The following is a 211,509-nucleotide window of genomic DNA, read 5'->3' as shown; positions in this document are numbered from 1 at the left end:
CGAACACCAGATCCGCATCCGCTACAACAGCAGCCGCCAGCCGCTGCAGATCACCGAGACGGGCTTCAGCCCATTGGATGCCCAGGGCCAGCCCGCAGGCAATGCGGACGGCGCCACGCCCATCGAACGCAGCACGCGCTACCGCTACACCGAGATCAACGGCCGCAGCGTGCTGGTGGACATCGACGGGCCGCTGCCCACCTCGCTGGCAGGCTATGACGATGGAAGCCCGGCGCAGAACGACCTCACGCGGCTGCGCTGGGACCGCAGCGGCAGCCACGTCACGCGCGTGCTGCAGCCCGATGGCACGACCGTGGCGCTGGAGCATGACCAGGCCGGGCGCATCACGACCCGCACCGAAGACGACGGCGTGCGGCGCCTTCAGCGCCAGATGCGCTACAGCGCCTTGTCCGCCAACGCCCTGCAGGCCGAAGAAATCACCACCAGCGGCTGGCTGCTGGACGCCGACGGCCAGCCCCGCGCCAGCAGCCGGCTGAGCCTGAATCCATACCGCATCCGCCACGACGCCCTGGGCCGCCCCAGCCAGGCCATCGACACGGCAGGCCGCAGCATCACCTGGGCCTACCAGGGCAGCACCCAGGCTAGGCTCGATGGCCTGGGCAACCGGGGCCAGATCGAGCGCGACAGCGAAGGCCGCATCAAGCGGCTGGGCCTGTACCGCGAAGGCCAGGACCTCCCCGAACGTGCGGCCTACTACGGCTGGAATGCGCAAGGGCGCCTGAGCCACCGCCTGCTGCCCGATGGGCGCCTGGACAGCTACACCTACGGCGATGCGGGGGAATTGCTCCAGCACACCGATGGCGACGACACCCGCACGCGCTGGCTGGACAACGGCAGTCTCCATGCCAGCCTGTCGCAAACGCCCGATGGGGCGGTACGGCTGGCATTGCAAGGCTCCTCCGATGTGCCGACAGCACCCCAGGACATCGGACACCAAACCACTGCTTCCCAAGGAGCCCAACCCGCCGAACGCCGCCAGGCCCTGCACGACGACTTCGGCCGCACCGTCTGGCTTCAGCTTGCCGATCATGGCCGCCAAAGCGCACGCTACAACGAAGCCGATCAATTGCTGGTGCACACCCGCGCCGACGGCAGCAGCACCCACTACCAGTACGCCCCCAGCGGGCGTCTGCTGGCCAAGCGCTACGAAGCGGCGCCCGGCGCAGATCGTCGCTCTTCCTCGCAAACCCGGCTGCACTACCAGGGCCGGCTGCTGCAGACCATCGACAGCAACTGGCAGCGCGAGTCCATCGAATACGACGCCCTGGGCCGCCCCGTGGCACGCACCATTGCGCTGGCCACGCCCGACGGCCAGGGCGAGCATACCTACCGCACCGCCACGCGCTATGGCCCGGACGGCCGGGTCCACAGCCGCACCCTGGCCGATGGCCGCGTGCTCGTCACCCGGCGCGGCCCCGCCAGCGACGGCGCCAGCGTGCAAGGGCTGCAACTGCAAAGCGCCTGGGTGGCCGGCCTGCTGCAGGCCAGCGACCACTGGCTGGGCGCCGGCGCCACAGGCTTGCTTGAACGCTTGCTGCCCGCGCAGACGGTGGTCGGCGACATCCAAACGGACGCCTTCAACGGCCTGCAGCACTACACGGCAGGCAATGGCCTGGCCACCATTCGCCAATACGACATTGCCGGGCGCCTCACGCAGCAGACCACCGGGCAAGGCACATCACAAGGCACATCGCAAGGCAGCGCACCCATCCTCAGCCAGCGCTACCGCTACGGCGTGGGCCCGCGCATCCGCGCCATCGAGCAGGAGTGGCCACCAGCGGGCCTGCACAAGACCGACTACCGCTACCAGGGCTTCGGCAGGCTGGTGCAGGACAACGCACCGTCAGCACCAGCGCCCGTGCAGCGCGACAGCCAGGGTCGCACCGTCCAGGACGCATTGCACCGCTACACCTACACCGAGGCAGGACAGCTCCAGGGCATCAGCGACCACCAGGACCGGCCCATCGCCAGCTACCGCTACAACAGCCTGGGCCAGCGCGTGGGCAAGACCGTGCACCAGGGCGATGGGCAAACGCACAGCCACTACCTGTGGCAGGACAACCGGCTCGTCGCGGAAATGGATGGCGAAGGCCGCATCACCAGCCAGTACCTGTACCTGAACGAGGGGACTCGCACCCTGCCCATCGCCAAGCTGGAATCCGCGCACAACCGGGACAACGCCAGCGGCAAGGCGCGCATGCTGCACATCCACAACGACCACCGGGGCAGTCCGCAGGCCATGACGGACGCAGGCCAGCGCGTGGTCTGGCGTGCCCGCCAAACCCCCTGGGGAGCGCCGGCCATGCATCAGGCCGGCCACACAAGCCTGCCCCGGCAGCAGGCCGTGCTCAACCTGCGCCTGCCGGGCCAGTACTTCGACGAGGAAAGCGGACTGCACGACAACTGGCACCGCAGCTACGACCCGGCCAGCGGCCGCTACCTGCAGCCGGACCCGCTGGGCTACCCGGACGGACCCGATGCCTACCTGTATGCCGGCGGCGACCCGCTCAACCGCATCGATCCCACCGGGCTGTACCAGGAGGACATGCACTACTACATGGTCTTCTTCCTGGCCCTGGCAGCCGGCCTGGACTACGAACCTGCGCGCATCACGGCGCTGGCTTCGCAGTACGTGGATGACAACCCCATCACCAAGCCGCTGGACGATGCCAACACCCTCACCACGGTGGGCTCGATCTTCAAGAACCACCGGCAACTGCTGTGGTACCACTTCACGCTGTCCGACGACAAGGGCACCACGCTGCCCCAGTACGCCAACGACAACGTCAACAGCGTGGTGGGCAACCTGAGCCCGCAACTGAACAACCTGCTCAACGCCAGCCGGCTGGGCAACCCGGCCCAGCCCTGCGCCGAATACCAGTTCCTGGGCGAATTCCTGCACTCCTACCTGGACACCTTCAGCCACCGGGACAAGGACAACCGGCCGTTCGATGCCATCAGCGTGAAGCTGGGCATAGGGCATGGGTTTGCGGGGTCGGAGCCGGATTACACCTATGACGAGGACATGCCAATACTGGGGAATATGCCTGACCCAGAGGTGCCTTATTGGGACAAGCGGGAGTATCGATCGCTGCAAGGGGAGAAAGCGGTTTATGAGTTTCTGACGCGGTATGGGGCTAAGCCGGCGGTGAGCTTTAAAGAGATAGAGAAAGTGCTGGAGAGATTCAATGCCACGCGGGAGAGTGGGAGCAATTCTCCAGATAAATTTGATTTGCTACAAAACCATCTAAATAAATGGATTAATGAGGGAAAATTGAATTTAACGAAAGACAATAAAGGTCAGATCAAAATAACAAAAATAGATTTGAAAGATAAAAATTCAGAGGAATATGACTTTGAGAAAGCAGAAAACAATAGAGAGATCTTTCTTGGTGGTCTAGTGGGTAGGGAGAAAGACTATCCAGGTGTGTGTTTGCCAAGGAGTTTGTTATGCAAACCCGTATAGTGTGCATTTTAATAATATTTGTGCTGCTAGCTTTTTGGCGGACTGGGCATGCAGAAAAACAGCAATGGGAAAAATGGACCGAGAGCCAACACCCTCCTGTTGACGCAAAACTTCCACCCATATGGTGCAAGGCTGTTAAATATAGAGGTCAGAGAGTTCCAATATCAGAGTCAATCAAAGGTTCTGGTAAGCACTGCGTTGTTCATGATTTCGTTCAGCGAAAATCTCGTGACCTCATATCTGGTAGACAAAGAGGGTCTCCAATAAATGATGCTGGAACCGGAAATATATTAACGTTCTTCGAAAGCAGCAATGTGGACCTGAACTTGCAAAATCATCTCATATCGGGATCGCCTTTTGAAGATACTCGTGGCATTGGAACTAAGGGGATTGAATTATGCTTTCTAAAGGTTCATAATGGAAAGATTGAAACACCTGGAAGATTGGGAATAAGCATAGAAATGGCTTCTGGAGATTCAAATATTAGAAAAAGAATAGAAATGATGAAGGAAGATATTTCAATAATTATTAAAACAAATTGGAATGGCGAGAACCAGAACTTCAACGAAATCCCCTGGGACTACTCACCACCCACCTTCTACACTGCAGAAAACCTCCAAATCAAATCCGGCGGCCGCGCCATCATCATGGCGGGCTCCGACAACGTGGTGCGCAACAACACCATCGAGGTCGATGGCCGCACCGCCGTCTACCTGTACGGCCCGCGCTCGCTGGTGGAGGGCAACACCTTCATCGTGCATATGGACCCGCGCGACAAGGCGCCGCTGCCCGCCATCCTCAAGCTGCGCGATGCCGATGGTTCCATCATCCGCAACAACCGCTTCATCGTGAAGCGCAGCGGGCTGTTCAGGAAGAAGGAAGAGGAACCCCAGGCCGGCATCAACCTGCTGGAGTCCAGGGACGTGGTGATCGAGGGCAATGTGTTCGAGCAGGTCGCATTGCCGGTGCGCAAGGATGCGGTCAGTATCACAACGGAGAGTGGAAACATTTCAAAAGGCAGTCCCTGATGGAATGGAAGTATTCGACGGACATATGCGTTATGAGTTTTTGACGCGGTATGGGGCTAAGCCGGCGGTGAGCTTTAAAGAGATAGAGAAAGTGCTGGAGAGATTCAGTGCAATTCGCGAGGTGGTGGCAAATCACCAACTAAAATTGGCATGCTTCAAGAGGCGATTAATAAATATATCCAAGATGGAAAAATAAAACCTGAAAAAGACAAAAGCGTTTCTACTGATGCCAAGATAAATTTCTCTGAAAAGTACCTAGATCAATATAACGAAGAAACCGCCAAGAAGAACAGGGAGAAATATCTTGGCGGACTCGCTGGTCAAGAGAAAAATTATCCTGGAGTATGTTTGCCAAGAAGTCCTATATGCAAGTCCGTTTAACCATGGTCTCTTTTTTATTGGTACTGCAACCTCATGCATATGCAGTAGACACTTTGGACACTCACGAATCAGGTAATGGAACAAAAATCCAAAATGCAAAAAATATCAGAGAAACACCCTTGCCTTCAGGCTGCAAAGCAGTGAGATACACAGGTGGATATATATCAATCAAGGAGGCATTTGAAGGCTCGGGTCGCCATTGCGTAGTGCATAATTTTACTCAAAGAAAAGTTAGAGATTTAATAGATTGGAGTATTCGAGGATCTCCCACCGATGAAATTGGCAGAGGAAGTGTTTTAACTTTTTACAAAAACACAAATGCCGACTTGGATTTGCAAGGCCATGAAATTTCAGGAGCACCTTTTGAGAATACTCGTGGAGTTGGTCTCCTTGGGAAAAATCTAGCATTCCTACGTGTGCATCATGGAAAAATAGAAACCCCTGGACCAAGGGGTTTGGGTGTGGATATGGCACCCAATATTTCTGCGTGGAAAAGAATAAAAGAATTGACTGAGGATTTTCCAGTCACGCAAACAACCGACTGGAATATCAAAATCAAGGAGTTCAACGAAATCCACTGGAACTACACCCCACCCACCTTCTACACAGCAGAAAACCTCCAAATCAAAGCCGGCGGCCGCGCCATCATCATGGCGGGCTCCGACAACGTGGTGCGCAACAACACCATCGAGGTCGATGGCCGCACCGCTGTCTACCTGTACGGCCCGCGCTCGCTGGTGGAGGGCAACACCTTCATCGTGCACATGGACCCGCGCGACAAGGCCCCGCTGCCCGCCATCCTCAAGCTGCGCGATGCCGATGGCTCCATCATCCGCAGCAACCGCTTCATCGTGAAGCGCAGCGGGCTGTTCAGGAAGAAGGAAGAGGAACCCCAGGCAGGCATCAACCTGCTGGAGTCCAAAGGCGTTGTGATCGAAGGCAATGTGTTTGAAGAGATCACATTGCCGGTGCGCAAGGATGCAGCCAGTACCACAACGGAGAGTGGAAACATTTCAAAAGGCAGCCCCTGATGGAATGGAGGTATTCGACGGCCATATGCGGCAACCCACTCAACCGGATCGATACCACGGGCTGTACCAGGAGGACATGCACTACTACAGGTCTTCTTCCTGGCCCTGGCCGCCGACCTGGACTACGAGCCGGGGCGCGCATCACGGCGCTGGCTTCACAGTATGTGGAGACAACCTGTCCGACGACAGAGGAACCACGCTGCCCCAGTACGCCAACGACAACGTCAACAGCGTGGTGGGCAACCTGAGCCCGCAACTGAACAACCTGCTCAACGCCAGCCGGCTGGGCAACCCGGCCCAGCCCTGTGCCGAATACCAGTTCCTGGGCGAATTCCTGCACTCCTACCTGGACACCTTCAGCCACCGGGACAAGGACAACCGGCCGTTCGATGCCATCAGCGCGAAGCTGGGCATAGGGCATGGGTTTGCGGGGTCCGAGCCGGATTACACCTATGACGAGGACATGCCAATACTGGGGAATATGCCTGATCCAGAAGTGCCTTATTGGGACAAGCGGGAGTATCGATCGCTGCAAGGGGAGAAGGCGGTTTATGAGTTTTTAACGGCGTATGGAACTAGCCCTGCGCTGGGGTTTGAGGAGATCAGGAATGTGCTCGAGAGATTCAATGCAATCAGGGAAGAGGGTGCGGATTTTCCTGGAAAGGCTAGATTTTTGAAAGAGACCATTAATAAACTGATTAAGGATGGAAAACTTAAACTAACCAAAAACACAGAAAATAGCGAAAAAACCAGAATTGTGGAAATAAATATAGAAAAGGGAGGTAGCGATGAATATAAAATAAAAGAGGCAGAGAAAAATAGAGGTAAATACTTAGAAAACCTTGCAGGTCAAGAACATAAATATCCAGGCGTTTGCTTGCCAGGCAGTAAAATATGCAAAGAAGTATAGTTTTTCTCTATTTTTCTGCTTTTGCTTGCATTGTCTTTGCAAGCTGCCAAGCTTTCCCCAAGAAACCACTCACGACGGAAGAATGGGCAGCGCGCCGCCATCCACCTAGCGACAAGGGCCCGCTGCCTGAGGGGTGCAAGCCCGTCAAGTATAGAGGTGGCTACTACCCTATCACGGAAGCTTTTGAAGGTTCTGGCCGTCACTGCGTCATTCATGACTTTGTGCAGCGTAAAGCGCGTGACTGGATCGAAGGGGGAATAGAACGTGGTAACCCACGAGGTGCAATTTTAGATTTCTACCACAGTAATAATGCTGACCTTGATTTGCGAGGACATCTTGTTACAGGAAGACCATTTAATAATAATAGCGGCATTGGAATATTATCTGGTGGAGAGGTAGTTTTCAATCTAAGAGTTCATAATGGAATAATAGAAACTCCAGGTCTATCGGGTATTGGCGTAGAACTTTCTCCTAAATTGGGTGCACGCAATAGAATTGAGAAACTGGAGGAAGACTTTCCTGTAATAGAAAATTCCAGATGGAACATCGAAACCCAAAAATTCAATAAAATCCCTTGGGATTATTTCCCTCCCACCTTCTACACCGCAGAAAACCTCCAAATCAAATCCGGCGGCCGCGCCGTCATCATGGCCGGCTCCGACAACGTGGTGCGCAACAACACCATCGAGGTCGATGGCCGCACCGCCGTCTACCTGTACGGCCCGCGCTCGCTGGTGGAGGGCAACACCTTCATCGTGCACATGGACCCGCGCGACAAGGCCCCGCTGCCCGCCATCCTCAAGCTGCGCGATGCCGATGGTTCCATCATCCGCAACAACCGCTTCATCGTGAAGCGCAGCGGGCTGTTCAGGAAGAAGGAAGAGGAACCCCAGGCCGGCATCAACCTGCTGGAGTCCAAAGGCGTTGTGATCGAAGGCAATGTGTTCGAGCAGACCGCCGTGCCGGTGCGCAAGGATGCGGCCAGCACCACGACGGAGTACGGCAACGCCGTGGATTCTCGCTAGGAGACGATGCGCGGGCCCTGCCTGCAGGCTCAGCGCAGGGGCAGCTGCACCACATGCGCGGTGGGCAGCACATCGCCGAACACATCCTCGATCTCGGCCAGCGCGGCACGGTGCAGGCTGTCGGCGTCCACGGATTCGCCGTTGCTGCGCGTGATGGCACGTGTGGCCACGGCGTCGCTGGCCACGACGACCTCGAAGCCCAGCGGCGCGGCATCGCGTGCGGCGCCGGCCACGCAGGCGTGGGTCATGAGGCCGCAGATGACCACGGTGGTGATGCCACGCGCGCGCAGCTGGTCGGCCAGGTCGGTGCCGACGAAGGCGCTGACGCTGCGCTTTTGCACCACGGTGTCGCCCGCGCGCGGCTGCAGGCCGGGGTGGAACTGGACGGTGCTGCCATTGACGGCGAACACGGGCGCACCTTCAGGGGCAATGTGCTGGATGTGGAACACGGCAACCTGGCCGGCATCGGCCCATTGCAGCAGGCGCCGGGCCTGCTCCAGGACCTGCGGGCCGCGCGGGATGGGCAGGCGGCCGCTGAAGTACTCGTTCTGGAAGTCGATGACCAGCAGCGCCGTGGCACCCCGTGGCAACTGGCTGCGCCCCGGCGCGCCTGACAGGGCGCGGAGGGTGGGATGGCTGGTGGATTGGGTGGCCTGGCTGGCCTGTTCTGCGAGGGACATGCAGTGCTCCTGAAAACGGGAAGTGGTTGATGCCTGCAGTCTAGAAACGCACAGGGCCCACCACAACGCCATGGAGCGGCCAGCATCTGTGCAGGTTCTGCACAGATCGCCCGTGCTTTGAAAAATGCCCCATCTCTGTGATGGCGCATACGGCCTTGGGCCTTGCATCGCTCCAACCCGCTGCGTGCCGGTGAAGGTGGCGATGCCGCGTTGAACCATGGCCTGCGGCCCTTCCGATCGCGGAAGGGCCGCAGGCCGGCACGGCGCTAGTTCTGCAGCTGCTGCCAGACCTTGTCCAGCCGCTTGATGCTGACCGGGTAAGGCGTGCGCAGCTCCTGGGCGAAGAAGCTCACGCGCAGCTCCTCCAGCATCCAGCGGTACTCCTGCATGCGCGCATCGATGTGGCCCTTGCGCTCGGCCACCAGGCGCCAGTAGCGCTGCTCCAGCGGGCGCAGCTCGGCCAGGCGGCTGGCGTCGCGCGCAGGGTCGGCGCGGTACTTGTCCAGCCGGCTGGTGATGGCCTTGAGGTAGCGCGCGTAGTGCTGCAGCTGGGTCCAGGGCGCGGCCGCGATGAAGTTCTTGGGCACCAGGCGCTGCAGTTGCTGGGCGGCGTCGGCCGTGGCGTCGGGCGCGTTCTTGGTGTCCTTGATCTTGCGCTGGGCCGCCGCGTACTCGACCAGGATGGTGGAGGCCATGCGCGCCACCTCGTTGGCGATCAGCGTCAGCCGGCCGCGTCCGTCCTGCACGCGCTGCTTGAACTGCGCGTCGTTGGTGGGCAGCGGCTCCTGCAGGAAGGCGCGGTCTATGGCCACGTCGATGATCTGCTCGCGCAGTTCCTCCTGCGTGCCCAGCGGCATGTAGGCGACGGCCATCTTCTGCAGGTCCGGAATGTTCTTTTCCAGGTACTTGAGCGCGTCGCGGATCTGCAGCGCGAACAGGCGGCGCAGGCCCACGCGGTGGCGCGCGGCCGCGACCTCGGGTTCGTCGAAGACCTCGATGCCGACGGCATCGCCATGGTCGATCAGCGCAGGGAAGCCGATCAGCGTCTGCCCGCCCCGGCCGATCTCCATCAGCTCGGGCAGCTCGCCAAAGCTCCATTCCTTGTAGCGGCTGTCGGCGGGCTGGCTGGGCCTGGCGTTGCTGGCGGGCTTGGCCTGGTCCGCCTTTTCAGGCTTTGCTGTCTTGTCCGGCCTGGCGCCAGATTCCGCCTTCTTGCCGGCTTCGGACGCGGCGGCAGGTGGGGCCGCAGCCTCGGTGACCGAAGCCACCTTCAGCGCGGCCAGCGCCTGGAAGGCGCCGCGCGCCTTGGCGCCCAGTTCGGCCTTGAGCGCGCCCAGGTTGCGGCCCTGGCCCAGCTGGCGTCCATGCTCGTCCGTGATGCGGAAGTTCATGAACAGGTGCGGACTGAGCATGTCCAGCTTGAAGTCGGCGCGCTTGACGTCCAGCGAGGTCTCGTCGCGCACCTGCTTGAGCAGGGCATCGATCAGCGATCCCTGGCCCCAGCGCTCGGGCGTGGTGAAGAGTTCGGCCAGGCGCTGGGCGCTTTCGGGCAGGGGCACGAAGCGGCTGCGCGGGCGCTGCGGAAGGCTCTTGAGCAGGGCCTGGAGCTTGTCCTTGAGCATGCCGGGCACCAGCCATTCCACGCGCTCGTCGCTGACCTGGTTGAGCACGAACAGCGGCACGGTGACGGTGATGCCGTCACGCGCGTCGCCCGGGCTGTGCAGGTAGCTGGCCGTGCAGTCCACGCCGCCGAGCTTGACCACCTTGGGAAAGGCCTGGGTGGTGATGCCGGCAGCCTCGTGGCGCATCAGTTCGTCGCGCGACAGGCGCAGCAGGTCGGCGTTTTCCTTGGCCGCCTCGCGGAACCAATGGTCGAAGGTGGCGCCGCTGAACACGTCCTTGGGGATCTGCTGGTCGTAGAAGGCGTAGATCAGCTCGTCATCGACCAGCACGTCCTGGCGGCGGCTCTTGTGCTCCAGCTCCTCGACCTTGCGCACCAGCTTGAGGTTGGCGGGCAGGAAGTGCCAGCGCGTGTCCCACTGCCCCTCCACCAGGGCCTGGCGGATGAAGATCTCGCGCGCAGACTGCGGATCGATGCGGCCATAGCTCATGCGCCGGCCGTTGTAGACCACCAGGCCGTAGAGCGTGGCGCGCTCCAGCGCCACCACGTCGGCCTGGTTCTTGGACCAGTGCGGATCGAGCAGCTGCTTCTTGAGCAGGTGGGCGCCGACTTCCTCCAGCCACTGCGGATCGATGGCGGCGATGCCCCGGCCGTACAGGCGCGAGGTTTCCACCAGCTCGGCCGCAACGATCCAGCGCCCCGGCTTCTTGGACAGGTGGGCGCCCGGGTGCGGATGGAAGCGGATGCCGCGCGCGCCCAGGTAGGCGTCGCTTTCATCGCCCTTGTAGCCCAGGTTGCCCAGCAGGCCGGACAGCATGGACAGGTGCACGGCGTCGTAGCCCGCGGGCTCGGTGTTGACCTTCCACTTGTGCTCGTTGACCACGGTCAGCAGCTGCGAGTGGATGTCGCGCCATTCGCGCACGCGGCGGATGTTGATGAAGTTCTGGCGCAGCAGCTGCTCCCACTGGCGGTTGCTGAGCTTGTGCGAGGGCTCGTCATCCGTGCCGGGACCGGTGTCCTGCGGATGGAAGGCCGCCAACGCCTCGGCCGCCGGGGCGGCCACGCTCTGCCCGCCGCTGCGCTGGGCCACGGGCAGGAAGGCGGCATTGCGCGCCGACGGCTTGGCGGCCGGCGCCTGGGCCGTGGCCATTTCCTTGCGGCTCTTGGCCACCACCTTGCCGCCGCGCGCATCCTGCAGCCATTTCCACAGGCGCAGGTAGCCGCTGAATTCGCTTTTCTCGTCGTCGAACTTGGCGTGCTGCTGGTCGGCCTGCTGCTGGGCCTCCAGCGGCCGGTCGCGCACGTCCTGCACGGACAGGGCGGAGGCGATGACCAGCACCTCGGCCACGGCGCCGCGCGTGCGCGCCTCCAAAATCATGCGGCCCACGCGCGGGTCCAGCGGCAGGCGCGACAGCTCGCGGCCCATGGGCAGCAGCTCGCCGCGCTCGTCCACGGCGCCCAGCTCGCCCAGCAGCTGGTAGCCGTCGGCAATGGCACGGCCCGAGGGCGCTTCGAGGAAGGGAAAGTTCACCACGTCGCCCAGGCCCAGCGACTTCATGCGCAGGATGACGCCGGCCAGCGAGGAGCGCAGGATTTCAGGGTCGGTGAAGCGCGCGCGCGTGCCGAAGTCGGCCTCGTCGTACAGGCGGATGCAGATGCCGTTGGCCACGCGGCCGCAACGGCCGGCGCGCTGGTTGGCCGCCGCCTGGCTGATGGGCTCGACCAGCAGCTGCTCGACCTTGCTGCGGAAGGAATAGCGCTTGACGCGCGCCGTGCCCGCATCGATCACATAGCGGATGCCGGGCACGGTCAGCGAGGTCTCGGCCACGTTGGTGGCCAGCACGATGCGCCGGCCCGTGTGGCTGTCGAAGATGCGGTCCTGCTCGGCCTGCGACAGGCGCGAGAACAGCGGCAGCACCTCGGCATGGCGCAGCACGGGCTGCTGTGCCAGGTGCTTGCGCAGGTGGTCGGCCGCCTCGCGGATCTCACGCTCGCCGGGCAGGAAGACCAGGATGTCGCCACCCGCGCCGCCGGCCCACAGCTCGTCCACGCCTTCGGCGATGGCGTCGTTGAGGTCATGGTCGCGCTTTTCCTCGAACGGGCGCCAGCGCATCTCCACGGGGTAGGTGCGGCCCGAGACCATGATCACGGGCGCAGGCCCCTTGGGGCCTTCGAAGTGCCTGGCAAATCGCTCGGCATCGATGGTGGCCGATGTCACCACCACCTTGAGGTCGGGGCGCCGGGGCAGGATCTGCTTGATGTAGCCCAGCAGGAAGTCGATGTTGAGGCTGCGCTCGTGGGCCTCGTCGATGATCAGCGTGTCGTAGGCCTTGAGCAGCGGATCGGTCTGCGTCTCGGCCAGCAGGATGCCGTCCGTCATCAGCTTGACCGAGGCGTCCTTGGACAGCCGGTCCTGGAAGCGCACCTTGTAGCCCACCACATCGCCCAGCGGCGTGTTCAGCTCCTCGGCAATGCGCTTGGCCACCGAGCTGGCGGCAATGCGGCGCGGCTGCGTGTGGCCGATCAGGTGGCCGCGCACCTGGCCCTTGTCGTCGGGCGTGGCGTTGACCTTGCCCCGGCCCAGCGCCAGCGCGATCTTGGGCAGCTGCGTGGTCTTGCCCGAGCCCGTCTCGCCGCACACGATGATGACCTGGTGCCGGTCCATGGCCTCCATGATTTCCTCACGGCGGGCGGATACGGGCAGGGATTCAGGGAAGCTGATCTTCAAAGGCATAAGGGGCTGGATTATCCCCGCGCCATGCCGGCGGCGCCACGCGGCTGCAGATTTCCATACGCCGGCCCTGTGCCGCCCGCATGAAAACCCCCGCATGCCAGGGCCTTCGCCAAGTCAGGCCAGCGGCATGCATGGCATTGCGCACAATCGGCGCTCGCCTTGCCGCCCGCTCCCGGCGCTGGCCGCCTCACCCGCCTTCCTCGATCTGCTCCCCATGGTTACTCTTGCCGCCCTCGTCATTCCGCTATTGGCCCTGTGGCTGTGGTGGCCCGTCCGCCTGATGCCGCGCCGCGCCCGCCTGATGGCGGCCGTCGCCACGGCGGCCCTGGGCTGCACGCCCGCCCTGCTGCTGGTACTGCTGCGCGAGGGCACGGTCGAGTACCGCACGCTGGCCTATCTGCAGGTGCCGGGCGGCTGGGTGCTGGCCCTGCTGCTGATGCTGGCCGTCTTCATCGTGCTGCGCGACGGCCTCTGGGCGCTGGCCGCCGTGGCCCGGCGCGAGGACTGGAAGCGGCGCCTGCACGCCCCGCTGCTCACGGCCGGCGCCCTGGCCCTGGCGGGCCTGCTGTCGGCCTGGGGCGTGGCCAATGCGCTGCGCCCGCCCGAGGTGCACGAACGCACGCTGCGCCTGCCCGGCCTGCCCACCGGCCTGGAAGGCCTGCGCGTGGCCGTGCTGGCCGACATCCACGCCAGCCCCATCAACGACGCGCGCTATGTGCAGACCATCGTGGAGCGCACGCTGGAGGCGCGGCCCGACCTCATCGTGCTGCCGGGCGACATGGTGGACGGCGACGTGGACAGCGGCCGCGCCAACGTCGCGCCGCTGGCGCAGCTCAAGGCACGCCACGGCGTCTGGGCGGCGCCCGGCAACCATGAGTACTACAGCGGCTACGACGCCTGGATGGCCGAATTCCGCCGCCTGGGCCTGAACCTGCTGGAAAACCGCATGCAGCTGATCGATGTGCAGGGCGCGCGCCTGGCGCTGTCGGGCATCGGCGATCCGGCCTATGGCCGCCTGTCGCGCCAGAACACCGACCCGTCCGTGGCCGAAGGCGTGCCGCCCGACATCGACACCGTGGCCCGCCAAGCCAAAGAGGCTGGTGCGCAATACCACCTGCTGCTGGCCCACCAGCCCAAGACCGCCCGCGACAACGCGGCCCACGGCGTGGGCCTGCAGCTGTCGGGCCATACGCACGGCGGCCTGATCCTGGGAATGGACCAATGGCTGGTGGCGCCCGCCAATGACGGCTTTGTGCGCGGCGAGTACGAGGTCGGCGCCATGAAGCTCTTCGTCAGCGCCGGCGCAGGCCTGTGGGCCGGCTTTGCCGTGCGCCTGGGCGTGCCGGCCAGCATCGACCTGCTGGTGCTGCGCGGCGCCTGACCTTCAGGTCGCAGGCGCAACCGCTGCGCCCTGGATGCCGTGGCGCTGCAGTGCCTCGGCCACAAAGCCCGAGGCCTTGGCCTCTTCCACAAAGGCCGCCAGCACGCGCAGGGCCTCATCGCCCCGCCCCTTGGGCAGGCCCATGGCCTGCTGGATCACCATGAAGCGGCCTGGCAGCAGGCGCAGGCCGGGCAGGCGGGCGGCATCGGCCTCCAATTGCTGCTTGACGCCGGCGGCCACGTCGGCCGTCGATTCCACAAAGGTCTGCACCACGGCGGGCGAGGACACGGCGCGCTCTATCTGCGCATGCTTGAGCTCGCGGCTCAGGTACAGGTCATAGGCGCTGCCCTTGCCGACCACGACCGTGTGCCCGGCCCGGTCCACCTGGGCGTTGTCGGTCAGCGGCGAATCCTGGCGCACCAGGTAGCTGCCCTCGATCAGCACATAGGGCGCGGTGAAGCCGATGCCCGCGCCACGCACGGGGTCCACGGCAAAGAAGCCGAAGTCGGCCTCCTCGCGCGTGACGGCATCCACCGACTTGGCGGCCGTATCGAAGACCACCAGTTCCAGCTCCAACCCCAGCTGCTGCGCAAAGCGCCGGGCCAGGTCGATGGACACGCCCGCAGGCCGGCCGTCGGCATCCAGCCGCGCAAGAATGGGATTGCCGGTGTTGATGGAGGCGCGGATGCGGCCAAGCGGCGCGAGGGTGGACAGCAGCTGGGAGGAATGGTTCATGGATGGCTTTCGAAGTGGCAGACAGAAGGGGCGGCGGTCTTCAAACCTTCATTGTCTGCGCACACGGCCGGTGCAAGGTCCGGGTGTCATCTCACCAGCGAGCATGGCTTGCCGGTATTGGGTCTTGGATTGCCATTGCGTCCAGCACTGGAATTGGGGTTGGACTTCATCGCAATCCCTGCTGGTCAAGCGGCATGAAATCCGCACACAACCCATTGTTATAAAAGGAAAAAACAACACCTTAAAATCAGACCATGTAGAGATCGTCTGAGGCAGAGAATGAACCTGGACAGCAAACTTCAGATATCGCTGAGCAAGCGCTCCGGCAACATCGTGCTCCGGCGTGATCTGAGCAGATTGGCAAGCGCTTCCCACCTCAGCGAGGCCTTGCATGACTTGGTCTCGGACGGCCGCCTGATCCGCCTGGGCGCCGGCATCTATGCCAAGGCAAGGCCCGACGCCAGCGGCGATCCGCAGTTGCTCGCCCCCAGCGATGAGCTGGTCAGGGAGGTGCTGGACAGACTGGGAATCAGGTTTCGCAGCGTGGATCTGGTCAACGAGGCGGGCCAGGCCACGCTGCTGATCGATGCAGGCAGCCAGCGCATCTCACGCAGGCTGAATCTGGGCGATGTCGCCGTGCGCTATGTCCGCAATCCCTCGGCACCTGATGAACCCGGCGAAACCTTGCCCGCAGACGTGAACGCCCTGCCCTCCAAAGGTGTACGCCAGTTTGTCGAGCGGCTGGCCCGCACGCACCACATCCAACACCAGCGTACCGGACTGGACGACTATGCACAGGCAGTCACACGCGCTGCAGGAGATGAAGTGGAGCTCGACAGCACGGGCAAGCTGCTCGTGGCCTTGAAGAAAAAACATGTCATCAATGGCCGGCAGCTTGCCAGGCTGATGACCAATCACATGAGGGAGGTGCAGGATGTTCGATCCGTTCGGGGACTTCGAAAGCGCGGGCTACCTGCGCAACATTGAAGGACTGAAAGACGCCCGTGAGGTCAAGATCCAGGAACACCTCTTTTTCGAGGCCAACCTGGAAGAAGCACTTGCCTTTCTGGCAAGCATCCGGGGCCGGATTGGCTACCGCGATTTTTTGCGCGTTCACGCCATCCTGTTTTCCGACTTCTACCCCTGGGCCGGCCAGGACAGGCGTGCGCTGGGCGTGGGCCGGCTCGTCGGCAGGGGAGCAGGCCTGCAATTCGAAGTGTCAGAGCTGTGCCAGCGCGCCGTCGAATGGGGCCTGGACATGGGCAACGATGCAGGCACCCTGCGCGACAAACCTGGTGCTGTCATGGGCGCGTTTGCCTGGGGTCATCCCTTTCTCGACGGAAATGGACGCAGCATGCTGCTGATCCATGCCGAGCTGTGCCACCGCGCGGGCTTTGCCATCGACTGGCTGGCCTCCAACAAGGAGGCTTATCTGAAGGCACTGACCCAGGAGATCCAGAACCCGCAAGGCAGACACCTCGATGCTTATCTGCGCCCCTTGATCACCTCTGCCAACACGCAGACCACCTTGCTTGATCATCTTCGGGCATTGCCAGGGCTGAAGGGTCCGGGCGATGACGTGCATCGCCCGGACATGAACGTGGCATACCGGGCCGAAGACCAGGAAGCAGCCCAGTCCTATCTGGAGATGAAGCGCGCACGCGGCGAGCATGCCGCTTGACAGCGGTACAGCAACCCTCCCCCTCCCCTACCCCTCATTGACCAGCAACGACAGCGCATGCGCCTCGGTAGGCAAAGGCACATCCCAGCGCTGCAGCAGGCCGAGCAGGGCCGCGTTGGTCAGCGTGGTGTCGCGCGCGCGGTTGCGGGCCAGCAGGGTTGGGCGGCTGGCTTCCAGGTGCACGAGTTCCACGCGGGCGCCGTAGGCCAGGCACAGGTCCACGGTCTTGCCGCGCATCTGGCGCGACAGGTGGGTGGCGTTCCAGACGAAGGGCTGGCCCGCGCGCAGCAGGGCCTTGGCCTTGTCCACGGCGTGGTGGGCGGCCGCGCCCTCGTTCTGGCCGTGGCGCAGGCCCAGCTCCGTACGCGCATCGTCGAAGGAGACCACGGGCAGGTCGCCATGGTGGGCGGCCACCCAGGTGTTCTTGCCGCTGGCCGGCAGGCCGCACATGACGATGGCGCGCGAGCCTTCCTGTGCGTGCAGCGCATAGTCGGGATGCAGCTGCGCGCCGCGGAAGTAGCGCACCGCCGTCTCGTCCGAGGCAAAGCGGCGCGGCGTGCGCAGGCAGCCCTCTTCCAGCGCGAACTCGCGCACCAGCTCGATGTTGACCAGCACGGACGCAATGTCCGGGCAGATGCGCCCGCGCATGTCGGCCCGCGCCAGCAGGGTGAGCAGGTGCAGGTCCACCTGCCAGGACAGCTCGCGCACGATGAACTCGGGCGAGAGGCCGCGCCGCGAATCGGCAAAGGCGAAGAACGGCACCTGGTGCACGGCGATCAGCCGGCAGATGGCTTCGCGCTGGTCCACGGGCGCGCCGGCTTCCCAGAGCATGAGCCGCGCATCCAGCGCACCGCGGCGCGAATGGCCGGGCTGGCCGATGCGGCCGTCCTCGCCCACCACGGTGGTCGAGCACTTGGCCACGTCGTGCAGCAGCGCGGCCAGGAAGACCGTCTCGCGCTCGGTGGCGGTGAGCGCCGCATGGCCGGGATCGGCCAGCAGCTCGCGCACCACCATCTGCGTGTGCGTCCAGACATCGCCTTCGGCGTGATAGACGGGGTCCTGCGGCGTGGTTTTGGCCTGCTCCAGCTGGGGGAAGGCGGCCAGGCAGGCCGCGAAGTCGGGGTCGGCGCCGGGCTGCGGCACCAGGGACTGGATCTGTTTCCAGTTCGTCATGGCAATCTCCTTGCGATGGGTCTGCGCTGCAGGCCTCACCAGCTTTTTGAAATATCGGCCGCAAAGATGTCTGCGCCCTCGCGCAGCCCGTTGGGGACGATGGGCCGCTCGCTGTGGTGCGAGCCCGAGTCGAGGATGACCTGCACGAAGTCCGGCCGCACGAACTTGTAGCGCGCCACGGTCTGGCCGTCCTCCTCCACCTTGAGGTAGAGGCCTTCGGCCAGCTCGGAGCCGTCGGTCTGCCGCCAGCACAGCGGCAGGTCCAGCTTCTGGCGGGCCACCACCTGCTCGAAGGCCTGGCGCCAGCGCGCGCTGCGGCCCAGCGAGGGGGCCAGCAGCGCCAGCAGGTCCTGCATGCGCCGGGGCGCCACCCCGCTGTAGAGCACAGGCACCGAGACCACGGGCACGCCGGCCAGCAGGGCATGGCGGCGCGGCGTGTCCAGGAAGCACTGCGCCGAGCGGTCCCAGATGTCGAACTCGCAGAACCAGTGCGGCAGCGCGTCGTAGAACAGCGAGTGCTTGGCATACATCCACTCGCCGAACACCTGGTAGCGGTCGTCCAGCAGGGACAGCAGCGCGCCCTCGTGGGCCTGGGCCCATTGCTTGAAGAGGTTGAACTGGCGCTCGCGCCCGCCGGGCCGCTCGCTGTCCAGGTAGTGGCCGCGCGACTGCAGCAGCAACTGGCCGTCGCCGGCAAAGCTCAGCGCGGCGTTGGCGCCGTCGAGCTTTTCCTCGACGACGATGTGCCGGCCGGCCAGCCGCTCATAGGGCACGGCGTCGTCCTGGTCGCCGGCCTGCAGGCGCGAGCCGCGCAGGTGCGGCGTACGGGGGTACTTGAGGATCTCGATGTTCGAAAGAAAACGAGGGCCTGGAGAAATGGATGGGGTCATGTCGTGCTTTCCAAAAGCGATGCAGCACCCCACGGCGACATGCCGTGGAGCGGGAAAAGCCGACGACGACGCCAGGCGCCGCAATGCAGGGGATACAGCGACAGCGCGGCCTGGCCCGTGGTGGCCGGGCCGGCAGGCTGTCGAAGGGGAAGATGGCAGGACTGTCGGGGCCGTCCGCAAAAAGGACGGTCAGCCGCAAGCCCTCAAAAGGCCACGCACCGCAGCGCACACGCAAAAGACATCCGGGGCAAGGCCAGGATCAGCGTGTGACGAAGTCGTTCAGCAGGAAGCTGTGCGGCGGGGCATGGTGCACCTCGAAAGGGTGAGGGTGGATGGGAGGGGTGCGAGTCTATCGCCCGTTGCCCCGCAGGCACAAGCGGCTGCGCGCCATGCCGGGCCGATTGTTGGCTGCTAGCCACGCACGGCGGACTTGAAGGCGGCGCCCAGCGCATCCAGCGCCGCGCGCGGCCGGCCTTCGCGCACGCGGGTGTGCAGCAGCACGGGCAGGCGCGGCAGCGTGGGCAGGCCCAGGCGCGGGCCCACGTCCACGGCGCCCAGGGCCAGCATGCGCGGCGCCAGCGCAGCCACGCCCAGCCCCGCCATGACGGCGGCCGAGACAGCGGCTACGCCGCCGCCCACGAATACCTCGGTCCACGGCATGCGCGCTGTATCCAGCAGTTGCCCGGCCATGGCGCGCACGCCGCAGGGCTCGGCCAGTGTGGCCAGCGGCAGGGGCTCGCCCGCGCGGTGCTGCCAGCCGGGCGCGGCAAACCAGCCGAAGGGCTCCTCGGCCAGCAGCTCGCCGTCGTCGCGCCCGGCATGCGTGCGAACGATCACCGTGTCGTACTCGCGCCGGTCGAACCCCTGCAGCAGCGGGCCGGACGATGCGATGCGGATGTCGATCAGCAGCTGCGGGTCCTGCGCATTCATGCGGGCGATCAGGGCCGGCAGCTCAGGCCCGGCCACGTGGTCGCTGATGCCGATGGTCAGCCGCTGGCGCGTGCTGACGGCCAGCGCCAGTGCGCGCTCATGGGCCTGCAGCAGTTCGCGCGCATGGGGCAGGAAGTCGGCGCCCAGCGCCGACAGCTGCACATGGCGCGGCGTGCGCTCGACCAGCCGGCAGCCCAGCCGCTGCTCCAGCCGCTTGAGCTTGAGGCTGACGGCGGCCTGCGTGGTCTGCATGGCTTCGGCCGCGCGCGTGAAGCTGCCCAGGTCCGCGATGTGCACGAAGCCTTGCACGGCATCCAGGTCCAGAGGTCGTTGAATCATTTCAATCCATTATTACTGATATCAGCAATCATGGCTTTTCAAAATATCTGGCGCAGCCTACCTTCGAGGCTCCCACAACGCAAAGCAACGCAACTCAACTCAACGCAAAGGAGCCACACCATGCCCATGACCCGGATCAACATGCGCGCCGGCAAGTCGCCCGCCTACCGCCAGGCCATCTGCGACAGCCTCTACCGCGCCATGCGCGAGACCTTCAACGTGCCGGAGGACGACCAGTTCATGACCATCACCGAGCATGACGGCGACAACTTCCGCTACGGCGCCTCCTACCTGGGCGTGGCGCGCAGCGACGATCTGGTGCTGGTGCAGCTCACGGTCAGCAACACCCGCAGCCTGGAGCAGAAGAAGGCGCTGTTCAGCCGCATCGCCGAGCTGCTGGTCGAAAGCCCGGGCCTGCGGCCCGAGGACGTGTTCGTCAACCTGGTCGAGGTGGACAAGGAGAACTGGTCCATGGGCCATGGGCTCGCGCAATACGCAACTTAAGACACGCGGATCGGCGCAACACCCACAGCGGCGCGCTCAGTCCGGCACACTCAGTCCGGCACCGCCAGCGCCGCCACGAATTGCTGGCCCACGGCGGTGATGATCTCGGCGCGCGCCGCCGTGCGCAGCTGCACCAGGGCGATCTGCCGGCTCTCGGCGGTCTGGGCAAGGGGCAGCACGCGCAGGCGCGGGTCGCCCTCCCAGCCATGCCGCACCAGATTGGGCAGCATGGCCACGCCCATGCCGTCGCGCACCAGCTCCACGATGGTCTCGATGGAGTTGAGCTCCAGGAACTCCTGGGGCTTGGCGCGCAGACGGCGCAGCGTGCGCTCCACCAGCTCGCCCGTGTGCTCGGTGCGGTCGAAGCGGATGAAGGGATAGCGCTCCACCATGTCGGCGGGCGCCGCGGGCCGGGCGGCGCGCGGCGCCAGCAGCACCATGGGCTCGGCGTACAGCGGCGTCCAGACCAGCGAGGGGCGCTTGATGGCCGGGTTGTAGACCACCACGGCCGCGTCCAGCTCATGGTTCTCCACCTGGGCGATCAGCCGGTTGGACTTGCCCGAGACCACATGCAGGTCCACCGCCGGATGGTGGCGCTTGAGCTCCAGCGTGGCGCGCACCAGCTGGCTCAGCGCCGAGACGATGGAGCCGAACTGCACGGTGCCGGCCAGCGGTGCGTCGGCCCGCGTGCCGTGCTTGGCCTGCTCGTACAGCGCCACCAGCTGGGTGGCAATGGGCACCAGCGCCCGGCCCTGCTCGTTGAGCGTGACCAGCTTGCCCTGGCGCGCGAACAGCTTGCGCTTGAGGTCGTTTTCCAGCGTGCGCATCTGCAGCCCCACGGCCACCTGGGTCAGCGCCACGCGCTGTCCGGCGGCGGTGAAGGAGCCCTCGGCCGCCACGGCGAGGAAAGTGCGAAGAATGCGCAGGCTTGGCATAAAAGTTTTGCTTTCAAGATTCGTAAGAAATTCCAGCTTTCACCAAACAGTTTCTATCATCAAAATCGCTGGCAACCGATAGCCGATCGTCCTGATCGCACCCTCCCACTTCCCGGATTTCTGGAGATCTCCATGCCTGCACCCGTGTCCCGCCGCCTGCTTGTCTGCTGCGCCGCCCTGTTGACCTGCGCCACGCCCGGCTGGGCCGCGCCCGCCGCCGATGCCTGGCCCTCGCAGCCGCTGAAGATCATGGTGGGCTTTGCCGCCGGCGGCGCCAACGACATCGTGGCCCGCATCCTGGCCAAGGAGCTGCAGCAGCGCCTGGGCCAGAGCGTGGTGGTGGAGAACCGCGGCGGCGCGGGCGGCCTGATCGCCAGCGAAGTGGTGGCCAAGGCGCCCAAGAACGGCTACACGCTGCTGCTGGGCTCCATCGGCAGCAACACCGTGGCGCCCGTGCTGGCCAAGAAGCTGTCGTTCGACCCGCGCAAGGACCTGGAGCCCATCACCCTGGTGGCCGAATCCGGCAACGCGCTGCTGGTGAACGCCGCCCTGCCCTACAAGACGGTGCAGGAAATGATCGAGGCCGCGCGCAAGGCGCCGGGCAGCATCAACTACGCATCGTCGGGCAACGGCTCCACGCTGCACCTGGCCGGCGCGCTGTTCGCGCAGCAGGCCGGCGTGAACCTGGTGCACGTGCCCTACCGCGGCAACGGCCCGGCCATCACCGATGTGTCGGGCGGCCAGGTGCAGGCCATTTTCTCGGGCATTCCGCCCGCCATCACCTCGGCCAAGACCGGCCAGACCCGCATCCTGGCCGTGACCACGAAGCAGCGCGTCAAGAACCTGCCCAACGTGCCCACCGTCGCCGAGGCCGGCCTGCCCGGCTATGCCTTCACGTCCTGGTACGGCCTGTTCACCACGGGCGGCACGGACCCGGCCATCGTCGAGCGGCTGGCCCAGGAAGTGCGCAAGATCATGGAGCGCCCCGAAGTGCAGGCCCAGTTCGAGGCCCAGGGCCTGGACCCCGAGACCAGCGACCCCAAGTCCTTCAAGCAGCAGATCGACCGCGAGCTGACGCGCTGGAGCCGTGACGTGAAGACCATGGGCATCACCGCCGACTGAGGCAGGTTCTTTCATGCACGCCTCTTCCTCTCCCTTCACTCCCGGCAATCCCTACGACTCCAAGCGGGTGCCCGTGTTCGCGCGCAATGCCGTGTCCACTTCCCACCCGCTGGCGGCGCAGGCCGGCCTGCGCATGCTGTGGGCAGGCGGCAACGCGGTGGACGCGGCCATTGCGGCGGCGGCGGCCATGACCGTCGTCGAGCCGGTGAGCAACGGCCTGGGCTCGGACGCCTTCTGCATCCTCTGGGATGGCAAGGAGCTGCACGGGCTCAACGCCAGCGGCCGCGCACCGCAGGGCTGGGCGCCCGAGTACTTCCACCAGCGCTATGGTCGCCAGGACAAGCCGCCGCGCCGGGGCGTGGACTCCATCACCGTGCCGGGCGCCGTCAGCGCCTGGGTGGCCCTGCACGAGCGCTTCGGCAAGCTGCCCTTTGACGCGCTGATGGAGCCGGCCGCCGAGATCGCCGAGCGCGGCTACCTGGTGCCGCCCGTGGTCCAGCAGAAATGGGCCGCAGGCGCGCCCGAGCTGCAATCGCAGCCGGGGTTCAGGGAAAGCTTCCTGCCCCGGGGCCGCGCGCCGGAAGTGGGCGAGCTGTTCCGCTTTCCCGCCGCAGCGCGCGCCCTGCGCGCCATTGGCGCCACGCGCGGCAAGGCCTTCTATGAAGGCGAGATTGCCCGGGCCGTGACCTCGTTCGTGCAGCAGCATGGCGGCTGCCTGGGCATGGCCGACATGGCCGCGCACGAGGTGCAATGGGTGCAGCCGCTGGCCAAGGACTACCGCGGCCACACGCTGCACGAGATCCCGCCGGGCGGGCAAGGCATTGCCGCGCAGATCGCGCTGGGCATTCTGTCCAACTTCGACCTGGCCAGCCTGCCCGTGGATGGCGTGGCCTCCCAGCATCTGCAGATCGAGGCCATGAAGCTGGCCTTTGCCGACATCTACCGCTACGTGGCCGATGCGGACATGGAGGTGACGCCCGCACAGATGCTCGACGACGCCTACCTGGCCTCGCGCGCCAGGCTGATCGATCCGCGCCGTGCGCAGGACTTCAAGGCCGGCAACCCCGTGCGCGGCGGCACCATCTACCTGACGGCGGCCGACGAGAACGGCATGATGGTCAGCTTCATCCAGAGCAACTTCTCGGGCTTTGGCTCGGGCGTGGTGGAGCCGAGCTTCGGCATCAGCCTGCAAAACCGCGGCCACGGCTTCGGCACCGACCCCCAGCACCCCAACCGCGCCAACCTGGTGGGCCCGGGCAAGCGCCCCTTCCACACCATCATTCCGGCCTTCCTGACCCGCGACGGCCAGCCCGTGATGAGCTTCGGCGTCATGGGCGGCAACATGCAGCCCCAGGGCCACATGCAGACTGTGGTGCGCATGCTGGACTACCGCCAGTCGCCCCAGGCGGCCTGCGATGCGCCGCGCTGGCGCGTCAACGAAGGCCTGTCCATCAACGTGGAAGGCGGCATGGACCCGTCCACCATCGCCGGCCTGCAGGCGCTGGGCCACCAGGTGGAGGTCATCCACGACCCCTACCAGGACTTCGGCGCCGGCCAGTTCATCTGGCGCATGGGCGATCCCGCCGTGGAGGGCTACCAGATCGCCAGCGACCCGCGCCGCGACGGGCTGGCGGCCGGGTTCTGAAGCGTGCTCCAACCCGCCTGTGGCTACTCCGCGCGCAGGCGCCCCTGGCGGGTCAGCCGCGCCGCCAGCGCGGCCTCTTCGCTGACCAGGCGCTGCAGCACGGCCGCGCTGGCCGGGAAGGGCTCGCTGCCCAGTTCGCGGATCAGGCGGCTGAACTCCGGGTCGGCCACGGACTGGGAGATCCAGCCATACAGGCTGTCCACGCTGGCCGTGGGCGCACCCTTGGGCGCGAACACGCCCACGAAGGTGGTGGCATCGAACACCGGCAGGCCCAGCTGGGCCAGGTCGGGCACATCGGCCAGCCCGCCCCCGGCGCGCGGCCCCAGCACGAACAGCGCGCGCAGGGCGCCGCTCTTGATATGCGGCGTGGAGCTGGTGATCTGGTCCACCACGGCGTCGATCTGCCCGCCGATCAGATCGACCAGGGCCGGCCCCGATCCCTTGTAGGGCACGGGATTGACGCGCACCTTCACGGCATCTTCCAGCTGCAGCACGGCCAGGTGATTGGGCGAGCCCGGGCCGGCATGGCCCACGGTCACGCTGCCATCCCTGGCCTTCATCGCCTTGATGAAATCGGCCGCGGTCTTGAAGCGCGCGTCGTTGGCGCGCACCACCACGACCACGGGCGTGCGGCTGACCACGGCAATGGGCGCAAAGCTGTCGGCGCGGTAGGGCAGCTTGATCATCTCGGGCAAGGTGCCCAACTGGCCCGGCGTGGCCACCAGCAGCGTATGCCCGTCCGGCTCGGCGCGCGCCACCCAGCCCGAGCCCACGGCACCACCGCCGCCCGCACGGTTGTCCACGATCACGGACTGCCCCGCATGCCGGGCCAGCGGAATGCCCAGCGTGCGGGCCACGATGTCCACGTTGCCGCCCGGCGCAAAGGGCACGACCAGCGTGAGCGGCTTGGCCGGAAATGCGCGCGCCTGCACTGCCGATGCAGCCGATGCCGCAGCCAGCGCCGCGAAAGATACCGCCGTGCGGATAAAGCCTCTGCGGCCCGATGTGATTCGATTCATTTTCTCTGTCTCCTGCTATTTGAAAATCAATGACCCCAATACAGGCGCGCGGGGTTATCGACCAATACCGTGCGTCTGTATTCCTCTGGAACCCAATCCACCAGTGCCCGCGCCAATTCGCCAGCGGAATTCGAACGGGCCTTTATTCCGGGATGCGGCCAGTCCGACCCCCATACGATCCGGTGCGGATTGGCCTGCACCAGGGCATGTGCAATGGGAACCACGGCCGGGTCCACGGCCGATGCCGTTGCCGATATCCGGTAGGCGCCCGAGAACTTCACCCAGGCCCGGCCTTCCTTCATCAGCGCCTGCAGATTGCGGCTGCCCGGCCCGCCGGCGCCCAGCTGGCGCGACGGGTGGCCGAAGTGATCCACCACCACGGCCACGCCCATGTCGGCCACGCGCTGCGCCAGGCCAGGGTCTTCATCCACGTTCACCAGCAATTGCACATGCCAGCCCAGGCCCCGGATGCGGTCGACCACGGCCTGCAGGCTGGAGACGGAGACCCCGCCCGAAAACAGCGCATTGCACCGTGCGCCCCGCACGCCCAGGGCGTGCAGCGCTTCGATCTCTGTATCCGGCGTGTCCTCGTAGATCACGGCCACGCCACGCATGCGGCCCGCCTCGGCATGGCGCAGCGTCTGCTTGAGAAGGCCGTGATCGCGGCCATACACGCTGGGCTGGACCAGAACGCAACGGTCCACGCCCAATGGGCGAAAGGCTTTCCAATAACCGTCCATGGACGCGACAGCCGGTGTATAGGCGCGCTCCGCAATCAACGGAAAATCTTCTGAACGACCAAATACATGGAAATGGGTATCGCAGGAATTTTCTGGAAACAGATATTGTTCCGCTGGATTTTCGACTGCGTCGCAATCACCGGCACAGCGGTTGAAACTGGGTGAATTCATGGGCATTCATTTCAAAGCTGGTGCATTGTCGTGACGCACGTAAAATTCAGTCAAGCTCATCTTTGTCATCATCAAAATGAACAGCATTCAACATGCAGACGGTGCGCCCCGGGCCCCGGTCAACCTGCGCAGCATCGACCTCAACCTGCTGGTGATCTTCGAGGCCCTGGTGGAGGAACGCAGCGTGGGCAAGGCCGCCGCGCGGCTGGGCATCACCTCCTCGGCCGTCAGCCATGCGCTGCGCCGGCTGCGCACCCAGTTCAACGACCCGCTGCTGCTGCGCACGGCCGAAGGCATGTCGCCCACGCCCGAGGCCGTGCGCCTGGCGCGCAGCTTCCGCAAGGCCTTCAGCGAGATCGAAAGCGCCATCGAGGTCAGCAAGGGCTTCGATCCGGCCACGGCGCGGCGCAACTTCCATCTGCGCCTGTCCGACTACGTGGGCGTGCTGCTGCTGCCGCAGCTGTGCATCCATCTGCGCGCCGTGGCGCCGGGCATCAGCCTGTCGGTGCAGTCCTTCGACGGCCGCCAGCCCTCGGACCGCGTCGAGTACGAAGGCGTGGAGATACGGCTGTCCGTCTCGCGCGGGCGCTCGGTGCTGTCGGCGTCACGGCGCCTGCTGGACGACCAGTGGATGGTGCTGATGCGCAAGGACCATCCGGCCGCCGCCTCCCCGCTCACGCTGGAAAAATACCTGGAGCAGGGCCACCTGAAGGTCACGGGCGTGGGCAGCAGCATCGTGGACGAACTCCTGGCCGAGCGCGGGCTGGCGCGGCGCGTGATGTTCCAGGTGCCCACCTGGCTGGGCATGGTGCCCGTCATCGAATCCACCGACCTGGTGGCCGCCATGCCCGCGCACTGGATGCACAGCGTGCTGTCCGGCTCCAACTGCGTGGCGCGCCCCATGCCCCTGCCCGAGCTGGCCCTGTCCATCGACGCCGTCTGGCATCCGCGCAACGACCATGACGCGGGGCACAAATGGTTCAGGGAGCTGATCCACCAGATCTTCCAGGAGGCGTACAGCAAGTCACAGTGCGGATATATACTTTGATACATACCAGCAGGAGGAATCACCGTGACGCAGACTGCCAAGCTTTTCACCACCGGTCGCAGCCAGGCCGTGCGCCTTCCCTATGAATTCCGGTTCGAGGAAAAAGAGGTCTACATACGTCGCGACCCCATCACGGGCGACGTGATCCTGTCGCGCCGTCCCGACTCATGGCAAGAGTTCTTTGCGCTCGACGCCACCACCGACGTGCCGGCCGATTTCATGGACACCGCTGACCGAGCGCAGCCAGAGTCAGGCCGCGATCCGTTTGCCGACGAAGGCAGTGCGCGATGACACGCTACCTGCTGGACACCAACATCGCCAGCCACATCATCAAAGGCGATATCCCTGCCGTGCGCGAACAGCTGGTTCGCGTACCCATGCACCAGATCGCCGTGTCGGCGGTCACGCAGGCCGAACTGATGTACGGGGTCGCCAAGCGCGGCCACCCTGCCGGGCTGTCGCTGCGGGTGACAGGGTTCCTGGCCCGCGTCGAGGTGCTGCCCTGGACGGCCCAGGTGGCCGATGCCTACGGCCACCTGCGCGCCGCCTGCGAGGCGGCCGGCATCACGCTGGCCTCCATGGACATGATGATTGCCGCGCACGCCCTGCTCCTGCAGCAGCAGGCCGCGCAGGCCGGCGAGCGCTCGGTACTGGTCACAAGAGACCGGGTGTTCAGCCGCATTCCCGAACCCGGACTGGCCATCGCGGACTGGACGACCGGCCCGGCTGGCTGAATCGGCGCTTAACCCAGCCCTCATGCTTTTCGGTGAAGATGCGGTCTTTCCGCCGCACAAGCCATGACACCAGAACAACACACTCCAGCGCTGCAGCGCCGCAACCTCGGCCTGCTCGTGGCCGCGCAATCGCTGGGGGGCGCGTCGCCGCCCATCATCATTTCGCTGGGCGGCCTGGTCGGCCAGCAGCTGTCCACCAATCCCACGGCCACCACGCTGCCTGTCAGCATCTACCAGCTGGGCCTGGCGCTGTCCACGCTGCCCGCGGCCTGGCTGATGCAGCGCATGGGGCGGCGCACGGCCTATGTGCTGGGAGCCATCCTGGGCGTGGTCTCGGGCGTGATCGCGGCCCAGGGCATTGCGCACTCCGATTTCGTGACCTTCTGCATCGGCACGGCGCTGGCGGGCTTTTACGCGGCCTGCGTGCAGAGCTACCGCTTTGCGGCCACCGACGCCATGACCGACCCCGCCGAGCAGGCGCGCGCCATCTCGCGCGTGATGATCGGCGGGCTGATCGCGGCCATCATCGGCCCGCAGGTGGTGATCTGGACGCGCGACGCCCTGCCCATGACGCCGTTCGCCGGCAGCTTCTACAGCCAGGCCGTTCTCGCCCTGCTGGCCCTGCCGCTGCTGCTGGGCCTGAAGCTGCCGCCGCCCCAGGCCCGCGCCGTGGCGGGCGAGGCCCGGCCGCTGGCCGAGATTGCGCGCACGCCGCAGTTCATCGTGGCGGCTTCGGCCGGCGTGGTCAGCTACGGTCTCATGGCCTTTCTGATGACGGCCGCGCCCATGGCCATGGTGGGCTGCGGCCACACGGTGGGCGAGGCGGCGCTGGGCATCCAGTGGCATGTGCTGGCCATGTTCGCACCCAGCTTCTTCACGGGCCGGCTGATCGCGCGCTTCGGCAAGCGCCGCATCACGGCGCTGGGGCTGGTGATGATCGCCGCCTCGGCCCTGATGGCGCTGATGGGGCTGGAGCTGCTGCACTTCTGGGGCTCCCTGGTGCTGCTGGGCGTGGGCTGGAACTTCGGCTTCATCGGCGCCACCGCCATGGTCACCGAGTGCTACCGGCCCGCAGAGCGCGCCAAGGTGCAGGCGCTCAACGATTTCCTGGTCTTCGGCACCGTGGCCGTGGCCTCGTTCGGCTCGGGCCAGCTGCTGCACACGGCCGGCTGGGACGGCATCAACACCTGGCTGCTGCCCATCGTGGGCGTGGTGCTGCTGATGCTGGCCATGCAGGGACGGGGTCGCGGCGCGGGCGCGCCGGCCTGAAGCCCCGACCGGTCAATCGCCAGGGTCCGCACGGCGGCTGCCCAGCCAGAGCACGGCCACCCAGCCCAGCAGCGCCAGGGCCAGCAGCACGGACAGATGCCATAGCGCCGCCTCCAGCGGCGCGCCGGCCTGGTTCAGTCGCAGCGAGGCCTGGATGGCCGCCGTGCTGGGCGACAGCCAGCGCAGCGCCTGCAGCAGTTGCGGCAGGGCTTCGGCCGGCCAGCTGAAGCCGCCGATGAAGGCCAGCGGGATGGAGGTGAACAGCACCACCTGCATGGCACGCTCGCGGTTGGCCAGCCACCAGCCCAGCAGCGCCGCCGCCCCCGCCACGGCCGGGACGAAGACGGCCAGCAGCGCCAGCGCGCCCCAGGGATTGCCGCCGCGCGGATAGTCGTGCCAGACGAAGATCCAGCCGAAGTAGTACAGGCCCGAGAGCCAGCCCAGCGTGCACAGCGCCAGCAGCCGCGCCAGCCAGGTGCGTGCCGGCGCCCTGTCCAATCCCTGCTCGCGCCAGGTTCCCACCAGCAGCGCGCCGCCCATGAGCAGCGTCTGCTGCAGGATGATGATGGCCACGGCGGCGACGACGAAGCTGCCGTAGCCTTCCGTCGGATTGAACAGGGCCTGCATCTGCAGGTTGACGGGCGAGCGGCTGGCCTGGGCCTGCAGTGCGCTCTGTCCGCCGGCCGTCAGCCGCCGCAGCTCCACGCCTGCCGAGACCGTGCCGAAGGCTTCGGCAAAGCCGTACTGCACCTGCTTGGCGGCCAGCGGGTAGGCACCGTTGGCATAGACGGGGACCACGGCCTCTTCGCTGCGCACCACGCGGCGCTTGAGGTCGCGCGGCAGCAGCGCGTAGCCCATGACGCGGCCATCCAGCAGGGCCTGCTGCGCCTGGGCCTCGTCGCCCGTGACCAGAGCGACTTCGATGCGCGGGCTGGCCTGGGCAAAGCGCATCATCTGGCGTGCCAGCCCGCTGCCGTCGTGCTGCACCACGGCCACGGGCACGCGCTGCACCACCTCCTGCCCATAGAACCAGGGATAGAAGAAGCCGTAGAGCACGGGCGCGCCCACCAGCAGCATGAGCACGCCCACGTCGCCGAACACGGCACGCAGGGCGTTGAGGAAGTCATGCGCAAAGCCCCTGGCCATCTCAGCGCCCTCCCCATTTGTCGGGGCGGGAAAGGCCGCGCGCCAGGCCTGCCGTGGCCAGCAGCAGCAACACCAGCGCGGCCAGCAATAGCCCGGCCACCACGGGCAGGCTCTGCACGATGGGCGCGCCCATCTGCAGCTGCTCTATCTGCAGCCGCGCATAGTGGGTATAGGGCATGGACAGGGCCCAGGCACGTGCCGAATCCGGCATGGCCAGCAGCGGAAAACCCACGCCGCTGAACGCAAAGGCCGGCGCCGACAGCAGGCCCGCGCCCGAAAGCGCCGTGCGCAGCGACAGCGTGAGCGCCGCCAGCAGCGCCCCCGCCGCCAGGCTCACGGCGATCAGCAGCAGCAGGGCCAGCGCCACCCAGGCCAGGCTGGCAGCGCCCTGCCCCGGATGCCAGCCCCGTCCGGCCGTGAGCCACAGCATGGCCAGCGTACCGCCCAGGCCCAGGCTGGCCCAGGACAGCGCCAGCTTGCCCGCCAAGGCGCCCGCAATGGCGCTCCAGCCGGGCTTTCCCGGGCCCGCAGCCTCGGCCATCCACTGGCCCAGCGTGCGGTCGCGCAGCTCGCGCCCCACGGACCAGGCGCCGGCCGTCATGCCCAGGATGTGCAGCAGCGCGGGAATCAGCGCCGCCGCCAGGAACTGCTCGTAGTTGGTGGAGATGTTGAACAGCGACACCAGGTTGGTGCGTATGGGCTCCATGCGCACGCGCAGCGCCTGGGCCGGGTCGCCGCGCTTGGCACGGGCCTGCATTTCCACGCCGGCCGACAGCGTTCCCACCACCTGGCGCAGGTCGCGCTGGATCAGGCTGGAATGCGTGGCCAGCTGGGCGTTGTGCATGAGCACCACGTCGGCCCCCTGGCCCCGCTTGATGTCGCGCGCAAAGCCGGGCGGGATCTGCACCACGGCGTAGGCATTCATGGACTGCAGCGCCCATTGCGCCTCCGAGGCATTGAGCGCCTGCGACTGCACGGCCAGGCCCGGCGTGGCGTCCAGCATGCGCACCAGTTGGCGCGACAGGGCGCTGTGGTCCTGGTCCCAGACGGCGACGGGCAGGCGCTGGACCAGGCCTGCCGAGAAGATCCAGACCATGAGCAGCAGCGCCAGCAGCGGCACCCAGCTGACCATGGCCAGGTCCCAGGGCCGCCCGCGCAGCAGCCGCCATTCGCGCCGCAGGCTGGCGGCAAAGGCCGTGGGCGGGTTCGCGCTCACTGCCGCCGGCCGCTCAACGGCCGCCTTCCACGACCACGCTCATGCCGGGCCGCGCGCCTGCAATGGGCTGCTGCGGCCGCGCGCGGACCTCGAAGGTGCGCGCATCGAAGCCCTGGCCCGCACGCGTGGCGCGCCAGGTGGCGAAGTCGGGCAGCACACCCAGGTAGTAGACCTCGAAGCCGGCCTCGCGGTTGTCCAGGCCCGGCAGGCGGCCGGTGAAGCGGCTGCCCTGGGCAAAGCGTGCAAGCTGGTCCTCGCGCACATTGAGCACCACCCACTGGTCGGCCAGATCCACCACGGTGACCACGGCCACGCCCTGCGGAGACAGCTCGCCCTGGCGGGCCAGCACCTGGACCACCTCGCCGCCCACGGGGCTGCGCAGCTCGGTCTCGGCACGCGCGGCCTCCACCTCGGCGACCACGCCCTGCACCTGGCGTGCCTGGGCCTGGGCGGCACTGCGATCCTCCTGGCGCGCGCCCGAAGCCGCCATTTCATATTGCGCGCGCGCAGCCAGCGCCTGGTCGCGCGAGGCGCGCCAGTTGGCATCGGCTTCATCGCGTTTCTGGGCCGCAACCAGTCCCTGGTCGAACAGGCTTTGCACGCGGCGCAGCGAGGTCTGGGCCAGGTCGGCGGCCGTCTGGGCGCGCTGCCAGTTCAGGCGCGCCATCTGCACTTCCTGCGGGCGTGCGCCGGCCTGCGCCTTGTCGGCCTGGGCCTGGGCGGCATCGCGCGCGGCCTCGGCCTGGGCCAGCTTGGCGCGCACCTCGGGGCTGTCCATCTCCACCAGCAGATCGCCGGGCTGGATCTTCTGGCCTTCGGTGACCCGCACCTTGGCGATGCGCGCCGTGACCTTGGGCGCGATGTCGGTCTCGCGTGCCTCCATCTGGCCCTGGAAATACAGGGGGGCGGGCTGCGCCGCACGCCAAAAGCCCCAGGCCACAAGCAGCAGCACGGCCAGCACGATGGCCAGGGCCAGCCAGGGGCGCCTGCGCCCCGGCGGCACGGGCGCGGGGCCGGGTGTTTCGGGGGCGCTGCGGGGATGGTCGGGCGTGGCTGTGCTCATGGTGCGTCGGGTGGGATCTGTATGTCGGCCTGGGCCATGAATCGGTCGAATTCCTCGCTCTGGCCCGTGCTCTCCAGCAGTGCGGCCAGGGCCTGCACATACTGGTTGGCCAGTTCGGCACGCTGGGTCTGGACCTTGGCGAGATTGAGGCTGGCATCGATCAGGTCCAGCGTGGTGCTGGTGCCTTCCCGCAGGCCGGCCTCGCGCAGCCGCAGCAGCTCGCGCGCAAGATCCTCCTGGGCCTGCTGGGCCTGGTACTGGCGGCGTGCCTGCTCCACGCCCAGCCAGTTCTTTTCGACCAGCAGCGCGATGTCGCTGAGCGCCTGGGCTTGGGTCAGCTCGGCCTGCTCGATCTTGCGCTGCGAGGAGGCGGCCAGCGCATCGCGGTCGATGCTGTCCCACAGCGTCCAGCGCACAGCCACGCCTGCCACCCAGTTGGGCTTGCCGCTGGTGTTGACCTCGCGCGAACCGAAGGCCAGCAGCTGCGGCCGGCGCAGCGCCTCCTGGGCGTCGTGCAGGGACTCGGCCTGGCGCTTCTTGGCCTGCACCTTGTCCAGACCCGGATGGTGCGACTGGGCCGCGGTGACGAAGCCGTCCAGCGGCGGCAAAGGCCGGCTGCTGACGAACAGCGGCGTGCTGGGCAGCACCTGCCGCTGCGCCTTGACCGTGCGCGCCAGCGCCGCTGCGGCCAGGTCTGCGTCGTCGCGCGATTTGCGCGCCTGCTGCTCGGCGTCGGCCAGCGCGGCACGGGCCTGCAGGCGCTCCAGCCGGGAGATCACGCCCGCCTTGAGCATGCTTTGCGCGGCCGCGTCATGCACGCGCACGCCCTCAAGCGCACGCTCGCGCAGCCGTGCGGCCCGCTCGGCCAGCTGGGCGCCGAAGTAGCGCTGCACCAGCAGCGAATGCAGGGCGTGGCTGCTGCTGGCGGCATCGGCCAGGGCTTCGTCGGTGGCAGCGTCCAGGCCACTGCGCACCGCATCGGACAGGCCGCCCAGGTACAGCGGCCAGACCAGGGACAGGCTGGCCGAGGCATTCGTGCTCTTGCGCTGCAAGGCATAGGAGGTGGGCAGTTGCGGCAGCGAGGGAATGGCCGGCCCCACAGAGGGCGGCAGCTGGCCGAGGACGCCGTCCAGGGTGCGCCGCGCAGGATCGAGATCGATGTCGGCATTGGCCGAGTAGCGGTAGCCCAGGCCCGTGATGGCCACGGAAGGCCCGCCCAGCCCCTGCGTACCCTGGCGTCTGAGCCGCGCGCTTTCCACGGCCTTGGCCGAGGCGGCCAGTTGGTCGGAGCCCTGCAGCAGCGCCTGGCGGGCCTGCACGAAGCTCATCGCGGCGGCAGCCTGGGAGGCCGGAGCCTCCCCTGCAGCCTGGGCCGCCCCTGCGACCATGCCCAGCGCCGCCAGCCACGGCACAAGGCGCGCGGGCCGCGCAAGCAACGGAAAAAACATGGAAGCGCTCAATGGCATGAATGGGGGCGCCTTGCGTGGTTCACCGATGGTGGCGAAGCTTACACGGGCTTGCAGGCGGGCCCCCGTCGGACAAGGTCCTGTGCCTTGTGCCCCCGGCACTGTGCAGCAGGGCCGATTTGCGTGGCGTTCCATTCCATTTCTGTGCGCAGGTGCCGCGTCATGCCGCTACACTGGCGCCTGCCTGCGCGAGCATGTCCTGGCGGACCTGTCCGCAGGCCTTTTTTTTCTGCCCGGCATCGGCCCGATGCCCCGACTGACCACCATGTCCACCGTCTTCAACTTCACCTTCGTCCCCTGGTTCCGGTCCGTGGCTCCCTATATCCACAAGTTCCGACACCAGACCTTTGTGGTGGGACTGACGGGCGAGGCCATCGCATCGGGCAAGCTCAGCTCCATCGTCCAGGACCTGGCCATGATCCAGGCCATGGGCGTGAAGATCGTGCTGGTCCATGGCTTCCGTCCCCAGGTCAACGAACAGCTTGCCGCCAAGGGCCATGAGGCCCAGTACTCGCGCGGCGTGCGCATCACCGACTCCGTGGCGCTGGACTGCGCCCAGGAAGCCGCCGGCCAGCTGCGCTACGAGATCGAGGCTGCCTTCAGCCAAGGCCTGCCCAATACGCCCATGGCCGGCGCGCGGGTGCGGGTGATCTCGGGCAACTTCCTCACGGCGCGGCCCGTGGGCATCGTGGACGGCGTGGATTTCAAGCATTCGGGCCTGGTGCGCAAGGTCGATGTCAGCGGCATCCGCAGCGCCCTGGACATGGATGCCATGGTGCTGATGTCGCCCTTCGGCTTCTCGCCCACCGGCGAGGCCTTCAATCTGAGCATGGAAGAGGTGGCCACGCGCGTGGCCATCGAGCTGAAGGCCGACAAGCTGATCTTCATGACCGAGGTGCCGGGCATCCGCATGGACCCTACGGGCCCGGCCGACGAGACCAACCCCATCGACACCGAGCTGCCGCTGGCCACGGCCCGCCGCATGCTGGCCGAGCTGCCCACGCCCGAGCAGCCCACGGACACGGGCTTTTACCTGCAGCACTGCGTGCATGCCTGCGAGCACGGCGTGGAGCGCAGCCACATCCTGCCCTTCGCCATCGACGGCGCGCTGCTGCTGGAGATCTATGTGCACGACGGCATCGGCACCATGATCATCGACGAGAAGCTGGAGGAGCTGCGCGAGGCCACGCCCGACGACGTGGCCGGGATCATCCAGCTGATCGAGCCCTTCGAGAAGGACGGCACCCTGGTCAAGCGCAGCCGCACCGAGATCGAGCGCGACATCGCCCACTACACCATCATCGAACACGATGGCGTGATCTTCGGCTGCGCCGCGCTCTACCCCTATCCCAGCGCCAGGACGGCCGAGATGGCGGCCGTCACCGTCTCGCCCAAGAGCCAGGGCACGGGCGATGGCGAGAAGCTGCTCAAGCGCATAGAGCAGCGCGCCAAGGCCCAGGGCCTGGACAGCCTGTTCGTGCTGACCACGCGCACCATGCACTGGTTCATCAAGCGCGGCTTCCAGCCCGTGGACCCCGACTGGCTGCCCGAGGCTCGCAAGGCCAAGTACAACTGGGACCGCAAAAGTCAAGTCCTGGTCAAGAAGTTGTAACCCCCTGAGGCGCTGTGCGCCTTCCCCCTCACGAAGGGGACATACGGGCGGCCGGCGACACCCTCGGTGCGGGGGCGGCGCGGCCGGCCCAGGCCCTTCCTCGGTGTCTCTCGTCTTCAGGCCGCGCCAATTTTCTGAAATCGCCCAAATCAAGCGGCATGGTGGCGCAACTCAGCCTTGCACTGCTGCCTGCCAGCGTGCGGCCGCCTTGCCGGCCGCTGCCAGCGCCGCATCGCGCTGCGGCGCGTCGGCCGGGCATTCGGTGAGGTAGCCGGTCACCAGCAGCGGTGCGCTTTGCGGCGTGGGCCAGGCGATGACGGCATCGTTGGTCGTGCCGCGATCGCCGGTGCCCGTCTTTCCACCCACACGCCAGCCGGCCGGCATGCCCGCGCGCAGGCGCTTGTCGCCCGTGCGGCTGGCCACCAGCCACTGCTGCAGCAGGGCGCGGCCATGGCCGTCCAGCACCGATCCCAGCAGCAGGCGCTGCATGCTTTGCACCATGGCCAGCGGTGTGGTGGTGTCGCGCTCGTCACCGGGCAGGCCTTCGTTGAGCTCGGGCTCCATGCGGTCCAGGCGCGTGGTCTCGTCGCCGCTGGCGCGCAGCCACTGCGTCAGCGCCTGCGGGCCGCCGCTGGCGTCCAGCAGCAGGTTGGCGGCCGTGTTGTCGCTGAGCACCACGGCGGCCTCGCACAGCTCGGAGATGGTCATGCCGCCGCCGTCACCGGCACGCGGGCCGCTGGCCGGCGAGTAGGGAACCAGCCGGGAGCTGGCGTAGTGCACGCGGCGCGACAGGCGCTCATCGCCCTGCTGCACGCGGTCCAGTACCTGGGCGGCCAGCAGCAGCTTGAAGGTGCTGCACATGACAAAGCGCTCGTCGCCGCGGTGGTCCACGCTGGCGCCCGACTCCGCCTCCAGCACGGCCACACCGAGCCGGCCGCCCACACTTTTCTCGATGCGCGCCAGCTCGGTCCTGAAGGCCTGGTCGGCAGCCCCCTGTTTTTTTGATGGCAGGGCGCAGCCGGCCAGCCCGGCCGCCATCCAGGCGGCCGCGCCGCCTGTCATCAGAAAATCGCGTCTTTGCATTGTTTTTCCTTTTCAGTTGCAGATCGACAATCGCAACGATAGCGCCGCGCCCAATCTGCGACCAGCGTGAATAATTGGCAGCATCCCTTAGAAAAACTATTGGCTCACCATGCAACTGCCCCTCAATGCCCTGCGCATGTTCGACGCGGCCGCGCGCCATCTCAACCTGACGCGGGCGGCCGACGAGCTGTGCGTGACCCAGGCCGCCGTCAGCCAGCACATCCGCAACCTGGAGGAGCGCCTGGGCAAGCCGCTGTTCCGGCGCCTGCCGCGCGGCCTGGCGCTGACCGACGAAGGCCATGCGCTGTGGCCTGCCGTGGCCGAGAGCTTTGCGCGCATAGAGCATTCGCTGCAGCAGGTGGCCGAACCGCGCCCGCGCGAGGTCCTCACCGTGGGCGTGGTCGGCACCTTCGCCATCGGCTGGCTGATTCCCAGGCTGGGCCAGTTCCAGCAGCAGCACCCCTACATCGACCTGCGACTGCTCACGCACAACAACCGCGTGGACCTGGCCGGCGAAGGGCTGGATGCGGCCGTGCGCTTTGGCGACGGCGCCTGGCAGGGCACGCGCGCCGAGCTGCTGCTGCGCGCGCCGCTGACGCCCATGTGCACCCCGGCCCTGGCCCAGCGCCTGCGCCAGCCGGCCGACCTGGCCGGGCAGACGCTGCTGCGCTCGTACCGCCTGCAGGAGTGGGAGAGCTGGTTTGCCACGCTGGACCAGAGCGCGCCGCTGGCGCGCGGCGCCATGTTCGACTCCTCGCTGACGCTGGCCGAGGCGGCCGCCCAGGGCGCGGGCGTGGCCCTGCTGCCGGCGCGCATGTTCCAGCACCTGCTGCAGCAGGGCCGGCTGGTGCGCCCCTTCGAGCAGGAGGTGGACACGGGCGCCTACTGGCTGACCCACCTGCGCTCGCGCGCACCCAGCGCGGCGCTCAAGACCTTCAGGCAATGGCTGCTGGCGCAGCTGCAATAGCCACGGACGCCCGCGGCAAGACCCGCAGGCCGCCCGACTTTGGCCCCGGCGCTATCATCTGCCGCTTTTGGCCCCTAGCCCCGTTCCCGCTCCATGACCCAGACCCTGCCGGTTCTCTACTCGTTTCGCCGCTGCCCCTACGCCATTCGCGCCCGTCTGGCGCTGGCCCATGCCGGCCTGGCCTGCGAGCTGCGCGAAATCAACCTGCGCAACAAGCCGCAGGCGCTGCTCGATGCATCGCCCAAGGGCACGGTGCCCGTGCTGGTGCTGGAGGACGGCCGCGTGATCGAGCAGAGCCTGGATGTCATGCTGCACGCGCTGCGCGCCAATGTCCCGGATGGCTGGCTGGCACCGACCAGCGGCTCGCTGCAGGACATGCTGGCGCTGATCGAGCGCAACGACGGCTTTTTCAAGCACGCCCTGGACCGCTGCAAGTACCCCGAGCGCTATACGGCCGAAGAGGTCAACCACGCCCAGGCCGATGCCCTGACCTGGCTGGCCGAGCTGGACGACCAGCTGGAGGCCACCGGCTACCTGTTCGGGCAGAACCCCAGCCTGGCCGACATGGCGCTGCGCCCCTTCGTGCGCCAGTACGCGCGCATCGACGAGTCGCAATGGAACGAGCAGCCCTGGCCGCATCTGCAGGCCTGGCTGCAGCGCTGGATCGATTCGGCCCTGTTCGCCGAAGTGATGGAAACCTACCCGGGCTGGGTGCCCGGCACGCGCGGCCCGGTCTTTGCCGCCGGTGGCGTGGGCAGCGACTGACGCCTGCCCGCCCCGTGTGCCCCGCCCCGGGTCGGCAAGGGCTGCGCAAGGCAGGCAAAACTGGCACAGTGGCAGGCTGTTGCCAACCGCCTGAGCCTTCGCCGACATGACCCTCGCCACCCTGCTCGTCTTCTCCCTGGTCGCGCTGATCGCGATCATCACCCCCGGTCCCACCGTGCTGCTGGCCCTGGCCAATGGCTCGCGCCACGGCGTGCGCCGCGCCCTGCCGGGCATGCTGGGCGCCGTGCTGTCGGACTTCGTGCTGGTCGGCGCGGTCGCGCTGGGCCTGGGCGCGCTGCTGGCGGCCTCGGAGTTCTGGTTCTCGGTGGTCAAGTGGGCGGGAGCGGCCTACCTGGCCTGGCTGGGCCTGCGCATGCTGCGCAGCCAGGGCGGATCGCTGTCGGCACCCCAGGGTGGCGGCAAGGCAGAGACTGGCGCCGACGGCTACAGCGCCCGCACCGTGCTGCTCAAGTCGTTCCTGGTCGCCGTGACCAATCCCAAGGGCTACCTGTTCTGCTCGGCCCTGCTGCCCCAGTTCATCGACCCGGCGGCCGCCCAGGCGCCGCAGTACATCGCCATTGCGCTGGTGTTCGCGCTCATCGATTTCCTGGTGATGCTGGCCTATGCCTTCGCCGGATCACGCGCCGCGCGGCTGCTGCGCGGGCGGGCCGTGATGTGGCTGGACCGTCTGTGCGGCGGCATGCTGCTGGCGCTGGCAGGCTCGCTGGCCTTCTACCGCCGCGCGTCGAACTAGGCGCGCCGCCCAAGAGCCGCGCCTCCCCCGCTGCGTCAGTGCGTCGTCCCCATGACATCGTCCAGCTGCAGCACGGCAGCGGCGTTGGCCGTGGTGGTGGCCAGGGTATCGATGGCGCCGGTGCGCAGGGCGCCCAGGATGGCCGTGACCTTGCTGGATTCCGCCGCCACGGCGATGACGTTGGGTATGCGCAGCAGGTCCTCGCGGCTCAGGCCGATGACGCGGTCCTGCATGGGGGTTGCGGCCGGCTGGCCGTGGATGTCGATGAAGTCGTAGCCCATCATGTCGCCCACCGTGCCCGCGCGGCGGGCGTCCGAGATCTCCTGCGCGGAAAACCAGCCCATGCGGGCCATGTTGCTGTCCACGCTGACATCGCCCACGCCGATGAGGGCGATGTCGGCACGGCGCGCCTTGTCCAGGGTGTGCCTGACGGTGTCGTTGTCCAGCAGTGCCTTGCGCAGTTGCGGATCGCCCACCAGGGCCGGCGCATAGAGCGACTCGGACTTGCCGCCAAAGCGCGCGGCCAGGCGGCGCGCGATGTGGTCGGCGTTCATCGCCTCCCCGCCACGGTAGGAGCCGCCGATGGCGCTGACGAAGTGGCACTCCCGCCGTGTGGCGGACAGGGCGTGCTCGGAGACCGAGGACACGTTGCGCCCCATGCCCACGGCCACGATGGAGCCATCGACCAGGATGCGCTCCAGCTCGCTGGCCACCAGGCCTGCCAGCAGTTCGCGCTGCCGGTCGGCATCCTTGTGGTCCACCGCGATCAGTGCGCGCTTGATGTGAAAGCGCTCGGTCAGCTGCCGCTCCAGGTCGGCGGACACCAGCGAATGCGGCCGCACGCGGATCTCGACAATGCCCTCTTCCTGCGCGCGGCGCAGCAGCCGCCCGACGGTGGCGCGCGAGATGCCGAACTCCTTGGACAGTTGGTCCTGCGTGCATCCATCGACGTAGTAAAGGGTCGCCAGTCGCGTCAGGTCGCTTTCAGTCAAGGGTGCCTCCAAGGGTGCCGGGAAAGGCGCGCAGTGTAGCGCCGCTCACCGGGCCTCGCCAGCGTGGGGCAGCAGCAGGACCTTGACCGAGTCCATGGAATCGGCCACCCGGATGGCGCTCTCCCACTCCGACAGCGCATAGCGGTGGGTGACGATGCCCTCGGAGGTGACCAGGCCGCGCGCCAGCAGGTCGATGGCGATGGGGTAGCAATGGGCGCTGAGGTGGGCGCCGCGCAAGTCCAGCTCCTTTTCCTCGCCGATGATGGACCAGTCCACCGTGGTCTCGCGCCCGAAGACGCTGAACTCCACGAAGCGGCCGAGCTTGCGCACCAGGTCCAGCCCCTGCGTCACGCCCGAGGGCGCGCCCGTGGTCTCTACGTACACATCGCAGCCGTAGCCGTCGGTCAGTGCGTGCACGATGGCGCGGGCATCCTCGCGCGCGGGGTTGATGGTCACGTCGGCGCCGCAGCGGCGTGCCAGCGCCAGGCGCTGGTCCGACAGGTCCATGACCACCAGCCTGCGCGGCGTCTTCAGGCGCGCCACCTGGGCCATGAGCAGGCCCAGCGTGCCCGCGCCGGCGATGACCACCACATCATCGAGCTGGATGTCGCCGCGGTTGACGGCATGGATGGCGCAGGACAGCGGCTCGGTGATGGCCGCATCCTCGAAGGCCACGCTCTCGGGAATCCGGTGCACCACGGCGCGGGCGGACAGGCGCATGTACTCGGCCATGCCGCCATCGGCTACCTGGCCCTGGAAGCCGTAGACATCGTGCACCTCGCACATCCAGCGAAAGCCGGTCCTGCAATAGCGGCAGGCATGGCAGGGCACGATCTGCTCGGCGATCACCCGGTCACCCAGCTGCACGCCGTGGTGCTCCTGGGCACCCTCGCCCACTTGCACCACATGGCCCCAGAACTCGTGGCCCGCGATCACCGGCGGGCGCACATAGGCGGGGCGGCCTTTTTCCGGATCTCCCCAGAAGCGCAGCGCGCCAGCCCAGCATTTGCAGTCGCCCGCGCAAATGCCGCAGGAAGCCACGCGGATGACCAGCTCGCGCGGCCCGGCCTGCGGACGCGCGACGCGTTCGAGCCGGTAATCCCTGGGCCCGTGGCAGACCACGGCCAGCATGTTCGTATCGGCGGCGTCAGGCAGGGTGTTTTGCATGGAACTCTCCCGGATTGCAGATGGTGGACAGGACGTGGGCGCAGCGCTTCATGCCCTGCGGCGTGAACTGTCGAGCAGCACGGCGCCGACGATGATCACGCCCTTGATCAGTTGCTGGTAGTACGAGGACACGCCCAGCAGGTTCAGCCCGTTGTTGATCACGCCGATGAGCAGGGCGCCGACGACCGTGCCGCCCAGGCTGCCCGTGCCGCCCGACAGGCTGGTGCCGCCGATCACCACGGCCGCAATGGCGTCCAGCTCGTAGGACACGCCGGCCTGCGGCAGCGCCGCCGTGGTGCGCGATGCCAGCAAAATGCCGGCCAGCCCCGCGAGCAGGCCGCTGACCACATAGACCAGCAGCACGATGGCGCGGGTGTTGATGCCGCTGGTCTTGGCGCTGCGCAGGTTGCCGCCCACGGCGTAGATGTAGCGGCCATACACGGTGTAGCGCAGCACGAAGGCGAACACCGCGACGGCAACGGCAAAGATCACGATGGGCATGGGCACGGGGCCCAGCTGGCCGGCGCCGATGGCAAGAAAGCCGTCGGGCAGCTCGGACACCGGCATGCCGTCGTTGTAGATGTAGGTCAGGCCGCGCGCTGCACTGAGCATGCCCAGCGTGGCCACGAAGGGCGGCACCGCGAACCAGGCCACCAGCAGGCCGTTGACGCCGCCCAGCAGCATGCCCACGCCCAGCCCGGCGCCCACGCTCACCGCCAGCCCCTGGCCATCGGCCGCCAGCCAGGCGCCGACCATGCCGGCCAGCGCCAGGATGGCGCCCACCGACAGGTCGATGCCCGCCGTCAGCACTACGCACGTCATGCCGATGGCCAGGATGCCGTTGATGGAGGTCTGGCGCAGGATGTCGGCCCAGTTGCCCCAGGTCATGAAATGGGGGTTGGCCAGCGCCAGCGCCGCGCACAGCGCAACCAGCGCGATGACCACGCCGTAGCGCTCGCGCAGGCTGCGCAGGTCCGGCGCGCGCCGCCCCAAGAGCGGCGGCGAAGATGCGGCTTGAAGATTCGTCATGGAGAACTCCCGCGTTGATGGAAGAAAGGCGTGGGGCCGGCAGGCCGCTCACTGGATGGAGTAGCCCCCGTCGATGACGATGTTCTCGCCCGTCAGCATGCCGGCGTGCGTACCGGCCAGGAACACGGCCAGCCGCGCCACCTCCTCGGGCTGCGCAAAGCGGCCCGTGGGGATGAGTGCCCGCATGGCCTCCCCCACCTGCCCGGCCCAGGCCTGGCGGCCCAGCGGCGTGTCCACCACCGTCGGCGAGATGGCGTTGACGGTAATGCCGTCCGTCGCCCACTCCAGCGCCAGCACGCGCGTCAGCCCCACCAGGCCCGCCTTGCTGGCGCAATAGGCGGCATGGCGCCTGAGCGCGACCACGCTGGCCTGCGAGGCCAGGTTGATGATGCGTCCGTGGCGCTGGCGGCGCATGGCCGGTGCCACCGCCTGGGCCAGCAGCAGCGGCGCCGTGAGGTTGACGGCCAGCGTGCGCTCCCACGCCGCCTCGCTGATTTCGCCGGCCGGCTCCAGCAGCGCCACGCCGGCGCTGTTGACCAGGATGTCGATGCGGCCCGTGGCCTCCAGCACGGTGGCCACCGCCTGCTCCACGCCCGCAGGCCTGGTCACATCCACCGCCAGCGCCAGGTGGTGCCGGGGCTCCGCCAGGCTGGCAGCGGCCACGTCCAGTGCCTGCCGCTCCAGGTCCACCAGGACGACACGCGCACCGCCTTGGGCGAGCTGCCGGGCAATCGCCAGGCCGATGCCGCCCGCGCCGCCGGTGACCAGGGCCGTGCGGCCGTCGAAGTCCCGCTCCAGGCCGGCGGCGCTCATTTGCGCACCTTCTGCAAGAAGGCGTCGGCATTGGCGGGCACGATGGCGGTCCAGGGCACCTCGTAGGATTTGGCCGTGCCATCGCCCCAGGGCATGGCCTGGGCATACTCGCTCCATACCACCGAGCGCGGCCGGTAGGACGGGCCGACTAGCTGGCGCAGCAGCACATCCAGCGCGCCCTGCGCCTGGGCCTGGGCATCCTGGAAATTGGTGGTCATCTCGCCGCGCTTGACGGCCGTGATGGCGGCGGCCACGCCGTCCACGCCCACCACCGGGATGGTCTTGATATCGATGCCCTTGGTCTTGATGGCCTGCACCGCGCCCAGGGCCTCGTCGTCGTTCTGGGCGATCACGCCCTGGATCTGGCCCGGGAATGCGGTCAGCCAGTTCTCCATCAGTCCCATGGACTCGGCGCGCGACCAGTTGGCGGTCTTGCGCGCCAGCACCTTCACGTCCTTGTGGCGGGCCAGCACCTCGTCATTGCCGCGCGCCCGCTCGATCTGTGCCGACTGGCCTATGGGCCCTTCGATGACGACGATATTGCCCTTGCCGCCGATGGCCTTCATCAGCGCCTCGGCCTGCATGCGGCCGGCCACCACATCGTCATTGCCCACGTAGGAAGTCAGCACATCGCCCTGCACGCGCGTGTTGGAGCCCACCACGGGAATGCCGGCCTTCACCGCCTTGTGCACGGGCGCCGCACCCGCCTTCAGGTCAATGGGCACGAAGAGGATGCCGTCGTACTTCTGCGTGATCATGGCGTCGAACTGGTTGCTCTGCGTCAGCGCGTCGTAGTTGCCGTCGAACACGGTGATCTGCACCGTGCCGTCCTTCACGGCCGGATGCGCCTTCAGCTCCTTGGTCCACATCTGCATGAACTCGCCCTTGAGCCCATAGACGGCCGCGCCTATGCGGTAGGGCTTGGCCGGCGATGGCACTGGTGCTGGTGCCGACAGCGGGGCCGGAGCCTGGGCCCGGACCTGCGCTGCGGCCAGGAACAGCCCACCGACAAGCGCGGCTGCAAGCACGGTGGTGAAGCGGAAAAACGGCATGGTCATGTCTCCTGTGTGTTGTGAAAGGCAAGGGGAAAAACGCTGCACGGGCATCGCCCGGGCTCAGGACGCGAGGTGCATCAGCGCCTCCTGCGTGATGCCGTGGCCGGCCACCACGCGGTCAAGCCGGCCTTTGCGGAAGATGGCAATGCGGTCGCTCAGCTCCAGCAGTTCCGGCGCCTCGGAGGACACCACCACCACGGCATGGCCCTGCGCGGCCAGCGAGGCCAGGAAGGCGTACACCTCGCGCTTGGCGCCTTCGTCGATGCCGCGCGTGGGCTCGTCGCACAGCAGGCAGACGGGATTGGTGGCCATGCAACGGGCCAGCACCACCTTCTGCTGGTTGCCGCCGCTCAGGCCGGAGACCGGCATGGCAGGGCTGGCCAGCTTCACGCGCAGGCGCTGCAGCAGGCCGCCCACCAGCACGCGCTCTGCTGCGCCATCCACCACCCCGGCGCGCTGCAGGCCTGGCAGTGCGGGCAAGCTGGTGTTGAAGCGCACCGAGGAACTGATCACCAGCCCCGTGGCCTTGCGGTCCTCGGTCACCAGGGCCAGGCCCGCCTTGATCGACGCCGCCGGATTGCCGCGCGGCAGGGGCCGTCCGCCCAGGCTCGCCCGCCCCTGGTCGGCGCGCGTGAGGCCGTACAGGCAGTTGAGGAATTCGCTGCGGCCCGATCCCATCAGTCCGTAGATGCCCAGCACCTCGCCGGGGGCGACGTCCAGGCTGATGTCCTCGAACTCGCCCCGGCGCGTGAGCCCCTGCACCGACAGCAGCGGCTCGCCCGGCGCCGCAGCCCTGCGCTCGCTGGCGGCAGCGCGGACCTCCCGGCCCACGATGAGCTTCACCAGCTGCCGCCGGTCGATATCGGCCAGCGCGCCGGTCTGCACGAAGCCGCCATCGCGGAACACCGTGTAGCTGTCGGCAATGGTGAAGATCTCCGTCAGGCGGTGCGACACGTAGAGGATGCCGGCGCCCTGCGCGGTCACGCGGCGTATCGCGTCGAAGAGGATGGCGGTCTCGCTTTCGCCAATGGCCGAGGTGGGCTCGTCCATGATGATCAGCTCGCTTTGCCGGCTCAGGGCCTTGGCAATCTCCACCAGCTGGGTCTGCGCCAGGCTCAGGCGGCCCATCTGCGCGCGCGGATCGATATCGAAGCCCAGCTGCCTGAGCAGCGCATCCGCCTGCTCCAGCAGCGCGGCATGGCGGACCACCATGCCGGCGCGCCGGGGCTCGCGGCCCAGGAAGATGTTCTCGGCCACGCTCATGCCCGGGATGGGCGACAGCTCCTGCGTGATGATGGACAGGCGGTGCGCCAGCGCCTCATGCGGCGTGGCGAAATCCACCGGCCGGCCCTTGAGCAGTATCTCGCCGGCATCGCGTCGCAACAGGCCCATCACGATGTTCAGGAAGGTGGATTTGCCTGCGCCATTGCCGCCGCACAGCGCGTGCACGCTGCCGGCCTGCAGCTCAAGGCAGCCGTTGCGCAGCGCAGGCACGCCGCCAAAGCTCTTGGCCACGCCGCGCGCCTGCAGCAGTGCGGTGCCGGTGCTGGTGCCGGTGTCCATGGTCACGCGCCCTGCCCGCGCCCGGCCGCGGCGGCCTGCGAGCGTTCGAAGCCGGTGATGGCATCCACCTTCAGGGCCGAGCTGCCGCCATCGAAGCGCGATGCGAGGAAGCGGTCCACGATGGCCTTGGCCAGCTCCACCCCGATCACGCGCGAGCCCAGCGTGATGATCTGCGCGTCGTTGCTGCGGCTGGCGCGCTCGGCCGAATAGGTGTCATGGGCCTGCGCGGCGCGGATGCCTGCCACCTTGTTGGCGGCAATGGCCATACCGATGCCCGTGCCGCACAGGAGAACGCCGCGCTCATGGCGGCCCTGGACGATGGCCTGCGCCACCGCGATGCCGATGTCGGGGTAGAGCACCGGCTCGCCGTCATGCGTGCCGAAGTCGGCCACTTCGTGGCCCTGGGCCAGCAGATGCTGCTTCACGGCGTTCTTGAGGTCGCAGGCGGCTTCGTCGCAGCCGATGGCCAGCTTCATGGCATCCCCTTCATTACAAAAGACCATCACATGATCATTTGATCAATGTTTTACGAGAGTCTTCTCAATCGAAGAGCAGTTGTCAAACAACGATAGCTATGTGAGTCGGCAAGATGAATACGTAACCCGTTGAATTTTCTACAAAATTCATCAAATCCTATCGTTTTCCCTTGGCTATTGAATAGCCAAAAGGCATTGACATGCCAATTTCAACAAATCAAAAATGACCACTCAATGATCATATGAACAGTCTTCGGCACACCCGCCGGGACTGCACCTGGAGGAGACAACGGCATGACGACCAACCGCGTGATCAACGACCCCGACCGGGTGGTGGAGGACATGCTCCAGGGATGGATCGCCGCCCATGGCGACACCCTGCGCATCGACGCCGGCAATGCCCGCGTCGTGCGCCTGCATGGCGCGCCACGCAGGGGCAAGGTGGGCATCGTGACGGGCGGCGGGTCGGGCCACGAACCGGCCTTTCTGGGCTATGTGGGCGCAGGCCTGTGCGACGCCGCCGCCGTGGGCGAGGTCTTCTCGTCCCCCACGGCCAGAAGCTTCTACGACGCCATGCGCGCGGCCGATGGCGGCGCCGGCGTGGCCTGCCTGTATGGCAACTACGCAGGCGACAACATGAACGTGGCCATGGCCGTGCAGATGGCGGCAGCCGAAGGCATGGCGGTCAGGACCGTGGTGGCCAACGACGACGTGCCTTCTGCCGCGCGGGGCGACGAGGCCAGCCGCCGCGGCGTGGCCGGCGAGATCCTGATGTGGAAGGTGGCGGGCGCCCGGGCGGCCATGGGCGCCAGCCTCGACGAAGTCATCGCCATCGCCCGGCACGCCATGGCCCGCACGCGCAGCATCGGCATCGGCCTGTCGGCATGCACCATTCCCGCCGTGGGCAAGGCCAATTTCCATATCGAGCGCGGCAGCATGGAGGTGGGCATAGGCCACCATGGCGAGCCCGGCATGTCCGTGCACCGCACGGCCACGGCGGCCGATATGGCCGAGCGCATGCTGGACACCCTGCTGCCCGACCTGCCCTTCGCCCCGGGCGACCGCGTGGCCGTGCTGCTGTCCGGCCTGGGCGCCACGCCGCTGATGGAGCAGTACATCCTCTATGGCGAGGTCGCTCGGCGCCTGCAAGAACGCGGCATGCAGGTGGCCTTCCGGCTCGTGGGCAATCTCTTCACCTCGCTGGAGATGATGGGCATCACGCTCACGCTGATGCAGCTGGACGATGCGCTGGAAGCCTGCCTCAAAGCGCCCTGCCAGTCAGTCGCCCTGACCCTGGCCGGCGGGCTGCCGCCCCAGGCGCAGGAGGCCATTCCAACGCTGCCCTCTGCTCCGGCACGGACGCCGGCACAGGCGCAGGAACAGGCGCAGGAACAGGCACAAACCGCCCGCCCCCCAGCCGCAAGGCGCACCAGCAAAGGGCCGGCCATCGCGCTCGATGGCGCGGGCAGCATCGTGCGTGAACTGATCACGGCCATCGTCGACCACCGGGAGTTCCTGAGCGAGATCGACGGCCTGATCGGCGATGGCGACCACGGCATCAACATGGCCAAGGGCTTTTCCGGCTGCGGCGCACGGCTCGATGCCATGGACGCCAGCCAGGCGGCGCAGCTGCCTGCGGCGCTGCAGCAGCTGTCCCAGGCCTTGATGGACGATATCGGCGGCTCCATGGGCCCGCTGTACGGCAGCTTCTTCCAGGGCTTTGCCGATGTTCTTGGGCCGGAGCAGGAGATGGATGCCGCCCTGTTCGGCCAGGCGCTGGCGCGGGCCGTCGCCGATGTGCAGGAGATGGGCAAGGCCCGGGTGGGCGACAAGACCCTCATCGATACGCTGGCCCCGGCCCTGCAGGCCTACCGGCAATCGCTGCAGGCCGGCGCCGGTTTCCGCGAGGCGCTGCAGGCCATGGAGGCCGCGGCCGAGGCAGGCAAGGAATCCACGCGCCACCTGCAGGCCCGCATCGGGCGCTCGGCCCGGCTGGGGCCGCGCTCCATCGGCGTGCTGGACGCGGGCGCCACGTCCTGCTGGCTCATCCTGAGCACCCTGGCGCAGTCGCTGCAGCGGCGACTGGCGCAAGCCTCAGCCTAGGGCTCAGCGCCTGCGGGCAGCGCCGCGCACCAGCAGCACCAAGACGGCCACGCTCATGATGGCGAAGCAGATGAAGGACCAGTTGGCGATGGAGCCGCCCAGGAAGCTCCAGTCCACGGCAACGCAGTCACCCGAGCCACGGAAGATCATGGGCACGGCACGGCTGATGGAGTAGTTCTCGATCATTCCGTAGAAGTCGCGCCCGCAGGTGGCGAACTCGGGCGGATACCACTGCAGCCAGCTCTGGCGCGCGGCGACGAAGGCGCCAAAGCCTGCGGCGACCAGCGCCGCGATGCCCCAACCCATCAGCCAGCCGCGCCCGCCGCGTGCGCTGCCCAGGCCCGCGAAGATGGCCACGCCGATCAGCGCGTAGCGCTGCACGATGCACATCGGGCAGGGCTCCAGCCCGACCACATGCTGCAGATACATGCCGAAGGCCAGCATGGCCACGCAGGCCAGGCTGATGAGCGCCAGGATGCGGCGCGGAGCGTTGTCAAACCATTGAAGCATTCTTGTCTTTCGTCACCCGGTTGAATGAAATCAGGGCTGCGGCGCCGGCCCGGCGCTGCAGCCCTGTTCAGCGGGTGCAGGAAACCGTTGCCGCGCCGTCAGATGCCAGCCGCCTCGTCCAGGAACACCTTGGCGCGGCGCGGTGTCACCACCAGGGTTTCCCCCTCGCGCAGCGCCATGTCCCTGAACTGCTGCGCAGGAATCTGCGCCTCGATCAGGCCACCCTCTTCGGCATTGTCCGTGCTTTCGGTGCTCTCCGATGGAATAAGTTCCAGGCGCGCAATGGGCCCCACGACGATGGCGCGGGCCAGCTGCACGACGATGCCCGTGGGCCGTCCCTGGACGTCCAGGTTCTGTCCTGGCGAGTAGCGCTCCACCTCCAGATCGTGCGGGCGCACATAGGCGAAGGCCTTGCTGTCGCTGGCGCCCTTGGCGTCGTGGCTGTCCAGCTGGGTGCCGTCGTCCAGGTAGACGCGGCCATCGCTGGCGCGGCCCTTGAAGAGGTTGACGTCGCCCAGGAAGCCGTAGACGAAGGGCGTGGCCGGGTTGTCCCAGACCTGCTGGGGCGTGCCTTCCTGCTCGATGCGGCCCTGGTTGATGACGACCACGCGGTCGGCCACCTCCAGTGCCTCCTCCTGGTCGTGGGTCACGAAGATGGAGGTCACATGCAGCTCGTCATGCAGGTGGCGCAACCAGCGGCGCAACTCCTTGCGCACCTTGGCATCCAAGGCGCCGAAGGGCTCGTCGAGCAGCAGCACCTTGGGCTCCACCGCCAGGGCGCGGGCTAGCGCGATGCGCTGGCGCTGGCCGCCCGACAGCTGGGACGGAAAGCGGTCCGCGATCCAGTCCAGCTGCACCAGCTTGAGCAGGCTCATCACCTTGTCGCGGATCTGGGCTTCGCTGGGGCGCTGGCTGCGGGGTTTCACGCGCAGGCCGAAGGCCACGTTCTCGAACACCGTCATGTGGCGGAACAGCGCGTAGTGCTGGAACACGAATCCCACGTTGCGCTCGCGCACATGGACGTCGGTCGTGTCCTCGCCGCTGAAGTGGATGCTGCCCACGTCGGGCGTCTCCAGCCCCGCGATGATGCGCAGCAGCGTGGTCTTGCCGCAGCCCGAGGGGCCGAGCAGCGCGATGAGTTCGCCGGACTGGATGTCCAGGCTCACATCGCGCAGGGCCTGGAAATCGCCGAACTGCTTGCTGACGTTGCGTATTTCAATGCTCATGGTCTTGCTCTTGCTCTTTTCTGGTCGGGGCGGGCCTCAGGACACCTGCGGCACACGGGATGCCTGGGAAGCCGGCGTGGGGCGCTCGGGAGGCAGCTCGGCTGCGGCCTTGGCCTGGTGCTCGGCACGCCACTCGGCCACCGACTTGATGACCAGGGTCACCAGGGCCAGCAAAGCCAGCAGCGATGCGGCAGCGAATGCGGCAACGGACTGGTACTCGTTGTAGAGGATCTCCACATGCAGCGGAATGGTGTTGGTCTGGCCACGGATGTGGCCCGAGACCACCGACACCGCTCCGAACTCGCCCATGGCACGCGCATTGCACAGGATCACGCCGTACAGCAGGCCCCACTTGATGTTGGGCACGGTGACCTTCCAGAAGGTCTGCCAGCCCGTGGCGCCCAGCACGATGGCGGCCTGCTCCTCGTCGCTGCCCTGCGCCTGCATCAGCGGGATCAGCTCGCGCGCGATGAAGGGGAAGGTCACGAAGATGGTGGCCAGCACGATGCCGGGCACGGCGAAGATGATCTTGATGTCATGCTCGGCCAGCCAGGGGCCGAACCAGCCGTGGGCGCCGAACACCAGCACGTACATCAGGCCCGCCACCACGGGCGAGATCGAGAACGGCAGGTCGATCAGCGTGATCAGAAAGGCCTTGCCACGGAACTGGAACTTGGCAATGCACCAGGCCGCCGCCACGCCGAACACCAGGTTCACCGGCACGGCGATCAGCGCCGTGATCAGCGTCAGCTTGATGGCCGACCAGGCATCGGGCTCCTGCAGGCCGGCGACATAGGCATCCCAGCCCTTGCGCAGCGCCTCGGTGAACACGGCCGCCAGTGGCAGCACCAGGAACAGGCCGATGAAGGTCAGCGCAATGCCCGTGAGAATCCAGCGCACAGCGCGCGGCTCGGTGGTGGAGAGCTTTTCACGCCGGCCCTTCGGGGGCGCCGTGAGCCTGTACAGCACCAGCACGGCGACCAGCACCGCGCCAATGATCTTGAGAAGCAATGCTTCCTGTGGAGACAACGCCATCTCAAGCCCCTCCCGAATGCTTGCGCTGCCATGCCTGCAGCGCGTTGATGACCAGCAGCATCACGAAGGAGAACAGCAGCATCACCACAGCCACGGCCGTGGCGCCTGCGTAGTCGTATTGCTCCAGCTTGCCGATGATGATCAGCGGTGTGATCTCGGAAATCATGGGCATGTTGCCCGCGATGAAGATGACCGAGCCGTACTCGCCGATGGCGCGCGCGAAGGCCATGGCAAAGCCCGTGAGCAGCGCGGGCGTGATGGCCGGCAGGATCACCTTGTAGAAGATCTGCCAGCGCGAGGCGCCCAGGCTGGTGGCGGCCTCCTCCAGCTCCTTCTCCGAATCCTCCAGCACAGGCTGCACCGTGCGCACCACGAACGGCAGGCCGATGAAGATCAGCGCAATGACCACGCCGTTCGGATTGAAGGCCAGCTGGATGCCGTAGGGCTCCAGGTACTGGCCCACCCAGCCATTGCCGGCCAGCAAGGCAGTCAGCGAAATGCCGGCCACGGCCGTGGGCAGGGCAAAGGGCAGATCGACGAGCGCATCGACGATCTTCTTGCCCGGAAACTTGTAGCGCACCAGCACCCAGGCGATCAGCAGGCCGAACACCAGGTTCACGCAGGCCGCCGCGAACGAGGCGCCAAACGTCAGCCGGTACGAGGCCAGCACGCGCGGCGAGGCCACGGCCTCCCAGAACTGGGGCCAGGTGAGCGAGAAGGTCTTGAACAGCAGTGCCGACAGCGGGATCAGCACGATCAGGCTCAGATAAAACAGCGTATAGCCCAAGGTCAGCCCGAAGCCGGGCAAAACGCGCTTGGCGCCGCGCCCCTTGCGCGCCGCACCGGACGGTGCGGGCACAGGAGCGTCGGCGCCAGGCCTTGGGCTGGTCGGAACGGCAGACACCATGTTGGATTCCAAATCAGCCAGTGTGGGGAGGGGGCCTCAGGCGGACTGCGCCGCCTTCATGCCTGCTTGCGTGCTTACTTGCCGGGGACGTAGATCTTGTCGAACTGTCCGCCGTCGTTGAAGTGCACCTTCTGGGCTTCGGACAGCGAGCCGAAGTACTTCGCCACGGTGAACTGCTTGATGGGCTTGAACACGTCGGCGTGCTTCTTGAGCACGGCCTCGGAGCGGGGGCGCAGCGCGTGCTGTGCGGCGATTTCCTGGGCTTCGTCGGAGTACAGCCAGGCCAGGTAGTCGTGCGCCAGCTGGCCCGTGCCCTTCTTGGCCACGGTGCGCTCGACCACGGCCACGGGGTTCTCGGCCACGATGGACACCGAGGGATGGACGGCATCGACCTTGCCCTTGCCGAATTCGCGCTCCACGGAAACCACTTCGGACTCGAACGTGATCAGCACGTCGCCGATGTTGCGTTGCAGGAAGATGCTGGTCGCATCGCGACCGCCCTTGCCCAGCACGGGCACGTTCTTGTAGAGCTGCTGCACGAACTCGGCCGCCTGCGCATCGGTGCCGCCCTTCTCGCGCACCGAACCCCAGGCCGCCAGGTAGGCGTAGCGGCCATTGCCGCCCGTCTTGGGATTGACCACCACGACCTTCACGTCGGGACGGGTCAGATCGCTCCAGTCCTTGATGTTCTTGGGGTTGCCGTTGCGCACCAGGAACAGCATGGTCGAGGTGGTGGGCGATGCGTCATTGGGGAATTTCTTGGCCCAGTCCTTGGCGACCACGCCGCTGTCGGCCAGGAACTGCACGTCGGTCGTGGTGTTGAAGGTCACCACATCGGCAGCCAGGCCGTCGTTGACGGCGCGCGCCTGGGCGCTGGAGCCGCCGTGCGACTGGTCCACCTTGATGTCCACGCCCTTGGTCTTCTTGTAGTGGGCGACGAAGGCGGCGTTGTAGTCCTTGTAGAACTCGCGCGCCACGTCGTAGGAGACGTTGAGCAGCTGGTTCTGCGCCGATACGGTTCCTGCGGCGGCCAGCGCCAGGGTGGCCAACAAAGTCTTGAGCTTCAAAGAATGCATGGTTCGCTGCCTTTTATTAGTGGACATCTCTGCGGTGGATTCACAGACAGTCACATTGTGCGAACGCTGGCTTAAAACTCAAAAGAATATATTTTTGTTTGTTAATGGCCTGCTTCCATATAAGAAGCCTGGCCCACCGTCTTCGCCAGCCGCCACCTCACAGCCCGGCGGCCCAGGGGGCGCCCGCGCCTGCCGGCACCGCTGCCCGTGCACCGGCAACGCGCGGCGCACGCACGGCAGGCCGGGGTTGCGCGGGCTGCCAGCTGTCACCCTGCATCAACGACTGCAGCAGCGCCAGGCCCAGGGGCCAGTCGCCGAAACCCGATTCGACATTGATGTGTCCCGCGTTCTGCAGCCGCACGAACTCGCTTCCCCAGGCCCGCGCATAGGCGCCGGCCCGGCGGATCGGACAGTAGGGATCGTTGCTGCTGGCCACCAGCACGCTGCGGTAGGGCAGCGGCGCATAGGGCACGGGCGCAAAGTCGGCCAGTTGGGCACGGCGCTCGGGATCGGCCGGCGCCACCAGCAGCGCACCGCGCACGCGCGCACTGGCCTCGGGACCCAGGTGCGCGGCCGTGATGCAGCCCAGGCTGTGGGCGGCCAGCACCACGGGCTCGGGCCGGGACAGCACCAGTTGCTCCAGCGCGGCCACCCAGGGTTCGCGGTGCGGCACGAGCCAGTCGTCCTGCTCCACGCGCTCGGCATGCGGCAGCTGCTGCGCCCACAGGCTTTGCCAGTGGTCAGGACCGGAGTTGCGCCAGCCGGGCACGATGATGATGCGGTGGGGATTCATGGGTTCTCCTGGACTGTCCATTGCTGGACATGGGCCCCGATTGTGGAGAACGCCGCCGACGATCCCAACGAACGATTTGTTGTTTTCTTATGGCGTGGCGGGGTGCAGCCTCAGCGCACCGCCGGCTCGCGCGTGGCGTGGCTGTTTCGCCCCGGCACGGTCTCGCCGAGGAAGTCCAGGAAATGCCGCACGGCCGGCGCCAGGCCGCGCCGCGAGGGGAAGACCGCATGCACGATGCCCTGCGGCGGCTCCCAGCCCGGCAGCAGATGGACCAGCCGGCCTTCGGCCAGTTCCTCATGGCACATGTAGTCGGGCAGCCAGCACATGCCGCTGCCGGCCAGCGCCGCGAATTTCAGCGTCAGCAGGTCATCCACCACATAGCGCGGCTGCAGCTGCAGGCGTTGCTCGCGGCCTTCGGGGCCGACCAGCAGCAGGCTGGACTGGCCATCCACCGCCGACATGGACATGCTGTCCAGGTGCTGCAGGTCGGCCAGTGCACGCGGCGTGCCCTGGCGCTCCAGCAGCTCCGGGCTGGCCACGAGGATCTGGCGCGCCACATCCAGCCGCTTGACGACCATGGAGCCGCTGTCCTCCAGACTGGGGCGCACGCGCAGCGCCACGTCGATGCCCTCCTCCACCAGGTTCACGGGCCGGTTGGTCACCTGCATTTCCACATGCACCAGCGGGCAGCGCTGCAGGAACTGGGGCATGAGCTCGCCCAGCACGGTCTGCGCCAGGGTCACGGGGCAGCTCACGCGGATGGTGCCGCGCGGCTCGGTCTGCACCTCGGCCACGGTGTCGGCGGCGGCCAGGGCCGCATCGCGCATGGCCTGGCAATGGCGCAGATAGGCCTCGCCCACCTGGGTCAGCGAGAGCTTGCGCGTGGTGCGCTGCAGCAGGCGCACGCCCAGCCGGGCCTCCAGCTCCGCCACGCGCCGCGACAGCCGCGACTTGGGTATGCCCAGCGCCCGCCCGGCAGAGGCGAAGCCGCCGCGCTCCACGACCTCGGCGAAGTACAGCATGTCGTTGAGATCCATCATGTCGCTCGTCCCTCCCTGTGCTCATTGGCTGCAAATTCAGGACAATCTATCGCAATTTCTGCGGCTTATCAAAGACTCTGTCCAAATTCACAATTGATCCCATCGTCGGCCCTACAAGCTTTCCCGAATGGCCGATCCCAACCGCGATCCCAACCGACATCCCAGGAGCTTTTTCATGCAAGTTCTGCACATCGACTCTTCCATCACCGGCGCCGCTTCGGTGTCCCGCCAGCTGACCGCCCAGACCGTGGCTGCCCTGGTCGCCGCCAACCCCGGCGCCAAGGTCGAGTACCTGGATCTGGCCGTGAACGCCCCCGACCACCTGAACGCAGTGTCCATGGGCTTTCGCACCGGCCAGGCCGCCACGACGGAAGCCGAGCGCGCACAGAACGCCATCTCCGAAGCCCTGGTGAGCCAGTTCCTGGCGGCCGATGTGGTCGTGGTCGGCGCTCCGTTCTACAACTTCACCATCTCCAGCCAGCTCAAGGCCTGGATCGACCGCATCGCCCAGGGCGGCCGCACCTTCCGCTACACCGCAGCCGGCCCCGAAGGCCTGGCCAAGGGCAAGAAGGTCATCGTGGCCTCCACGCGCGGCGGTGTGTACTCCACCAGCGAAATGGGCCAGGCCCTGGAGCACCAGGAAAGCTACCTGAAGACGGTGTTCGGCTTCCTGGGCATCACCGATGTGAGCATCGTGCGCGCAGAAGGCGTGGCCATGGGCGATGAGTCCAAGGCCAAGGCCCTGGAATCGGCCCGCAACGACATCGTGCGTGCAGCGGCTGCCGCCAATCAGGAAGCGGCCATCGCCGCCTGAGCTCGGTCTTGCGCATAAAAAAGCGCAGGCACCCTGACCGGGGCGCCTGCGCTTTTTGCTGGCCGCCGAGCCTGGCAGCCGTCGCAATCAGCGCACCAGCGGACTGGTGCGAACGACGGCGTACGCGCCGGCGATCAACAAGCGGTCCTGGCGGTCGAAAGCAATGGCTTTGACGTGCAGCAGCTTGCCAGGCAGCGGCCCCAGCTCGTATGCCAGGGGTGCGCTGTCCACACGTCCTGCCACGATGCTGAGCTGCCCGCTATCCGAAAGTTTTTGGACCAGGGTGCTGCGGTTGCTGGTCACAACGTAGATGCCATTCCTGCTGTCCAGGGCCATGGAAGTCACGTTGTCATCCAGCCTAGCCAGCGTTTGGCCTGTCGTGTAGTTGAGGATTTCTCCACCACGGGCCACCAGCAGTTGCCCATTGCTGGCGACGGCGAGCGCGTTGAAACCTTCGCCTGGCAACGTGGTGACCTCGCCATCGGCCGTGACCTGACGCAGCCTGTTCCCATCCAGCACGAACAGCCGGCCATCGGGCGTACGTCGCATGGCATGGGGGCCGGAAAAAATCGCTGCAGCGCCAACGCCATCCTTAGGGCCACTTGAATTGGGCCCACCACCGGCCAGCGCCCGCACTGCGCCCGATGCCTGCTGCACCCAGACTCCCATGCCATTGCGGGGCATGCCTCCACTGAAGACAGCGCACTCTGCACAGGTCAGGCCATCCGCAACAAAGACCTCGCCACTGCCACCTGCTGCAATAGCGCGCGGATACAGATAGTTGCGGGGCTCGCCCCAGTCGCGGTCACCCCCTGTGGAGAAGGTGGACACCACACCTTCCCCCGCAATCCGGCGAATGCGAGAGCGCTCGGGCGTGGGGCAAGGCGGCTGCGGTGACACAGGCGGATAAACATCTTCCGACACATAAATGTCGCCAAGCGGCGAAAGGGCGAGATCGGTGATTCTCGAAAACCGCGCCTGCGCGCCCACGCCGTTGACCTGACCACAGTGGTCCTGAGCCAGTGCGTCGGGCTTGCTTGCAAGCGAACCCGCCAGCAGCGACATCTGCACAGGCGCCGGCTGCGGCTCGACAACTGAGCCATTGCCATCGCCTCCCCCACCGCCGCACGCCGCCAATACGGTCACCAATGCCACGCTCAGCGCGGCGCCCCTGCACAGATTTTTCCAGCCCTTTTTTTGCATCTTGTCTCGCCCTTATGGATGAATGCCGTCATGAACGTCACGCCAGCAGTCTAGTGGGCGTTACCAAACAAAACAGGTATCCGCTTTTTCCGCTTCTTTGAAAAATCCAATGCCTGCCTGGCCTTGCACGACACACGAAGCTGTTAGGCTGAACCATCACCGCCATATTCGCGGCTTTGTCCGACACGAACCGTCTGTATTTCAGAAAGTCGGCGGACCTGCCGATATCCAGGCAGCCTCATTGCATTCACTGCCTTCCATCCATGCCAGCCACAAGTCCCCGCCCCCATGTCCGGCCCCGCGGCCCTGTCCATGCCCGCCCTCCGTCCGATGAAAACCTGGTGATCACGGTGATCGCCGTGTCCCTGCTGGCCATCACCGTGGTGGGCATTGGCGTCTACCAGTTCCTGCAGTACCAGCGCGAGCAGGATCAGGAGCAGCTCAATTCCCGCGTGTACCGCAGCTATGTGCGCAACACCGACGAGGCACCTGCGCCCGAGGAGCCCGATCAGCCCGCCGCAGCGCCCACCCCCGCCAAGCCCAGCCAGCAACAACTGAACCAGGAAATGACGCGCAAGCTGCTGGCCCATCCCGGTGTGACGCCCGGTGCCGGCTTTTCGGCGCCCGGTGTCAAGTCGACCGGCGTGGTGATCATCGACGCCATCGACCAGGCCCAGGCGCGCGAGAAGGCATCGTCCGCCGCGCGCCCTGCTGCGGCGATTGCCAACCCGTCTCCCGCTTCCTGACGCTGCCTGAGTTCTGCGCTCGCAGGCCCCACAACGCACAAGCCCGGCATTGCCGGGCTTTTTTGTGTCTTGAGCGGCCTTGCCGCGCCGTTCACTGGTGCTTGCGCGCCCAGGCCGCGAACTTCTGCACGAAGCCGTTCACGAAATCGCGGCTGCCGGCGCCGATGGAGCCGTCTTCGGCAAACAGGCCGTCCTTGGCCTGGATGAAGATTTCGGGCTGGGCCAGCGTGGGCATGTCCAGGTAGGCCAGCACATTGCGCAGGTGCTGCTGCGCCAGCGCCGTGCCGATGGCACCCACGGAGACGCCGGCCACGGCAGCGGGCTTGCCGGCCCAGACGCTCTTGCCGTAGGGGCGCGAGCCCTGATCCAGCGCGTTCTTGAGCACGCCGGGAATCGAGCGGTTGTACTCGGGCGTCAGGAACAGCACGGCCTGGGCCGACTGGATCTGGGCGCGGAACTGCTTGACCACGTCCACCTCATTGCCGTCATGGTCCTGGTTGTACAGCGGCAGGGCATCGATGGCGACCTGCTCGAAGACCAGGCCTTCGGGTGCCAGGCGCGCAATGGCGTCGGCGAATTTGCGGTTGAAGGAATCCTTGCGCAGGCTGCCCACGATGACAGCGACCTTGATCTGGCTCATGCATTGCTCCTGGAGGAAGTGGCGAAAAACGGGTGGGAGGCGTACCTCCCGCAGGCAGCCATTATGTGGCTGCCTGCACGGCGCTTACTGTAGGAAAGTGGGCTTGGCATAGCCCTGGAACTTGCTGTCCACCACGGCCTTGAACTCCGCCGAACGGTAGACCTCGGCCAGGTCCTTGGCCCATGCCGCGCCCTGGTCCTTCTTCTTGATGGCCACGACGTTCAGGTAGTGGTCGGGGGTCTTTTCCAGCGAGACGGCCTCGGTCAGCTTCAGGCCCGAGGAAATGGCGAAGTTGCCGTTGATGATGGCGTACTCGGTGTCGCCCAGCGAGCGCGGCAGCTGCGCGGCTTCCAGCGGGATGAACTTGAGCTTGCGCGGGTTCTCGGCCAGATCCTTTTCGGACACGCGCAGCGGGTCGATGCCGGGCTTGGCCTTGATCAGGCCGGCCTGCTCCAGCAGCACCAGCGCGCGGGCCAGGTTGCTCGGGTCGTTGGGCAGGGTCACGCGGTCGCCTTCCTTGGCCTCGGCCAGGGTCTTGCGGGTCTTGGAGTACACGCCCAGGGGGGCGATGGGGCCTTGCACCAGCTCCACCAGGTCCAGCTTCTGGTCGGCCGCGAACTTCTGCAGGTAGACACGGTGCTGGAAGAAGTTGGCATCCAGCGAGCCCTGGGCCAGCGCCAGGTTGGGCTGCACGTAGTCGTTGAACTCCACCAGCTTGACCTGGTAGCCCTTCTTTTGCAGCAGCGGCACGATGCCCTGCTTGAGCTGGTCGATGTTGGAGCCTGCCGTGCCGCCGATCACCAGCTGCTTCTTGTCGGCCTGGGCATGGGCGGGCAGCGCCAGCACGCTGGCAGCGGCAAGGGCGGCGGCCGAGGCCAGCAGGTGGCGGCGCACGAAGGAAAGGGATGCGGTCATGTCGGAATCCTTTTTTTGGGAGGGAGCGGGAAGAAAGAAGAAAGCGGGTCTGGACAGCGCGCTCAGCCGCGCTTGTCCAGGCGGCGGGCCGCCGTGTTGCCCACGAACTGGATGACCTGGACCATGGCCACGAGGATGGTCACGGTGAGCACCATCACATCGGTCTGGAAGCGGTAGTAGCCGTAGCGGATGGCCAGATCGCCGATGCCGCCGCCGCCCACCACGCCGGCAATGGCCGAGTACGACAGAAAGCTCACGGCCAGCACGGTCAGCGCCAGCACCAGGCCCGAGCGCGCCTCGACGATGAGCACGCGCCAGACGATCTGCAGCTCCGAGGCGCCCATGGCGTGCGCGGCCTCGATCACGCCGCGCGGCACGTCGCGCAGGCACTGGTCCACCAGGCGTGCCAGGTAGGGAATGGCCGCCACGGACAGCGGCACGGCCGCAGCCAGCGGGCCGATGGAGGTGCCGGCCAGCCAGCGCGTGAAGGGCACCAGCGCGACCAGCAAGATGATGAAGGGGAAGGACCGCACGGTATTGACCGTCCAGTTCAGCACGGCAAAGGCCGGGCGGTTGTCCAGCGACTGGCCGGGGCCCAGCAGGAACAGCAGCACGCCCAGCGGGCCGCCGATCAGCACGGCGGCCGACAGGCCGATGCCCAGCATCAAAAGGGTCTGGCCCATGGCCAGCCACAGCTCGGGCAGGATTTCGACGATGTTTTCAGACATGGGAATGCGGAAGCTAAAAGAAGAGGAAAACGGGACCGGGCGAAAGCCCGTCAGTGCTCGGAGCCGCCCACGGCGCGCAGCACCACGGGGCGGGTGGCGCCGCGCTCGCGCAGGGCCTTGTCGGCACGCTCCACGCGCAGGGCCTCAAGTTCGCTGCCCAGCAGCGTGGCGCGCTGCGGCGCCTCGTAGGCACGGCCCTGCGGCAGGGCGGGCAGCGTGAAGCGTTCTGCCACCTGGCCCTGCTCGATGATGGCCACTTCGCTGCACAGCGCATCGACCACGGCCAGCTCGTGCGTGACGATGACGATGGTCACGCCCAGGCGGCTGTTGATGTCCGCCAGCGTGGCCAGGATGGAGCGCGTGGTCTCGCTGTCCAGCGCCGAGGTGGGCTCGTCGCACAGCAGCACCTGGGGGCGCGGCGCCAGGGCACGCGCAATCGCCACGCGCTGCTTCTGACCTCCGGACAACTGGGCCGGATAGCTGCCGGCCTTGTCTGCCAGGCCCACGATGTCCAGGCATTCGCGCACGCGCTGCTCGATCTGGGCGCGCGAGTGGCCGCCATGGATGCGCAGCGGAAAGGCCACGTTCTCGAACACGCTGGCGTTCTGCAGCAGGTTGAACTGCTGAAAAATCATGCCGATGTTCTGGCGCGCCTCGCGCAGCGCGCGGCGGCCCAGATCGGTCAGGCGCTGGCCTGCCACCACCACCTCGCCGCTGTCGGGACGCTCGAGCAGGTTGATCAGGCGCAGCAGCGTGGACTTGCCCGCGCCGCTCTTGCCGATCAGGCCGAAGACCGTGCCCTGGCCAATGTCCAACGACACCGAACGCACGGCATCGAAGTGCTTGCCATCGGCTGTTACAAATTTCTTTTGCAGGTCGCGCAGGCGGATCAGCGCGTTTTCCGGGGCCAAATGGGCGGTCTGGACGGTCATGGAGTCTCGGTTCGGCAGTGAAAACGGTCCTGGGATCGACAACGGCAGCCTTTGCACCGCCATCTCCAGGCAATGGCGCGCAATTTCCGGGTCCTGTGCTGAGGAGTTGGACGCAGTTGCAAGCCGATGGGCATGCGTTGTCTTGCGTCGTCGCCAAGCACAGGCGAATCCCCAGGATCTGCCGTCATTAGTGTTCTAACGAGTGTGTTGCAAAACGTTGTTCAAACAAAAGAATAAAAAATACGGTGCTTATATCGATTGCCGTCTTTCAAGCCTTGATGTACGGCCTGGACGGCATTGCTAGAATCCGCCCCCGACAGGCCTGTACAACGGCAAGATTCCTTGTGGTTGCGTGCATTACAGGTAAGTACCCGCTTTCATTCGCCATGCCTGAATCCTCCCGAACTGCCGACTGCCCCGCCTGCGCCGCCAGCCTGCGCGTGGAAGCGGTGCGCCTGCGGCGTGGCATCACAACCGTCTTTGATGGCCTGGACCTGCAGCTGGACGAGCCGCGCGTGGGACTCATCGGCGACAACGGCGCGGGCAAGACCAGTCTGTTCCGGCTGCTGTGCGGCCTGGATGCGCCGCAGGCCGGGCGCGTGCTGCTGGACGGCACCGAACTGCACGAGGCCCGCGCCAGGCGGCCGGGCCAGGTCGGGCTGATGTTCCAGAACCCCGACGACCAGATCATCTTCCCCACCGTGGAGGAAGAGCTGGCCCTGGGATTGCGCCCTTCGGGCATCTCGCGGCGCGAGGCCACGGAGCGCGCCCGCGCCCTGCTGAGCAGCCGCGGCCTGGCCGACTGGGCACCGCGCGCCGTGGCCGGGCTCAGCCAGGGCCAGCGCCAGCAGGTGTGCTGGCTGGCCCTGCTCATTGCCGCGCCGCGCGTGCTGCTGCTGGACGAGCCCTTCGCCAGCCTGGACCTGCCGGGCCAGGCGCGGCTGGCCAGGGACATCGCGGCCGCCGAGCAGCAGGTGCTGGTCTCCACCCATGTGCTGGACCACGTGCGCAGCTTTGGCCGCGTGCTCTGGCTGGAGCGCGGCCAGGTGCGCGCAGACGGCCCCGGCCATGAGATCTGCGCAGCCTATGAAGCCGACGTGGCCCGGCGGCTGCAGACGCAGTCCTGACGCAGGAGCCAGCCGCCATGGGAAGCCTCTACAGCGAATACACCAGTTGGCTCCATGCCTGGAGTGCGGGCCGCAAGCTGCTGCTCATGGCGCTGCTGGGAACGGGCCTGTTCCTCATCGATTCACCGTGGCTGCTGGCCCTGGCCGGCGCCGCCTGCGGCCTGCTGTGGCTGTCGCTGGGCCGCGCCACCGAGGGCGCACGGCGGCTCATGCTGTCGGTGACCGTGGCCGCCCTGCTGGTGGCCGCCTTCCATGTGTGGATGCAGCATTACGCCCTGGCCGCCTCCAGCGCGCTGCGCCTGGTCTGCGCCTCCACGCTGGGCATGGCGCTGACCGTGAGCACACGCCCCAGCGATCTGGTCGATGTGCTGGAGCGGCTGCTGGCGCCGCTGGAGCGCATCGGCATCTCCCCCGAACAGGTGGCCCTGCAGCTGGCATTGATGCTGCGTTTCACCGAGCATTTCTTCGTGCAGTGGAAGCGCATGGACGATGCCCACCGGCTGCGCACGGGCCGCGCCGGCGGCCTGCGCCTGATTGCGCCGCTGACCATCCACATGCTGCAGGCCACGCGCCGCGTGTCCGATGCGCTGTGGGCGCGCCTGGGCCGCTGAGGCCTGCCCTGCCGATTTGCCCTTCCGATTTGCCCTGCTGAACTGCCCTTCCTGACCGACAGCGAGAACTCTCCATGACCGCTCCCTCCACCGTCTCACGCGCCTCGGCGCGCTCCATGGCCCAGGTCTCGCTGTTCGCGGCACTGATGGCCGTCATGGGCCTGATTCCCAAGATCGACCTGCCGCTGGGCGTGCCCATCACCATCCAGTCGCTGGGCGTGATGCTGGCCGGCGTGATGCTCGGCCCCTGGCGCGGCATGCAGTCCATGCTGCTGTTCCTTGCGGCCGTGGCCGTGGGCCTGCCCCTGCTGTCGGGCGGGCGCGGCGGCATTGCCGTCTTCATGGCGCCCTCGGCCGGCTACCTGCTGGGCTACCCGCTGGCGGCCTGCATTGCCGGCCTGGTCATGCGTGCGCTGCCCCAGGGATCGCCCCGGCGCGCGGCGCTCAGCGCCTTTGCGGCCTCGGCGCTGGGCGGGCTGGTGGCCCTGCATGCCTTTGGCGTGCTGGGCCTCATGCTGATGGCCAAGCTCAGCCTGTCGCAGGCCTTCATGGCCACCTTGCTGTTCGTGCCCGGCGATCTGGTCAAGTGCGTGCTGTGCGCCCTGGTGGTGCACACGGTGGCGCGCGGCATGCCGGACTGGCCGTTCGGAGGCCGCCAGCATGGCTGAGCCATCCGCGCGTCATCCGCTGGCCGCGCCGCTGCAGCACCCGTGGACCCTGGTCCATGGCCCGCTGGAGCATTGGGCGCGGCAGCGCCCCGATGCGATGGCGCTGCAAAGCGAGGCCGGCCAATGGAGCTTTGCCGCGCTGCATGCCGCCGTGCTGCAGCGCTCGGCCGCGCTGGTGGCCGGCCAGGCGCCAGAGATGCTGCTGGTGGACACGGGCGGCAGCGCCAGGACCGTGGATGCCATCGTCGAATTCCTCGCCATCCTGCACAGCGGCCGCTGCGCCGCCGTGGCCGACCCTGACTGGCCCGATGCCGTGCGCAGCCGCATCGAGGGCTGGCTGCCCACGGCGCCCAGCGCTCTGGCCGAGGCCACGGCCACCGGCGCCTTCTACACCGGCTTCACCTCGGGCAGCACCGGGCTGCCCAAGGGCTTCATGCGCCACCACCGTTCGTGGACAGAGAGCTTTCGCGTCTGCCTGCAGGACTTCGGCGCCGTGGCCGCGCAGCGCACCATGGCGCCCGGGCGCATCTCGCATTCGCTGTTCCTGTTCGGCGTGATGCAGGGCCTGTGGTGCGGCGAAGGCGCCGTGGTGCAGGAGCGGTTCTCGGCAGCGCGCTGCCTGACCAGCCTGGCGCGCGGCGAAGCCCCCTGCCTGGTCGCCGTGCCCAGCCAGCTGCTGCTGATGCTGCAATGGGCCGCACACCGCACGCTGGCGCCCATCCCCGAGGTGGAGCTGATCATGATCAGCGGCGCGCGCTGGATGCGCGCCCAGACCCCGGCCCTGCGCGCGCTGTTTCCGCACGCACGCATCATCGAGTTCTACGGCGCCTCGGAAGCCAGCTTCATCGCCTGGATGGAGGCCGACGAACAGGCCCCGCCCCAGGCCGTGGGCCGGCCCTTCAGCAATGTGCAGTTGCAGATCCGCCCCGCCACGCAGCAGCCCGGCGGCCACACCCTGCAGCCGGGCGAGGACGGCCTGATCTACATGCGCAGCCCCATGCTGTTCATGGACTATGTGGGCGAGGCGCGCGACGGCACGGCCGCGCTGCGCGACGGCGAATGGCTGTCCGTGCGCGACATGGGCCATATCGATGCCGGCGGCCAGCTGTGCCTGGCCGGGCGCCAGAGCCGCATGCTCGTCACCCAGGGCAAGAACCTGTTCCCCGAAGAAGTCGAAACCCTGCTGGCCGCGCACCCGGGCGTGGCCCAGGTCTCCATCCAAGGCCTGCCCGACGCGCTGCGCGGCATGCAGGTGCACGCCGTCGTGCAATGGCACGGCGCCGCGCCCGCAGGCTCCGCACAGGCGCTGGCGGCCTGGCTGCGCGACCGGCTGGAAAGCTACAAGCTGCCGCGCCAATGGTGGAGCTGCACCGACTGGCCGCAGACCGCCAGCGGCAAGACCGACCACGGCCGTCTGGCGCGCGCGCTGGCGGCCACTGCCACCGCCACGGCCACTGGCCAGGCACTGCCCAGCGAACCCGCACTGCTGCCCCTGCCATGAACCCGCACGACGCCCCCGTCATCCTGGCCTGGGCGCGCAGCCCTGTCGCCCCCGTGGGCGGTGCATTGCGCGAATTTGCCGCGCACGAGCTGGGCGCGCCCGTGCTCCAGGCCCTGCTGGCACGCGCTGGCCTGCCTGCCCGGGCCGTGGATGCCGTGGTCTTAGGCAACGCCCTGGGCGCAGGCGGCAACCCGGCCCGCATGCTGGCCCTGGCTGCGGGCCTGCCGGAGCGCTGCGCGGCCCACAGCGTGGATACCCAGTGCTGCTCGGGCCTGGACAGCGTGGCCCTGGCTGCAGGCCTGCTGCTGTCGGGCCAGGCCGATATCGTGGTGGCCGGTGGTGCCGAGGCCTGGAGCCGTGCCCCCATCCGCCAGACGCGCCCGCGCCATGCAGGCGAGCTGCCCGTGCCCTTTGAACGCCCCGCCTTCGCCCCCGATCCCGCACGTGACCCGGACCTGCTGCAATCGGCCGCCGACCACGCGCTGGCCCACGGCATCACCCGCGCCGTTCAGGAGGCCCATGCCATCCACAGCCACGCGCTGGCGCTCGCGCACCGCGACCGGTTGGCCCAAGAGATCGTGCCCCTGGCCGGGCTGGACCACGACGCCTATCCGCGCGTCTTGAACCCGGCCCGCGTTGCCCGCATGCCCGTGGTGGCCGAAGCGGGTGGCGCCGTTGACGCCCATGCACGCCAGCGCCATGCGCTGAGCACACCCACCATCTCGCCCAAGGCCGATGGCGCCGCCCTGGTGCTGCTGGCCACGCCGCAGGCCTGTGCACGCCTGGGCCTGCAGCCACGCGCCCGCTGGGTGGCCAGTGCCTCGCTGGGCCATGCGCCCGAAACACCGCTGGTCGCCGCCGCACTGGCGGCCCAGCAGGTGCTGGAGCGTGCAGCCGCAGCGCTGCAGCTGCCTGGCCTGACCGGGGCAGAGCTCCAGGCTGTGGAGCTGCACGATGCCTTCGCCGTGCAGGCCCTGGCCTTTGCCGAAACCCTGGGCCTGCCGCTGCAGCAGCTCAACACCGGCGGCGGTGGCCTGGCGCGCGGCCATCCCATAGGCGCATCGGGCGCGGTTGCGCTGGTGCGCATGCTCTCAGACCTGCACCGCACGCCAGCAGCCCACAGACCGGCCCTGGGCCTGGCCGCCATTGCAGGGGCTGGGGGCATAGGCGCGGCCTGCCTGGTGCAGGCGCTTTGAATCCATGGACTCCGCATTTCCCATGTCCGCCAACCCACCGTCCGACACCCTTCCCTTTGGCGATGCGCATGAGGCCCTGGTGCACGCGCGCCGCTCCGTGCGCGCCTACCGGCCCGATCCCGTGCCGGACGCGCTGCTGCACCATTTGCTGCAATCGGCCCGCCGGGCGCCCAGCGGCGGCAACCTGCAGCCCGGCCAGTTCATCCAGGTGCGCGGCAGCCTGCGCAGCGCACTCACACAGGCGCTGCTGGCCGACTGGCAAGGCGGAGCACCTGAGCGCGAGGACTACGGCTACTTCCCCCGCCCCATGCCCATGGCGCTGCGCAAGCGCCAGGTGGCGTCGGCCCAGGCCCTGTACAGCGCCCTGGGCGTGGCCCGCGAGGACCGCGCCGGGCGCGACGTGCAGTTCGGCCGCAACTACCGCTTCTTCGATGCGCCCGTGGCCCTGGTCGTGAGCATCGACGCACGCTTCGGCGCAGGCGGCTACATGGACCTGGGCATGACCCTGTACGGCCTGCAAATGGCCGCAGCCGCCCAGGGCCTTGGCAGCTGCGCCATCGGCGCCCTGGCCTCCTACCCCGACACCGTGCGCCGCGTGCTCGACCTGCCGCCCGGCGAGCACATCGTCTGCGGCCTGGCCCTGGGCTGGCCCGACGAGGCCGCCCCCGTCAACCGCACCCAGACCACCCGCGCACCGCTGACCGAATACTTCAGGGTACTGGGAGAATGAAAAAAAGCTGCCAATGGCAGCTTTTGCAATTCAGCCCTCGCTCGCACTGAACACGGCGACCGAAACCGGCGCAACCCAAAGCGAGGGACACCGAGCAAGGGCCGCCCCGCAGCGAGGGTGTCGTCCCCCTCCCGCGAAGCGAGAGAGGGGGAAGCGGCGTCAGCCGCTCAGGGGGTGCTTCCTATCAAAACGCAGGGATCACCGACCCCTTGAACTGCACATCAATGAACTGGCGCACTTCATCGGAGTGGTAGGCCTTGATCAGCTGCGCCACCCAGGGCTTGCCCTTGTCGGCATCGCGCGCGACCAGGATGTTCACATAGGGGTTCTTGGCGGCTTCCTGCGCAATGGCATCGGTCTTGGGGTTCAGGCCTGCCGAGATCGCGAAGTTGGTGTTGATGGCCGAGGCGTCCAGGTCATCCAGCGAGCGTGGCAGCTGGGCTGCGTCCAGCTCCACGAAGCGCAGCTTCTTGGGGTTGGAGACCACGTCCAGCGGCGTGGCCTTCAGGCCCGCGCTTTCCTTGAGCTTGATCAGGCCCTGGGCCTGCAGCAGCAGCAGCACGCGGCCACCGTTGGTGGGGTCGTTGGGGATGCCGAACTTGGCGCCCTGGGGCAGGTCGGCCAGCTGCTTGATCTTCTTGGAATAGATGCCGATGGGGAAATTCACCGTGTCGGCCACCCAGCCGATCTTGTAGCCGCGGTCGCGCACCTGGGCGTCGAGGTAGGGGCGGTGCTGGTAGCTGTTGGCATCCAGGTCACCGGCAGACAGCGCGGCATTGGGCTGCACGTAGTCGCCGAATTCAACGATCTGGATCTTCAGGCCGTTCTTCTCGGCGACCTTCTTGACCTGCTCCATGATCTGGGCGTGCGGGCCGGCCGTGACGCCGACCTTGATGGGCTTGTCCTGCGCCTGCGCGGGCATGGCCAGCAGGGTCATGGCGGCGGTGCTGGCAATCGCGGCGGCCGTGAGCGTGCGGCGGAGGAAATGGCGCTTGGTGGGCATGGATGCGGTTCCTTGTAACCTGTCAAAAACACAGGCGCACACTGTAGCGCCAACACAGCGCGCGGCGACCGTACCGGCACACTGCGGCTAGACAGTTTTTTCAGTAGCTCACAACCGGCGCCGCAGCGCGGGCGTCAGCGGTCCTGGAACTCGGGCGTTGCCATGACCTGGTGGGCCACGACATCCAGTACGGGATGGGGTTGCTCCTGGCGGTCTATCCAGACCTTGGGCGTGAAGCTGCCACGCAGCGCCACGGCATCGCCTTCGATCAAATTGCGCAGCACCTCGCAGGCCTGGGCGTCGAATGCAACCACATTGACCGGGATGGAAGTGCCATCGGATGCCTCGGAACGCACGCGGGCCACCATGAAGGGGCGCCGATTGCGGTCGCTGCGGTGTTCGGGCGTACCGGTGAGTCTGCCGGTAATCAGTCCATCCATCATGTGCGAGACCAGGAAGAAATCGTCAGTTACAAAAGACGCCATTGTAGGTGCAGGTCTTACGCATCCAGACCTGGCGGCGCATCTTCACGGTGCATGGAGTTTTCTGCGCTGGCTACCCTCGCCATCCGCGAGGGAGCCGCCTGGCGGAGCTGCACCCGCCCTTCGCCGCAAGGCACAATCGCGCGCAAAATCGAACGTACAAAGCAAAAAGCTCCTGACGTTTCCGTCAGGAGCTTTGCGTTGTGGTCGGCGTGGCGGGATTCGAACTCGCGACCCCTTGCACCCCATGCAAGTGCGCTACCAGGCTGCGCTACACGCCGAAGCATTGAATTATAGGGACTAAAAACGGGCCTTCAGGGAAAACGCAGAGATTTTTCAAAAATGTCTGCAAATTCCTGAAATGGCGACGATCAGCCCCCCGCATCTTCTCACCCCTGATGCGTGGCGCGCACGTGGTCCAGCAAGGCCTCCAGCGGATGGCGCACCTGGCGTTCGGACAGGCGCTTGACCTGGCTGCGGCAGGAGTAACCGGTGGCCAGCGGCTCGCCCAGCTCCTGCTTGCCTTCGATCTGCCGGGCCCATGACTGGGCATAGATCGTCTTGGAGGTTTCGAGGTTGCGCGCCTCATGCCCGTAGGTGCCCGACATGCCGCAGCAGCCCGTGGCCTCCACGCTCAGGCGCAGGCCCCGTCGCTCGAAGAGCTGTGCCCACTGCTTGCCGCTGTCGGGCGCGTTGGTCTTTTCGGTGCAATGGGGCAGCAGGCGGTACGCAGTGCCTGTACTGCCCTCGTTCGTGCGCGCCTCGGGCAGCACCTGCTGCAGCCATTCCTGGGGCAGCGCCACCTTGGGCACCTCGCCCATACCCGGCACCTTGAGGTATTCCTGCCGATAGGCCAGCGTCATGGCCGGGTCCAGCCCCACCAGCGCCACACCGGGCTGAGCCAGTTGCGCCAACTGCGCGGCATTGCGGATGGCCGCCTTGGCAAAGGCGCCCATGAATCCCTGCACATGCAGCGGCTTGCCATTGGGCAGCAGCGGCGCCAGCCAGACCTGGAACCCCAGACGCGCCGCCAGCTCGATCAGCACCTGCAGCTGGCCGGTCTCGAAGTAGCGGGTGAAGCTGTCCTGCACGATGACCACGCTGCGCGCGCGCTGCTCGGGCGAAAGCGCGGCCAGCGCCTGCGCATCGGCCGCGCGCACCTTCCATTGCCGCAAGGTGGCTGCCAGGTCCAGCCGGCTCAGCAGCGGGCCATCGACCATGCCGATGCGACGGCTGAGCACATCGCGCATCCATGGCGAGCCCATCACCCCGTTGTAGAGCGCGGGCATGCGCGCCAGCCACGGCATGGTGAACTCCAGCGAGCCGATCAGGTAGTCGCGCACGGGCCGCAGGTAGCGGCGGTGGTAGAGCTCCAGAAAGCGCGAGCGGAACTCGGGCACGTTGACCTTGACGGGACACTGCCCGGCGCAGGACTTGCAGGCCAGGCAGCCGGCCATGGCGTCATAGACCTCGTGCGAGAAATCGGCCTCGCCGCGGCGCGCCGCGCGGCTGTTGCGCCAGCGCGCGGCCAGGCTGGACAGAAAGGGCTGGGGCCGCTGCGCGACCTCCAGCACGTTCACGCCGGCCTGCCCCTGCAGGCGCAGCCATTCGCGCATCAGCGAGGCCCGGCCCTTGGGCGAATGCACGCGCTGGCGCGTGGCCTTCCAGGACGGGCACATGGCGTCGTCCGGGTCGAAGTTGTAGCAGGCGCCATTGCCGTTGCAGTGCATGGCCGCGCCATAGCTTTGCCATACGCGCTCGTCGATCTGCCGGTCCAGCTCGCCGCGCGTGGTGACGCCATCCACCTTGAGCAGCAAGGTCTTGCTGGCCGGCGGCGTGGCGATCTTGCCGGGGTTGAGCTGGTTGTGCGGGTCGAAGGCGGCCTTGAGCTGCTGCAGCGAGGGATACAGCTCGCCGAAGAAGGCCGGCACATATTCGGAGCGCAGGCCCTTGCCGTGCTCGCCCCACAGCAGGCCGCCGTGGCGCTGCGTGAGTTCGGCCACCGCGTCGGAGATGGGGCGCACCAGGGCGGCGTCCACGGGGTTCTTCATGTCCAGGATGGGGCGCACATGCAGCACGCCGGCATCGACGTGGCCGAACATGCCGTACTGCAGGCCGTGGCTGTCCAGCAGCGCGCGGAACTCGGCAATGAACTCGGGCAGGTTCTCGGGCGGCACGGCCGTGTCTTCGACAAAGGGCTGGGGCCGCGCCTCGCCCGCCACGTTGCCCAGCAGGCCCACGGCGCGCTTGCGCATGGCATAGACGCGGTGGACCGCTGCATTGCCCGCCGCCAGCGTATGGCCCAGCCGCTCCACGGAAGTATCCGCGCCCAGGTGGGCGAGGAAGGCCTGCACGCGGCCATCGACCTCCTGCGGATCGTCGCCGCTGAATTCCACCAGGTTGATGCCCAGCGTGGGGCGCTGGCCGTCCTGCGGGAAGTATTCGGCCACGCTGCTCCAGACGAAGTCCTTCATGGCCAGCAACAGCACCTTGGAATCCACCGTCTCGATGGACAGCGGCCGGTGCGCCATCAGCGCGCGCGCATCGCGCAGCGCATCCATGAAGCCCGCGTAGCGCACGTTGACCAGCACCGAGTACCGGGGAATGGGCAGCACGTTGAGCCGCGCCTCCACCACGAATCCCAGCGAGCCTTCGGCGCCGCACAGCACGCTGTTGAGGTTGAAGCGCCCGTCGCCTTCGCGCAGATGGGCCAGGTCATAGCCGGTGAGGCAGCGGTTGAGCTTGGGGAATCTGGCCTCGATCAACTCCGCCTGGTCCTCGCTGATGCGCCGCGCCGTGCGGTGCACCTTGCCGATGCGCCCCGAATCGGCGCACATGCGCTCCAGCGCCTGAGCATCCAGCGGCGCGCTGTGCAGGCGCTCGCCGCCCAGCAGCACGAAGTCCAGCGCCAGCACATGGTCGCGCGTCTTGCCATAGGTGCAGCTGCCCTGCCCGCTGGCATCGGTGTTGATCATGCCGCCGATGGTGGCGCGGTTGGAGGTGGACAGCTCGGGGGCAAAGAACAGTCCGTATGGCTTGAGCGCGGCGTTGAGCTGGTCCTTGACCACGCCGGCCTGCACGCGCACCCAGCGCTGCTCGGCATTGATTTCGAGGATGCCGTTCATGTGCCGCGACAAGTCCATGGTCACGCCATGCGTGAGCGACTGCCCGTTCGTGCCCGTGCCGCCGCCGCGCGGTGTCAGCACCACATCGCGGAACTCAGGCCGCGCCAGCACCTGCGCCGCCCTGGCCACATCCTCGGCGTGACGCGGGTAGATGGCCGCCTGCGGCATGCGCTGGTAGATGGAGTTGTCCGTGGCCAGCACGGTGCGGCTGGCATGGTCCGTGTCCACGTCGCCCTCGAAGCCGGCGGCCTTCAACGCTTCAAGAAACTCAAGGTATTGGGCAGGCACGGGGGCGCTGGCGTGGGGCAGTGGGGCAATCGACATGGAAGGCAAGGTGGGGAGATTTGTTGCTGGCGATCAGCCCAGGAAACCCATGCATGCAATACACGATTTCAGGCCGACCATGGCCGCAAGTATCTCTACACTCTTCCTCTGGAACAAACGAAAATTGCGGCCGCGAACACTGCATAAAACTCATGAATTACCGACGCCTGACGCCCTCCATGTCCCTGCTGCTGGTCTTCGAGGCGGCCGCGCGCCACGAAAGCTATGCGCGAGCGGCCGAGGAGCTGTCGCTCAGCCAGAGCGCCATCAGCCGGCAGGTGCAGACACTGGAGGCGCAGCTGGGCATCAGCCTGTTCCGCCGCGAGGGCCGCACGGTGCGCCTGACTGATGTGGGGCGCCGCTACTTCATCGACCTGGGTGCCGCGCTGGGCCGCATACGCAGCGCCACCCTGCAGGCCATGTCACGCCAGTCCGGCGGTGGCACGCTCAACCTGGCCACCCTGCCCACCTTCGGCTCCAAATGGCTGCTGCCGCACCTGCATGGCTTCTACCAGGCGCAGCCCGGGGTGACGATGCACATCCACTCGCGCATCGGCGATATCGACTTCGACAGCGCAGAGATAGACGCCGCCATCACCGTGGGCACGGGAGACTGGCCCGGGCTGACCGCGCATCGCCTGTACCACGAGTTTCTGGTGGCGGTGGCCAGCCCGCAGGCGCTGCAGCAGGCCGGGCAGGCAGCAGCCTCGCCGGACTGGGCGGGCCAGCAGGTGCTGCTCACGGTGGCCAGCAACCGGCAGGCCTGGAGCGAGTGGTTCACGCACTATCGACTCGATCACCGGCAGATGCGGATAGGGCCGAGCTTCGAGCTGACCTCGCACCTGATACAGGCCGTGCTGGCAGGCATGGGCGTGGGCCTGGTGCCACGGGTACTGGTGGAAGAGGAGATGGCGCGCGGTGAGCTGCACGTGGTGGGAGACGCCATCCCCAGCCAGCGCAGCTACTACCTGGTCTATCCCGAGAGGAACGCGACACTGCCGGCGCTGGCAGCCTTCCGGCAATGGCTGCTTGAGACCTGCGCCCAGGGTTGATTCCCGCGCAACGGCCGCTCCCCTTCAGCGGTTGGTAGCGGTTGGCGATGGCACAAAGAAAAACGGACCACAGCCAGAAGCTGTGGTCCGTATTCATTTATGGTCGGCGTGGCGGGATTCGAACTCGCGACCCCTTGCACCCCATGCAAGTGCGCTACCAGGCTGCGCTACACGCCGAAGAATTCAATTATATACAGCTTTTTGCTCTCAAATAGAAAGCAGCGCACGAATCTGCAAAAGCTCTTCACGCACGGCCTCCGGCTCCAGCGGAACACTGGCCGCGGCATCGCCGCCGAGCAGCGGCGCGGCAGCCGGCGCCGACACCGCGACACCGGCCTGCAGCGCGGGAACCACGGCAGACCCCGAGGCCTCACGCAGGCGGTTGCGCGCACCGTTGATGGTGAAGCCCTGTTCGTACAGCAGCTCACGGATGCGCCGGATCATCAGCACTTCATGGTGCTGGTAGTAGCGGCGGTTGCCGCGCCGCTTCATGGGGCGCAGCTGCGTGAACTCCTGCTCCCAGTAGCGCAGCACATGCGGCTTGACGTCGCACAGATCCGCGACCTCACCGATGGTGAAGTAGCGCTTGGCGGGAATCTGGGGCAGAAGTGAAGCCATGGCAAATGTGGATGAAGTCAGGATGTGCAATGCCGCTGGTGCGCGGACGCCGATCCGGGAAGAAGGCCGAGCCTACTGCACAGCTCGCCTGCAGGCCAGCACCCTGTCGTAAAAACAGCCCATCCACCGCGAGGCAGACAGGCTGGCGACAGCTGGCCATGCAGGCCCGGGCAGGCTTTCCTCAGGCCTGGGAGCCCGATGTGCCTTCCTGGATCTGCTCCTTGAGCTTGCTGCTCGCATGGAAGGTCACGACGCGGCGCGCCTCGATCGGAATGGCCTCGCCCGTGCGCGGATTGCGCCCCGGACGCGGCGCCTTGGTGCGGATCTGGAAGTTGCCGAAGCCCGACAGCTTCACATCCTCGCCCGACACCAGGCTTTGCGAGACCAGCTCGAAGAACGCATCCACCATTTCCTTGGATTCGCGCTTGTTCAGGCCGATCTCGTCGAACAGCAGATCCGCCAGCTGCGCCTTGGTCAGCGCAGGCGAATCAAGACTTTCCACCGCCAGTTCCATCACAGGATCTCCTTTCACGGCATGCACCCTCCATCATGCGCGCAGGCGCGCACCCAGACGCTGCTGCAGCTGCTCGAGCACGGCCTGCACGGCCTGCTCGATCTGCACATCCGTCAGCGAGCTGTCGTCATGGCCCAGCGTCAGGCGCACGGCCAGGCTCTTTTCGTCCTGCGCCAGCGCGCCCGGTGCCGCTGTCTCGCCGGCCTTGAGCGCCTTGGGACGGAACACATCGAACAGCACGGCAGAGCGCAGCAGGCCGCCGGTCTGGGCAGCTTCCACCGCCTGCATGAGCTGGGCATGCGTGGTCTTTTCGTTCACGACCACGGCAATGTCGCGCTCCACGGCCTGGTGCTTGGCCACGGGCTTGAACACCGGCACCTCGCGCGCCAGCACGGCATCGAGCTCCAGCTCGAACAGCACGGGCGCCTGGGCCAGATCCCATTGCTGGCGCCACTGGGGATGCAGCTCGCCGATGAAGCCGATGGACTGGCCATCGAGCAGCACGCGTGCGCAGCGGCCCGGGTGCATGGCCGGATGCTCGGCCGGCTCGAACACGGGCTTGCGCGGCGCCAGCAGCGCCTCGACATCGCCCTTGACGTCGTAGAAGTCGACCTTGGTCTCGCCACGAGCCCATTGCAGCTGCTCGGCAGCTCCCCAGGCCAGGCCCGCCACGCGCATGGGCTGGTAGAAGCCCTTGACCGTGGTGTCGCTGTCAACAACGCTGTCATCCTTGAGGAAGACACGGCCCAGCTCGAACACGCGCACGCGCTCGGCCTTGCGGTCGGCATTGAACTTGAGCACCTGCATGAGCGAGCCGATGAGGCTGGAGCGCATCACGCTGAGCTGGCTTGCGATGGGGTTGAGCAGCTGGATTGGATTGGCGTTGCCGGCCAGATCCTTCTCCCACGCGGCTTCCACAAAGCTGAAGTTGATGGTTTCCTGGTAGCCCAGATCGGCCAGCGCGCGGCGCACGGCGAACTGGCTGCGGCGGTTTTCGGCGCGCAGCTTGGGCGCAATGGGCGCCAGCGGCTTGGTCGTGGGCAGGTTCTCGTAACCCACCATGCGCGCCACTTCCTCGATCAGATCTTCCTCGATGTTGATATCGAAGCGGAAGCTGGGCGGCGTGACGGTGAGCACGCCATCGCCCTGCTCCACCGGCAGGCCCAGGCCGGCCAGCGCATCGTGGCATTGCTGCTGCGTGAGCGGCATGCCGATGACCTTGGCCGCACGCGCCACGCGCAGCGTGACGGGCTTGGGCTGGGGCATGTTGGCCTGCTGGTCGTCGACGGGGCCGCAGACGATCTCGGGCGTGCCGCAGATCTGCAGCACCAGTTCCGTGATGCGCTCGATGTGCTCGACGGTCAGCTCGGGATCGACGCCGCGCTCGAAGCGGTGGCCCGCATCGGTGGAGAAGTTGTAGCGGCGCGAACGGCCGGCAATCGACTTGGGCCACCAGAAGGCCGCCTCGATGTAGATGTGGCGCGTGTCGTCGGACACGGCCGTGGCGTCGCCGCCCATGATGCCGGCCAGCGATTCGACTTCGCGCTCATCGGCGATCACGCCCACCTGTCCATCGACGGTGACGGTGTTGCCGTTGAGCAGCTTGAGCTGCTCGCCTTCCTTGCCCCAGCGCACCTGCAGGCCGCCGTGGATCTTGTCCAGGTCAAAGATGTGGGAGGGGCGGCCCAGCTCGAACATCACATAGTTGGAGATGTCCACCAGCGGCGCCACGCTGCGCTGGCCGCAGCGCGCCAGGCGATCGACCATCCACTGCGGCGTCTTCGCCTGGGTGTTGACGTTGCGCACCACGCGGCCCGAGAAGCGGCCGCACAGGTCGGGCGCCTCGATCTTCACGGCCAGCCTGTCCTGCACACCCACCGCAGCAGGCGTGAACGACTGGGGCTTGAGCGGCGCACCGGTCAGCGCAGCCACTTCGCGCGCCACGCCATAGACGCTCAGGCAATGCGCCAGGTTGGGCGTGAGCTTGAGCGTGAACAGGGTGTCATCCAGGTTCAGGTATTCGCGGATGTTCTGGCCCAGGGGCGCATCCAGCGGCAGCTCCATCAGGCCGCCATGGTCCTCGGACAGCTTGAGTTCGCGTGCCGAGCACAGCATGCCGAAGCTCTCCACGCCGCGCAGCTTGCCGATCTTGATGAGGAAGGGCTTGCCGTCTTCACCGGGTGGCAGCTCGGCCCCAACCATGGCGCAAGGCACGCGGATGCCCACGCGCGCATTGGGCGCGCCGCAGACGATGGTCAGCAGCTCGGGCCCGCCCACATCGACCTGGCACACGCGCAGGCGATCGGCATTGGGATGCTGCTCGGCAGCCTTGATCTCGCCGACGACGATCTTGGTGAACGGCGGTGCCACGGGCTCCAGCTCCTCCACCTCCAGGCCGGCCATGGTCAGGATGTCGGCCAGCTCTTGGGTGGTCAGCGGCGGATTGCAGAACTCGCGCAGCCAGGATTCGGGAAATTGCATATCAGACTCTTTGGCGTTGGTTCGGTCCGCGCGCCGCGGCGCTGGCGGACCCCATGAACGTATTGACGACTCTCATTCCAAGCCCCCGAACAGCCTGACCATGCGACTGGCGTGGTTCAGGCCGGAGACGCCGAGCAAGAGCCGCCTCGCGGCGAGGGCGTCGTCCCCCTCCCAGGGGGATGGCGCGCAGCGCCTCAGGGGGCGATCCATTTCTAACGGAATTGCGACAGGAAGCGGATATCGCCGTCAAAAAACAGACGCAGATCGTTGACGCCATAGCGCAGCATGGTCAGGCGGTCAGGACCCATGCCAAAGGCAAAGCCGATGTACTTCTCGGGGTCCAGCCCCATGTTGCGCACCACGTTGGGGTGCACCTGGCCGGAGCCGGCCACCTCCAGCCAGCGGCCGGCCAGCGGGCCGCTCTGGAACTGGATATCGATCTCGGCGCTGGGCTCGGTGAAGGGGAAAAAGCTGGGACGGAAGCGCAGCACCAGGTCATCGCTCTCGAAGAAGGTCTTGCAGAAGTCGGTGAAGACCACCTTCAGATCCTTGAAGCTGACGTTCTCGCCGATCCACAGGCCTTCGCACTGGTGGAACATGGGCGAGTGCGTGGCATCGCTGTCCACGCGGTAGGTGCGGCCCGGCGCGATCACTCGGATCTCGGGCATGCCCTGGCCGGCGTCGAGCCGCTCACGGTATTTCTTGACGTGCTGCACGGCATGGCGCACCTGCATGGGGCTGGTGTGCGTGCGCAGCAGATTGGGGGCCTGTTCCGTGCCGCCTTCCACGTAGAAGGTGTCGTGCATGGAACGGGCGGGATGGTCTTCGGGCGTGTTCAGCGCCGTGAAGTTGAACCAGTCGGACTCGATCTCGGGGCCCTCGGCCACATCGAAGCCCATGGAGCCGAAGATGCCCTCGATGCGCTCCAGCGTCAGCGACACGGGGTGCAGGCCGCCCTGGCCACGGCGACGGCCCGGCAAGGTCACATCCAGCACCTCGGCCTTCAGGTGGGCCTGCAGTTCGGCATCGGCCAGGGCCTTGCGGCGCGCGGTCAGCGCGGCCTCGATGCCTTGCTTGGCCACGTTGATGGCGGCTCCGCGCGACTTCTTCTCTTCGACGGAAAGCTGCGCCATGCCCTTCATGAGCTCGGTCACCTTGCCCGACTTGCCCAGAAACTGCGCCTTGGCGTTTTCCAGATCAGCGGGGGTTTGTGCCTGCGCGAACAGCTGCTGCGCGCTCTCGACCAGAGAATCCAACTCGTTCATATCGACTCTTTATCGACTGTGAAAAGAAACAAGGGCTAGCAGCCTTTTCAAGCCCTAGCCCTTGCTGTTTGCGCTGCAGACCATCACGAGGATGGCCGCAGACCGTTATCTCAAGCAGCCAGCTTGGCCTTGACTTGATCAACGATGCTGCTGAAAGCAGCCTTGTCGTGCACCGCGATATCGGCCAGCATCTTGCGGTCGATCTCGATGGCTGCCTTCTTCAGGCCGTTGGCGAACTGGCTGTAGGTCAGGCCCAGTTCACGTGCAGCGGCGTTGATACGGGCGATCCACAGACGGCGGAACACGCGCTTCTTGGCACGGCGGTCACGGTAGGCATATTGCCCAGCCTTCATCACCGCCTGCTTGGCGATGCGGAAGACATTGCCGCGGCGGCCGCGGAAACCCTTGGAAAGGGCCAGAACTTTTTTGTGACGGGCGCGGGCCGTTACACCACGTTTGACGCGAGGCATGTGTTTTCTCCTTGTTCGTCAGTGAATTACAGGCCAGCCATCGGCAGCATTTGTGCGATGGAGCCCATGTTGGTCTCATGCACAGACACTGCACCACGCAGGTGACGCTTGTTCTTGGTGGTCTTCTTGGTCAAGATGTGACGCTTGAAGGCTTGACCGCGCTTGACGGTGCCACCGGGACGAACGCGAAAACGCTTCTTCGCGCTGCTCTTGGTCTTCATTTTGGGCATTTGAATGCTCCTGTTGTTTGTGCTCGTGAGGCGGCTCGCAACACTGCGCGCACTTGCTGGCCCCGAGACACTTCTGTGCCAGCCCGGAGGCCGGCAAGAACAAGGGACATGGAAACCATGTCCCTTGCATCGCACGCCCCGCGCAATCGACTCGCGCACGGCCTGCAAATTCTGTCGCCCCTCAACGAAGGGCGAAACCGCGATTATGCCTTATCAGCCACCGCAGGTGCAGCAGAAACTTCTGCCGGCTTGCCGCCAGCTGTGGGCTTCTTGCGCGCAGGGGCGATCATCATCACCATCTGGCGGCCTTCCAGCTTGGGGAACTGCTCCACCTGGATGGAATCCGCCAGATCGTCACGCAGACGGTTCAGCAGGTCCAGACCGATCTGCTGGTGCGTGATTTCACGGCCGCGGAAACGCAGCGTGATCTTGCACTTGTCACCATCGGCCAGGAATCGGCGAATGTTGCGCAGCTTGATGTTGTAGTCGCCGTCGTCGGTACCTGGGCGGAATTTCACTTCCTTGATTTCGATGACGGTCTGCTTGGCCTTGGCTTCGGCAGCCTTCTTCTGTTCAAGGTACTTGAACTTGCCATAGTCCATCAACCGGCAGACAGGCGGAGTGGCCGTGGCGGCGATTTCCACCAGGTCCACGTCCAACTCGCCCGCCATGCGCAGCGCTTCCTGTAGAGGCACGATGCCCAGCGGCTCGTTCTCCGGGCCGGACAGACGCACTTCAGGCGCCATGATTTCACGGTTGAGACGATGCTTGCGCTCTTCACGGTGGCGCCGATCACGAAATTCAGTAGCTATGGTTCTCACCCTTGGATTTAAGTTGCTACAACAGCGTAGCCGCTTGTGTGCAGTACACGCCAAACGGCTAACGCCTTTGGAGATGCTCCGTCAGGCCTTCGCCGCGATGTCCTTGGCCACGAGTTCAATGAACGCGTCGACCGACATCACTCCGAGGTCCTTGTTGCCCCGTGCGCGCACTGCCACTGCACCAGCGGCCTTCTCCTTGTCGCCTGCAACAAGGATGTAAGGCAGCTTTTGCAACGAATGCTCCCGTATTTTATACGTAATCTTTTCGTTGCGCAGATCTGTCGCCACCCTAAGGCCTTGATTCGGAAATGCTTTTTGCAGCTTTTGCGCGACTTCCCGCACATAGTCCGCCTGCGCGTCAGTGATATTGAGCACGGCCGCCTGAACAGGAGCCAGCCATGTCGGCATGGCACCGGCATGCTGCTCGATGAGGATGCCGATGAAACGCTCCAGGCTGCCGACGATGGCACGGTGCAGCATCACGGGGCGATGGCGATCGCCGTCTTCACCCACGTATTCCGCATCCAGGCGCTCGGGCATGGAGAAGTCGACCTGGATGGTGCCGCACTGCCACTGGCGACCGATGGCGTCCTTGAGCGTGTACTCGATCTTGGGACCGTAGAACGCGCCATCGCCGGGCGAGATCACGTACTCGCAGCCCGAAGCCTCCAGGCTGTTGATCAGCGCGGCCTCCGCCTTGTCCCAGCTTTCATCGGAGCCGATGCGCGCCTCGGGGCGCGTGGCGACCTTGTAGATGATGTCGCTGAAACCGAAGTCCGCGTAGACCTTTTGCAGCAGCGTGGTGAAAGCCAGCACCTCGGGCTGGATCTGGTCTTCGGTGCAGAAGACGTGGCCGTCATCCTGCGTGAAGCCGCGCACGCGCATGATGCCGTGCAGGCCCCCCGTGGGCTCGTTGCGGTGGCACTGGCCGAATTCGCCGTAGCGCAGCGGCAGGTCGCGGTAGCTCTTGATGCCCTGCTTGAAGATCAGGATGTGGCCGGGGCAGTTCATCGGCTTGAGCGCGTAGTCGCGCTTTTCCGACTCGGTCGTGAACATGTTCTCGCGGTACTTGTCCCAGTGGCCGGTCTTCTCCCACAGGGTCTTGTCCAGGATCTGCGGACCCTTGACCTCCTGGTAGCCGTTGTCGCGGTACACGCGGCGCATGTACTGCTCGACCTCTTGCCACAAAGCCCAACCCTTCGGATGCCAGAACACGGTGCCTGGCGAATGCTCGTCGATGTGGAACAGATCCAGTTCACGGCCCAGCTTGCGGTGGTCGCGCTTTTCGGCCTCCTCCAGCATGTGCAGGTACTGCTGCAGGTCGTCCTTGGTAGCCCAGGCCGTGCCGTACACGCGCTGCAGCATCTCGTTGCGATGGTCACCGCGCCAGTAGGCGCCAGCCACCTTCATCAGCTTGAAGAACTTGAGCTTGCCGGTGCTCGGCACGTGGGGGCCGCGGCACAGATCCTCGAAACCGCCTTCGCGGTACAGGCTCACATCCTCGTTCGAGGGGATGCTGGCGATGATCTCGGCCTTGTAGTTCTCGCCAATGCCCTTGAAGTAGGCCACGGCCTCGTCGCGCGGCAGCACGCGGCGCACCACGGGCTCGTCCTTGGCAGCCAGCTCGGCCATGCGTTTTTCGATGGCAACCAGGTCCTCGGGCGTGAAAGGACGCTTGTACGAGAAGTCGTAGTAGAAGCCATTCTCGATGACGGGGCCGATGGTGACCTGGGCGTCAGGAAACAGATTCTTGACGGCGTAGGCCAGCAAGTGGGCCGTCGAATGACGGATCACGTCCAGGCCATCTGCATCCTTGGCCGTCACGATGGACAGGGGCATGTCCTTGTCGATCACAAAGCTGGTGTCCACCACCTTGGCGTCGTCGCCCGTGCCAACCTTGCCAGCCAGTGCAGCCTTGGCAAGGCCCGCGCCTATCGATGCAGCCACTTCGGCCACGGTGACCGGACCGGGATACTCGCGTTGCGAACCATCGGGAAGCGTAATGTGGATCATGGGATTCCTAAAAATATTTCTCAGGGGGGTGCGCCATCCCCCAAAAGCAAAAAAGCGCGGAGCCTGGTCCGCGCTTTGTTGGGGTCGAGGGAATCTCGTGCAGGCGCGAACCGCCAGCCGCTAGCGGCCGGTGTACATCTCCGATGTAGTTCGCGGTGTCATAACCATGATGCCTTTCTCGCCCTTGTCAGTTGAAAACTCTTGGCATTTTAACCCCAGCAAAGAAAAAGCGCCCGAAGCACAAGGCCCCGGACGCTTTCTCACCCCTATCTACCTGAAGTTGCACTCACCGAAGCCGCGCTTCAGTGGAATTGCTCCTCTTCCGTGGAGCCGGTCAGTGCCTTGACGCTGGACGAGCCGCCCTGGATCACCGTGGTCACGTCGTCGAAGTAGCCTGCACCCACTTCCTGCTGGTGCGACACGAAGGTGTAGCCTTGTTCGCGGGCTGCGAATTCGGGCTCCTGCACCATGTTCACGTAGTGCTTCATGCCTTCGCCGTTGGCGTAGGCGTGGGCAAACTTGAAGGTGTTGAACCAGTTGATGTGGATGCCGGCCAGCGTGATGAACTGGAACTTGTAGCCCAACGCAGACAGCTCTTCCTGGAAGGAGGCAATCTGGCTGTCGTTGAGGTTCTTCTTCCAGTTGAACGAGGGCGAGCAGTTGTAGCTCAGCAGCTTGCCTGGGCAGGCACCATGCACGGCCTGGGCGAACTCGCGGGCAAAGCCGATGTCAGGCACGCCGGTTTCGCACCACACCAAGTCTGCATAGGGTGCGTAGGCCACGCCGCGGCTGATGGATTGCTCCATGCCGTTCCTGACCCGGTAGAAGCCTTCCTGCGTGCGCTCGCCGGTCAGGAACGGCTTGTCGTTGGCGTCATGGTCGGAGGTGATCAGGTTGGCGGCTTCAGCATCGGTACGGGCCAACACGATTGTGGGCACGCCCATCACGTCGGCGGCAAAGCGTGCGGAGATGAGCTTCTCGACGGCTTCCTGGGTAGGCACCAGCACCTTGCCACCCATGTGGCCGCACTTCTTCACGGCGGCCAGCTGGTCCTCGAAGTGCACGCCTGCCGCGCCAGCGGCAATCATGTTCTTCATCAGCTCGAACGCGTTGAGCACGCCGCCGAAGCCGGCTTCGGCATCCGCCACGATAGGCAGGAAGTAGTCGATGAATTCCTTGTCGCCGGGGTTGATGCCACGGCTCCACTGGATTTCGTCGGCGCGCTTGAAGGTGTTGTTGATGCGGCGCACCATGGTGGGCACCGAGTCATAGGCGTACAGCGACTGGTCGGGGTACATGGTTTCGCTGGTGTTGCCGTCGGCAGCCACCTGCCAGCCCGACAGGTACACCGCTTCCAGGCCGGCCTTGGCCTGCTGCATGGCCTGGCCCGCAGAGATGGCGCCAAAGGCATTCACGTAGCCTTTCTTGGCACCGCCGTTGATCCTGTCCCAGAGCAGTTCCGCGCCGCGCTGGGCCAGAGTGTATTCAGGCTGCAGGCTGCCGCGAAGACGCACCACGTCAGCGGCGCTGTAGCCACGCTTGACACCCTTCCAACGGGGGTTCTGCGCCCAGTCTTTCTCAAGGGCGGAAATCTGTTGTTCGCGGCTCAGTTGCTGGGTCAGGGATTGGGGCATGTTGCTCTCCTGGGAGGTTGTTGAAACAAGCGGCTTTCTTGCGTCGGCCTTGGGATCAAATTTAAGTCTTATAGAAGACCCGATCAACATCTTGTGTCTTATACAAGACTAAATTTTTCTTCATAAAAATCAACAGCTTATTTTCATATTTTTCAATATGAAATTGCATTTCTCGTATTGAGAAAAAATGGCGCAACGCAGCAATCCAATTTTTCACAATGCAAAAAGAAGATTCCATGCAGTGAAAAATTGCCACAGCATGGCAAGCATTCGCGACACAGGTATGTCACGGGTGCCTGCCGTGCTCGCAGGTACCATCGCGCGTTCAGGCAGCGCCACCGCCGCCCCAAACTCCACAAGCCGTGAACACCTCCCATCGCAGATCTGCCTATGCCTGCCTGGCGCTGAGCATGTCCCTGGTCGGCAGCTATGTCGCCCTATCCAAGCCCTTGGCCGCCATTTTTCCGGTGCTGTTGCTGGCCTGGCTGCGCTTTGGCATAGGAGCCATCGCCATGCTGCGATGGCTGCGCAAGCCGGCTGACGAGGCTCCCTTGCCGCGCCGCACACAAGGACTGCTGTTCCTGGAGTCGCTGTTCGGCAACTTCCTCTTCACCATCTGCATGGTTACCGGCGTCAGCCTGACCAGCGCCGTCACGGCAGGCGTGACCATGGCCGCCATTCCGGCCGCCGTGGCCTTGATGAGCTGGCTGTTCCTGCGCGAGCGCGTGGCCGCGCGCACCTGGCTGGCCATTGCACTAGCTGTGACCGGCATAGGCTTGTATGCACTGTCGCGCCCCGACGCGGGCACCGCGGCAGCCTCTTCGACCTCGTCGCAGGCATGGCTGGGGCAGATGCTGCTCGTCGGCGCCGTGCTTTGCGAGGCGTTTTACGCCGTGATCGGCAAGCGCCTGACCACATCCCTGGGGCCCAAACGCATCACATCCATCGTCAACCTCTGGGGATTTGCGCTGTCAACTCCCTTCGGGCTGTATCTGGCCTGGCACTTCGACTTCGGCAGCGTGCAATGGAGCATCTGGGGACTGCTGCTGTTCTACGCCCTGGCTGCCTGCGTGTGGACCGTATGGCTGTGGATGACGGGCCTGCGCAGCGTGCCAGCCTCGCAGGCGGGCACTTTCACGGTTTTGCTGCCGATCAGCGCCGCCTTGGTCGGCATGTGCGTGCTGGGCGAACGGGTCACATCCATGCAGGCGCTGGCCTTCGCGATCGCCCTGCTGGGCATTTTTGTGGCTACCTGGCCCGCCCGAAAACTCTCTTCGGAACCTTCTTCCACAAGCGAGGCCCGCCTCCTCTGAGAGCGCTGACTCCGACGGCCCTCCAGCCATGGCGGCCCCCGAAAGGGAGCAGGAATGCAAAAACTCTTCAAAAAACAGCGCCACAGCAACAAATCGAGGCAAAAATTTGACGGGTGAGCTTGGAAGACCGTTTTTTTCCCATTAGCATCAGCCTGCCAGTGGATAGCGACAGTTTTTCGCTGGTAAAGAATCCACTCCATACTAGGAACAAGCAACATGGCAACTGCAAAGAAGGCAACGGCTGCTCCGGCAGCTCCCGCAAAGAAGCGCACTCCCAACGCCGCCTTCATGAAACCCCTCACCCCCAGCCCCGCTCTGGCTGCCGTGGTGGGTTCCACCCCCCTGCCCCGCACCGAGATCATCAGCAAGCTGTGGGTCTACATCAAGGCCAACAAGCTGCAAGACGCTGCCAACAAGCGCATGATCAACGCTGATGCCAAGCTCAAGGAAGTGTTCGGCAAGCCCCAAGTCTCGATGTTCGAGATGGCTGGCCTGATCGGCAAGCACGTCAAGTAATCCCCGGGCCTGCCCCACGGATGAAAGCCGGCCCATGGGCCGGCTTTTCTTTTTTCCGGATGTCTGCCACCGGCGATGCGCCATCGCCCCCCTCCAATGCCATGAGCCAAGTGCCCGCACTGCAAGCCGTTCCCGACGGCATCATCAATCTGGCCGACCACGAGACCCAGGCGCGGCAGCGGTTGGACGACAACGCCTGGGCCTACTTCTCGGGCGGCGCGGCCGATGAGCACAGCCTTGCCGCCAACCGCAGCGCCTGGGATGCGCTCACGTTGTGGCCACGCGTACTCAGGCCTCTTGCAGGGGGAAACACACGGCTGCAACTGCTGGGGCGAGAGCTGGCCTGCCCCCTGCTGGTCGCCCCCATGGCCTTCCAGCAAATGGCGCATGCCGACGCAGAGCTTGCAACAGCCTATGCGGCTGCGGCGCTGGGCGCGGGCATGGTGCTCAGCACCCAGGCCAGCCTGCCGCTGGAGACTGTGGCGAAGGCCGCACAGCTCACGCCGACCCGCGGGCCGCTATGGTTCCAGCTGTACCTGCAGCACGACCGGGGCTTTACCAGGCAATTGATCGAACGGGCCGAGGCGGCAGGCTACGAAGCACTGGTGCTGACGGTGGACGCCCCCGCCAGCGGCGTAAGGGACCGTGAACGCCGCGCGCGCTTTAGCCTTCCCGCCGGCATTTCTGCCGTCAATCTGCAGGGCCTGGCTCCATCTCCGGCCGTCCGGCTCGCATCGGACCAGAGCGCACTGTTCGACGGCCTGCTGCAGCATGCGCCCACCTGGGATGACGTTGCCTGGCTGCAGCAGCAGACACGCCTGCCAGTGCTGCTCAAGGGGGTGCTGCATCCGGCTGACGCGCTGCAGGCGGCGAGATCGGGCGTGGCAGGCATCATTGTTTCCAACCACGGGGGACGCACGCTGGATACCGTTCCCGCAACGGCCACCGCACTGGCGCGCGTCACCAAGGCCTTGCGCAACTCGGGGCATGCGCTCCCTGTGCTCGCCGACGGCGGCATACGGCGAGGCACCGATGTGCTCAAGGCCATCGCTCTCGGTGCAACGGCTGTGCTGATAGGCCGCCCGATAGTCTGGGGTCTGGCCAATGCAGGTGCCGCTGGCGTGGCCCACGTACTGAGGCTGCTGCGCGACGAACTGGAGGTCGCCATGGCCCTGACAGGCTGTGCAACCCTCGCGCAGGCCACTGTGGAACTGCTGGATACCGAGTGAAGCGCAAGGCCATACAGCCCTACAGACAACCAAGAATTGCAAATGCGATGAATTCTCATTTATAATTTTTCATCCTATCAATAGCCAGCCATTACTGCCTGTAGCCATGATCGTCTGTGTATGTCGCCGGGTTTCCGACCGTGAGATCGCACGCCACGCTCACGCTGGCATGAGCTTTGACGAAATCCAATTCGAATTGGGTATCGCCATGCAGTGCGGCCGGTGCGAGAGTTGTGCCCGGGATGTGGTGGCGCAATGCTGCGCAACCCAGCCCGTGGCGGCCATACACAACGAGATCGCGGCCCAGACCGTCCAGCTTGCCAACAATATCCTGGAGAGCAAAGCATGGTCCTCCTCTCAGCACTTGTCGGCAGCCTGATCCTCGTCGTTACATGCACCTGGTGGATCCTGCGCAGCTGATACTCCGTCTTCCGAGCGACAGCACCCGGCACCTATCCGCTGTCAGCTCCTTCTGTCTCTATGTCCCAGTCTGATCGTTTTGGCCCCCCCGGGGGCCTTGGCCGTAACGTGGCCATCGCGGGTTCGGTCGTGGTCTTGCATGCAGCAACCCTCTGGGCGATGCAGCATGGCCTGCTCCAGCGCGCCCCCGAAGAGGTCATCGTGCCAGCCCAGGTGATCGCGGAATTCATTTCGCCACCAGCGCCCGAGCCCGAGGCCCCCAAGCCACCTCCGCCGCCACCGCCACCGCCCCCCCCCAAGCCACAGCCGGTCGTGAAGAAGGCGCCGCCTCTGCCCAAGGCCATTGCCGATCCCAAGCCGGCACCTGCGGCGCCGCGAGGCACGCTGGAAGACGAGCCCAAGCCCGTGGTGGAGGCACCGCCGGCCCCCCCGGCACCGCCCGCCCCACCTGCCCCGCCCGCGCCTCCTGCCCCTCCGGCACCGCCCAAGATCGAGCTGCCATCCAACAATGCCGCCTACCTGAACAACCCGGCGCCCAACTACCCTGCCATCAGCCGGCGCATGGGCGAGCAGGGAACCGTGATGCTGCGCATCTTCGTGGATGCGCAAGGCCTGCCTCAGAAGATCGAGGTCAGCAAATCCAGCGGCTACGACCGTCTGGACCAGCAGGCCGTGGACGGCGTCAAGAACTGGAAGTTCGTCCCCGGCAAGAGCAACGGCACGCCAACCCCCATGTGGGTTACGGTCCCGGTCAAATTCACCCTCAATTGATTCTCAGGAGTATCCATGGATTCCCAATTCGGCATTGCCCACGTCTGGACGCAGGGAGACTTCGTCACCCGTGCCGTCGCCGTCATCCTGCTGGCCATGTCGGTGGCCTCTTGGCTGGTGATGATCATCAAGGCCCTGGACATCGTGAAGTTCAAGAAGTACGCCCGCAACGCCCAGGACTTCTGGCACAGCCCCGACCTGGCCAGCGGCCTGGAAAAGCTCGGCAATGACCGGTCCAACCCCTTCCGCTACCTGGTGCTCGAAGGCCGCGAAGCCACTGCCCACCACCGCAAGACCAGCGCCCACCTGCACGACACGCTTGACATCAGCGACTGGGTGACCCGCTGCATGCGCAACGGCATCAGCGAGTTCACGGCCCGCCTGCAATCGGGCCTGGCCATTCTGGCCTCCGTGGGCTCTACAGCTCCCTTCATCGGCCTGTTCGGCACCGTCTGGGGCATCTACCACGCACTGGTCGCCATCGGCCTGTCGGGCCAGTCCTCCATCGACAAGGTGGCAGGCCCCATCGGCGAGGCGCTGATCATGACGGCCCTGGGTCTGGCCGTGGCCATTCCGGCCGTGCTCGGCTACAACGCCGTGGTGCGCGGCAACAAGTCCATCCTCAACGCACTCAACAGCTTTGCCCACGACATGCACGCCTACTTCGTGACCGGCGCCCGTGTGTCCATCGACGGCAAGGAAGCCGGCAATGTGCTGCCGCTGAAGAAAGGCGCGTAAGCCATGGCATTCGGAACAATGGATGATGACGGCGAAGAGGTGATGAACGAGATCAACATGACGCCGCTGGTCGACGTCATGCTGGTGCTTCTGATCATCTTCATCATCACCGTGCCGGTGATGAAGCATTCGGTGAACGTGGACCTGCCCCGCGCCACCAACCAGCCCGAAGACGTCAAGCCCGCCACCGTGCGCCTGGCCGTGTCCGCTGATGGCCAGTACCACTGGAATGGCGTGGCCGTGAGCGATACGCAGTTCGAGGAAAACCTCAAGGCCGAGGCAGCCAAGGAGCCGCAACCCGACCTGCACATCCAGGGCGACAAGGAAGTGCGCTACGAGCGTGTTGCCCAGGCCATGGCCGCCGCCCAGCGTGCCGGCGTGCGCAAGATCGGCTTTGTGACGGACCCCGTCAAGTAGGCCGCGAGAGCGGCATTCGTTGCCTGGCGCTCAGCGACAACGGCCCTTCGGGGCCGTTTTCCATTGCGGCCCGCTCTTGGAACAAGCTCGCGAGGTGATCAGGCGTTCGGTCGTTCGGGGGGCAGAAACCACAATGAGAGTAAGTCTCACTTGATTTTCAATTGAGAATTGTTATCATTCACAAACTTTCCAATTTTTGAGGAATTCCCTGCATGTCTGCCACTTCCGCCGCCACCTCGCATCTGTCCGGCAACTCCACAGCCCAGGCCTTTGCAGCGCTGCAGGCCGCAGCATCCGCAGCCCTCAGCGGGGCCGCCAGCGGACTCGACAGCACCTTGCTGCTCAATGGGCAAAAGGCTGTGACCATCGTGCACAACGGCACACCCTATCGTCTGCAGGCCACCAAGCTGGGCAAGCTCATCCTGACCAAATAACCAAGATTGCAGCCGTCGGCGGGTCATGTTCGGGTCCGCTGACCGCTTCTTTGTTTCATCGTGGGGCGACCTTGGGGCTTCCAGTCCCAAAGGTCGATTAGCCAGCCAACAGAATCTTCGGATTTTGCGTAGCCAAGCATTTTTTCCCTGCGCTGCAATGTGGATCGCTTCAAAGAAAAAGCCCCTGTACCTCAGTACAGGGGCTTTTTCTTTGCCTCATGAATCGGCCCAAAAGGCAGATTCATGCAGGGTGCATCAGGGGCTTTTACAGACCCAGAGCCGCAATGCCGGCGCTGGCCACCTGGGCATCCTCATTGGCCTTGACGCCGCTGACGCCCACGGCACCCAGGCACTGGCCGTCCTTCATGATGGCCACGCCGCCTTCGAGCAGGCCGTCCACCGTGGGGGCGCTCAGGAAGGCCGTACGGCCGTTGTTGATCATGTCTTCATAGCCCTTGGTGTCGCGGCGGCCCAGGGCAGCCGAACGGGCCTTGGACGGAGCGATATGGGCCGAGACTGCGGCGGCGCCATCGAGGCGCTGCAGCCACAGCAGGTGACCGCCGTCATCGACGATGGCAATGGTCACGGCCCACTTGTTCTTCAGCGCCTCGGCCTCTGCGGCGGCGGCAATGGCCTTCACGTCGGCCAGTTCGAGTTCATGCTTGGTCTTCATAAGATTGCAGTTATCTATTCCATCACAAATGTCCTATAAGCATAGCAATCGTATGAGGACTGACAATGCATGCGCAGAACAAAACATTCGAAACCAAACCATGGCAGCGGCTCGGGGTATTGCAAGCGGCGCGCGAGCCGCCACCTAGAATGGGCAAGTCGCAACAACACTCCTTCGGAGGACTGGCCACATGAATGATCAAGTCACCACACTGGGCTCTGCGGGCTACGGTGTCTCGCAGCAAGAGCGCAATCGCGTATTGCGCAACACCTACTGGCTGCTGGCCCTGAGTCTTCTCCCCACCGTGCTGGGCGCTTGGCTGGGCGTGGCCACGGGCATCACGCGCTCGCTGAGCGGCGGTCTGGGGCTCATCGTCTTCCTGGGCGGCGCCTTCGGCTTCATGTTCGCCATCGAGAAGACAAAGCACTCGGCAGCCGGCATTCCCGTGCTGCTGGGCTTTACCTTCTTCATGGGCCTGATGCTGTCGCGCATGATCGGCATGATCCTGGGCTTCAAGAACGGCTCCGAGCTGATCATGACCGCCTTTGCAGGCACGGCCGGCGTGTTCCTGGTCATGGCCTCGCTGGCCACGGTGATCAAGCGCGACCTGTCGGGCATGGGCAAGTTCCTGTTCGTGGGCGTGCTGGTGCTGTTCGTGGGCTCCATCATCAACGTCTTCATCGGCTCCACGGCCGGCATGATGGCGATCTCGGTGGCGGCCATCGGCATCTTCAGCGCATACATGCTCTATGACCTCAAGCAGATCATGGACGGCGGCGAGACCAACTACATCAGCGCCACGCTGGCCCTGTACCTGGACCTGTTCAACGTGTTCCAGAGCCTGCTGGCCCTGCTGGGCATCATGGGCGGCGAACGCGACTGATGCCGCACGCGCCAAGGCTGCGCCTTGCGTGCTGCAACACCAAAGGCCTCCTTCGGGAGGCCTTTTGCATGTCCGGGATCATCATTCGTGCAAGGCGGGCTCAACTTTTTCCGGGTCGTGCCGATAATCTCGTCAAGATGACCATGCCTAATCTTCCCCGCACCTTCGCCATCCTGCTGCTGCCCACGCTGCTTGCCGGCTGCAAGCTGGATGATATTCCGGGCCTGGGGCCGGACCCCCGCGCCGTCGCCAAGGAGGCCGAGGCCAAGGCCATTGGCGGGGCCTGCCGCCATGCCCTGCGCGGGCTGGAGGACTGCTACACGCTCAACCCCAAATCGCCCAAGGCCCTGGTGTTCGCAGGCTGGAAGGATATGGACGAATACATGCGCGCCAACAAGATCGAGGGCACGCCTTCGGTCCTGGGCCAGAGTGACCGCCGCCGCAGCGACAAGGAAGATGTGCCTGCCGAGCCTTCGGCAGGACGCAATCGCAGCTGATCCGGCAGGCATCCGGATCCGGCCGCAAAAAAGCCGTGGCGCCCTCAGGCGGCCACGGCTTTTTCATGCAGGGCCTGCGGGGCCGCCGTCAGTCCACGCGACGCTCGAACACCGCCATGCTCTCCACATGGGCCGTGTGCGGGAACATGTTGACCACGCCGGCCGAAACACAGCGATAGCCGGCCAGGTGCACCAGCAGACCGGCATCGCGCGCCAGCGTGGCGGGATTGCAGCTGACATAGACGATGCGCTCTGGAAAGCTCCAGGCCTCGTGCCCTGCCGGCAGGGGCTCGGCACCTTCGGCGCCGATGCGCGCCTGGTGGATGTCGGCCAGGGCCTTGGACAGCGCAAACGCTCCTTCGCGCGGCGGATCGACCAGCCACTTGCCGGCGACGCCGTCGGCGAACAGCATCTCGGGCGTCATCTCGAACAGGTTGCGCGCCACAAAGCGCGTGGGCGCGAGCTTGTCGCCCTCTGCGCGCTGTGCGTTGTTGGCCGCGTAGTTTTCATGGGAACGCTTGACCAGGGTGTCGCTGCCCTCGATGCCCAGCACCTCGCGCGCCTGCGTGGCCAGGGGCAGGGTGAAGTTGCCCAGACCGCAGAACCAGTCGATCACCCGCTCATCCTTCTTGACATCCAGCAGTCGCAGCGCGCGCGTGACCAGCACGCGGTTGATGTGCGGATTGACCTGGGTGAAGTCCGTGGGCTTGAACGGCATGGTGATGCCGAAATCAGGCAGGCCGTAATCGAGCTGGGCGCCTCCCTGCTCCATGAGGTGCACGGTGTCCGGGCCCTTGGGTTGAAGCCACCACTGCACGTTGTGCTCGGCCGCGAAAGCGCGGAGCCGGGCCTGGTCGTCCTCGGACAGCGGCTCCAGGTGGCGCAGCACCAGGGCCGTGACCGAATCGCCGCAGGCGACCTCGATCTGCGGGCAGGTTTCGCGCGCATCCATGGAGGCGATCAGCGCGCGCATGGGCAGCAGCATGGCATCCACATGGGGCGGCAGTACCTTGCAGGTTTCCATGTCGGCGATGTAGCGGCTCTTGCGCTCGTGAAAGCCCACCAGCACCTTGCCCTTCTTGGCCACGTAGCGCACCGACAGGCGCGAGCGGAAGCGGTAGCCCCACGACGGACCTTCGATGGGGCGCAGCAGCGTCTCGGGCCTGACCTTGGCCAGATGCCAGAGGTTGTCCTCCAGCACGCGCTGCTTGATGGCCACCTGGGCAGCGACGTGCAGATGCTGCATCTTGCAGCCGCCGCAGGCGCCGGCATGCAAGCCGAAGTTGGGGCAGCCGGGGCGCACGCGCTGGGAGGATTCGCGGTGGATGGCCGTCAGGCTGGCGGCTTCCCAGTTGTTTTTCTTGCGATGGGTGTTGGCGCTGACCAGCTCGGTCGGCAGGGCGCCGTCGATGAATACCACCTTGCCATCGCTCTTGCGGGCCACGCCCTGGGCGTCCATATCCATGGACAGCACCTGCAGCCAGCCTTCGGGCAGTGCAGGGGCGTCGGCGTCGGCTTCGGGCAGGTTGTCGGGGATCTTGTTGTCGCGGGGTTCACTCATGGGGCCAGATTGTCTCAGGCTCTCCGATTGCCCTGGTGGCGCCCCCCCAAAAAAGCCCCGAACTCGCTTTTGCCCCTCAGGAGCGCGGCGTGCTGCTGCGGCCCAGGTCCCGCTGGCGCTCCTGGCGTGCACGCGCCAGCTGTTCGCGCTCGGCCAGCAGATTGACTTCAGTGAGGCAGTTGAACTCGTCCAGCGTGAACACCATGGTGGCGCCGCGCTCGATCTTGTCCACGGTCTGGTGCAGCGGCAAGGTCAGGTCCACCGGCGGGCGGTTGGAGCGGTAGATCAGCTCCTGCTCGGGCGTGTAGACGGAATAGCAGGCGGCAGACGCAGCCTGCGCCAGCGCGCAGGCGGCCAGCACGGTGATGGCACGCAGGTTTTGCACAGCAGTCATGGTGTTCCCCTCAAAACGGCGGCCCGCCTGTGTATGTACTGGGTGGCAGGCCAGGCTGCCCAGCATTATGGAGCAGCACATGCCGCGCCCCGCCAGGTGCCGCCTCCGCGCTGCAGCCGGTCTGGATTTTTCAGCTTTCACAAATTTCTCTCTTGACAGAAATTTCAGGCCTGCAGACACTGTAGCCATGCAACTGAGTCCCATCGCACACCGTTTCATCCACCATTGGGGCGACATGGGCAGCTCCTGGGGAGTGAACCGCACGGTCGCCCAGATCCACGCCCTGCTGTTTTTCCATGGCCGCCCGCTCAACGCGGAAGAGATTGCCGGCACGCTGGGCGCCGCTCGCTCCAACGTGAGCAACAGCCTCAAGGAACTGCAAGGCTGGGAGCTGATCCGCATCAGCCGCAGGCCCGGCGACCGCCGCGACTACTTCGAGACCTCGTCCGATGTCTGGGAGCTGCTGCGCACCATCGTGCGAGAGCGCAAGCAGCGCGAGTTCGACCCGACCTCCGAGATGCTGCGCGAACTGATCGCCGAGCCCGGTTTCGATGCCGAATCCCCCGACACCCAGGACCGCGTGCACGAGACGCTGCGCCTCATGGAGTCGCTGGGCATCTGGACCGACGAGATGCTGCGGCTGTCGCCCTCCACGCTGGACAAGCTCCTGCGCCTGGGCGCCAGCGTGCAGCGCTTCGTGCGCTCCGAGGCCGCTGACACCCGTGTCAAGCGCGGACGCTGAGCCTGAAATTTCCGTCACAAGAGAAACTGGAGGTCACCATGCGCATTCTGGTCTGCGGCGGCAACGGCTTCATCGGCCGCCATATCGTCAACCTGCTGGCACTGGCCGGCCACGACCCCGTGGCGCGCAGCCGCCATTCACTGCCTGCGCTCGACTACGCCAAGGCCACCACGCCCGACGCCTGGCTGCCGCACCTGGCGGGCGTGGACGCCGTGGTCAATGCCGTGGGCGTGCTGCGCGACAGCGCCTCCCGGCCCATCGATGCCATGCATGCCAAGGCCCCCATCGCCCTGTTCGATGCCTGCGCGGCAGCCGGCGTGCGGCGCGTGGTGCAGATCTCTGCCCTGGGCATAGAAGGCAGTGCCACGCGCTACGCCACCACCAAGCGCGCCGCTGACGAGCATCTGCTGGCACTCACGGCAGCCGGACATCTGCAAGGCTGCGTGGTCCGCCCCAGCGTGGTGTTCGGCGCTGGCGGCGCCAGCAGCGAGATGTTCCTGTCCATGGCGCGCCTGCCGGCGCTGCTGCTGCCGCGCCCCGTGCTGCAGGCCCGCGTGCAGCCCGTGGCCGTGCGCGACTTGGCCGAGGCCGTGGCCGGCCTGGTGACGCGCCCCGAGCCCGTGGGCATGATCGAGATCGGCGGCCCCCTGCCCTTGCCGCTGGCCGCGCTGATTGCCAGCCTGCGCGCGCAAATGGGCCGCGCCCCCGCTCGCGTGGGCACGCTGCCCGGCTGGCTCACCCGCGCCAGCGCACGCGCTGGCGACTGGGTCAGCGCCTCCCCCTGGTGCAGCGAGACACTGGCCATGCTGGCCAGCGACAACGTCACTGATCCGGCTGGCCTGCAAGGCCTGCTGGGCCGGCCTGGCGTTGCGCCCTCCCAACTGCTGTCCACCTTGCGCCATGGATGAGCGCCGCTCTCGCACCGTTCCAGCGCCGCTGCGCACCATGCACTTGAGCCTGATCGCCGTCTGGCTGGGCACGGCCCTGGTCAGTGCCATCGAGCACCGGGGCCTGAGCGTGCAGGTGCTGGCCGACGCCGGCATCCACGATGCGCGCTGGCAGACGTTCCTGATCTGGAGCGGCCTGCTCGCCGACCTGGCCGTGGGCCTGGCGCTGTGGCTGCGGCCGGGCCGGGAGAGCTATCTGGCGGCCTTGCTGCTGATGGCTGCCATGACCGTGCTGGCCACGGCGCTGCAGCCCACGCTGTGGCTGCACCCGCTGGGGCCGCTGCTCAAGAACCTGCCGATCGCAGCCATGCTGCTGCACCTGATGCAGGCACCTGTCACGTCCAAGGAGTCCGCATGAATCTCTACCTGTTGCTCAAGACGCTGCATATCGCGTCCAGCGTGCTGCTGGTCGGCACCGGCCTGGGCTCGGCCTTCTACATGTTCTTCGCCAACCGCAGCGGCAGCGTCGCTGCCCAGGCCGTGGTCAGCCGCCTGGTGGTGCGTGCGGACTGGTGGTTTACCACGCCCTGCGTGGTCATACAGCCTGTGAGCGGCATTGCCCTGGCCCATATGGCGGGCTGGCCGTTGACCACGCCGTGGCTGGCACTGTCGCTGGGCCTGTACCTGCTGGCCGGCGTCTGCTGGCTGCCCGTGGTCTGGCTGCAGGTGCGCATGGCCGCCATGGCGCGCGGCGCGCACGCAGCGCAGGCCGCCCTGCCCGCGCTGTATGCCGTCTACGCCCGGCGCTGGGAGGCGCTGGGCTACCCGGCCTTCATCGCCATGGCCGTGACCTATTACCTGATGGTCAACAAGCCGATGCTCTGGGGCGGTTGAGCATCGGCAGTGCCTTCAGTGCCTGGCCTCAGAGCTTGGCAATGGACACTTCGGTGGATTTGACCAGGGCCACCACGTCGGAGCCCACGACCAGGCCCAGCTCGTCCACCGAGCGCGTGGTGATCACCGAAGTGACCACGCCCCAGGGCGTCTGCACATCGACTTCGGAGACGACATCGCCACGGATGATTTCGCGCACCTGGCCCTTGAACTGGTTGCGCACGTTGATGGCTTGAATGGACATGTTTTTCTCCTGGGGATCAAAAGGAATCAAAGGAAGGTTGGGGAAAACGAAAAGTCAGACCGCCCAGCGCAGGCCATGGGCCGGCACGCCGGGCCAGGCCGTGGTGTCGGTCAGGGGGTTGGAGTCGGGCTCGGCGGCGGGCTTTTGCAGCACGCGGTCGAGAATGCGTTGCTCGATGGCCGCCAGCGCCACGCTGCCGTGCACGCGCGGCCGTGGCAGGGCAATGCGTTCGTCCAGCGCGATGCGGCCGTCCTCGATCAGCACCACGCGGTCGGCCAGGGCCACGGCCTCCTGCACGTCATGCGTGACCAGCAGGGCCGTGAAGCCGTGGCTCTGCCACAGGCCTTCGATCAGGCGGTGCATCTCTATGCGGGTGAGCGCATCGAGCGCGCCCAGCGGCTCGTCCAGCAGCAGCAGTTGCGGGCGGTGCACCAGGGCGCGCGCCAGGGCCACGCGCTGGCGCTGGCCGCCAGACAGGCGCGCCGGCCATTCGCCCTCGCGGTCGGCCAGGCCGACCTGGGCCAGCACTTCGCGGCCACGTTCCTGGGCCGAGGCGGGCAGGCCCAGCGTCACATTGGCCAGCACGCGCCGCCAGGGCAGCAGGCGCGCATCCTGGAACATGATGCGCGTGCCGCCCTGCGCGCCCTGCACGGCGCGGGCGGGCTCGCCGTCCAGCAGCAGGGTGCCGGCCGTGGCCTGTTCCAGGCCTGCGACCAGGCGCAGCAAGGTGCTCTTGCCGCAGCCGCTGCGGCCCACGATGGCGACGAATTCGCCAGGCTCCACCTGCAGTTGCACTTCGTGCAGCACCTCGCGCTGGCCGTAGCGCTTGGTCAACCCGCCGGCCTGCAGGCGCACGCCAGGGCGCGGTGCGGATTGGGGGGATGCGGACTGCGGCGCATCGTCGTTCTGGGCCAGGCGGTCGCTGACGTCCAGGCCATCGGCGTCGAACGAGGCCTCCCAGGCCATCGCCGGCGCGGTGGTGTTCAGCTCCACGGCCTGTGCCAGCGTGGTCTTCATGCGGTTCCATCGGCTCATGTCGTGCTCCTTGTGTCACTTGGGCTGGTAGCCCGGATGCCAGCGCAGCCACCAGTGCTCCAGCGCACGCGCAAACCAGTCGGCCAGCTTGCCCAGCAGGGCGTATAGCAGGATGCCGACCAGCACCACGTCGGTCTGCAGGAACTCGCGGGCGTTCATGGTCAGGTAGCCGATGCCCGACTGCGCCGAGATGGTCTCGGCCACGATGAGGATCACCCACATCAGGCCCAGCGAAAAACGCAGGCCCACCAGGATGGAGGACAGCGCGCCCGGCAGGATGACCTCGCGGTACAGCTGCCAGCGCGTGAGGCCGTAGCTGCGCCCCATCTCGATCAGCGCGGGGTCCACATTGCGTATGCCGTGGAAGGTGTTCAGGTAGATGGGAAAGAACACCGACACGCTGATCAGGAACAGCTTGGCGCTCTCGTCGATGCCGAACCACAGGATGACCAGCGGAATCAGCGCCAGCGCGGGAATGTTGCGCACCATCTGGATGGTGGAGTCCAGCAGCGTCTCCGCCCAGCGCAGCGAGCCCGTGAGCAGGCCCAGCACCAGCCCCAGGCCGCCGCCGATGGCCAGGCCACCCAGCGCGCGGCCCGCGCTCACCTGCACATGCTTGAGCAGCTCTCCCGACTCGGCCAGCGCCTGCGCGGCGCGCAGCACATCCAGCGGAGCGGGCAGCACCCGCGTGGACAGCCAGCCCCACGCCGAGGCGGCCTGCCAGACGGCGATCAGCGCCAGCGGCACCAGCCAGGGCACCAGGCGGCGGCCCACGCCGGCCGCAAAGCGCAGCAGCGGCGACCAGGCATCGCCGGCCGGGGGGGCCGAGGAGGCCGGCAGCGCAGTAACGGTACGTGCATCGGACATGCGTGACTCCCTCAGCTTTGCGACGCGCGCGGCGAGTACAGGTTGGCAACGGTCTCGCCCAGCGGCCCGCCCACGCCGCCAGCCAGCCTGTCGCGCACGGACAGCGGCAGCAGCGGGAAGACCAGCTCGGCAAAGCGGTAGGCCTCTTCCAGGTGCGGATAGCCGGACAGCACGAAGGTGTCTATACCCAGGTCCGCGTACTCCTTGATGCGGTCGGCCACAGTCTGCGCATCGCCCACCAGGGCCGTGCCCGCGCCGCCGCGCACCAGGCCCACGCCGGCCCAGAGGTTGGGGCTGATCTCCAGCTCGGCCCGCGTGCGGCGGCTGCCACCCGCATGCAGGGCGGCCATGCGGCGCTGGCCTTCCGAGTCCATGCGCGCGAAGGCGGCCTGGGCCTGGACCACGGTCTCGTCCTTGAGGCGGCTGATCAGGCGATCGGCATCGGCCCAGGCCTCGTCCTCGGTCTCGCGCACGATGACGTGCAGGCGGATGCCGAACTTCACGCTGCGGCCATGGCGCGCCGCCTTCTCGCGCACATCGGCAATCTTCTTGGCCACCTCGGCCGGGGGCTCGCCCCAGGTCAGGTAGGCATCGACCTGCTCGGCGGCCAGGTCGTGCGCGGCTTCGGACGAACCGCCGAAGTACACGGGCGGATACGGCTTTTGCAGCGGCGGGAACAACAGCTTGGCGCCCTTGACCGAGAGGTGTTCACCTTCGTAGTCGAGCGTGCCGCCTTCATGGCTGCGCTCAAGGATCTCGCGCCAGATGCGGATGAACTCGGCCGATTGCTCGTAGCGCTCGGCATGGTCGAGGAAGACGCCGTCGCCCTCCAGCTCGGCACGGTCGCCGCCCGTGACCAGGTTGATCAGCAGCCGCCCGCCCGACAGGCGGTCGAACGAGGCCGCCATGCGCGCCGCCAGGCTGGGCTGGTGCAGGCCGGGCCGCACGGCGACCAGGAACTTCAGGCGCCTGGTGACCGGAATCAGGCTGGAGGCGACGACCCAGGGGTCCTCGCAGGAGCGGCCCGTGGGAATCAGCACGCCCTCGTAGCCCAGGCTGTCGGCCGCGATGGCGACCTGCTTGACATAGTCGTGGCTGAGCGGGCGGGCGCCCTCGGCCGTGCCGAGGTAGCGGCTGTCGCCGTGGGTGGGAATGAACCAGAAAACCTGCATGCGCTGCTCCAGTCAGGGGACGGAATCGAGGAAGGAAATCAAAGGGCGGAAGAAGGCCGTGCCGCCGCAGGCTCGGCCAGCCGCGCGTACTCGGCCGCCGAGGGCCGCCAGACGATGTCGGCCACCTGCACCTGGCGCGGAATCAGGCCCAGCCGAAAAAATGCATCGGCCACGCGCTGCTGGTCCACCACGGTCTGCGCAGCCAGCAGGCCCACGGGGGAGCTGGGCCGGCGCGCAATGAAGCGGCTGACCACCGCCGTATCCAGGCCGCTGAAGCCGGCCACCAGGGCCACGGCCTCCTGGCGCGCGCTCTGGGCCAGGCGATCGGCGCGCGTGAGCTCGTCGAACAGCGCGCGCAGCACCTGCGGATGGCGCTCCACCAGTCCGCGCGCGGCCAGGTAGAACGAGGCGTTGCCCGACAGGCCTTCGCCATTGGCCAGCACGCGCGGGCGAATCGCCAGCTCGGTGGCCGCGTAGAACGGGTCCCAGATGGCCCAGGCATCCACGCTCTTGCGTTCGAAGGCGGCGCGCGCATCGGCCGGGGCCAGGTACACGGGCTGGATCTCGTTCCAGGCCAGGCCCGCCTTGTCCAGCGCGCGCACCAGCAGGTAATGGGCGCTGGAGCCTTTTTGCAGCGCCACGCGCCGGCCCTTGAGGTCGGCCAGGGCGCGCAGCGGCGAGTCCGACGGCACGAGAATCGCCGAGCTTTCGGGCTTGGGCGGCTCGGCGCCAACGTACAGCAGGTCGCGGCCCGCGGCCTGGGCAAAGACCGGGGGTGAATCGCCGGTCAGGCCGAAATCCAGGCTGCCGGCGGCCAGGGCCTCCAGCAGCTGGGGGCCGGCCGGAAACTCCAGCCAGCTGACCTTGGTGCCCGCAAAGCGCTTTTCCAGCACGCCTTGCTGCTTGAGGATGACCAGGTTGACGGCCGACTTCTGGTAGCCGATGCGCAACTGCTCGGGCCCGGCCACGGCGGCCGGCGTCTCGGCGCGTGCGTACTGGCCGGCCAGGCTCCAGCTGAAGGCGGTGGTGCCCAGCAGTTGCAGGGCCTGGCGGCGCACGCGGTCCAGGCGGGGCTTCTTGGAATTGGCATTCATGGTGCGGACTCCTTGCAGTGGGCTCAGGGACGCGACGCGATCAGGTCCACCGGCGCGGCATGCAGCAGGTTGAGCTTGCGGGGGATGAGCTTGAGCTCGAAGAAGGTGTCGGCGATCTGCTGCTGCTCGGCCAGGATCTCGCGCGTCACGGACGAGGTGCCGAAGCGGGCACGGCTCAGGTACAGCTCGGTGATGGACTTGTCCAGGCCCAGGATGCTGGACAGCTCGGCGGCCGCCGCCGTCTGGTTCTTCGAGGCCCAGCGGTCAATCCCATCGACCTCTTCGATGGCAATGCGCAGCACATCGGCATTGCGCGTGGCGAAATCGCGCGAGGTGAAGTAGTAGGCGCGGTTGTTGACCACGCCCGTGGCATCGGCCAGCAGGCGGGCGTCCAGCGTCTTTTGCGCGGCAGCCAGGAAGGGGTCCCAGATCAGCCAGGCATCGACGGAGCCGCGCTCGAAGGCGGCACGCGCATCGGCCGGCGCCAGGAAGACGGACTGCACATCGCCGTACTTCAGGCCGTGCTTTTCCAGCAGCTTGACCAGGAAGTACTGCACGTTCGAGCCCTTGTTGTAGGCCACGCGCTTGCCCTTGAGGTCCTGCACGCTGCGGATGGGCGAGTCCTTGGGCACGATCACCGCCTCCAGCCCGGGGCGCGGCACGGTGGCGCCCGCATAGACCAGGGGTGCGCCTGCGGCCTGCGCAAAGATGGGCGGGGCCTCGCCCACATCGCCGAAGTCGATGGAGCCCACGTTCAGCGCCTCCAGCTGCACGGGGCCGGCGTTGAACTCGATCCAGCGCACGGATACGCCCAGCGGCGCCAGCCGCTTTTCCAGCGTGCCCCGGCTCTTCAGGATGGACAGCCAGCCCTTTTGGTGGCCCACGCGCAGCACGCGGTCACCCGCCTTGTCCTGGGCCAGGGCCGGGCCGCCCACCGTGGCGACCGCTGCGGCAAGGCCCGCGCCCAGCAGTTGGCGTCGGCGCCAGTTGGCTGTGTGTCGGGGGAAAGAATCAAACGAGACCATGACGGACATCCTTGGAAGAGTGGTGCGTGGTGCGTGGTGCGTGGTGCGTGGCGCACAGGCAAAGCGCTGCCCATGCATGCGCGCGGCATGCAGCCAGAAAACAAAAAAAGGGAAGGCGGAGCAAGGGGCAGCCGCCTGCAGGGCCGGGCCTGCAGGCGCACCGCACAGAGTCGTCAGGTGCTACATCGCCGGCTGGCGAAGGCCATGGTCTCGAAGCGAGGAAAAGAGCTGGATGCCACCACGCCTGCCTGCGCCGTGCGGCGCGGGGCCTGCAAAGAGTGGCGGGAAGTCAGCAAGATGGACATGGCGGATCGTGGTAGTTGGCAGAGATCTGGGAAAGCGGGTGAATTCAGTGGGTGGGCGCCGGCCGGGCCGGCGCGCCGCACTCACTTCTTGGTGTAGATCTGGTCGAAGCTGCCGCCGTCGGCAAAGTGGTCCTTGTCGGCCTTGGCCCAGCCGCCAAAGGCCTGGTCGATGGTGACCAGCTCCAGCTTGGGGAACTTGTCCGCGAATTCGGCCTTGACCTTGGCATCGGTGGGACGGTAGTAGTTGCGGCCGGCGATGCGCTGGCCTTCCTCGGAGTACAGGTACTTCAGGTACTCCTCGGCCACGGCGCGTGTGCCCTTCTTGTCCACGACCTTGTCGACCACGGCCACCGAAGGCTCGGCCAGGATGGACAGCGAAGGCACGACGATCTGGAACTTGTCGGGACCGAACTCCTTGAGTGCCAGGAAGGCCTCGTTCTCCCAGGCCAGCAGCACATCGCCCACGCCGCGCTGCACGAAGGTGATGGTGGCGCCGCGCGCGCCGGTGTCCAGCACGGGCACGTTCTTGAACAGCTTGCCGATGAAGTCCTTGGCCTGTGCGTCGCCGCCGTACTTGCGCTTGGCGAATTCCCAGGCGGCCAGGTAGTTCCAGCGCGCACCGCCGCTGGTCTTGGGGTTGGGCGTGATCACCTGCACGCCAGGCTTGACCAGATCGTCCCAGTCCTTGAGGTTCTTGGGATTGCCCTTCTTCACCAGGAAGACGATGGTGGAGCTGTAGGGCGCCGAGTTGTGCGGCAGGCGCTTTTGCCAGTCGGCCTTGAGCAGGTTGCCGTTCTTGACCAGGGCGTCGATGTCGCCGGCCAGCGCCAGCGTGGCCACGTCGGCGTCGATGCCGTCGATGATCGAACGCGCCTGCTTGCCCGAGCCGCCGTGCGACTGCTTGACGCTCACGTCCTGGCCGCTCTTGGCCTTCCAGTGCTTGGCGAAGGCCTGGTTGTATTCCACGTACAGCTCGCGCGTCGGATCGTAGGAGACATTGAGCAGTTGCACCGACTGGGCCAACGCCGGCAGAGCCGACAGGGTCAAGCCCGCGATCAGGCCGGCGGCGACAGGAAACTTGATAAAGTGGCGGCGAATTTTCATTGGAGTGTCGGTAGAGAGTGGAGACGACGGTCTGGTGCCGTGGAAAGCATTCTCAAAGCCAACTCTTAAAACTCAAACCAATAAGATTTCAGTTTGTTATTCCCAAAACATCTGAATCTCTGCAAGACAAGGACTCAATTCCCCATGGCACGTACCGTTCACTGCATCAAGCTTGGCGTTGACGCTGAAGGCCTGGATTTCCCGCCCTACCCCGGCGAGCTGGGCAAGCGCATTTTTGAAGGCGTGAGCAAGCAGGCCTGGGCCGACTGGCTCAAGCACCAGACGATGCTGGTCAACGAAAACCGCCTGAACCTGGCCGACGCACGCGCCCGCCAGTACCTGGCCCGCCAGATGGAAAACCACTTCTTCGGCGGCGGCGCCGATGCGGCGGCCGGCTACGTGCCTCCTACGGCCTGAGCCGCTTCGCGCCCTTTCACCGCCCCCGTCGCACCGCGCCGGGGGCGGTTTCATTTGCGGTGCCGCAAACGGCCGCCGCCCAGAGACCGCCTACAATGCCCGCCTTCTTGCGCTGGACGGCGCAGTGGCCGGACACCCTGCGGCGCGGGCCGGTCTTCATCCGAGGTTTTCCGTGCTTCCATCCGTCTCCCTGCTGGAATCGTTCCAGGCATCGCAGTTCACCGTCATGCTGGTGATCTACCTCGTGGCCATCACGGCCGAAGCCATGTCGGGCGCGCTGGCGGCGGGCCGGCGCAACATGGACATCTTCGGCGTGGCCGTGATCGCCTTCGTCACCGCGCTGGGCGGCGGCACCATCCGCGACATGGTGCTGGGCCACTACCCCATCGGCTGGACGCAGCACCCTGAATATGTCTACCTGGTCATCTCGGCCGGGCTGCTGACCATCGTCGTGGCGCGCCACATGCACCATCTCAAGCAGGTCTTTCTGCTGCTGGACGCCATGGGGCTGATCGCCTTCTCGCTGATCGGCTGCAACGTGGCGCTGGAGCTGGGCTACCCGCCCGTGGTGGTGGTGATGTCGGGCATGTTGACCGGCATCAGCGGCGGCATTCTGCGCGACGTGCTTTGCAACCAGGTGCCGGTCGTCTTCCGGCGCGAGCTGTATGCCAGCGTGTCGCTGGCCGTGTGCCTGCTGTTCCTGGGACTGCGCACGCTGGACGTGGGCTCCAACCTCAGCACCGTCGTCTGCTTTGCCGGCGGACTCACGCTGCGCCTGGCCGCCATCCGCTTCAAGTGGCGGCTGCCCGTGTTCTCCTACCAGCAGCGCTGGGAGGAGTAGTTCTGCCCCTTGCCCATGTCCGAACCCATTGACTGGCTGCCCGATGGCACGCCCTACAGCCCGCGCTTCGGCGACCGCTACCACAGCGAACTCGGCGGCCTGGACCAGGCCCGTCATGTCTTTCTGGGCGGCTGCGGCCTGCCGGCGGCCTGGGCCGATGCGCCGCAATGGCGCATCCTGGAGACCGGTTTCGGGTTCGGGCTGAATTTCCTCGTGGCCTGGGAAGCCTGGAAGGCCGATCCCCGGCGCCCGAGGCTGCTGCATTTCGTCTCGGCCGAAGCCTTTCCCGTCAGCGCCGACGCCATGCGCCAGGCCATGCCGCGCAAGCCAGGATTGCGCCTGCTGGCCGAGGAGCTGGCCACCCGGTTCCAGGGCCTGCTGCCCGGCGTGCACCGCCTCGCCTTCGAGCAGGGCCGCGTGCTGCTGACGCTGTACATCGGCGATGCCCAGGCCATGCTGCGGCGCCAGCAGATCACGGCCGACAGCATCTACCTGGACGGCTTCACGCCGGAACTCAACCCCGAGCTCTGGAGCGCCGATACCCTGCGCGCGCTGGCGCGCCATTGCCGGCGCGGCACGCAGCTGTCCACCTGGTGCGTGGCGCGCACGGTGCGCGATGGCCTGGCACAGCACGGCTTTCAGGTGCGCAAGGTCGATGGCGTCCCACCCAAGCGCCACAACCTGCATGCCGTCTTCGACCCGGCCTGGCAACCGCGCGGGCCGCGCGGGCCGGGAGCACAGCCGCAGGAACCCATCACCCCACGGCGCTGCATGGTGCTGGGTGCAGGCATCGCCGGTGCGGCCGCCGCCGCCAGCCTGTCGCGCCGTGGCTGGCAGGTCACCGTGCTGGATGCTGCCGAGGCGCCTGCAGCGGGCGCCTCCGCCCTGCCCGCGGGCCTGTTCTGCCCCCATGTCTCTCCCGATGACAGCCTGCTGTCCCGCCTGAGCCGCGACGGCGCACGCCTGACCCTGGCGCAGCTGCAAATGCTCTCCGGCCAGGGCCTGCTGCAACCGGGCACGGACTGGTGCGATACCGGCGTGCTGGAGCACGGCGTGGAAGCCGCCCCGCGGCTGCCGCGCGACTGGCAATCCCCCGACCCGGGCGACCACTGGAGCCGGCCCGCCAGCGCCGATCAACTCTCGGCGGCCGGCCTGCCCGCCGACGCCCCTGCCTGCTGGCATGCGCAAGCTGGCTGGGTACGCCCGGCACGGCTGGTGCAGGCGCAACTGGCGCTGCCGGGCGTGCGCTGGCAGGGCCGCGCCTGCGTGGCGCGTCTTGCACGCACCGACACAGCCGGTGGCGCGCCCGTCTGGCAGGCCCTGGATGCACAGGGCAATCTGCTGGCCGAGGCTGAACTGGTCGTTCTCGCACTGGGCCCCGCAACCAATGCGCTGCTGGAGCACAGCCTGGGTGCGCAGGCCGCCTGGCCGCTGCAGCCCATTCGCGGCCAGGTCAGCTGGGATGTGCACACCCCGGCCAGCGCACAGGCCATGCCGCCCTTTCCCGTCAACGGCCATGGCAACCTGGTGCCTGCCATGCCGCTGCCCGGCGATGCAGCCGGGCCAGGCTGGGTCATGGGATCGACCTTCGAGCGCGACCAGACCGCGCTGCCGCCAAGTCCCGAAGACCAGGCCGCCGCCCATGCAGCCAATGGCGCCAAGCTGGCGCAGCTGCTGCCAGGTGCCTACCAGGGCCTGCAAGGCTTCTTCGACGCGCCACCGCGCGCCACCTGGGGCGCCGTGCGCGTGGCCTCGCCAGACCGGCTGCCCGTGGTCGGACCGGTGTCCGATCAGGCTCCCGGCCTGTGGGCGCTGACGGCCATGGGCTCGCGCGGGCTCACGCTGTCGCTGCTGTGCGGCGAGCTGCTGGCAGCACGCCTGCACGACGAACCGCTGCCCCTGGATGCCAGGCTGGCGGCTGCCCTGGCCAGCGAACGCCTGGGCCGCAGGCGCTGAGCCGCTGAACCGCCCGGCCGCTGAACGGCCCAGCATTCACACAACGGCCTGAAAGAAAACCCGAGTCTTCCCGCAGACGGTTTTTTGTCACTCGTTATGTTTGTAAGTGCATATCGCTAGAATCCGGAACCTGTTTTCAAAAGGAAACAACCAGCCGCTCCGCGTCCACCCACACAACCACCGAAAATCGTGCCCCTCCAACCCCGCTACAGCGCCCCAGCCTCCTCCCCTGTCTTCCGCCTGCAATCCACGCTGGCCCACGCCCTGCTGCTTGCGGGCCTGGCCGCCAGCACCCAGGTACAAGCCCAATCGGGCACGTCCGCAACACAGGCTTCGCAGACCTTCCAGCTGGGCACGGTCGATGTGCGCGATGATCGTGAAGAGCGCGACGCCATATCTAACGATGAACAACGAACGGACGCCACCGAGATGCGCCAGCGCAATGCCGACACCGTGGCCGACGCCGTGCGCCTGCTGCCGGGCGCCACGCTGTCGCGCAACAATCGCAACGAGGAAATGATCTACCTGCGCGGCTTCGATCCGCGCCAGGTGCCGGTCTTCGTGGACGGCGTGCCGCTGTACGTGCCCTATGACGGCTATGTGGACTTCGGCCGCTTCACCACGTTCGACCTGTCCGAGATCCGCGTGGCCAAGGCTGGCGCCTCGCTGATGTATGGCCCCAATACGCTGGGCGGCGCCATCAACCTGGTCACGCGCAAGCCGGTCAAATCCGTCGAGGGCGATGCGCGCATCGGCGCAGGCGCAGGCGGCGAACGCAAGGCCGCCGTGAACCTGGGCGGCAATCTGGGCTCCTGGTACTACCAGCTTGGCGCCTCCTACCTGGACGCGGACAGTTTTCCGCTGCCCAAGGGCTTCAAGGACTTCAAGAAGCAGCCCACCGACACGGGCAACTACCGCGACAACGCCTACCGCACGGACAGGCGGCTGTCGTTCAAGCTGGGCCTGACGCCCAATGCCACGGACGAATACGCGCTGGGCTATGTGCGCCAGGAAGGCGAGAAGGGCAACCCCGTGTACACCGGCAGCGCCACGGGCAAGAACGTCATCCGCTACTGGCGCTGGCCCTATTGGGACAAGGACAGCGTGTACTTTCTGAGCACCACGCGCATCAATGCCGACAACCTGCTCAAGACACGCATCTACCACGACACCTACCAAAACGGCCTGGACATGTACACGGACGCGAGCTACTCGCGCCATGACCCCACCAGCAGCTACAAGGACATGAGCCAGGGCGCCAGCGTCGAGTGGGCCAACTACAGTTTCAAGGGCCATGCGCTGCGCCTGGGCGCGCACTACAAGATCGACGAGCACACCGACGCTGCCTCGGCCAAGGATCCCAGCAAGCACTACCGCGACGTGACGCGCTCCCTGGTGGTCGAGGACACGATCTCCCTGGCCGAGCGCTGGAGCCTGAACCTGGCGCTCAGCCACGACCAGCGCGATGCGCGCGAGGTCTACCAGTGGCCCACGGGCTCGGCCAGCGCCACCAATGGCGTGGCCAAGCTCGGCTATGCGCTGGGCGGTGGCAGCGAGGCGTATTTCATCGCCTCGCACAAGACGCGCTTTCCCACCATCAAGGACCGCTACTCGGCACGCATGGGCACGGCCCTGGCCAACCCCGACCTGCAGCCCGAGACCGCCAACCACCTGGAGCTGGGCGTCAGCGGCTCACCCTGGCAGGGCGGCCAGGGCCAGGCCGCGCTGTTCTACAGCCGCGTGCGCAACCAGATCCAGACCGTGGTCGTGGCCTCGGCCGAATGCGGCGGCACCACCTGCAACCAGGCGCAGAACGTGGGGCGCACGCGCAACATCGGCATGGAGCTGTCCCTGGCCCAGCAACTGTCGGCGCAATGGGGCGTGAACGCCGGCTACACCTACCTGAACCGCCGCAACACCAGCGACTCCAGCATCACGCTGACCCACACGCCGCGCCACCGCCTGCTGGCCGGTGTCCAGTGGCGTCCGCTGGCGCAGTGGGAATTCAATGCTGAGGTCGAGACCGAGAAGGGCCGCTACGTGCCGCTGTCGGGCAGCGGCCAGCTGCAGACGCTCAAGCTGCCCGGCTACGGCATTGCCAACCTGCGTGCACGCTACAAGCCGCGCAGCGACATCACCGTGGACTTTGGCGTGGCCAATATCGGCGACAAGTGGTACCAGTTCGATGACGGCCTGCCCATGCCGGGCCGCAGCTGGTATGTCAACCTGGGCTATCGCTTCTGAAGAGCGGACCTGGCGCGAAGCGCCCGCCCACGTCTGCCTGCGCTCCGGGTCCAGCCAAGCTGCCCATGGTCAACGACACCGGGGTCGGGCAGGAGTACAACAGCCCCATTGATACGCATCAACCTGCATGCCATGAACCCGCCCTTCACCACCCTGCCCCTGGCCGCCCTGGTCCATCCCGACGACGAGCATGCAATGGAGCTGCTGCTCGAACGCGTGGCACGCCGCCTGCAAGGCGCGGGCTGGCGCGTGGGCGGCCTGGTGCATCGCCAGGACCGCTATGCCAACGGCAACAAGCGCATGCAGCTGTTCGACCTGCGCAGTGACCGCCAATTCGAGCTATCCCAGGACCTGGGCTGCGCCTCGCGCGCCTGCGGCCTCAACCCCCAGGCCCTGGCCCAAGCCAGCGCCGTGCTGCGCCAGGCGCTGGACGATGGCGTGGATCTGGTGGTGATCAACCGCTTCGGCATCGTCGAGGCCTCGGGCCAGGGCTTTGCCGCCGAATTCGCGGCCTTTGTCGAGGCCGGCACGCCTGTGCTCACGGCCGTCGCGGCCCGCCATCTTGAAGACTGGCGCAGGTACACCGGCAGCCTGCATGCCGAGCTGGCAGCCGATGAGGTGCAGATCGAGCAATGGTGCCAGGCACAGCTTGAGCGCCGTGGCTGCGCCAGCCCCATCCCCTGACTTTCATGACCGATCTTCTGTTCACCCGCCGCCGCTGGCTGGGCCAGGCCATGGCGGCACTGGCCTCATCGGCGCTTGTTCCCGGCCATGCCCAGGCAACCACGATTGCCGCCCGCATGGGACAGATGCCGGACCCTGCCAGGCTGCGCCGCGTATTCGCGGCCGGACCGCCCGCAGGTGTGCTGGTGGCCACGCTGGCACCGCACAAGCTGCTGGGCTGGCCCCAGCAGCTGGACGATGTCTCGCGCGCCTACCTGGGCCCCACGCTGCAGGCCCTGCCGCATCTGGGCCGCCTGTCCGGGCGCGGCAGCACCATGCCGCTGGAGTCGCTGCTGAAGCTGCAGCCCGACCTGGTGCTGGACGCCGGCACGGCCGATGCCACCTATATCTCTGCCACCGAGCGGCTGGCGCGCCAGACCGGCCTGCCCTGCGTGCTGATCCAGGGCTCGCTGGCCGACCACGCACGCCAGTTGCGCGAGGTCGGCGCCCTGCTGGGCGAGGCCGCACGTGGCGAAACCCTGGCCCGCCATGCCGATGCCGTGGCGGCGCTGGCGCAGCGTGTCACCCAGGGCCTGGCACCGGCCGAGCGCCCGCGCGTGTACTTCGCGCGCAGCGCCAACGGCCTGGAAACGGGGCTGGCGGGCTCCATCAATGTGGAAGCCGTCGAGTACGCGGGCGGGCGCAATGTGGCCGCAGATGCAGGGCGTGGCGGGCTCACGCGCGTGTCCATGGAGCAGATCCTGGCCTGGGACCCGCAGGTCATCGTCACGCAGGAACCCGGCCTTGCCGAGCGCATGCGCCAGGACCCGCTGTGGCGCGGCGTGGCCGCCGTGCGCTCGGGCCGCGTGCACTGCGCGCCGGTCTGGCCCTTCGGCTGGCTGGATGGTCCGCCCGGCGTCAACCGGCTGATCGGTGTGCGCTGGCTGCTGGAAAAGCTCCACCCGCAGGCGCCGGCCCTGCAGGGACTGCCGCCGTTGGAACGCGAGGTGCGCGACTTCTATCGCCTGTTCTACGCCGCCGACCTGTCGCCCACAGCGCTGGGCAGGCTGATGGAGACTGCGCGTTGATGCCTGCCACAGGCCGCCGCCTGGGGTGGGTGCTCGCGCTGGCCTTGCTGGCCGCCGTGCTGCTGTGGGCGCTGGCGGCGGGTCAGTTCTCCATCGCGCCGCAGCAGCTGTGGCAGTCGCTGCTGGCGCGCGCCACGGGCACGGCGTCCCCCTTGTCCGCCAGCGCCGAGACCGTGCTCTGGAACATCCGCCTGCCGCGCATCGCCGCAGGCCTGGCCGTGGGCGCCACGCTGGCGGCGGCAGGCGCGGCCTACCAGGGCATGTTCCGCAAACCGCTGGTCTCGCCTGACATCCTGGGCGTCTCGGCCGGTGCCGGCCTGGGCGCGGTGCTGGGCATCTTCCTGGGCTGGTCCATGGCGTCCGTGCAGGCCCTGGCCTTTGGCGGCGGGCTGGCCGCCGTGGCCGTGGTGGTGGCCATCAGCGCCAGCGTGCGCCGCCATGACCCGGTGCTGGTTCTGGTGCTGGCCGGCATTGCGCTGGGAGCGCTGCTGGGCGCGGGCATCGCCCTGGTCAAGACGCTGGCCGACCCCAATACGCAGCTGCCATCCATCACCTTCTGGCTCATGGGCGGCCTGAGCGCCGTGACCCTGCCCGAGCTGGGTGCTACGGCGCCCGTGATGCTGTGCGCCCTGCTGCCCCTGATGCTGCTGCGCTGGCGCATCAACCTGCTGGGCCTGCCTGACGAGGAGGCGCTGGCCCTGGGCGTGCCCGTGGCACGCCTGCGCCTGCTGCTGGTGGCCTGTGCCACGCTGGGCACGGCGGCCGCCGTATCGCTGGCCGGCATCGTCGGCTGGGTGGGGCTGGTGGTGCCGCATGTGGCGCGCCTGCTGGTCGGCCCCAATTTTGTGCGCCTGCTGCCGGCCTCGGCGCTGCTGGGCGCTGGCTTCGTGGTTGCGGCCGACACGCTGGCGCGCAGTGCGGCGCGCATCGAGCTGCCGCTGGGCATTCTCACAGCCCTGGTCGGCGCGCCTTTCTTCCTCTACCTGCTGTCGCGCACGGGCCGCAATGACTGAAATGCCGACGGCGCCCGTGCTGCAGACGCTGGCCCTGGCCACGGGCCATGGGCGCCGGCGCGTCAGCCAGGGGCTTGACCTGGCCATTGCCGCAGGCGAGGTGTTGTGCCTGCTGGGCCCCAACGGCTGCGGCAAGACCACGCTGTTCCGCACCGTGCTGGGCCTGCTGGCGCCGCTGGCCGGAGAGGTGCGCGTGCAGGGCCAGCCCGTGCACAGCTGGCCGCGTGCCGAGTTTGCGCGGCGCGTGGGCTATGTGCCCCAGGCTCAGGCCGGCGTCTTCGGCTTCGAAGCGCTGGACATGGTGCTCATGGGCCGTGCCGCGCGCCTGCCTGCGCTGGCCCGGCCTTCAAGTGCCGACCGCGCCCTGGCGCTGGGCTGCCTGGAGCAGTTGGGCATCGCCCATTTGGCGCTGCGCCCCTATACCGAGCTGAGCGGCGGCGAGCGCCAGCTGGTGCTGATCGCACGCGCCCTGGCCCAGGAGCCCGCGCTGCTGGTCATGGACGAGCCCACGGCCAGCCTGGACTTCGGCAACCAGATCCGCGTGCTGGACCAGATTGCCGCGCTGCGTGCACGCGGCATGGCCGTGCTGCTGTCCACCCACCAGCCCGAGCATGCGCTGCAGGTGGCGGACCGCATCGCCCTGCTGGGCCGCGGTGGCCTGCAGGCCTGCGGTGCGGCGGCGCAAGTGGCGACACCGGCCGCGTTGGCTGCGCTCTATGGGGTGAGCGAGGCGGCGGTGGCGGCGCGGCTGCCCGCAGACCTGGACAGGCGCAGCGTTGGCATTTAGTGCTTGGGAACGGGCAGCCTCCAGCAGTGCTTGGGAACGGGCAGCCTCCAGCCAGGCGGGGGCTGCAGCGGGCGGCCTGCGTCCTTGAGCATGCGCTCCAGCAGTTGCTGTTCGCTGTGGATGGAGGAATCGGACAACAGCCGGACAAACGGATCGCCACCCGCCTGCATGCTCAGTGGGTTGGACTCGTGCATCAGCCAGTCCAGCTGATGCCGCCGGGATTGCACTGCAGCGCGCTCGGCCGGGGTTTTGGCAAGCCAGCGCCGTATCGCCAGCCCAAAGGCCTCATCCAGCACGGTGGATGAGCGTTCCGTCATCAGGTGCGCCACATGCAGGCAGTCGGCATCTCGCGCCGGGGCATCGCCCCGCTTTTCGGGTTTGCAGGCATCGATCAAGGTCCGGTAGCCCGGCAGTTCAAAGGCCGCCCAGATGCCCATGGCCGTGATGGCAGCGCCTTCCTCGGGGCGGTAGGGCTGCCCACCTCCAAACGCCTGCAACTCCTCGGCCGTGGGCGGGTGTTTGAGCAGCGCCGACTGCATCCAGCGCACGCCCTCATACATGTGCAGGTCCGCATAGCGGCTTTCGCGCGCGGCAGTCAGCAACTCCTGCGGCCCCAGCGCCTGCCACATCAGCGCAGTGAGATTGCTGGGTTCCAGCGCCAGCCAGCGGCGCGCAGCCTGCGCCCGCAACTCGCCTTCACGTTCAGGCGCCCTGGCGGCCAGCAGTTGGTAGGCCAGCACGTCCTGCCCGGCCCGCCCCAAGGCGGCCTGGCGCCATTGCGGGGCTCGGCTGTCGGCATCCTCTTGTCGGAAGGGCGGGACCGACAGATTGATCAGGATGGCCGCAAAGGCCAGATCGCGCCCGCTGCCGGAATCGGCCAACTGCGCCGCCACGCGGTGCAGATACGCATCCCAGGCTGATTCCCGTGCGGATTCGTCGGGTTCAGGCGCGTCAGCTGTGTGCGTTGCTGACAACGGAGACGGCGGCTGTGCCGGCTGCTGGGCCTGCGACTGAGCAGCAGTTGCCAATGCCAAGAACAGCCCGATGGCAACCAAGCGGTTTCGCATTCTGAAATCCTCCCTCTGGCCGGCAAGCATATCGGCCACTCATGCGTTTGGCATGCCCAGCCCCGCAAAGTCTGCTGCCATTCACTTATATCCATATCCACATACTTGCAGGACAAAACAATCGTTTGCTTCTATAAGGCCATTGCTTACATTCCCCTCCATGCAGGGTTCTGTGCGCGTGTCCCGCAAGTGCCTCGGTGCCACGCGATGAGCCCCTGCACCGCCGCCACTGGCGGCAGTCGAAGACCCCACATCCGAAGCGCCATGTACCAATACACCGAATTCGACAAACAGTTCATCCGCCTGCGCGCCGAGCAGTTCCGTGACCAGCTCGAACGCTGGCAGGCCGGCAAGCTCTCGGAGGATGAGTTCAAGCCCCTGCGCCTGCAAAACGGCTGGTATGTGCAGCGCTACGCTCCCATGCTGCGCGTGGCCGTTCCCTATGGCGAGCTGTCCAGCGCCCAGCTGCGCGTGCTGGCCCGCGTGGCCCGCGAGTACGACCAGCCCGACGCCGCCCTGCTGGCCGAGGCCCGCGCCACCCAGGCCAAGCTGGGCGACATTCCCCTGCACGACGGCCGCCGCATCGGCTCCGACCTGAAGTTCGGCTACGGCCACTTCACCACGCGCACCAACGTGCAGTACAACTGGATTCCGCTGTCCAAGGCCGCCGACGTGATGGACCTGCTGGCCAGCGTGAACCTGCACGGCATCCAGACCAGCGGCAACTGCATCCGCAACATCAACAGCGACGCGCTGGCCGGCATTGCCATCGACGAGATCGCCGACCCCCGCCCCTTCACCGAAATCCTGCGCCAGTGGAGCACGCTGCACCCCGAGTTCAGCTTCCTGCCGCGCAAGTTCAAGGTCTCCATCAGCGGCGCCGAGGAAGACCGCGCCGCGCTGGGCTGGTACGACGTGGGCCTGCAGCTGCTCAAGAACGAGGCTGGTGAGCTGGGCTTCAAGGTGCGCGTGGGCGGCGGCATGGGCCGCACGCCCACCATCAGCCCGGTGCTGCGCGAGTTCCTGCCCTGGAACCAGCTGATGAACTACCTGGAAGCCGTGATCCGCGTCTACAACCGCTACGGCCGCCGCGACAACGCCTGGAAGGCGCGCATCAAGATCCTCGTGAAGTCCGAGGGCCAGAACTACATCGACCAGGTTGATGAGGAGTTCCGCCAGATCGTCGAGGTCGAGGGTGGTCCCCACACCATCACGCAAGCCGAGTACGACCGCGTGGCCGCCAATTTCCGCGAGCCCGAGCTGGACCTGTCGCCCGCCAATGCCGAGGCCGAAACCCTGGCCCTGCTGCGCACCGCCGCCGAGGAAGACAAGGACTTCGGCCGCTGGCTGACCAGCAATGTGCGCCCGCACCGCCACCCGCAGTTGCGCGCCGTGCTGCTGTCATTCAAGCGCCTGGGCTACGCGCCGGGCGACGCCACGGCCGACCAGATGGATGCCGCCGCCGAGCTGGCCGACCAGTTCTCGGCCGGCGAGATGCGCGTCACCCACGAGCAGAACCTGCTGCTGCCCTGGGTGCGCCGCGACCAGTTGCCCCAGCTGTACAAGGCGGCCAAGGCCCTGGGCCTGGCCAAGCCCAATATCGGCCTGCTGACCGACATGATTGCCTGCCCCGGCGGCGACTTCTGCTCGCTGGCCAATGCGCGCTCCCTGCCCATTGCCGAGGCCATCACCGAGCGCTACCAGGACCTGGACGAGCTGTGGGACCTGGGCGAGATCGACCTGCACATCAGCGGCTGCATCAACAGCTGCGGCCACCACCACAGCGGCCACATCGGCATCCTGGGCGTGGACAAGGACGGCAAGGAGTGGTACCAGATCACGCTGGGCGGCGCCGACGGTTCCCACCTGTCCGGCCCGGCCACGCCCGGCAAGATCATCGGCCCCTCGTTCAGCGCCGCCGAAGTGCCCGGCGTGATCGAAGCCCTGCTGGCCACCTACCGCGAGCAGCGCCAAAGCGAAGGCGGCCGTTTCGAGACCTTCATCGCCACCGTGCGCCGCGTGGGCATCGACCCGTTCAAGGCCGCCGGCAATGCCGCCCGCCACCCCGCCAAGCACACCGAGGAAGCGGCCGCCTGACCCCAGGTGAGAGCCGCAGGAGATCCCCATGAAAATCATCGCCGCCCACGAGCACCAAAGCCCGGCCGAAGGCCAGCAGACTGTCATCGCCCCGGCCAATGACGCCGACCCCTTCACGCTGGATCTGACCGGCGTGCAGCGCATCGACCTCAACTTTCCCAAGTTCACCGATGGCCGCGCCTTCAGCCAGGCCCGCCTGCTGCGCAAGCGCCTGGGCTTCCAGGGCGAAATCCGCGCCACGGGCGACGTGCTGATCGACCAGCTGGTGCAGATGCAGCGCTGCGGCTTCGACGTGGCCGTGCTGCGCGAAGGCGTGGACATCTCCGATGCCCAGCGCCAGCTGGACCGCTTCCACGGCTTCTACCAGGGCGATGCCGTCCATCCCGAGCCCCACTTCGTCAAGGCGGCCTGACATGGGTGCGCAAAGCTTTCTGTCGCGACAGGCATCGGCCAAGGCCACCGAGGTCAACGGCCGTGCCAGCAGCGGCTTTGCCGACAAGCTGGCCGCCACCGAGGCCCTGCTGCGCGAGGCTGCGGCGCTGGGCGCCGAGGCCGTGACGCAGGCCTCCAGCCTGGGCGCCGAGGATGTGGTGATCACCGACATCATCCACCGCCTGGGCCTGGATATCCCCGTCTTCGTGCTGGACACCGGCGCGCTGCACACCGAAACCCTGGCCCTGCTGGAGCGCACCCAGTCGCTGCCCGGCCTGAGCGTCAAGGTCTACCGGCCGCAGCTCGAATCAGTGATCCACTTCATCCGCGACAACGGCCAGGACGCCATGTACCGCAGCATCGAGCTGCGCAAGGCCTGCTGCGGCGTGCGCAAGATGGAGCCGCTGGCGCGTGCGCTGGCCGGCAAGAGCGCCTGGATCACGGGCCTGCGCCGCGAGCAGTCCAATGCCCGCGCCGACGTGCCCGCCGTGGACCGCAGCGAGGTCGGGACCAAGGGCCTGACCAAGTTCAACCCGCTGACCGACTGGACCCAGGGCGATGTCTGGCACTACATCGCCAGCCACGGCGTGGACTACAACCCGCTGCACGACCAGTTCTATCCCAGCATCGGCTGCGCACCCTGCACGCGCGCCGTCAGCCTTGGCGAAGACTTCCGCGCCGGCCGCTGGTGGTGGGAGGACGAAGCGGCCAAGGAATGCGGGCTGCACGCCAAGAAGTGAAACGACAGCGTTTGACACCGATTTGATTGGAAACCAAGAAATGAACGCCCGTGTGGACACCTCCGTGCTGAGCCATCTCAGCAACCGCCACCTCGACGCCCTTGAAGAGGAAACCATCTTCGTGCTGCGCGAAGTGGCCGCCGCCTTCGAGCGCCCCGCCCTGCTGTTTTCGGGCGGCAAGGACTCGCTGGTCATGCTGCGCTGCGCCGAGAAGGCCTTCGGCAAGGGCCGCATCCCCTACCCGCTGCTGATGATCGACACCGGCCACAACTTCCCGGAAGTGACCGATTTCCGCGACCTGCGTGCCAAGGAGCTCGGCGCCGAACTCATCGTGCGCAGCGTCGAGGACTCCATGGCACGCGGCACCGTGCGCCTGGCCCATCCGGGCGAAAGCCGCAACGTCCACCAGTCGGTAACGCTGCTGGAGGCCATCGATGAATTCCGCTTCGACGCCCTGATCGGCGGCGCGCGCCGCGACGAGGAAAAGGCCCGCGCCAAGGAACGCATCTTCAGCCACCGCGACAGCTTCGGCCAATGGCAGCCCAAGGCCCAGCGCCCAGAGCTGTGGACGCTGTTCAACACGCGTCTGGCCCCCGGCGAGCACTTCCGAGTGTTCCCCATCAGCAACTGGACTGAACTCGATGTCTGGCAATACATCGAGCGCGAGCAGATCGCCCTGCCCAGCATCTACTACACGCACAAGCGCGAAGTGGTGGAGCGCCGCGGCCTGCTGGTGCCCGTGACCGAACTCACGCCCCCGCGCGACGGCGAGGAAGTCGTGGTGCGCGACGTGCGCTTTCGCACCGTGGGCGACATCACCTGCACCTGCCCCGTGGAAAGCGATGCCGCCACGGCGGCCGACATCGTGCTCGAAACCCTGGCCGCCGATGTCAGCGAGCGCGGCGCCACACGCATGGACGACAAGACCAGCGAAGCCTCCATGGAAAAGCGCAAGAAGGACGGATATTTCTGATGACCACCGCAAGCATTGCCGCCGGCGCAGCCGTTGCGGATTCCCCCGCCACCGAGGCCTCCAACGCCTCGGCCCTGCGCTTCATCACCTGCGGCTCCGTCGACGACGGCAAGAGCACGCTGATCGGCCGCCTGCTGGTGGACACGCGTGCCGTGCTCCAGGACCAGCTCGCCGGCGTCACCAAGAGCGGCGAGACCGACCTGGCGCTGCTGACCGACGGCCTGTCGGCCGAGCGCGAGCAGGGCATCACCATCGACGTGGCCTACCGCTACTTCGCCACCGAAAGCCGCAAGTTCATCATCGGCGACGCGCCGGGCCATGAGCAGTACACGCGCAACATGGTCACCGCCGCCAGCAGCGCCGACGCCGCCGTGGTGCTGGTCGATGCCACCAAGCTCGACTGGAAGAACCCGCAGCTCACCCTGCTGCCGCAGACGCGCCGCCACAGCCTGCTAGCCCACCTGCTGCGCGTGCATTCGCTGGTGTTTGCCGTCAACAAGCTCGACGCCGTCGAAGACCCGCAACTGGCCTTCGTCCACATCCGTGGCGCGCTGCAGCGCTTCACGACCGAGGCCGGCATCGCCTCCGCGGCCACCGTGCCCGTATCGGCCCTCAAGGGCTTCAACGTGGTCAACGCCGAGCCCGGCTGGGCCGGCTACGACGGTCCCAGCCTGCTGCAACTGCTGGAGCAGTTGCCCAACACGCCGACCGACACCGGCCTGGCGCTGGCCTTCCCCGTGCAGTGGGTGGAGAAATTCTCGTCCTCGGCCGATACCAGCCAGGGCCGCCGCGTGTTCTGGGGCCGCGTGGCCGCAGGCCGCGCACGCGTGGGCGACGCCGTGCAGATCCTGCCCAGCGGCCAGCAGGCCGTGATTGCCCAGGTGCTGGACCATGCCCGCGTTCCCGGCTCCATCGACGCGGGCCTGTCGGCCGGCATCACGCTGGACCGCGAGGTCGATGTCTCGCGCGGCGACTGGATCGTCGCCGCCCCGGTGGCTGCGGCAGCAGTGGCAGACGACGACTTCGATGCCCCCGGGACACAGCCGGCATGGCCCAGCCAGCGCGAGCTGACCGCCACCGTGGCCTGGATGGACGAGCAGCCGCTGGTCCCCGGCCGCACCTACCTGGCGCTGCACGGCCACCGCTGGATCAAGGCCAAGGCCCGCCGCGTGGTGCACCGCCTGAACATCCACACGCTGGCCCAGGAAGAGGCCACCCAGCTGGAGCCCAACGCCATCGGCCGCGTGGAGCTGCTGCTGCAGGAAAGCATTCCCGCGGCGCCCTTCGCCCAGGCCCGCCAGCTGGGTGCGCTGATCCTCGTGGACACGGCCAGCCACGCTACCGCAGGCGCTGCACTGCTGGATTGAGCAACTGGACAGTCCCGCTTCGCGAGCCGGCACATGCCGGCTCGTGGGCTTTCAGAAAACCGCAGCAGTCCGCGCCAGAATCTCTTGCATGTGCAGGACCGTGTTCCGAAAAATTCTAGAATCCCGGGTTGATACCGACATTCACACCGCAAATAAAAGACTCCCATGACTCACGTCGTCACCGAAAACTGCATCAAGTGCAAATACACAGATTGTGTGGATGTCTGCCCCGTGGACTGCTTCCGCGAAGGCCCCAACTTCCTCGTGATCGATCCTGACGAGTGCATCGATTGCGCCGTGTGCATTCCCGAATGCCCGGCCAATGCCATCTTTGCCGAGGAAGACGTCCCCGCCGACCAGCTCGCCTTCATCAAGCTCAATGCTGAGCTGTCGCTGGAAAAGGGCTGGAAGAGCATCACCAAGCGCAAGGCCTCGCTGCCCGACGCCGACGACTGGAACGGCAAGCCCGGCAAGCTGGACCAGCTCGAACGCTGAAGCCGCGCAGCCCATGCAAGACACCTCCGGCGCGCAACCGATCCAGACCGATGCCCTCGTCATAGGCGCAGGCCCGGCGGGCCTGTTCCAGGTGTTCCAGCTGGGGCTGCACGGCATCCGCTGCCATGTCGTCGATGCCCTGCCCCATGTGGGCGGGCAGTGCGCACAGCTGTACGGCGACAAGCCCATCTACGACATTCCCGGCATTCCGGTGTGCACGGGCCATGAACTGGTCCAGTTGCTGCAGCGGCAGGTCGCGCCCATGGACGCGCAACTGCACCTTTCCCAGCAGGTCGCCCAGCTGCAGCGCCTGGACGATGGCCGCTGGCTGGCGCAGACCTCGCAAGGCCTTGAACTGCATGCGCGCAGCGTCTTCATTGCGGCTGGCGTGGGCGCCTTTGTGCCCAAGGCGCTGAAGGTGCCCGGCGTGGAGCGGCTGGCTGCAGGCCAGCTCCACTACCATCCCGCCGATCTGGACATGGTGCGCGGCCAGACCGCCATCGTCCACGGTGGCGACGAAGAGGCCGTGGCCGCGGCCATTGCCTGCGCCGACAAGGCCCAGACCACCTGCCTGCTCTACCGCCGCGACGCCTTCCAGGCTTCGGCGCCGTTGCTGGAGCGCCTGCAGGAGCTGCGCGACAGCGGCGCCATCCGCGTGGTGATCGGCCAGATCACGCAACTGCATGCCGACTCAGGCCTGCTGCGTGCCGTGCAGTGGATGGATGGCGAAGGGCAGGAGCATGAACTGGCGGCGCAGCAACTGGTCGTCTGCCTGGGCATCTCCCCCCGCCTGGGCCCGGTCGCCGAATGGGGCCTGGCCATGGAGCGCAAGCAGCTGCTGGTGAACCCTGCAACCCAGGCCACCGATGCGCCCGGCATCTATGCGATTGGCGACATCGTCAGCTACCCGGGCAAGCACAAGCTGATCCTGTGCGGCTTCCATGAAGCCACCATGGCGGCCTTTGCCGCCGCCGAGTACCTGCAGGGCGAGAAACCGCTGCTGCAGTACACGACGACCAGCGCACGGCTGCACGCCATCCTCGGCGTTTCCCATCCGGACGCCTGAGCTTGGTGTTCGCCGCCCGGCGACCCTACAGTTCGGCGCGGCAGTGCCGATAAGGTGGGCAGCGTCCACTCATGCACATCAAGCCTATGGTTGCCACTCTAGAAGCCCCTCCCAGCACTGCCGTCGCGCCACCGGCCGATCCGCGCAGCTTCACCTTCCAGATGCCGCTGTTCCGCCCGGGCACGCAGGTCACACAGAACGGGAAGGCCGAGAAGGTCAGCCACGTCATACTGCGCCGCCGTGAACTGATGGTCTATCTGGTCGGCCATGAAGACCCCGTCAGGCCAGAGCGGCTGAGCATCGCACCCTCGATGTTCACCACACAGCGGCGCCCTGAAGCCCTGAGCTGGATTCTTTGACAGAAAACCGGGCCTGGGCCCGGTTTTTCATCGACGACCCTTCGAGACTCAGGCCTCGCCGCGCCCGGCCATCTTCTGGCCCAGGCGCACGGGCGCGGCATGTGTCCACTGCGCGTTGAAGCGCAGCCCTGCCGATGCGGGAAACAGCATGACCACGGTGGAGCCCAGCTGGAAGCGCCCCATTTCCTCGCCCTGGCCCAGGACGATGGACTGGTCGTCGTAGCGCCAGTCCTGGATGCGACCGGGCCGCGGCGGATTGACGATGCCGTGCCACACCGTTCCCATGCTGCCCACGATGGTGGCCCCCACCAGCACCAGCACCATGGGACCGTGGTCCGTATCGAAGACGCAGACCACGCGCTCGTTGCGTGCAAACAGGCCCGGCACGCCGCGCGCCGTGACCGGATTGACCGAGAACAGTTCGCCGGGCACATAAATCATCCGACGCAACCGGCCGGCACAGGGCATGTGGATGCGGTGGTAGTCGCGCGGGCTCAGGTAAATGGTGGCGAAATGCCCGTTGTCGAACTGCCGCGCCAGCTGTGCATCGCCGCCGACCAGCGCCGTGGCGCTGTAGCTGTGCCCCTTGGCCTGGAAGATCTGCTCGCCCTCGATGGCGCCGATCTGGCTGATGGCGCCATCCACCGGACAGACCCAGTCAGCCGAAGCCAGCGGCCGCACACCGGGCTTGAGCGCCCGCGTGAAGAACTCGTTGAAGCTGGCATAGGCCGCAGGATCGGAATCGGCCGCCTCCGACATGTCCACGCCATAGCGTGCAATGAAGCGACGGATGACTGCCGTGGTCAGGTCACCCGCACGCGCCTGGGCCAGGCGCCCCATGACGGCAGTCAGCGCCTGCTTGGGCAAAAGATACTGGGAGAGAACGGCAAGTCGATCAGACATCGAGGTTTTGCTATAAAAGTAATAGAAGCTGTGGGCGGATTCTAGCCAACCCGCGACCATCGCCCCTCCTCGGCCACCGCGGCCTTCAACCCTGGCCGGACCACCCCAAAGCCTCGCGCACGTTTTTCGAGGCCATCTCATCACACGCGGATGACAAAAGCCTCGCCGTCCCAGCACGAATCCGACCTGTGTTTTGCGTACGATGGCCGCTTTGAACACCGCCCGCACGGCGACGAATACAACACTGTAGAATCAGGAAGTTTAGGTGTTGCCGGGCTTCGTCTTTGCGACACCGTTGTGACCTGGTCCTCTGTCCGGTCTGCGCCTTTTGCGCAGAACATCCACAGCCTTTTCAGCCTGACCACGTACCCCATGTTCTGTGGGCCAGGCAAGGTTTTCGTGGTTCCGACAAATGAGTGCCGCAACCGACCCAGACCTAAGAGATTGAACACATGGCCAAAGAAGAACTGATTGAAATGCAAGGCTCCGTCACGGAAGTCCTGCCTGACTCTCGCTTTCGTGTGACGCTGGAAAACGGACACCAGCTGATCGCCTACACCGGCGGCAAGATGCGCAAGCACCATATCCGCATCCTGGCTGGCGACAAGGTATCGCTGGAGATGTCGCCCTACGACCTCACCAAGGGCCGCATCACCTTCCGCCACCTGGCCAACCGTGGCCCCGGCCCTGGATCGCGTTGAACAGAAAATTCGCACATTGCGAAAATACCCATTTTTTTGACGCTACAATAGCGTTTTAGTCGGAGCGTAGCGCAGCCTGGTAGCGCATCTGCTTTGGGAGCAGAGGGTCGCGAGTTCGAATCCCGCCGCTCCGACCAATGAATCAAGGGGTTAGCTCGAAAGGGCTAGCCCCTTTCTTCTAACCAAATTCAGGGTCTTCTAACCAGAAGCCGCGAAAAAGACAAAGCCCCCTCGGCGCCGTGATGGCAGCCGAGGGGGCTTTTTTGCGTTCTGAGCGCCTACAACCGTCCTGGGAAAAATCAACATCGCCGAAGGCGGCCCAGCGCCCTACCCCTCGGCCTTCAGTTCAGCCAGCTGCTCAGCAGGCAGCAGGCTCTCCTCCTCTGGCTTCTCTGCCCCGCTCCGCAACGCTCCCAGCGGTGGCAGCTTGATCAGCGCGTCGGCCTGTGCGGCCGTGCCGTGCAGCCAGGCGTCCCAGTCCTGCTGCTCAAGCAGCACCACTCCCCTCTTCTCTTTTCCCGGCCGGTGCATAAGCGAGAACACTGGATGACCGTCTGCAGGTTGGGTGATCATCGTGTAGTTCGGCACAAGCTCGCCAGTTTCAGGGTCAGTCCACTCCGAATACAGGCCGGCCAGGGCAGCCGGCTCCCCATCGGCCCGGCGGAATGACCACCACACGTTGCGTGAGCCCAGGCCCCAGTACGGCTCGACCCACGATTGCGCAGGGATCAGGCAGCGCTGGCCCGCGCGCCATGCCGGCGCGAACGTCCAGGACTTTGCGATGGTCTCGCGCCTGGCGTTGTTCGTGCTCATGGGCGTCCCGTCGCGGGTAGTCGGCCGACGCTTCGGAGAGCTGCGCGGGATCATGCCCCACTGCCCTACCTCAAGCTCGCCACCGGGCTTGATGTATGGCCCCAGGGCCAGTGGTGTGACGTGCGGCTTCCACCATGGAAGTGGCGCCTGCCGGCCGACCCGCCACATGCGCTCAACTTCGATCTCACGCGGGGTGTTATATCGATTGCACATAAGTGGATGCTAACTTTTCTCGCTCTGCCAGATAACTGTATATTTATACAGTCATGAAAGTCAAAGTCACCATCCTCCGCAAAGCAGGCGCACGCAGCTACCACCGTGGCCCGCTGCAGTACGTCAAGGGCGAGCTGGACCTGCTGCACGCACCCGTGCCTGGCGAGAAGCGGACCGTTCCCGTGTTGCGCATCCTCGGAGACGACGGCAAGAACCAACTGTTCGAGCCGCGGCTGATCTACGCGTGCGCGGGCAAGATGAAGTTCAGCGGTTTGGAGCACTGTGACCGCGCATGGCACGCGCAGGAGTGGTCCTGCGAGTTCGACTACTGATCCCACCCAGGAGGCTCACCATGTTGCTCACATACGAGGAATTCCCCACGTTGCTCACGATGCCGCGCTGGTTCGGCACGCCTGAAGTCAAAGTCATGCCGGGTAAGCCGGAGGACTATTTCATCGAACAGCTCCACCCTGATTGGTTTCTGGTTTACGACTCAGACGGTGACATGGTCTACAGCGGTGTCGGCCCCGTGTCCGTGCACCAGTCCAACGCGCCCTTCTGAGAGCCCACCATGCAAAACCCGATTGAGCGCGGCGTAATCGCCAAGGTGCGTGGTGAAGAGATGTCGGCAGCACAGCGCCTGCTGCCGCCGCCCACAAGAGACCAACCGCAGTACATCACCAGCGAGATCAACACCCTGCTTGCCGGGCGCGTGCGCATCACATTCGAGCTGCAAATGTATGGCCACGGGCGCCACCGCTTCTGGCATTGGGTCGGCAAGGGAGCGGTGCAACTGGAGCAGCCCGCTGGCTGAGCCACATGGACTCGCTCATCTGGGGCGGCGCGCCCACGGCGCCGGGCTGGTATGCCTGCGTCGTGGATTACGGCCGCCTGCCCTTCCCTGCTGCGCGTCGCTGGACCGGCGCGCTCTGGAACGATGAGCGCGGCATCCGCGCGTTCGACGGGCCGCACGCCGATGCCGAGGCGGCACTGGACTGGGCCATAGAGCGCTGCCCAGAGGATTGACAGGTTCGATTCCTGTCGGAGGGACCACCACTTTCCCAATGTTGACAACCACTTACAGCGCATTAAGTGGGCATCTGGGACATAAGTGGGACATGAGCAGCAGTTGGTTGGGCCGGATTTCACGTCCAGCCCTCGCCCAACTTGCCGAGATTTCAGGTCTGACCAAGCCGGTTTTTGACCTGGCCGCCTACCCGCCGTACTGGGAATGCAGGCTCACCAGCCGCTGCGCCAGCGTCTCGGCGTCGTGGCGCATCGCGTCAATGGAGGTCGTGCCAACGGAAACATGGCCATACCAGATGTGGAAGCCATCAAGGCCTGGCAGCGTGCCGACGGCGCAATCGCGGATGGCGCCTGAGATGGTGGCTGCCTGGAACTCCGCGACCTCAGCCCGTCCATCGAGCACGCGGGCTGCGTACAGGCCAGGCTCCTCGTTGTCGATGTGGAGCGTATAGATCATGGCTTGCGGCCCGGGACCAGTTGAATGGAATCCGTGCCCAGCGCGCGCCGTGGCGAGATCCAGTAGACCCACAGACCCCGTGCCCACGCGCAGGCATAGATGATCGACACAGCGAAGATGCCCCACTGCTCGGCCTGCCAACTGGCATAGAACCAGAACGGCTGCCCCAGCATGCCAAACACCGGCGCCCACTTGCGCGAGCTCTCTCCCCTGGCCTGGGAGAGCCAGGCCGCCAGCGCGCCCAGCAGGGCAATTGCGATCTGATCAAAGCTCATGGGAGCATGGTACGTGTTGAAGCTTCGACGGGCAAAGCTGTCTGCCTCATTGGCAACTAGCCGCGTTGCCCTTCTCTTTGAGGGCAGAATTGCAGCATGGACCACCAGCCTACCCCGATAAACCCAGCGTGGCTCGCCTTCTCCCAAAAACGCGCTGCTTACCATGAGGCGGGCCATGCGGTTATGGCAATGGCGTGCGGCTGCCTAGTGGAATCCGTCTCTATCAAACGGGATATCGACGGCGGGCGAACGCATGTGACGCCGCTACAAGGCAGCTCGAAGAATATCCGAGTTCGCCGAGTGCTCATAGCGGCTGCTGGCGTGGGCGCAGAAAAGGCATTCTTTCGTGGAAAAGATGATTCGGTTGATAACGTAATCTTGGGCTTCAAGGGAGATGAAGCAAAAGCAGAAGCCGAGCTTGTTGAAATGGGGCAAAGTGGAGAATTCCGGCTCTACACAGAGTACGCGTCTCAGATTCTGCATACTTCGGGATATTTCCAATTAGTTTCTCAACTCGCAGAGGATGCTCTTCGGAATTTTGAGATAACGGACGCGCACAAGCTCCTTTCTCTTTCGAAGCAGGTGCCGCCGCTTGATGACCTCACGGTCGAGGCATGCCACATAGCAGTGGACATGGCTCGCCGATCTAGGTAGTCGGCAAAGGCCGCGTGCACACTATCAGCGCTGCCAGCAGCCGCACCTCGTAGCCTTCGCGGCGGTCGATCTCGGCCAGGGCGGCGCGCAGCAGGTCGAAGGGAGAGGTACCGGTAGCCTCAGCCTCAGCCTCAGCGGACATCTTGGGCCCATGCCCTAAACTGTTTCCGGCAGACCCGAATCAGGCCCTTTCATAATTTTGGCATCTCGCTTTTCCTGTTCTTGCTTATCGCGCCACCAGTCAAGCAGAGAGCTTATTTCCGACCGCAAAACTCGATCCAAATATAATTTTGCTTTCGCTACGATTCCTGCTTCCTTATGCGTCAATCTTGACGAAACGCCATGTACTATCTGTGAGCGGAGCTTGTATATCTCCTTCATTGCCTCGCGCGTGTTTTTCCTGTCTTCTGTTGTTTTGTTTAGAATAAATGCACACCTATCGGCTAGTTGCTCTGTGATTCCTAAATCTTTACTTTGTTCCCCCAAAACAGCTTCTAAGCCGATGCAAATTTTTATGAATCTCGTGGTCACATCTTCATCAGTTTCCGCGTCAAATAACCACTCCAATGCTCTTCTAATTGATCTTACATTTTTCTCTGCCTTTGGATTATCCATCAATTCAATAGCAAGCCCGATTTCGCGAATTTTCTCTGAAAACCCACTCCATTCAGGATCAAATGAAAAGGAAAGATTATTCATGTAACTTGAAATACTAAGACCAAGATCAAATTCTCCCACATGCGCAAAATCACCTTCTGATTCTACAATTTTTGTCGCAAAAATTGACTTGGTTTTAAGTCCAGCCATTTCAAATGTCATCGGATTAGATCCAGGCCTACTCATGAATAGTCCGAAGATTCTCCCTATTACGCATACAACTTTGAGCTTTGACAATGCGTTCCTAGCAGCAGTGTTATGTTGCGAGTTTTTTGCATATCCGCAAGCTCCAATACTAATACTCGACTGTCTTAAACGGGTAAAAGATCCTATATTTTCAGCGTTCAGCTTTTCCCGCGGAATCAGTCGAACTGAATCACACAGATCAAAAACATTCGATAAACCAACAAGATTTGGCGCTGGGAAATCAAAAAAATATCTTATTGGTAGAGATGCAATTTTTTCAATAACAAGAGCAGCAATATCTCGACAAACCTGCTCACCAATGATCAAATGAAGTTCTTGATTCTCATTCTTAAATACATCATCGGACCCCAATAATTGTGAAGTTTGGCTATATATAATTTCCACCAAATCATCTTGATCAATCCATTCAACTAGTTTTTTTGAAGCCTCTTCATAAAAAGGTTTTAGATCATTCGACCACAAGTGCAAGCGGCCACCTGCCTTTGCGCAATTTCTTAGCCCACCATACAATTTATTTGATAGACTATTTTTAAGATTATCGTTTTTAATAGGGTTGTTCATATTTCTTAGCGCAATTAATCTTTGATGTTATTAGAGCGTGTTATGCACTTCCAGTGGAAGCCAATATCTGCGCCGCTGCCGGCAGCATGAGCACCGCAAAAACCAGAAAATGCAAGCCACTCAGCACCTGTGGCAGCCGCTTATAGTCCCGCGATAGCCGGCGAAATCTCGCCAGCCACCCGAAACTGCGCTCCACCACCCAGCGCTTGGGCAGCAGCACGAAGCCCTTCTTCGCTTCGGGCAGCTTCACTATCTGTAGATCAATCCCGCTGTCCTTGGCTGCCTGGCGCGCCTGCTCGCCCGTGTAGCCTTGGTCTGCCCAGGCCAGCTCTACCGTGTGGCCCGTGGCTTGCTGCACTTGCTCGCACAAGGTGCGTACTTGTGCCCGCTCTTGTTCGTCGGCAGGCGTGACATGCACGGCAAGCAGCTGGCCCAAGGTATCCACTGCCATATGGACCTTGCTGCCACGTTTGCGCTTGTAGCCGTCATAGCCCGCACGCGGGCCACTCTCGCAACTGGACTGCAATGTTCGCCCAGCCATCACCACAGCGCTGGGTTGGCCTTGGCGCCCTTGCGCGACACGGATGATGGAGCGCAAGTCAGACGCCATGGCCTCGACGCAGCCTGCGTCGAGCCAGCGCCGGCTTTGCTGGTAGACCGCCTCCCACGGTGGCAGGTCATTGGGCAGCAGTCGCCAAGGTGCACCTGCCCGGACCAGCCAGCGCAGAGCGTTGAAGACTTCGCGCAAATCATGCTCGCGCTGTGGTGCGCGCTGGTCCATCAGGGTGAGGTAAGGGGCAGAGAAGCTCCATTCTTCATCGCTGACGTCGGTTGGGTAAGGCTTTCGAGGCATCGCCGAACTCTACTCGGGCTACCGGTCACAGCCAACGAAAGTTCATAACACGCTCTATGCGGAAGATCCTCGTTATCTCAGTCGTACCAGCTATCGTTGAGCCAGCCTCCGAATAGCAGAGCGGCTAATTCTCACCTGATTATGGCGTACTCACATCTGAACCCTTGAGCCAGAACGGCACAACTTGCTCTGGAAGGATTTTACTCCACTCTTCTCTGAATAGTTTCCGATGAACGGTTCTACGATAAACCTCATTGAAGTGCTCTGTAGTAAAGGTCTGGATCATCCAGTGCTGCTGTTTACCAGAACACTTCAAACTGAAGAATGAATCAATTCCTACCTCAGCTATTGTTGGACTAACGTCCTCGAAGTCCTCGCATGAAGAAACGGTGTAAGGCATTGTGTCAAGCCATGTGACATCAAGGTTTTCTTCTATCATTTTTGAACGCACGCCCTCCGCTAAAAGATCAGCCGATGTGCCAAACAAGTACCAATCTTCGAGCGTTACTACAAGCGGAAAAATTGGCCGGCCGTTTCGCTCCCAATGCGTGTGACCTGCCAAAGCGTCAGAAATATTTTTATATATCTGCACGACAGCATTTACTAGAAATTTAACTTGTTGACCAATGATTTCTGGATCAATTGCCGATTTAGCACCAATAGTCATACGCTTGGCCTTGCATTCGATAAATAAATTTGCTCGGCCATCAGTCAATATCCAGTCCACCCCATCTTTTCTATCCCGCCCGACTTTGTATTCTCGCTCCTTTAAAATATTGAATCGAGATCGTGGAAATGTCTCAACTAGCACTTCGCCAAAATAGGATTGAAACGATGCACCAAACGGATTATTGAAGCCTTGAGCGTTTGCGATTTCGTAGAATAGACCCTGGCTTACGCGCTTCAAGATAAAGTAGGGGATAGGACAATGAAGGCGTTCAGGTCGTGTTGGATCCATGCCCACCAGCGGCTTAGCTTCAAGTGGATTCCAGGTATACATCCACGTGTCGTTATACTTTGCAGCTTCACTGACTTTGATTCGGAGTTGATCGACAGGCTGCGACAGCTTGTCGAACACTTTTTTTGTTCGCTCCAGATCAATCCCAAATGGTCGGTAGTCCTGGTTAGCAGATATCCCACATTGTTTTTGCAAATGGCCCGCAGCTGCAAAGCCCACGAAAAACCACTCTTTCGTATCTACACCTGTTTCGCGAACTAAAAGGCGCTCCACCTCAGGCTCTGAGAACACCTTGAAATATCGCATGAGCGAATTGAACTGACGCGAACGCTGCCAAGGGAATTGAAGGTGGGCAGTGGGGGTCAAGCTGTTGTATGCCCAATCTGGCGTTAGGCGTGCTTTCGCCATGTCGTTGTCAACCCGGCGCAGCATATTTATGGCTCGCGCCATATCAGGCCAATGGCGAAGGCGGAGCACTCCTTCAGGCGTCGCATGCAAAATCAATTCACGTGCGAGGATGGCAAGCTCCCATTTGAAAAGTATTTCCTTAATCTTGCCAAAACCCTTACCCGTCCATACCTTCTCATTCGAAGAAGGCAGGTCGACCGCTTGGAAGTACCACCATATATCTTCGATTGATTTCTGCAAGTTGTACTTACGTAGAAGGTTTCGAAAAGGCTTATATTGCGGATAATTATTCAAGGCTTTTAACTTCCGGAGCAAGAATTGCAAAATCGAGTCGACGGAGATCTACCGAGCTCCAAACTAACACCTAAAGCCCATTTTCTGAAGCCGGTCGTTTCTGCGGAAGACCTTGATCTCTATTAATTCTCTCAACTTTCAATCGTATAATTTCTTCAGTACGATCAAAAATACGATGAAGTGCGAATTCTAGAACGTCATAAATGTCGATCACATCTTGACGCTCAGGCATCTCTCCATTATGACTCCCCGCATTTCCCAGCCACTTCACAGCAAGCAGATGCTCTCTCACATTCGCGTGCCTATCAGGCATTTTCTCGATTCGTTGATGCAAAAACATCCTCTTATCATTTATCGCAAATTTTGCAGGAACGTTGAAATGATCCATCAAGGCTTCAACGGCGATACGAGCGGAATTCAATGCCGCCGCTGGATTGGCGAAGAACATTGAAAAAGACGTCCGCAAGTGGTCTGCGACTTCACGCGGGCAATCTTCCGGCACATCCATCATCTGAAGAGGAGGATAAAAGTAGCTTGGATCAAACAAATTAATATACTCTGTTTGGTGATCACCATCATCGTCGTAATAATCGATCCTATCTACCTCCCCCTTGCCTGCACAGCTGATAATCTCTTTGCATCTACTGCAGTAAAATATGCATGCAAATCGATAGCACCTCCATTCAGCTTGCGACCACTCCAACTGCTGTTCTTCGCGACTTTCTGCCGTCAGATTAAATTTCAAATTTTCTTTATCCAATGTGAGATGCCCTACTGCGCAGGTTGGGCATTTCCACTCCGGTAAATCTGTGATAGTGAAATTTTTAAGAAAGAGCTTGCGGTCCATTTCTCAATTCTCGCATAGGTATCTCCGCGTGCGCTAGCGGATCCACAGCGGGCGTCCGAGTGATGCCCAAGTGAATAAAGGAATACAAAAGATTGCTCAACGCCATACCAAGCGATAGTCTAGCTCTATCCAAATCATTAGTTAAGTCGCTCACAACGGCGCTGGACAGCAAAGACCGCGCCTTGCCGCTATCGGCCCACTACTCATTTCGGCTGAGCCGCCCCATCATTTCACGGCCCGCGTCGTATGCACCTTCGCAGGCGCTGCCCCTCCTTCGGGCATCGTCAGCAATGTGCGCCAGCTCTCCCGCTCGCTCGTCAGCGCTGCGCTGCAACTCGGCGAGCAGATCGAGGGCGCTGGTGTCTGCCGCGCGCTGTCCGGCAGCGGCGCGAGCGTGGGCGGCCGTACGATGGGAAGTGATGTAGTCGGCGAGGTCGCCGCGCAGCCGGCCAGCAGCAACACGTGCAGCGTCAGCGTCAGCTGCATAGCGCTCAAGATCCTGCCGCGCCTGGGCGTCGATGTTTCGGATGTCGTCAAGGTGCTTATCCTCCAGTTTTCGGTATCGCTCGGATGCCTGCAGCGCGGCCGTGGCTGCCGCCTCTCGCTCGCTGGCAAGTTCGGCGCGGACCTGGGCCGCCTCTCGCTCGGCGCCCAGGCGGGCCATGGCCTGCCAGGCCAGCAGCGCCGCGAGCAGCATGGCCAGTGCTTGCCACGCGTAGGCCTTGAGACCGGCGATCACGGCGTCGCCTTTGCCTCGACCAGCGCCGCGCTGAAATGCCCATCCCTACCCCACTGCGCGCACAGCTCGCGGGTGGCATCGCGGCGATCAACAAGGCCAGGCAGCCGCGCAGGAGCACCATTGACGGTGCCGTACACCCATCGCGGCATCTGCTGGCACGCAGCATCGAGTTGCCCGGCGTTGGCCAGGCGCATGACCGTGGTGTCAGCGGCGAGCGCCGAGGGTACGTTGTAGGCCATGTCGATGAAGCTGGCCTGCACCCACACGTTGTAGCTGCCCCAGTGCCGCAGGGTGCGCCGCGCCTGGCGTTCGGCCTCACGGTATTTAGGATGCTCCAGGCGCTCGCAGTCCTCGGGCGTGTAGTAGCGCCCCGCCACAACTTCGGGGCCTGTGACGCCCGCGCAAACGGTCAGCGGCTGCCCCTTGCCCAGGCGGTCGATGTAGGGCGTGCCGATGTGCCGGCCGCTGCTTTCGTAGTGCAGCCCGATCTCGCGCGCCAGCGTCACAGCCGCGCTGGGCCCGACCTCCTGAGTGGCGACATAGCCGCCAGCCGCAGTAACAGCCAAGCCCGCTGCCGTGGCCAAAAGGCGATTGCGCAATGTCTCGTTCATCGACCACCTCCGCCAATGGTCAGCGCCTTCCAGAAGGCAAGGCCAGCGCTCGCCATCATCACGATGTAAGTAATGGGTTTGGCCACCTTTCCGATCCAGTTGAGCACCTTGAAAGCACCCTGCGCGGCAGCGAAAAACTCCACCATTTCAGCCGTGTTGACACTGACCTTTTCCGTGGCCTCGGTGTTCGCGCGCAGCTCTGCTTCAATTCGCGTCATGCGCGCATCCCCCTCGTCCAACCGCGCGTTGATGGTCCGCGCCGTGTTCGGAGTGATTGCGTTTCCATAGTCATCCTGCATGGGCACTCCTAAAGCGTTACCGCCAAAACAAAAGCCTCGTCCAGAGATTGGGGAGTCCCACCCAAACGCGCCCACAAACCAGCGAGAAACGGGTTGCTGCGCTCCCAGGTATCTGCCTCGTACTCGATCTGCGCTTCGCGCTTTGCGGCTGCATCCGTGATCGCCGCAATGGCCGTTTCAGCGTCATCGAGCAGCCCATACGCGAGCAGCGCAAGACGGCCCTGGCGACGTGTGCAGGACTTCGGGATGAGTGCGGCAGCCTCGGCCTCGCGCTGACGCTGCAGCTCTGCCAATTCATCGGCGCTCAGCGGCACGACGGACCACTGCTGCCGCCAAACGCCATCAATTTCAATAGGCTCGATCTCAATGGGCTTATGCGTGTCAGAGTCGTATGTGGGCGTGTCCGAGGGCTCTACCGGCACATAGTGCTCAGTCGGGATAAAGGGCATGCCAAACATCGTGTTCGGATGGCGCTCACGAATATCCAATTCGGACAGCGGATATTCTTTTGTGTCGATATGAATGTACATATTTCTTCCTAGATGACGCGGCCAAGGCGCGTACCCGTCGCCAGCCATGTGACGTAGGCGTTGCCATCCACGTAGCAACCGGCCGCCTGTCCGTTTGATGGCAGGCCCTCACCGTGGTCTTGATAGGAGCCGCCCCAGGTGGCGTAGCTGCCCCCAATGCCGGCTTGCCCAATTGCGCCGCCAGCACCACCTGCGCCCCCCTCTGCCCAGGGCGCGGTCTCACCGCCCAAAACAGCGCCGCCATATCTCCAGTACGTCCCGGAGTCACCGCCGGTCTGGGAAAGCATGGTCACGGCACCACTCTCACTGAACCCAGCGCCCCGTCCCCCGTTGCCGCCGAAGGCCCAGTAGATGCCGTCATCAAACAGGTACTTGACCCAGGCCTGGCCACCGCCGCCGCCACTCCCGCCGCCACCGAACATGATTCCGCCGTTCGTGAGCTGGATACGTGTGCGCGTGTACAGCGCAGTTCCCCCATTGATCAGCCCACCCATACGAGCTGAAGAGTTCACAACGATATGCAGCACATCGTGCGGGATGTTTTCCACGCGCAGCGCGGCCACGTCGATGCCTGAATTGATGGTGAGCACGATCTGCCCCGCGCCGTCCCAACCAGCTGCCACGGCGAGGGCTCGGATGTCGGGGCTGCGTACGTGCGCAGCAATGTTGATGCGCGTGGTCTTGGGACCACATGCCATAAGCCATCGAACGCTCATGCTGTGTGCACTCCTGCAATGAATGCGTCGATGTACCCGGCGCGCGTCCAGACGAATGTCACAGTGACAATCTGTCCAGCGGTATATGTGGGCATGCTTACGCCGACTGGAAACCGTATGTCTGCCCCGAATGAGACTGGCCAAGCCCCGCCAGAAAACTGCATGCGCAGGGTTGCCTGATCCCCGAAGTCCCGGAGCGCCTGCGCAAAATGGGTGTTGTATTCGACTATGACGTGATGGATCGACCCTACTTTCGGATCGACAAAGTACAGCTTTGCAGCTCCAGGACCTACTCCTGTATTGGCCGTCACAACCCTTTCTCGGAAGTCGAGATCGCTGATTTCCCGGCTCCAGGCGGACCAGCTGGAATCATGTTTGTAGCGTCGAAACTTGGCCCCTGTTGCCAAAAACCCAGACAGGGTGAACGTCGCCTCCTGCATAGACCGTACAGCACCACGATCCCAGGTCTCAACCAGCCAGCCATGAATGGTGACGTTGGTTTTGTACGGCCAGTCCACGCCCCCGCCGTCGGTGGACTCAAAGAAACAGACGGTGCCCGCTGGGGCCGCGGACATAGGGATCGACTTGTCGTAGTACAGAACCGCACGGGGCACTACTTCCCGAGCCTGTGGCGCTTGGCCGCCACTTGCACCCTGCGGTACTTCGATATGCCCTGTAAAGATACCGCCCCCGCGCGGCATGAACGTGGCAGGCAAATCCCCAACGCCAGGCACCCACCTCAGAACATTGCCACCCCACCAGAACCAACGATTGTTGAGATTGGGATCGGTGCCGACGTTGATATACATCGCGCCTAACTTGATGGCCCCGCCCTGGTTGTCCGTGGTGGGCGGGACTGTTTTTGGACCGAGCATGTACTGGTCAACAGCCTGCGCGCTGGAGGCCGCAGATGCCGCAGCGCTCTGCGCCTGATTCTTGGCCGTCTCTGCCGACGAGGCTGCAGCCTGCGCAATCGCTTTCGCCGCCTCGGCCGCTGCAGCGGAATTTGCCGCCTGATTGCGATAGCCCATCGCCGCGTCGGCCTGCTCCCGCGCAGCGATGGCGCAGGTTCGGCAGGCCACGGCCACCTCTCGCATGCGCGATACGGCGGGCGGCACGCTGGTGGCGTAGTTGTAAGCCTCCTGATTGAAATTCGCGCTGCCGAGCGCGGGATACTGCGAGATGGGCAGCAGGTCTGGGATGTTGACGATGTCGGTCATACGTTGCCTTTGATTTGCAGGTCCACCTGGGCCGAAGTCCAATCGGTTGAGCGCACGGTGCCGGTGACCTTGCCCACGGTGGCCAGGTGCCCGTAGCGCGGCAGGTCGCTGACCTCGATGGCCACGGCCTTGCCCAGGATCTGGTCCAGCAGCGTCTTGGCTGCAGGCGCCTGCACCGCGTCGATGACGCAGCTCAGATTGATGTTGGTGGCCAGCCTCCCCTGCACCTCGGTGTAGGTGCCGTCCTTGCGGTCATCGACATAGGAGTAGTCGCGCGTGCTGGCTTCGACGCCGTACTGCGCGCCGCCCATGCGCTCGCGGCCAGGCAGCAAAAGCTGCTTCCAATTGCCCACGCTGATAAAGCCCACGGCCGCCTCCACCCCGGCGTTGTTTCGCGCCACGGTGATGGTGATTTCCATGCCCGGGTGAATGGGCAGATCCTTGAGGACGAAATATGTGCCGCGTTGCAGGTCGCCGAAGAGGTATTCCCATTCACCGAACGCCTGCTCCCACAGCTGCGCATTGACGGGCGGCACCAAGTCCACTCCATCAGCCCGGACGGTGATAGTCAGCTTGTCGGCCTCCAGGCCGTACAGGGCCAGGCCGTTGACGAAACCAGGCCGCAGCACATAGGTCAGCGATGTGGCCCGGCGCGCTTTGGTGAACAGGTATTTGTCGAACGGCGCCATGCGGTTGGTGGGCGCGCCTTCGTCACGCTCCCAGAATGTGGCGGCATTGGGCGTGCCAGGCTCGTAGGTGTTGGCAGGCGCACCGGCCACGGCCTTGACGCATTCGTAGGTGTAGCCCTTCCACACGCGACGCAGGCCCACGGCAGCATCCGAGCCGCTGGCCCAGGCCACTTCTCCAACGATCGCATCGACCTCGGGAATGGTGGTTCCGGCCATGAACATTTCTGGCGTGATGGTCTTGGGAACAAGGATGTTCATGCGATTGCCTTCCCACGCATGGCATTGCCGCCGTTGGTGACACGGTCGAACTGCTCACCCAGCTCAGGCAATGGCGCCGTGTTGCGCGCAGTGGCCTCTGCAGGAGCACGCAGGCCCGCCACCTCGCCGCGCAGGGCGCTGACCTCGGCCAGCAGCGCGGCAATCAGCGCTGCGCTTTCGGAGCTGCCCTCGCTTCCGCGCATGGCTTGGCCGAGCTGCTTCTGGTTCCAGTAGCGGGCCGGCCCGGTGGCCTCGACTTCCCAGCCGCGCTCGCCCACCACACGCAGGCCGCCCGCGTGCATGCCGCCGCTGGCGAATGCGGGGAGCTTGATGCCGGTGATGCGCTCGACTTCGGCCCAGTCCCGGGCATACAGCCCCGACAGCGCTTCCATGTCGGACAGCGTTGCGCCAGCGCTTTGCATGGCGCGCATGAGCCCGGCCAGGTCGCCTGTGCCGTCATAGGCGTGGTATTTGTCGAACAGACCATCCAGCTTGTTGACCGTGCCCGGCTCAACCACGGGCTCATACCAGGTGCCGCCAGAACCATCGCTGCGAGGCCGCAAATACTTGGAATCCACGGTGTCCGGCTGCCCGCCGCCACCCGGGCCCCAGACGGCGCCACCATCGTTGGCTCCTGCGCCCGGCTTGGTGCCGGGCTTGGTCGAGCCGGCATCCTTGCCCAAGGTGGCCAGCAGCTTCTCGAAATAGCCTTGCACCGTGCCGGTGAGCATCGTGGTGCCGTTGACCAGTTCGTCGGCGCGCTTGGCCAGGGCATCCAGGCCTTCAATCTGCGACTGCAGGGCCTTGAGGGACCGTTCCTCGATGCTCAGCTGCGATTCCCCCAGATCGCCCAGCTCCGCAAACTTGCCCGCCCATACCAGGGCGTCACGGCGGCGCTCGAAGTCGGTGGCGTAGACACCGCCAGTCAGGCCTGAGCGCGTGGCCTGGATGGCCGAGCCCAGGTCGGCGAAGTCGGAGACCTTCCGGCCCGCACGCACCCCCTGCAAAGCCTCCTCTATGTAGACCATGCCGCGCGCAGCCATCCACTGCGTGGTGCTGTCCACGGTGCCATAGAGATCGGTGGCCGCACCCTTCAACTGCCCCACCGCCGCCGTGATGGCTGAGATGGATTCCTGCACGCTGCTAACGCGCTCCTGCAGCAGTTCGCGGTCACGGTTCACGGCGCGGCTGAACAGGTCGTATGCCGCCGACTGCGCCTCCTTGGCCGCCACCTGGGCGGCGCGTTCGTCCTCGATGGCCCAGATGCGTTCCTGCAGGGCACGGTTGCTGGGGTCCAGCGCAGCCAGCTCCCGGCGGCGCAATTCCGCAGTGTTGCCCTGCATCTCCAGCAGCTTGCGCTCCAGGTCGGTGCGCTGGTCCACGCGGGCGATCTCTTCGCGCAGCGCCTGGTTGTAGTCCCAGGCGGCGCGCTCGGCTTCGCTCATGCCCTCGGTGGCCAGCTTGCGCAGAGCCTCGCGGTACTTGTCGGTCTGGCCCGTGGCGCGCAGGTACTCGGCTTCCAGCTGCCGGCGGTCGCTCTTGAGCGTGTCCAGCACCTGGCCGGCAGCATCGGCCACGGCCCCGAATTCCTGGGCCAGCGGGATGAGCTTGGCCAGCAGCTCCACGTCGCCGGCCGCCATGGCGTCCTCGATGAGCTTGCGGAACTTGGCCTTTGCGTCCTGACCCATGCGGGGGTCGATGTCGATCTTGAGGTCGGCCAGCGCCTTGTCCACCGCCTTGGCCGCGTTCTCGATGCGCTCCCGCTCGCTATAGAAGCTGGTGTAGAACGCATCCATACCTGTGATCAGGTCCTGGATGCCGCCCGCGCTTTTGATGAGCTTGGCAATGGCTTCGTCGCCCAGCTTGCCGAAGTTGGTGATGTTGCGGGTCCAGCCCTCGATGGCGGCGCCGGTCAGCTCCACGGTCTGCAGGGCAGCGTTGAAGCTCTCCAGCGTGATCTCCTCGCCCATGTCATCGAAGACATTGCGCATCCAGCTTGGGATATCAGCCTTTTTCAGCTGCTCGATCAGCGATCCGCCCATGTCGGCAATGAACTGGGCATAGGCCTTGGTGGGGTCCGTGCCAAGCGCGCCATCGCGCTTGGTGTAGCTGCTCAGGACCTCGCCGGTCACCTTGTCGATCAGCTTGAAATAGCCGTAGGAATCCTCGTCGCCGTACTTGGGATTCGACGCAAAGCCCGCGACGATATCGATCTGCTTGGCGCTGTCACCGGCATAGCGCGAAAGACGTTTGTAGACATCGGACAGCGCATCGACGGTAGTGCCCAGTTGCTTCTCAAGATCCGCGTTATGGCGCTTGGTCAGATCGTCGTACCAGTCACCGCCCGCACGATCGAACAGCATCTCGGCGGCCTTGTCATTGCCCGCACCCGTTGTGCTGTAGGCCGCGCCAACGTGGTTAGCACCGCGCGAACCAAACAATCCTCCCTTGAGCAGCGAGAAAATGGCGATGGCACCCGCAATCCAGGGCATCGCAGCGCCAATGCCAGACATCAGCGAGCCAAAGCTGCTGCCGACACCGGCCCAGCTGCCATTGCCCGCGATCAGGGCGCCAAGGGCATCGCCGCCAGCCAGGCCCACGGCATTGGCACCAGCAAGGCTGGCAGCCGACGCACCAGGCATAAAGCCCCACATTGCCTGTGCACCTGCACCCAGCGTGCCGAGGTTGTTCAGCATGCCCATGCCAGCGCCGCCACTCTGGCCAGCCGCAGCAGGTGCGCCAAACAAACTGCCCAGGGCACCGCCAGCAATCTGGACTGTGGCCTGAATCAGCGGTTTGAAAATGAGCGTGCGCGCCAGATTCTTGAGGTACTGACCGAACGAGAGACCGCCCTGCATCAGTTGGTCGGCCAGGCTCTGGCCAATCTGGTCCACGCCCTTCTGCCACTCCGAGGTGCTGGCCTTTGCAGCCTCTGCAGAGGCTTCGCGCGAGGCCTTCACCGAGGTCAGGCCCAGACGCTCGCGCAGCAGCTCGATTTCCTGCTGGAGCAGCGCGTGCTCCATGGTCATGGTGCCGGTGAGCGCGGCCGAGCGCTCCATCTCGGCCAGCTGCTGCTCCTTGCTCAGGATGATGGCCATCTGCCGCTGCTCGATGACCACGCGCTGCTGCTCGGCGCTCAGGCCGATCAGCTCGATCTCGTCGCGCAGCGCCTGGTTGCTGGCCGTCAGTTCCTCGACCGTCTTGCCCTGGGTGGTCATCCACTCCTGGCGGTACTTGCGCTCCTCCTCGGCCAGCTTCAGGGCCTTCTGCCTGGCCTCGTTTTCCTTCTCCAGCGTCTTGAGGGTCTTGAGCTTGGCTTCGATGTTGGCGCGCTCTCCAGCATTGAGCCCCTTGAGCGAGCCCAGCAGATCCTGCGAATACTTGATGCGCAGCTTGTCGGCTTCGCCCAGCTTCTCCCCGCCGGAGATCTCCAGGCGCTGGGCCGCAATCTTTTCCTCGATGGAATCGACCAGGTTGCCATAGGCCGTGTGCAGCTGCTTGGCCGAGCTGGCACGGGCCTTGGCCGATTCGTCTTCCTTATAGTTTTCCTTGGCCAGCCTGCTGACAAGGTCCACATAGGTCGCCTCGGTGATGCGGCCGGCCTGGCGCAGCTCGTTGAGTTTTTGCAGCTGCGGCAGATAGTCCTTGTTGACGCCGTAGAGCTTCTGGCGGATCTCCAGCAGAGTCTGCTCGGCGTCCGCATCCTCCTGGGCCTTTTTCGCGGCGGTCTCTGCAGCGGTGGGCGGATTGATGGAGCCGCGCCCACCGCCCGCACCCTTGCTGCTGGCGTTGAGCATGTCCAGCTCGGCCCGCAGCTTGGCAATCTGGTCCTTGCGAGCCTCGATGGTCTTGGCGATGTTGTCCGCGCCAGCCGTGCGGCCACCCGCCACGGCGCGCGCCATGGCCGCCTCGGAACGCTCGTTCTCGACGCGCAAGGTGGCAATCGCGTCCTCGATGCCCGCAGCCGTCTTGGCGTACATGTTGACCGCCGCCACGCCGGCACCAGCCACCACGCCAACACCCAGCAACGCAAGCGTCACGGGATTCGCAGCCAGCACGGCGGCCAGCGTGACGATGGCCCCCTTGACCACGCCGATGGCCCCGCCCACGGCCACCAGGCCCGCCGCTGCGGCCGCGCCGCCAGCAGCACCCAGGAAGGTCATCACCACACCCTGGTGGTTCTCGACCATCTTGCCCAGCCCATCGATGGCGTCCGTGACCAGGCGCACGCCGCCGGCGGCCTTCTCGGAGAACCCCGTGCTCTCGTTGATCGTGCGGAACAGTTCGTCCCAGGAGTCACCCAGGGCAGCAATGGCGCCATCCAGGGTCTTGGCACGCTGCTCCATGGCGCCGCCGAAGGCGGTGTTGCCGATGTTCTCCAGGTAGTCGGTGATGTCCTTGGCCGAGTTCTTCACACGGGTCGTGACACCCTGGAAGGTGAACGCCACCATGTCGCCCTGCTTGGACGCCTTGATGCCGAATTCCTTCAGGCGCTCGAATTCGCCCGTGGATGCATCGGCCACAGCCTCGATCATCTGCATGAGGCTCTTGCCCATGCCGGCCGCCGTATTGCCAAAACTGGTGAGCTTGGCCTGGGTGGGATCGAGGCCCAAGGCCTTCATCTTCACGAAAGCCTCGGTGGCCTGGGCCAGCCCATAGGGCGTGTCCTTGGCAAAGGTCTTGATCCAGGCCATCTCCCGGCCAGCGGCCTGGGCGCTGCCCGTGACCGTGACCAGCGAGCTGTTGAGCACGTCGAATTCGCGCTGCACCGACACTAGCTTGCCGACGAACGCCGTAACGGACACGCCGGCAAACACGCCACCGAGCAACGTGCCCAGGCGCCCCAGCGAGCCGGCCATGCCATCGACCATACCCGTGACGGTGCGCTTGGACTTCTCGACCTCGGCCTGCAGCTGTGAGCTGTCGCCCGTAATCAGGAACCGCAGGTAGTCGATGTTGCTGGAGCCGATCATGCAGCCCCCTGCAGATCACTTCGGCGCGCGTCGGAACGAGCGCAGCATGTCGCCCAGGCCGCTGGACACGCGCTCGCGCCGCTGCTCGGCCTGCTCAGGTGACTCATCAACACTGCCTGGCCGTGGGGCGCCAGGGTCCTTTGCTGCGTCAACGGCGTCCATGCAAATGCGGGAAAGTGCACACAGCGTTTTGCCCTCCCACGGGCTGAGCCGCACGCCGTGGATGGACTGCCAAGCCACCAACTGTTCATAGCCAATGGGCATGCTGCCCATGGCCGATTTGATGAAGGGACCCAGGTCGAAGAACACTTCGAGGAGATAGCCGGCCGGGCCAGGGTCGGGCAAGTCAGGCTCACGGCCTTCTGCCTCGAATTCCTCGATGCGTGTGATCCTGGGTTCATCATCTTGCTGCTGGGTCTTTTTTCCGTTCTTGAGCTTGAGCGGGGCGTTGAGCCACGCCCATGTGCGCACGTAGAGGCTCAGTCCTTCGGCGCACTCTTGGAAAAATTTGCCCAGTCCGCCGCAAAGGCGTTGACCTGGTCAGCCACCCAGCCGGCAGCAGGGTCCGCGTACAGTGCCTGCATCCCCTCGCGCACGGGACGGCCTTCCAGGTCCAGGCCTTCGACCGAGTGCGTGATGTCGGCCAGCAGCGCTGCCGTGTCGGCAGTGCGCTCTTCGGGGGTGCGCTCTTCCAGCGCGCGGCGGTTCTTCTTGACCAGCGCCATGACACGGCGCTGAGCGCCCAGCTGGGCCTTGCGGTAGGGCTCTGAACCGGGGCCGTACACATGGATCAGCACGGGCTGCTCCACAGCCCCAGCGCCTTTGGTGGGGTCCTTGAAGTACAGGGGTTCGCCGGCGGCGTCCTTCAGATGCAGGGCAGCGGTGTCGGCAACGCGAAGTTGGGAAAGCTTGAGCATGGTGGTGGCAATGAAAGAAAGACAGAGGGGCATGCCACCCGGCCGCAGCCGGGCATGGCAGCGGCGAATTACTCGGGGATGAAGCTGGCCTGCACCGCTACGTTGGCGAGCACGTTGGCATCGGAGCGCGGGTTTTCCGTGCTGTCGTCACTCCACTTCTCGAAGTCGAAGCCGGCGGCGGCCTGCGCGAACACAGGCTTGCCCGTGGCGCCCTGCAGCACGGTCTGGCTTGCGACGCCCACAATGGAGCCATTGGCGCCGGCCGTGTAGGCCAGGGTGAACGAGATGGCGGGGACTTCGATGATGTCGTTGTCGATTTCCAGCTGTGCCGTATGCGCCGTGATGGAATCGACGCCGCCCACGTTGAGCTTGAAGCTCATGCACTGCGCCGTGAAATAGTGGCTCGAACCGTCCTGCAGGCGGATGCAGTAGCTGTAGCTGTCGTCGGACACAGATGCAGCCTTGAGCAGCACCTGGCCTTCGTCGTTCATGTCGCGGGCCATGGGCACGGACAGGCTGCCATCGTTGAAGCTGCCTTTGCGCTTGACGATGCGGCGGGTTGCCAGGGGCGAATGCGTGGCCTGGTTGTATTCCCGGCCCAGTTCGGCCAAGTCGGTGATCTCAGCGATCTCTTTGAAGGCCAGGGCCTGGAAGCCGGCCGCATCGTAGGATGCTGGCCGGGCGGCGCAGATCAGCAGCTTGCTGCCGGCCGAGGTACGAACGTTTTGGACTGCCATGGTCGTTTCCTTTCAGGGATGGGAAGCCGGGCCGCGCGGAGCGCCCTCGGCGGTGAGGTATCGGCACAGCCACATGCCGCGCACGATGTAGATGGGCTGGGTAGCGGCGTCGTCCCACTGGCCACGGATGCCGCGCAGGCGCGGTGGCGCGATCAGCAGGCCGGCCAGCACGCCGCCAGCAGCGGGCCCCATGCGCTCCTCGATCTGCGCATGCAGCTCCATGGCCTGCTCGCGTGCCTGGTCTCCCGTGGCGATGCTGGTGACATCGACCAGAAATTCCCGGTGCAGCGTGGCCAGGCCACCGCGCCCGCCCGAGAGGGGTTCGATGCCTTCGTCTGCCGCGCTGATATCAATGGCTGGCAGGGCACTTACCGGGTATGCGTTGCGACCTTCGACGCGGACGCTGTCTCCAGCCAGGGTGGCCGCGAGCACAAGATCCACCCGCCAGGCGGTCAGGATCTGCTGTTGCATGTGCTGCGCCATGTCAGGCCACCTCCAGCTGCAGCAGCAGCCAGCCGGACTCGTCGGGCTGGGGCGGCTCGGCGATCCGGTAGGTGATCTGGTCAATCTCGATGGACTCGTCCTGGGCGATGCCAGGCACCATGACAGCGGGCAGCCGGCAGGCCAGGACGTAGGCACCCACCATCCCCAAGGCCTCGCGCGGGCCGCGCCGCAGGATGACGCCGAAGGGCTCACCGCCCTGCCAGACAGCCACCGCATTGGCGTGGTGCCGCTGCTGGGCCGAGCGCACGCGCCCTGCCCGCTCGGCACCTGGGATGAGGAGGGATGTCATGCCAGTGCCCGCTCCGCTCAGCCCGCGACCGTGCCGATGACGCCGGGCAGGCAGACGGCGCCCTGCGTGGACGCGCTGTCGGCCGCCTCGAAGGCGAACGCCGCCCCCGTCACGTCGCCGGCCGTGGCCGCGCCGCCAACTGCGAATGCGCCGGTTTCGACATCCCAGCGCAGGGGCTGGCCCTGCGTCCACGCGGTGCCTGCCGCCTTGGGCAGGACAAAGACGCCCACGCGCTCGGCGTTGTAGGGCTCGCCAACCTGGGCCGGGCCATTGGCCACGGCGAGAATAGCGCCGATGGCCACGGGCTGGCCTGCAGCCACTGCGGCGGCAGCTGCCAGGACCTCGATGACGTGGCCGCGCTGTTGGTAGTTTTTCATGGGTTGCACTCCTGAAAGCGTGTGTGTGGATGGCGGCGCGCTCAGGCGCCGTTGCTCTTGGCCAGGCCGTGCCAGTCCAGGCTTTTGGCAGCAAAGTCCAGGCTGGCGCGCAGCTTCACGCCGTCCACGTCTTCGCTGGAGAAGGTCTCGGTGCGCAGGCCCTCGTAGCCGTCCACGTAGGCGTACTCGACGGTGTCGATCTGGCCGGCGCGGGCCGCCAGGTAGAACGCAGTGGTGGACACGTCATCCAGCAGCGGCTCCACGATGGGCTCCAGCGCCGTGCGGCCGCCCGTGCGGAACTCGTTGATGTCGCCGGACTTGGTGGGCTGGTAGTTGGGGCTGGTGAACTGGTAGGCCAGGGTTTCCAGGTCGGAGGGGACGAGCAGGTAGGCTGGAGCGATGTTCAGCGCCTCCTCGTCCCGGCCCTTTTGCTTGCGCATCAGCGTGCGCAGGCTGGAAAGTGCTTCCAGCGAGAACTTGGAGCCTGCGCCGGTCAGCAGATTCTTGTGCTCGGCACCGAACAGTGGTTCCCCATCCGACATGACCGGGTTCCCCAGGATCTGTGCATAGACCAGACGGTTTTCGAGGCTCCGCGCTGCGGCGGCAAACTTGGTCCCTGTGCGCGTCAGCGAGTCCAAATCGTCATTGACGATCATCTGGCGGGTGATGGCCAGCGAGCGGCCGAACGTGAAGGCGCGGTAGCCCGTGACATCCTCGGAAAGGCTGCCGTAGGTGTACTCGCCGTGCTCGTTGAGCTTCTTGAGTTCGACATCACCACCCACGCCGATGGCCTGGCGGATGCGGAAGTCGGGCAGGTTGGAGGCACGACGCGCCCACAGCTGGTAGGTGCTGGGCGCCTCGTCATAGGCAGCACGCAGTACGCGCTGGCCCACGCCACCGAGCAGCGCAGGGAAGTCGCCCGTGCCCAGCATGCCGGAGCGCACGCGCAGCGCCACGTTGACGATCTCGGCGCGACTCATGCCGCGTGTCTTCTGGCCCAGGCCTTCGGCCACCTCGCGCGCCATCTCCACCAGCGACAGCGAGCGGTACTGGCGGCCGTTGTCGTCCAGCTGCGCGCCAGGGTCCAGGCGGTGCATGAGCGCGTTTTCGATCCCGCGCATGCGGGTTTCGTGCTCGTCGCCCACGGTGCGGATGGTGGTTGTGGGTCCGCTGGCGTTGGCCTGGCTGCGCTGGTCCAGCGCCGTCAGCACGGCGGCGCGAGCCTGGTCCATGGTGGACTGGTTGCGCAGCAGTTCGGTCTGCAAATCGGCCAGGTTGTGGCGCTGGCACAGCGCAACGATGTCGGCGGCGCGCTGGCCGTCGAAGGCACCAGCAGGCGCGGGCTGCGGCGCGCCCTCGGTCTGGCGATTCTGCGGAACCTGCGACACGTTGGCGGGCGCTGTGCCGGGATTGGTGTTGGCGGTCTGGCCGCCTTCACCGGCTTGGTTTGCTTGGGGCATACGTTGGTGCTCCTGGGTGGTAGGTTGGGCGGCTGCCCGTTGGAAGAACTCGCACGGCATGCCGCCCTGGGGCGCTGCACCGGACGGGGCCTGGGAAGTGGGTGCGCTGCGCGTGCCGGCGTTGGGGTCGGCAGGCACAGTGACGAAAGAGATTTCCTGCGGGGTCCAGGCGACGGCGCGGTAGAGATCGACGTTGATGCCGTCCGTGCGGTCCTGGGCGCGGGTGATTTCGTAGCGCTGGACGCTGTAGCCAAAGCTGATGGCGCGGATGATCCCGGCGCGGATGTCGGCCACGATGCCGGCCAGCTCGGGACGCTGGCTCAGCCGGATCACGGCCCGGCCTTCACCACCTTCGATCCAGCCGCGCTCGGCAATGCCGAGGATGGCAGCCACGCCGCCATAGGCGCGGTGACCGTCCAGCACCTGGACAGTGCCGGCGTCAAAACGGGCCATGTCCACGGCCTCGGGAGTGATCTGCAGGTCCTCGTCGTAGGGACGATCGTTCCACCAGTCGTAGCGGCGCACCATGGCGCCCGTGGTCCAGACCACCTCGACCGTGCTGTCGGCCTCGTTGTAGGTGTCGGGGACCAGGCTTGCGGCGCGCGTCTGCACCGGCAAATCGTGGACCTGGGGCGCGGAAGATTGGGCGTTGGCTTGTGGCATGGCGCTCAGTTTTCCGGTTTGACTGTCTCAAATCCCGGAAAACTGAGACGATTTCACTTCTGCCCCTGCCCCTCCATCTGGGCCACCAGATCGATGGGGTTCTGCGCACCCCACAGCGCGGCCAGCAGCGGCAGGATGCCGCGTTCACGCAGACGCACTAAGTCGCTCTCCAGCTCCGTGAAAACGTCCTCTGGGTCATAGCCACGGCGCCGGATCACTTCGCTGATGCTCTGCATGCCGCCCTTGACGGCGCTCAGGTCGCTGGCCACGTCCTGCACGGGGTTCGGGCTGGCCCAGCGGGGCGTGCTCCAGTCCGGCGCCTGCACATTGGCCGGCACCGTGGCCACCAGATCCACCGCCGCCACGAACCACCGCGCAATGGGCGCGCACAGGCGCGGCACGGTGACGCGCCACTGCTCGGATTCGACCTCGGCCCGGAACTGGTTCATGGACATGCGTGAGGTTGAGAAATTGACCTCGGTCAGATCGCCGGTCATCAGCTCGTAGGGGCAGCGGTAGCCTGCGGCCACCTCCTTCCACCCTCCCTTCATGTAGTCGCCAAAGCCCGGGACGGCCTTCGGCTCGATGAAGGTGGGATTGGTCATGCCCGGCGGCAGGCCCACGATGCCGCCGCCAGCGAGGTCGCCCAGATCCATCAGGCCGGGCTTTTGCCCCCCGGCCTCCTCGGGCAGCGGCGGCGGCATGCCTCCGGCCCCTTCCATCTCGGCCAGCACCCCCATGCGCGATTCGAGCTGCTTGCGCTGCAGCTCAGAGTCACCGTATGTATGCAGGTCGCGCACCTTGGCAATGATGGGCGCCAGGCGCGTGATGCCGTCCTGCTGGCCGGCGCGCTCGGGATCAAAGAAGTGAATGATTTCTTCGGCCGGCACGCGCTGGCTGGTGCCGCTGCGCCCCACAGTCCACATGCCGGCATCGCCCGGGTGGCGGTCGAACAGGTAGTAGGCCAAGCGCTGCCCGCGCTTGTCGTACTCAATGCCCCGGATGATCTCGCGCCCGCCGGCAAGAACGCCGTTGCGCTCCACGTCCAAGAAATCGATCTCCAGCAGCTGCAGCTTGAGCGGCACCGTGGAGCCCATGCGCTGGATGTGCTTGCGGATGAGCACGGCGCCGTCCACGTCGCGCGTGCGCTCGGCCTTGTACTGCAGGCCGTAGAAGTCCAGCAGACCGTCATAGTCGGCATGGGGCACCCATTCGCGCCAGCGTTTGGCCAGGCCATCGTCGGCCCACACCGGCACGATGCCCTGGCCCACGCGCATGGCGAGCACGGCATTGACGGCGCGCACGATGTTCGGCACGTTCTGCGCGAGTGAGCGCGCACGCATGCGCAGCTCGCGCGCATCGGCGGCGTGGTCTGCCGTGGGGCTGGCCCCGGAGCGCTTGACGCGCCAGCCATCGGCGCGGCTGGCACCCTCGTAGGCGCGCACCAGCATTTCCCGGGCGACCTGGCGGCGCACGCCCTGCGCGGGCGAGAAATAGCCGACAACACGGTCAACCAGCGTGGGGGTGGCCCTGCGGGCTACGGTACGGCGCTGCATGATCAACGGTCCCGCAGGCCGGCGAAGCGAAACCGTGCCACCAGGGCGCGCGGCTGGCCGGTACCGGCCACGGCTGAGATCTGCGTCTGCAGATCCCGGCGCGCGCCCATCATCTCGTCCAGGCTGCGATAGGTGACCGAGGCGCCATCCTCGGTCGTGATGGTGCGCTCACCACTGTGGATGGCGGCATTGAGGCGCGCGAGGCGCATCTGAAGGTCTTGGAGCGTGCTCATATGCCGCACGCTACCTTGGCAACTGTCTCATTTCCCGGAAACCTGAGACGGTTTCAGCCGACTCGATTCTAGGTACCGGTACACCGTGGCCCGACTGATGCCCAGCGTGCGCGCCACAGCCTTGGCATTGCGCCCGTTCCACAGCCGCAGCACCTGCCGGCGTTCCTCTGCCTTGCCCACGGAAGACCGGGCGGGAATGTAGGCATCCTGGCCGGCGAACTCGCTGCGCAGCTGCTGCTGGACACGCTCAACAATGGCGGGGCTGCCACGCAGCTCGGGCAACAGTTCGACCAGATAGTCGAACATGCGGTCCACGAGATCTGGTGCGAAATCCGCTTCTGGCGTGGCGGGCGACTTGGCCGCGTCCGGTTGCATGAGGGGCAGAGTGGTGTTGGTTTTGGAGGTCATGAGGGCTACCAGGAACGGGAAAAACCGCCGTTTCGGCGAATGGGAGCTGCACGGCGCGGCGCTGGGTCCGGAGCACGGGCAGGGGATGAGGTAGGAGCAGGCGACGGTGCTGAAGCGGTGGCAGTCGCAGCGGCCGGAAGTGCGCCAGCGGGTGGCAGTTCAGGCGGGCTGAAGAGGTCGCGGGCTGGCTGCACCATCTGCTCGACCTGCGACCAGCGCGCATCGGTGTACTTGTGCAGGCCCTGGGCCATGGCCGCGTGGATGGCGTAGTTGCGGCAGTCCAGGTCCTCATTGCGCTGGCGGCGCTTGACCCAGCGGTAGGCCTCGCGGCCCTGGACCTTGGCCAGGATGCGCTGCTCTGCGGTCAGCTGCTCGAAGAACTCGCGCGGCAGGTCCTCACTGAAGTGCACGCACCCCGGGCCTGCGTCGGTGATGGCCAACTGGCCCAGCAGCAGATCCTTGGCGTTGTCCACGCCCACCAGCCAGAGCTTGATGCCCTGCTTGATCTTCTGGCCGCGCCAGTCCAGGTCTTGCATGCTGGCCGGCCCCACGATGGGCCGGTTGTCGTTGTTGTCGCCCTTGATGGCGCGCAGGTTGGGCAGCATGTGCTGGTGCGTGCGGACATAGTTATAGACGGCCTGCGTCTGGTCGGACGAGTCAATGCTGATAGCGCTCAGGCCCAGGCTGCCACCGTGCCAGGCCTGGCGGTAGCGGCGCTGCAGGTAAGCGGTCACGGGCGCCCAGTCGCCTTCGCTGGAAGGATTGCCCTCGATGATGTGGCGGTCCACGATCCAGCTTTCCATACCACGGCCCCATGCCCAGACGTTGATCTGCCACCAGGTGCGCTGCACGTCCACGCCAGCCGCCAGCACCAGGCCACCCACGGGCACCGTGCCCAGGGCGTAGGGCTCGGCGCGGGCCTGCAGCACATGGTCGTCGGTGCCCTCCCCCTTCAGTTCCCAGGCCTGCCCCAGCGTCTCGTTGGTGAACGAGGTCATGGGGCCAGCATCGCCCTCCTGCAGGGCGCGGTGGGCCTTCTCGAACTCGTCCACGATGGACGCCCAGGTGCGCTGCGGGCTGTAGGCAGCCCAGATGTGCACGCCCAGCGTGCGCGGGGGCCTGCATGGCGTGCCATCGGCAGCGCGCCAGATGCGGTCGGCGCCGAAGCGACGGCCAGAACGCCGGCACACCCAGGCGCCCGTCAGCGGCCAGCCACCGGGCAGGTACTCGGCCTGGCTGATGGACTCGCGGCAGTGGGGGCACATGTGGCGCACGGTCTGGGGCTTGCCGGCCACCCATTTGAAGCCGTGCATGGCTTCCTTGCCGCCCCAGGTCAGCGGGTGCTCGGCCTCGCAGCGCGGGCACTCGATCAGGTAATCGACCTCGTCCTCGGAATCCTCGCAAGCGCGGCTGACGTGGCACAGGCCCTTGATGCCGGGCGTGCTCCCGCCGATGAACTTGGGGTATGGAGCGCCTTCCAGCCGACCCTTGGCCAGGGTGCCGGGCGAGCCCGCGGACTTGTCCTTGCTGCCCCCGATGGTCTGGTCGAATGCCGTCCATTCGTCCAGGATGGCCACGGCCACCGTGATCCGGCGGTAGGCCCGCGCAGCCTTGCCGCCCAGCAGGTGCAGCACGCTGTCGCGGAAAGGCTTGTACTTGATGGTCTCTTCGACCCGGCTGCCCAGCTTGCGTGCCGCGATCACCGAGGGCACGCCGTCCTTGCTGTCCAGCAGGGGCTCGATCTCGGTCTTGACGAAGCTGTCACGGTCGTCGTCCGTGGGCTGCCACAGCGCCTGCTTTCGGCGGCGGTGCGCGATGTTGTAGCAGACGAAGGCGGTGATCATCTTCGAGTAGCCGACGCGCTTGGACTTCTTGACGGCCAGTTCCTCGATCCGGTCGTCGCTCATGAAGTCCAGAATGCCCACCTGGAACGGCCAGGCCACCCAACCGCCCTTCTGGTGGCTGGATTCGCCGGCCAGCAGGAAGTGGTCGGCTGCCCATTCGGACAGTGTTTGCGGCGCGTCGGCCCGCAGGCTGGACAGGCCCAGCTGCGCGGCGGCCTGGATGGCGGAAATCGCCTCTCTCGACAGGGGCGCGCTCAAAATGCAGCCTCCTCGTCCAGCTCATCCTCGTCGGGCGCCTCGGCCATGGCCGCCACGCGCTCGCCGATCAGCTTGGATGTGACGCGAATCCACTCGTTTCGCGCATCGGCGAGCACGCGCAGCACCGTGACGCGGGCATCTTCGGGTAGATCCGGGCAGGCCTTGCGCAGCTGGCCCTCGATCTGGTCCATACGGTCCACCACGGCCGAGCTGGCCAGGCCCAGCACGTCCGCCAGGGCGCCGATGGGCGCGAATTCGCCACGGGCGACGGCGTTTTTCAGGTCCTGGGCCTCGCGCTGCGAGCGCGCCAGCGCCGCACGTTCCTGGACTAGGTCCAGCCCGCCCAAACCGGCCGAGGCACGGCCCGCCGCCTGGTCGCGCAGGCGCTCGCAGTAGCCCAGCAGCCATTCGTGGCCCGTATCGCCACGGACGATCACGCCTTCGCTCACCAGCTGGCTCACGCGGGCCTCGCTGACACCGACCAAAGCCGCAAATTCTGCTTGCGAAATAGGAGCATCAAAGTAAGGCAGGACCTTCACTTAACCCCCTTAGGAAGGTTGCGCAACAGTCCGCACACGCGGCTCGAATTACCCGCTTCCAAGGGGGCCAAAAAGGACCCGCGATCCTGCCTATTTTTTGAGCACATCGAGAGGGGCGCCGCCGCGCCGATGAGGGTGCGCACCGTCATGCCGACACCCCCTGACGCTCGGCCAGCAGCGCATGCACTGCCGCCTCGTAATCCGCGAACGCTCTCCGCAGGCCCTGCCCCGCTCGCGCATCGCACCAGTCGTCGTAGCCCGGCATGCCCAGGCTGGCCGCCATGCCTTCGACGCCGCTGCGCGTGTCTGCCCAGTTGTCGGGCTGCTGCCCCTCGCCAGCCGCAGATGCCAGCATTACCACGTCCTTCCAACGCTGCTCACGCACCCAGCGCAGCAGGCTGGGGCAGGCCTTGCCATCCTTCGCCGCCAGCAGTCCACGCTGCTGCTCAGCGGCAGCCAGCAGCTCCTCGGCCGTCACGTCGCCACGGGCGATGGCATCGGCCACGGCGTCGGCCACGTCCACCAACCGGGTGCGCCGATGCTCCGGGAAGCTGCCTGCAAGCGCAGTGGCGATAGCCAATCCACCGTTCGCCCCCCCTGCAGGGGGGTTGGGGGGTATGTATTGGTTTTGGTTCTGGTTCTGGTTACCCGTGCCATCTCCGTGACAAGCCGTGTCACTGACCGTGACATCAGCGTGACGCGGCGTGACACCAGCCGTATCGGCAGCCAACAAATCCATGCCATTGAGCGTGACACTGGTGTCTGTCACTACGATTCCATGCTGACGGCATAGCGCCATCAACTCGGCCATCTGCATCTTCAAGTTGGGCACGATGCCCAGTGAACGAAGAGCAGAAAAGATAGCACTGCGCCTAGCCCTGCTGCGCTTCTGCCGCAGATGCTCATTGCTCTTGACCTCGTTGCGCCCCTCCTGCTGCTGGCGGAACTGGGCCACGATCTGCTCGCATTCGTCGTTCTGATATCGGCCATCGGGCAGCAGCGTGAAGAACTCGGCCAGCACGAACTGCAGGGCATCGATCTCTTCCGGCGACCGGCACAGCAGGCGACGCGCCAGCAGATCGAAGCTGGAGCCGTCCAACGCTGCCTCGGTGTCACAGTACATGTCACGCATGTCACGGTAGATGGCACGCTCCAGCCGTGACAAGTGCCGTGTCGCGGTGTTGAAGTCGCCGATGTGGTGGGGATAGTGATTCATGCCTGCTCAACCTTCGATATCAATTCAGTCCGTCAACGTCGCCTGCTGCAGGCGGCAGCGCACAGGCTTGACCAGGCGATGCGGCGGCAGGGAGCAGGCCCGCGCCGCCACCTCTTCCACGCGCTTGGCCGCCACCAGCGCATTGACCGTGCTGGCCACGCTGGAGATCTCCAGCCATTCGCCCGTGCATTCGTTGTGGAAGTCCCGCAGCTCGCGCCGGCTCAGGGCAGGCTGCCCCCGGCGGTGGGCCTCGGCCAGGCTGCTGTACAGCCTCTCGTTGAGGCGCACCCGCGTGGCATTGCCAATGGCGGAGAACGAATCCGCCTTGGTGTCATGCGAGGTCACCTGATGGGTGGTGTGTTGCATGTCTATCTCTCCTGATATCAGCCGGGCCGTCAGCCCTGACTGGCTTTCTTGAATGCGTCGTAGACGCGGCCACGGACCCAGCGGGGAATCAGCTCATCAATGCCCGAGCGCTTGCGCACCCCGTCCAGGCTGATGCGGGGCTTGTAGTTGCCGCTGCGCACGAACATCAGCACCGCGCGCACGTCAGCGCCGCCCGTACCCGAAATGGCCCAGATGCCTGGGCCCAAGTTGGATACGCGTTGGTCGTACTCGCCGCGCGCCGTGGTCCGGGCGCCGCCGCGCAGGGGGCCATATGCGACGATGAACCGGATGCCTTTCACAGGCCCCATGAACCGAACGCCCTTGCCACCGCGCTGGTGCAGAGCGTTCTTGCGGCCCTGGGACATATTTGCCCTGTAACCCTGCTCGCCAAACGCTTGGAAATACGCGATAAGTTGGACCAGCACCGAGCCTTTGAGATTGCCGCGCCCATCATCAGTACCCGGATACGGCCCGCCGTACCTGTCGGCTGGAATTGCAGTCTGATATCCGTTGGGAAGAATCCCGGCGCGCCGCAGAGCCACCTCACTTCGCTTGTCACGGCGCCGGCCCCCTTCCTCCTGAGCGGCGAGGATCTGCTGCGGGTCCACACCCTTGCCACCCATGTAGGTAGGCGCCACCAGGGCATTGAGATCGCCAGCCGTGGCCTTCTTAACCACCTGCACGGACTGCAGCACATAGCCCGTGGGCCGGTCGAAAACGCTCTGCATTTCAGAGCGCATTGAATTCTTGACGCGGCCCGCACCCATATTGATGGCCTCGGCCGTGGCCAGAGCAATCTGCCCGCCATCCAGGCCGGCCAGGGCACGCTTGTACCGATCACCGCCCTCAGGCTTGATATCAATACGCATTGCCACCTCCAGGGGTGTCGGCCAGGCGCTGCTGTGCCGAGCGGGCCAGGTACTGCGCCATGACGGTGAGTTCCTGCACCTGGCGGTCAAGCCGCCGCACCGCATTGCGCGAGGGCTGGCGGTGCGCATCAGCTGCAGCGCGCGTGACCTCGGCCACGGCGGACTGGAAATGCATGAAGGCCTCCACCGGGTCACCCTCTGCCTGGTCTGGCAAGGCGCGCCGGCACTCGTACCCCAGCTGGCTGGCCATGGCATGAAGCACCGCCGCATTGCCCGTGACCACTTGCAGCTGCACAGCCTCGCGCAGGGTCAGGTGGTGCGTTTCGTTGTTGGTGTTGAGCTTGTGCTGCAGCGTGCCGGCGTTGATGCCCATTCGCACGGCCAGTGCCTTGACACCGCCCTGGCTGGTCTGCGCCGTCAGGTAGGCCGCGTCCAGCACATCCATGCCGGCGGCAATGTCGGCTTGGGGGTCGGATTCGACATAGCCAGGGGCGATGCCAACTGAGAAAGTTGCACTCATCAGCACAACCCCTTGCGAGCCATCGACATGACCCACAGCACAACACCCGCAACGCCCACAGCAGACAACATCGGCAGCCCCCAATGGGCGCAGGCCCTGGAGCTGTTCCTGGGCCAGATGATCGAAGTCCTGGAGGGCGAAGGACGAGCGGGTTTCAGCGCGGGCGCGCTGGCCCGCTGGAGCGAACTGTGCTGCCAGCGGATGCAGGAAACTGGGAGCGCAGCGCCGGAGGTGATTGCACAGCTGCGCTCCATGACTTCCCGGGTGGTGACATGAATATGGGTCATGACACGCCGGTTAGCCATGAATTGCCACCTCGCTCGCATTTGCAAGCTCTGGCCAATGGCTTTGCCAATCGTCAGGGCGCAGATCCCGGCGGCTAACAGCACCCTCTGTCGCAACTTCAATCGCCGTACAGCGATGCAGAGGCACCGAACGAGCCCCACCAAGCCAGTCAGAAAGGTCGGAAGCGTGGGCACCGATTGCCCGAGCCAGCCGCGCCTTGCTGCCGCGGCCCTGCGAATGGAGATAGTCCGATAGCTTCATAGGCAAATTTTAGCCTGAAGCTAATCATTTCCGCTAGCCCCCTGCACATTGCCGATGTTAGCCATCCGCTAAATACTAGCCCTATGCAACCAGTTGAAGCCACCCGCCGGCAAAAGCTCAGCATCCTCATCAAAGAAGCAGGAAGCCAAGCGAACCTCTCCGAAATCATTGGCAAAGCTCCGGCACAGATCAGCCAATGGCTCAACGCCTCGATCAACTCCAAGACCGGCAAACCGCGCGTGATGAGCAACGCCACAGCACGAGAGCTGGAAATCCTCACCAAGAAACCACAGGGCTGGATGGATCAGCCCCTCACATCCGAAGAAGTTAGCCGAGACGAAAAGCCAAACACGTCCCCAGCCGAGCCCGAAGTACAGCGCATTCCACTGATCTCATACATACAGGCCGGCCGATGGCGCGAGACGTGCAATGCCTTTCCGCCCGGTGACGCTGAGGAATGGCTTTTTTCCGACCGAAAACACTCCAAGGAAACGTTTGCACTAACCCTCAAGGGCAACTCCATGGAGCCTGACTTCAAGGAAGGCGACTGTGTTGTCATCGACCCTGCCGTCAGCCCCAAGCCTGGCTCTTACGTGGCCGCCCGCAACGGTGGCGAAGGCGCAACGTTCAAAAAGTACCGCCTACGATCCGTTGATCTGCTGGGCAACGAGATCTTTGAGCTGGTACCGCTCAATGATGACTACCCAATCATGCGCTCCGACGAAACCTCAATCACCATCATTGGCACCATGGTGGAACACCGCCGCTACTTCCGATAGCCATGGAAATTTATTTAGCCACAGGCTATTGACCTGATTATTAGCCTGGGGCTAAGATCCGCCTACCGAGGATTACTCGGCGGGCACCATGGCATCGACCGGGCAAGCCCCGACCCTTAACAAGAGAGTGGTGACAGCTGCGCGCTTGCTACCATCCCCCTACGGAACCAGAAGAGGGGGACAGATGGCTTTGATCAAGTGCGCGGAATGCAGCAAGGAAATCAGCGACAAGGCCGCCGCCTGCCCAGGCTGCGGTGCTCCAGTGACCCCGCCAAGCAGCAGCAGCAGCAGCAGCAGCAGCAGCAGCAGCCCGCCCGAGCGCAATAACGAGGGGGCCTATGCCAACATCTGGCCCGACATGGAGAGATCCAGCTCAGCAAAAGGCAAGGGCCTACTTGGACTGGCCGGAGCAGTTGCAGCGGCCTTCGTGGCCTATTCGTGCGTGTCAGCTGGCAGCGATGCCAACGGCCCCATGAAAGAGACGAAGGCCCTGGCCCTTTGCCGGGAGGCCATACGCACGTTCGCCAAAGACCCGAGCAATGCCAAGGTGCCCTCAGCCGGCGCCACCACCTACGGTGAAACGCACCTCTTCACCTGGGCCATCGGCAAAAACGAAGTCCGCTTGCGCAACGGCTTCGGCATGGAAGTTCCTGCCAGTGTTTCCTGCTCCGTGAACTTCATGACTCGGAAGGTCACTTCGCTGACCATCAACGGCGAACGGGTTTTCGGCAGCTGACACGTCACCACTCTCGCCCTGCGAAATAAACAAGACCAGCACCCCACGCTGTGAAGCATGGGGCTGCCTTCGGAGCCCTGCTTTCGCCCAGGCCGGCAGGCGCCCACTCCAATCACTGGAGCTGCGGCGCGAAGACCTGAAAACCCCCTTGCGGCCCAGCGTGGCCGATTTCACTGAGCGCGTGACTACGACCGCCAGGGGATGACCTCGTCTATCGAGGCGCCCACACACCGCAGCCATGGCGGGTAATGGCTGAAGCACTGCCGGCTGTCGGGCTGACCGCCAGCAGCGCGCCCGCCCTGCGCAACGCAGGGCAAACCCAAGCGTCTTGGGTTGCAAGGCGCTTCGGTTTGAGCCGCGCCATCCGCCTTCTGGGTACTTCGCTTTTGGATGGCATATGCGGCCTTCTTTTTTCGCCGGGCCTGGGCTTCTCACTTCGCAACCACCAGCCATCTCGCCCACGCAGCCGCCACGCGGCACCGGCCCTTTTCTTCGCCTCGCCCACCACTGGAGATCTGCCATGGCAACTGCAGCCGTATCGCGCCGCCCATTTCGCAAACCGAAACCCGAGCACCTGTGCATGGTCTATCCAAAGCTCCCCGACACCTGCCACAAGAGTTTTTGGCTGGCCGCCTACCTCCAAGACCTCGCAGAGCACGCTGCCATAAAGGAGCTTGCCGCCAACTTCAACTCGCACAAGGGCCAGAAAACGGATCACGTCACCCACCTTGCCGCCCACACCGCCGCCAACCTCCTTTTGGAAAAGCTTCGGGATACAGCGAAGTACACAAAGGAAGACGGCATGCTGCTCTACGCCTGGCCGGGCACCACGTTTTTCGATGCGGCCGCGCAGCACCAATGAGCCCGCCGTACCCCGAGACACCGCCGCCAGCACCACCAGGCCCGTTCTGGTTGGCCACCTACTTCCGCGACCTGGCCGAAGGCGCCGTGATGGAGCGCGAGGGCGACGGCCCCCCCCTGATCTGGAGCGCATGCGCGCTGCTGAGCAACGCGGGATATGCGGCGCTGGACGAGGCCAGGCACAGCGGAATGCTGCTCTACGCCTGGTGCGGCACCACCTTCTTTGACCAACCAACGGCCCGCCACTGAGCGGGCCGTTTGCATGCCGGAGACCCACATGCAGCTTGCCCGCATCACCCGCCCCTCCACGCCGATCACCGATCAGGCCTTTGTCTACCGCCGCAGCGAGCACACCAATGTGGCCCAGACCTTCGCCAGGGCGCGCGAGCAGCTGGCCAGCGCCGCGGCTGCTGCCACTCCACCCAAGCGCCGCAGCCGCAAGGCCAGCGCCGCAGATGCGCCCAGCGCGCCCAAGCTCCAGCAGATCCCGCTGGAACTGCCATCCCTCTGATCACTGGAGTCACATGCGCACCTTCACCATCAAATGCGGCTGCACGCAGCAGCAATTCGTCGGCGCCTGCACGCAAGACGCATGCGCCTGGGCGCTGGAGCAATTCGGAGACCGGCCCTATGTCGTCATCTGCCACCGCTGACCGCGAACACCACTGGGCCAGCGATTGGCACTACGCGCTGCGCCACGCCTTCGCGCTGGCCGACGCCCACGCCCTGGCAGCACAGCACGCCAGCAGGCCACCCATCACCCAGCGTGCCGCATGGGCTGTCCAGTTCGACCGCTCGCGCGACCAGATCCACCGCCTTCTGCACCTTGACGGCACCCCGTCCTGACCCCACCACATCACAGGAGACCACCATGGCCCGCCAAATCATCATTGCCATTTCCGCCGACGACGAGGGCCGCGTTGCCCTGACCACCAACCTGCCCCGCCCGGTGCCTGGGCGCGGCCTGCACACCGAGGACGCAGCCGCCCTGGAGCTGCTTCGCATGGCCCAGCACCTGCCCAACCTCGAAACCACCACCTACGACGCCAGCCATCTGGCGCCGGATGCTGCCGAGGCCTTCGACCTGCTCCGCGAGCTGATCAACCCTGATGGCTACGGCTACTCGGTCACCGCCGAAGTCGGCAACCACGCACGCCGCGTGCTGCAGATCAAGGGGCAGCAGGTCGGACTGCCGCAATGAGCAAGAACACGCCATGGCGGGCCGAGGATGACGCCTACCTGCGGGCGCACTATCCCACCCAGCCCACGGCCGCAGTCGCTGCGCACCTGCAGCGCTCGGCCAGGCATGTGCAGCAGCGCGCCTATGACCTGGGCGTGAAGAAGGCACCCGGCGCCAAGACCGCGCGCACCGGTCGCTGGACGGACCTCGATGACCTGCTGCAGCTGCTGTATGCCGACATGCTCAACGAGGACCTGGGCGAGCTGCTGGGCATGCCCATGCAGGACATTGCCACCCGGGCCAGCCGCCTGGGCCTGCACAAGACCCCTGCCGTGCTGACCCAGACCTACAGCACCTCCATGCTGCGCCAGGGCCGGCGGCAGGGTCAGTTCACCGCTGGATTCAAACCCTGGAACAAAGGCTTGCACGGGTACAGCGTGGAGCTGGGTCGAAGCCATTTCAAGGCCGGCAACCGGCCGCCGACCTGGGTGCCCGTGGGCACAGAGCGCTGGACCACGCCGCCACGCGCGCTGCCACATGCAGCCCGCTACCTAAAACGCAAAGTGGCAGAGCCCAATCGCTGGGCGCTGGTGCACCGCATCGTGTGGGAGCAGCACCACGGCCCCATACCTGAGGGACATGCCGTCATCTTCCATGACGGCGACACCTCCAATTTCGACATCAACAACCTGCGCTGCATCTCGCGCGCAGAGCTGTCCCGCAGCAACGGGGCCGCCGTCCCCATCGACCTGCTGCCCGTGTGGCAACTCACACGCCAGCTGGACCGCGAGATCAAGGAAATCGAGAAAGCCGAGCATGACGACCACCACAACCGACACCCAGCCCACGCCGCCTGAAACCAGCGGCATGGGCCAGCTGCAATCTCTGCTGCTCCAGACCATCAAGGATTTGCGCAACGGCTCCACCACGCCGCAAATCGCCCGCGCCATTACCGACATCGGCCAGACCCTGGTGGCCAGCTCCCGCGCAGAGATCGAGTTCGCGCGGATCACAAAGGCCTCGCGCGTGGGGTTTCTTGACTCGCCAGCCCTGCAGGCTGCACTCCCAAGGCCCACAGCAGACGGGTCTGGCCACACCACACCACTGCCGCCGGGCCAGCACTGGCAAGGCCTTGTCCACCGCACCAGCGACGAGGAGCCCACGCGATGACTCAGCACCAGCCCAAAGGCTCCATGTGTCAGATCTGCTGCGGCGGCAGCGGCGCCTGCTGCACCCGGCCGTTCTCCTCCATGCCAGTCATCAAGTCATATCCGGGCGGTGTTCAGGCGGTGAATTGCAGCGCCTACCAGCCGGCTGCCCGTTCGCCCTCGCGGCGCTGCCTGAGCTGCGGGGCGGCGGTTCCTGCCGAATTGCACGAAGGCGAAGGCCTGCCCTGCGGTCACTGAGCCGCATCCTTCAAAGTGCTCTATTACTGGACCGGCCGGGGCAAACCCCAGAACTGGATCAATGGAAAGGACCGCGGGCCGTTGCTGATCGCCGCCGCCTGACTGCCGAGGCAGGAGCACAGCGCGCTGCGCCTGTTCTTAATCAGAGGATAAATAGCAACCTAGGAACAATATTAATCTCACTCAATAGATGAGAAATAATTTCCAAATGCTTGCCAAGAATATTCTGGTGGTATGCGTTCAACTGTTCAGGCTTGACACCTTTCGCAAGTTCAGTAGAGGGCCCATTCTCGTCCTTCAACCCCAAAAATCCACCAACCTCCCCCTCAGCACTCTTTACCGCCCTAAAGAATTCAATTATCTGGTTCGTGTATCCATCGCCAAATGCCAAAGATAAATTTGTTACCAATTCCTTAGAATCGGAAATGTTTTTAATACAAGACCTATAGAGTATTAATATCTCACGATCATTTAATGCAATTGCATCATTTATTTGCCTGGTTTTCAAGTAACCTTTCGCACTGGACAAAGAATTATCAAAACTCTTAAGTCGAGATGAAATAACCTTTCGCTTACGACTTCTGGAAATCGCGTAAGAAGTGAATGTCAGGAAGATTGTTAATAAAACTACTGTTGCTTGAACCCATGAAGCCCACTCAGATTTAGTCATGCAAATAGGCCACCAATCTGTCCAGAACAGACAATACTCTTGAGAATTACCAACAAAGGTTTTTGCTGCCTTTACGAATTCCTGAGTGGCTGAAATTGCTTGCATCGCCCTCTCCTTTCATGAGGCGCGAATCCTAACCTCCCCAAGCCCGTTTGGCAGTCGCCTCTCGGGCTTTTTGTATGGAACCCACAATGTCCGAGAACAGCAAGATCGAATGGACCGACCACACGTGCAACCCCTGGGAACGCTGTCAAAAGGTGGCCCCAGGCTGTGACCACTGCTACGCCGAGACGCGCAACGCGCGCTTTGGCGGCGGCCAGGCCGTGAACTGGGGCTCGGGTACACCGCGCCGCCGCACCATCCCTGCCACCTGGGCCATGCGGCGCCGCCGGCGTGCCCTTACTGTTCAAGCAGTGGGGCGAGTGGCTGCCGCCAAACAAGGCCGAAGCATCAACGGTAAGACCCTGGTGCTGTAGGGCGCCGCACCCTCCACCTCGCACCCAGAGTGGAACGCCTTCCCCTATGGTCAGCAGTTGGCGCGCGTCGGCAAGAAGGCCGCCGGTTGGACGGCCGCACCTGGGACGAGATGCCCGCCGTTTGACCACCGAGGCATGAGCACAGCGCATGGGCGCTGTCCTAACACACTCCTCGACCTTGACGGCCTAAATAGTTGTTCGTCAGTCAGCAAGCCCCGCCCGACAACCTCGCATTGATCTCTTAAAAATGATCTTATCAATCACTATTTGGCTCGCTAAACTGAGCGCCTAGCAGCGTACGACCATTAGTGAATGCAGTATTAGCATCTTGAATAACACCAACAAAAAAATCATATGCCTCTTTTATTATGTATTGATTGCCATCAATCACTTCAACCGCAGGCTCTACAAAATTAATGCCCTCCATAATTTGATAAGCAGCCAATCTAAATGCAAAAACGCCACGCTGCTCACTCAAAGATAGCGCATGCAGAGGAATGTCGGAAGAACGTTCAATTTCAGCCGCCAAAAGAGCCCTCATAGTCTTTATATCCCATAGCGACCTACTCCCATCTGTAGGGAATTTCTTTTTAAATGAATTCAGCGTTCCTCCAAATGTATTTAGCAGTGCAGTCGCAGTATCACGCATTCTCTTACGCTCGCAATTAAGCTGATACTGAATAACCGTGAAGGCAACTCCTATGGCGACAATTGAGCCTACAGCCTGAACCCAAGCTGGTGCATTTTGGTCCAAGTTTATTTTTACATTTCTATTCAAAAAATCACCTAATAAATCCCAGCCAGGGTAAATACCAAGAGCTATTCCTCCAAAAATGCAAACCAGAACAACCATACCAATTGTTGTGGGTAGCCAATGCATCTTTTCTTCCACGCCCGCCTCCTGTTGATAGACGGCGAAGCGTAACCGACCCAATCCCCAAGCCCGACCGGTCCAAGCCGCTCGGGCTTTTTTTTGGCCCGAACTTCGAGGAGCCGCATGCTCACCCCTCAATTTCTCCTTCCCCTGGCCACCAAGCTGGTGATCGACCTGTTTGCCGGCGGCGGCGGCGCATCCACAGGCATCGAGCAGGCCATCGGCCGGCCCGTCGATGTCGCCATCAACCACGACGCCGATGCCATCGGCATGCACGAGGTCAACCACCCGCAGACCAGGCACTACCGTTCCGACATCCGCGAGGTGGATCCGCTGGCCGTGACCAAGGGTGAGCTGGTGGGCCTGCTGCACGCATCCCCAGACTGCACGCACCACAGTCAAGCCCTGGGCGGCCAGCCGCGCAACGGGGAAATCCGGTCGCTCGCATGGATCGTCATCCGCTGGGCGGGCAAGACCCAGCCCGATGTCATCACGCTGGAGAACGTCGAGCAGATGATGCAGTGGTCCCCGCTGATTGCGAAACGCGACCCAGCCACCGGCCGCGCAATCACGCTGGACCGCATCACGGACCCTGACACGGGCAAAGCCACCTTCCGTGTAGCCGAACCCGGCGAGGTGGTGCCGCGTCGCAATCAGTTCCTGGTGCCGGACCCGAAGCACAAGGGCCGCAACTGGTGCCACTTCATCCAGGCCCTGCGCGACCTGGGCTACAAGGTGGAATGGCGGGTGATCTGCAATGCAACACTGGGCTCGCGCAGCACCCGCACACGGCTGTACCTGATCGCGCGCCGCGACGGCCTGCCCATCGTGTGGCCAACGCAGACGCACTGGAAGAATCCGAAGGCGGGCCAGAAGCCATTCCGCCAGGCAGCCGAGTGCATCGACTGGAGCATCCCCGGACAGAGCATCTTCGGGCGCAAGAAGGAACTGGCGCCGGCCACCATGCGGCGGATCGCGCATGGCCTGGACAAGTTTGTGCTGAACAGCCCCCAGCCGTTCATCGTCAACATGGCCCACGGCGGGAAAATCGAAATGCTCGACCGGCCTATGAGCACCATCGCCACGGAGAAAGGCGGCTGCCGCGCCCTGGTGTCGCCCACCCTGATCCAGATGGGCTACGGCGAAGCCAAGGGCCAGGCCCCGCGCGTGCTGGATCTGTCCCAACCCCTGGGCACGGCCGTGGCCGGCGGCATCAAGCACGCCATCAGCTCGGCCTACCTTGTGCAGGCCGGGCACGGCGAGGGAAAGGACGGCGGCAAGCGCTGGAGCCACGGCGCCAACGACATCCGGGGGCCGCTGGGCACGGTGACGGCCAGCGGCGGCGGGCAGAGCTTGGCATCCGCGTTCATGGTCCAGGCCAACGGCGGGTTCAACAGCACGCCGGCCCGCGACCTGCGCGACCCTGTATCGACCGTGACCACCAGCGGCAGCCAGCAGCAGCTGATCGCCGCCCACCTCACAGCGCTCGGCCAGAACGCGATTGGTAGCGATCTGCGAGACCCCGCTCAGACCGTGCTCGCTGGAGCGACACGCTTTGGCCTGGTCCAGTACCACCTGTCGCCCGAGCAGGAGGCCGGAGCCCTGCGCTGCGCAGCCTTCCTGATGCGCTACCACGCCAGCGGCGGCCAGTGGGCGGACCTGCGCGACCCCATGACCACGATCACCACGCGCGACCGCCTGGCGCTCGTGACCGTGTGGCTCAAGGGCGAGCCCTGGGTGATCGTGGACATCACGCTGCGCATGCTTGTGCCGCGCGAACTCTACAACGCCCAGGACTTCCCCCCTGGCTACGTCATCGACCGGACGGCCTCCGGCAAGCCCCTGACGAAAACCGCCCAGGTGCGGATGGTGGGCAACTCCGTGAGCCCCGTGCCCATGCAGCAAATCGTCTCGCTCAACTCCCCCGAGTCCACGGCCTGGCAACTGCGCCGCGCGGCTTGACCGCGACTCCACCCACAACCTGGCCCGCCCCACGCGGGCCGCTCTATTTCCAGAAAGGTGCCCACCATGAGCATCAGCCTGACCCTCTCTGAAGACGAAATCAGGGAGCTCACCCACTACCAATGGCCCTCCATGCAGCTCAAGGCGCTGCACAAGCGCGGGTTCTTCCGCGCCCGCATCAGCGAGCGCACGGGCAAAGTGCTGCTGGAGCGCGACCACTATCTGGCCGTCTGCGCTGGGCCAGCTCCGTCCACCGCGCCGCGCGTGCGACCGCCGCAGATGCGGAGGCCCGCATGAGCCCGCGCCGCAGCGACCTGCCGAAGCGCGTCTACGAGAAGGGCGGCGCCTATTGGCATGTCCGCGCCGAAGGGAAAAAGCGGATCTGGACGCGCCTTTCCACCATCCGTGACGGCCTGCCCGCCCTGTACCGTGCCCTGGCCGATATGGAGCAGGCAGACCAGGCCCGGGACAGCATGGCAGCACTGATCGCGGACTGGCTCGCGGAGGTCGGTAGCCGGCACAGCGTGAAAACGCAGGCCAACGACGCCTACCAAACGCGCACGATCTCCGAATCGTTCCAGGAGTTTCGCGCGCAGGAGGTCACCGCGCCGGCCATCGTGGAGTTCCTGAAACACTTCAGCGACAAGCCGCGCTCATACAACGCCTACCGCTCCATGCTGCGAGAGCTGATGCGGTTCGCCGAAGAGAAAGGCTACCGGCCGCCCGGCACTAACCCAGTGGACAGCCTCAAGACCATGTCCGTGAAGGCGCGCACGCGGTACATCACGGATTCCGAGGTGCGCCGCATCAAGGTGGCCGTGATGTACGGGGACGATGGCAAGCGCACGCGCTCCGGCCACACGATCTGTGCGCTGATCGACATGGCGTACCTGACCGGGCAGCGCATTGGCGACCTGCTGACCCTGCAGTGGAGTGATGTGGGCAAGCAGGGCATCACGTTCCAGCCGGCCAAAACCGAGGGATCTACTGGCGCCCAGGTCCTGATCGCATGGACGCAGCGCCTGCGTGACGTTGTGGACCGCTTGCGAGCGCTCCCCAACCAGAGCCCCGATTTCGTGTTCTGCACGCTGCAGGGCCAGCCCTACACGTACTCGGGCGCGTCCACCGCCTGGAAGCGGGCAGTGAAGCGGGCCGGCGTGATGGACTGCCATTTCCACGACCTCCGCGGCAAGGCCCTTACCGATGTGGACCGTGGGCGCGGAATCATGGAGGCGCAGCGCATGGGCGCCCACTCCACCCAGTCCCAGACCGCCGACTATGTGCGTCACAAACGTGCGCTGAAGGTGGACGCGACACGCTGAATTTCTTCTAACGCGCCTCTGCGCTGCCTATGGCTTACAGCACTATTTGCAGATGCGCGTGTTAGAAGAAAACAGCGCAAGTCATTGATTTCAATAATTCGAGCGGCTGCTTTGGGAGCAGAGGGTCGCGAGTTCGAATCCCGCCGCTCCGACCAAATGATTCAAGCCCCTGGTTCGAAAGAGCCAGGGGCTTTTGTCTAACAGAATCCAAAGCGTCCAACGCAGCGCCGCCAGCACGAGCCCTCGCTTCAGGCCAGCAAACCGACCACCGCGACGGTATGGCAGGCGCTGCCGGCAACTACGAACAGGTGCCAGATGCCATGCGAATGGCGCATGCTCGAAAGGCTTCGGTAGAACACCGTTCCTGCCGAATAGAGCAGTCCGCCCGCGAGCAGCCAGGCCAGGGTCTGCGCACCGTGGCGCAAGGCCATCGGCACCGCGCCCCCCAAGCTGAGCCAGCCAAGGCTGATGTACAGGGACAGGCGCGGCGGCGAATCGAAACCAAGTGCACGTATCGCACCCTGCAATGCGAGCACCCATACACAGGCAAGCAGAGGCCAAGCCCACAAGCCAGAGGGCGCCATCAAGGCAAAGGGCGTGTGGCTGCCGGCAATCAGCAGGTAGATGCAGGCGTGGTCGACGCGCTGCCAAAAACGCTTGCGTGCCCCGGTGCAGCCATGAAAGAGGGCCGAGGCACCGAACAGCGCCGCCAGAGAGAGGCCAAACATCACAGAGCCCGCAATCTTGCGCGCATCGCCGCCGGCCACCGTTTCGCAGATGAGGCCCACACTGGCCACCACGCCCACGAGCAGGGCTGCCAGATGACTCCAGGTATTGAACCGCTCGCCGGGCTGGCACCAAACGCTCGTGCCGCTCGGCAAGCCTGCCTGCAAGTCTGGCATGAAGCCTCCTGTCGCATGACCAAGGAACGCCGGACGCCGTGCCCGGCTCCGCCACCTTACGACTCAGACGTGACAGGGCAATGATTGCAACTCACACGCTGCAGCGCCGTCCGCCGGATACCCCACGACGTGCCGCGTCAAATTGCAACGCCAGGCCTTGAAACCATCCCTAAACCATCCATATGGATGGCATAAGGATGTTCCATGGCCGCAAACACAACCACCTCCAACCCTCGCGTGAGCGAATCCGAGAAGCTCACCATCAATCTGGGCTATGTCGACCTGGGCCAGATCGACCTGCTGGTCGCCGAAGGCTTCTACGCCAACCGCAGCGATTTCATCCGCACAGCGATACGCAATCACTTGCGCAGCCATGCGGACGCGGTGCAACAGGTCGTCGCCCGCAAGATGCTGGTCCTTGGGATGCAGCATTTCTCCCAGGCCGATCTCATGCGGGTGCAGGCTGCCGGGGAAAAGCTGCAGATCCGCGTGTTGGGCCTGGCCAGCATCGCGCAGGACGTGCCTGCGCAGCTTGCCGCCGAAACCATCGAATCCATCACGGTGCTGGGAGCGCTCCAGGCCAGCCCCGCCGTTCGTGCCGCTCTGGCCGGCCGCATTACCTGAGAACCATTCCATGAAACAGCTTTTTCAAGACATGCTGGGCGAGGCGACACGCCTGACGCGCACCGGCCATCTGCTGGAAGCCACCGAGCTGATTCAGCGCACGCTGCGAGGCCAAAGTGCGCCCACACCCCACGACAAGCCAGCGGCAACCAGTCATCGGGATGCAGGCTGGATCGTCGATGCCGAAGCCCGCTTCATCGACGATGCTCCCGAACTCGCCGTGCCTGCGGGCTCATCGCAGGCAGGCACCTCCAGCGACGAGCAATGGCTGCTCGGCAGCTACTCTCACGGAGGCCGGCAGCTGGCCTATCGGCTGTACGTGCCGCCAGGCAGTGCCCTCGAAGCGGGACCTCGCCCGCTCATCCTCATGCTGCACGGCTGCACCCAAGGGCCGCAAGACTTCGCCGCCGGCACGCGCATGAATGACCAGGCGCGCAGCGCTGGCGTATTGGTGCTCTATCCCGAACAAACACAGCATGCAAACTCGCAAAAGTGCTGGAACTGGTTCAAGGCCCAGCACCAGCAACGGGGCCGGGGCGAGCCCGCACTGCTGGCAGGCCTCACGCGCCAGGTGATGGCCGACCATGGCGCGGACGCATCGCGGGTCTATGTCGCCGGACTTTCGGCCGGAGGTGCAATGGCGGACATATTGGGACGCACCTATCCCGAGCTGTTCGCCGCCGTGGGCGTGCATTCGGGCCTGGCCGCCGGTGCCGCGTCCAATCTGCCCTCAGCCCTCGAGGCGATGCGAAGAGGCGCAGCATCTGGCTCGGCCAGCGGCCCCAGCGTGTGTCCAGTGATCGTGTTTCATGGTGACGCGGACACCACGGTACATCACGACAACGGTGCGGCCGTCGTGCATGCTGCACGCAGCGCGCAAAGCCCCACAGGCGCACCTCGCGTCAGCCAGGGCCATGCGCCGAACCGCCAACGGTTCACCCGCTCTGCCTATATCGCAGCCGATGGCAGTACCGCCATCGAGCACTGGCAACTGCATGGCGCAGGCCACGCCTGGTCCGGCGGCAGCGCAGCGGGCAGCTACACCGCGCCGGGAGGAATCGACGCCAGCGCCGAGATGCTGCGCTTTTTCCTTTCGCACCAGCGTGCGCGCAACTGCTGATTCGGCACCGCTGCTCGCATTCGCCAACCACATGATTTCAAAGGCTCACAAAGGTTAGGAATGGTTGAGCATGGACCCATTACTCCGGAAGAGCAGGCTCAGCAATAAATGGGCTGGCCAGGACACCAAGGGCCCCCAGAGCCCTTTTTTGCCTGCATGGAGTCAAGCTGCCTCGAAAGGCATGGGAAATCACCGCGAGGCACAAGAGACAAGGCAGCCATATGAAATTCAACGATGGGTCGAAAGCTCTGCCAGATGAGATAAGCACAACCCTGACCATTTCGGAAGCTGGAATGCAAGAGCCTTGTCCATCCTTGTCAATGCTGGAGACCTTGATAAGTCCAGCTACGCCTGCGAAGGATATGCAGTGAAAGCCAGGCAGGACGTACAGGATTTCCTTGGAGGCCTGGCCTGCAGGCCCCCATGGGAGCAGATGCTGCGCAGTAATACGCGGTGGACGCACTGCCAGCGCCAGCGGCATGATCCGCGAGAGATACCTTTACCGCGCTCTTCCACATGTCCAGCTCGGGCTGGGAGACCTTCGGGCAAGACAGCGCTCAGTCGCACTTTCCCGGACAGCTGCCGGCCGATCGAACCCACACGGGGACCCACAAAAGAAAAGGCCCGCGACTGCGGGCCCTTGATCAGATCTCGAAAGCGGTTCGGTCCGCTGCGTCCTTGATCCAGCCGGGAGGCTTGCCCCGACCGGTCCATGTTGCGCCAGTGGAAGGATCACGGTACTTGGCCACACCTGTGCCAGCAGGAGACTTGCGCTTACCGGTAGCAAACACGTCTTCCTGGGTCAACTGGAACTGCTGGACCAGTTCACGGACCTTGGCGATGGCACCGCCTTTTTCGGCTTTGAGGACCTCGGCAATGCGAGCCTCGATCTCGGCCTTTTGCTGAAGGAGAGTCTTGTAATCAGATGTCATGGCTTTTTCTTTGGATGCATGCTAGCAAAAACGCATTCTATTCAAAAAATGCTCCGCACCCCAAAGCACAAGCTTTCCACCGCCGTGTGCTGGGACAGAGAAGCCCTTCCGCTTGGCACCCCACAGCCGTGGAGCGAGGCTCCGTGGCCGACGCGGCGGCTGCCCAGATCAATCGCTGCCGCACCTCTGCACACTTGCGCACACCTCTTCGCGCCAAGGAGTCAGCCCCTTGGGCTGCAATGACTTGCCCTCGGCTGTCGCGATGTGGAATGTGGAGATAGTTGCCCCGACACGTCAAAAGAAACGGTGCTCTCCCCTGCGGCGAGCGATGGCAAAAGCAAGAACGATTCACCGCCCAAACAGGAGTGGCGGATTGATGAGAAGCAACGCAAATAGATCGGGACGCTTGACCCATCGCTCTTGGCATGGCGCAGGCCTCGAACGATGCAGCCCCCTCCGAAACCCTGTGGACTGTCTGGCAGCGTCCTTCATGCGCCGGCGCGACCTGATCTTTCACACACCCGTCGCCCTGGCTGGCAACCCGACCGCAGATCGGCGTATGCGACTTTGGGAAATGGCAGCAGCCTCTGTGGAACCCGTTCCTACAGCCCTCCAGAATGCGCCAAGCCAGACTGGGACCTTTCCAATCAAGAAGGAATTCCCATGAATCCCAACCTCCTCCAGCGCCGAACCTCTCTCGCCATCGTGATGGCCGCCGCACTTTTGGGCGCATGTGCCCAGTCCCAGCCCTCGCCCAACGCGCCGGTCACCGCCGTCATGGGCACGGTCGATCTGAGAGAGCCCATGCCGCTCCCGTCCGATGCCGTGCTGGTTGTGGAGCTGCAGGACACCTCTCGCGCCGATGCCGCCGCCCCCGTGATATCTCAGCAATCCGTGCGGCTTGAAGGCCTCAAGCCCCCGTTCAGCTACAAGCTGCCCGTGGAGCCCAATCGTCTCAATCCTGCGGCGCAATATACGGTGACCTCACGCATCACCCAGGGCAACCAGCTCATCTTCACCAATGACACCGTCCACCCGGTCCTGACCCGTGGAGCAGGCCCGAAGGCCGATATGGTGCTGGTGCGGGTTGCCCCCTGACCTTCCCTAAAAAGACAAAGCCCGCAGGACATTCCGGCGGGCTTTTTCGCGCAGAGGGCACCAGGCGGCCATCAAGGCATGCCGTTGGCACCATGCTTGCGAAAGCCTGGGCGCTCGCAAAGCCGCTCATAGTACGCACGGACTGCGGGCAAGTCAGGGCGCTCCATCGGGGCAGACAGCCAGCGGTGGGCAGACAGGCCCAGCACGATGTCGGCAAGGGTGAGTTGCGCGCCTGCAGCAAAGGCGCCTGTGCGCGACAGTTGCTCCTCCAGCATGCGCATGTGGCAATGCCAGTTCGCCATGCTGCTGGCCAGCAGCGCAGGATCCTGATGCTCCGGACTGTTTCTCACCAATCCCATGAAGGCATAGCGCCAGGAGTTGTTCAGTTCGGTCGCCTGCCAGTCCATCCATTGCTCGACGCGTGCGCGCTCTGCGGGTGCTGCAGGCAGCAGGTCATGCCGAGCCTGGCGCGCGGCAAGATAGCGGCAAATGGTGTTGGACTCCCACAGCACCAGCGCCCCATCAAGCAGCACGGGAACCATGGCATTCGGGTTGAGTGCAAGAAATCCCGGCTCCTGCGTTGACCGATGGCCCGAACCCCACTCTTCCTGTTCGAACGAGACTCCCAGCTCCACGCAAAGCCACAGCACCTTGCGCACATTGATGGACGATGACTTTCCCAGAATCCTGATCATTCGCAGCCTTCTTCGGTTTCGGTGATTTGCAATCCTGCATTGTCCCGTCCAATCCGATGAGGAATGCGGTCAGATTCCCACTGCTGCCGCATGATGCAGACATGCCTCTGGAACAGCTTTCATCCCGCCGAAACCACTCTGGCCCTTCTCCGACCGACACAGACCTGTGGACTGCATACATCGATGCAAGCGCACTGCCCAACCCGGGTCGCATGGCCTTGGGAGCCGTCATCACGGCGCCCGACGGAACACGGCAGCTTCTGTCCCAGGTCTGCCCCGACCAAGGCTGCAACAACGAAGCCGAGCTGCGGGCCTTGATGGCTGTGCTGCAGACCCTGCTAGGCCTGCAGGCTCGCCGGCTGGCCATCTTCACGGACAGCAGCGTCCTGGTAGAGCAGTTGGCGCCATCGCCCCGCCCCACCAGGCCCATCGTGCGGCTGGCCGACCTTTTCGATCAGGCCCGCGCCATGCTGGCCGAGTTCGAGCATGTGCAACTGCGCTGGATTCCTCGTCACCGCAACACCGAGGCCGACGCGCTGGCCAGAGCGGCCCTTTTGCAGCCGTGACCCTGCGCTTAGCCGCACTCAGGCGGACTGCTGCCTGTCCAGCCGCTTGAGGAACACACCAATCTCCTTGACGACCTGGGCATCTCCCTTTTCCTGCGCACAGGCCAACCCCGTGCTCCACGCCTGCCGAGCCCCCGAAGCATCGTCCAGCGCCAGCAATGCCCGGCCCAGAAGCTTCCATGCCACCGAATAGCCGGGATCGAGTTCAGTGGCGCGCTGCAGGTGCGAGTGCGCCACAGCAGGCGCATCGCCATCAAGATACGCCTTGCCCAACGTGCAGCGCATCAAAGCCGAGTCCTTGCCGGACGCCAGGAGGCCCTCGAGCCTTTGCGTCATTTCGTTCATGGTTTCATCCTTTGGTGGCAATGCATGTTCTCGATCCAGCTGAAATTGCGGTCATGCTACAATCTCGCGGTTGTCTGCGCAGACAATGCTGTATCTCACGCCGGCGCGTCGTGCACTACGACGAAAAAAACAACGGTGACAGCCGCAGAGACGTTCTGCCGTAAAACGATGGTCGCGTAAGAGCCATCGTCCACATCACCCGCAAAAAGCCCGCTTTCAAGCGGGCTTTTTGCATTCCCACTGCCTGGCTGGTCTCACGATGGCGTGTGAAAAACAGGATTTACGACTCAGTTGCATGCAACTTCACCCGAGTTAGCTCCGTCAAGCACCTTGTTTCAATTTACACTTGACAACCAGGAAGGACCGGAGGCGCCAGACGCCAGCGCTCTCATTTCAAACTCTTAGCATGTGTCCTTCCTGGATTGATCGCATGGAACGCTCCATTCAGCGCCCCGGCCGCCTCCGCAGCCGGGGCGTTTTTTCTTGACGACGATCGCTCAGGCGCCCTGGCAACAACCGAAACGGGCACAAAGGCAAGTTTTTTCTCAATTCCAGAGAAAAGCACAGGCTTATTTGAGAATGATTCTTGTTTGCGTGTATGATTCAACCCATGCCGCAGCATTCATGGTGTTGCAGCAGTTCAGTTTCATCGTGGGGCGACTCGTCAGGCCAGTTCAGCCTGCAGTCGTTTTTGCCAGCCAGCGGTATGCCGGTTAGCCAGGCTCTTTTTTAAAGCACGATCATTTCTGGATATTCAATGCATCAGTTGCACTGAGGCAGCGTCCACAGCAGGCGCTTTTTCTTCGCCTCAACACTGCCATCGCGCATCCATCGCGCACCGGCCTGCGACTGCACGCCAAATTTCTCTGAACTCCATCGCATCCAGGCAATGCCCTGGCTGCAGATTTCCTTCGCGCAATGCAACAGGCCCGGCCCGCGCCAAGCGCAAGCCGGGCCTTTCCCGTTGCCGGATCAGGAACCGCGACGGCGCAAACGGATGGCCAGCCCGCCCATCATCAGACTCAGCAGAGCCACAGCCCATTCGCTCAGTGAAGGAATCGCCGCTGGCGTGCCGCCGCCGACCGCCGCAGCAGGCACAACCAGTGCAGAGGGATCTTCCACCCGGCCGTTGGCCACCAGATCGTCATCACCCAGGCCACCATCGCGCAGCACGAAGGAGACGACGCGCCCCTGCAGCGTTGCCGGTATCCGATACCAGTGCTGCGTGGCGTTGTCGCTTGTGCGCCCCCACTTCCAGTACTCGGCACCGCTGGGCAGATCACTGGGATAGGTCAGCTTGACAGTCACGAGCGCACCCGCATCACAGCCATCGGTATTCAGCTTCAGCAGTCCGTGGGGCACCACAGCCCCCGGACGCGGTGTGCCAGGCGCCGCCATGACCTGAGGCGGCTCGGCCAGGCGGCAGTTGATACCGCCGCCGGCGACTTCGCCCGATACCGCCATCTGGCCCGACCCGGTGATGTTGAAGCGGTTGGCCTGGTCCACAGGACCTGCAGCAGCCGCCAGCAACGGATAGCTGGCAGTCACAGCCGCATGGACCCCATCGCTCACGCTCAGTTGCAAGCTGGCCGAACCGGCCACCGATGCCAGATAGACGGCGGAGCGAAACTGCTCCGACACCTGAGCGGGGCTGCCGCGCAACTGTATGCCCGGCTGCGCGGCATCGGCGTCCTCCAGTCCAAGCACCTGCCCGTTGCTGGCAACAATGGACAGCGTCACGACAGGGCTGTCGGCATCTGCCACCTGCACATCGGCCAGATCGGCCGCCTGGCCAACCACCACGGATTGCGCATTGGCGGGCAAGCCACTGAGCGATGGCGCCTGCCCACCGAAATTCAGACCCAGCAAAATCGGATTGTGGTCGCTGGAACGATAGGCCGTCGGCGCATAGAAGCTGGCCTGCTGGTCCAGCGACTTGAACTCGAGGTTGTAGTCCAGGACTTCAGGCTCCTCGGCATTGATGGCCCACTTGACCGCGCGCCCCACGCTCGGCTGCAGGCTGGCACTTACCAGCACATGGTCCAGCGAGCCCCACATTCCATCGAACGCATAGGACAGGCCCTGAGACACCTTGGCGTAGCCGCCATCCTCCAGCGCCTTGATGGGGTCCTCCTTCGAGTACGCATTGAAATCCCCGACCAGCACCACATGCGGACTGGTCGTGCCTGTGGGCCGGGTTGCCAGCCAGCTGCTCAGTTGCTCGGCCGTCTTCACACGCGCGGCGTTGTTGGCGCCCTGGCCGTCAAGTGCGTCTGCATTGCCGGGGCTGCTGAGCACACTGCCCTTGGATTTAAAGTGATTCACCACCAGCGTGAACTGCTCCGTGCTGCCGCCTACCGCAAAAGTCTGTGCAATCGGTACGCGAGCGCCGCCAACGCCTGGGTTGAAGGCGTCGTAGGTGGTGACGCTGGGTGCCGCTGCGCTGCCCACCGGTGTGACACGATCGCTGCGATAGAGGATGGCCACGGTGATCGCATCCGTGCCAGCACCCGACACCGTACCTGAAGCCTCGCTGAAAGGCGCCTTGACCACTGCATATACGGCGCCGGCAGGCTTGTCCGCACTCGCGTTCAAGGCGTCGGCCAGATCCTGGATGGCGCTGCCCGGGCCAAAGCCGTTGTTCTGCACCTCCATCAGGCCATACACATCGGCGCCCAGCCCCAGCAGATTGGCCACGATCTTGGCGCGCTGCCTGTCCAGCTCGGCAATGCTGTTGGCACCACGAATGCCCTGCTGATTGCCCAGGGGCGTGCTGAACATCACCTGGGAAGAGCCGCTGGTGGCGCCCGTCAGGTTGAAGAAATTGAGCACGTTGGCTGAGGCAATCTTGAGCGATGCCGCCCCCACAGCCTGCTGCAACTGAGCAGCCGAGGGACGCGCCGCCCCCGAGAACTGCGGCGTCTGCGTGGGCTGTACGCGGTAGCTGGTCAGATACGGCTCGCTGGCAGCTGCATCCGAGAACTGATCGAGCACGCCGATGACACGGTCCACGCCATCGCCGGCACGCAGCGTGTTGGAGGCCGACAGAGACTGTCCGCCGCGGCCCGGCACAGAGGCGGGATTCTGTGCGCCCGAGCGATCATCCAGAATGATCTGGCTGCGCTGCAATGTCTGCACATAGGCGGCATAGCCCGTCACGCTGGGCGCATTGAGTTCGGTGTACTGCGCCAGCGGCGCGTCGGCAGACAGCGTGACATTGCCGTAGCGGCCCAGCGTGCGGTTGTCGCTCACCACCAGCTTGCCGCCCGCAGTGGCGGACGCGACCTCCACACGCATCCCTTCCAGACGCTCCCACTGCCCCATGTCGCTGACAGGCAGCGTGACGCGCACGGGCTCCGGCAAGGCGGCCGCGCCACGGACCACGAAGTCCGTGATGGCGCTGAGCTGGGTCTGGTTGCGAAACTCGCTCACCGAGGCGGAGACCTGCACCAGCTTGCCTACCGTGCCCTCATCCACCCCGGGATTCGCATTGCCGTAATAGACGAAGACGCCCTCCGAGGTGGCAGCATCGCCATCGGAATCCGCCTCCTCCTGCACGAAGAAGCCGCTCAACCCTGGCATATAGGCCGTTACCACGGCGCTCACTGTCACCTTCTGCCCCACCAGGGGAGACTGGTCGCCGGAACCCTGGAGTGCAGAAATTCTGGTGATGGGCGGCTCGTCCCCCGTCGTGAAGCCCAGCGCCGTGCCGGTCCACACATTGCCCGAGGTATCCAACACCGGCTCGCCCACGGGAACCAGGCTGTAGGACGTATTGACCGCCAGCCGTACACCGGCGTTGAGCGTGATGGTCGAGCCACTGAATTTCACCTTCGCCGCATCGCCAGCCTGCAGCATTGCCACCACGGTGCTGCCCTGGCGCAGTTCGAAGCTGCCGCTACCGGGTTTCACCGCCTCATCAAAGCTCAGCTTGATTTCGGGATTCAGCGCCACCCCGGTTGCCGCCGCAGCGGGAATGGTGGCCTGCACAGTGGGTGGCGTGGTATCGGGCAGTGCCAGGGCGATGGAGACATCGTCAACGGCCAGGCCGTGATCGTTGCCCACATCATTGAGTTCGACCCAACGCAGCCACAACGTGGCCCCTGGCGCCCAGCCCAGACCGCGCAGATCGCCGCCCACATCATTCACCCGTCCGGCCACATTGCCATCCACCGGGGCGGCAGTACCGGTAGCGATCGGCGATTTCCAATTGAAATTCGCACCGGCAGGCAGCCATTCAGGCACATCGGCAAAGGTCGCGCCCATGCCGTACTCCAGCTCCATGGGCTGCTCGGAGGTGTTGCCGCCATTGCGCCATTGCTCGCCACTGAATCGCAGGCTGATCCCATCCACCGCGCCGCCCGTGTCATTGCGCATCGCCAGTGCAATCCAGCCGGCCACGGCACCCTGGGAGGGGCTGCCAAAGTAAGCTCCACCCGATGCCACGCCACCCAATGCACGGTCCGCATCCAGCCCCAGGCTGTAGAAGCTGCCGGCATTGGACGCGCCATTGCCTGCCGCATATGCAGTGATGGCCGCCAGGCTCCTGTTGAAGAGAAACCAGCCCGGCAGGGTGCTGTCATTGGCCCAGGCCAGCCCCGTCCCGGACGCGGCCAGGGTGTCGAAATTCTGCGCATAGGTGCCAGTGAAAGGAACCTGCGCCCATACGCCGGCGGAGGCCGAAAGAAGCAGGCCTGCACCATACAGACGCCAACGATGGCGCTGCAGCGGCGGACTCATCGGATTGGCCGGGTTGAACATAAACGGAATCAGCGTGCGGGCAATGGACATGGATGTGCAATAAAAAAATAATGCGCATCCCCCCGTGGTTGCGCAACTTTCGGTTTATCGCGCATGGACATGACCAGCCTGTGACTCGGCGGATGCTCCCGCGTCCTACGCGCAGACTGGCCGCTCACCCATCTGCCAACCCCGATACGCCATGCATCATTGCACCCAGTTTCTGAATCGTTTCATTGCCGGCCCTGGGGCATTTCCTCCTCCCTCCCTCTCATTCCCCCAGGAAGCCTTCAAAAAGGCACCGGCTCTTTCTTCCCAGGCCAGCGCAAGCCGCTGGCCTTTTTCTTGGGCGCACCTCGTCGCCACAACCATCCTCGTCACCCGTCTTGAACGCGCCACGTCGCTGGAGGCTTTTCGTGCGTCCGCACACTCCCACACTCTTTTTCTTACTCATAACTTACAAAAAATTCATTCCCGTGATATACACGCGCATCTCCCACTGAAAATCATCATCGCCATGACATCCGACTACAGGGCCCTGCTGCAACAAAAAGCCGATCTTGAGAAAAAGATCGACGCTCTGATCAAGCACGCAAGAACGGATGCGATCACTGAAGCAAAGGCCATGGTGCAGCAATATGGCCTGACGAAAGAGGATGTCTTCCCCTCCGCCAGGATCAAACCTCGCAAGACCGGACAGCGCAGCGTGGGCGAACCCAAATTCCGCAACCCCGAAACCGGCGCAACCTGGACAGGCCGCGGAAAGCCGCCCAAGTGGATAGAAGGCAAGGACCGCGCAAGCCTTGCCATCTGATCGCCAGCCATATTCAGGCGCGATGCCATACCATGTGCTTCCATCACCAGGAGGAAGCACACATGAGCAAACAGAACTCGGACACGCTGTTGGCTGCAGAACTGGCCGACCACTTCATAGAAGTCATTTTGTCGACCAAGCCCGAACTGCTGGTGTCGGGCATCGGCGGAGTGGCAGACCTGAACCATATACAGCATGGAGCCAAGGCCCTGGCACATTTCCGCCTGACGCTGATCCAGGAACTGTCCCAGCAGCCCATGCCCGACATGAACAGCCACTGAGGCAGGCGCGAGGCAACGAACAGGCAAGAAAAAACCGCCACACACTGAGGTCTTCAGTGTGTGGCGGTGTCTTGGATGGTGGAGCTGGCGGGAATTGAACCGCCGTCCTGCCCTTTATCCATGCTGGTACCGCTCTGATCCGTGCGATTTCCGTGCGAATATAAAAACTCCTCCGACACCATCAGACACCAGCAACGACAAAAGCCCCCTCGGCGCCGTGATGGCTGCCGAGGGGGCTTTTTTGCGTTCTGGTCTCGCTACACTGCGGCATGCTCGCAGCCACCCTCCTATGCCTCGTTGTCGGCGTCTCGGACGGCGACACCATCACTGCCCGCTGTGGCCAGCCGGGCGAGTATCAGCAGGTCAAAGTCCGCATCGGCGGCATCGATGCGCCGGAAAGTCGGCAGCCATATGGTGCGCGCGCAAAGCAGGCCCTGAGCGACCTGACGTACCGGAAGGAGGCCGAGCTGCGCTGCAACAAGATCGACCGCTACAAGCGACACGTCTGCAGCGTCTGGGTTGCTCCCGCCTCGGTGCCAGATGGCCCGCGCACTCTCGACGCCGGGCTGGCGATGGTCACGCAGGGCATGGCATGGTGGTATCGATACTACTCGAGCGAGCAGTCTGCCCAGGAGCGCGGGCAGTACGAATTCGCGGAGACAGAGGCCAAGGCCAAGCGCGTGGGCCTGTGGGCAGACACCGATCCCGTGGCGCCATGGGACTGGCGCGCGAATCTCAGGCAACAGGGCCGGCGCTGAACACTTCGACAGGAGCGACGCGGAGCAACTGAGAGGCTTCGGCCACTGTGCCCGCCAGCCACTGGTCCACGTCCGCGAGCTCGATCGGGATCACGCTCCGCTTGTCCTGCCGATCCGCTGGCAGCTTCGGATCTGGCTTGTGCATCCTCGACATCAGCGGATGCGCGTCGGCGTTGATCGTCAGCATCGTGTAGCTCTCGTACACCTGGCCCGTCGCGTGGTCGGTCCACACATTCCACAAGCCCGCCAGACCCCACGGGTCTCCGTCCGCGCGGGCGAATCTCCACCACACGTTTTTCCCGCTCTCCCAGTTCGGTTCATCGAACGTCGTCGCGGGGATGATGCAGCGCTGGCCTCTGGCCCAGGGGTGCTTGTAGCTGGCCTTCTGCGAAAGCTCCTCGCTGCGGGCGTTGTTCGTCGGGTACTTGAGCTTCGGCTCCTTGGCGAACCAGGGGATCAGGCCCCACTGCCCCGCCGCCAGCTCGCGGCTGTAGCCCGTGTCGTCCTGCGCCCTGCGCACGAAGGCGCCCGTACCACGCGGGAACACCTCGGCATCCCACCAGCGGTTCGGGCTCTGCGATCCCACGCGCCACATGCGTTCGATCTCATCTTCCCGGGGCGACTTATATCGATTGCACATAAGTGGATGCTAACTTACGCAATCCATAAAAACACTGGTTAAATAACCAGTATGAAAACCCAAATCACCTACCTTTGGCGATACCAGAACCACATGGGCAGATGGCGCACCACGCGCTTTGACTGTACTGAGGAGTTCATCAGGAAAAGCCATCCGGAGGCCGTCATGCTCCCCGAAACTCGGGTCGAGCGGATAGTGCCAGATACCGAGGAGGAGCTGATGGAAGCCATGTGCCGCAGCCACGGCGGCGGCTATGCACCAGGTCACGGGCCATGATCTGGACCGGTCAGCCCACTGAGCCTGGCTGGTATGCCGTGGTCGTGGACTACGGCCACCTGCCCTTCCCTGCAGCCAGGCGCTGGAGCGGGGAGCTCTGGGACGATGAGCGCGGCATCCGTGCGTTCGACGGGCCGCACGAATCGGCCGAGGCGGCACTGGACTGGGCGATGGAGCGATGCCCGGAGGATTGAGCACGGCACAATGCCGGCCATGATCGACCCCACAAATCCGAAACACACTGTCCACCAGCGCGTCGTCGCCGGCTTCATGGGACATTGGAAGGCCCACGGCAGCGACAAGTATCCCCAGCGCTTCCGCCTGCCGCCCGAGGAGCTCTACCATCTCGACCACGTCATGCACAAGGGAGAGCACCCGGGAATCATGTGGGGCGTGCCGCTCGACGCAGACCCCAGCACCAAGGGCGAAATGGTCGCGATTGACGGAACGGTGGTCTCGATAGCGCCGCCGGAGCCACCTACGGAGTGATGAGCCGCCAGCCCTTCCAGGACTTCGCGCGGCCACCCTTGATGTTGAGGATGCCGGCTGTGGCGTTGCACCATTCGCCCCCTGTGCCACGCTTGCCGCCCGTCCGCTTCCACTCCACATCAGACGGGGCAAAAAGGTGGGCGTTCGCGCGCACGAATTCGTAGAGGTTGCGGACCACATATGCCGTGCCGTCCGGGCCCTGAAGGCGCCACTCCACTGCATGCACATTGGCCTCACCACGGCCAGCAACTGGGCTGATCTTCGCCGCCGCCGTAGCCACCGGCTGGCTCCTGGCGGCCTGGGCTCGCCGCTCAGGGCGCCTATTGTTTTCGGCGGTATCCGGACGCTTCCAGCCGATGTGGTCAGCCGGATGCCCAAACTCGGTGCGACGCTTGATCACTGTCAGGAGAGTCGCTCCGGTCTCTGCAGCAAGCTGAGCGTTGGGCTTTCTCCAGTCCAGCGCTGCCCAGTCAGCAAGCTTGCGCATTTCGGTTCACCACACGCACTGCTTTGTGTCGATGTCGTACCAGTCTCCATCGATCCAGGCGAGCTCCAGGAAATCCTCGATCTCGCCACGCTCCAGCAGGGCCACTTTGTCGTTGGTGGTCGCATCGGCAGTCACGAATTCCGGCTCCTCGCCAGCTTGGCGCGCTGCAGCTAGGCTGTGGTGGCCATCCAGCACCACGCGGACAGAAACGCCGCCAGCTTCAAAGACCGGGGAAACCTGCACCTCGAAATCGCGCGCAGCCAGCTTTTCAGCAACGATGTCGTCGTCAATGTAGTGCTGGCTGGAGATGGTTTGCACGGTGGTCTCGCTGCCCTCATCCCGGGAGGCGCCGGTGGCTGCGATGTGCTGCCATGAGTTGAATTATGGGCCATCAAATCAAAACCACAAGTCCATACCCGAGCGCATCGAATGGTTGATTTATGGACCATGAAATCAAATAATCCTTTCATGAACGACACCACAACATCACGCGGTGGCGCCGGCCGTGGCCAGGGGCGCAAACCCCTCTCGGACGAAGGCGCAAAAGCATACAAGCTGCTGCTCACAGACGAGCAACGCGCCAAGCTGGCGAGTCTGGGCAATGCAGCCTGGGTGCGCGAGCAGATCGATTTCGCAACCCACCTGGACTCCTTCGACATGAGCAAAGCCGTCAACCTCAGCTCGCGCTACATCAATGCCCTGCGCAAACTCCCCCAGTATTACTGCAACCTCGACCATGCCGGTCCGTTGACTCACGTCATGACAGGCGTTCGCGTTCTGCCTTCCGGCGATCTGACGGACGCAGATGATGACAGTGGCATCCTTGAGGTTGTCTACCCCGGTGGGCACAAAATCGAGGTCAGCGCATATTCGTTTTTCGCCATGGCCGTGGCCGAAGGCGCAGAGATTCAGGCTGCAACCATGCCAGATGAAGTGGGCATTAAAGAGCGCCACCTCACACCTGCACAGCGGCAAACAGCCTTCCTCTCGGAACATCTCCGGAGAGAGCACGAGCTTGAGTGACAGCTACTGCACAACCTCTATCATCGCGCGGCCGGTGTCATAGGCCCGCTCGCAGGCACTGCCCCGGCCTCGGGCGTCGTCAGCAATGCGCGCCAGCTCTCCCGCTCGCTCGTCAGCGCGGCGCTGCAGCTCGGCGAGCAGATCGAGGGCTGCGGTGTCTGGCGCGCACTGTCCGGCAGCGGCGCGAGCCTGGGCGGCGGCACGGTGAGCGGTGAGATAGTTGGCGAGGTCGCCGCGCAGCCGGCCAGCAGCAGCGCGGGCAGCATCGGCATCCGCCGCAGCGCGCGCCAGGGCCAGGTCCGTGTCGCGTGCAAGAAAGTCGAGGCGTTCACGGTAGGCTCCTTCCCGTTGTCGATAGCGTTCGGATGCGTGCAGCGCGGCGGTGGCAGCGGTCTGGCGGTCTGTCGCCAGATCCGTGCGTGCCTGCGCCGCATCGCGCTCGGCACCCAGCCGCGCCAGCGACTGCCAGACCAGCAGTGCCGCCAGCAGCAGGGCCAGCAGCTGCCAGGCATGGGTTTGCAGGCGGGCCATCAAGGCTGGGCCTCCATGCACGCCGCGTGGCGCGCCTGCTGGCGTGTCCACACGCCGCGGCATACCTTGTTGCCGGGTGCCGAGCAGTCGAAGCGCCAGCGCGTGGGCCGGCCTGCGCCATCCCATCGATAGGCGCTGAAGCCCTGCAAAGGCTGGCTGCTGGTCATGAATCGCCAGGACAGGTAGGCCTGGCAGGCGCCGGCATATTCGCCGGCCCGCATTCTGGCCAGCATCGAGGAGCCGCGCCAGGCCCCGCAGCCGTACTGGCCCGCGAAGTCCACGGCCTGGGCAAACTCGACTTGGTGCACCAGCGTGTCGCCCAGCGAATTACGCACGCAGGCGCCGTACTGCCGCTCCAGCAGGTTGATGGCCAGTTCGCGCGCCCGTTCGCGTGTGATGGGTGGGTCGGCCAGGGTCACGCGTGTGCCGTCCTCGTAGCGCGTGGCGCCATGGCCGATGGTGGGCACATCGCCGCGAACCGGGATGATCGGATCTGCGCTGAAGCCTTCTGCGGCAATCCAGGCCGCGAGAATGGCCGCGCCAATGCCCAGGCCTGCCGCTGGCATGCGGGCCGTGCTCATGGCGCGCCCCAGTCGGTTTCGGGCTCCGGCTTCAGCCCAGCTAAGCGCGCGAGGCGCTGCCGCTGCTGGGCACGCTGATAGTCCTGGCGCCACTTCCAGACCAGATATCCGGCCTGCAGCGCAATGAAGGCGAGGGAAGCGACGACGAGCCAGTCACTCAACGGTAGGCCCCAGACCTTGAACACCCCGGTCGCGGCTGCGCCCGGCGTGGCCTGCATGATGGCGCCGGCAATGTCCTGCCGCTGCTCTGCGCTCAGGTGCTGGTGGATGCCCATCAGCGCGAGCAGGGATACGAGGTATTTCTTCATGGCCCCGATGATTCCGGGGCCGGCCCGCGCTGGCGAACCCTACACGGGGGCCGCAGGCCAGCCGGCAGCGACATCAATCTGCGACAGCGCCAGGGCGTCGTCGGCCGCCGCGTCGATCTGGTCCTCGATGCGCTGGCGCGTGCCCGTCAGCAGCCCATGCACCTGCCGGTACTTGTCGTCCTTCTCGCGGATGCGCTCGGCCAGAACCAGGCGGTCGAGACCACGCGCCAACGCGGCGGCATCGATCCAGGGCGTTGCGGCTGCGGGATCAGCCTCCAGCGCCCTCGCTTCTTGGGTCTGCACAGGCCAGGATTCGCGCTCGCTCAGCGGGTAGCCGGCCGCGATGACTTGCATGCGCCTGCGGTACTCTGCAGCCAGGGTCACACGCAGGCGCGCCGCGATCTCTGAAGCAGGCGGCAGTTCGGCAGGCAGGGGCACGCCGCCGGCTGCGAGCCAGGCGCGGTACTCGACGGCATCGGGATTAGGTTGCACCGATATATCGTTTGCCAGTGATATCGTCGCACGCACGCCGTCGCGCCAGCGGTAAACGAACCCCTCTCCTGTGAGCTGGTATGTTGTCATGCGTACCACCCTGGGGTCGTTGCGGTTCCGGCAGAATTCCCTGGCAATACAGACGCCCCGGCGCCAGCGACGAATACACCGCCCCCATTGTTTGTGAGATAGCGCGGCCCTGTGCCAGTCCCGACAAAGGTTGTCGTGTTGAATGAGGCGAAGCCGATGCGAACTGCTGCAGCGTATGCTGTACCGAATGCTGGCGTGCCAGTCAATGTTACTGTGACAGAGTCAGCAGTAAATGCTCCGTATTCTGACGCGATCACATGCGCAAGCGCGCTTCCGGAAATCGTATATGCGCCAATTGCCGTCACGTTGCTGTTTCGAGAGACGAATATCTGCGCCCCGGGTGTAGGGCCGAAGTCGATGCCTTGGAACTCAATGTTGGAAGGGCCGCCAAACGCGGCAATTGCATACCCAGACGTTGCTGTCTGCAACCGCATATTCTGCAGACGGTATTTGCTGTTGCGCGTTGATCGAGGAGCGGCAAAGCAGCTGGCGCCATTTGTTGAAACAGTGCAGGCTGCGGCGGATCCTCCGTCAATGACGATATAGCCGCCACCGACGGTCTCCTTCAGCTCTGCCCCGGCCGTCCATGTGCCCGCCTGCACGCTGATCGTGATGTCGAAATTGCCGTTGTCGATGGCTGCAGCAACATCAACCGCCTTCTGTATTGTTCGGAATGCCCCGCCCGCTGTATTGCTCAGGCCGGTGTTGCTGTCGCTGCCATCTGTGCGCACGTAGTATGTGCGCGCGGCGGTGAGCAGCTCGCGCACGCCGGGCAGCGTGTCGCCCGTGGGCAGCTCGCGGATGCTGCCGCTGACGTTGACCAGGGGACGCCGAGAAGCCATGGCGGATCAGGCCAGCACTACGGGCACGCCGCCCTCGAAGTTCACGGCGGTGGTGCTCACGGCCACGCCCAGGCGCTGCACCACGTTGCCCGATGCGCTGGGTGCCGTGGCGCCGCCCGTGCCCGCAGTGGTCTGCAGGAATACAGGCCCAGGGGTCTGGGCGGTGACCTGGGTGTTCGTGCCCTCGAAGTACACCGTAGCGTTGGCGCCGCTGGTGACGGCGGCCAGCACGAAGCCGTGGGCCTCCTTGCCGGACGTTGTGGCGTCGGCCTTGCGGACCTTGGCGCCCGTGCTGTTCCACACGTTGACCCAGTCGCCGGCCGCGAGCGCCTCGCTGGCTGCGATGACGGCGGTGTCGGCGCCAATTCCCACGGGCATCATGCTGTTGTCGATGCGGCCCGAATCGTCCAGGGCCACGATGTCGCCCGCATTGGCCGCGCCGGCCGAGGTCTGGATGCCCAGCACCTCGGTGACCAAGTTGTTGACGAGGCGGAGAAATTTCTTGGCAGCCATGGCGGCCTCCTATGCAAGGGTGATTGGTGGGTTGATGTCGATGAGGACGCGGGTGGAAGACAGCGCCTGGCCGATGACCTGGGAGAAGAGCGCGCCAGCAGGCGGGGCCTGGGCCAGTTGGCCGCCCAGCCCGACCAGCACCGGGCCGGGCGCCCAGGTCCAGCCGCTGTGCTCCAGCACAAAGCCGGTCTGCACTACAGCGTCGTCGCCGGGGCTGTAGGCGTCGGCCACCACGCCGAGGACGGCGCCACGGTGCGCGGGATTGGTCGCGTCGGCGGCGATCAGCTCGCCCAGGGCGTTGCAAGCCACCGCGCTGTGGCCGCTGATGGGCAGCGGGCCGACCTTGACGGTGATGGCGCCGCCGGGCGGCCCTGGCTGACCTTGGCGGCCAGGCGGCCCCTGCTCAGCCACCGCCAGGATCTCGATTTCCTCGACCTGCTCGACCAGCACCGAATCCTGGGCTTCCTCGGCCAGAATCTCGGTCTCTTGGACGATCAGCAAATCAGTCACGGGTGACCTCCGGACTCACGCAGAGCGAGCCTTGGGCCAAGCGCTTCACCTCGCCGCCGGGGTGCATGATTTCCAGATCGAACACCCCGCCGCTCCAGGTGATGGCGGCGGTCGTGTCTGCATCGACCAGCAGGTCCACCGTGCCGGCCGTGCCGCCCAGGGCAATGCGCCCGTTCTCGGTGGTCAGCTCCAGCAGCGCGGCTGTGGATTCGACCTCCTCACGCACCTGCATGCGGGCCGTGCAGCCTGTGATGTCGATGGGCGTTCTGTCAGGATTGAGCCAGCGCAGGCGCTTACGAAACGTCGCGCCCTGGTAGATCTGCAGTTTGAGAGTGGCCGGCTTGGTCATGCCCCGCAGTGTTCCCGGCAGGGCCGCTGGAGGCGAACCCTAGCCGGGGGCAAGGTTCAAGGGTTCAGGATCGAATCCCAGTCCGTCACATCCCGCTCGCTGCCGCTGTAGCTGCCGCTGGCGCGCACCTGGTTGTTCAGCGTGGTAATCATGTTGCCCAGGAAGTCCACGATTTCCTGGCCGTTGACCATCTTGAGCTTGGCCACGTCCACGGCCACATCGCTGATCTGCAGGGCGTCGGCCGTGCTCTTGTAATGCCGCTGGGCTGCTTCCTGGGCCAATTGCGCCAGGCGGGCGTTGAACTGGGCGGGCAGCGCGTAGCTGCGGTTGTAGCTGTCGATCACGGCGTCCTGATCGCTGATCCACAGGCCCCGGGCGCGCAGCTTGTCGCGGAAGGCCTGGGCGGTCTGCTGGTGCAGCTGCTTGATGCGGTCCATGCGCTGGTCCAGCTCTGCACGCACCAGGCGCATCTTGGTCTCGCGCTCTTCGCGCAGGCGTGCGGCGTGCACTGCGGCGATGGCATCGGCTGCTGCCCGGGTGCTTTCAGCGTGCAGCCGCGCGATGGCGTTGTGCGTGGCGCCCGGGGCGAAGCGGTGTCCGCTGGCGGCGGCGGCATCCAGCAGATCCCGCTCTCCAGTCCAGGCGTCCTTGCGCGCCAGCGCGAAAGCGGTGTCGCCGGCCACGCGGTCCACGCTCTCGATGTAGGTCGTGCCAACGGCCGAGGCGAGAGCCGACTGGATCCAGGCATCCGCATCGGCGCCAGCGTCCAGCAGACCCGGGAACAGGTCGTTGACCACGCTGCTGTAGCCGGTGAAGAACGTACCCACGGCCTGCTCGATGACCTGGGGCAGTTGGCCCACGACCGGGGCCGAAGCCTCGCCCGAGGCCGGGCCCAGGGCCGTCAGCACGGCCGATAGGCTGTTGCTGTGCTTAGCCTTGGCCACCTCGGGTTCGCCCGGGATGCCATCGATGATCTGGGTAATGGCCGGGCCGATCTTGGACTGCATCCGGCCTTCGGCGTCCGTGATCATCTTGCCGATCTTGTCGATGGCGGTGTAGACGATGGCGGCCGACAGGCCCTGCATTGCGATGCCGGTGGTTGCCATGCTTACTCCTCGGCGTTCACGGTGTTGGATTCGGTGGCCTGCGAGTTCACCGACACGCCGGCACTGTTGAGCGCCGCTGCGGAGCCGGTGGACAGGCGGCGCAGGCGCTTGACCTGCTGCTCTACGTTCAGGCCGATGACTTCCAGCGCGCGGTCGTTCATGGCCTTGACGGTGCGCTGCGAGGCCGCGCTGCCGTCCTGGTTGGCCAGGACCTGGGCGTCCCAGCGCTGCAGCTCGGCGCTGGCCACCTGCATCTGGGCAGCGAGGGCCTGGTCGTCGCGGCGCACGCGCGTCAGGTACTCGTTGTTGCGGCCGAACACGTCGTACATGATGTTCATGCGCCCGAAGACGAAGTCCATGGCTGTGTCCAGCGCGGCATTGCGCAGGCGCGCCAGCTCGGTGATGGCGTCCACCAGCAGGCGGCGGCGCTCGGCTTCGCGGTCGGCTGTCATCTGGGCGGCCAGTCGGCCCTGGTACAGGTCCACCACGCCGCCGGCCACGGCCTGCAGCGCTTGGGCCGCGCCGGGCGGGACGGGCAGCCCGCGCTGGTTGAGTCCGCCCAGCACCTGCACGCCCTGCTGCCGGGACTGGGCCATCCGGTGGTCCTGGCCGACATAGCCCAGGCCGTCCTGGCCATGCATAGTGGCGCGCAGCCAGTCCACGGCATTGCGCCAGCCCGGGCCCACGGGCGCCACGAGGTCCATCACACCCTGAAACTCCACGGCCCATTCGTCGGCCACCTGACCCAGTTGCCTGGCCAGGGCCTGGTCGTGCTGGGCCACCCAGGAGCCTGCATCCGCCGGATCGAATCCGCTGCTGTACTGCGGCAGCCGGTAGGCGCCATCGGTACGGGCCGGCGTGAAGGATGCCACGGGCGACTCGATGGCCTGGGCCTCGCCGTACTTCTGCAGCGCAATGCCCCAGGCACGGCCCAGCAGCTCGTCAAACAAAATCGCTGATGGCAGCGCACGTCCATTGGCCATGGTCAGCCCCTCCCGATCCGGCGCTGGCCCGCGACCACGCCGAAAACAATGTTGTCCAGTTCGGCGGCGCCCTCGCCCAACAAGTCGAAGGTGAAGTAGTTGGCAGCCAGGCCCCGACCCGGATCGAAGCGCTGCACACGCTGCGCCGCATCCACGCGCCGCGCGCGGTAGGTGTAGGTCTGCTGGCCGTCGCCGATGCGCACATACAGCTGGCCCGTGGCCGAGACGCCGGCATGGACCGACTCCAGCCGCTTGAGGGCCTGGCTGCCGAAGTCGTGCTTGCCCAGGCACGCACCCCATTCGATGGGCAGGCCGGCATCGGTGGTGCCGCCCAGGCTGTAGACGCCATCGGCACGCAAGCCGAACTGCCGGCCGCCCACGGTCATGAAGCTTTCGAAGGCGTAGCCCTCGTAGCGGGTGGAGGCGCTGGATTCGGTATTGACCACCCAGGCATGCCCGGGATCGACCAGCACAGGCTGGCCGTCCACGACCCGGAACACCAGCGCCCGATAGCGCTCCACGGCGCCCAGGTGCTCGAGCACGCTGGCCACGATAGCCCCGGAGATCTCCGTCTCGGCCGCGCTGCCGATCTGCTCGTGCACGTCCAGCACCAGACCGGCCGCGCCCAGCGTCAGCGCGCCCGAGGCTCCGACGCGCTCGGCAATGACCACGATCACATAGCCGCTGGCCGTCAGCGCCGCCTCGGCGCCCAGCAGGTCCTGCGCCCGCACCAGGTGGGTCAGCGCCTCCACATCGGACAGCAGTTGCACGGGCCCCAGGGCCAACCGGCCCTCGGCATGCCGGTCCTGGGAGGCCACGGTGAAGGCCGGGCCCAGGCGCATCTGGTAGTCGTGGCCCTGTCCGCTGATGATGGAGCCGTTGACCACGGGCGGCGGCACGAAGACCGTGCCGATGGAGTACTGCGGGATCCAGGCGCCCTCGCCCACCTCGACCTCGGCCGTGGTCTGCAGGCGCGCCAGCGTGGGCCGCGCCACGGCGTCATTGCGGGCGTCCGATGCCCGGACCTGGGCGCCGGCCAGCCGCAGCGCGCCACGCGGGATGGGGTCGCCGGCCACGCGCAGGGGCTGCAGCCGCGCCTTGACCTGGGCCAGCGGCCGGTCAGCGGCGAAGAGGTCCAGCGGCTGCAGCCCCATGCGGATCTCCAAAGGCTCCAGCGCCTGGCCCTCCACCTGCAGCGGCGCCAGGTTCAGCACGGCCGTGCCGTCCTGCTCGACCACACCGTCCTGCAGCCGGGGCGCGTCCACGACGTCATCACCGGCATACAGCACAGCATCGAGCACATAGGGTCCGGTCATCGCAAAGCGCCCCTTGTGGACGCTGACATCGTTCAGGAACCACTCGATGCGCCCGCCTCCGACCTGGGCGCGCACCGTGTCATTGCCCGTCATCGAGCCCACGCGCTGCAGCGTGACGCCAGCATGGCGAACGTTGACCTGGCCATCCCCAAAGAGCAGGCCGTACTCCACATTCACAAAGGAGGACCGGCGTGTGCGCGGCACTTGGCTGGCCAGGGTGAAGCCCACCACGGCGCCCACAGGCTTTCCGATCACGAAGGCGGCCGTGCCGATCCAGTTGGCCGGCAGCTCGCGCAGGCTGTGCGCTCCACCGTTCCAACCGAAGTGCCAGTCGTAGGTGCGGCGCTCCGGGGTGGCGACCTTCGGCGGCCGCGCGGGAATAGCGGGCTGGGCGGGGATCACGATGCGCACGTTCTCGCGGCGCATGATCCAGGCGCTGGTCCAGGTCAGGGGCACGCGCTGGGCGTCGGCATAGTCGGATGTCTGAACGTAGGCCCAGACATCGCTGTAGTGGGCTGTCGCTGCGCTCAACGATGGGTTGCCCACGCGCTCGCGCAGCACATCCAGCGGCGTGCGCCAGGTCACCAGGCGTTCGCCACCGGGCAATGCCTGCTCCAGCCGCTGCATCTCATGCGGCCCGGCCTCGACACGCACATCTCGCCATTCGTACGTGATGCGCTCGGGGATGGCCGGCTGCCCCGGAAACCCCGGGTCCGCAGGCGTGGCCGGCACGAACTCGACCAGCTTCTTGTTCTTGATCAGCGCGTTACCCATTGGCGGGCTCCTTGGCGCGGTGGTCGGCCATCCAGGGCCGGCCGGGGTTCATGGGCAGCAGCTCGCCGTTGTCGTCGCGCAGGCTCAGCAGGGGGAACAGCTCGCCGCGGTTGAAGTCGAAGCGCGAGTCGTCGATGTCGTAGCCGCTGGAGCCGGGCAGCAGCTGGCCGTCCACCCAGGCCCAGTACGGCAAGCGCATGCTGAGCGCCGTGGCGCGCCAGCGCTGGCCCCCGTCGCGGCTGGTGTGCAGCTTCACGGCCAGCGGCAGGATGGCGCCGTTCTCGTCGGTCTGGCGCGGGCCGTAGACGGGGATGGCCAGCGTGCGCTGGTCCAGCGCCACGACAAAGCCCACGCGCTGGGGCCAGGGCTGGGGCAGCATCCGCCGCTCCCAGGTGGCGCCGCCGTCATCGGAGACCATGAGCTGGGCCCGGCTGCCGGGATAGTCGATCACGCCCGGCGAGCCCTCGGCGTGGATGTACTGGGGATCGAACTGGACCCACAGCAGCGGCTTCCTGTCCACGCGCACGCCGCCGCCGTAGCCCACGGCCCAGTAAGGCGGGTAGTGCCGCAGGCCGCCGATCACATCGCCAGCATGCAGCCCTGCGCTGAACCGGCTGCCCGGGATGGTGCTGATGCGCGTGGCGCCGGTGCGGGTGAACGCATAGACCTGCACGCTGGCCGCATCGGGCGCGGGCACCAGACTGTCCAGCTGCAGCGCGGAGACCAGCAGCAGCGTGTCCTTGTCGCGCGGCACCATGGCGGCGATCACGGGCGCGGCGTTGCCATCGGTGATCCCGGTATGCGGCACATGGACCCAGGTGGCGCCGTTGTCATCGCTCCAGAGATAGGCCCAGCCCGCGCTGGCCGCGGACACGCTGCCGGCGCCCGGCAGGCGCAGCGTGGTCATGCGCAGGGACAGCACCAGGGTCTGGGGCGACAGGCGCACCAGGTCCATCTCCACGGGCGCCATGTATTGCCCAGCGGTCAGGGCCGCCGGCATGGTGATCTTGGAGGTCTGCACGCCATCGGCCGTGGTGCGTGTGCAGGTCAGGCGGTACAGGCCCGAGGAATCGGGGTGGTAGCAGTCCTCGGCCAGGCCATGCACGGCGACCAGGCTCAAATAGCTCTTTCCATCCTGCTTGGCCATGGCCGGCTCGGCCACGGCATAGGTGCTGCTGGGATCGGCACGCATGCTCAGCAGCACCCGGCCGAACAGCAGCCCCGCATTGGGCGCGTAGACCTTGTTCGCGTCGTACAGCAGATCGTTGTCCGCCAGGAAGTCGATGGAGCGCGACCCCGGATCAAAGCCCAGGCCGCTGTGCACGCCGAACGAGAGCAGCACCTTGCCGCCGGCCGGCCGGTCCGGGTCCATGCGCACCAGCTCGACACCCGTGCAGCGGCCGACGCGGCGCACGGGCTGCGCGAAGCCATTCATCCCCGCGAAATACCGCGTGTCGCCGGCCGCCGAGACCTCGCGCACCAGCAGCACGGTGCCGTCGCCCAGGGAGAACAGCCGCCGCTTGCCGTTCTTTGTAGCATGGTCGGCCGTCTCCACGCGAGTCTCGACACGAGTGAAGCGCGGCACGCGGGTCTGCAGCTTGGAAGCGGCCAGGCTGCTGAAGGACAGCGGCCCCTGCTGCTCGTCGAGCGCAGACGCCATGAGCTGCACCCGGGGCACTGCGTCGGGCGCGCCCGGGGCAGGCGGCGCCACATCGTCGGGCACGGCCTGTGCATAGCCATCCGTCAGGCGGCGCGCGTCCGGCGGCTCCCACAGCGACACCAGTTGCACGACCTCGCCACCCGTGCGCCGCATGGTGATGAACTCGCCCGAGCGCTGCACCTCACTGCCGTCGCGCCGGTCGGTCATGAAGGTGTTGCCCACATCCAGCATGCCCTTGAGCGCCTGGTGCTCTGGCCCGCCGGCATCGCCCTTGAGGTCCTTGTGGATCAGCATCACACCTCCTCGCGCGCCAGCAGGAAGTCGGTCCAGAACTCGGAGGGGCCGCCTCCGCTGGTGCCGTTCCACCAGAAGGCAGCAAGGCGATCAATGCCGTTGAAGGCGCCATCGGCCTGCACACGGTTCGTCGCTGATAGCGCATAGGGCCGCATCTCTTGCCACTCGAATTCCGTGCCCGCCAGTTCGGCTGCCGTGATCTCGCCCAGCAACACCTCGCCGTCGATTACCTGGAAGCCACCGCCCAGGCTCACCAGGCGCAGCTCCTGCACCGTTGAAGGCACGTTGACCGGCTTGACCACAGCACCGGCCGCGTCCAGGTCGAACTCATGCACGCCCTCGTTCGTGTCCTTGTACAGCAGAGTGACGTCCGCCGTGACACTGACGGGCTCACCGGCCACTGTGACTTGGTACAGGCCCACGTTGATCGTGCGCACCAGCTGGGCCGGAGCGCGGACCTCGAAGTCCGGCGCCGGCGGTAGGCCCAGGTCCAGGAAGCCGCGCGACGGGTTGATCGCATCCCCGTTCCAGCCGAACGCCCAGTGCGCCGCATCGATCAGGTCCTGGAAGTCCAGGCCCAGGTATGGATCATCGGCAGCCACCACGGCCACGAGCACGTCGGCCTGGGGAACCAGGGCCCCGGCCTCGTAGACGAGCGTTCCAGCAGCCATGCCTGCGCCCCGATCAGAACGCCGGCAGCGCGATGGAGAAGAAGTTGACGGCCTGGGGCGCGCCCACCGGCAGATCCACGCTGGTGATGTTCAGGTCGGCGCCCGCGCGCGCCACAGTCCCCTGCAGGCGCGGCAGCGTGATGGACAGGCCTCCCGCATCACTGGCGCCCACGAACCGGAAAAACCGCACCGTACCGGACTCGATCACCGTGCCGGTCCAGGTCTGGGTGGACAGCTTCTCGATGAAGCCATCGGCCGCCGTGGTGCTGAGCGTCAGGCCCGCCGAGGTGCCGTCGCTGTAGATCCGGGCCAGCAGCTTGTGCACGGCAGGGTCGAGCGCGGCGTCGGCCGTGGCCGGAATCGAGACCTCCGGACAGCCGTACAGCTCCAGGAAGCCGCCATCCAGGGCCGCCTTGAGCGAGCCCGTGGCGAGCATGTGATTGCGAAGGCCGGTAGAGGCTTTGGTCGTCATGGTGGTGGTCCTCAGAAAGCTGGTTCAGGAAACGGAAATGAACTGGAAGCCCGCCAGGATCTCCAGATAGAAGGCGGGATCGACGGCGCGCGCCACGGGCAGGCGCACGATGGACAGCAGCGCGCCGGTGTCCGAGCCCTTGCCCGAACTGCTGCTCACGAACACGCCGTTGACGGTCTGCATGCCGGTGAAGCTGAACCGCGCCAGGCTCAGCTCGTTGCTCACGCCGCCGGCCGAAACGTTGCCCGGCACCCAGGCCTTGCGCGTAGCCCCGTCGTACTGCGTGACCTCGGTCACCAGCGTGGGCAGCGTGGCGGCCGTCTCGGTGCCGTTGGGTACATAGGAGCCGGACCAGAGCCCGATGAACAGGTTGGCCGGCATGGCCGCGCCCTTGAAGCAGGCATTGGCGATCAGGTCCAGGCCTTCGCTGGGCACGCGGTTGTGCAGGCGCTCGCGGTGCACCAGCGCGTCGTCGGCGCGGCGGCGCAGCGCCAGGTCGTAAACAAAGCCGCAGGGGATGGCGTGGTTGGTGTTCATGGCTGGGCCTTTCGTACAAGCCGGGCCTGGGCATAGGAGCCCACGCCGGCCGAAGTGCTGGGGGATTGAGAGAGGGTGGCCACGATGGCGCGCATGCCGTCGGCCTCGCGGTACAGCGTTGCGCCCGCGCCCGAGGCCTCCATGGCGATGTGCTCGGCCTGCAGGTTGACCAGCGACCCGTCCGGCCGCGCCGAGACGATGCCGCGCGTGCTCATCCAGTGCGCGCCGTCCGTGCCGCCCGTGGCCGCGAGCCGATACCCGGCTTGCTGCTGCAGTGCGCCGTAGGGCAACACCGCGCGCATGGACTGCGCTGGCAGGCCACCGGCCAGGAAATAGGTCTTGTCCGCCATCACAAACACGCCAGCCTCCACGGCCGCGATGCAGGTGATGGGCGCCGGGAAAATCTCGAAGCCCCGCGACTCGTCGCGCAGGCCCGGGGTGAACGGCTCGCTGTAGATCAGCGCCGAGCCCACGGCCACCAGCAGCCGGCCGCCCTGGTAGGCAATGCTGCTGCCCGCCGGCATCAGGGAGAACTGCACATCGCCCACGACCTGCGGCTGGGCATCGAGCCAGCGCGGCGTCGGGCCGGGCACGGGGTGATAGGACCCGACGCGGATGCCGTCGGTGAAGTACACGGCCTCGTTGACCTCGCAGTACACGACTGGCGTGACCCGGCCGTATCCCGCGGCGACCTGGGTGCGCGCAGTGGCGCCAGCAGCATCCACATCGATCCGGAAGATGTCGCCGCAGTCGCAGTACAGGCCATACGAGCCATCGAGCGGCGACCAGCCCGAATGACAGTCCAGGCCCTGCTCCGCCAACGCATAACCGCCTCGCGTCTTGAGCGAGCCCTGGGCCGTCACATCGATGTTGAGCGCATCACGCAGCAGGTGGCCGGCGCCCTCGGGCAGCCCGAGCTTGAAATCTGGCGCGCGGTTGTCCATTCCGAGGGGGAACGGGCCGATGGGCTTGGGGGTGGATGGCATGCCCAGGAGTCTCCCGGGCATGCGGCTATTGGTCGAACCCTAGCGGGGGCGCGCCTACCGTGCGTCCGCAGCCATCTCCCGCATTTGCTGACGCAGCGCCTTCGGCGAGTTGTCCGCGATACGGTCAATGCGATCTTTGCCCATCTCGCGCACCTTCTTCAACACGTCGGGCATCTTGACGACGATGGGCTGCTCCGGATTGTTCTGATTCCAGGCCGCCAACCGCTCGCGCACACGCGCCAGTGCGCCCTCGTCCTTGCGGAACAGCGCATCCGCCCACTGCGCCTTGATCTCGCTGCTGGTCAGGCTGTAGAAGCTCTTGGACCGCTGCATGAAGCTGTTGGCCTCCTGGATCTCAGCCACGCTCTTGGGCTGAAAGCCGACAGCCTTGGCCACAGCCTCGGCCAGCGTGGTGTCGATCACCTTGTAGCCCTTGGTGTCCTTGTACATTCCGCTGGCGGCCATGTCCGCCCCCTTGAACGCATTGCGCACGGCCGTGGGCGACACCTCCAGCGCGGCGCCGCCAAAATCGCCCGTGAGCGCCTTGCCGCCGGCCTTGAAGCCACGCATCACCAGATCGCCCGCCGGCCCCACCACCTCCAGCAGATCCCGCTCGCGGCTTTGTTTGGTCAGCAGCAGGCCCGTGCCGGGCAGCAGGTTGCCCATGCCCAGGCGGCCGGACACATCGATGGGAGCACCTGGCAGGCCAGAAACGCCCTGCTCCAGGAACTCAGCCAGCTCCTTGCCCACGATGCCGGCCAGCGCCTCCTTGCGCCACTGCTTGGCACTGAGGTTGTAGCCCATCATCTGGCCCACGCCGTCGATCAGGTCCTCGGCGTCTTCCATGAAGGGCACACCGCCGGCGCCGCCCATCAGCAGCAGCATGGCCAGGGCCCAGCCCACAGCCCGCTTGCCTTCCGGGCCGCCCTGCTTCCACATGCGCTGCATCAGTTCCAGGTAGCTGACGGAATAGGTCTTGAAGGTGAACAGCGTGCCGCCCACGGCGCCGCGTGCCCACTGGGGCTTGTTGGCCTTGGAATAGACGAACTGCGTCTCAAGCACGGCCTTGCGCGCGAAGGCGCCCGGGTCATCCATGCCCTGGGCCTTGGCGATGCGGAAGGCTGCGATGAAAGTGGAGCGCCGGTTGAACTGCTCGGCCAGGGCGAAGGGCTGACCCCATGCCACCTTTGCGCGCTCCCAGGCATTGCCCGCCGCAGCGCGCGCATCGCCGGACTTGGTGCCGTCGCCCGAGCGCAGGCCGCCCGCTCCGCGCGCCTGGGCCATGAGCTGGTGCACTTCCTGAGGCGAGACCACGCCGTCGTCCTCGGCAGACTTCAGCGCGTGAGCGAGATCGGTCTCGTACTTCATGCCGCGCGTGCCCATGTCCTTCAGTGCCCGCGCCATCTGGCCGCTGGCCGCACGGATGCCGCCGAACTGGCTGAGCCAGGGCAGCGTCACCGCAAAGGGCTGGGTCATGTTCACGGCAGCCGAGGCAAGCGAGCCGCCCAGGTACTGCGCAAACAGCATGCCGCGCACGGCCTGGCCCTCTTCCTGAGGATCGCGGATGTAGCTGCGCAGGCCCATGGCCAGGTCCTTCAGCTCGCCCTGTTCCTTCGGGATATCGTTGACCGCGCGGTCCATGGTGCCTGCGTTCAGGCCCGCCGCGCCCTGGCGCGCATTGCTGTAGACGAAGTTGGCCACCACGCGGCCCACGTCCTGGCTGTAGCCCTCGATGCCCTTGCGCTGGATCAGGCGCTTGAGCGCGCTGTGGTTGTTCTTGGTCAGCTTCAGGTATTCATCGAACACCTTGCGCGTGGCGGCGTCAGCCTCCTTGCCCACGACCATGTCCTTGAAGATCTCCAGTGTCTCGGGGGTAATGCCCGCGAACAGCTTGAAGGACTGCTGGCTCATGGTGCCCTGCGTGATCACTGCGCCAGGGAAGGCCTGGGCCATCTGGATTTTGGCCAGGTTGGCGTCCTTCATGGTCTCGTACATGCCGAAGTACTGGCGGTTGCCCTGATGGTCGACCACGTCCAGCGTGTACCGGCCGAAGCGCGACAGCGGCGCATACCCGCCGTCCTGCAGGTCCTTGGCTGTGGCCGCCCGGTCCACCACCATGTTGTTCAGCTGCAGCAGCCGGTCGGCCAGGTCCGGCTTGGCCTTGGCATCCTCCTGCAGCGTGGTAGTCAGCAGCTCCAGAGCATCGGACAGCTTGGGCGCGTCCAGCACCATGTCGCGCAGGCCGGCGTACTCGTCGCCCAGCGCGCGCATCATGTCCGCGCGGGCCGTCATGTCGATGGATCGGTCGATGGCCGCGCGCGCTTCGCGGTACAGGGCAATCTGGTTGGGCGTGGCGCCGAACATCGTCTGCAGCTCGGCATCCGTCCAGACCGCGCCTGCCTTGAGCATCTTGCTCTCGAAGCGAGAATTCACCAGCGCTTCGTACTGGGCCAGCGGCAGCCCGCGCCAGGCGCGCAGCATCCGGTCGTCCAGGCGGCCGGCGCGCAGCAGCAGTTGAGCCTTGTCATCGGCGGGCAGGTTGCCGTACTTCTTGGTCAGCTCGTCCACCAGCACGGCCTTGCCGTCCACGTCCCGGCCCCACAGCAGCGTGCCCTCGAAAAGAGGCTTGGCCACGGCCTTGTTGTCGGCGGCGGAAACAGGCGTCTTGCGATTCTTGCCCACCAGATCGCCGATGGTGTCCACACGCGGCAGCAGGCGCGGCGCCCGGTCGGCCGCATCGTTGGCCAGCATGGACACGTCGTCGATGTTGCGCTGGGCGGTCTCGTAGACCGGCTTGAAGGCTGGCGCACGCTCGGCGAGGTGCCGCATGGTGCCGATGGTCTTGTCCCAGACAGAGACCTTGCCCGGGTGGGACATCGTCTTCTGGAGCTGGTCCAGAGCGCTGTCCTTGAGCTCCGAAAGCCGCGAGCGGCTGAAGCTCAGTTCGTCGCCTGCATCGCCTTGGCGAGGATTGCCTTGATCTGCGCGCTCGCCTGCGCGTCGTCCTTCTTCAGCGATTCGATCTCGGAGTCGCTCAGCCGGCTCGAATCGCGCGAGGTATCGGGCTTCCGACTCGGTGAGCGCGTCGAAGCCGTAGCCTGTGGCTGCACGGAATTGATCTTCGAGGTCACCATGTTTTTGCCGGAGAGAGGTCAGAGTTTCGGGAGAGGGCTGGATTTTTGCACTGTACTGCTTGCCGGTCAACGCAACCACGCCCACCACATTGCCTCCACCTTCACGAATGTGGCTGGCCAGGGCCGCGAACGTGCCGCCCTGCGTGAGGGTGTCATCCACCAGGAGGTAGTCGCCCGGCTCTACGGCGCCCGCGAAATCGACAGGTGCAAAGATGCGATCCAGTCCATCCAGGCCGGTGCGCCGCGCGCGATTCGCCTGCACGATGCCCGTCGCAGTTTCGAGGCCCAGGCGTGCAGCCAAGACTTCGGCCACGGCACGTGGGATCTTGTTTCGACCCGAGGATTCCTCGGCGGCCACTGGCAGCACACGCGGCCGCGCACCACCCAGCGCATCTGCCACCTTAGCCACCATCTCAGGCGTCACGAGGTCCACGGCCAGCCGCGTGGCGGCCTCAACGTCTCCCGCCTTGGCAGCAGCGTAGTCGGGATGCTTCGATGCGCTGCCCAGCGTGCTGCCGATGATGGCGTCCGGAGTGATGGCCGGCGAGTCCGACCGGCTGAACACAGGCTCGATGCGGTCGGTCGCGGCGCGCTGCCCGCGCTCCACAAACTCGCGTGCTGGGAGGATGTAGCCCTGGATGATGTCGGCGTCCGACAGCTTCAGGCGCCCGAACCCGGGCACGTTGGCCCGCAGCCAGTTCCGGATCGCTGCCACGGCGCGGCGCACGAAATGCAGTTGCGGCGTCTTCTCGGCCATCTCGGCCAGCACTTCCTCGGCCGCATGGCGCCGGCTCAGGTCCGTGACGCCGCGCAGCCCGTATTCCTTGATCTTGGCCGCCACCTCCGCTTGGCGCATGGTGGCAACCTGGTTGAGGATCTTGTTCAGCTCCGGGCCAAACATGCCGCGCAGGCCGTGGTGGCCCAGCACCTCGTGGTGCAGCACACGGGCTGCGTCGGCGGGCGTGTTCAGCTTGCTGGCCAGCAGGTAGGCCTTGCCGCGCCAGTAGAAGCCCTCGGGCGCGCCACTGGCGCCGCCGCTGCGCTGGCGCAAATCCGCGCGCCGCGCCGCCTCGGGCACGGCCGGATCGTTCATGTCGAAGGCCACGACGACTTCTGGCCCGTTGCTCCAACCCTTGCGGATGGCGTCCACCGTCTGGCGCACCTGACCCACGGCCTGGGCCCGCGCCGCGGCGGAAAACGCCGCCGGCTCGGGCCGCATGATGCGCAGCAGGTTGGCCATCTGGTCGTCGGTCAGGCCCTGGCCATCGGCTTCGCCACGGCGGAACGGCAGTTCCTCGGTGCGCTCCACCGGCCCGGCCTTCAATTCGCGGGCGCTGGGTGGCGTGGCATGGGTGCGCTCGCGCACGCCCAGCACATCCTCCCAGCCAGAGCCCTGCTTCTCCACCTGGCGCACCGTCACGCTCCAGACGCCATCGGCATTGGCGGGCGTGTACGAGACCACGCGGACATGGCTATCCCCGTAGCCTTTCACGATGTTGCCCGGGGTGAAGTAGTCGGCGCGGGCGGCCTCCTCAGCGGCTGCCTTCTTGGCCAGGACGCCGCGCGGCTTCTTCGTTGTTGCAGGCGCTGCGCCGGGCAGCGTGCCGGCCGGCTTCTTCGTCTTCGCCGGATCACGCAGCCAGGTCTTGAATTCGTCCTGCGTCATCTGCGTGATCGCGCCGAGGCCAGTCCACCCCTTCTCATAGTTGCCCAGGTAGGCTGCCCGCGCGTCGGCCTCGTCGGCCACGCCCAGCACCACCTTGTGCTCATCGAACGAGCCATCTCGGTTCACCTGGTCCACGACGAACACCGGCAGGTCCGGATCGCTCGCACGGTCGGTCATGAACACGTCCACATGGTCCTTGTCCGCGCCCACGGAACCCTTGAAGTAGCCGTAGTGGTTCAGCAGCGGAGGCCATTCGGGCCGGCGGCGGCTGCCGGCCGGGTTCTCGATGCTGATGTCCAGGCCGTTCAGGCGGACGTGACCCTTCTTGTAGTTGCCCGCCTCCTTCTGGGCATCGGTGGGCTCGGGCAGGTCGTTGGCTTGGCTGGTGGCCGCCTCCCGCGCAGCTGCTTCCACGACTGCAGGTGCTGCAGGTGCTGCAGGTGCTGCAGCAGCATCGGGCATGGCGGCGGCCAGCTTCTCGCGTACCTTGGGCGCCAGGTCAGCCCATGCCCGCGTGTGGGCCCCGGCGCGGGCCGGGGCGTTCAACCCCTTCGCGGCCTTGGCCACCGCCTGGCGCTCGGCCGCCGGCATGCTGGTCCAGCGTTCGCTGGCGGCCAGCAGCTGGGCGCGCCGCGCGTCGTTCCCTTCCTTGGCGATGGCCACGGCCTGCTGCTCGCCCGCCGTGGGCGCTGGCGCAGCAGCAGGCGCTACAGCGGCAGTCTGTTCGCTGGCGCCACTTCGGCCAGGTAGAGCAGGTTGCACGCCGGCAGCAGGCTGTCCGGCACTTCCACCTCGCGGCCCAGCAGGCTGCGCATCTGGCGCGCGTCCTGCCGGCTGACTGCCCCCAGCCTCCGGAGCAGCCGCAGGGCCTGCTGGGCGTTCATCTGCCACCCGTACTGCAGGTGCGGTTGAATCATTGGTTGCTCCTTGCGGTTGCATGGCGTCAGCAAGACGGAGCTGCAGCTCCGCATTCAGGTTCTCCCAGCGCGCGCCGTGGAGACTGCCTTTGAGGGCAGCGTTTACACCGCCCACACGCTTGGCCAGGGCCTTGCGCTCTGCGGTGGGCATGCTGGCCCAGGCCGCGCGGCCGGCGTCGATGCGCTGGGCAGGAGTTTGGACTGGCGCTTGAGCCTGCGGGCCTGGCGCCGCACCTGCTTGCGCGCCATCGTGCTGAGACGAGGTGGAGCCATTGGTCAGCCCCTGCGCAGCTGCAGGACCTGCAACCGGCGCTCTCTGCGCTCCTGCTGTCGGCGAAGATTCCGCGCGCGGCGGCTGGGCTTGATCGGCTTGTGTGCCATCGATGCTTCCTTGCTGGGTGGATGGATTTGCGGATGCGGCCGGCACAGCGGCCGGTGCCTGCTGGTCACGCTCGGCGCGGCGGCGCGACAGCTCGCGCGCCAGCTGCAGGCGCACGTTCTTGGCCTGGGCAGAGCGGAATGCGTTGGACAGGTCTTCATCTGTCCAGGTGGCCATGGCCCCGCCCTCGATCTCGCCGGTGGCAGGATCTGCAGTTACCCGGCGCTCGGAAGCCTTCTTGTTTGCTGGCGCGCGTGCAGCTTCCTCAGCGGCATGGGCCATGGCATTGCCCTGCTGGACCTGCGCCGCCGCGCCGGAGTCCACCGCAATGGCAGCTGCTGCAGACAGGGAGCCGGCAGCAGGGTCCAGGCCCATGGCCTCGGACGGGCGCAGTTCACCGACGGCAGCGTCTATGCGCGCGGCATCGAGTTGCGGCGCAGGCGTGATGCCCTGCTCGCGCAGCCGTGCTTCATCGATCACGGGCTCTTGCTGGGCGCTCAACTGACGCATGAATTCGTCGCGGACCTTGGCCAAGCCGGCGGGCACTTCGCCATCGGCCTGGTTCTCGCTGTCCTGCTGGAACAGATCCGGGCTGAACGCCTGGTGCAGCGAATCCGCTGCGGCTTTTCGCTCTTCTGGGGACAGGGATTCATCCTGAGCGCGTGCCAGTGCATCTCGGTACTGCTGCTGGTTTTCCGGCCGCACCATCTGGTCGATGGCCGGCCCGTAGGTTGCAACATCGGGCAGGCCCACGGGCTCTGCGCCGGCATCCGGGGGCTGGGCGGCAGCATCGCCCGGCTGACCAGCAGGCACCCGTGGCTCTCGCATCGCCCGATACCCCGCCGCGCCGCCGCCCATGGCCGTGCCCGACAGCGTGCCCAGCACCACCGCCGTATCCACATCCTGGGACCAGTCCTTGCCCAACGCCAAGTTCTGGAAGATCTGCTCGGCCACCGACTGCGGCAGCTCCTCGAGGAAGCCTTCAGAGATGGCGCCTTCGATCACCTGACGCGGAATGCTCTTGACCGCGCGCTGCTGCAGCAGTGAATTCGACGCAGCTGTGGCCGCATCGTCGGCGAATTGCTTGGCAATGCCCTTGTTGCCCTGGGCCAGCATGGTCTCGGCATCACCGATGCCCAGGCGCTGCGCCACGCGCCCGCCGGCATACCCGAAGCCCGCCGTGGCCGCGCCCGTGGCAGCCGCCGCCGCAACCTGGCCAGGCGTCAACAGACCATCATCTGTCTCCTGGCGGATCTGCTCAGCAGCAGAGCCGGCGCCCACGACGCCCTCACCCAGCGCGCCAGCAGCTGCAGCGCCCTTCGCGCCAGCCTGGCCCAGCCGCGTGGCCGCACCAAGTGCACGCGCCGCCACGCCGCCCGCGCCCATGGCCGGGAGCGATTCAACGACCGCGCCGACGATGTTGGACGGGTTTTCAACGGCGGCCTTGAACTTGCCGCCCAGACCCTCGGCCTCCTGAAACTTGCGCTGGGCTTCCTTGGTGGCGTCAGAGTGCCATTCGTTGATGGCCTCCCGCGCCTGCTTCGGCCGGAAGCCGACGGCACCTCCCTCATTTTCCAGAAGCTTGCCCGCGCGCCCACCTGTGGCGATGTCAGCCAGGCCAACAACAACTTCTGGCACGGCCACGGCGCCCTTGGCTGCCCAGGCCGCCGCGTCCCGGACGTAGTCGGTGGCGCTGCGGCCGGCTGGCTCGGAAGGCTTAAGACCGAAGGCATCCTCGTAACTTATCGGCGCCGCTGCCGCGCCCTTGGGCGACTGGGGCGCCGGTCCCTTGAACGCGTCTTCATAGGAGATGGTGTCGTTTGCCATCCCCCCACTCTCAAGGAGAGGTGCGGTGGCGGTCGAACCCTAGCCGGGGACGCAAAAAAGCCCGCTTCTGCGGGCCTTTTACTTCATAACACGGGTGATCACGCTGTGGCTTTGCTGCCAGCGCGGCGCTCTTGGTGCGAGGTCAACATCGCTCGCTGCTCCTCGGCGGCTTGACGGATGACACGGTTGTAGACGCGCTTCTTCTCCTCAGAAGATGCATGATGCACGAAGCGAGAAAGGGAGGTCTCGCCTACAAGGGCTGGTTTGGCAAGTAGGGATGAAAGTGATCTAAGCATGTTGGGCCTCACTAAGAACTGACAACCTTCATGATCTGTTCATATGAGTATGGGATGGGCACCGCGACCTTCAGGTCGGACACGTTCGCCATGTATCGCCGGTTCTTACCATCGATGTCTTTGACGATAACATCAATCTGGATTTGGGCTGCGAACTTTACCTTAAGTTCGTTGACCACGTTGTGCGCTCCAAAAAATTGCTCGACAAATCTGTCGGGTGGAATTTTCCTGCCCTCGATCGCCTCTCGCGCCTTGACGAACGCCCAAGCTTGCGCTGGCTCTTGGTAGACATACATGATGAGGACTGTGCGCCCCTTCTTCAAGGCCCGCTCAACGTTGGCGGTAGCCTGAGCTAAGTTCGACAGCGTCCCGTCGAGCAAGAAGCTCTGTCTCTGGTCGAACACCGTGTCGAGGACTCGACTTAGCAAAATGCTCACGGCGCCCTGGAACAGCCAAGAATTCGCCCCCGTGTAGCCCGGAAGCTTTTCCCGAAAATCATCTGGATCGATTCTGACGAAGCCGTCGCCAAGTTCCTCGGAAAACGCCTTTGAACTTTCAGTCTTGCCCGCACCTGGAGAGCCGGCCATGAACACAGATACCGGGCACTTTTCGCCAGGGTACCTCTGTATGTCAGTCAAGGCCTTGGCGAACGCTTTTTTGTTGGTCCGAGCCCAGGCTTCGGCCCGAGCCTTAATCTCCTCATCTGACATCCAGTCCTCCCATGTGTAGCGCGGGGATGTTACATGTTTGAACTAAATATTGCCGCCGACTAAGCCGGCCGCCTCTTGGGCACGCGCCCTCCGCCTCGATCCGCCTGATATCTCGATCCCCACTCTTCCGTAGCCTGGGGGCGGGAGCAGATCAGGCTGTGTGCGCCGGGTTGTATTTGGACCGCTCCGACAGCGGCCCGCGCTGCAAGCCGGTGGTGCCGCCTTCCACATCTCCTGGCCCCGATGGTGGTGCCGCGCGCTCCAGCAGGTCCATGGCGATGTCAATAGCTGCGCGCGCTTTGGAGAAATCGACGGTCCAGCTAGTGTCTGCCGATAGGGGCAAGTCTGGCCGGTCCGTGGCCACGCAGCCGCCGTGGAAGTCGAGCTCGCGGGACGCGAGCAGCAGCACGTCGCGCACATAGGCTAAGTCAGCGTCAGCAGGCCGCGCGCCCGCTTCAGCTCGCCGCGCCGCAGCCCTCGCACGATGCGCCGCGTGCACGGCTACGCAGACCAAGACCAGCGCCAGGACCAGCGCACCATAGAGGATGTTGGGGGTGTGATGAGCCATAGCGCAGTGTTCTATTGATTCGCAAGAACACCTAACCCTACGCAGGGGGCCAATTGCGCAGCTGACGGCGATGCGTATGTGGAGGTTAGCGCTACGTGCTCAACCGCTTCTGAAAAAACGAGCGCAAGATCATGATATGAAACAGGAATTTCGATTCATACCCAAGATCGAAACGAATGCAATTGATTGCACTCCAATCAAAAGTTGACCACTGTATGCAATATCACTTCTTTGCATGAAAGAATGTAACTACACTCTCACAAATTTCAAAAGATCTATTGCCGCATGGAATTCAGACAGTTTGACCGAAACACTTTCGAAGCGACGCGGGCGAAGTGGCGTAGCGAGGCCGAAGAGTACGACTGCTTCCCTGACGAAGTGGACCGCAAGCTTCAGTGGATCGAGGAGGCGCTGTCCGGCGCTTCTCCTCACACAGCACAGCAAGCTGTCATCCCCTATGGCGTCTTTGCGCCGGGCGAGTCGATTGCTGCGGCAACATGTGAACTTGTGCTGTCGCATCGTGGCTCGCTGACGGGCAAGTGGCTCAAGCTCCTGAAGGTGACCATGTCACCCGAAATCGAGGTTTTGACTGAAGAAGAAGACCAAGCTGCGATTGAGGTCACCGTAAACGCTTACCGCGCTGCCACGCTAGGTGCATACAATTCGCGCCTCGAACATGCTGCCGATACGCTCAAACTGTTTGGTCGCAACGCTCGCCTACAAGAATTTCAGACCTTGTTGATGCAATCCATCCAACGAGATCCGCAACATAGACCAATCATCGCCAGCCAGCAGGGACGCTGGTTGGTTCTGAAGTCCGCAACCACCACCGAGGAATGCCTATGAGCACGCAACAACCCACTTCCACCGCCTTCATCGCGCAGATGCAGCAACATTCGGAAGAGATGCGCTGCCTGGCTCGTGCTTTCGATGAGGCAACCGAGGCCTTCGGGGCCAGCAATCTGGCCGCCGCCGTGACCGAGGAAAAGGTCGAAGGCTGATCCCTTTGACTCAACGAAAGGCCCGCCGCGTGCGGGCCTTTTGCATCCTGCTTGGAGATCTTCCGTGAACGCATTTCAGCGATGGTCCGCCGTGTTCGCACTTGCCATTGGCCCCACGACGGCTTGCTTTGCCGCCGACTACGCCACTTGCCTGCTGGACAAGCTCCCTGGGGTGAAGAACGCGCCGGCCCATGCGGCCGCACTGAACCTTTGCGCGCAGCAGCACCCCGACAAGTTCTTCGAGGTTCGCCGCGGCTCGGGCCGTGGGCTGCTGGGGCCGAAGTCTCCAGAGCAATGCACCCTGGACAAGGCCCGCGACACGTCCTGGCAGCCGGCGGCGGGGATGATCATGCGCGCGTGCGGGTGCCTGTACACGCCGAGCGCCGGCCCGACGGACATGTGCGAGCGGTATCCGCTGTCAGCTGAGATCCGCGCGCAGCACCCGCTGGTGAAGACGGATGCCGAACTGCTGAAGCTGGAGACGCACTACAGGAAGATCTACGCCGCTCACCCAGATGCCGATGCGCTGTTCGCGCGCAAGGACTTCTGGGCCTGGGTGACGCAGGACAAGGGCCGGGAGAACGCGATCATCAAGGGATCGACCGACACGGTGATCCGCACGATGAGCGACTTCAAGAGCCGCCCATCCCCCAGAACGATGACCTACGAGGAGGCCTACGGCCTCCCTCCGGCAGCCCCTGACAAGTAGAGGCTAGCCTATCCTCTCGAAGGCTTTTCCATTCCATCGGAGCTGCCCCGATGGCGTTGTGTAAACCTGCCCGACTACCAAGCTTTCCTTAGCCGGAGGCTGTGCACGCTGCCCTCCACCTTCCACCTGCTGCACCTCGCCCGTGACCGCGTTGTGCCGGATGATGCTGCCCTGGCTTGTGGAACCATCGGCGTTCTTGACCGCAGGCGTGACCGTGACCTTCCACGGCGACGGATCGGCATCACCCCGAATCGCGCGCATGGCCTGCTGAGCCTGCTGCTTCTGCTGGGGAGTGGCATTGGGATCGAGGAGCGTATTGCGCAGTTGCTCTTCCTGACGTTGGGCCCGGGTCTTGAAGCCGCGCGCTTCTGCCTCGCCCTGCAGGCGCTGCTGCTCGATGCCCACGCGCATGCCCGTGCGCCCGGTTTCTCCGGCCTGCTGCATGGCCTCGCGCTGCAGGCCACCGGCTTGCTGCATGTCTTCGCGCATGAGGCCTGCGTTCTGGCGCATGGTCTCGGCTTCCAGACCTGGCTGGGCCTGGCGCAGAACCGCGTCGGTGCCCAGCATGGCGCGGTACCGCTGCATATCCGGGCTATTCTCAGCCCCACGGCCGCCGAAGCGCCGCGTGTTGGTGATGGAGTTGGCCGACACCTCGGCATTGCGCAGGTCGTTGCGGGATTGCCAGTCGTTGCCCGAGTGGGCGATGGTGGGCGTGCGAAAGCCCGGAAAGCCCAGGCGCGGCTGCTCGACTTCGGTGCGCTGGCCGGGCGTGAAGCCGCGTGCCGTGTACTGGCTGGCCAGGTTCTCTCCGGCCGCGTCGTTGCGCCGCGATGGCAAGCCCCGTGGCTCGTTGCCCAGCGCCGCGCCCTGTGAGCTGTCGGAGAAGCTGTTGCCCTGGCGGAAGATCCCGGGCTGGATTTCCTGCGGCGCGGCGGAGCTGGGCGGGCCCATGGTGCTGCCGGCGGATGGCGTGGCCTGCGGCGAGGTGCCCGTGGCTGCTGGAGCTGTGGATGGCGTGGGATTGACCCCTGTAGAGGCAGCTGCAGGCGTCGAAGCCGCGGCACCACCACCAGCGATCCCAGCACCACCGGCCAGCGCGCGCGGGGCATTGAGGCCAGAGTTGAGCGCGCCGCTGATGGCTCCGCCAGTTCGCGCGATGGCACGGGCGCTACCACCGAGCGCACCAGGCACGGCATTGCCCAGGTTCGACACATTGCGGCCCAGCTCGGTGTTCATAGGATTGGACTGCGAGCCATCTGGTGTCGGCGCCTTGGGGTAGCCGCCCAGAGGGATCTGGTCCTCTGGCGCACCACCATTGGCGAAGAACACCTTGGGCTTGAAGCCGCGCGGCACGAATGCCTGCTCGGGCGCTGGTGTGTGGGTGGCATCGACGGCGGCCTGCAGCGCGCCCGCGCCGCCCATGGCGTGCACGGTGTCGGGTGGCAGGACAAACTCGCCAGGCTTCACCATGGCAGGGATGGAGTCGGGTGCCTGGTTCTGGGCCTGGGCAACAGCCTCGGCCTTGCTGCGCGGGCGAAAACCCAGCCGCGGCTGCTCTGCCGCCTGGGCTTCTCGCCGACCTGGTTGAAAGCCGAACATGATGGCTCTCCTCAAAGAATGATGGATTCGGTGACGTGAGGCTGGTCCTCACGGGTTTGCCGGCGCATATCGGAATCGGGCCGCCGGCCGAAGAACCGCGTGAACTCCGCCTCAGCCAATGCCGCGCGCGACGGGTCGAAGCCATCCGCATCGGATTGAGAGAACGCGCGATACAGCGCCCACAGGACGAGCTTGTCGTGGCTGAAAGCGTGGATCTCAGGGGACTCCCCCGAGCCGCACATCGGCCGCAACGGAAGGCGATAGCCTTCCAGCAGTAGACGGCCGTCGCGGGGCGGTGCTGGCACAAGACGAATGGATCGTTCGCCCTGCACTGCCCAGCACATGCGGTCCAGTCGCTTGTGGCGCCACCCTGGCTGATGCCGGTCCAGCCATTCAGTGGAAACAAGGGTCAGCGCATGAGGCTCCCTCGCTCCATCGACCTCGTAGGCGATATAGGTGATCTCGTACAGCGCGGGATGCAGGGGATAGGTCGCCTGCCCTTCTTTGACCTGCACCTGGCAGACCTGGGGTCGATCTACTTCCAGCAGCAGACGGCCGCGCACTGCCGCCTCAGCCACGGCCTCGTTCAGCCAGGCAGTCACCAACTCATCGCGCCACAGGTGTGGCGTCTGGGTGTCCTTGGCATCGTCGCGGAAGCGCTCGATCAGCTCCTGGAGCGTCATATCAGCGTGCTCCGAACTGCTCGATCAGGTTGGCCACCTCGGCGCGCATCTTGGCCTCACCCTTGCGCGCGTTGAGCTTGACCTCGTACTTCGCCGCGTATTCGACCAGGGCGCCCTTGTCCATGCCCTCGATGGTCAGCAGCATGGACTCTGTGGCCGCGCGCTCTTGCTGCTGCAGCTGCTCGGCCTGCTGCTGGGCCACCTGTGCCTGCTGGAGCGCAGCATCGTCCTGCGTCTGCGTGGTGTCAGGCTGTTGCGGTTGCTGGTCCTGCAGGTCGGCAGGCTGCAGCTGCTCGGTCTGCTGCTGGGTTGCCGGCGCGCGGCTGAATTCCACGAAGCGCAGCAGCTTGCGCGCGACTGCCTCGGGCACCAGCTTGGTGTCGCCGGGCTGCCAATGGGTGGCCGCCAGACGGTCGTGATAGGGCTTCTTGCCCGTGTATTCCAGCTTGTCGAATTTCATGATTCGCTCCGTTCATGTGAAACAAGCCGGACAGGCCGGCTTGCTGCATGGTTCATCGCCGCGAGCGCGGCTTCGATCAGGCCACGCCTTCGGGGACGCCCAGCACCACCACGTCCAGCGCGCTGGCCTTGGCGTTGTCCGCGCCGCCCACGGTCAGAATCAGGTAGGCGTCCTTGGGCAGCGTGATGACGGGATTGGCGGTGGCGTTGCGCAGGCGCGCCGTGGCGGCCAGGTTCACAGCTGCGCCGAAGTAGTCGTCGTCCTGGGGCACGGCCGCCACATCCACGCCGTCGGCATACTCGAAGCCGACCTTGGCGGTGACGGATGCCGTCATGCCGACGGCAACGACAACCAGGCTGTCGATCAGCTTGAAGCCAGCGGGCAGCAGGCCCAGGCGGATCTTTGTGCCCTGAATGGCGGGCGTCAGGATGTCGCCGCCGAGGGCCGCACCAGCCGCGTTGGTGGCCAGGGTGTAATGCAGGGCGCTCAGGTTGCCCCACGGCGTCGCGCCCAGGCGATTGCTGGCGGACTGCACTTTGGTGATGGTTGCCATGTTGGCCTCCGATGAAATGGTGAAGAACTCAGCGGAGGACAGGCGATCAGCTGACCGCCCGCCCTGGGGCGCGTCAGTTGCGCTCGCCGATGATGCGCACAGCCGTGTCGATTGCCGTCGCGCCGTGGTCGGTGAAGTGCTTCTTGCCGTTGCCCTGCGACACCAGCCAGCGGATCTTGAAAACGCCCATGATGGCGCCGATCAGCAGCTCCAGCTTGTCGCCATGGTCGAAGTCCTTCTCAGACCAGAAGAACGGCATGCCACCGTGCTTGGACTTGCCGAAGGCCTGGGCCAGCGACTGGCCGCCCAGCAGGATCGCGCGGTCCACCGCATGAGTGGTGCCGAACGAGGCCGGCACGACGCAGGTGCTTTCCGTCTCGGTCTCGTAGGAGGCGCAGTAGCGAACAGTGTCGCCAGCATAGAAGCGGATGGGCTTGGGCATCTTGCAGATCAAGATGCCGTTCCACAGGCCCACTTCACCCAGGAACAGGGGGTGGTTGTTGGCCTTGGATGCGCGCGCCAGGGCGTTCGCCTGGAACTGGCGGAAGCCGGGGTCCTGGGCGAATGCGTGGTATTGCGCGGGGGAGACCAGCAGAACACGCAGAGGCGAATCCTCGGCCACCTTGTCCTCGGGGATCTTGATGGCGGGCGGCGGCAGAGGGATCGATTCCATCGTCGTGCGAATGCTGTCCACCACATCCATGCCGAGCACGTCAGTGGATGCAATGTCCAGCTCACCCGCGTTAGCGGCCACGGTCTTGATGGCATCGCCGTCCGCGACGAAGTGGCGATTGCGTGTGGGCGCCTTCACTTCATTGATGGCGAATTCCGCGAACTGCGGATGTGCCTCGGTAGGCAGACGCCATTCGATGTTGTCGTGGAAGCCGCGCGCTCCGGCCAGGTGGGTCAGCATCAGCTGGTCCTGGTAACCGTTCATCAGCGACAGCGCAATGGGTCGGCCGATGCGACGGAATTCCACGGGGGAATTCATATCGGTCATCGTGTCGCCGATGTCCACAGGGAAGCGGACCTGGTTCACGCGCACGCGGCCGTTGTCCAGCTCGATGCCCGTGCCCTTGCCTTCGGCCATGCGGCTGCCCATGATGGGATAGGCATTGGTGGGCTGCACGAAGTGGAACTCCACCTCGGAGCCCTTGCCACGCGTCAGGTCCACCGTTCGCACGATGGGCATGTCGGTGGAGGTCTGCTTGCTCAGCACGGCGCTGACGTGAGCCTCGCCCTGGGGGACGGTGCCCACCATACGGTTCAGCGTCGAATTGCGCTGCATGGACTGGGCGAACAGCCCGGCAGCCTGGACGAATTGGGCATTCGGCGAACCGGTTGCCACATTGGTTTTTCCGGACATATGTCCTCCGTCTTGGGGAGAGGGCTGCCTCATCACGAGGTGGCCCGGGTTTCAAAAAATTTTCAGCGGTTCACGCCAAGCTGTTCATCAAGGCATCTATCTTTGCCGGTGACATACCGCTCATCACGTTGAGCAGCGCCGCGGGGTTGTTGGCCAGTGCCTGCGCGCGCTCCGCTTCGCTGGCACCAGCAGCCGCGCCCGTCAGTTCAGACAGGCTCACCGGCACTGCCTGCTCTGCGTCAGCTTTCGCCTTTGCCACGGCCGCGTCCACGGCATTGGCAGGAGCGGCAGGGCTGGCAGCGGGAGCAGTTGCGGACCGGGCACCCTTGAATGTGCTGAAGACCTCCACGATCTCGGCAGCGGAACCGTTCTGCAGGACATTGGCCACGGCCGCGCGCGCGAAAGCAGGCTGGGCATCCACCCACTGCTTGAACTCGGCAGAGTCGGCAATTTCGTCCGCGTCGTCGTGCGCCGCGTAGATTGCGTTGTCGTGCGCCTGCTGGGCGCTGACCTGTTCACGCTGCTGCAGCGGCTGCATCGCCTGGGCCAGGCGCGCGTCCACCAGTGCTGCAGCACGCTGGTCCACCAGCGCAGCCACGCCCTTGGCGATCCCCTCCTCCGAGAAGTCGCCGAACAGGGCCATGTCCACGCCTTGGGTGGCAGCTGCCTGGGCAATGGCCAGGTTCTTGTCGGCCGAGGTTGGCGCCGCGCCAGCTTGCTCGCGGGCCGCGGCATCCGCCTGGGCCTGAGCGAGGTTGCTTTGCTGACTGCGGGTCAACTGGTCGATCTGAGCCTTCAAGGTGGCGTTCTCGCTCTCCAGCGAATCGCCGCGCGCCTTGAACTGGTCACGCTCGGTACGGGCCTGGGCCAGCTTTTCAAAGGGGATCGTGTAGCTGCCCGACTTGCTGGCAATGGGCGCGCCGGCCGGCTCGTCATCCTGAGCGGGCGCCGCGCCTGCAGCAGGTGCAGGAGCCGGGGTTGCTGCAACAGCGGGTGCAACGGCAGGAGCGGGAGAAGGCGCTGCAGCAGTTTGCTCAGCGCCAGAGGTGGCGGTTGCGGGAGTAGCAGTGCTCGTGGCGTTGCTGGCTTCAGTGGTCTGGGCCGCGTCCGCGTCCAGATCCAGTTGCCCTGCAAAGGCGGATTCGAGCAGTTGCTCAGGTGACATCGGCATGTAGGTGCTCCACATCCCCGGCTATCCGGCCGGGCCTGTTTGAAGGGGCACGCAGATTCGAGGATCAGGCCGGGGCCGAAGCCCCGACCATCACGCTCTCCAGCTGCGGGAAGTGCCGACCCATCACGGGCAGGCTTCTCGTCTCTGGCTTTCGCCTTCAACGTGGAACACAGTGTCGGCCGCCGCGCGCGCCGCAGCCAACTCTGGACGGAGTGAGCTACAGGTTATCGGCAGGGGTGGCGGTCTCGATCCCTTGCATGCCGCGCGCCGGCTCCTGCGGAATGGGCGGGTATGCAGGGCTGGTGTTCTCGCGCACCTGAGCGATGTCGCCGGCTGCGCCAGGGCCACCCGACTGCGGAGCGGGTCCGCCGGCCGCCACGCCAGGCACCGGGAAGTCTGGATCGTCGCCACCTGGATTGGGCTTCTGGTAGCCCGCGCCCTGCATGATGGCGTCGGCAATGGGCGCGATAGCCGGGTTTGTGGCGACCTGGGCGCCGCCCTGCATCGCCGAGAAGGCGGCCTGCACGCCCACCTGCACGGCATCGGCCATCACCTTCTTGATCTGGGCATCCGTCAGGCGCTCCTTCATCTCCAGCTCGCGCGCCTTCAGCTCGTGGCCGGCCTTGAGCAGCGCAGCCTGCACCTCCTGCTGCACACGCTGCTCGATCTGCTCCGGCGTCTGCTGGCCCGTCGCCGCGCGGATGGCCTCCACCACCTGCTTCTTGCGGGGCAGATCCATCAGGTCGATCAGGAATGGCAGCGCGACCACCTGGATATGCTCCGGCAGGGACTTCACCGCCTCGGACAGCGAGCTGAGTTGCTGGCCTCGGAAACTGCTGGTGCTCGGCACATCCTCCAGGGCGACCTTCATGCGCGTGCGCAGAACGTCATTGGACCGATAGGCCAAGCCTGTGTCGGGGTCCTCTTCGGCCTTGTTCAGCACCACGGTGCGCGGTGGGTTGAGCACGTCGCCTTCGATCACGATGGTCTGCTCCTCGTCGCCCATGTCCTCGATGATCAGCGACATCAGCAGCTCGCCGACCATCGTGCGCCCGTCCTTGGTGTTGTCCATCAAGTCGGCCATGCCGATCTGTGACTGCTCCACCTGGGTGGTTTCCTGCAGGCCGCTGCGCGCGGTGCCGGCTTGTCCCTGCATGGCGGGCGTCACTGGGCTGACGCGCCCCAGCGCACGCCGGCTGTCTTCCATCAGCTGCAGGTGCTGGGCGTTGAGCTGGAAGTCGCGCTCCACATCGAATATGCCTCCGTCCTTCATGTGCTCGGCGTCCAGCACGATGTCGGCGTCCGGGCGCGCCAACTGCTGGCGGATCTGGGCGCTGGTCATCTCCGTTGCGCCCTTGGTGCGCCGAACCCGCGTCGAGGCCATGCCCCAGCGCAGCTTTGCCATGGTGCTGTTCAGGTTGTCCTGCGGGAACAGCATGTCGCGCACCAAGCCGAAGGGCATGCCGGTCTGGTCTTCGCGGTAGCCCCAGAACGGCACATACGGGAAATGCTGGTGCGGGTATGGCGTGGGGCCGTCATGCAGGCAGATAGGCCCGATCCAGTAGGAGCGCCGCAGCCGCGCGACCGTTTCGCGCGAAAGCGTGCCCGCGCCCGAGGCGACGGCCAGGCGGTGCTGCTGGTTGGATTCATCGAACTCGACCACGCGGCCGCCGCGCAGGCGCAGCACCAGCGCTGAGACCCAGCGCCGATACCAGAGTTCGCACAGGCTGAGCTCGTCGGTCTCGGAGCGGTACCAGGCGTGCTCGCGCGGCGTCCAGGCTCGGGACACGTCCAGGCCCGGCACCAGGCCCGTGGAGTATCCGCCCTCGCCCAGATAGCCGCCATATCCGCCTGGGCCGGATGCGGAGTCCGCACGCATGATCAGGTCCCGATGCTTGGGGAATGCCGCCGCGACCCGGTCTTTGCGGATGAACCGCTCCCGGAGCAGCCAGTGAGCGTCGGACAGGTCAGCCTCCTGCGCCCGGATGTCCCACCAGATTTCATTGCGGTGCACATACCGGCAGCGGTAGGGGTAGGCAAAGGGGTCGCTGGCCCGCGCGACCTCCACCCAGCCCAGACCCACGCTCACCTGCGGCTTAAACGCATCGCTGATCGCGCGATCTGCCCGGCTGTGGCGCTCTGCCTGGTTCAAGCGGAAGTTGAGCGCATCGGCCACGTCCTGGCCGCCCGGGTCGCCGTCGGGTGTCACGCGCCAGTCCGTCCGCGTCTTGGCCTCGTAGCCGCACACGGCCGCAATCGCTGGGCCGATGATGTTCTCCTTGGCCGGCGGGATGCCGAAGCGCTTCATGCGCGCGAGCAGTTCGCTGCCCAGCTGGTTGCCGTCGGCATAGTCGGCTTCCATGTCGGCCTGGCGGCGCCACGGCGGCTGCTCCAGGATGTCATCGATGATGCGGGCATATTCCTGCGGCGTCAGCGCCGCGCCCAGGTCTGCAGTGCTTGGGGGAGTTGCATAGTTCATGG

The 211,509-nt window shown here is 65.4% G+C and carries 220 protein-coding genes, 3 tRNA genes and 2 pseudogenes; 97 read left to right on the top strand and 128 right to left on the bottom strand.

All coding sequences use genetic code 11. From position 1 onward, the window contains the following. The 6 genes and pseudogenes from ACF8LI_RS19905 to ACF8LI_RS19880 all read left to right on the top strand — a co-directional run. The coding region (locus tag ACF8LI_RS19905; RefSeq protein ID WP_392413984.1) for a DUF6765 family protein at positions 1–3,487 on the top strand (3,487 nt) is incomplete at its 5' end. After that, a pseudogene (locus ACF8LI_RS19900) lies at positions 3,472–4,431 on the top strand (hypothetical protein); the annotation flags it as partial. The gene ACF8LI_RS19905 and the pseudogene ACF8LI_RS19900, both read left to right, overlap by 16 nt. Before the next feature lie 234 nt (positions 4,432–4,665). After that, positions 4,666–4,896 carry a hypothetical protein gene (locus ACF8LI_RS19895; protein WP_250440127.1) on the top strand — a complete coding sequence of 77 codons (231 nt, stop codon included), beginning with the start codon at positions 4,666–4,668 and terminating at the stop codon, positions 4,894–4,896. Continuing rightward, positions 4,881–5,927 (top strand): right-handed parallel beta-helix repeat-containing protein, encoded by a 1,047-nt coding sequence (locus tag ACF8LI_RS19890; RefSeq protein WP_267179368.1) that lies wholly within the window; start codon positions 4,881–4,883, stop codon positions 5,925–5,927. Before ACF8LI_RS19895 ends, ACF8LI_RS19890 begins: the two co-directional genes overlap by 16 nt. Positions 5,928–6,003: 76 nt before the next feature. Continuing rightward, entirely contained in the window at positions 6,004–6,837 is an 834-nt protein-coding gene (locus tag ACF8LI_RS19885; protein ID WP_312840440.1) for a hypothetical protein, read from the top strand. Beyond that, positions 6,822–7,862: a right-handed parallel beta-helix repeat-containing protein gene (locus tag ACF8LI_RS19880; RefSeq protein WP_312840439.1), complete on the top strand. Its 1,041-nt coding sequence runs from the start codon at positions 6,822–6,824 to the stop codon at positions 7,860–7,862. The genes ACF8LI_RS19885 and ACF8LI_RS19880 overlap by 16 nt, the downstream gene beginning before the upstream one ends. Before the next feature lie 29 nt (positions 7,863–7,891). Here ACF8LI_RS19880 and ACF8LI_RS19875 read toward each other — a convergent pair whose 3' ends face one another. Together ACF8LI_RS19875 and hrpA are read right to left on the bottom strand one after the other, a co-directional pair. Then, the gene (locus tag ACF8LI_RS19875; protein ID WP_267178923.1) at positions 7,892–8,542 is read right to left on the bottom strand and encodes a cysteine hydrolase family protein; all 651 of its coding nucleotides are present in this window, start codon (positions 8,540–8,542) and stop codon (positions 7,892–7,894) included. Between the two features lie 266 nt (positions 8,543–8,808). Beyond that, the gene (hrpA, locus tag ACF8LI_RS19870; protein WP_312840437.1) at positions 8,809–12,897 is read right to left on the bottom strand and encodes an ATP-dependent RNA helicase HrpA; all 4,089 of its coding nucleotides are present in this window, start codon (positions 12,895–12,897) and stop codon (positions 8,809–8,811) included. 214 nt (positions 12,898–13,111) lie between these two features. Between hrpA and ACF8LI_RS19865 the strand changes: the two genes are divergently transcribed. Next, positions 13,112–14,278 (top strand): metallophosphoesterase, encoded by a 1,167-nt coding sequence (locus tag ACF8LI_RS19865; RefSeq protein WP_392413983.1) that lies wholly within the window; start codon positions 13,112–13,114, stop codon positions 14,276–14,278. Between the two features lie 3 nt (positions 14,279–14,281). On the opposite strand, the gene ACF8LI_RS19860 is transcribed toward ACF8LI_RS19865, so the two are convergent. Continuing rightward, positions 14,282–15,013, bottom strand: coding sequence for an ABC transporter substrate-binding protein (locus ACF8LI_RS19860; RefSeq protein ID WP_244388027.1), 732 nt, complete (start codon positions 15,011–15,013; stop codon positions 14,282–14,284). Positions 15,014–15,292: 279 nt separating this feature from the next. Here ACF8LI_RS19860 and ACF8LI_RS19855 point away from each other — a divergent pair, with 279 nt between their 5' ends. Together ACF8LI_RS19855 and ACF8LI_RS19850 are read left to right on the top strand one after the other, a co-directional pair. Beyond that, positions 15,293–16,000, top strand: a complete 708-nt coding sequence (locus ACF8LI_RS19855; RefSeq protein ID WP_312840436.1) for a hypothetical protein — start codon at positions 15,293–15,295, stop codon at positions 15,998–16,000. Continuing rightward, positions 15,948–16,694: a Fic family protein gene (locus ACF8LI_RS19850; RefSeq protein ID WP_212646552.1), complete on the top strand. Its 747-nt coding sequence runs from the start codon at positions 15,948–15,950 to the stop codon at positions 16,692–16,694. Before ACF8LI_RS19855 ends, ACF8LI_RS19850 begins: the two co-directional genes overlap by 53 nt. Positions 16,695–16,721: 27 nt before the next feature. On the opposite strand, the gene ACF8LI_RS19845 is transcribed toward ACF8LI_RS19850, so the two are convergent. From ACF8LI_RS19845 to ACF8LI_RS19835, 3 genes are all read right to left on the bottom strand, one after another. After that, a complete protein-coding gene (locus tag ACF8LI_RS19845; protein ID WP_312840435.1) occupies positions 16,722–17,867 on the bottom strand; it encodes an AAA family ATPase in 1,146 nt (381 codons plus the stop codon). A 35-nt stretch (positions 17,868–17,902) separates the two neighbouring features. Then, complete coding sequence (locus ACF8LI_RS19840; RefSeq protein WP_392413982.1) at positions 17,903–18,757, bottom strand: RNA ligase family protein; 855 nt, start codon at positions 18,755–18,757, stop codon at positions 17,903–17,905. A 411-nt stretch (positions 18,758–19,168) separates the two neighbouring features. Further along, positions 19,169–20,026 carry a LysR family transcriptional regulator gene (locus ACF8LI_RS19835; RefSeq protein WP_016448234.1) on the bottom strand — a complete coding sequence of 286 codons (858 nt, stop codon included), beginning with the start codon at positions 20,024–20,026 and terminating at the stop codon, positions 19,169–19,171. Positions 20,027–20,146: 120 nt separating this feature from the next. Between ACF8LI_RS19835 and ACF8LI_RS19830 the strand changes: the two genes are divergently transcribed. Beyond that, positions 20,147–20,530 carry a tautomerase family protein gene (locus ACF8LI_RS19830; RefSeq protein WP_034395446.1) on the top strand — a complete coding sequence of 128 codons (384 nt, stop codon included), beginning with the start codon at positions 20,147–20,149 and terminating at the stop codon, positions 20,528–20,530. Between the two features lie 50 nt (positions 20,531–20,580). On the opposite strand, the gene ACF8LI_RS19825 is transcribed toward ACF8LI_RS19830, so the two are convergent. After that, positions 20,581–21,465: a LysR family transcriptional regulator gene (locus ACF8LI_RS19825; RefSeq protein ID WP_392413981.1), complete on the bottom strand. Its 885-nt coding sequence runs from the start codon at positions 21,463–21,465 to the stop codon at positions 20,581–20,583. A 132-nt stretch (positions 21,466–21,597) separates the two neighbouring features. Between ACF8LI_RS19825 and ACF8LI_RS19820 the strand changes: the two genes are divergently transcribed. Both ACF8LI_RS19820 and ACF8LI_RS19815 read left to right on the top strand, forming a co-directional pair. Beyond that, the gene (locus ACF8LI_RS19820; RefSeq protein WP_013801719.1) at positions 21,598–22,587 is read left to right on the top strand and encodes a tripartite tricarboxylate transporter substrate binding protein; all 990 of its coding nucleotides are present in this window, start codon (positions 21,598–21,600) and stop codon (positions 22,585–22,587) included. Between the two features lie 13 nt (positions 22,588–22,600). Beyond that, a complete protein-coding gene (locus ACF8LI_RS19815) occupies positions 22,601–24,232 on the top strand; it encodes a gamma-glutamyltransferase family protein (protein ID WP_392413980.1) in 1,632 nt (543 codons plus the stop codon). Positions 24,233–24,255: 23 nt separating this feature from the next. Here ACF8LI_RS19815 and ACF8LI_RS19810 read toward each other — a convergent pair whose 3' ends face one another. After that, positions 24,256–25,251, bottom strand: coding sequence for a tripartite tricarboxylate transporter substrate binding protein (locus ACF8LI_RS19810; RefSeq protein ID WP_016448238.1), 996 nt, complete (start codon positions 25,249–25,251; stop codon positions 24,256–24,258). Between the two features lie 26 nt (positions 25,252–25,277). Then, positions 25,278–26,168, bottom strand: a complete 891-nt coding sequence (locus ACF8LI_RS19805; protein ID WP_310043550.1) for an amidohydrolase family protein — start codon at positions 26,166–26,168, stop codon at positions 25,278–25,280. Positions 26,169–26,238: 70 nt separating this feature from the next. Between ACF8LI_RS19805 and ACF8LI_RS19800 the strand changes: the two genes are divergently transcribed. From ACF8LI_RS19800 to ACF8LI_RS19785, 4 genes are all read left to right on the top strand, one after another. Then, positions 26,239–27,210, top strand: a complete 972-nt coding sequence (locus tag ACF8LI_RS19800; protein WP_034367441.1) for a LysR family transcriptional regulator — start codon at positions 26,239–26,241, stop codon at positions 27,208–27,210. A 24-nt stretch (positions 27,211–27,234) separates the two neighbouring features. Further along, positions 27,235–27,501: an antitoxin gene (locus ACF8LI_RS19795; RefSeq protein WP_043790233.1), complete on the top strand. Its 267-nt coding sequence runs from the start codon at positions 27,235–27,237 to the stop codon at positions 27,499–27,501. Further along, positions 27,498–27,944 carry a type II toxin-antitoxin system VapC family toxin gene (locus ACF8LI_RS19790; protein WP_034367439.1) on the top strand — a complete coding sequence of 149 codons (447 nt, stop codon included), beginning with the start codon at positions 27,498–27,500 and terminating at the stop codon, positions 27,942–27,944. The genes ACF8LI_RS19795 and ACF8LI_RS19790 overlap by 4 nt, the downstream gene beginning before the upstream one ends. A 63-nt stretch (positions 27,945–28,007) precedes the next feature. Continuing rightward, positions 28,008–29,213 carry an MFS transporter gene (locus ACF8LI_RS19785; protein ID WP_016448243.1) on the top strand — a complete coding sequence of 402 codons (1,206 nt, stop codon included), beginning with the start codon at positions 28,008–28,010 and terminating at the stop codon, positions 29,211–29,213. Positions 29,214–29,225: 12 nt separating this feature from the next. Here the strand turns inward: ACF8LI_RS19785 and ACF8LI_RS19780 are convergent, their stop codons facing one another. The 4 genes from ACF8LI_RS19780 to ACF8LI_RS19765 are packed head-to-tail and all read right to left on the bottom strand — an operon-like array spanning position 29,226 to position 34,086. Beyond that, on the bottom strand, positions 29,226–30,359 hold the full coding sequence (locus tag ACF8LI_RS19780) for an ABC transporter permease (RefSeq protein WP_392413979.1): 1,134 nt from the start codon (positions 30,357–30,359) through the stop codon (positions 29,226–29,228). Between the two features lies 1 nt (position 30,360). Continuing rightward, complete coding sequence (locus ACF8LI_RS19775) at positions 30,361–31,575, bottom strand: ABC transporter permease (RefSeq protein ID WP_047219430.1); 1,215 nt, start codon at positions 31,573–31,575, stop codon at positions 30,361–30,363. A gap of 13 nt (positions 31,576–31,588) precedes the next feature. Then, positions 31,589–32,638: an HlyD family secretion protein gene (locus ACF8LI_RS19770; RefSeq protein WP_034367432.1), complete on the bottom strand. Its 1,050-nt coding sequence runs from the start codon at positions 32,636–32,638 to the stop codon at positions 31,589–31,591. Beyond that, complete coding sequence (locus tag ACF8LI_RS19765) at positions 32,635–34,086, bottom strand: TolC family protein (protein WP_154834009.1); 1,452 nt, start codon at positions 34,084–34,086, stop codon at positions 32,635–32,637. The genes ACF8LI_RS19770 and ACF8LI_RS19765 overlap by 4 nt, the downstream gene beginning before the upstream one ends. A gap of 283 nt (positions 34,087–34,369) precedes the next feature. Between ACF8LI_RS19765 and argA the strand changes: the two genes are divergently transcribed. Then, on the top strand, positions 34,370–35,716 hold the full coding sequence (gene argA / locus ACF8LI_RS19760; protein WP_012206372.1) for an amino-acid N-acetyltransferase: 1,347 nt from the start codon (positions 34,370–34,372) through the stop codon (positions 35,714–35,716). Positions 35,717–35,887: 171 nt separating this feature from the next. Here argA and bla read toward each other — a convergent pair whose 3' ends face one another. Continuing rightward, complete coding sequence (bla, locus tag ACF8LI_RS19755) at positions 35,888–36,799, bottom strand: class A beta-lactamase (protein WP_392413978.1); 912 nt, start codon at positions 36,797–36,799, stop codon at positions 35,888–35,890. A 109-nt stretch (positions 36,800–36,908) separates the two neighbouring features. Between bla and ACF8LI_RS19750 the strand changes: the two genes are divergently transcribed. The 3 genes from ACF8LI_RS19750 to ACF8LI_RS19740 all read left to right on the top strand — a co-directional run bounded on the left by ACF8LI_RS19750 (position 36,909) and on the right by ACF8LI_RS19740 (position 39,285). Beyond that, positions 36,909–37,766, top strand: a complete 858-nt coding sequence (locus ACF8LI_RS19750) for a LysR family transcriptional regulator (protein WP_012206374.1) — start codon at positions 36,909–36,911, stop codon at positions 37,764–37,766. Between the two features lie 93 nt (positions 37,767–37,859). Further along, the gene (locus ACF8LI_RS19745) at positions 37,860–38,531 is read left to right on the top strand and encodes a glutathione S-transferase (protein ID WP_392413977.1); all 672 of its coding nucleotides are present in this window, start codon (positions 37,860–37,862) and stop codon (positions 38,529–38,531) included. A gap of 106 nt (positions 38,532–38,637) precedes the next feature. Next, on the top strand, positions 38,638–39,285 hold the full coding sequence (locus tag ACF8LI_RS19740) for a LysE family translocator (protein ID WP_016448251.1): 648 nt from the start codon (positions 38,638–38,640) through the stop codon (positions 39,283–39,285). Positions 39,286–39,320: 35 nt separating this feature from the next. Here ACF8LI_RS19740 and ACF8LI_RS19735 read toward each other — a convergent pair whose 3' ends face one another. From ACF8LI_RS19735 to rpiB, 7 genes are all read right to left on the bottom strand, one after another. Next, the gene (locus tag ACF8LI_RS19735; protein WP_392413976.1) at positions 39,321–40,277 is read right to left on the bottom strand and encodes a sugar-binding transcriptional regulator; all 957 of its coding nucleotides are present in this window, start codon (positions 40,275–40,277) and stop codon (positions 39,321–39,323) included. 45 nt (positions 40,278–40,322) lie between these two features. Beyond that, a complete protein-coding gene (locus tag ACF8LI_RS19730) occupies positions 40,323–41,444 on the bottom strand; it encodes an alcohol dehydrogenase catalytic domain-containing protein (RefSeq protein ID WP_392413975.1) in 1,122 nt (373 codons plus the stop codon). A 48-nt stretch (positions 41,445–41,492) separates the two neighbouring features. Next, complete coding sequence (locus ACF8LI_RS19725) at positions 41,493–42,473, bottom strand: ABC transporter permease (protein ID WP_392413974.1); 981 nt, start codon at positions 42,471–42,473, stop codon at positions 41,493–41,495. A 48-nt stretch (positions 42,474–42,521) separates the two neighbouring features. Next, entirely contained in the window at positions 42,522–43,286 is a 765-nt protein-coding gene (locus ACF8LI_RS19720) for a GolD/DthD family dehydrogenase (RefSeq protein ID WP_392413973.1), read from the bottom strand. Further along, the gene (locus ACF8LI_RS19715; RefSeq protein ID WP_392413972.1) at positions 43,283–44,338 is read right to left on the bottom strand and encodes a substrate-binding domain-containing protein; all 1,056 of its coding nucleotides are present in this window, start codon (positions 44,336–44,338) and stop codon (positions 43,283–43,285) included. Before ACF8LI_RS19715 ends, ACF8LI_RS19720 begins: the two co-directional genes overlap by 4 nt. 63 nt (positions 44,339–44,401) lie before the next feature. Further along, positions 44,402–45,904 (bottom strand): sugar ABC transporter ATP-binding protein, encoded by a 1,503-nt coding sequence (locus ACF8LI_RS19710; RefSeq protein WP_392413971.1) that lies wholly within the window; start codon positions 45,902–45,904, stop codon positions 44,402–44,404. A 2-nt stretch (positions 45,905–45,906) separates the two neighbouring features. Continuing rightward, the gene (rpiB, locus tag ACF8LI_RS19705) at positions 45,907–46,380 is read right to left on the bottom strand and encodes a ribose 5-phosphate isomerase B (RefSeq protein WP_012206383.1); all 474 of its coding nucleotides are present in this window, start codon (positions 46,378–46,380) and stop codon (positions 45,907–45,909) included. A 294-nt stretch (positions 46,381–46,674) separates the two neighbouring features. On the opposite strand from rpiB, the gene dhaL reads away from it, so the two are divergent. Continuing rightward, positions 46,675–48,483, top strand: a complete 1,809-nt coding sequence (gene dhaL, locus ACF8LI_RS19700) for a dihydroxyacetone kinase subunit DhaL (protein WP_392413970.1) — start codon at positions 46,675–46,677, stop codon at positions 48,481–48,483. Positions 48,484–48,486: 3 nt separating this feature from the next. Here dhaL and ACF8LI_RS19695 read toward each other — a convergent pair whose 3' ends face one another. The 7 genes from ACF8LI_RS19695 to ACF8LI_RS19665 all read right to left on the bottom strand — a co-directional run bounded on the left by ACF8LI_RS19695 (position 48,487) and on the right by ACF8LI_RS19665 (position 55,070). Then, positions 48,487–48,993 (bottom strand): disulfide bond formation protein B, encoded by a 507-nt coding sequence (locus ACF8LI_RS19695; RefSeq protein ID WP_016453280.1) that lies wholly within the window; start codon positions 48,991–48,993, stop codon positions 48,487–48,489. 98 nt (positions 48,994–49,091) lie between these two features. Beyond that, entirely contained in the window at positions 49,092–50,219 is a 1,128-nt protein-coding gene (locus tag ACF8LI_RS19690; protein WP_016448258.1) for a sulfate/molybdate ABC transporter ATP-binding protein, read from the bottom strand. A gap of 36 nt (positions 50,220–50,255) precedes the next feature. Continuing rightward, a complete protein-coding gene (cysW, locus tag ACF8LI_RS19685; protein WP_016453281.1) occupies positions 50,256–51,254 on the bottom strand; it encodes a sulfate ABC transporter permease subunit CysW in 999 nt (332 codons plus the stop codon). A gap of 1 nt (position 51,255) precedes the next feature. Further along, entirely contained in the window at positions 51,256–52,161 is a 906-nt protein-coding gene (gene cysT / locus ACF8LI_RS19680) for a sulfate ABC transporter permease subunit CysT (RefSeq protein ID WP_013801696.1), read from the bottom strand. Between the two features lie 74 nt (positions 52,162–52,235). Continuing rightward, positions 52,236–53,237 (bottom strand): sulfate ABC transporter substrate-binding protein, encoded by a 1,002-nt coding sequence (locus ACF8LI_RS19675; protein WP_026062880.1) that lies wholly within the window; start codon positions 53,235–53,237, stop codon positions 52,236–52,238. 157 nt (positions 53,238–53,394) lie between these two features. After that, positions 53,395–54,030 carry an alpha/beta hydrolase gene (locus tag ACF8LI_RS19670; RefSeq protein ID WP_209672338.1) on the bottom strand — a complete coding sequence of 212 codons (636 nt, stop codon included), beginning with the start codon at positions 54,028–54,030 and terminating at the stop codon, positions 53,395–53,397. Positions 54,031–54,140: 110 nt separating this feature from the next. Next, on the bottom strand, positions 54,141–55,070 hold the full coding sequence (locus ACF8LI_RS19665) for a LysR family transcriptional regulator (protein ID WP_016453282.1): 930 nt from the start codon (positions 55,068–55,070) through the stop codon (positions 54,141–54,143). A gap of 175 nt (positions 55,071–55,245) precedes the next feature. Here ACF8LI_RS19665 and ACF8LI_RS19660 point away from each other — a divergent pair, with 175 nt between their 5' ends. Then, a complete protein-coding gene (locus tag ACF8LI_RS19660; protein WP_016448263.1) occupies positions 55,246–55,884 on the top strand; it encodes an FMN-dependent NADH-azoreductase in 639 nt (212 codons plus the stop codon). A gap of 87 nt (positions 55,885–55,971) precedes the next feature. Here ACF8LI_RS19660 and ACF8LI_RS19655 read toward each other — a convergent pair whose 3' ends face one another. Beyond that, positions 55,972–57,087, bottom strand: a complete 1,116-nt coding sequence (locus ACF8LI_RS19655; protein ID WP_026062879.1) for a hypothetical protein — start codon at positions 57,085–57,087, stop codon at positions 55,972–55,974. 263 nt (positions 57,088–57,350) lie between these two features. On the opposite strand from ACF8LI_RS19655, the gene ACF8LI_RS19650 reads away from it, so the two are divergent. Continuing rightward, complete coding sequence (locus ACF8LI_RS19650; RefSeq protein ID WP_016453284.1) at positions 57,351–57,833, top strand: hypothetical protein; 483 nt, start codon at positions 57,351–57,353, stop codon at positions 57,831–57,833. 91 nt (positions 57,834–57,924) lie between these two features. Here the strand turns inward: ACF8LI_RS19650 and ACF8LI_RS19645 are convergent, their stop codons facing one another. The 4 genes from ACF8LI_RS19645 to ACF8LI_RS19630 form a co-directional block, all read right to left on the bottom strand. Continuing rightward, complete coding sequence (locus ACF8LI_RS19645) at positions 57,925–58,473, bottom strand: NADPH-dependent FMN reductase (RefSeq protein WP_016448265.1); 549 nt, start codon at positions 58,471–58,473, stop codon at positions 57,925–57,927. A gap of 84 nt (positions 58,474–58,557) precedes the next feature. Beyond that, positions 58,558–59,388, bottom strand: a complete 831-nt coding sequence (locus tag ACF8LI_RS19640; RefSeq protein WP_016453286.1) for a MetQ/NlpA family ABC transporter substrate-binding protein — start codon at positions 59,386–59,388, stop codon at positions 58,558–58,560. 62 nt (positions 59,389–59,450) lie between these two features. Beyond that, a complete protein-coding gene (locus ACF8LI_RS19635) occupies positions 59,451–60,116 on the bottom strand; it encodes a methionine ABC transporter permease (protein ID WP_012206396.1) in 666 nt (221 codons plus the stop codon). 50 nt (positions 60,117–60,166) lie between these two features. Next, on the bottom strand, positions 60,167–61,048 hold the full coding sequence (locus ACF8LI_RS19630; protein ID WP_046985622.1) for a methionine ABC transporter ATP-binding protein: 882 nt from the start codon (positions 61,046–61,048) through the stop codon (positions 60,167–60,169). A 386-nt stretch (positions 61,049–61,434) separates the two neighbouring features. Between ACF8LI_RS19630 and ACF8LI_RS19625 the strand changes: the two genes are divergently transcribed. The 6 genes from ACF8LI_RS19625 to ACF8LI_RS19600 all read left to right on the top strand — a co-directional run bounded on the left by ACF8LI_RS19625 (position 61,435) and on the right by ACF8LI_RS19600 (position 66,881). After that, the gene (locus ACF8LI_RS19625; RefSeq protein WP_392413969.1) at positions 61,435–62,175 is read left to right on the top strand and encodes an energy-coupling factor ABC transporter ATP-binding protein; all 741 of its coding nucleotides are present in this window, start codon (positions 61,435–61,437) and stop codon (positions 62,173–62,175) included. 17 nt (positions 62,176–62,192) lie between these two features. Then, on the top strand, positions 62,193–62,786 hold the full coding sequence (locus ACF8LI_RS19620) for an energy-coupling factor transporter transmembrane protein EcfT (protein ID WP_017406442.1): 594 nt from the start codon (positions 62,193–62,195) through the stop codon (positions 62,784–62,786). Positions 62,787–62,860: 74 nt separating this feature from the next. Beyond that, positions 62,861–63,454: a biotin transporter BioY gene (locus ACF8LI_RS19615; protein WP_016448270.1), complete on the top strand. Its 594-nt coding sequence runs from the start codon at positions 62,861–62,863 to the stop codon at positions 63,452–63,454. After that, on the top strand, positions 63,447–64,955 hold the full coding sequence (locus tag ACF8LI_RS19610) for an AMP-binding protein (RefSeq protein WP_392413968.1): 1,509 nt from the start codon (positions 63,447–63,449) through the stop codon (positions 64,953–64,955). The genes ACF8LI_RS19615 and ACF8LI_RS19610 overlap by 8 nt, the downstream gene beginning before the upstream one ends. Beyond that, the gene (locus ACF8LI_RS19605) at positions 64,952–66,151 is read left to right on the top strand and encodes a thiolase family protein (protein WP_392413967.1); all 1,200 of its coding nucleotides are present in this window, start codon (positions 64,952–64,954) and stop codon (positions 66,149–66,151) included. Before ACF8LI_RS19610 ends, ACF8LI_RS19605 begins: the two co-directional genes overlap by 4 nt. Before the next feature lie 4 nt (positions 66,152–66,155). After that, entirely contained in the window at positions 66,156–66,881 is a 726-nt protein-coding gene (locus ACF8LI_RS19600) for a nitroreductase (RefSeq protein ID WP_392413966.1), read from the top strand. 184 nt (positions 66,882–67,065) lie between these two features. Here the strand turns inward: ACF8LI_RS19600 and ACF8LI_RS19595 are convergent, their stop codons facing one another. The 4 genes from ACF8LI_RS19595 to ACF8LI_RS19580 form a co-directional block, all read right to left on the bottom strand. After that, positions 67,066–67,884 carry a MetQ/NlpA family ABC transporter substrate-binding protein gene (locus tag ACF8LI_RS19595; RefSeq protein WP_016448274.1) on the bottom strand — a complete coding sequence of 273 codons (819 nt, stop codon included), beginning with the start codon at positions 67,882–67,884 and terminating at the stop codon, positions 67,066–67,068. A 134-nt stretch (positions 67,885–68,018) separates the two neighbouring features. Continuing rightward, positions 68,019–68,369 (bottom strand): single-stranded DNA-binding protein, encoded by a 351-nt coding sequence (locus tag ACF8LI_RS19590; protein ID WP_012206405.1) that lies wholly within the window; start codon positions 68,367–68,369, stop codon positions 68,019–68,021. A 201-nt stretch (positions 68,370–68,570) separates the two neighbouring features. Continuing rightward, a tRNA-Pro gene (locus ACF8LI_RS19585) sits at positions 68,571–68,647 on the bottom strand. A 108-nt stretch (positions 68,648–68,755) separates the two neighbouring features. Further along, positions 68,756–71,815: an FAD-binding and (Fe-S)-binding domain-containing protein gene (locus ACF8LI_RS19580; RefSeq protein WP_392413965.1), complete on the bottom strand. Its 3,060-nt coding sequence runs from the start codon at positions 71,813–71,815 to the stop codon at positions 68,756–68,758. Positions 71,816–71,868: 53 nt separating this feature from the next. Here ACF8LI_RS19580 and ACF8LI_RS19575 point away from each other — a divergent pair, with 53 nt between their 5' ends. After that, positions 71,869–72,867, top strand: coding sequence for a LysR substrate-binding domain-containing protein (locus tag ACF8LI_RS19575; protein ID WP_277848658.1), 999 nt, complete (start codon positions 71,869–71,871; stop codon positions 72,865–72,867). Between the two features lie 100 nt (positions 72,868–72,967). On the opposite strand, the gene ACF8LI_RS19570 is transcribed toward ACF8LI_RS19575, so the two are convergent. From ACF8LI_RS19570 to aceA, 10 genes are all read right to left on the bottom strand, one after another. Next, positions 72,968–73,044: transfer RNA gene (locus ACF8LI_RS19570), tRNA-Pro, on the bottom strand. Positions 73,045–73,074: 30 nt separating this feature from the next. Beyond that, entirely contained in the window at positions 73,075–73,485 is a 411-nt protein-coding gene (locus ACF8LI_RS19565) for a MerR family transcriptional regulator (RefSeq protein WP_016453295.1), read from the bottom strand. A gap of 181 nt (positions 73,486–73,666) precedes the next feature. Next, on the bottom strand, positions 73,667–73,999 hold the full coding sequence (locus tag ACF8LI_RS19560) for an integration host factor subunit alpha (RefSeq protein WP_016448314.1): 333 nt from the start codon (positions 73,997–73,999) through the stop codon (positions 73,667–73,669). A gap of 33 nt (positions 74,000–74,032) precedes the next feature. Next, complete coding sequence (gene pheT / locus ACF8LI_RS19555) at positions 74,033–76,480, bottom strand: phenylalanine--tRNA ligase subunit beta (RefSeq protein ID WP_392413964.1); 2,448 nt, start codon at positions 76,478–76,480, stop codon at positions 74,033–74,035. Positions 76,481–76,692: 212 nt separating this feature from the next. Beyond that, a complete protein-coding gene (gene pheS, locus ACF8LI_RS19550; RefSeq protein ID WP_012206411.1) occupies positions 76,693–77,745 on the bottom strand; it encodes a phenylalanine--tRNA ligase subunit alpha in 1,053 nt (350 codons plus the stop codon). Positions 77,746–77,855: 110 nt separating this feature from the next. Beyond that, positions 77,856–78,215, bottom strand: coding sequence for a 50S ribosomal protein L20 (gene rplT / locus ACF8LI_RS19545; RefSeq protein ID WP_012206412.1), 360 nt, complete (start codon positions 78,213–78,215; stop codon positions 77,856–77,858). 26 nt (positions 78,216–78,241) lie between these two features. Next, positions 78,242–78,445, bottom strand: coding sequence for a 50S ribosomal protein L35 (gene rpmI / locus ACF8LI_RS19540; RefSeq protein WP_012206413.1), 204 nt, complete (start codon positions 78,443–78,445; stop codon positions 78,242–78,244). Between the two features lie 203 nt (positions 78,446–78,648). Beyond that, positions 78,649–79,266, bottom strand: coding sequence for a translation initiation factor IF-3 (infC, locus tag ACF8LI_RS19535; RefSeq protein WP_012206414.1), 618 nt, complete (start codon positions 79,264–79,266; stop codon positions 78,649–78,651). 81 nt (positions 79,267–79,347) lie between these two features. Continuing rightward, the gene (gene thrS / locus ACF8LI_RS19530) at positions 79,348–81,279 is read right to left on the bottom strand and encodes a threonine--tRNA ligase (RefSeq protein ID WP_392413963.1); all 1,932 of its coding nucleotides are present in this window, start codon (positions 81,277–81,279) and stop codon (positions 79,348–79,350) included. 302 nt (positions 81,280–81,581) lie between these two features. Continuing rightward, positions 81,582–82,913 (bottom strand): isocitrate lyase, encoded by a 1,332-nt coding sequence (gene aceA, locus ACF8LI_RS19525; protein ID WP_016448318.1) that lies wholly within the window; start codon positions 82,911–82,913, stop codon positions 81,582–81,584. A 362-nt stretch (positions 82,914–83,275) separates the two neighbouring features. Here aceA and ACF8LI_RS19520 point away from each other — a divergent pair, with 362 nt between their 5' ends. The 8 genes from ACF8LI_RS19520 to ACF8LI_RS19485 all read left to right on the top strand — a co-directional run bounded on the left by ACF8LI_RS19520 (position 83,276) and on the right by ACF8LI_RS19485 (position 88,751). After that, positions 83,276–84,226, top strand: coding sequence for a DMT family transporter (locus ACF8LI_RS19520; RefSeq protein ID WP_026062532.1), 951 nt, complete (start codon positions 83,276–83,278; stop codon positions 84,224–84,226). 216 nt (positions 84,227–84,442) lie between these two features. Beyond that, positions 84,443–84,742 (top strand): SWIB/MDM2 domain-containing protein, encoded by a 300-nt coding sequence (locus tag ACF8LI_RS19515; RefSeq protein ID WP_012206418.1) that lies wholly within the window; start codon positions 84,443–84,445, stop codon positions 84,740–84,742. 101 nt (positions 84,743–84,843) lie between these two features. Next, positions 84,844–85,971, top strand: coding sequence for an alpha-hydroxy acid oxidase (locus ACF8LI_RS19510; protein WP_392413962.1), 1,128 nt, complete (start codon positions 84,844–84,846; stop codon positions 85,969–85,971). A gap of 106 nt (positions 85,972–86,077) precedes the next feature. Next, complete coding sequence (locus ACF8LI_RS19505) at positions 86,078–86,350, top strand: bacterioferritin-associated ferredoxin (RefSeq protein WP_016448321.1); 273 nt, start codon at positions 86,078–86,080, stop codon at positions 86,348–86,350. Positions 86,351–86,451: 101 nt separating this feature from the next. Next, entirely contained in the window at positions 86,452–87,162 is a 711-nt protein-coding gene (locus ACF8LI_RS19500; RefSeq protein ID WP_392413961.1) for an energy transducer TonB, read from the top strand. Positions 87,163–87,177: 15 nt separating this feature from the next. Further along, positions 87,178–87,900: a MotA/TolQ/ExbB proton channel family protein gene (locus tag ACF8LI_RS19495; protein WP_016448323.1), complete on the top strand. Its 723-nt coding sequence runs from the start codon at positions 87,178–87,180 to the stop codon at positions 87,898–87,900. Between the two features lie 3 nt (positions 87,901–87,903). Beyond that, complete coding sequence (locus tag ACF8LI_RS19490; protein ID WP_016448324.1) at positions 87,904–88,317, top strand: biopolymer transporter ExbD; 414 nt, start codon at positions 87,904–87,906, stop codon at positions 88,315–88,317. Positions 88,318–88,529: 212 nt separating this feature from the next. Next, positions 88,530–88,751 (top strand): hemin uptake protein HemP, encoded by a 222-nt coding sequence (locus ACF8LI_RS19485; protein ID WP_016448325.1) that lies wholly within the window; start codon positions 88,530–88,532, stop codon positions 88,749–88,751. Positions 88,752–89,016: 265 nt separating this feature from the next. On the opposite strand, the gene ACF8LI_RS19480 is transcribed toward ACF8LI_RS19485, so the two are convergent. Beyond that, positions 89,017–89,424 carry a heme-binding protein gene (locus ACF8LI_RS19480; protein ID WP_017405970.1) on the bottom strand — a complete coding sequence of 136 codons (408 nt, stop codon included), beginning with the start codon at positions 89,422–89,424 and terminating at the stop codon, positions 89,017–89,019. Positions 89,425–89,614: 190 nt separating this feature from the next. On the opposite strand from ACF8LI_RS19480, the gene ACF8LI_RS19475 reads away from it, so the two are divergent. Then, positions 89,615–90,307 carry a Bax inhibitor-1/YccA family protein gene (locus ACF8LI_RS19475; protein ID WP_012206426.1) on the top strand — a complete coding sequence of 231 codons (693 nt, stop codon included), beginning with the start codon at positions 89,615–89,617 and terminating at the stop codon, positions 90,305–90,307. Positions 90,308–90,375: 68 nt separating this feature from the next. Continuing rightward, entirely contained in the window at positions 90,376–90,804 is a 429-nt protein-coding gene (locus ACF8LI_RS19470; RefSeq protein ID WP_016448327.1) for a hypothetical protein, read from the top strand. A gap of 88 nt (positions 90,805–90,892) precedes the next feature. Here the strand turns inward: ACF8LI_RS19470 and rlmD are convergent, their stop codons facing one another. After that, positions 90,893–92,365 (bottom strand): 23S rRNA (uracil(1939)-C(5))-methyltransferase RlmD, encoded by a 1,473-nt coding sequence (gene rlmD / locus ACF8LI_RS19465; protein ID WP_392413960.1) that lies wholly within the window; start codon positions 92,363–92,365, stop codon positions 90,893–90,895. 76 nt (positions 92,366–92,441) lie between these two features. Further along, positions 92,442–92,759, bottom strand: a complete 318-nt coding sequence (locus ACF8LI_RS19460; protein ID WP_017405967.1) for a hypothetical protein — start codon at positions 92,757–92,759, stop codon at positions 92,442–92,444. 187 nt (positions 92,760–92,946) lie between these two features. On the opposite strand from ACF8LI_RS19460, the gene ACF8LI_RS19455 reads away from it, so the two are divergent. The 4 genes from ACF8LI_RS19455 to ACF8LI_RS19440 are packed head-to-tail and all read left to right on the top strand — an operon-like array spanning position 92,947 to position 95,282. Further along, on the top strand, positions 92,947–93,501 hold the full coding sequence (locus ACF8LI_RS19455) for a GbsR/MarR family transcriptional regulator (RefSeq protein ID WP_392413957.1): 555 nt from the start codon (positions 92,947–92,949) through the stop codon (positions 93,499–93,501). A 38-nt stretch (positions 93,502–93,539) separates the two neighbouring features. Beyond that, positions 93,540–94,409 carry an NAD-dependent epimerase/dehydratase family protein gene (locus ACF8LI_RS19450; protein WP_016448330.1) on the top strand — a complete coding sequence of 290 codons (870 nt, stop codon included), beginning with the start codon at positions 93,540–93,542 and terminating at the stop codon, positions 94,407–94,409. After that, positions 94,402–94,806, top strand: coding sequence for a DoxX-like family protein (locus tag ACF8LI_RS19445; RefSeq protein ID WP_392413955.1), 405 nt, complete (start codon positions 94,402–94,404; stop codon positions 94,804–94,806). The genes ACF8LI_RS19450 and ACF8LI_RS19445 overlap by 8 nt, the downstream gene beginning before the upstream one ends. Then, a complete protein-coding gene (locus ACF8LI_RS19440) occupies positions 94,803–95,282 on the top strand; it encodes a DUF2269 domain-containing protein (RefSeq protein ID WP_043791520.1) in 480 nt (159 codons plus the stop codon). Before ACF8LI_RS19445 ends, ACF8LI_RS19440 begins: the two co-directional genes overlap by 4 nt. 28 nt (positions 95,283–95,310) lie before the next feature. Here the strand turns inward: ACF8LI_RS19440 and ACF8LI_RS19435 are convergent, their stop codons facing one another. The 7 genes from ACF8LI_RS19435 to ACF8LI_RS19405 all read right to left on the bottom strand — a co-directional run bounded on the left by ACF8LI_RS19435 (position 95,311) and on the right by ACF8LI_RS19405 (position 102,128). Continuing rightward, on the bottom strand, positions 95,311–95,526 hold the full coding sequence (locus ACF8LI_RS19435; protein WP_012206434.1) for a molybdopterin-binding protein: 216 nt from the start codon (positions 95,524–95,526) through the stop codon (positions 95,311–95,313). 54 nt (positions 95,527–95,580) lie between these two features. Next, positions 95,581–96,561 carry an ATP-binding cassette domain-containing protein gene (locus ACF8LI_RS19430; protein WP_126312041.1) on the bottom strand — a complete coding sequence of 327 codons (981 nt, stop codon included), beginning with the start codon at positions 96,559–96,561 and terminating at the stop codon, positions 95,581–95,583. Positions 96,562–96,576: 15 nt separating this feature from the next. Continuing rightward, the gene (gene ssuC / locus ACF8LI_RS19425; protein ID WP_016453305.1) at positions 96,577–97,428 is read right to left on the bottom strand and encodes an aliphatic sulfonate ABC transporter permease SsuC; all 852 of its coding nucleotides are present in this window, start codon (positions 97,426–97,428) and stop codon (positions 96,577–96,579) included. A gap of 11 nt (positions 97,429–97,439) precedes the next feature. Continuing rightward, the gene (ssuD, locus tag ACF8LI_RS19420; protein WP_016453306.1) at positions 97,440–98,600 is read right to left on the bottom strand and encodes an FMNH2-dependent alkanesulfonate monooxygenase; all 1,161 of its coding nucleotides are present in this window, start codon (positions 98,598–98,600) and stop codon (positions 97,440–97,442) included. 38 nt (positions 98,601–98,638) lie between these two features. After that, positions 98,639–99,694 (bottom strand): aliphatic sulfonate ABC transporter substrate-binding protein, encoded by a 1,056-nt coding sequence (locus ACF8LI_RS19415; protein ID WP_133072953.1) that lies wholly within the window; start codon positions 99,692–99,694, stop codon positions 98,639–98,641. Between the two features lie 23 nt (positions 99,695–99,717). Continuing rightward, the gene (locus ACF8LI_RS19410) at positions 99,718–100,719 is read right to left on the bottom strand and encodes a sulfonate ABC transporter substrate-binding protein (protein WP_016448337.1); all 1,002 of its coding nucleotides are present in this window, start codon (positions 100,717–100,719) and stop codon (positions 99,718–99,720) included. A 386-nt stretch (positions 100,720–101,105) separates the two neighbouring features. Beyond that, the gene (locus ACF8LI_RS19405) at positions 101,106–102,128 is read right to left on the bottom strand and encodes a sulfate ABC transporter substrate-binding protein (protein ID WP_012206440.1); all 1,023 of its coding nucleotides are present in this window, start codon (positions 102,126–102,128) and stop codon (positions 101,106–101,108) included. Positions 102,129–102,272: 144 nt separating this feature from the next. On the opposite strand from ACF8LI_RS19405, the gene ACF8LI_RS19400 reads away from it, so the two are divergent. The 8 genes from ACF8LI_RS19400 to ACF8LI_RS19365 all read left to right on the top strand — a co-directional run bounded on the left by ACF8LI_RS19400 (position 102,273) and on the right by ACF8LI_RS19365 (position 111,137). Beyond that, entirely contained in the window at positions 102,273–102,545 is a 273-nt protein-coding gene (locus tag ACF8LI_RS19400; protein ID WP_012206441.1) for an oxidative damage protection protein, read from the top strand. 172 nt (positions 102,546–102,717) lie between these two features. Continuing rightward, positions 102,718–103,386, top strand: a complete 669-nt coding sequence (locus ACF8LI_RS19395; RefSeq protein WP_016453307.1) for a trimeric intracellular cation channel family protein — start codon at positions 102,718–102,720, stop codon at positions 103,384–103,386. A gap of 15 nt (positions 103,387–103,401) precedes the next feature. Beyond that, positions 103,402–105,342, top strand: a complete 1,941-nt coding sequence (gene mnmC / locus ACF8LI_RS19390; RefSeq protein ID WP_392413951.1) for an FAD-dependent 5-carboxymethylaminomethyl-2-thiouridine(34) oxidoreductase MnmC — start codon at positions 103,402–103,404, stop codon at positions 105,340–105,342. Between the two features lie 189 nt (positions 105,343–105,531). Continuing rightward, the gene (locus tag ACF8LI_RS19385; protein WP_392413949.1) at positions 105,532–107,586 is read left to right on the top strand and encodes a TonB-dependent receptor plug domain-containing protein; all 2,055 of its coding nucleotides are present in this window, start codon (positions 105,532–105,534) and stop codon (positions 107,584–107,586) included. Positions 107,587–107,718: 132 nt separating this feature from the next. After that, on the top strand, positions 107,719–108,270 hold the full coding sequence (locus ACF8LI_RS19380; RefSeq protein WP_338500841.1) for a DUF2478 domain-containing protein: 552 nt from the start codon (positions 107,719–107,721) through the stop codon (positions 108,268–108,270). 5 nt (positions 108,271–108,275) lie between these two features. Beyond that, positions 108,276–109,337 (top strand): iron ABC transporter substrate-binding protein, encoded by a 1,062-nt coding sequence (locus ACF8LI_RS19375; RefSeq protein WP_392413947.1) that lies wholly within the window; start codon positions 108,276–108,278, stop codon positions 109,335–109,337. Beyond that, complete coding sequence (locus ACF8LI_RS19370; RefSeq protein WP_392413945.1) at positions 109,337–110,350, top strand: FecCD family ABC transporter permease; 1,014 nt, start codon at positions 109,337–109,339, stop codon at positions 110,348–110,350. The genes ACF8LI_RS19375 and ACF8LI_RS19370 overlap by 1 nt, the downstream gene beginning before the upstream one ends. Further along, on the top strand, positions 110,343–111,137 hold the full coding sequence (locus ACF8LI_RS19365; RefSeq protein ID WP_141831195.1) for an ABC transporter ATP-binding protein: 795 nt from the start codon (positions 110,343–110,345) through the stop codon (positions 111,135–111,137). Before ACF8LI_RS19370 ends, ACF8LI_RS19365 begins: the two co-directional genes overlap by 8 nt. On the opposite strand, the gene ACF8LI_RS19360 is transcribed toward ACF8LI_RS19365, so the two are convergent. Further along, entirely contained in the window at positions 111,134–112,018 is an 885-nt protein-coding gene (locus tag ACF8LI_RS19360; protein ID WP_392413942.1) for a hypothetical protein, read from the bottom strand. The genes ACF8LI_RS19365 and ACF8LI_RS19360 overlap by 4 nt on opposite strands. 450 nt (positions 112,019–112,468) lie before the next feature. Here ACF8LI_RS19360 and ACF8LI_RS19355 point away from each other — a divergent pair, with 450 nt between their 5' ends. From ACF8LI_RS19355 to ACF8LI_RS19320, 8 genes are all read left to right on the top strand, one after another. Continuing rightward, positions 112,469–114,301, top strand: coding sequence for a nitrite/sulfite reductase (locus ACF8LI_RS19355; protein ID WP_392413940.1), 1,833 nt, complete (start codon positions 112,469–112,471; stop codon positions 114,299–114,301). 28 nt (positions 114,302–114,329) lie between these two features. Next, positions 114,330–114,713 carry a DUF934 domain-containing protein gene (locus ACF8LI_RS19350; protein ID WP_016453315.1) on the top strand — a complete coding sequence of 128 codons (384 nt, stop codon included), beginning with the start codon at positions 114,330–114,332 and terminating at the stop codon, positions 114,711–114,713. Position 114,714: 1 nt separating this feature from the next. Beyond that, positions 114,715–115,473 carry a phosphoadenylyl-sulfate reductase gene (locus tag ACF8LI_RS19345; RefSeq protein WP_392413938.1) on the top strand — a complete coding sequence of 253 codons (759 nt, stop codon included), beginning with the start codon at positions 114,715–114,717 and terminating at the stop codon, positions 115,471–115,473. A 40-nt stretch (positions 115,474–115,513) separates the two neighbouring features. Next, positions 115,514–116,446, top strand: coding sequence for a sulfate adenylyltransferase subunit CysD (cysD, locus tag ACF8LI_RS19340; protein ID WP_016448348.1), 933 nt, complete (start codon positions 115,514–115,516; stop codon positions 116,444–116,446). Continuing rightward, entirely contained in the window at positions 116,446–117,813 is a 1,368-nt protein-coding gene (locus ACF8LI_RS19335; protein ID WP_392413936.1) for a sulfate adenylyltransferase subunit 1, read from the top strand. Before cysD ends, ACF8LI_RS19335 begins: the two co-directional genes overlap by 1 nt. 165 nt (positions 117,814–117,978) lie before the next feature. After that, on the top strand, positions 117,979–118,308 hold the full coding sequence (gene fdxA / locus ACF8LI_RS19330; protein ID WP_012206456.1) for a ferredoxin FdxA: 330 nt from the start codon (positions 117,979–117,981) through the stop codon (positions 118,306–118,308). A gap of 13 nt (positions 118,309–118,321) precedes the next feature. Next, complete coding sequence (locus ACF8LI_RS19325; protein ID WP_392413934.1) at positions 118,322–119,374, top strand: NAD(P)/FAD-dependent oxidoreductase; 1,053 nt, start codon at positions 118,322–118,324, stop codon at positions 119,372–119,374. A gap of 86 nt (positions 119,375–119,460) precedes the next feature. Then, positions 119,461–119,733, top strand: a complete 273-nt coding sequence (locus tag ACF8LI_RS19320) for a hypothetical protein (protein ID WP_227468472.1) — start codon at positions 119,461–119,463, stop codon at positions 119,731–119,733. Positions 119,734–119,781: 48 nt separating this feature from the next. Here the strand turns inward: ACF8LI_RS19320 and asd are convergent, their stop codons facing one another. Then, complete coding sequence (gene asd, locus ACF8LI_RS19315) at positions 119,782–120,636, bottom strand: archaetidylserine decarboxylase (RefSeq protein ID WP_026062786.1); 855 nt, start codon at positions 120,634–120,636, stop codon at positions 119,782–119,784. Positions 120,637–121,088: 452 nt separating this feature from the next. Here asd and infA point away from each other — a divergent pair, with 452 nt between their 5' ends. Beyond that, entirely contained in the window at positions 121,089–121,337 is a 249-nt protein-coding gene (gene infA / locus ACF8LI_RS19310) for a translation initiation factor IF-1 (RefSeq protein WP_012206460.1), read from the top strand. A 60-nt stretch (positions 121,338–121,397) separates the two neighbouring features. Next, positions 121,398–121,474: transfer RNA gene (locus ACF8LI_RS19305), tRNA-Pro, on the top strand. 190 nt (positions 121,475–121,664) lie between these two features. Here the strand turns inward: ACF8LI_RS19305 and ACF8LI_RS19300 are convergent. Beyond that, entirely contained in the window at positions 121,665–122,318 is a 654-nt protein-coding gene (locus ACF8LI_RS19300; RefSeq protein ID WP_392413985.1) for an SOS response-associated peptidase, read from the bottom strand. Positions 122,319–122,416: 98 nt separating this feature from the next. Here ACF8LI_RS19300 and ACF8LI_RS19295 point away from each other — a divergent pair, with 98 nt between their 5' ends. From ACF8LI_RS19295 to ACF8LI_RS19280, 4 genes are read left to right on the top strand one after another with little or no spacing between them, the layout of a single operon-like run. Next, entirely contained in the window at positions 122,417–122,695 is a 279-nt protein-coding gene (locus ACF8LI_RS19295) for a hypothetical protein (protein WP_392413933.1), read from the top strand. Positions 122,696–122,715: 20 nt separating this feature from the next. Then, positions 122,716–122,925 carry a hypothetical protein gene (locus ACF8LI_RS19290; RefSeq protein WP_017406858.1) on the top strand — a complete coding sequence of 70 codons (210 nt, stop codon included), beginning with the start codon at positions 122,716–122,718 and terminating at the stop codon, positions 122,923–122,925. A 9-nt stretch (positions 122,926–122,934) separates the two neighbouring features. Continuing rightward, entirely contained in the window at positions 122,935–123,177 is a 243-nt protein-coding gene (locus ACF8LI_RS19285; RefSeq protein WP_046985147.1) for a hypothetical protein, read from the top strand. 5 nt (positions 123,178–123,182) lie between these two features. Then, a complete protein-coding gene (locus ACF8LI_RS19280) occupies positions 123,183–123,389 on the top strand; it encodes a hypothetical protein (RefSeq protein WP_392413931.1) in 207 nt (68 codons plus the stop codon). Between the two features lie 187 nt (positions 123,390–123,576). Here ACF8LI_RS19280 and ACF8LI_RS19275 read toward each other — a convergent pair whose 3' ends face one another. Beyond that, positions 123,577–123,846 carry a hypothetical protein gene (locus tag ACF8LI_RS19275; RefSeq protein WP_392413929.1) on the bottom strand — a complete coding sequence of 90 codons (270 nt, stop codon included), beginning with the start codon at positions 123,844–123,846 and terminating at the stop codon, positions 123,577–123,579. Then, positions 123,843–124,121, bottom strand: a complete 279-nt coding sequence (locus tag ACF8LI_RS19270) for a hypothetical protein (protein WP_392413927.1) — start codon at positions 124,119–124,121, stop codon at positions 123,843–123,845. The genes ACF8LI_RS19275 and ACF8LI_RS19270 overlap by 4 nt, the downstream gene beginning before the upstream one ends. A 96-nt stretch (positions 124,122–124,217) precedes the next feature. Here ACF8LI_RS19270 and ACF8LI_RS19265 point away from each other — a divergent pair, with 96 nt between their 5' ends. Beyond that, entirely contained in the window at positions 124,218–124,775 is a 558-nt protein-coding gene (locus ACF8LI_RS19265) for a hypothetical protein (protein ID WP_392413925.1), read from the top strand. Here the strand turns inward: ACF8LI_RS19265 and ACF8LI_RS19260 are convergent. The 29 genes from ACF8LI_RS19260 to ACF8LI_RS19120 form a co-directional block, all read right to left on the bottom strand. Further along, positions 124,768–124,917: a hypothetical protein gene (locus ACF8LI_RS19260; protein WP_392413923.1), complete on the bottom strand. Its 150-nt coding sequence runs from the start codon at positions 124,915–124,917 to the stop codon at positions 124,768–124,770. The two genes, ACF8LI_RS19265 and ACF8LI_RS19260, sit on opposite strands and share 8 nt — an antisense overlap. Positions 124,918–124,931: 14 nt before the next feature. Continuing rightward, the gene (locus tag ACF8LI_RS19255; RefSeq protein ID WP_392413921.1) at positions 124,932–126,200 is read right to left on the bottom strand and encodes a hypothetical protein; all 1,269 of its coding nucleotides are present in this window, start codon (positions 126,198–126,200) and stop codon (positions 124,932–124,934) included. Positions 126,201–126,240: 40 nt separating this feature from the next. Then, positions 126,241–127,053, bottom strand: coding sequence for an IS5 family transposase (locus ACF8LI_RS19250; protein WP_392413919.1), 813 nt, complete (start codon positions 127,051–127,053; stop codon positions 126,241–126,243). A gap of 139 nt (positions 127,054–127,192) precedes the next feature. Further along, on the bottom strand, positions 127,193–128,659 hold the full coding sequence (locus tag ACF8LI_RS19245; protein WP_392453856.1) for a hypothetical protein: 1,467 nt from the start codon (positions 128,657–128,659) through the stop codon (positions 127,193–127,195). 124 nt (positions 128,660–128,783) lie between these two features. Continuing rightward, positions 128,784–129,560, bottom strand: coding sequence for a DUF4145 domain-containing protein (locus ACF8LI_RS19240; RefSeq protein WP_392413916.1), 777 nt, complete (start codon positions 129,558–129,560; stop codon positions 128,784–128,786). A gap of 199 nt (positions 129,561–129,759) precedes the next feature. Then, positions 129,760–130,299, bottom strand: a complete 540-nt coding sequence (locus ACF8LI_RS19235) for a DUF2514 family protein (protein ID WP_392413914.1) — start codon at positions 130,297–130,299, stop codon at positions 129,760–129,762. Beyond that, positions 130,296–130,910, bottom strand: a complete 615-nt coding sequence (locus ACF8LI_RS19230; RefSeq protein WP_392413912.1) for a lysozyme — start codon at positions 130,908–130,910, stop codon at positions 130,296–130,298. Before ACF8LI_RS19230 ends, ACF8LI_RS19235 begins: the two co-directional genes overlap by 4 nt. After that, entirely contained in the window at positions 130,907–131,209 is a 303-nt protein-coding gene (locus ACF8LI_RS19225) for a hypothetical protein (protein WP_392413910.1), read from the bottom strand. The genes ACF8LI_RS19230 and ACF8LI_RS19225 overlap by 4 nt, the downstream gene beginning before the upstream one ends. A gap of 8 nt (positions 131,210–131,217) precedes the next feature. Then, positions 131,218–131,739, bottom strand: coding sequence for a hypothetical protein (locus tag ACF8LI_RS19220; RefSeq protein WP_392413908.1), 522 nt, complete (start codon positions 131,737–131,739; stop codon positions 131,218–131,220). Between the two features lie 8 nt (positions 131,740–131,747). Then, positions 131,748–132,455, bottom strand: coding sequence for a hypothetical protein (locus ACF8LI_RS19215; protein WP_392413906.1), 708 nt, complete (start codon positions 132,453–132,455; stop codon positions 131,748–131,750). Continuing rightward, a complete protein-coding gene (locus ACF8LI_RS19210) occupies positions 132,452–133,675 on the bottom strand; it encodes a hypothetical protein (protein ID WP_392413904.1) in 1,224 nt (407 codons plus the stop codon). Before ACF8LI_RS19210 ends, ACF8LI_RS19215 begins: the two co-directional genes overlap by 4 nt. Further along, complete coding sequence (locus ACF8LI_RS19205) at positions 133,672–134,622, bottom strand: hypothetical protein (RefSeq protein WP_392413902.1); 951 nt, start codon at positions 134,620–134,622, stop codon at positions 133,672–133,674. The genes ACF8LI_RS19210 and ACF8LI_RS19205 overlap by 4 nt, the downstream gene beginning before the upstream one ends. Then, positions 134,619–139,595, bottom strand: a complete 4,977-nt coding sequence (locus tag ACF8LI_RS19200; protein WP_392413900.1) for a tape measure protein — start codon at positions 139,593–139,595, stop codon at positions 134,619–134,621. The genes ACF8LI_RS19205 and ACF8LI_RS19200 overlap by 4 nt, the downstream gene beginning before the upstream one ends. A 15-nt stretch (positions 139,596–139,610) precedes the next feature. Further along, a complete protein-coding gene (locus tag ACF8LI_RS19195; protein ID WP_392413898.1) occupies positions 139,611–140,066 on the bottom strand; it encodes a hypothetical protein in 456 nt (151 codons plus the stop codon). 8 nt (positions 140,067–140,074) lie between these two features. Continuing rightward, on the bottom strand, positions 140,075–140,512 hold the full coding sequence (locus ACF8LI_RS19190) for a hypothetical protein (protein WP_230355141.1): 438 nt from the start codon (positions 140,510–140,512) through the stop codon (positions 140,075–140,077). A gap of 68 nt (positions 140,513–140,580) precedes the next feature. Further along, complete coding sequence (locus ACF8LI_RS19185) at positions 140,581–141,249, bottom strand: hypothetical protein (RefSeq protein WP_392413896.1); 669 nt, start codon at positions 141,247–141,249, stop codon at positions 140,581–140,583. Between the two features lie 12 nt (positions 141,250–141,261). Next, complete coding sequence (locus tag ACF8LI_RS19180; protein WP_392413894.1) at positions 141,262–141,720, bottom strand: hypothetical protein; 459 nt, start codon at positions 141,718–141,720, stop codon at positions 141,262–141,264. Positions 141,721–141,733: 13 nt separating this feature from the next. Beyond that, positions 141,734–142,042 (bottom strand): hypothetical protein, encoded by a 309-nt coding sequence (locus ACF8LI_RS19175; RefSeq protein WP_392413893.1) that lies wholly within the window; start codon positions 142,040–142,042, stop codon positions 141,734–141,736. Between the two features lie 17 nt (positions 142,043–142,059). Continuing rightward, positions 142,060–142,419, bottom strand: coding sequence for a DUF2190 family protein (locus tag ACF8LI_RS19170; RefSeq protein ID WP_392413891.1), 360 nt, complete (start codon positions 142,417–142,419; stop codon positions 142,060–142,062). 41 nt (positions 142,420–142,460) lie between these two features. Further along, on the bottom strand, positions 142,461–144,542 hold the full coding sequence (locus tag ACF8LI_RS19165; protein WP_392413889.1) for a prohead protease/major capsid protein fusion protein: 2,082 nt from the start codon (positions 144,540–144,542) through the stop codon (positions 142,461–142,463). 53 nt (positions 144,543–144,595) lie between these two features. After that, positions 144,596–146,098 (bottom strand): phage portal protein, encoded by a 1,503-nt coding sequence (locus ACF8LI_RS19160; RefSeq protein WP_392413887.1) that lies wholly within the window; start codon positions 146,096–146,098, stop codon positions 144,596–144,598. A gap of 2 nt (positions 146,099–146,100) precedes the next feature. Next, positions 146,101–146,331, bottom strand: a complete 231-nt coding sequence (locus ACF8LI_RS19155) for a phage head-tail joining protein (protein WP_392413885.1) — start codon at positions 146,329–146,331, stop codon at positions 146,101–146,103. 27 nt (positions 146,332–146,358) lie between these two features. Then, positions 146,359–146,739 (bottom strand): Mor transcription activator family protein, encoded by a 381-nt coding sequence (locus ACF8LI_RS19150; RefSeq protein WP_374617424.1) that lies wholly within the window; start codon positions 146,737–146,739, stop codon positions 146,359–146,361. Between the two features lie 5 nt (positions 146,740–146,744). After that, positions 146,745–148,841, bottom strand: a complete 2,097-nt coding sequence (locus ACF8LI_RS19145; protein WP_392413882.1) for a phage terminase large subunit family protein — start codon at positions 148,839–148,841, stop codon at positions 146,745–146,747. Further along, the gene (locus ACF8LI_RS19140) at positions 148,838–149,302 is read right to left on the bottom strand and encodes a hypothetical protein (RefSeq protein ID WP_307838092.1); all 465 of its coding nucleotides are present in this window, start codon (positions 149,300–149,302) and stop codon (positions 148,838–148,840) included. The genes ACF8LI_RS19145 and ACF8LI_RS19140 overlap by 4 nt, the downstream gene beginning before the upstream one ends. A 223-nt stretch (positions 149,303–149,525) precedes the next feature. Further along, the gene (locus ACF8LI_RS19135; protein ID WP_392413881.1) at positions 149,526–150,596 is read right to left on the bottom strand and encodes a YdaU family protein; all 1,071 of its coding nucleotides are present in this window, start codon (positions 150,594–150,596) and stop codon (positions 149,526–149,528) included. Positions 150,597–150,620: 24 nt separating this feature from the next. Continuing rightward, entirely contained in the window at positions 150,621–150,962 is a 342-nt protein-coding gene (locus tag ACF8LI_RS19130) for a hypothetical protein (protein ID WP_034395242.1), read from the bottom strand. Positions 150,963–150,991: 29 nt separating this feature from the next. Then, positions 150,992–151,852: a hypothetical protein gene (locus ACF8LI_RS19125; RefSeq protein ID WP_392413879.1), complete on the bottom strand. Its 861-nt coding sequence runs from the start codon at positions 151,850–151,852 to the stop codon at positions 150,992–150,994. Then, a complete protein-coding gene (locus ACF8LI_RS19120; protein WP_051940622.1) occupies positions 151,842–152,372 on the bottom strand; it encodes a phage regulatory CII family protein in 531 nt (176 codons plus the stop codon). The genes ACF8LI_RS19125 and ACF8LI_RS19120 overlap by 11 nt, the downstream gene beginning before the upstream one ends. A gap of 27 nt (positions 152,373–152,399) precedes the next feature. On the opposite strand from ACF8LI_RS19120, the gene ACF8LI_RS19115 reads away from it, so the two are divergent. After that, positions 152,400–152,648 (top strand): hypothetical protein, encoded by a 249-nt coding sequence (locus ACF8LI_RS19115; protein ID WP_392413877.1) that lies wholly within the window; start codon positions 152,400–152,402, stop codon positions 152,646–152,648. A 21-nt stretch (positions 152,649–152,669) separates the two neighbouring features. On the opposite strand, the gene ACF8LI_RS19110 is transcribed toward ACF8LI_RS19115, so the two are convergent. Then, on the bottom strand, positions 152,670–152,918 hold the full coding sequence (locus ACF8LI_RS19110; RefSeq protein WP_392413876.1) for a transcriptional regulator: 249 nt from the start codon (positions 152,916–152,918) through the stop codon (positions 152,670–152,672). 83 nt (positions 152,919–153,001) lie between these two features. On the opposite strand from ACF8LI_RS19110, the gene ACF8LI_RS19105 reads away from it, so the two are divergent. The 10 genes from ACF8LI_RS19105 (at position 153,002) to ACF8LI_RS19060 (ending at position 157,644) form a co-directional block, all read left to right on the top strand. Beyond that, entirely contained in the window at positions 153,002–153,697 is a 696-nt protein-coding gene (locus ACF8LI_RS19105; protein ID WP_392413874.1) for a S24 family peptidase, read from the top strand. Positions 153,698–153,881: 184 nt separating this feature from the next. Continuing rightward, entirely contained in the window at positions 153,882–154,433 is a 552-nt protein-coding gene (locus ACF8LI_RS19100) for a hypothetical protein (protein ID WP_392413872.1), read from the top strand. A gap of 520 nt (positions 154,434–154,953) precedes the next feature. Continuing rightward, the gene (locus ACF8LI_RS19095; protein WP_392413869.1) at positions 154,954–155,295 is read left to right on the top strand and encodes a hypothetical protein; all 342 of its coding nucleotides are present in this window, start codon (positions 154,954–154,956) and stop codon (positions 155,293–155,295) included. Next, entirely contained in the window at positions 155,292–155,543 is a 252-nt protein-coding gene (locus ACF8LI_RS19090) for a hypothetical protein (RefSeq protein WP_392413867.1), read from the top strand. The genes ACF8LI_RS19095 and ACF8LI_RS19090 overlap by 4 nt, the downstream gene beginning before the upstream one ends. A gap of 28 nt (positions 155,544–155,571) precedes the next feature. Next, positions 155,572–155,805, top strand: coding sequence for a hypothetical protein (locus ACF8LI_RS19085; protein ID WP_349614583.1), 234 nt, complete (start codon positions 155,572–155,574; stop codon positions 155,803–155,805). A 13-nt stretch (positions 155,806–155,818) separates the two neighbouring features. Beyond that, positions 155,819–155,947, top strand: a complete 129-nt coding sequence (locus tag ACF8LI_RS19080) for a hypothetical protein (protein ID WP_255247323.1) — start codon at positions 155,819–155,821, stop codon at positions 155,945–155,947. Next, positions 155,925–156,140 (top strand): hypothetical protein, encoded by a 216-nt coding sequence (locus ACF8LI_RS19075; protein WP_198819285.1) that lies wholly within the window; start codon positions 155,925–155,927, stop codon positions 156,138–156,140. Before ACF8LI_RS19080 ends, ACF8LI_RS19075 begins: the two co-directional genes overlap by 23 nt. A 25-nt stretch (positions 156,141–156,165) precedes the next feature. Continuing rightward, a complete protein-coding gene (locus ACF8LI_RS19070; protein ID WP_392413864.1) occupies positions 156,166–156,495 on the top strand; it encodes a hypothetical protein in 330 nt (109 codons plus the stop codon). Then, the gene (locus tag ACF8LI_RS19065) at positions 156,492–157,331 is read left to right on the top strand and encodes an HNH endonuclease signature motif containing protein (RefSeq protein ID WP_392413862.1); all 840 of its coding nucleotides are present in this window, start codon (positions 156,492–156,494) and stop codon (positions 157,329–157,331) included. The genes ACF8LI_RS19070 and ACF8LI_RS19065 overlap by 4 nt, the downstream gene beginning before the upstream one ends. After that, the gene (locus ACF8LI_RS19060) at positions 157,291–157,644 is read left to right on the top strand and encodes a hypothetical protein (protein ID WP_310038844.1); all 354 of its coding nucleotides are present in this window, start codon (positions 157,291–157,293) and stop codon (positions 157,642–157,644) included. Before ACF8LI_RS19065 ends, ACF8LI_RS19060 begins: the two co-directional genes overlap by 41 nt. 378 nt (positions 157,645–158,022) lie before the next feature. Here ACF8LI_RS19060 and ACF8LI_RS19055 read toward each other — a convergent pair whose 3' ends face one another. Beyond that, complete coding sequence (locus ACF8LI_RS19055) at positions 158,023–158,655, bottom strand: hypothetical protein (protein ID WP_392413859.1); 633 nt, start codon at positions 158,653–158,655, stop codon at positions 158,023–158,025. Positions 158,656–158,741: 86 nt separating this feature from the next. Between ACF8LI_RS19055 and ACF8LI_RS19050 the strand changes: the two are divergent. Beyond that, positions 158,742–158,948: pseudogene (locus ACF8LI_RS19050) on the top strand (DUF5131 family protein); the annotation flags it as partial. A gap of 334 nt (positions 158,949–159,282) precedes the next feature. Here the strand turns inward: ACF8LI_RS19050 and ACF8LI_RS19045 are convergent. Next, complete coding sequence (locus ACF8LI_RS19045) at positions 159,283–159,918, bottom strand: hypothetical protein (protein WP_392413857.1); 636 nt, start codon at positions 159,916–159,918, stop codon at positions 159,283–159,285. Between the two features lie 105 nt (positions 159,919–160,023). Here ACF8LI_RS19045 and ACF8LI_RS19040 point away from each other — a divergent pair, with 105 nt between their 5' ends. The 3 genes from ACF8LI_RS19040 to ACF8LI_RS19030 all read left to right on the top strand — a co-directional run bounded on the left by ACF8LI_RS19040 (position 160,024) and on the right by ACF8LI_RS19030 (position 163,184). After that, complete coding sequence (locus tag ACF8LI_RS19040; protein ID WP_392413855.1) at positions 160,024–161,862, top strand: DNA cytosine methyltransferase; 1,839 nt, start codon at positions 160,024–160,026, stop codon at positions 161,860–161,862. Positions 161,863–161,928: 66 nt separating this feature from the next. Next, the gene (locus tag ACF8LI_RS19035; RefSeq protein ID WP_392413853.1) at positions 161,929–162,159 is read left to right on the top strand and encodes a hypothetical protein; all 231 of its coding nucleotides are present in this window, start codon (positions 161,929–161,931) and stop codon (positions 162,157–162,159) included. Next, positions 162,156–163,184, top strand: coding sequence for a tyrosine-type recombinase/integrase (locus ACF8LI_RS19030; RefSeq protein ID WP_392413851.1), 1,029 nt, complete (start codon positions 162,156–162,158; stop codon positions 163,182–163,184). Before ACF8LI_RS19035 ends, ACF8LI_RS19030 begins: the two co-directional genes overlap by 4 nt. A gap of 248 nt (positions 163,185–163,432) precedes the next feature. On the opposite strand, the gene ACF8LI_RS19025 is transcribed toward ACF8LI_RS19030, so the two are convergent. Further along, positions 163,433–164,086, bottom strand: a complete 654-nt coding sequence (locus ACF8LI_RS19025; RefSeq protein WP_392413849.1) for a hemolysin III family protein — start codon at positions 164,084–164,086, stop codon at positions 163,433–163,435. A 204-nt stretch (positions 164,087–164,290) separates the two neighbouring features. On the opposite strand from ACF8LI_RS19025, the gene ACF8LI_RS19020 reads away from it, so the two are divergent. Together ACF8LI_RS19020 and ACF8LI_RS19015 are read left to right on the top strand one after the other, a co-directional pair. Further along, positions 164,291–164,710: a CopG family transcriptional regulator gene (locus ACF8LI_RS19020; protein WP_017406949.1), complete on the top strand. Its 420-nt coding sequence runs from the start codon at positions 164,291–164,293 to the stop codon at positions 164,708–164,710. A 10-nt stretch (positions 164,711–164,720) separates the two neighbouring features. After that, positions 164,721–165,830 carry an alpha/beta hydrolase family esterase gene (locus ACF8LI_RS19015; RefSeq protein WP_392413847.1) on the top strand — a complete coding sequence of 370 codons (1,110 nt, stop codon included), beginning with the start codon at positions 164,721–164,723 and terminating at the stop codon, positions 165,828–165,830. A gap of 644 nt (positions 165,831–166,474) precedes the next feature. Here the strand turns inward: ACF8LI_RS19015 and ACF8LI_RS19010 are convergent. Continuing rightward, on the bottom strand, positions 166,475–166,762 hold the full coding sequence (locus tag ACF8LI_RS19010; protein ID WP_016449500.1) for an H-NS histone family protein: 288 nt from the start codon (positions 166,760–166,762) through the stop codon (positions 166,475–166,477). A gap of 663 nt (positions 166,763–167,425) precedes the next feature. On the opposite strand from ACF8LI_RS19010, the gene ACF8LI_RS19005 reads away from it, so the two are divergent. Beyond that, the gene (locus ACF8LI_RS19005; protein ID WP_313281091.1) at positions 167,426–167,860 is read left to right on the top strand and encodes a YbaY family lipoprotein; all 435 of its coding nucleotides are present in this window, start codon (positions 167,426–167,428) and stop codon (positions 167,858–167,860) included. A 71-nt stretch (positions 167,861–167,931) separates the two neighbouring features. Here the strand turns inward: ACF8LI_RS19005 and ACF8LI_RS19000 are convergent, their stop codons facing one another. Next, on the bottom strand, positions 167,932–168,555 hold the full coding sequence (locus tag ACF8LI_RS19000; protein WP_313281090.1) for a glutathione S-transferase: 624 nt from the start codon (positions 168,553–168,555) through the stop codon (positions 167,932–167,934). Between the two features lie 101 nt (positions 168,556–168,656). Here ACF8LI_RS19000 and ACF8LI_RS18995 point away from each other — a divergent pair, with 101 nt between their 5' ends. Continuing rightward, on the top strand, positions 168,657–169,121 hold the full coding sequence (locus ACF8LI_RS18995) for a ribonuclease HI family protein (RefSeq protein ID WP_154833932.1): 465 nt from the start codon (positions 168,657–168,659) through the stop codon (positions 169,119–169,121). 18 nt (positions 169,122–169,139) lie between these two features. Here ACF8LI_RS18995 and ACF8LI_RS18990 read toward each other — a convergent pair whose 3' ends face one another. Continuing rightward, complete coding sequence (locus ACF8LI_RS18990) at positions 169,140–169,466, bottom strand: lipopolysaccharide assembly protein LapB (RefSeq protein ID WP_016453324.1); 327 nt, start codon at positions 169,464–169,466, stop codon at positions 169,140–169,142. A gap of 483 nt (positions 169,467–169,949) precedes the next feature. Here ACF8LI_RS18990 and ACF8LI_RS18985 point away from each other — a divergent pair, with 483 nt between their 5' ends. Beyond that, positions 169,950–170,183 carry a hypothetical protein gene (locus tag ACF8LI_RS18985; protein WP_338500349.1) on the top strand — a complete coding sequence of 78 codons (234 nt, stop codon included), beginning with the start codon at positions 169,950–169,952 and terminating at the stop codon, positions 170,181–170,183. A gap of 255 nt (positions 170,184–170,438) precedes the next feature. Here the strand turns inward: ACF8LI_RS18985 and ACF8LI_RS18980 are convergent, their stop codons facing one another. Continuing rightward, positions 170,439–174,257 (bottom strand): ExeM/NucH family extracellular endonuclease, encoded by a 3,819-nt coding sequence (locus ACF8LI_RS18980; RefSeq protein WP_392413844.1) that lies wholly within the window; start codon positions 174,255–174,257, stop codon positions 170,439–170,441. Between the two features lie 466 nt (positions 174,258–174,723). On the opposite strand from ACF8LI_RS18980, the gene ACF8LI_RS18975 reads away from it, so the two are divergent. From ACF8LI_RS18975 to ACF8LI_RS18965, 3 genes are all read left to right on the top strand, one after another. After that, positions 174,724–175,020 carry an H-NS histone family protein gene (locus tag ACF8LI_RS18975; protein ID WP_016449506.1) on the top strand — a complete coding sequence of 99 codons (297 nt, stop codon included), beginning with the start codon at positions 174,724–174,726 and terminating at the stop codon, positions 175,018–175,020. Positions 175,021–175,082: 62 nt separating this feature from the next. Continuing rightward, positions 175,083–175,301, top strand: coding sequence for a hypothetical protein (locus ACF8LI_RS18970; protein ID WP_016453327.1), 219 nt, complete (start codon positions 175,083–175,085; stop codon positions 175,299–175,301). A gap of 269 nt (positions 175,302–175,570) precedes the next feature. Next, on the top strand, positions 175,571–176,059 hold the full coding sequence (locus ACF8LI_RS18965; protein ID WP_392413842.1) for a thermonuclease family protein: 489 nt from the start codon (positions 175,571–175,573) through the stop codon (positions 176,057–176,059). On the opposite strand, the gene ACF8LI_RS18960 is transcribed toward ACF8LI_RS18965, so the two are convergent. Next, positions 176,037–176,699, bottom strand: coding sequence for an SOS response-associated peptidase (locus tag ACF8LI_RS18960; protein WP_392413840.1), 663 nt, complete (start codon positions 176,697–176,699; stop codon positions 176,037–176,039). The genes ACF8LI_RS18965 and ACF8LI_RS18960 overlap by 23 nt on opposite strands. Before the next feature lie 51 nt (positions 176,700–176,750). Here ACF8LI_RS18960 and ACF8LI_RS18955 point away from each other — a divergent pair, with 51 nt between their 5' ends. Genes ACF8LI_RS18955 through ACF8LI_RS18945 form a run of 3 tightly spaced genes read left to right on the top strand, consistent with a single transcriptional unit; the run spans position 176,751 to position 177,464 of the window. Next, positions 176,751–176,975: a hypothetical protein gene (locus ACF8LI_RS18955; protein ID WP_392413838.1), complete on the top strand. Its 225-nt coding sequence runs from the start codon at positions 176,751–176,753 to the stop codon at positions 176,973–176,975. Further along, entirely contained in the window at positions 176,972–177,169 is a 198-nt protein-coding gene (locus ACF8LI_RS18950; RefSeq protein WP_392413836.1) for a hypothetical protein, read from the top strand. Before ACF8LI_RS18955 ends, ACF8LI_RS18950 begins: the two co-directional genes overlap by 4 nt. 19 nt (positions 177,170–177,188) lie before the next feature. Further along, a complete protein-coding gene (locus ACF8LI_RS18945; RefSeq protein WP_289241179.1) occupies positions 177,189–177,464 on the top strand; it encodes a hypothetical protein in 276 nt (91 codons plus the stop codon). Here ACF8LI_RS18945 and ACF8LI_RS18940 read toward each other — a convergent pair. Then, the gene (locus ACF8LI_RS18940) at positions 177,454–177,951 is read right to left on the bottom strand and encodes a hypothetical protein (protein WP_209802861.1); all 498 of its coding nucleotides are present in this window, start codon (positions 177,949–177,951) and stop codon (positions 177,454–177,456) included. The genes ACF8LI_RS18945 and ACF8LI_RS18940 overlap by 11 nt on opposite strands. Positions 177,952–177,957: 6 nt before the next feature. Beyond that, positions 177,958–178,269, bottom strand: coding sequence for a hypothetical protein (locus ACF8LI_RS18935; protein WP_209802863.1), 312 nt, complete (start codon positions 178,267–178,269; stop codon positions 177,958–177,960). Between the two features lie 150 nt (positions 178,270–178,419). Between ACF8LI_RS18935 and ACF8LI_RS18930 the strand changes: the two genes are divergently transcribed. Further along, positions 178,420–178,974, top strand: coding sequence for a hypothetical protein (locus tag ACF8LI_RS18930; RefSeq protein WP_392413834.1), 555 nt, complete (start codon positions 178,420–178,422; stop codon positions 178,972–178,974). A 3-nt stretch (positions 178,975–178,977) separates the two neighbouring features. On the opposite strand, the gene ACF8LI_RS18925 is transcribed toward ACF8LI_RS18930, so the two are convergent. The 19 genes from ACF8LI_RS18925 to ACF8LI_RS18835 form a co-directional block, all read right to left on the bottom strand. Beyond that, on the bottom strand, positions 178,978–179,505 hold the full coding sequence (locus ACF8LI_RS18925) for a DUF2514 family protein (protein WP_392413832.1): 528 nt from the start codon (positions 179,503–179,505) through the stop codon (positions 178,978–178,980). Further along, positions 179,505–180,086 carry a glycoside hydrolase family protein gene (locus tag ACF8LI_RS18920; protein ID WP_392413830.1) on the bottom strand — a complete coding sequence of 194 codons (582 nt, stop codon included), beginning with the start codon at positions 180,084–180,086 and terminating at the stop codon, positions 179,505–179,507. Before ACF8LI_RS18920 ends, ACF8LI_RS18925 begins: the two co-directional genes overlap by 1 nt. Next, positions 180,083–180,394: a hypothetical protein gene (locus tag ACF8LI_RS18915; protein WP_013802597.1), complete on the bottom strand. Its 312-nt coding sequence runs from the start codon at positions 180,392–180,394 to the stop codon at positions 180,083–180,085. The genes ACF8LI_RS18920 and ACF8LI_RS18915 overlap by 4 nt, the downstream gene beginning before the upstream one ends. A gap of 39 nt (positions 180,395–180,433) precedes the next feature. Further along, on the bottom strand, positions 180,434–180,886 hold the full coding sequence (locus ACF8LI_RS18910; protein WP_392413828.1) for a hypothetical protein: 453 nt from the start codon (positions 180,884–180,886) through the stop codon (positions 180,434–180,436). A gap of 86 nt (positions 180,887–180,972) precedes the next feature. Beyond that, positions 180,973–181,818: a hypothetical protein gene (locus ACF8LI_RS18905; RefSeq protein ID WP_209803600.1), complete on the bottom strand. Its 846-nt coding sequence runs from the start codon at positions 181,816–181,818 to the stop codon at positions 180,973–180,975. A gap of 6 nt (positions 181,819–181,824) precedes the next feature. After that, entirely contained in the window at positions 181,825–182,331 is a 507-nt protein-coding gene (locus ACF8LI_RS18900; protein ID WP_046238392.1) for a hypothetical protein, read from the bottom strand. A 9-nt stretch (positions 182,332–182,340) separates the two neighbouring features. Further along, positions 182,341–182,841, bottom strand: coding sequence for a hypothetical protein (locus tag ACF8LI_RS18895; RefSeq protein WP_209803613.1), 501 nt, complete (start codon positions 182,839–182,841; stop codon positions 182,341–182,343). Next, entirely contained in the window at positions 182,834–183,190 is a 357-nt protein-coding gene (locus tag ACF8LI_RS18890; protein WP_209803612.1) for a hypothetical protein, read from the bottom strand. The genes ACF8LI_RS18895 and ACF8LI_RS18890 overlap by 8 nt, the downstream gene beginning before the upstream one ends. A gap of 56 nt (positions 183,191–183,246) precedes the next feature. Further along, the gene (locus tag ACF8LI_RS18885) at positions 183,247–184,296 is read right to left on the bottom strand and encodes a hypothetical protein (RefSeq protein ID WP_392413825.1); all 1,050 of its coding nucleotides are present in this window, start codon (positions 184,294–184,296) and stop codon (positions 183,247–183,249) included. Positions 184,297–184,298: 2 nt separating this feature from the next. Continuing rightward, positions 184,299–185,279, bottom strand: coding sequence for a hypothetical protein (locus tag ACF8LI_RS18880; RefSeq protein ID WP_392413824.1), 981 nt, complete (start codon positions 185,277–185,279; stop codon positions 184,299–184,301). A 2-nt stretch (positions 185,280–185,281) separates the two neighbouring features. Continuing rightward, positions 185,282–187,369: a hypothetical protein gene (locus ACF8LI_RS18875; protein WP_392413822.1), complete on the bottom strand. Its 2,088-nt coding sequence runs from the start codon at positions 187,367–187,369 to the stop codon at positions 185,282–185,284. Next, positions 187,362–189,323 (bottom strand): hypothetical protein, encoded by a 1,962-nt coding sequence (locus ACF8LI_RS18870; protein WP_392413821.1) that lies wholly within the window; start codon positions 189,321–189,323, stop codon positions 187,362–187,364. The genes ACF8LI_RS18875 and ACF8LI_RS18870 overlap by 8 nt, the downstream gene beginning before the upstream one ends. Next, positions 189,323–189,994 (bottom strand): hypothetical protein, encoded by a 672-nt coding sequence (locus tag ACF8LI_RS18865; RefSeq protein ID WP_392413820.1) that lies wholly within the window; start codon positions 189,992–189,994, stop codon positions 189,323–189,325. The genes ACF8LI_RS18870 and ACF8LI_RS18865 overlap by 1 nt, the downstream gene beginning before the upstream one ends. Positions 189,995–190,007: 13 nt before the next feature. Next, complete coding sequence (locus tag ACF8LI_RS18860) at positions 190,008–190,466, bottom strand: hypothetical protein (protein WP_392413819.1); 459 nt, start codon at positions 190,464–190,466, stop codon at positions 190,008–190,010. A 24-nt stretch (positions 190,467–190,490) separates the two neighbouring features. Further along, positions 190,491–191,003: a hypothetical protein gene (locus tag ACF8LI_RS18855; protein WP_392413817.1), complete on the bottom strand. Its 513-nt coding sequence runs from the start codon at positions 191,001–191,003 to the stop codon at positions 190,491–190,493. Beyond that, positions 191,000–192,010, bottom strand: coding sequence for a hypothetical protein (locus ACF8LI_RS18850; RefSeq protein ID WP_392453855.1), 1,011 nt, complete (start codon positions 192,008–192,010; stop codon positions 191,000–191,002). Before ACF8LI_RS18850 ends, ACF8LI_RS18855 begins: the two co-directional genes overlap by 4 nt. Before the next feature lie 33 nt (positions 192,011–192,043). Further along, complete coding sequence (locus ACF8LI_RS18845; RefSeq protein WP_392413813.1) at positions 192,044–199,912, bottom strand: PLxRFG domain-containing protein; 7,869 nt, start codon at positions 199,910–199,912, stop codon at positions 192,044–192,046. Between the two features lie 307 nt (positions 199,913–200,219). Further along, entirely contained in the window at positions 200,220–200,918 is a 699-nt protein-coding gene (locus ACF8LI_RS18840) for a zeta toxin family protein (protein ID WP_280064747.1), read from the bottom strand. Positions 200,919–201,069: 151 nt separating this feature from the next. After that, complete coding sequence (locus tag ACF8LI_RS18835; RefSeq protein WP_392413811.1) at positions 201,070–201,486, bottom strand: hypothetical protein; 417 nt, start codon at positions 201,484–201,486, stop codon at positions 201,070–201,072. A 285-nt stretch (positions 201,487–201,771) separates the two neighbouring features. On the opposite strand from ACF8LI_RS18835, the gene ACF8LI_RS18830 reads away from it, so the two are divergent. From ACF8LI_RS18830 to ACF8LI_RS18820, 3 genes are all read left to right on the top strand, one after another. Then, a complete protein-coding gene (locus ACF8LI_RS18830) occupies positions 201,772–202,332 on the top strand; it encodes a hypothetical protein (RefSeq protein ID WP_280064751.1) in 561 nt (186 codons plus the stop codon). Continuing rightward, positions 202,329–202,487, top strand: coding sequence for a hypothetical protein (locus ACF8LI_RS18825; RefSeq protein ID WP_156136009.1), 159 nt, complete (start codon positions 202,329–202,331; stop codon positions 202,485–202,487). Before ACF8LI_RS18830 ends, ACF8LI_RS18825 begins: the two co-directional genes overlap by 4 nt. A gap of 64 nt (positions 202,488–202,551) precedes the next feature. Further along, on the top strand, positions 202,552–203,196 hold the full coding sequence (locus tag ACF8LI_RS18820) for a hypothetical protein (RefSeq protein ID WP_392413809.1): 645 nt from the start codon (positions 202,552–202,554) through the stop codon (positions 203,194–203,196). Between the two features lie 3 nt (positions 203,197–203,199). On the opposite strand, the gene ACF8LI_RS18815 is transcribed toward ACF8LI_RS18820, so the two are convergent. The 7 genes from ACF8LI_RS18815 to ACF8LI_RS18785 all read right to left on the bottom strand — a co-directional run bounded on the left by ACF8LI_RS18815 (position 203,200) and on the right by ACF8LI_RS18785 (position 211,507). Further along, complete coding sequence (locus tag ACF8LI_RS18815; RefSeq protein WP_392413807.1) at positions 203,200–204,795, bottom strand: hypothetical protein; 1,596 nt, start codon at positions 204,793–204,795, stop codon at positions 203,200–203,202. Between the two features lie 11 nt (positions 204,796–204,806). Then, positions 204,807–205,478, bottom strand: coding sequence for a hypothetical protein (locus tag ACF8LI_RS18810; RefSeq protein WP_392413805.1), 672 nt, complete (start codon positions 205,476–205,478; stop codon positions 204,807–204,809). Between the two features lies 1 nt (position 205,479). Continuing rightward, complete coding sequence (locus ACF8LI_RS18805; RefSeq protein WP_392413803.1) at positions 205,480–205,938, bottom strand: hypothetical protein; 459 nt, start codon at positions 205,936–205,938, stop codon at positions 205,480–205,482. Positions 205,939–206,014: 76 nt separating this feature from the next. Continuing rightward, entirely contained in the window at positions 206,015–206,491 is a 477-nt protein-coding gene (locus ACF8LI_RS18800) for a hypothetical protein (RefSeq protein WP_392413801.1), read from the bottom strand. 73 nt (positions 206,492–206,564) lie between these two features. Next, complete coding sequence (locus ACF8LI_RS18795; RefSeq protein WP_209803009.1) at positions 206,565–207,857, bottom strand: DUF4043 family protein; 1,293 nt, start codon at positions 207,855–207,857, stop codon at positions 206,565–206,567. A gap of 70 nt (positions 207,858–207,927) precedes the next feature. Further along, entirely contained in the window at positions 207,928–209,028 is a 1,101-nt protein-coding gene (locus tag ACF8LI_RS18790) for a hypothetical protein (protein WP_392413799.1), read from the bottom strand. Between the two features lie 217 nt (positions 209,029–209,245). Next, positions 209,246–211,507, bottom strand: a complete 2,262-nt coding sequence (locus ACF8LI_RS18785; RefSeq protein ID WP_392413797.1) for a hypothetical protein — start codon at positions 211,505–211,507, stop codon at positions 209,246–209,248. Positions 211,508–211,509: the final 2 nt, after the last annotated feature.

The organism is Delftia sp. WSY_12, assembly GCF_043104645.1.
Lineage (GTDB): Bacteria > Pseudomonadota > Gammaproteobacteria > Burkholderiales > Burkholderiaceae_C > Comamonas > Comamonas tsuruhatensis.
This window is presented reverse-complemented; position numbering and strand designations above follow the sequence as displayed.

Bases quoted from the DNA above. Each gene is read 5' to 3' on its own strand.
- ACF8LI_RS19895 (WP_250440127.1), top strand. From the start codon at position 4,666: ATGCTTCAAGAGGCGATTAATAAATATATCCAAGATGGAAAAATAAAA.
- ACF8LI_RS19890 (WP_267179368.1), top strand. From the start codon at position 4,881: ATGCAAGTCCGTTTAACCATGGTCTCTTTTTTATTGGTACTGCAACCT.
- ACF8LI_RS19885 (WP_312840440.1), top strand. From the start codon at position 6,004: ATGCACTACTACAGGTCTTCTTCCTGGCCCTGGCCGCCGACCTGGACT.
- ACF8LI_RS19880 (WP_312840439.1), top strand. From the start codon at position 6,822: ATGCAAAGAAGTATAGTTTTTCTCTATTTTTCTGCTTTTGCTTGCATT.
- ACF8LI_RS19875 (WP_267178923.1), bottom strand. From the start codon at position 8,542: ATGTCCCTCGCAGAACAGGCCAGCCAGGCCACCCAATCCACCAGCCAT.
- hrpA (WP_312840437.1), bottom strand. From the start codon at position 12,897: ATGCCTTTGAAGATCAGCTTCCCTGAATCCCTGCCCGTATCCGCCCGC.
- ACF8LI_RS19865 (WP_392413983.1), top strand. From the start codon at position 13,112: ATGGTTACTCTTGCCGCCCTCGTCATTCCGCTATTGGCCCTGTGGCTG.
- ACF8LI_RS19860 (WP_244388027.1), bottom strand. From the start codon at position 15,013: ATGAACCATTCCTCCCAGCTGCTGTCCACCCTCGCGCCGCTTGGCCGC.
- ACF8LI_RS19855 (WP_312840436.1), top strand. From the start codon at position 15,293: ATGAACCTGGACAGCAAACTTCAGATATCGCTGAGCAAGCGCTCCGGC.
- ACF8LI_RS19850 (WP_212646552.1), top strand. From the start codon at position 15,948: ATGTTCGATCCGTTCGGGGACTTCGAAAGCGCGGGCTACCTGCGCAAC.
- ACF8LI_RS19845 (WP_312840435.1), bottom strand. From the start codon at position 17,867: ATGACGAACTGGAAACAGATCCAGTCCCTGGTGCCGCAGCCCGGCGCC.
- ACF8LI_RS19840 (WP_392413982.1), bottom strand. From the start codon at position 18,757: ATGACCCCATCCATTTCTCCAGGCCCTCGTTTTCTTTCGAACATCGAG.
- ACF8LI_RS19835 (WP_016448234.1), bottom strand. From the start codon at position 20,026: ATGATTCAACGACCTCTGGACCTGGATGCCGTGCAAGGCTTCGTGCAC.
- ACF8LI_RS19830 (WP_034395446.1), top strand. From the start codon at position 20,147: ATGCCCATGACCCGGATCAACATGCGCGCCGGCAAGTCGCCCGCCTAC.
- ACF8LI_RS19825 (WP_392413981.1), bottom strand. From the start codon at position 21,465: ATGCCAAGCCTGCGCATTCTTCGCACTTTCCTCGCCGTGGCGGCCGAG.
- ACF8LI_RS19820 (WP_013801719.1), top strand. From the start codon at position 21,598: ATGCCTGCACCCGTGTCCCGCCGCCTGCTTGTCTGCTGCGCCGCCCTG.
- ACF8LI_RS19815 (WP_392413980.1), top strand. From the start codon at position 22,601: ATGCACGCCTCTTCCTCTCCCTTCACTCCCGGCAATCCCTACGACTCC.
- ACF8LI_RS19810 (WP_016448238.1), bottom strand. From the start codon at position 25,251: ATGAATCGAATCACATCGGGCCGCAGAGGCTTTATCCGCACGGCGGTA.
- ACF8LI_RS19805 (WP_310043550.1), bottom strand. From the start codon at position 26,168: ATGCCCATGAATTCACCCAGTTTCAACCGCTGTGCCGGTGATTGCGAC.
- ACF8LI_RS19800 (WP_034367441.1), top strand. From the start codon at position 26,239: ATGAACAGCATTCAACATGCAGACGGTGCGCCCCGGGCCCCGGTCAAC.
- ACF8LI_RS19790 (WP_034367439.1), top strand. From the start codon at position 27,498: ATGACACGCTACCTGCTGGACACCAACATCGCCAGCCACATCATCAAA.
- ACF8LI_RS19785 (WP_016448243.1), top strand. From the start codon at position 28,008: ATGACACCAGAACAACACACTCCAGCGCTGCAGCGCCGCAACCTCGGC.
- ACF8LI_RS19780 (WP_392413979.1), bottom strand. From the start codon at position 30,359: ATGGCCAGGGGCTTTGCGCATGACTTCCTCAACGCCCTGCGTGCCGTG.
- ACF8LI_RS19770 (WP_034367432.1), bottom strand. From the start codon at position 32,638: ATGAGCACAGCCACGCCCGACCATCCCCGCAGCGCCCCCGAAACACCC.
- ACF8LI_RS19765 (WP_154834009.1), bottom strand. From the start codon at position 34,086: ATGTTTTTTCCGTTGCTTGCGCGGCCCGCGCGCCTTGTGCCGTGGCTG.
- argA (WP_012206372.1), top strand. From the start codon at position 34,370: ATGTCCACCGTCTTCAACTTCACCTTCGTCCCCTGGTTCCGGTCCGTG.
- bla (WP_392413978.1), bottom strand. From the start codon at position 36,799: ATGCAAAGACGCGATTTTCTGATGACAGGCGGCGCGGCCGCCTGGATG.
- ACF8LI_RS19750 (WP_012206374.1), top strand. From the start codon at position 36,909: ATGCAACTGCCCCTCAATGCCCTGCGCATGTTCGACGCGGCCGCGCGC.
- ACF8LI_RS19745 (WP_392413977.1), top strand. From the start codon at position 37,860: ATGACCCAGACCCTGCCGGTTCTCTACTCGTTTCGCCGCTGCCCCTAC.
- ACF8LI_RS19740 (WP_016448251.1), top strand. From the start codon at position 38,638: ATGACCCTCGCCACCCTGCTCGTCTTCTCCCTGGTCGCGCTGATCGCG.
- ACF8LI_RS19730 (WP_392413975.1), bottom strand. From the start codon at position 41,444: ATGCAAAACACCCTGCCTGACGCCGCCGATACGAACATGCTGGCCGTG.
- ACF8LI_RS19725 (WP_392413974.1), bottom strand. From the start codon at position 42,473: ATGACGAATCTTCAAGCCGCATCTTCGCCGCCGCTCTTGGGGCGGCGC.
- ACF8LI_RS19720 (WP_392413973.1), bottom strand. From the start codon at position 43,286: ATGAGCGCCGCCGGCCTGGAGCGGGACTTCGACGGCCGCACGGCCCTG.
- ACF8LI_RS19715 (WP_392413972.1), bottom strand. From the start codon at position 44,338: ATGCCGTTTTTCCGCTTCACCACCGTGCTTGCAGCCGCGCTTGTCGGT.
- ACF8LI_RS19710 (WP_392413971.1), bottom strand. From the start codon at position 45,904: ATGGACACCGGCACCAGCACCGGCACCGCACTGCTGCAGGCGCGCGGC.
- rpiB (WP_012206383.1), bottom strand. From the start codon at position 46,380: ATGAAGCTGGCCATCGGCTGCGACGAAGCCGCCTGCGACCTCAAGAAC.
- dhaL (WP_392413970.1), top strand. From the start codon at position 46,675: ATGACGACCAACCGCGTGATCAACGACCCCGACCGGGTGGTGGAGGAC.
- ACF8LI_RS19695 (WP_016453280.1), bottom strand. From the start codon at position 48,993: ATGCTTCAATGGTTTGACAACGCTCCGCGCCGCATCCTGGCGCTCATC.
- ACF8LI_RS19690 (WP_016448258.1), bottom strand. From the start codon at position 50,219: ATGAGCATTGAAATACGCAACGTCAGCAAGCAGTTCGGCGATTTCCAG.
- cysW (WP_016453281.1), bottom strand. From the start codon at position 51,254: ATGGCGTTGTCTCCACAGGAAGCATTGCTTCTCAAGATCATTGGCGCG.
- cysT (WP_013801696.1), bottom strand. From the start codon at position 52,161: ATGGTGTCTGCCGTTCCGACCAGCCCAAGGCCTGGCGCCGACGCTCCT.
- ACF8LI_RS19675 (WP_026062880.1), bottom strand. From the start codon at position 53,237: ATGCATTCTTTGAAGCTCAAGACTTTGTTGGCCACCCTGGCGCTGGCC.
- ACF8LI_RS19670 (WP_209672338.1), bottom strand. From the start codon at position 54,030: ATGAATCCCCACCGCATCATCATCGTGCCCGGCTGGCGCAACTCCGGT.
- ACF8LI_RS19665 (WP_016453282.1), bottom strand. From the start codon at position 55,070: ATGATGGATCTCAACGACATGCTGTACTTCGCCGAGGTCGTGGAGCGC.
- ACF8LI_RS19660 (WP_016448263.1), top strand. From the start codon at position 55,246: ATGCAAGTTCTGCACATCGACTCTTCCATCACCGGCGCCGCTTCGGTG.
- ACF8LI_RS19655 (WP_026062879.1), bottom strand. From the start codon at position 57,087: ATGCAAAAAAAGGGCTGGAAAAATCTGTGCAGGGGCGCCGCGCTGAGC.
- ACF8LI_RS19650 (WP_016453284.1), top strand. From the start codon at position 57,351: ATGCCAGCCACAAGTCCCCGCCCCCATGTCCGGCCCCGCGGCCCTGTC.
- ACF8LI_RS19645 (WP_016448265.1), bottom strand. From the start codon at position 58,473: ATGAGCCAGATCAAGGTCGCTGTCATCGTGGGCAGCCTGCGCAAGGAT.
- ACF8LI_RS19640 (WP_016453286.1), bottom strand. From the start codon at position 59,388: ATGACCGCATCCCTTTCCTTCGTGCGCCGCCACCTGCTGGCCTCGGCC.
- ACF8LI_RS19635 (WP_012206396.1), bottom strand. From the start codon at position 60,116: ATGTCTGAAAACATCGTCGAAATCCTGCCCGAGCTGTGGCTGGCCATG.
- ACF8LI_RS19630 (WP_046985622.1), bottom strand. From the start codon at position 61,048: ATGACCGTCCAGACCGCCCATTTGGCCCCGGAAAACGCGCTGATCCGC.
- ACF8LI_RS19625 (WP_392413969.1), top strand. From the start codon at position 61,435: ATGCCTGAATCCTCCCGAACTGCCGACTGCCCCGCCTGCGCCGCCAGC.
- ACF8LI_RS19620 (WP_017406442.1), top strand. From the start codon at position 62,193: ATGGGAAGCCTCTACAGCGAATACACCAGTTGGCTCCATGCCTGGAGT.
- ACF8LI_RS19615 (WP_016448270.1), top strand. From the start codon at position 62,861: ATGACCGCTCCCTCCACCGTCTCACGCGCCTCGGCGCGCTCCATGGCC.
- ACF8LI_RS19610 (WP_392413968.1), top strand. From the start codon at position 63,447: ATGGCTGAGCCATCCGCGCGTCATCCGCTGGCCGCGCCGCTGCAGCAC.
- ACF8LI_RS19605 (WP_392413967.1), top strand. From the start codon at position 64,952: ATGAACCCGCACGACGCCCCCGTCATCCTGGCCTGGGCGCGCAGCCCT.
- ACF8LI_RS19600 (WP_392413966.1), top strand. From the start codon at position 66,156: ATGGACTCCGCATTTCCCATGTCCGCCAACCCACCGTCCGACACCCTT.
- ACF8LI_RS19595 (WP_016448274.1), bottom strand. From the start codon at position 67,884: ATGCCCACCAAGCGCCATTTCCTCCGCCGCACGCTCACGGCCGCCGCG.
- ACF8LI_RS19590 (WP_012206405.1), bottom strand. From the start codon at position 68,369: ATGGCGTCTTTTGTAACTGACGATTTCTTCCTGGTCTCGCACATGATG.
- ACF8LI_RS19580 (WP_392413965.1), bottom strand. From the start codon at position 71,815: ATGTCGATTGCCCCACTGCCCCACGCCAGCGCCCCCGTGCCTGCCCAA.
- ACF8LI_RS19575 (WP_277848658.1), top strand. From the start codon at position 71,869: ATGCAATACACGATTTCAGGCCGACCATGGCCGCAAGTATCTCTACAC.
- ACF8LI_RS19565 (WP_016453295.1), bottom strand. From the start codon at position 73,485: ATGGCTTCACTTCTGCCCCAGATTCCCGCCAAGCGCTACTTCACCATC.
- ACF8LI_RS19560 (WP_016448314.1), bottom strand. From the start codon at position 73,999: ATGGAACTGGCGGTGGAAAGTCTTGATTCGCCTGCGCTGACCAAGGCG.
- pheT (WP_392413964.1), bottom strand. From the start codon at position 76,480: ATGCAATTTCCCGAATCCTGGCTGCGCGAGTTCTGCAATCCGCCGCTG.
- pheS (WP_012206411.1), bottom strand. From the start codon at position 77,745: ATGAACGAGTTGGATTCTCTGGTCGAGAGCGCGCAGCAGCTGTTCGCG.
- rplT (WP_012206412.1), bottom strand. From the start codon at position 78,215: ATGCCTCGCGTCAAACGTGGTGTAACGGCCCGCGCCCGTCACAAAAAA.
- rpmI (WP_012206413.1), bottom strand. From the start codon at position 78,445: ATGCCCAAAATGAAGACCAAGAGCAGCGCGAAGAAGCGTTTTCGCGTT.
- thrS (WP_392413963.1), bottom strand. From the start codon at position 81,279: ATGATCCACATTACGCTTCCCGATGGTTCGCAACGCGAGTATCCCGGT.
- aceA (WP_016448318.1), bottom strand. From the start codon at position 82,913: ATGCCCCAATCCCTGACCCAGCAACTGAGCCGCGAACAACAGATTTCC.
- ACF8LI_RS19515 (WP_012206418.1), top strand. From the start codon at position 84,443: ATGGCAACTGCAAAGAAGGCAACGGCTGCTCCGGCAGCTCCCGCAAAG.
- ACF8LI_RS19510 (WP_392413962.1), top strand. From the start codon at position 84,844: ATGAGCCAAGTGCCCGCACTGCAAGCCGTTCCCGACGGCATCATCAAT.
- ACF8LI_RS19505 (WP_016448321.1), top strand. From the start codon at position 86,078: ATGATCGTCTGTGTATGTCGCCGGGTTTCCGACCGTGAGATCGCACGC.
- ACF8LI_RS19500 (WP_392413961.1), top strand. From the start codon at position 86,452: ATGTCCCAGTCTGATCGTTTTGGCCCCCCCGGGGGCCTTGGCCGTAAC.
- ACF8LI_RS19495 (WP_016448323.1), top strand. From the start codon at position 87,178: ATGGATTCCCAATTCGGCATTGCCCACGTCTGGACGCAGGGAGACTTC.
- ACF8LI_RS19490 (WP_016448324.1), top strand. From the start codon at position 87,904: ATGGCATTCGGAACAATGGATGATGACGGCGAAGAGGTGATGAACGAG.
- ACF8LI_RS19485 (WP_016448325.1), top strand. From the start codon at position 88,530: ATGTCTGCCACTTCCGCCGCCACCTCGCATCTGTCCGGCAACTCCACA.
- ACF8LI_RS19480 (WP_017405970.1), bottom strand. From the start codon at position 89,424: ATGAAGACCAAGCATGAACTCGAACTGGCCGACGTGAAGGCCATTGCC.
- ACF8LI_RS19475 (WP_012206426.1), top strand. From the start codon at position 89,615: ATGAATGATCAAGTCACCACACTGGGCTCTGCGGGCTACGGTGTCTCG.
- ACF8LI_RS19470 (WP_016448327.1), top strand. From the start codon at position 90,376: ATGTCCGGGATCATCATTCGTGCAAGGCGGGCTCAACTTTTTCCGGGT.
- rlmD (WP_392413960.1), bottom strand. From the start codon at position 92,365: ATGAGTGAACCCCGCGACAACAAGATCCCCGACAACCTGCCCGAAGCC.
- ACF8LI_RS19460 (WP_017405967.1), bottom strand. From the start codon at position 92,759: ATGACTGCTGTGCAAAACCTGCGTGCCATCACCGTGCTGGCCGCCTGC.
- ACF8LI_RS19455 (WP_392413957.1), top strand. From the start codon at position 92,947: ATGCAACTGAGTCCCATCGCACACCGTTTCATCCACCATTGGGGCGAC.
- ACF8LI_RS19450 (WP_016448330.1), top strand. From the start codon at position 93,540: ATGCGCATTCTGGTCTGCGGCGGCAACGGCTTCATCGGCCGCCATATC.
- ACF8LI_RS19445 (WP_392413955.1), top strand. From the start codon at position 94,402: ATGGATGAGCGCCGCTCTCGCACCGTTCCAGCGCCGCTGCGCACCATG.
- ACF8LI_RS19440 (WP_043791520.1), top strand. From the start codon at position 94,803: ATGAATCTCTACCTGTTGCTCAAGACGCTGCATATCGCGTCCAGCGTG.
- ACF8LI_RS19435 (WP_012206434.1), bottom strand. From the start codon at position 95,526: ATGTCCATTCAAGCCATCAACGTGCGCAACCAGTTCAAGGGCCAGGTG.
- ACF8LI_RS19430 (WP_126312041.1), bottom strand. From the start codon at position 96,561: ATGAGCCGATGGAACCGCATGAAGACCACGCTGGCACAGGCCGTGGAG.
- ssuC (WP_016453305.1), bottom strand. From the start codon at position 97,428: ATGTCCGATGCACGTACCGTTACTGCGCTGCCGGCCTCCTCGGCCCCC.
- ssuD (WP_016453306.1), bottom strand. From the start codon at position 98,600: ATGCAGGTTTTCTGGTTCATTCCCACCCACGGCGACAGCCGCTACCTC.
- ACF8LI_RS19415 (WP_133072953.1), bottom strand. From the start codon at position 99,694: ATGAATGCCAATTCCAAGAAGCCCCGCCTGGACCGCGTGCGCCGCCAG.
- ACF8LI_RS19410 (WP_016448337.1), bottom strand. From the start codon at position 100,719: ATGGTCTCGTTTGATTCTTTCCCCCGACACACAGCCAACTGGCGCCGA.
- ACF8LI_RS19405 (WP_012206440.1), bottom strand. From the start codon at position 102,128: ATGAAAATTCGCCGCCACTTTATCAAGTTTCCTGTCGCCGCCGGCCTG.
- ACF8LI_RS19400 (WP_012206441.1), top strand. From the start codon at position 102,273: ATGGCACGTACCGTTCACTGCATCAAGCTTGGCGTTGACGCTGAAGGC.
- mnmC (WP_392413951.1), top strand. From the start codon at position 103,402: ATGTCCGAACCCATTGACTGGCTGCCCGATGGCACGCCCTACAGCCCG.
- ACF8LI_RS19380 (WP_338500841.1), top strand. From the start codon at position 107,719: ATGAACCCGCCCTTCACCACCCTGCCCCTGGCCGCCCTGGTCCATCCC.
- ACF8LI_RS19375 (WP_392413947.1), top strand. From the start codon at position 108,276: ATGACCGATCTTCTGTTCACCCGCCGCCGCTGGCTGGGCCAGGCCATG.
- ACF8LI_RS19370 (WP_392413945.1), top strand. From the start codon at position 109,337: ATGCCTGCCACAGGCCGCCGCCTGGGGTGGGTGCTCGCGCTGGCCTTG.
- ACF8LI_RS19365 (WP_141831195.1), top strand. From the start codon at position 110,343: ATGACTGAAATGCCGACGGCGCCCGTGCTGCAGACGCTGGCCCTGGCC.
- ACF8LI_RS19355 (WP_392413940.1), top strand. From the start codon at position 112,469: ATGTACCAATACACCGAATTCGACAAACAGTTCATCCGCCTGCGCGCC.
- ACF8LI_RS19350 (WP_016453315.1), top strand. From the start codon at position 114,330: ATGAAAATCATCGCCGCCCACGAGCACCAAAGCCCGGCCGAAGGCCAG.
- ACF8LI_RS19345 (WP_392413938.1), top strand. From the start codon at position 114,715: ATGGGTGCGCAAAGCTTTCTGTCGCGACAGGCATCGGCCAAGGCCACC.
- cysD (WP_016448348.1), top strand. From the start codon at position 115,514: ATGAACGCCCGTGTGGACACCTCCGTGCTGAGCCATCTCAGCAACCGC.
- ACF8LI_RS19335 (WP_392413936.1), top strand. From the start codon at position 116,446: ATGACCACCGCAAGCATTGCCGCCGGCGCAGCCGTTGCGGATTCCCCC.
- fdxA (WP_012206456.1), top strand. From the start codon at position 117,979: ATGACTCACGTCGTCACCGAAAACTGCATCAAGTGCAAATACACAGAT.
- ACF8LI_RS19325 (WP_392413934.1), top strand. From the start codon at position 118,322: ATGCAAGACACCTCCGGCGCGCAACCGATCCAGACCGATGCCCTCGTC.
- ACF8LI_RS19320 (WP_227468472.1), top strand. From the start codon at position 119,461: ATGGTTGCCACTCTAGAAGCCCCTCCCAGCACTGCCGTCGCGCCACCG.
- asd (WP_026062786.1), bottom strand. From the start codon at position 120,636: ATGTCTGATCGACTTGCCGTTCTCTCCCAGTATCTTTTGCCCAAGCAG.
- infA (WP_012206460.1), top strand. From the start codon at position 121,089: ATGGCCAAAGAAGAACTGATTGAAATGCAAGGCTCCGTCACGGAAGTC.
- ACF8LI_RS19300 (WP_392413985.1), bottom strand. From the start codon at position 122,318: ATGTGGCGGGTCGGCCGGCAGGCGCCACTTCCATGGTGGAAGCCGCAC.
- ACF8LI_RS19295 (WP_392413933.1), top strand. From the start codon at position 122,417: ATGAAAGTCAAAGTCACCATCCTCCGCAAAGCAGGCGCACGCAGCTAC.
- ACF8LI_RS19290 (WP_017406858.1), top strand. From the start codon at position 122,716: ATGTTGCTCACATACGAGGAATTCCCCACGTTGCTCACGATGCCGCGC.
- ACF8LI_RS19285 (WP_046985147.1), top strand. From the start codon at position 122,935: ATGCAAAACCCGATTGAGCGCGGCGTAATCGCCAAGGTGCGTGGTGAA.
- ACF8LI_RS19280 (WP_392413931.1), top strand. From the start codon at position 123,183: ATGGACTCGCTCATCTGGGGCGGCGCGCCCACGGCGCCGGGCTGGTAT.
- ACF8LI_RS19275 (WP_392413929.1), bottom strand. From the start codon at position 123,846: ATGATCTATACGCTCCACATCGACAACGAGGAGCCTGGCCTGTACGCA.
- ACF8LI_RS19270 (WP_392413927.1), bottom strand. From the start codon at position 124,121: ATGAGCTTTGATCAGATCGCAATTGCCCTGCTGGGCGCGCTGGCGGCC.
- ACF8LI_RS19265 (WP_392413925.1), top strand. From the start codon at position 124,218: ATGGACCACCAGCCTACCCCGATAAACCCAGCGTGGCTCGCCTTCTCC.
- ACF8LI_RS19260 (WP_392413923.1), bottom strand. From the start codon at position 124,917: ATGTCCGCTGAGGCTGAGGCTGAGGCTACCGGTACCTCTCCCTTCGAC.
- ACF8LI_RS19255 (WP_392413921.1), bottom strand. From the start codon at position 126,200: ATGAACAACCCTATTAAAAACGATAATCTTAAAAATAGTCTATCAAAT.
- ACF8LI_RS19250 (WP_392413919.1), bottom strand. From the start codon at position 127,053: ATGCCTCGAAAGCCTTACCCAACCGACGTCAGCGATGAAGAATGGAGC.
- ACF8LI_RS19240 (WP_392413916.1), bottom strand. From the start codon at position 129,560: ATGGACCGCAAGCTCTTTCTTAAAAATTTCACTATCACAGATTTACCG.
- ACF8LI_RS19230 (WP_392413912.1), bottom strand. From the start codon at position 130,910: ATGAACGAGACATTGCGCAATCGCCTTTTGGCCACGGCAGCGGGCTTG.
- ACF8LI_RS19225 (WP_392413910.1), bottom strand. From the start codon at position 131,209: ATGCAGGATGACTATGGAAACGCAATCACTCCGAACACGGCGCGGACC.
- ACF8LI_RS19220 (WP_392413908.1), bottom strand. From the start codon at position 131,739: ATGTACATTCATATCGACACAAAAGAATATCCGCTGTCCGAATTGGAT.
- ACF8LI_RS19215 (WP_392413906.1), bottom strand. From the start codon at position 132,455: ATGAGCGTTCGATGGCTTATGGCATGTGGTCCCAAGACCACGCGCATC.
- ACF8LI_RS19210 (WP_392413904.1), bottom strand. From the start codon at position 133,675: ATGACCGACATCGTCAACATCCCAGACCTGCTGCCCATCTCGCAGTAT.
- ACF8LI_RS19205 (WP_392413902.1), bottom strand. From the start codon at position 134,622: ATGAACATCCTTGTTCCCAAGACCATCACGCCAGAAATGTTCATGGCC.
- ACF8LI_RS19200 (WP_392413900.1), bottom strand. From the start codon at position 139,595: ATGATCGGCTCCAGCAACATCGACTACCTGCGGTTCCTGATTACGGGC.
- ACF8LI_RS19190 (WP_230355141.1), bottom strand. From the start codon at position 140,512: ATGCTCAAGCTTTCCCAACTTCGCGTTGCCGACACCGCTGCCCTGCAT.
- ACF8LI_RS19185 (WP_392413896.1), bottom strand. From the start codon at position 141,249: ATGGCAGTCCAAAACGTTCGTACCTCGGCCGGCAGCAAGCTGCTGATC.
- ACF8LI_RS19180 (WP_392413894.1), bottom strand. From the start codon at position 141,720: ATGCAACAGCAGATCCTGACCGCCTGGCGGGTGGATCTTGTGCTCGCG.
- ACF8LI_RS19175 (WP_392413893.1), bottom strand. From the start codon at position 142,042: ATGACATCCCTCCTCATCCCAGGTGCCGAGCGGGCAGGGCGCGTGCGC.
- ACF8LI_RS19170 (WP_392413891.1), bottom strand. From the start codon at position 142,419: ATGAAAAACTACCAACAGCGCGGCCACGTCATCGAGGTCCTGGCAGCT.
- ACF8LI_RS19165 (WP_392413889.1), bottom strand. From the start codon at position 144,542: ATGCCACAAGCCAACGCCCAATCTTCCGCGCCCCAGGTCCACGATTTG.
- ACF8LI_RS19160 (WP_392413887.1), bottom strand. From the start codon at position 146,098: ATGCAGCGCCGTACCGTAGCCCGCAGGGCCACCCCCACGCTGGTTGAC.
- ACF8LI_RS19155 (WP_392413885.1), bottom strand. From the start codon at position 146,331: ATGAGCACGCTCCAAGACCTTCAGATGCGCCTCGCGCGCCTCAATGCC.
- ACF8LI_RS19150 (WP_374617424.1), bottom strand. From the start codon at position 146,739: ATGACCTCCAAAACCAACACCACTCTGCCCCTCATGCAACCGGACGCG.
- ACF8LI_RS19135 (WP_392413881.1), bottom strand. From the start codon at position 150,596: ATGAATCACTATCCCCACCACATCGGCGACTTCAACACCGCGACACGG.
- ACF8LI_RS19130 (WP_034395242.1), bottom strand. From the start codon at position 150,962: ATGCAACACACCACCCATCAGGTGACCTCGCATGACACCAAGGCGGAT.
- ACF8LI_RS19125 (WP_392413879.1), bottom strand. From the start codon at position 151,852: ATGCGTATTGATATCAAGCCTGAGGGCGGTGATCGGTACAAGCGTGCC.
- ACF8LI_RS19120 (WP_051940622.1), bottom strand. From the start codon at position 152,372: ATGAGTGCAACTTTCTCAGTTGGCATCGCCCCTGGCTATGTCGAATCC.
- ACF8LI_RS19115 (WP_392413877.1), top strand. From the start codon at position 152,400: ATGACCCACAGCACAACACCCGCAACGCCCACAGCAGACAACATCGGC.
- ACF8LI_RS19110 (WP_392413876.1), bottom strand. From the start codon at position 152,918: ATGAAGCTATCGGACTATCTCCATTCGCAGGGCCGCGGCAGCAAGGCG.
- ACF8LI_RS19105 (WP_392413874.1), top strand. From the start codon at position 153,002: ATGCAACCAGTTGAAGCCACCCGCCGGCAAAAGCTCAGCATCCTCATC.
- ACF8LI_RS19100 (WP_392413872.1), top strand. From the start codon at position 153,882: ATGGCTTTGATCAAGTGCGCGGAATGCAGCAAGGAAATCAGCGACAAG.
- ACF8LI_RS19095 (WP_392413869.1), top strand. From the start codon at position 154,954: ATGGCAACTGCAGCCGTATCGCGCCGCCCATTTCGCAAACCGAAACCC.
- ACF8LI_RS19090 (WP_392413867.1), top strand. From the start codon at position 155,292: ATGAGCCCGCCGTACCCCGAGACACCGCCGCCAGCACCACCAGGCCCG.
- ACF8LI_RS19085 (WP_349614583.1), top strand. From the start codon at position 155,572: ATGCAGCTTGCCCGCATCACCCGCCCCTCCACGCCGATCACCGATCAG.
- ACF8LI_RS19080 (WP_255247323.1), top strand. From the start codon at position 155,819: ATGCGCACCTTCACCATCAAATGCGGCTGCACGCAGCAGCAATTCGTC.
- ACF8LI_RS19075 (WP_198819285.1), top strand. From the start codon at position 155,925: ATGTCGTCATCTGCCACCGCTGACCGCGAACACCACTGGGCCAGCGAT.
- ACF8LI_RS19070 (WP_392413864.1), top strand. From the start codon at position 156,166: ATGGCCCGCCAAATCATCATTGCCATTTCCGCCGACGACGAGGGCCGC.
- ACF8LI_RS19065 (WP_392413862.1), top strand. From the start codon at position 156,492: ATGAGCAAGAACACGCCATGGCGGGCCGAGGATGACGCCTACCTGCGG.
- ACF8LI_RS19060 (WP_310038844.1), top strand. From the start codon at position 157,291: ATGACGACCACCACAACCGACACCCAGCCCACGCCGCCTGAAACCAGC.
- ACF8LI_RS19055 (WP_392413859.1), bottom strand. From the start codon at position 158,655: ATGCAAGCAATTTCAGCCACTCAGGAATTCGTAAAGGCAGCAAAAACC.
- ACF8LI_RS19040 (WP_392413855.1), top strand. From the start codon at position 160,024: ATGCTCACCCCTCAATTTCTCCTTCCCCTGGCCACCAAGCTGGTGATC.
- ACF8LI_RS19035 (WP_392413853.1), top strand. From the start codon at position 161,929: ATGAGCATCAGCCTGACCCTCTCTGAAGACGAAATCAGGGAGCTCACC.
- ACF8LI_RS19030 (WP_392413851.1), top strand. From the start codon at position 162,156: ATGAGCCCGCGCCGCAGCGACCTGCCGAAGCGCGTCTACGAGAAGGGC.
- ACF8LI_RS19025 (WP_392413849.1), bottom strand. From the start codon at position 164,086: ATGCCAGACTTGCAGGCAGGCTTGCCGAGCGGCACGAGCGTTTGGTGC.
- ACF8LI_RS19020 (WP_017406949.1), top strand. From the start codon at position 164,291: ATGGCCGCAAACACAACCACCTCCAACCCTCGCGTGAGCGAATCCGAG.
- ACF8LI_RS19015 (WP_392413847.1), top strand. From the start codon at position 164,721: ATGAAACAGCTTTTTCAAGACATGCTGGGCGAGGCGACACGCCTGACG.
- ACF8LI_RS19010 (WP_016449500.1), bottom strand. From the start codon at position 166,762: ATGACATCTGATTACAAGACTCTCCTTCAGCAAAAGGCCGAGATCGAG.
- ACF8LI_RS19005 (WP_313281091.1), top strand. From the start codon at position 167,426: ATGAATCCCAACCTCCTCCAGCGCCGAACCTCTCTCGCCATCGTGATG.
- ACF8LI_RS19000 (WP_313281090.1), bottom strand. From the start codon at position 168,555: ATGATCAGGATTCTGGGAAAGTCATCGTCCATCAATGTGCGCAAGGTG.
- ACF8LI_RS18995 (WP_154833932.1), top strand. From the start codon at position 168,657: ATGCCTCTGGAACAGCTTTCATCCCGCCGAAACCACTCTGGCCCTTCT.
- ACF8LI_RS18990 (WP_016453324.1), bottom strand. From the start codon at position 169,466: ATGAACGAAATGACGCAAAGGCTCGAGGGCCTCCTGGCGTCCGGCAAG.
- ACF8LI_RS18980 (WP_392413844.1), bottom strand. From the start codon at position 174,257: ATGTCCATTGCCCGCACGCTGATTCCGTTTATGTTCAACCCGGCCAAT.
- ACF8LI_RS18975 (WP_016449506.1), top strand. From the start codon at position 174,724: ATGACATCCGACTACAGGGCCCTGCTGCAACAAAAAGCCGATCTTGAG.
- ACF8LI_RS18970 (WP_016453327.1), top strand. From the start codon at position 175,083: ATGAGCAAACAGAACTCGGACACGCTGTTGGCTGCAGAACTGGCCGAC.
- ACF8LI_RS18965 (WP_392413842.1), top strand. From the start codon at position 175,571: ATGCTCGCAGCCACCCTCCTATGCCTCGTTGTCGGCGTCTCGGACGGC.
- ACF8LI_RS18960 (WP_392413840.1), bottom strand. From the start codon at position 176,699: ATGTGCAATCGATATAAGTCGCCCCGGGAAGATGAGATCGAACGCATG.
- ACF8LI_RS18955 (WP_392413838.1), top strand. From the start codon at position 176,751: ATGAAAACCCAAATCACCTACCTTTGGCGATACCAGAACCACATGGGC.
- ACF8LI_RS18950 (WP_392413836.1), top strand. From the start codon at position 176,972: ATGATCTGGACCGGTCAGCCCACTGAGCCTGGCTGGTATGCCGTGGTC.
- ACF8LI_RS18945 (WP_289241179.1), top strand. From the start codon at position 177,189: ATGATCGACCCCACAAATCCGAAACACACTGTCCACCAGCGCGTCGTC.
- ACF8LI_RS18940 (WP_209802861.1), bottom strand. From the start codon at position 177,951: ATGCGCAAGCTTGCTGACTGGGCAGCGCTGGACTGGAGAAAGCCCAAC.
- ACF8LI_RS18930 (WP_392413834.1), top strand. From the start codon at position 178,420: ATGAACGACACCACAACATCACGCGGTGGCGCCGGCCGTGGCCAGGGG.
- ACF8LI_RS18925 (WP_392413832.1), bottom strand. From the start codon at position 179,505: ATGGCCCGCCTGCAAACCCATGCCTGGCAGCTGCTGGCCCTGCTGCTG.
- ACF8LI_RS18920 (WP_392413830.1), bottom strand. From the start codon at position 180,086: ATGAGCACGGCCCGCATGCCAGCGGCAGGCCTGGGCATTGGCGCGGCC.
- ACF8LI_RS18915 (WP_013802597.1), bottom strand. From the start codon at position 180,394: ATGAAGAAATACCTCGTATCCCTGCTCGCGCTGATGGGCATCCACCAG.
- ACF8LI_RS18905 (WP_209803600.1), bottom strand. From the start codon at position 181,818: ATGGCTTCTCGGCGTCCCCTGGTCAACGTCAGCGGCAGCATCCGCGAG.
- ACF8LI_RS18900 (WP_046238392.1), bottom strand. From the start codon at position 182,331: ATGGCTGCCAAGAAATTTCTCCGCCTCGTCAACAACTTGGTCACCGAG.
- ACF8LI_RS18890 (WP_209803612.1), bottom strand. From the start codon at position 183,190: ATGACCAAGCCGGCCACTCTCAAACTGCAGATCTACCAGGGCGCGACG.
- ACF8LI_RS18885 (WP_392413825.1), bottom strand. From the start codon at position 184,296: ATGGCAACCACCGGCATCGCAATGCAGGGCCTGTCGGCCGCCATCGTC.
- ACF8LI_RS18880 (WP_392413824.1), bottom strand. From the start codon at position 185,279: ATGGCCAATGGACGTGCGCTGCCATCAGCGATTTTGTTTGACGAGCTG.
- ACF8LI_RS18875 (WP_392413822.1), bottom strand. From the start codon at position 187,369: ATGGGTAACGCGCTGATCAAGAACAAGAAGCTGGTCGAGTTCGTGCCG.
- ACF8LI_RS18870 (WP_392413821.1), bottom strand. From the start codon at position 189,323: ATGCTGATCCACAAGGACCTCAAGGGCGATGCCGGCGGGCCAGAGCAC.
- ACF8LI_RS18865 (WP_392413820.1), bottom strand. From the start codon at position 189,994: ATGGCTGCTGGAACGCTCGTCTACGAGGCCGGGGCCCTGGTTCCCCAG.
- ACF8LI_RS18860 (WP_392413819.1), bottom strand. From the start codon at position 190,466: ATGACGACCAAAGCCTCTACCGGCCTTCGCAATCACATGCTCGCCACG.
- ACF8LI_RS18855 (WP_392413817.1), bottom strand. From the start codon at position 191,003: ATGAACACCAACCACGCCATCCCCTGCGGCTTTGTTTACGACCTGGCG.
- ACF8LI_RS18850 (WP_392453855.1), bottom strand. From the start codon at position 192,010: ATGCCCGGGAGACTCCTGGGCATGCCATCCACCCCCAAGCCCATCGGC.
- ACF8LI_RS18845 (WP_392413813.1), bottom strand. From the start codon at position 199,912: ATGGCAAACGACACCATCTCCTATGAAGACGCGTTCAAGGGACCGGCG.
- ACF8LI_RS18840 (WP_280064747.1), bottom strand. From the start codon at position 200,918: ATGTCAGATGAGGAGATTAAGGCTCGGGCCGAAGCCTGGGCTCGGACC.
- ACF8LI_RS18835 (WP_392413811.1), bottom strand. From the start codon at position 201,486: ATGGCTCATCACACCCCCAACATCCTCTATGGTGCGCTGGTCCTGGCG.
- ACF8LI_RS18830 (WP_280064751.1), top strand. From the start codon at position 201,772: ATGGAATTCAGACAGTTTGACCGAAACACTTTCGAAGCGACGCGGGCG.
- ACF8LI_RS18825 (WP_156136009.1), top strand. From the start codon at position 202,329: ATGAGCACGCAACAACCCACTTCCACCGCCTTCATCGCGCAGATGCAG.
- ACF8LI_RS18815 (WP_392413807.1), bottom strand. From the start codon at position 204,795: ATGTTCGGCTTTCAACCAGGTCGGCGAGAAGCCCAGGCGGCAGAGCAG.
- ACF8LI_RS18810 (WP_392413805.1), bottom strand. From the start codon at position 205,478: ATGACGCTCCAGGAGCTGATCGAGCGCTTCCGCGACGATGCCAAGGAC.
- ACF8LI_RS18805 (WP_392413803.1), bottom strand. From the start codon at position 205,938: ATGAAATTCGACAAGCTGGAATACACGGGCAAGAAGCCCTATCACGAC.
- ACF8LI_RS18800 (WP_392413801.1), bottom strand. From the start codon at position 206,491: ATGGCAACCATCACCAAAGTGCAGTCCGCCAGCAATCGCCTGGGCGCG.
- ACF8LI_RS18795 (WP_209803009.1), bottom strand. From the start codon at position 207,857: ATGTCCGGAAAAACCAATGTGGCAACCGGTTCGCCGAATGCCCAATTC.
- ACF8LI_RS18790 (WP_392413799.1), bottom strand. From the start codon at position 209,028: ATGCCGATGTCACCTGAGCAACTGCTCGAATCCGCCTTTGCAGGGCAA.
- ACF8LI_RS18785 (WP_392413797.1), bottom strand. From the start codon at position 211,507: ATGAACTATGCAACTCCCCCAAGCACTGCAGACCTGGGCGCGGCGCTG.